We start from the raw sequence: 184264 nt of genomic DNA, 5'->3' as shown, positions 1-184264 counted from the left end.
TGCCGTTCGGCTAGTGGTTCCCCTTACCGGGCCCACAGGGGACTTGCACCCCCAAGTCATCCGGCCAGCACCACCTGTACCAGAACAGCGCCCGTCAAGGCGCTACGCGCCATGCCTGGCGCACCAAAAAAAAGGCCGCCAACTGGCGGCCGATGTGCGAAGGGATCAGCAATAGTAGATGCTGTTGAGATAGTCCTTGAGAGCCTCGCAGTTGCGACGTTCCTGCTCGGTATGAGGCACAAAGATCTGTAGATCCATCCCAAACACCTCCTGACAAAGTCAGTTACCCATGAATGCCTTCCCAGCTTACTGCCTCTTAACGCACCCGACGTTGACAGCCTGACCCAACTGTTTGACATTTGGTAACACCCAACGACAAAAACGAGACTCATGCCGACCCGCCACGCCCGCTCCGACATCGTCCCGCAGGAACCGCAGGTCACCGCCTCCACCGCCCTGGGCCTGGTCCACTATCTACAAACCCGCAACCTGCTCGACGAGGACGCCGTGGAATCCCTGATCGGCCTGCCACTGGCCGAACTGGCCCACCCCGACCGCCGGCTCCCCGCCTGTACCCATTACCGGTTATGGCAACACGCCGAAAACGTGACCGGCGACGCGGCCATCGGCCTGCATGCGGGCGAGGTGGTGGATCCGGACCGGATGGGCCTGATGGGGCATGTCTTCTTCAACTGCGACACGCTGGGTGACGCGGTCATCCAGTACGTGCGCCTGCACCGCCTGATCAACGAGTCCGTCAGTCTCAAGCTGGAACAGACCGCCGACCTGGCAATCCTGACCTGGGACGCGGATCAGCCGGGGTACTATTGCCGGCAGGACATGGACCGCACCCTCGCCGCCGTCGTCAGCCGGGCGCGCTACTTTATCCACCCGCAACTGGACATTGCCTGGGTGCGGGTGGCCCATCCGGAACCGGACTATGCCGATGAGTACCGTCGCATCCTTGACTGCCCGATCCGCTTCGGACAGCCCGCCACCGCCCTGGCCTTCAGCGCCCGCTACCTGGGACGCCCCATCCCCCATCGCAATCCCTACGTGCATTTGGCGATGCTCAGGCAGGTCAACAGCCTGCTCGCCAGGCTGCAAACCCGGCGCCACTTCAGTCGCAAGGTACGCCGTCTCATATCCCGGCAGATGGCCAGTGAGCGCATCGATGCGGATTCGCTGGCCCAGCAGCTGCACATGAGCCGCCAGACGCTGTACCGGCGCCTGAAAAAAGAAGGCATGAGTTTCCAGGAACTGGTCGAGCATGTCCGCAAGGACAAGGCCCTGCGCTATGTGGCCTCCGACCGCTATGCTCTGGGGGAGATCGCTTTTCTGTTAGGCTTCTCGGAACTGAGCGCCTTCAGCCGGGCTTTCAAACGCTGGACCGGCGAATCGCCCGCGCAGTACCGCGCCCGCCACCAATAGGGAGTTTTCCGGCGCATGTGGGATCCCACACTGCTCACGCTGTCACTGCTTGTTGTCTACGGTCTGGCGTTATTCTGCGTCTTCCGCATCATGCTGCACTATCGCACCGCACAGGGCGCGATTGCCTGGATCATCGCCCTGCTGGCGTTTCCCTACCTGGCCCTGCCGCTGTTCGTCCTGTTCGGCCGCAATCGCTTTGCCGGCTATATCAAGGCGCGCCGGTCCGGGGATGAGGCCCTCAATCGCCTGCTCAGTGTCTTCAACGAGGAGGACCAGCTCACGCGGATACCCGACAGCACCGATCCCAGCCCGGAGCTGCGGGTGTTGACTCGGCTGGTGGGACAGCCGTTTTCCCGCGGCAACCACTGCACCCTGCTCCGTGACGGCCGGGAGACTTTCGACGCCCTGTTCGATGCCATGGAAAGCGCCCGTGGCTATATCCTGCTGGAGTTCTACATCGTCCGCTCCGACAAGGTCGGCCAGCGCATCAAGTCGATCCTCAAGCGCAAGCTGGCGGAGGGGGTGAAGGTCTACTTCATCTACGACGATATCGGCAGCGTCTGGCTGCCGCGCAACTACCTCAAGGAGCTCACCCAGGCCGGCGCCCGGGTCGCCGCCTTCGGCGACGGCAACGTGCGACGACGCCGTTTCCAGATCAATTTCCGCAATCACCGCAAGCTGCTCGTCTGCGACGGCACCGTCGGCTTTGTCGGCGGCATCAACCTGGGCGACGAGTACCTGGGCACCCTGACCGATCACCTGGCCTGGCGCGACACCCACTGCCGGATCGAGGGCCCGGCGGTGATGGGGCTGCAACTGGCGTTCGTGGAGGACTGGTACTGGGCCGCCAACGACCTGCCCCGGCTCAACTGGTCACCGCAACCCTGCGGCCACAGTGACCAGGACGTGCTGATCGTTCCCACCAGCCCCGCCGACCGCTTCGACACCGGCACCCTGTTCTTCCTGAACTGCATCAACAACGCCCGCCAGCGCATCTGGATCACCTCGCCGTATTTCGTTCCCGACCTGCAGGTGGTCAACGCCCTGCAACTGGCGGCCCTGCGTGGCGTGGACGTGCGCATCCTGATTCCGGAAAACCCCGATCACAAACTGGTCCGCCTGGCGGCCTATTCCTATCTGGTCCAGTCCTCCAAGGCCGGCATCGGCATCTATCGCTACCAGCCCGGATTCATGCACCAGAAGGTGATCCTGGTCGACGACCGTTATGCGGCGGTGGGCACGGCCAACCTGGACAATCGCTCCATGCGCCTGAACTTCGAGATCTGCGCGGTGATGACGGACAGCGGCTTCGTCGCCGATGTGCGGCAGATGCTGGAAGACGACCTGCGGTATTGCCGGCCGATGACGCCGGACGACTACAGCCGGCGCTCGCTGGTGTTTCGCCTCGCCTGCCGGGCCGCTCGACTGCTGGCGCCGGTCCTGTGATCCCCAGGTTCGAAGCGCTTGCAGTTCTCAGACAGTGTGAGAGCATAGCGCCAGACGTCGGCATGGCAGCAACGGCCCGGCGTCCCGTGCCCATGTTGGCGGGCGTCATTCCGACCGGTCGCCGCGAATTACCCGGAAGTCCTTCATGAAGCCATTCAAACCCCGTGAAACCCTGACCGAGCAGGTCGCCCAGCACATCGAGAACCTGATTGCCTTTGGCCAGCTGCGCTCCGGCGAGCGCATCTACGAGAGCGCCATGGCCAAGCAACTGGATGTCAGCCACGGGTCGGTCCGGGAAGGGCTGCTCCTGCTGGAGAAACGGCACCTGGTGCGTAACGTGCCACGCCGGGGCGCGTTCGTCACCGAACTGGATGCCTACTTCGTACGCAGCCTGTATGACGTGCTGGAGCTTTACCTGTGCCACACAGGGCGTAAACTGGCACGGCAATGGCAACCCGAGGACATGGAGAAACTCGAGTCCCTCTATGCGCGCATGGACGAATGCTTTCAACGCAGTGACCTGCTGGGCTTCCTCGACCTGGGCATCGAATACACCCAGGCATCGCTGGCCTACGCCGACAACTACTTCATCCTGGAAGCGATCAAGGACCTCTGGCCTTCGGCCAAACGCTGCGCCTTCCTGGCTTTCCAGCATGCCAACCAGCAGGTGCTGCTGGACAACCTCGCGCACATGCGGGCATCGATCGATGCCATCAAGCAGCGGGACGAGGAGCGGCTGGAGCGAATCCTGCGGGACTATGCGGCCCACCAGTGCGCGGAAGTCCTGTCCTACATCGGGCAGGAACAGCCGCGGGACGATGTGGCGCGCTGATCGCCGCGCCACCGGCCCGGGACTGCTGATTCTCCTGTTGCTGGCCCTGGGCGGCTGTTCGAGTACGCCATCCCAGGCACCGTCGCAGCCGGCCCGGCCGGTGACACCGACCCCGGCGCCGGAAACGTCCGACCACACCCCGGAGACGGAAACGCCCCCGGCACCCGCAAAGCCGTCCCCACAAACGTCCCCCCACACACCCGCCCTGTGCGCCTGGAGCAAAACCCGTGGCGTGGCCTCGCTGTTGGCGAGGGAGAAAGAGGTGGGCACCTGGCAGTTCTTCCCGGGTGACGACATCGTCTACCACAGGGTGCCCGACGAGGCCGACCAGGGCAGTGAGTACCGCGCCATCCTCGAGCGACCGCTGAACGGGCCCTGCGACAAGGAACGGCTGATCCTGGTGGCCCCGGTTATAGTCCGATGAACAGGCTTTCCAGCGAATAGCCGACGGTGAGGAAGCCGGCCCAGTGGTCGTCATCCGCCCAGGCGGTGGAAATCTGGACCGGCCCGAGGAAGGTATTCACGCCGGCGAAAACCCCGTAGGAGTGGATGACGTCCGACCACTGGGCGTTTCCCAGATCCTGCCAGCCATTGCCGCCCTCGTAGCTGATGCCGGCAAAGTAAGGCACGATGGGGCCGCCAAAGCGATGGTAGGTATACAGGCTCAGCAGGGCCGCATCCTGCCCCGTCACTTCCCCCCGGGCGTAGGCGGACAGCCGGTGGAAGCCGCCCAGGGACACGTAGTTTTCCACGCCCGCTTCGCCTTTGGTGACGGCGCTGGCGAACAGTTGGCCGACAAAGACCTGATCCCCCCACTCCTCGGCCCGGGCGGCCAGCATGGTGGTGCGGTCGAAATTGCGGTCGGCCCCCAGGCCGGGCCGTTCGAAGCGTCCGTTGAGCCCGAAGAAGCCGCCGTTGCTGGGCAGGAACGGGTCGTTGAGGGTGTCGACGGTCAGTTGCAGGGTCCAGGCCCCCTGGTTGATCCGGTCACTGAAGTCGTTGGTCTCCCCCAGTTCGTCCTCCACCGAGGCCACGCCCCGCCGGTAGCCGGCACGTACCTCCCCTTCGGCACCGAGCTCCATACCCACGCTGAGATCGAAAGAGCTCTCCTCCAGTTCGATCTTGCCGACCCGATCGCCGTCGTCGTCAAACACCGAATAACTGTCCCGCTTGTATTGGCCGCCCACCAGCCCAAAGCGTCGGTAACCGTAATCCAATGGTTGGAACCACTCGGTACGCACATAGGGTTCGGTACCCAGTTGTACGCCGGTAGTCCACTCCGCGCCCAGCGAATTCAGCTCGGTCATCTGGTAGGAGCCCGCCACGTTGAAGCGGGTCTCATCCTCGAAGTTGTCCTCATAGCTGAGGCCAAAGCGCAGGTAGTTGGGCCCCCAGCTTTTCTCCTGGACATCGATCACCAGGACCGCGCCCTGCTCCGGATCATCGGCCGGTTCCAGGGAATAGCTGACGGTCTCGTAGTAGCCCAGCCCGTAGATCCGTCGCAGGTCGTCCTCCAACTGGTCTACATCCAGCGGCTCGCCGGGTTTCTGGCGAATGCGCGAGCGCAGGAATTCGCGGGACAGCCGGGAATCGTCGTCAATGCGGACGGAGGCGATGCGTTCGGGGGTGAAGCGTTCGGTGTGGCGGCGTTTCTGGTAGGCGGCCCAGGTCGGCGCATCGACACTCAGGTGGTTCAGGCTGACGGCCTTGTCACGGGTTGCGGTGGCGCCGATTTCGATGATCTGCGTGGCGTCGTAGAAATCCGCCGATGTCATGTCTTCCAGGTTGGGGCGAATCAGTACATCGTCCTCACCGAGGCGGTCCAACTGCTCGTCCACATTGCGCCGGGTCATCAGGGTGGTGAGCTGCCCCACCACCGAAAAGGCGCCGGTCAGCTTTTCCGTGTCCTGCAGCACATCGCTGATGTCCACGGCAATGACCACGTCGGCCCCCATCGACTGGGCCACGCTCACCGGCAGGTTGTTGGCGATGCCGCCGTCCACCAGCAGCCTGCCGTCGATCTCGGTGGGCGCGTAGACACCGGGAATGCTCATGCTGGCCCGGATCGCCCGGGCCAGGGAGCCGTGGCTGAGCACCACTTCCCTGCCGGTGCCCAGGTCCGTTGCCACCGCGCGGAAACGCAGCGGCAGGTCGTCGAAGTCCCGCACCAGGGCTGCCCGTTGGGTCAGTTCATTGAGAATGAATCCCAGGTTCTGACCCGCCACCAGCCCGCGCCCGACCGTAAGCCCCTGGCTGCTGAGGCCGATGCCGGGATCCACGGGGTAACGCCAGTCATCGAACTTGCGCCGGACCGGTTTGTAGGCCCGGCCGGGACTGTCCTGGAAGCTGGACACCCAGTCCATCTCGATGAACCGGTCCTCGATCTCGTCCACGTCCATGCCCAGCGCATAGAGCGCCGCCACCGAGGATCCGGCGCTGGTGCCCACCACGATGTCGACGGGCACGTGCATTTCCTCCAGCGCCCGCAACACACCGACATGCGCCATCCCCTTGGCACCGCCACCACTCAGGACCAGCGCCACCACCGGCCGTCCCTGCTTATGCACCTCGTCCGACAACGACTCGGCGCCAACCTGGATAGCACAGACCGACAACAGCAAAGCAGCGATGATTCTCGACACGCGGGGACTCCCTACCCTGGCTCGAACAATGGTTCAGGTCAGTTGCGCCCTGCCGGGAAACCGGTGACTCCCATGGTGGCTCAGGGGCGGCCGGCGTCGGTCCGGGCGTTGAACCGGCACGGCGCCGAAGCAGAAGCGGCGTGTATTATTGGCGATCCTTCCGGTCATCGGCCAGTGACAAATGGGAAATGTCGGGCACCGCGGGCGGCACCTCTTCCCGTTCCTCCACCAGGGTGGTACCGGCCGGGGCGATGGTCCAGTCATCCAGGTGCTCGAACAGGGGCGCCTCCACCCTGCGCTCTTCACTCAACCGGTCATGGGCCGGGGCCACCTGCAGCGATGAGCCCGCGAGGATGCTGTCCACCTTTTCGCCTGCAACATTCGGCCGGTCGCCAGGCTCCACTTTGACGCCATCGCCCGTCGCCGCAGCCGATGGTGCCTGCGCGGGTTGCGGCTCAGGCTCCGGCTTGGCTTCCGGTTCCGGCCGGGTTGCAGCGGGCGGCGGCGTGGATGCCGGTGTCGCGGGCCGCGGTGCGGGTCCGGTCTCGCCGGCGGGCGGCGTCATGGGCTCGGCGTAGGCCACCATGCCGTGCTTGCGCAGGACCGCCACGTATTTCTCAGCCTGCTCCTGCTCCAGCTTGTTGCGAATGACCACCCGCTTGCCGCTGAACATGCGTTCTACCTGATCGACCGAGGCCTTGAACAGGGCCCGGGCGTTGGCGCGGGCCGACTGTTCGTCCGTGCCGGGCGTGCACTCGCCCTGAAATACCAACTGATACATGACTGCTCCTCCACGGAAATCCATTGCCAGCGGCCCCCAAGCCTGCCCGGCGATGTCTTCCATCCTAGCGCATCCAGGGAGACCGCCAAAGCGGCAGACGGCCGCGATCCGGCCTGTCATTCCCCTTCCTGTCGCTTTGGCGTAGCATGTGCCTCATTTTGGGGCGCACCTCGACTCCCGGAGACCGGACCATCCATGCTGTTGCTGCTGATCAAGATCGTCGTCACCCTGGTTACCGTGCTGGCCCTGGCCTGGCTGGCCGAACGGGTCAGTACCCGGGTCGCCGGCGTTCTGGCCGGCTTTCCCCTGGGCACCGGGGTGGCCCTGTTCTTTCTCGGATTTGAGCAGGGACCGGACTACGCCGCCGATGCCGCACGCGGTACGCTGCTCGGCTTCATCGGCGCCCAGGCACTGGCCCTGGCATTCGCGGCCAGCGCCAGTCCACAGCGCCTGAAAACCCTCGCGCTGTCGCTGCTGGCGTTCCTGGCCGTGGCCCTGCCGCTGTCATTGCTCGACCTGTCCCTGTGGCTGGCGCTGCCGGTCAGTGTCGCTTCCACCATCGTCGCCCACCGGCTCATGCGTCACCTGGCCGATACCGCGATCACCCTGCGCCAGCCGCCGGGCTGGGGCGTGCATATCCTGCGGGGGATCGTTTCCGGACTGATCGTGGTGGGCGTCACCTCGGCCGCCTACTGGGGCAGCACCACATTGAGCGGCGTCCTGGCGGCCTTTCCCATCACCTTCTTCCCGCTGCTGGCCATCGTCTTCTGGCAACATGGCCCGGCACCGGCCCAAACGCTGGTCAAGCACTATCCGGCCGGCATGGGCTCACTGATCACCCACACCGTGGCGGTTGCGCTGCTGTATCCACACCTGGGGATCATCGCCGGCACATTGTGCGCCCTGGCGCTGGCCACCGTCTGGTCGGCCGGCTGGCTGGCGTGGCAGCGGCGCATGTCGTGATGGCCCCGGGCATAAGGTTGCCATTGCAAACAATTGAAAAAAGAACACGGCAGCACTAAGCAAACCGGCCTCCGTTTGCCATAATGAACCGTAACATCGCTTAACATTCCGTTACATTAAAGGCAGGGATCAGTGATGGTGATGCGCGCAAACATCCGTAAGACAGCCTTTTCACGGCTACTGGCAGGGACCGGGTTTCTGGCGGCGATGGCCCTGAATGCATCGGCGCGCGCCGAAAACATCGACCTGCTGATGAGCGGCCTGTTCCAGACCGACGGTCCCACCTACATCGGTGCCACCAGCGTCAGCCGGGACGACATCCCCGACAGCGCCAACTACGCCAGGAAGTACCTGATCGTCGACTTCCGCTTCCAGCAGCAACCGCCGGACAGCAGCCTGCAGGCGAGCATCCACGCCATCTGCATGGCCATGATCCGCGACCGCGACCTGATGCAGCGCCTGACCCACCAGGGCTACGACATGGTGTCCGTGGCGTTCGATCGCCGCTCCCAGTACGACTGCCTCTGACGCCCGTCCCCGTTTTCCCTTCCGGAACGGGCCGTCCACTCAGGATGTCTGCGGGTCATCCGCCAGCAGGTCCGGGAAGGCTTCCAGCCGGTCGTGGACGCTGTCCAGGTCGAACGCATCCACATCCGCCAGCAGATCACGCCCGTATTCCACCACGTCCAGCGCACCATAGCGCTTGCCCCAGTCGATCACCTGCTGGGCGAAGTTTGCCAGTTGCTCCGGATCGCCGCTGCCGCGCATGCCTTCCCAGTCCGAGGCGAACTGCGCTTGCAGGTCCCGGGCCAGGCGGCGGCGCTGGTAGCGGTTGGTGACCGGGCGCAACACAACTTCCTCGGCGTCGCCGCCCGCTTCCGCATCGCCCTCGACCGCCTCGAAATCATGGTCGAGGAAACGGGCCAGTTCCTGCATCAACACGTGACGGCTGACCGGTTTCTGCAGGAAGCCGTCGAAGCCGGCATCCTCGATGCGGCTGGCATCGCCGGGCATGACGGAGGCGGTCAGGGCAATCACCGGGATGTGTGCCAGCGCCTCGTCGTCATGCATGGTGCGCCGGCAGGTAAAGCCATCCATCACCGGCATGCGGATATCCATCAGCACCGCCCCCGGTTGGCATTCACGGGCCACGCTCAGGGCCTGCCCGCCGTCCTCGGCCTCGATCACCTTGAGGCCGGCCGGCTCCAGCATGTCCCGGACCAGTTGCCGGTTGATGCGGTTGTCGTCGACCACCAGCACCACGCCACCCTTGAAAACGAAGCCGGGACTGCCCTCGGACTGGGCGTCAGGGCCGGTTGTGGAGGTTTCCACGTCGTGCAGCACGACGCGGAAACAGGAGCCCTGCTCCGGGACGCTGTGAACGCTCAGCTCGCCACCCATCATGCGCACCAGCTTGCGGCTGATCGCCAGGCCCAGGCCGGTGCCACCGTACTGGCGGTTGCTCTGGCCCTCCTGCTGTTCGAAGGCGTCGAAGATTCGCGCCTGCTGGTCTTCCGGAATCCCGATACCGGTATCGCGCACCTCGATCACCAGTTGGCACTCTTCGCTGGCATCGTCGGTATGGCAGCGCTCGGTGTGGGCGGTGAGGGTGATTTCCCCCTCATGGGTGAACTTGATGGCGTTGCCCACCAGGTTGAACAGCACCTGGCGCAGACGGGTCTCGTCCAGCACCATCGCCCGGGGCATGTCCTCCGACAGGGACACCGTCAGGGTTAGGCCGCGGGCCTTGGCCCGCATCTCGAAAATCCGGCGCACGTCCTCCAGCAACCGCTTCAGGTCCAGGGCGCCAAATTCCAGGCGCATCTTGCCCGCCTCAATCCGTGACAGGTCGAGGATGTCGTTGATCAGCGTCAGCAGGCTACGACTGCCGGCCTTGATCGACTCGATATATCCACGCTGGCGCGCGTCGGTGACGCTGCCTTCGAGCAGTTCGCTGTAGCCCATCACCGCGTTCATGGGGGTGCGGATCTCGTGGGACATGTTCGCCAGGAACTCGCTCTTGGCCCGGTTCGCCGATTCCGCTTCCCGGGCCAGCTTTTCCGCCTCCAGCTTGGCCGCCCGCAGTTCATCCTCACTGCGGCGCAGGGCGTCCTCCGAGCGGATCCGTTCGTCCACCTCCCGCGACAGCTTGCGGTTCCAGTAGAGGAAGATCAGCACCACCACCACGGCGATCAGGACCACCCGGCGCACGACGGTGTAATCGATGTCCTGTTCGATATCCAGGTGGATCCAGCGGTTGTAGATGCGGTCGTACTCATCCTTCTCGATGGCGCCGAGCCCCTTGTTGAGGATCCGCAGCAGTTCGGGATCGTCCCGCCGGACCGCCAGCCGCAGTTCGTATTGGTAGGGCGTAATACTGGTGATGCGCAGGTTGGACAGCCCCAGGTGGGCGACGGTGTAGCTGACGCCGGGAATGTGGGTGATCATCACATCCAGGTCACCGTTGGACAGGGCCAGCAACCCTTCTTCCAGGTTGTCCACCGGATACAGGTTCAGTTCCGGGTGATTGATCAGCAGATACTCGTGGCTGGCCTGCTGGCGCACCACGCCCACCCGTTCGTCGCGCAATTCACGCAGGTCGCCGATGAAGCGGCCATCGTCCCGGATCACCATCGCGATCGGCAGGCTCAGGTAGGCGCGGGTGAACAGGAACAGCTTCTCGCGCCGTGGCGTGCGCGGCAGGGCCGGCAGGATGTCGATCTCGCCATTCTCCAGCATGGCTTCGGCCTTGGACCAGTCCTTGATCTGGCGGGTCGCAAAGCGGGTGTCGAGGCTGTCGCCGAGCTTGCCCACCAGGTCCGGTACCAGTCCGGTCGCCCGATCATCCTCGGTAAACTCGAACGGCGGCCAGTCCTTGCGGAAGGCCACCCGCAGGTCCGGATGCCGCTTGAGCCAGGCCCGTTCGTCCGGGGTGATGGTCACTTCGTTGTCGTTGTCCACGCCGGGCAGCTCGAAGGACATCCACTTGCCCTGGATGGTCCGGCTTTCACTGCCGGTGATGGCCTCCACGCCGGCGTCGAGCACCCGCTGCAGGCGCGCGTTATCGGCCGTCACCGCAAACGCCACCTCCGCGGGCTGACTGTTGAGGACGGTGACCAGGGAAATCTGATCGATCAGACCGGCGCGCAGGTAGTCGGAGATTACCGGCATGGGTGCAAAAAACGCATCGGCGCGATCGTTGAGGATGCTGTTTACCGCTTCGCTGACCGAGCGCACCGGAATCGGCCGGAACGACTGCACCGAATCCAACAGCGTATACTGGTGGCTGTCGCCGGCAATCAGGGCGACCCGCTTGTGCTCCAGGTCGGACAGGCGCTGGACGGACGCGTCCTGCGCGTTGGCGAACAGCCCGTAGTTGAGGGTCATGAAGCTTTCGGTAAAGCGCAGGTCCGGCGTACTCACCGCGGGCTGCACGGTGGTGAGCAGCGCATCCAGTTCGCCGTCACGCAGGCGGGACTCCAGGGTCATGGCGGCCCCCGGCACCAGCTCGACATTGACCCCCAGCTTGTCCCCCACCAGTCGGGCAAAGGCCGGATAGGTGCCCACCATATCGCCGTCGGTGGCGAGGTACGCCAGCGGTTTGCGCTGGCCGGCAATGCCGATACGCAGCGTATCCTGCTTACCCAGCCAGGCCAGGTCCTCCGCCCCGAGCACCGGCTGAGGTGAATCCATGCGCGGATCCGCCTGGGCAACCACTCCCAGCAACAGGCCAACGACAATCAGGAGGGCGGGCGCCAGGGTGCGCATCACTTGGATATCCTCGGGTATTTTGACTAGATTTACTTCGGGAGCGGTGATCGACTCCCCAACACGCCAACGTGGGCACGACGGCCACCGACGCAGAGGACTTTAGCATCATGGACACGAGTCAGCACACTCTGGAAACGCTGTTCGAGCAACTGGGCCTGCCGGCCGATCCGGGCAGTATCGAGTCCTTTATTGCCCGGCACGCGCCCCTGCCCCAGGAAACGGCGCTGGCCGATGCCTCCTTCTGGTCGCCGGCGCAGGCGGCCTTCCTGCACCAGGGCATCGACGACGATTCGGACTGGGCCGAAGTGATCGATGAGCTGGATGCCCTGTTGCGTCACTGACAGCCCTGCTGCGCGTCAGGCCAGGATCACCCGGTTACGCCCGGCGTCCTTGGCCTGGTACAGGGCCTTGTCGGCCAGGTCGAACAGCGCTTCAGCGGTCTCGGCCCGATCGAATGCCACCAGGCCGGCGGAAATGGTAATGCTGACCGGCTTGTCCTGGAAGTGGAACGGCAGGTCGGCGATGTGTTCGCGCAAGTCGTCGATCACGATACGCGCCTGATCCACACCCGTTTCCGGCAACAGCAGGACAAACTCCTCCCCGCCATACCGGGCCACGAAATCCGTCGCACGCACCCGGTCGCACAGCACCTTGGCCACCAGTTGGATCACGCGGTCCCCGGCCTTGTGGCCGAAGGAGTCGTTAACCGCCTTGAAATGATCGATATCGAGGATCGCCAGGGATGCCGGGTGCTGGTACCGAAGCCAGCGGTCGAACTCGAGCTGAAGCCGCTGCTGCCAGGCCTCCCGGTTGGGCAGTTGGGTGAGCATGTCGGTCAACGCATGGGAACGTTCCGCACGCAACTGTTCCTGGACCTGTTCGGAATAGGCTTCCATGCCGGCCAGTCTTTCCTGCATGGTTGCCAGTTCATTTTCAAGGATCGTTTCCCGGCGGCATTCGTCTTCCCGGTAGGTCCTGAACGAGGCGGACAGGAACTGGATACTCTGGGTCACCGACGCCTTGAGATCATCCAGGGTGGCCGCCGTTTCCACCGCCTGCCCCATGCTCTCCAGCCGGCTGTTCACCGCCTGGTTGAGGCGCTCGGAGGCATCGCGCTGATCCTGCCGCGCCTCCGCCTGGACCTGGCAATTCGCCCTGAGCGCCGCCAGGCGATCGTCCAGGCGGCGCAGGAAGGCCTCGAATTCGTTGCGGCTGCGGCTGACGGCGTCGATCACCAGATCAACAATCTCGTTGAGGGCATCGCGCAGCTCCGGCCACGCCATGCTCTGATCCAGCAACTGTTTCAGATGCTGGGCGCGGGCGTGGGCCGTAGGTTCCAGGGTAACCTGGTTCAGGACGTGCTCCAGCAACTCGCCAACCCTGCGGGCGATTCTTACGCGCGAATCATCGTCCGAATCGTTCGTTGTCCCGGCCGGACTGGGATTGACGTCCGGCCCGGCCGGTTTCTCCCGCTGCTGACGGGAAAAGAAGCGACGCCAGCCCCGGTCCTCGGGCTGATCCAGGGTATCGCGATGGGCCTCCAGCAGGCCGGCGAGTTCAGCCAGCCAGGAGGCGGTGGCCGCGTTGTCCGGCCCCAGGTCGGCAATGCGTTTTTCCAGGGAGCGGAACTGCTTGCGGGATGGTCCTTCGTCCTCCTCGACCTGTTCCAGGAGACGCTCTAGCGCCTGGTGCAGGTCCCGTTCCGAGCGGGATCGCTTCTCATCGAGCCGTTCCAGGGCCTGATCCAGGCGCGCCTGGACCTGCCGCAGCGTCCCCAGGTCGCAGGTTTCGTGGCGCAGCACATTGCGCAGGTCACCCAGCAGTTTGTCGATGGCGTCGTCCTGCCCCGAAGCAAACAGGCTGGTACGCACCAGCAGACGCTGCAGGGTGTAACGCTCTTCTTGCCAGTCCTTTTGGCCGGCCTCTTTTGTGGTCATGATGACAGCCTTGCAATCACGGCAGGAAAGATGCCGTCGTTAATGGCTCCGCGAACCGGCCCGTCAGCCGGTTCAGGCGTCCCTTCGGAGCCCGTCATTCAGTCGATTCACGTCTGTATAGCGTAGACCCGGCTCATCCGGTCATCTACCCGGCGGGGGATCGGCCCGCCGTCAGGACGCTGACCCGCTCCCCTTCCGGCGGGCCCGCGGATGGCTTCGGTCGTAAACCCGGGACAGATGCTGGTAATCCAGGTGCGTATAAACCTGCGTGGTTGCGATGTCCGCATGGCCCAACAGCTCCTGGACGGCACGCAGGTCGCCGCTCGACTCCAGCAGGTGGCTGGCGAACGAATGGCGTAGCAAGTGCGGATGCAGCCGCTGGTCCGCGCCCTTGTGCTGGCCCCAGCGGCTCAGCCGGGCCTGCACGCTGCGGGGGCTGAGACGGCGTCCCTGCCGGCTCAGGAACAGGGCCTGCTCGCCGTCCGGCGCCAGGGCACTGCGCACGCCGAGCCAGCGATCGATCGCCTGCCAGGCCTGTCGGCCCACCGGCAGGATGCGGGTCTTGCTCCCCTTCCCCAGCACGCGCACCTCGCCGGCACGCCGGTCCAGGCCGTCCAGGTCCAGCCCGACCAGTTCCGCCAGGCGCAGACCGGACGAATAGATCAGCTCGAACATGGCCAGATCGCGGACTTCCAGCGGATCGTCCGCTTCCGCATTGAGCAGGTGATTGACCTGGTCGACATCGGCCACCTTGGGCAGCTTGCGCCCCGCTTTCGGTGCGCGCACGTCCAGGGCCGGATTATCCGTGACTTCCCGCTCGCGCAGGAGAAACTCGTAGAACCGGCGGATGGCCGAGAGGTGTCGGGCAATGCTGCGCCCCCCCAGTCCCTCGCGACTGAGTTCGGCCACATGGCGTCTGAGGCGGTGGATATCGAGGCCGGACCAGCGGGACTCGCCCCAGGCCGCCAGGTTAACGGCCAGGCGCCGGATGTCGCGCTGGTAATTGCTGCAGGTGTGAACGGACTGTCGCCGCTCGGCGCGCAGGTGCTCGATAAACCGCGACAGCGGCTCGTCGAGCGTCTCTGGCAATGGACTGGCCATGTTTACCGGGTACCCACCACCTTGTCGGTATCGGTGACGGTCTGCTGCTGGCTGTGGCGGGCCATCAGCGGCGGCAGCAGGCGGCTCAGGGTGTCGCTGATGTAGGTCAGGAACAGCGAGCCCATGCTCTCATCGAAGTAGCCCACCTGCTGGCTGCCGATGGCGAACAGGCCCAGCAGGTCGCCGTGGCGCAGCGGCACCAGCGCGACCGAGGCGATCGGGTTATCCCGCTGCGGGAACAGGAACGCCCGCTGCTCCAGGCGGAACTGGCCACAGACGGCACGCTGACCCTCCAGCAGGGCTCCGAGTTGACCCTGGGCGGCCTCCCGGGTGACCCGGATCAGGGCGCCTTCCGGCTCGGCTTCCTGGCCGGCGGCGTCGAACAGGATCAGCGACGCGGCATCGAGGCCAAAATCGCCACGGATGCTGTCGTCGATGACCGACGCCATCTCGTTGAGCGAGCGGGCTTCGATCACCTGGGTCAGCAGACGCTTACTCTTCTCGAACAGCCGGTCGTTGTGCCGCGCGATCTCGATCAGTTCGCCCAGTTCGCTGCGCAGCATGTCGCGCTGCTCGCGGAACAGGTGCACCTGGCGCTCGACCAGGGATATGGCGCGTCCGCTGTCATGGGGAAGCTTGAGACTGCGCAGCAGTTCGTCCTGGTGGACGAAAAAGTCGGGGTGCGCCTTCAGGTACGCCACGACGTCCTGCTCGGTCACTGGTGGGGCCGCTTTCGTCGCCGCCTGATCTGTCATCCCGGAAACCTCCTGTCGCGACCGTCTCTTCAGGGACGGTTCTTGTATCGACGCCCACAGGCGTCGTCGCTAGCCTTTCTTTTGCCGCCGACGTCCGGATGATCGCCCGGAACGCCCACGACGGGGGCTGTCGATGGGTACGCGCACCTGGCCGTCAAAGACCCGTGCGGTCGGCCCATCCATCATAACAGGGGCCCCTTCGCCCTGCCATTCGAGGGCCAGCGGCCCGCCGCGCAATACCATGCGGACTTTTTCGTCCAGCAGCCCCCGCAGCCGGCCAGCCACCATGGCGGCGCAGGCACCGCTGCCGCAGGCCAGGGTTTCGCCGGCACCGCGCTCGAACACCCGCAGCTTGGCATTGTGGCGGTCGATCACCTGCAGGAAGCCGATGTTGGCCTTTCTGGGAAACGCCGGGTGCGATTCCAGCAGGGGCCCCAGCCGTTCCACCGGCGCGGCATCCACGTCATCCACCAGCAGCACCGCGTGGGGGTTGCCCATGGAGACGACGCTCAGCTCCACCGCCTCGCCGTTCACCTCCAGCCGGTAGGTGTTCGACCGTTGCGCCGCCTCGAACGGCACCTTCGCCGGCTCCAGCTCCGGCACCCCCATGTTGACCAGCACCCAGCCGTCCTTGCCGGCCTTGAGTTCAATCACGCCGCCGGCGGTCTGGACGCGGATCACTTTCTTGTTGGTCAGGCGCTGGTCGCGGACGAATCGGGCAAAACAGCGGGCGCCGTTGCCGCACTGCTCCACTTCGGAGCCGTCGGCGTTGAAGATCCGATAGCGGAAGTCCACATCCGGCATGCCGGGCGGCTCCACCACCAGCAACTGGTCGAAGCCGATACCGAAATGCCGGTCCGCCAGCTTGCTGATGACGTCCGGACGCAGACGGAAGGGCTGGCTGATGGCATCCACCACCATGAAGTCATTGCCCAGACCGTGCATCTTGGTAAACGGCAGGTTGGCGCCGTTGCTGCGGCGTCGGTTATCGCTCATTGCCCTACTCCGGCAGACAGGCTTCGAGTCGCATCTGGTCCTCCAGCGTCTCGCGCTGGCGGATCACGTGCACCCGGTCGCCATCGACCATCAGTTCCGGCGGCCGGTTACGGGAATTGTAGTTGGAACTCATCACGAAACCGTAGGCGCCCGCCGAACGCACCGCCAGCAGATCGCCGGCGGCCAGGGCCAGGCGACGCTCCTTACCCAGGAAATCGCCGGTTTCGCAGACCGGGCCGACCAGGTCCCAGGCCTTTTCCTCGACATCCTGGCGCGGGGTGACCGGAATGATCGCCTGCCAGGCGCTGTACAGCGCCGGCCGGATCAGGTCGTTCATGGCCGCGTCGATGATGGCGAAGTTGCGGTGGTCGGTGCACTTGAGGAACTCGACCCGGGTCAGCAGGATACCGGCGTTGGCGGCGATGGAGCGCCCCGGCTCCAGCACGATCTCCAGCGTGCGGTCGCCCAGGCGCTTGCGGACTTCGGCCATGTACTCGCTGGGCGACGGCGGCGTTTCCTGGTCGTAGGTCACCCCCAGACCACCGCCCATGTCCAGGTGACGGATGTGGATGCCGTCTTCGGCCAGCTGGTCGATCAGCGTCAGCACCCGGTCCAGGGCATCCATGAACGGTGCTGCGGTCGTCAGTTGGGAACCGATGTGGCAGTCGACGCCCACCACGTCCAGGTTCGACATGGCGGCGGCCCTGGCATAGATGCGACGCGCCTCGGCGATATCGATACCGAACTTGTTCTCTTTCAGGCCGGTGGAAATGTAGGGGTGCGTGCCGGCATCCACGTCCGGATTGACCCGCAGCGAGACCGGCGCCTGCCTGCCCAGTTCCCGGGCGACGTCGTTGAGACGATCCAGCTCGGTTTCGGACTCGACGTTGAAGCAGCGCACACCCACTTCCAGGGCCCGGCGCATTTCCAGCGGCTGTTTGCCCACGCCGGAGAACACCACCTTGTCCGGCTGACCACCAGCCCGCAGGACCCGCTCCAGTTCGCCCACCGAAACGATGTCAAAGCCGGCCCCCAGGCGAGCCAGCACGTTCAGGACCGCCAGGTTGCTGTTGGCCTTTACCGCGTAACAGATCAGGTGGTCGCGGCCGGCCAGCGATTCGTCATAGGCCCGGAAATGGCGCTCCAGCGTCGCCCGGGAATAGACGTAGGCCGGCGTACCGAACTGCTCGGCAATCCGGGAGACAGGCACATCCTCCGCGAAGAGGGTCCCGTCACGGTAATTGAAGTAATCCATGTCGCGTCCTGTAAAGAGTGTCGGGAGACCGGTACACCGTAGCCGGCAGGTCGGCTACTGCGCGTCTTTGTCGTCTTTCGACGGTGCCGGCGCGTCGGCCGTGTCGGCCGGTGCAGCCTGGGGGGCCTGGGGGGCCTGCGGCAGGTACAGCGGGCCTTTCTGGCCGCAACCGGACAAGAGCAGGATAAGGCTGGTGATGGCCAACAGACGCCTGGGCATGGTGTGATCGCTCCGCTTTCATTGATCGCGCCAGTATACCCACTGGGCTGCGGTGGTGCGAGGATCGTCGACGCTGTTCAGGTCGCCCCCTGCAGCCCCTGGTTCAGCTCCCGCTCCAGGGCGATCCGGTAGGCCAGGTACTGGCTGGTTTGCAGGTCCTGCTGGTAGGCCTGGGGATCGAGATCGTGGGGCAGGTTGAGGTCGGTGATGTACACCGGGTAAGACTCCCCGGAGCGGCGTCGCGACCGCACATAGTGGACCACCGCCGGAATCAGCTGATCGCCATACTCGAGTACACTGAACTCCTCCTCGCCACAGAAGATATCGAAGCGCACCGGACGGTCTCCCTCCTGCTGCCCGACGGCCTGTAACTCGAAACCATCCATGGGCAGGTCATCAGCGCTCCCCTGGCGCCGCTCGATCACCCATTGGCCGCTCCGCTGGACCAGCTCGGCGCAGGTCACGTCCAGCTCGCCCCCGGCATCGGCCAGGCTCCGGCGCAATTGGCGGCGCTCGGCGATGTTCATCAGGAAGCGCATGATGGGCGCCAGCAGGTGACGGCGACTGGTAAACACCTGCTCCCAATAGCTCAGCGAGCCGTGTTCATCCACCACCCAGACCCGGGCCCGCCGCTCCCGCACCAGGAAGAACACCTGGATGTTGTCCGGCTGGCTGGCCTTGCAGACCAGGTCCAGGGCCGGATCCTCTTCCAGCGCATGGCGATCGACCACCACCGGCATATAGCGGGGTTGGGGCTTCTGCAGGTGGCTGAACAGCGCCGCCCGGGACTCCAGCGCAACAAAGCCCGGCTCACCGTCATGGAACTGCAGCACGAAGTAGCGCCGCTCCATCTCGATAACGTAGCGCAACGGATGGGGCCCGCGATTGCCGGTAAAGAAGCTTTGCTGCACATCCTGGAACAGGGTCTGCAGGCGACGCTCGATGGACGCGGCATGGCCGGCGTCGTGGCACCGTATGATGATGAGCGGCGGTTCTGCCGGTGCCGCCACCCGCGCGGCCAGGATGTTCTTCAGGCACTGGATCAGAGTGTCGCCCACTTCATACCGGTGAACACTCACTTCGTGCCAGCTGTTGAGCGTGACCTGGTCCAACGTCATCACCAGATTCTCGCGACCGCCGCTGAAGCCCAGCGAGTCGTGCCGACCGCTCAGTTTGTGTAGGCCCTTCTCGGTCAGCGATGCCTGCGGATCCACCGCCACATTGACGAACAGCAGGATGCGCAGCGGTCGACTGTCTGCCAGTAACGCCTCCCGCGAAGCGGCCACGTCCGGCACCGGCAGGTCGGCCTGCAGGTCCTCGATCATCCCTCTCAGGCCGCCCAGGCTCAGGGGACTTTGGCCACTGCGCAGGTTCAGCCGGGTGGCCCGGGTCAGCAACCCGTTGCAATGGCACCACACCAGCATCTCCACCAGGCTGCCGGAGCGGCGGATGACCGGCTGCCAGAAGGCATCCGCGGGATTTTCCAGGTCGCGGTAGAGTAACCAACCATCGCCGTCGCTGCGCCCGCCCTGTGTGGACTGGTGATGGAACGACAGGTTCTCCTCCGCCAGACTGGGCGCCAGGTTGGGGTTGATCATCTCCACCTTGCCCGCCTTGCGCTGGAAAGCCGCATACAGCTTGCGTCCCAGCAACCCCATATCCCGGGGCCGGATGGATGCGCTGACGGCATGGGTCCGGGCCAGGCGCGACAGGAAACGGTAGCTGTGGGTCAACTCCGCAACGATCTGGCGGCGCAATACCTGCACGTCGCCGGCGCGCCAGCGGTGCCGGTCATCGAGGCGTCGGATCTCCTTCCGGTCCCATCCCCATTTGGCCACCATGGTCTGCAGCAATGCCGACTGCCAACGGCGATCCACCTGCTCCAGGCGGGTCAGCGGTACGCCGGTTTTCAGGTACAGGCTCTGGCGCACCAGCTCCAGCCTTTCCGGGGCCTCCATGCGCGTCAGCCAATGGGCCAGCCTTTCATAGAGCATGACGTAGGGATCGAGGCGGTCGGCGTTGGTCTCACCGGCGAACACCCGTTCCTTGAACGCCAGGCACAGGGGGCCGGCGTTCCGGTCACGGGCATAGCATTCGATCAACAGGAGCTTGAGCAGCGATTTCCAGGGCGCGTCGATGCCCTTGTACAGCTGCCAGACACCGGCACCGAGATACTCCGCCTGGGGAATGGCCGGCACCGGTCCAAAATCCAGGTACTGGTCGGCGGGGATGAAGCGGAACTCCCGCAGCTGATGGGCCAGCGCATCGTAGTCGGCTTCGTTCCCGGCCGGAATCAGCCACCACAAGGGATAGCAGCCCGCCAGGTGGATCCCGGTCCGGTAGAACTCGTCCAGCAGCAGGTAATGCTGCGCGCTGCCGCAGTTCTCGCCGTTGACTTCCACCCGCTGGCGACCTTCCCGGAAATCACTGGCCACGAACACGAACACGTGCAGCTCCAGCCCAAGACTCTCCGCCCAGCGCGACACCGCTTCCGCCTTGGCTTCCAGCAGACGGATGCCGTCCTCTTCCAGATCGGGGTGATGGCACAGCCACACATCCAGGTCACTGGCCACCGAGTGTCCCAGCGTACCGGGACTGCCCATGACGTACAGTCCCTGGATGGCCGGCCGGCGCCGGCCGGTGGAACGCATACGGAAAGTCCGGGCCAGCCGTTGCGCGGCAGCCAGTTCCTCGTCGTCCGGCTGGTAATGGGACACGCCATGGGGACAGGCGTGGTCGAGGTAGCCCGGCAGCGACGGGTGGTTGATGTGGAAGATCAGCGGCAGCAGGTCGATCACCACCTGCTGCCGGTATGTCAGCGCTTCCCGGGCACGCTGCCGGCGAACCCGGTTGATCCCGAGGAAACGATCGCAGAGCCGGCGCAGGGTCTTGCGGTCGATCCCGTCGGCAAAATCCAGCTTGATGGCGTTGGCAGGTGTCACGCGGTTGACGCATCCAGGTAATGATGTTCGCACGCTCATTCTGTGGAACGTGTCTCAAACCGGTATTATCGATATGATGTGAGCCAGCTTTCAAACCACAATAACAGAACCCGCGACGGGTTGAACGTGACGCTTCCCGAGTAACCGGACACGACCGTGAAGGAATTCCTCATCAGCCGCCAGCGCCGGGACCCGGCTTCCAGCGTCGAGCGGCGCGCCCTGGTCCGCATCGACGACAACGGCATCATCACCTTTGCCGATGCCCACGCCGATGCGGTGCTGGGCTATGATCCCCAGGAACTGGCCGGCCGCAAACTGGCCAGCCTCGCGGCGACCCGACAGGACGATCCCCTGGCCCCGGCTCACCGCGAGCGGCTGGAACGGGGCGACCCGGTCCTCCTCACCCTGCGTCACCAGGACGGTTATTTCTTCACGGCCCGATTTGCCGTACGGGTGGACGTCGCCGATATCGACCAGCCCGCCAGCGCCGCCATCCTCCCCCGCGGCCAGGAACCGCTGGACCCGCGCCTGCTGCAAATGACCGAAGCGTCCGGCCAGCTCGGCATCTGGCAACTGGACACCCGCAACAACCGCATGACCTGGTCCGATGGCCTGTACCGGCTGTTCGACCTGCGCCCGGGCAGTGACATTTCCCCCGAGCACGCCCTGTTCTACTTCCAGGAATACCAGCAGCGGGTGCGCGCCCTGTTCCGGCGCTGCGTGCGTTCGGGCGCGCCGTTTACCCGGGACCTGCACATCCTCACCGACAAGCAGAGGCTCCGGCCGGTTCGCCTCAGCGGTCGCGCGCTCAAGACCGGCGACAAGATCACCGCCGTGGCCGGGACCCTGGTGGACCTGTCCGAACGACTCAGCCAGCGGGAAGCACGCCGCGAAGTCGAGCAGTTGCTGCAGGGCCTGATGGCGGCCAGCGACGACCTGATCCTGGCCGTCGATCCCAACCTACACGTGCTCGCCCTCAACCAGGCGATGGCCAGGCAGTTCGAGAGCACCTTTGGCCGCCGGCCGCGGGTCGGCGACAGCCTGTGCCAGCTGCTCGGGGACTACCCCAATGAAAGGCGCCTCAACCAGCGCCTGTGGGAGAAGGCCCTGCAGCGGGACCACTTTACGGTGGAAATGCCGCTGGCCCAGCAGGAGCGGGAGCTGCCCGTCTACGAGGTCCGTTTCCAGCGGCTGCGGGACGCCCAGGGCCATACCCTGGGTGCGGTCCACGTGGCGCGTGATATCAGCCACCGGCTGCGCACCCGGGACAACCTCAACTACCTGAGCCAGCACGACCCGATGACCGGCCTGCTCAACCGGCGCGAGCTGCTGCGCCGACTGCAGCGGGCCGTCGACCAGACCGGCGGCGACAGCCCCGGTCATGCCCTGCTGTTCCTGGACCTGGATCACGTCACCCGCTTCAACGACTCGGCCGGCGCCGGAGCCTGCGACCGTTACCTGCGCGAACTGGCCGGCATGCTCGGCTCCCGCATCCGGCACCGGGACGCCCTGGCCCGTGTCTCGGCGGACAAGTTCGCCCTGATCCTGGACCGCTGCGCCGAACCGGAGGCGCGTAAAGTCGCCCGCAACCTGTGTGACCATATCGAAGAATTCGTCTTCGAGTGGCAGGGGCAACCCTTGCAGACCACCGCCAGCGGCGGCCTGGTACCCTTTGCCCAGGGCCGGGCGCCGACCCGCGCCGAGGAATTGCTCACCCTGGCCGCCGACCTGTGCCAGACCGCCAAGACCGCCGGCCGCAACCGCATCCACGTGCACCGCGACCACGGCGCCAACATGCTGGAAAGCGAGGCCCAGGCACTGCTGGCACGGCTGCAGGACTGTGTCCGCGAAGACCGGATCGCCTTGATGTACCAGTCGTTGCGACCGGTCACCAGCGCCACCTGGGGCGAACACGTGGAGATACTGGCCCGGCTGGAATACGGGGACGACAACGGCGACCGCGAATTCTGGCTGCCCAACGATTTCCTGCCGGTGGCCGAACGCTTTGACCTGGCCCGGGATATCGACCGCCGGGTGATCCGCAAGACCCTGTCCTGGCTGCGCCAGCATACGCTGCTGGAGCCACGCCTGAAGCTGTGCGGCTTCAACCTGTCACTGGCCAGCGTGCTGGACGAGGACTTCCCGGCCTTCATCGCCGACCAGGTGCGGGCCGCCAACTTCCCGGCGGAGCGTTTCTGTTTCGAGATCCGGGAGAGCGATGCCACCGGCTATCCGGACGAGGCGTCCGTGTTCTGCGATGCCATTCATGAGGCGGGGTGCCGGGTCGCCCTGGACGGCGCCGGAGCGTCGGTAGAGAGCTACGCGCTGGCCGCCCGCCTGCCGGTGGATGTGATCAAACTGGACCGCAGCCTGATGAAGAACCTGGGTGAGGACCCGGTCCAGCAGGTGATGGTGGAAGCGCTGCACCGGATTGCGGAAACGGCGGGCAAGATCACCGTGGCCACCTTTATCGAGAGCGACGAGACCCTGCGCCAGGTGCGCCGGCTGGGCATTCACTTCGGGCAGGGGTTCCGGATCACGGCGCCGCGCCCCATCCAGGACCTGGCGCCGGCCGCCGTGGACCTGAGCGTGGGGCGGATCGGGACCGAATGATCCCGATCGCCCGGGACTGCCGGTGTTACCCGGCCATCGCCCTGCGCGCCCGGGTCACCGCTGCCCGCACCTGGGTCGGTGCGGTGCCGCCCAGGTGATCCCGGGCCTGGACGGAACCTTCCAGCGTCAGCACGTCGAACACGTCCTCCCCGATCACGTCGGAGAACCGCCCCAGCTCGTCCAGGGTCATGTCCGACAGGTCACGCTCCTCCGCCACACCGAAGGCGACGGCCTTGCCGACGATTTCGTGGGCATCCCGGAACGCCACGCCCTTCTTGACCAGGTAATCGGCCAGGTCGGTGGCGGTGGAGAAGCCGCGCTTGGCCGCCACGCGCATGTTCTCGGCCTTGGCCTCGATCGCCGGCACCATGTCGGCGTAGGCCTTGAGGCAGCCCTTGACGGTATCGACCATGTCGAACAGCGGCTCCTTGTCCTCCTGGTTGTCCTTGTTGTAGGCCAGCGGCTGGCCTTTCATCAGGGTCAGCAGGCTGATCAGGTGGCCGTTGACCCGGCCGGTCTTGCCGCGCACCAGTTCCGGCACATCCGGGTTCTTCTTCTGCGGCATGATGGACGACCCGGTGCAGAAACGGTCCGGCAGATCGATGAAGTCGAACTGGGCGGAGGTCCACAGCACCAGTTCCTCGCTGAAGCGGGACAGGTGCGTCATCAACAGGGCGGCAAAGCTGCCGAATTCGATGGCGAAATCGCGGTCGCTGACCGAATCCAGGGAGTTCTCGGTGGGCCGGTCGAAGCCCAGCAGCTCGGCGGTGTAGGCGCGGTCGATGGGATAGGTGGTGCCGGCCAGCGCGGCGGCGCCCAGCGGCATGATGTTGACCCGCTTGCGGCAGTCCAGCAGTCGCTCGGTGTCCCGGGCCAGCATCTCGTACCAGGCCAGCAGGTGGTGGCCGAAGGTGACCGGCTGGGCGGTCTGCAGGTGGGTGAAACCCGGCATGATGGTGTCGGCTTCGCGCTCGGCCAGATCCAGCAGCCCCGTGCGCAGGCGTACCAGCTCCTCATGGATCACGTCGATCTCGTCGCGCAGGTACAGGCGGATGTCGGTGGCCACCTGGTCGTTCCGGCTGCGGCCGGTGTGGAGCTTCTTGCCGGTGATGCCGATGCGATCCGTGAGGGCCTTTTCGACATTCATGTGCACGTCTTCCAGGCTGACCGACCATTGGAACGTGCCCGCCTCGATGTCCGCCTTGACGGCCTTGAGGCCTTCAATGATCTGGTCGCGCTCGTCCTCGGTCAGCACGCCGACCTTCGCCAGCATGGTGGCGTGGGCAATTGAGCCAGTAATATCATGGTGATATAAGCGCTGATCAAACCCGACAGAGGCGGTAAACCGCTCGACGAAGGCATCGGTCGGCTCGCTGAAGCGGCCACCCCAGGGTTTCTCGGAAGACGTGTTCTGGTCGGTCATGGGCTATCTTTCCTGCTGACTGGATTTGCGGCGCCGTCTCGCGCATCGGCCCGGATTGTACCATTCCCGGACGCGCCTCTGTATAAAGGAGCGCCAGGGTTCGACCAAAACATAACGGCCGTTGGCGTCTCGCGCACAAGGCCCCCAGGACAGGACACCGAATGCCACTGGCCCCTCCCAGAAACCACAGTGACGCCGAGCTGCCCGGCAACGACTTCTTTGTGCCGGACCTGTGCCGGGTGCGCGCGGTATTCCTGCTGGTGATGACCAGCGAACTGATCGTCCTGCTGATGTCGATCCTGCACGCCACCCACGGCTGGATCGACTGGCATTATTTCGGCCTGGTGTCCCTGTTCGTGCAGTGGACGGTCCTCACCAGCAGCGCCCTGATCTGCAGCCTGCGGCGCTGGCTACGACACTTCCGGACACCTCAGGTCGTCCTGGTCATCACCGCAGTGGTGCTGCTGGACGTTGCCGCGTTCACCTTCGCCGCCGACAGTATCCTCAGCGCCGAAACACTGCCCCTGCCCAGTCACCTGCTGGGCCGCAACCTGCTGGCGGCGATGATCATCACGCTGATGGTGTTACGCTATTTCTACCTGCAGAACCAGTGGCAACAGCAAAAGCAGGCGGAGATGCAGTCCCGGATGGCGGCCCTGCAGGCCCGGATCCACCCGCACTTCCTGTTCAACAGCATGAACACCATCGCCAGCCTGATTGCCTCCCGCCCCACCCAGGCGGAAGATGCGGTGCTGGACCTGTCCGAACTGTTCCGTGCCAGCCTGCGCACCCAGGACCGCCTGATTCCCCTGGGCGAGGAGTTGGCGCTGTCCCGGCGCTACCTGGCCATCGAAGGCCTCCGCCTGGGGGATCGCCTGGCCGTCGACTGGGACCTGGACGAGGACTTGGCGCAACAGGCCATTCCGCCGCTGACGCTCCAGCCACTGGTGGAGAATGCGATCTATCACGGCATCCAGCCGCGCCCGGAGGGCGGCACTGTGCGCATCCACACATATCGCAAGCGCCACTCGGTCTATATTGAAGTGCAGAACCCGGAGCGGCCGACCGATTCCGACCAGGCCCGCCACCATGGCAACCAGATCGCCCTGGCCAATATCCGCGCCCGGCTCGACGCGCTGTTCGACGGCCAGGCGGTACTCAAGCACAGCGTCCATGACGGCCGCTACACCGTGACCCTGCGCCTGCCGTGGCGTACTATCGCCAACGACACGACGCAAGGATGACAGGAGGACCATGGCACAACGCATTCTCATTGCCGACGACGAGCCCCTGGCCCGGGAGCGCCTGCAACGGCTGCTCGGCGACCTGCCGGAATACGAGGTCTGTGCCGAAGCCAGCGACGGCGACGACGTACTGCACCAGATTGCCAGCGCCGCGCCGGACATCATCCTGCTGGACATCCGCATGCCCGGTCTCGATGGCCTGGCGGTGGCGGAGAAGATCAACGCCCTGGCCAATCCACCCGCCATTATCTTCTGCACCGCCTACGACCAGTACGCCATCAACGCTTTCGAGGTGCAGGCGGTTGCCTATCTGCTCAAGCCGGTGCGCCGCGAAAACCTGGGCGACGCCCTGGCGCGGGCGGGCCGGGTCAACCGGGTCCAACTCCAGGCCCTGCAGGCGGCCAACGAATCCGACCCCGGCCAGTTGGCCGTGCGCACCCATCGCGGCACCGAGCTGATCGACATCGGCAGCATCCGCTTCTGCGAGGCGGACCAGAAGTGTGTGACCATCCACCACGGTGGGGGCGAGACGGTGACCGACTATACGCTCAAGGAGCTGGAGCAGGGCTACCCCGACACCCTGCTCCGGATCCACCGCCACACCCTGGTGGGTCGGCGTCACATCGCCGCCATGACCCGCTCCCCCGAAGGCCAGTACCTGATCCGGCTCAGGAACCACGACGCCCGCCTGCAGGTCAGTCGGCGGCACGCCAGCTCCGTGCGGGAGGCCCTGCATCGCCAGGGCCACTGAAGACACCCCGGTACGACCATGGAAGGAGGCGTGGGGCCGCGACTTTTCGCGCCATTCACGTTAGGCTAGAGGCCTTTACAGACCGGATACCAAGCTGATTTCCATGACAGAACGTACCCTGCGTATCGCAACCCGCAACAGCGCCCTCGCCCTCTGGCAGGCGGAATTCATCAAGGCCGAACTGGAGCGCCTGCACCCGCACATCAGCGTGGAACTACTGGGCATCAAGACCCAGGGCGACAAGATCCTCGATGTGCCGCTGGCCAAGATCGGCGGCAAGGCCCTGTTCGTGAAGGAGCTGGAAGAAGCCATGCTGGACGGTCGCGCCGACCTGGCGGTCCATTCCATGAAGGATGTCCCCATGGAGTTCCCGCAGGGCCTGGGGCTGGTCGCCATCTGCGAGCGCGGCGACCCGACGGATGCGTTTGTCAGCAACCAGTACGACAATGTCGACGCCCTCCCGGAAGGGGCCGTCGTCGGTACGTCCAGCATGCGCCGGGAGGCCCAGTTGCGGGCCTACCGCCCGGACCTGGAAATCCGCACCCTGCGCGGCAACGTCAACACCCGGCTGGCCAAACTGGATGCCGGCGACTATGACGCCATCGTACTGGCCAGCTCGGGCCTCAAGCGCCTTGGCTTCGATGCGCGGATCCGCTACTGCATTCCGGAAACCATTTCCCTGCCGGCGGTGGGCCAGGGTGCCCTGGGCATCGAGTGCCGGCTGGAAGACCAGGAACTGGTGGACCTGCTGCGCCCGCTCAATCACGCGGATTCCGCAGACCGGGTCCACGCCGAACGCGCGCTGAACAAGCGCCTGGAGGGCGGCTGCCAGGTCCCGATTGCGGCCTATGCGCTGCTTGAGGATCAGGATACGCTGTGGCTGCGCGGCCTGGTGTCGTCGGTGGATGGCCGGGAAGTCTACCGGGTCGAGGGCCGCACCCCGCGTGCCGAGGGCGAACGCCTGGGCCGGGAACTGGCCGAGGACCTGCTGCGCATGGGCGCCGACCGCATCCTGGCGGAGATCTATGGCTACAAGGTCGACTGATCGCCCCCTGGCGGGCCGACGCATTCTCATCTGCCGGCCACAACCGGAAGCGGACCGCCTGGCCGGACGCCTGCAGGATGAAGGCGCGCAGACTTACTGCCTGCCTCTGCTGGAGCGCCGGCCATTGCCGGAAACCCCGGAACGCCGCACCCGGTTCCAGGAGCTGGACCTGTACCAGCATGTCATCGCCGTCAGTCCCGGCGCCGCCCGCCTTTTCCTGGAGCAGGCGGAGGACTGGTGGCCGCAGTGGCCCGTGGGTCTACACTGGTATGGAGTGGGAAGCGGCACAGCCGACGTGCTGGCACAGGCCGGGCTGGTGGTGACGATTCCGCCGGACGGATTCACCAGCGAGCACCTGCTGGCCCTGGAGACCCTGCGCCGTCCCTCGGGTGAGCGCGTGCTGATCGCCAAGGGCCGCGGCGGCCGGGAATTGCTGGGCCAGACCCTGGCCGAGCGGGGAGCCCGGGTCGACAACTTGGAGCTCTATGAGCGGGTCTGCCCGGACCATGACCCGGATACCGTCAGGGCCGCCCTGAAGGACTTTGATCCGGATGCCGTGATTGTGCTGTCCGGGGAAACATTGAACAATCTCATCGCGCTGGGTGAGAATACGGACCAAGCCCTGAAGTCCCGCACGCTGCTGGTCCCGGTGGACCGTGTGGCCCAGACGGCGCGGGAACAAGGCTTCACGCGAGTATGTATTCCGGAGCAACTGACGCCCGAAGGCCTGATTGCCAGCCTCGGGCGACTGGACTGACCTGACGGCAGCCGACCCGGAGCCAGTGGACTACCCATAATCGAGTAAGGACGCCTGTGACTGACTCAACGAATAACCTGCCGGCCCCGGTCAATTCGACGCCACAGCCAAAACCCCGCCGCCTCTGGCCGCTCTGGCTGGTTGCCGTCATCGCGCTGATTGGCGCCATCGGACTGGGCCTGTGGAGCTGGCACCTGTGGCAGCAACAGCAGGCGTTACAGCAATCGCTGAACTACCTGGACAACACCACCGAACGCCTGGACCGGGACTACAGCCAGTCCGGCGGCCAATTGCGCGAGCGCATCCAGTCGCTGCAGAACGACGTGACCGATCAGGCCAAGCTGGTCAGCGACATGCGCCGCCAGATCGATCACAACGCCCGCACCCTGCTGGAGGCCGGCAATCGCACCCGCACCGACTGGCTGCTGGCCGAGGCGGAATACCTGCTGCGGATCGCCAACCAGCGCCTGCAGGTGGAAAGGGATTATCGCGGCGCCCTGTCCGCCCTCAAAGCGGCGGATGATGTACTGGAGAAGACCGACGATCCCGGCAGTTATCCGGTCCGCAAGCAGGTGGCCCGGGAAATCCTCGCCCTCAAGAGCATCGCCGGCGTCGACAGGACCGGCCTATACCTGCAACTGGAAGCCGCCATCGATGTGATTGGCCAGCTCACCGACAGTGCCCTGGCCATGGACACCAGCACCGACTACGCCCAGAAGATGGAGCAGGATCCGGACGCGGTGGACGAGCGCGGTGTTCTCGCCCGGGTCTGGGCCCAGGTCAAGGCCACGCTCAGCAAGGCCGTGGCAATCCGCCGCCTGGACGAGCCGGTCAAACCGCTGCTGTCACCGGATCAGAGCGCCTACGTTCGCCTGAATATGCGCCTGATGCTGGAAGAGGCCCAACTGGCCGTGCTACGGGGTAACCAGACCCTGTACAACCAGGCCCTGAGCAAGGCAACCGACTGGCTGAACACCTGGTATGACGGCAGTCACAGCAAGGTGACCGGCCTGCGTGACACGCTGCAGGAGTTGTCGGGCAAGGACATCAACCCGGAGCTGCCGGACATCAGCCAGTCCCTGACGCTGCTCAAGGCCCGTCTGGAAGGTCGCCTCAATGCCACCAGCGGCGAAACGAAACCCGCCGGCGGCCCGAAATCCGACAGCGCCCCGGCCGGGGATAAGGCGGGCGACGCGTCATGAGGAGAGTCTTTATCCTGCTGCTGGCCGCGCTGCTGATTGGCGCGCTGCTCAGCCTCGGCCTGCAGTACGACACCGGCTATATCCGCATCAGCCTGGGCAACTATCTGATCGAGACCAATTTCTGGGTCGGCGTGCTGCTGATCCTGGTGGTGACGCTGGTCGTGCAGTTCATCCTGGTGGCGGCCCGCCGCCTGCGCAGCGGTTCCGGCCTGGTCAGCACCTGGCTCAACCAGAGCGCCGAACGCCGCGCCCGGCGCCGCACCACCCAGGGGCTGCTGGCCCTGGCCGAAGGCAACTGGCCACGCGCTCGCAAGCTGCTGGAAGCGTCCGCCGGCAAGGCCGATACGCCTTTGATCAATTACCTCGCAGCCGCCCAGTGCGCTTTCGAATGCAACGACCACGACGCTGTCGACGACCTGCTGCGCAAGGCGTTCGAGAGTACGCCGGGGTCCGACCTGGCCGTCGGCATTACCCAGGCCCAGTTGCAGATTGCCGGCCACCGTTACGAACAGGCCCTGGCGACCCTGGTCCGGCTGCGCAAGCAGGCGCCCCATCACCCCTTCGTGCTGAAACTGCTGCGCACCGTGTACGAGGCGCTGGAAGACTGGAAGGAGCTGTCCGCCCTGATTCCGGAGCTGCGCAAGCGGGATCTGGTCAACGCCGGGGAGCTGCAGGCACTGGAACGCAAGACCTGGCACAACCTGCTGCAACGCGCCGCCGACGATATTCACCGGCAGGACAAGGCCAGCCGGGACCTGGGACCGCTGGTCCTGCTCTGGGACGAGCTGCCCGGCTCCATGCGCCGTGACGAGTTCACCATCCATGAGTACGCCCGCCACCTGTCGCTGCTGGGCGACGAGGCCCAGGCCGAAACGCTGCTGCGCAAAGTCCTGCGCAATCACTGGAGCGACGAACTGGTCAATCTTTATGGCCGCATCGAGGGCGAGAAGCCGGACGAACAACTGCTGGTGGCCGAACGCTGGCTGCAGGACCGCCCCAATAACCCGGAACTGCTGCTGGCCCTGGGTCGCCTGAGCCTGCGCAACGAGCTGTGGGGCAAAGCGCGGGAATACTTTGAGACCAGCCTGCGCCTGAAGCGCAACAACGAAACCATCGCCGAACTGGCCCGCCTGAACGCCCACATGGGGCACGAGGAAGAAAGCAACAAGATGTTGCTGCAAAGCATGCTCAAGGACAGCGGCCTGCCCAACCTGCCGATGCCCAAGGCGTAATGGGGCAACCCGAAGAGGCGATGAGCCCCAAGGCGAGTCGCCCTTTTCCTGAGAGTCTGATTCGGAACCTGCAGCGGACTCGAGCATGTAGCCGATGCTTCAGCTTCGGAGCTGGCCGCGGGCCAGCCGACGGTTTCGAGAGATACAGACATAAAAAAGGAGCCTTGCGGCTCCTCCGAAGCTGAAGCGTCGGCTACATTAAAGAGCCGAGCTTTGCGTACTTTCTCCGAACATTAGCTCCGCGGCGCGTACTCCAGCACATCCGAATAGAAGGCGGATTCCGGCAGCCCCACCGCCAGCAGTGCATCCATCAGCGTATAGACCATGGGCGGCGAGCCGCTGGCGATGACCTCCACTTCCGGCCACTCGTAGCCACCGGCCAGCACGGCGCGAACCAGTTGGTCGTGATGGCCGCTCCAGTCGTTGTCGGCGTCGTCGCCCACCACCGGGAAGAAGGCAAAGCCCGGCCACTCCTCATGCCACTCCCAGGCCAGCGAGCGCAGGTACATGTCCTGATGCCGACGCACCCCCCAATACAGGAAAACCGGTTGCTTGCAGTCGGTCTCGCGCAGGTAATCCACAATGCTCTTCATCTGGGCGAAGCCGGTACCGGCCGCGATCAGGATCAGCGGTTTCGTGGGCACCTGGGCCAGGCACGCCTTGCCGTGGGGCAGCTCCAGGGTCACCGGCCCCGTGCGGAAAGCCTCCATCACCCGCAGGGCTGTGGCCCAATCGGTGCCCGCCTGCACGTGCAGTTCGATCGACGACGCACTGGGACTGCTGGCGATGGAGAAATAGGAAGGCTCAGCGCCCGGCAGGCGCACCGACAGGTACTGGCCGGCGTGGAAATCGAGCTCACGGCGACGCGGCAGGTCCAGGGTCACCCGATACACATCGTGACTCAGTGGGGTGATATCCCTGACGTTCGCCTGCACCTGTTGGGGCGTGTTGGAACCTGCGGCCATAACCTCCTCAATCTCCAGTTCAACCGGTCCGCGTGGCTGGCATCGACACAGCCTCACCGTCGCGGACGGGTGTTCGTCTTGGCGGGTCCGGGTATTGAGGACCCGTCCCGATAATAACCGGGCTTCGCACAGCTCGCAGGCCCCATTGCGACAGGACCAGCGAACGGCCACGCCCGCCCGACGGGCCGCCGACAGCAGATCCTCCGTGGGCGAGGCGGTGAATTCAAGGCCGGCGGGCGCTATCCTGACCCGTACCGATGGATCAGTCTCCGGCGGCATCAATTCCCAGTTCCGACCAGATGACATCGACCCTCTCCTTGACGACCGGGTCCATGGTGATCGGACGCCCCCACTCGCGGTCGGTTTCACCCGGCCACTTGGTGGTGGCATCCAGCCCCATCTTGGAGCCGAGGCCCGCCACCGGCGAGGCAAAATCCAGATAGTCGATGGGGGTGTTCTCCACCATCGTGGTATCCCGCGCGGGATCCATGCGCGTGGTGATGGCCCAGATGACGTCGTTCCAGTCCCGGGCGTTCACGTCGTCGTCGGTCACGATGACGAACTTCGTGTACATGAACTGCCGCAGGAAGGACCATACGCCCATCATCACACGTTTGGCATGGCCGGCATACTGCTTGCGCATGGTCACCACTGCCATCCGGTAGGAACAGCCCTCCGGCGGCAGGTAGAAGTCGACGATTTCCGGGAACTGCTTCTGCAGGATCGGCACGAAGACCTCGTTCAGTGCCAGCCCCAGGATCGCCGGCTCGTCCGGTGGCCGTCCGGTGTAGGTACTGTGATAGATCGGATTCCGGCGGTGGGTGATCCGCTCCACGGTGAACACCGGGAAGGTTTCCACCTCGTTGTAGTAGCCGGTGTGATCGCCGAACGGCCCTTCCGGTGCGGTGTCGTCGGGATAAATAAAGCCTTCCAGTACGATCTCGGCGCTGGCCGGGATCTGCAGTTCCGACAGGCCCGCCTTGACCAGTTCCGTCCGACTGCCCCGCAGCAGCCCGGCAAAGGCGTACTCGGACAGGCTGTCCGGCACCGGCGTCACCGCCCCGAGAATCGTTGCCGGATCCGCCCCCAGGGCGACGGCAACCGGGAAAGGCTCGCCCGGGTGGGCTTTCTGCCATTCCTGGAAATCCAGCGCCCCGCCCCGGTGGCTCAACCAGCGCATGATCAGCCGGTTACGTCCGATCAACTGCTGCCGGTAGATGCCCAGGTTCTGGCGCTCCTTGTGGGGCCCGCGGGTGATCACCAGCGGCCAGGTTACCAGGGGACCGGCATCGCCCGGCCAGCAGTGCTGGATGGGAATCCGGTACAGGTCGACGTCGTCCTTCTCGATGACCACGTCCTGGCACGGCGCCGAACGGCGCACCTTGGGACCCATCTGCATGACCTGCCTGAAGACCGGCAGTTTTTCCCAGGCATCCCTGAACCCCTTGGGGGGATCCGGCTCCTTGAGGAACGCCAGCAGTTTGCCGACCTCCCGCAGGCTCTCCACGTCTTCCTGCCCCATACCCAGGGCGACGCGCCGCGGCGTGCCAAACAGGTTGCCCAGCACCGGCATGTCATACCCCTTGGGGTTCTCGAAAAGCAGCGCAGGACCACCGGCACGCAGGGTACGGTCGCAGATTTCGGTCATTTCCAGGTAGGGATCGACTTCCGTCTTGATACGCTTGAGTTCGCCCAGTTTTTCCAACTGGTCGATAAAGTCACGCAGGTCGTCGTATTTCATGCGGCAATCCTGGCCTGTTGATTACCCGGGAAAGGCGGAATGGGTATCGGGAGACGTGGCATGGACAGCGCCCCTGCCGCTCACTGAACGACAGGGGCGCGGGCGCGATCAGCGCTTCTTCATGGACTGGAAGAATTCGTCGTTGGTCTTGGTGTCGCGCAGCTTGTCCAACAGGAACTCCAGGGCGGCGGTGTCGTCGTCCATGGAGTGCAGCAGCTTGCGCAGGATCCAGACCCGCTGGATATCCGCCTCGGCCATCAGCAGGTCTTCGCGGCGGGTGCCGGAACGACGGATGTTGATCGCCGGGTAGACGCGCTTCTCGGCAATACGGCGGTCCAGATGGACCTCCATGTTACCGGTGCCCTTGAATTCCTCGTAGATGACCTCGTCCATCTTGGAGCCGGTATCCACCAGCGCGGTCGCCAGGATGGTCAGGCTGCCGCCTTCCTCAACGTTACGCGCGGCACCGAAGAAACGTTTGGGCTTCTCCAGGGCGTGGGCATCGACACCACCGGTAAGGACTTTACCGGAGGACGGGATCACGGTGTTGTAGGCACGGGCCAGACGGGTGATGGAGTCCAGCAGGATCACCACGTCCTTCTTGTGCTCGACCAGGCGCTTGGCCTTCTCGATCACCATTTCCGCCACCTGGACGTGACGGGCCGGCGGCTCGTCGAAGGTGGAGGCGATGACCTCGCCGCGGACCGTCCGCTGCATCTCGGTCACCTCTTCCGGCCGCTCGTCGATCAGCAGCACCATCACATGGCATTCCGGATTGTTGCGGGTGATCGACTGGGCAATACCCTGCATCAGCAGCGTTTTACCGGCTTTGGGCGGAGACACGATCAGGCCGCGCTGCCCCTTACCGATCGGCGCCACCAGGTCCAGGACCCGGGACGACAGATCCTCGGTACTGCCGTTACCGGCTTCCAGTTTGAGGCGCTCATCCGGGAACAGCGGCGTGAGGTTTTCAAACAGGATCTTGTTACGGGCATTGTCCGGCTTGTCGAAGTTGATCTCGTTGACCTTGAGCAGGGCGAAGTAACGCTCGCCGTCCTTCGGCGGACGGATCTTGCCGGCAACGGTATCGCCTGTGCGCAGGTTGAAGCGGCGAATCTGGCTGGGCGAGACGTAGATGTCATCCGGCCCCGCCAGGTAAGACGCGTCGGCGGAACGCAGGAAGCCAAAGCCGTCCTGGAGGATCTCCAGCACGCCATCCCCATAGATGTCTTCGCCGCTTTTGGCGTGCTTCTTCAGAATCGAGAAGATGACATCCTGCTTGCGAGAACGGGCCAGATTATCGAGTCCCATTTCCTGGGCAATATCCAGCAGCTCGGGAACGGGTTTCTGCTTGAGTTCGGTAAGGTTCATATTTTGTTTGCGACGAATTGGAATGGAATATCAATCAGGTTTGCGAAGACAGGGGGTATCCCCTGGACGTAACGTGATGCTTTTAGTGTTGGGACAGAAACCGTGAGGCGGGCGCCAATACGGCTTTTTTCAAATGGAAGCGTATAAACGTGCCGGCCATTATAGCAACAAGTCTGGCCATTACCACCCCTTCCAAAATTGCGGTGACAACAGGATACTGGTTGGCACGCCTTAACGATATAGCGCGTTTTTCGGACCGTAGCAAGTTACTCGTCGTTTTTCGGCCTATTCCGGGCCCCAGAAGTGGAAAACCTTGATCCATGGCAAATTCCGATACCCTCACTCCGCTGAACATTGCGATCCTGACCGTTTCCGACAGCCGCGGTCCCGCCGAGGACACCTCCGGCCAGTTCCTGACCGACCAGGCCAACGCCGCCGGCCACCAGGTCCTGGAGCGCCGCCTGCTGCCGGATGACGTTTACCTGATCCGGGCACTGATCGCCCGCTGGATTGCGGACAGCCGCATTCAGGTCATCCTCATCACCGGCGGCACCGGCTTCCACGAGCGCGACAGCACGCCGGAGGCGGTCAAACCGTTGTTCGACAAGGAAATCGACGGTTTTGGCGAAGAATTCCGCCGCCTGTCCGCGGACGACATCGGCTCGTCCACCATCCAGTCCCGCGCGCTGGGCGGCCTGTCCAACCATACGGTCGTGTTCTGCCTGCCCGGCTCCACCGGTGCCTGCACCCTGGGCTGGGAGAAGATCCTGAGGGAACAGCTCGACAGCCGCCATCGCCCCTGCAATTTTTCCGCGCTGGTCAATCGCAAGCCGGAGACACCGATTCATCGCCTCGACGAGCCGCTGGACACAGGACATCACCATGGGACCGACTGACGGCCTGACGTCGCTCGACGACGCCCTGGCGCGCCTTCTGCCACAGGCCGGCCCGGTCGCCGGCACCGAAACAAGGCCATTGCGCCAGGCACTGGGGCGCATTCTCGCGTCGGACCAGACCGTGCCGGCGGATGTGCCCCCCGCCGACAACAGCGCCGTGGACGGCTATGCCGTCCGCGTGGCGGACCTGGCGGGGCAACCACTGCCGGTGAGCCAGCGCATTCCCGCCGGCGTGGCGCCGGAACCGCTGACGCCTGGCACCGCAGCGCGCATCTTCACCGGGGCCAGCGTGCCCGATGGGGCCGACGCGGTCCTGATGCAGGAAAACGTGAGTGTCGATGACGCGGGACTGCAGACAGCGCAACAACCGGAGATCGGGCAGAACATCCGCCCCCGCGGCCAGGACCTGAAAGCCGGCTCGGTCGCCTTGCCGGCCGGCACTCGCCTGCGCCCCCAGGAACTGGGTCTGCTGGCCTCCCTGGGCATCGCGGAGGTTCCCGTATACCGCCCTGTCCGGGTCGCCATCCTGACCACCGGCGACGAACTGGTCCCACCCGGCGAACCGCTGCCTCCCGGCAAGATCTACAACACCAACCGCTTTACCCTGGACGCCCTGCTCCAGCAGATGCACTGCGACGTGGTGGACCTGGGTGACGTCGCCGATACCCGGGAAGCCACCACGGAGGCCCTGAAGCAGGCCAGTCGCGAGGCGGACCTGATCCTCTCCAGCGGCGGCGTTTCCGTGGGCGAGGAAGACCATGTCCGGGCGGCGATGGAAGCGCTGGGCGACGTGGCCCTCTGGCGCCTGGCACTCAAACCCGGAAAGCCGCTGGCCTTTGGCCACGTGGGTGACACGCCGATGCTGGGATTACCGGGCAACCCCGCGGCGGTGCTGGTCACGTTCCTGGTTGTGGCCGCCCCGTTCATCCGACGCCTGCAGGGCGCAGCGGACCGGCACCCCGCATACCCACACCTGCCTGCCGACTTTACGGTGCACCGCCCTTCCCCCCGGCGCGAGTTCGTCCGGGCCCGGCGCGTATTGCGCGAGGGCCGGGCCTGGATCGAGGCCCACCCCAACCAGAGCTCAGGCATGTTAAGCTCAGCCTGTTGGGCCGAAGGTCTGGCGGTCGTCCCGGAAGACACCATGGTCAACCGGGGCGACCCGCTGACCTTCCTGTCATTTACCGATCTATTGGGCTGACCATGAGCGCTGTCGTCACCGTCAAATTTTTCGCCCGTCTGCGCGAGACCCTGCAAACCGATGAACTGGAACTGCCGATTGGGGAGCAGGCGACCGTCGCCGAGGTGATCGACACCCTGGCGCGCCGCGGCGCCCCGTGGGACGTCCTGAAAGGTGAGCAGCCGGTCATGATCGCGGTCAACCAGACCATGGCCCGCCCCGCCCACACGCTCGAACCGGGCGACGAGATCGCCCTGTTTCCTCCAGTGACCGGAGGTTAGGACACCCCATGATTCGCATCCAGACCGAAGACTTCGATATCGGCGAACAGACCCGGGCACTCTCCGCCGCCGGCGATACCGGTGCCATTGCCACTTTCACCGGCCTGGTCCGGACCAGCGGCGATCGCCAGGATGTCCGCGCCCTGTTCCTGGAACACTACCCGGGCATGACCGAATCGGTGATCGAGGATCTGGCCAGGCAGGCCGGCGAGCGCTGGTCCATCCAGGCGGTGCGGGTGATCCACCGGGTCGGTGAACTCGCCCTGGGCGAGCAGATCGTGTTCGTGGGCGTGGCCAGTGCCCATCGCGGGGACGCCTTCGCCGCCTGCGAATTCCTGATGGATGCCCTGAAGACCTCCGCCCCCTTCTGGAAGAAGGAAATCACGGAGGACGGCGAGTCTCACTGGGTGGAGCAGAAAGCCAGCGACCGGGACAAGGCCGAAGGCTGGCGGCAGGATTAGTCAGCTCCGGATGGCCCCCAATCCTCTGGGGCATTCAGGTTACGGAAGACTTCCGGTGCGATCGGCAGGTCCAGATACCGGGGCTGCTGTGCCTCGGCAAACCCCATCACCTTGCGCCCACCCTGCTCCAGATAGCGTTGCAGTGCAGCGTCCAGACCCGCCGGGTAATAGCCGTGAAGCGGATGCAAGCGGTCACTCACCCGCGCCAGCACGATGCGCTGCGGATCCTGCCGGGCTGCCACGGCCAGCTCGCCCATGATGCCGGCGCTGACCGCCGGCGTATCGCAGGGCATGACGAGGACACCGGCCAATCCCAGCCCCTGGGCGCTGCGCAAACCGGCCAACAGGCCGGCCAGCGGTCCGGCATCATCAAACTCCGGAGCATCGCTGACGACCCTGTCAGCCCATGGCCGGTAGTCAGGCAAACGTCGATTGGCGCTGATCAGCAAGGCGCCGCAGTGGGGTCGCAGGGCGTCCACCGCGGTGGCAACCAACGGGCGGCCCTGCCAGTCGGCCAGGCCTTTTTCCACGCCGCCCAGGCGCCGGGCGCGACCGCCAGCCAGGATCAGGCCACATAAGGTTGTTTGGGTATCTGGATCGGGCATCGCCCCATGACTCCGCGCCAATGAATGCGGTCACCGGATCAGCCGTAGGTTGAGCTGACGCAAGGAAGCCCAACAACTCGCAGCCCACCGGCTGGTTCCCCTGCTCACTTCAAATCAAGACAATCAATAAAAACGGACACAGAATCCATGAGTTCCGATCAGGCACCCCATGTTGGGCTTCCGTTGTCAGCCCAACCTACCCTGCCTCATTTCCCCGGCGGCGTCCGCGAAATTCTGATCGAAGCCAATGGATGCCATCGCTTCCGTCGCCTAAGAGGGCCGTCCGTGGCCGCTTATGCGACGAGGACATCCTGTCTTCTGCTCCAGCAATGGCATCCATTGGCTTCAGACTCCGGGTTTCGGCCGGCTTGTCGGGCGTCCTTCGTCCGCTCGACCTACCTTTCATGCCACCCATAAAAAAGCCACCCCCTGACGGTCAGGAGATGGCCTCTTTATCGGTTCGTCTTCCCGATCGCCGACAGATCAGAGATTGCTGTCGAGGAAAGCCGCCAGTTGGGACTTGGACAGGGCACCGACCTTGGTCGCGTCCACGTTGCCGTTCTTGAACAGCATCAGCGTCGGGATGCCGCGGATGTTGAACTTCGGCGGCGTCTGCTCGTTCTCGTCGATGTTGAGCTTGCAGATCTTCAGCTTGCCTTCGTATTCCTCGGCGATCTCTTCCAGAACCGGTGCAATCATCTTGCACGGACCGCACCACTCGGCCCAATAATCGACCAGTACCGGGGTGTCGGCTTTCAGGACGTCTTCCTCGAAGGAGGCGTCGGTAACGTTTACGATATTTCCGCTCATTACTGTTTCCTGCTGTTGGCAGCGCCCGGCAGGCGCACTGCTCCAAACATTTAAGGCCCGTCATCTGACCGGCCCTGTCGAAATCTACCGACTCAACTTTACGCGAAAGCTCCCTCAGACGGAAAGTCCCTGCGACTCCGGCAGACATCGGCGTCCTCAACCACGACTCGGATCCGTTACTGACAGGTTGGCGGGGTTTGTCTTATAGTTACCCGCAGTGTCGGTTCACCATGAAGAGGCACACATTATAAGGAACCTCTGATTAAGTCCATTAACAATTCTGGCCCAGCCTGAGGGCCGGAATCAAGGCGAGCAGCCCGCCCAGGATGCGGGATGGCCGCAGTGGACTGACTCAGACGATCCAGGCCTGGCAAGAGGATTTCAAAACACGTGACGGCCCCCAACCCCGCCACCGAGCCAGAGCTGCTGGCTGCCATCGACATGGGCTCCAACAGCTTTCACATGGTGATCGCCCGTCTGATTCATGGCGAAATCCGCACCGTCGAGAAAATGGGCGAAAAGGTCCAGCTCGGCGCCGGACTCGACGCCAACAACAACCTGACCGAGGACGCCCAACAGCGGGCCCTGGACTGCCTGAGCCGCTTCGCGCAGCGTTTACAGGGGATGCCGCCGTCCGCCGTCCAGATCGTCGGCACCAATGCCCTGCGGGTGGCCCGCAATGCCCATACCTTCATGGAACGGGCCGAACAGGTCCTGGGCTATCCCGTGGACGTCATTGCCGGCCGCGAGGAAGCGCGCCTAATCTACCTGGGCGTTTCCCATACCCTGGCGGACGACACCGGCCGGCGCCTGGTGATCGATATCGGCGGTGGCAGTACGGAATTCATCATTGGTGAGCGCTTCGAGGCCCAGGCCCTGGAGAGCCTCCACATGGGGTGCGTGTCGTTCCGCAACCGCTATTTCCCGGACGGCAAGATCCCGCGCAAGCAGATGGACAAGGCACTGACCCACGCCGCCCAGGAACTGCTGAATATCCGCCATCGCTTCCGGCATCTGGGCTGGCAAAGCGCGGTGGGCTCTTCCGGTTCGATCAAGGCGATTTCGTCGGTCCTGGCCAACCTCAAGCTCACCAACGGCACCATCACCCTGGAGGCCCTGCGCGAGCTGCGCCAACGCCTTGTCGATATGGGCAACGTGGAGCGGCTGTCGGAACTGGGTGTGCGTGCCGATCGGCAAAGTATCTTTCCGGCCGGCCTGACCATACTGCTGGCCGCCTTTGAGTCACTGGAGATCGAATCCATGACCTACACCGATGGCGCCCTGCGCGAAGGCCTGCTCTACGACATCGTCGGCCGCATCCAGCACGAGGATGTGCGCGAACGCACCACCCAGGCCCTGCAAGGCCGTTACGACATCGATACCGCCCACGCGGCGGCGGTGGAGGAAACGGCGATCACAGCCTACCGACAGGTGGCGGAAGCCTGGCAGATCAACACCGAATTCGACGAAGACCTGCTGCGCTGGGCCTGTCGCCTGCACGAGATCGGCCTGACCATCTCCCACAGCCAGTACCACAAGCACGGCGCCTACCTGCTGCGCTATTCGGACCTCTCCGGCTTCTCCCGGCAGGGGCAGCAGAATCTCGCCACGCTGGTGCGCGGCCATCGCCGCAAGTTTTCCAACGCGGTTTTCGAAGGCTGTGACGAGGACGACATTCCGCGGCTGCAGCGCCTGTGCATCCTGCTGCGACTGGCCAACCTGATCCAACACCCGCGCAATCGGGAGCAGCCCGCCGGTTTCAGGGTGGAAGTGACCGGCCCCAACGAACTGACCGTCAGCTTTGCCGACGGCTGGCTGGAGGAAAGACCGCTGACGCGGGCCGACCTGGAAAACGAACAGGAATACCTGGCGCGCCAGAAGTTCACACTGAACGTGCTCTGACGGGGCGGCCACGAGGCCGCCCTCCCGGTCCTGGCTCTAGGAAAGCTCGGCTTCCATGCTCTCCAGCGCCTCGGACACTTCCAGCCATTCCATCTCGACCGTCTCCAGATCCCCCCTGGCCTGGGCCTGCTCACCGAGGGTCGCCTTCAACTCGCCCTTGCGCCCCGCCTCGTAGAGCCCGGCATCGCCCAGCGCGTCTTCCAGTGCGGCCAGTTGCGTCTGCAGCTCGGCCATCCGGGATTCCAACTGCTGCTGGCGCTTGCGGTAGGGACTCATCTTCTGGCGCAGCGCCGCCTCGGCACGTTTACGCGCCTTGCGGTCATCGGCGTTCTCACCGACTTCCGGCCGGCGCGACTCACTGTCGGCGACCTCACGCCGGGGAACCCGGTTGTCATCGGTCCGGCGATCCGCCAGCCAGCGTTCGTAGTCATCCAGGTCGCCCTCGTACTCCCGGACCACGCCCTCGTTGACCATCAGGAACTCATCAACCGTGTTGCGTAGCAGGTGGCGATCGTGGGAGACGATCACGACGGCGCCGTCGAACTGCTGGAGTGCCATGGTCAGGGCCTGGCGCATTTCCAGGTCCAGGTGGTTGGTGGGCTCATCGAGCAGCAGCAGATTGGGCCTGGCCCAGGCAATCAGGGCCAGCGCGACCCGGGCCTTCTCGCCCCCGGAGAAACTGCGGATCCGCTCCAGCGCGTCATCGCCGTGGAACCCGAAACCGCCCAGGAAGTTGCGGATCGACTGTTCCGAGGCCTTGGGCGCGGCCCGCTGCAGGTGCAGGAAGGGGCTGGCGTCCAGGTCCAGCGATTCCAGTTGGTGTTGGGCGAAATAGCCGATCGCCAGGTGTTCACCGGTGGTCCGCTCCCCCGCCAGCAAGGAGTTGCCCCCCAGCAGCGCGTTGATCAACGTTGACTTGCCGGCCCCGTTCGGCCCCAGCAGCCCCAGACGCGACCCCGGCAGCAGTGTCAGGTTGACGTTATTCAGGACCACGGCCTCACCATGGCCGGCCTGCCCGTTACGGATCGACAGCAACGGGCTGCTGATCTTGTCCGCCGTGGGAAAGCGGAACTCGAACGGCGAATCGACATGCGCCGGCGCAATCCGCTCCATGCGCTCCAGCGCCTTAATCCGGCTCTGGGCCTGGCGGGCCTTGGTGGCCTTGGCCTTGAAACGGGTGATGAACTGTTCGATCTCGGTGATGCGGGCCTGCTGGCGCTCATAACCGGCCTGCTGCTGGGCCAGACGCTCGCTGCGCTGTGCCTCGAAGTCGGAATAGTTACCGGTGTAGGTCACCAGGGAACGCTGGTCGAAATGCAGCACGTGGGTGGCCACCCGGTCCATGAAGTCCCGGTCGTGGGAGATAAACAGCAGGGTGCCCGGGTAACGGCGCAGCCAGTTCTCCAGCCAGAAGCAGGCGTCCAGATCCAGGTGGTTGGTGGGTTCGTCCAGCAGCAGCAGGTCCGAAGGCCGCATCAACGCCCGGGCCAGGTTCAGGCGAATGCGCCAGCCACCGGAGAAAGCGGTGACCGGACGCTCCGCATCGGCATCGGCGAAGCCAAGGCCGCGCAGCAGCGCTTCCGCCCGCCGCGGCGCCGACCAGGCTTCGTGCAGGTCCAGGTCGCCATGGATGCGGGCCTGGGCCAGCTCGTCACCGTCAGCCTCGGCAACCGCCAACGCCCGTTCGAGACGACGCAGTTCGATATCGCCATCCAGCACGAAATCCCGCGCACTGCGATCGGTGGCATCCACCTCCTGGGCCATGTGGGCCAGCCGGCAGCCACCGGGCAGGTCGATGTCGCCGGCTTCAGGGGCCAGCTCCCCCAGGATCAGGCTGAACAGGCTCGACTTGCCGGCGCCATTGGCCCCGACGATTGCCACCCGCTGCCCGGGCTGGATCGTCGCCGAGGTCTGTTCTAGCAGCCATTGGCCGCCCCGTTGTAAACTGAGATTCGATAGTGTCAGCATGCGCGCATTCTATCAGAGCTGTTGGTCGGGCGGCTGCAGTGAAACATGCGTATCGCGTCAGACCGCACCCGCAATGGAGCCTCCATGGAACCGCCATCCGATTTATCGCTGGACAATCCCTTATGGCGCGTCGCCCTGGAACTCTGGTCCAATCCGAGTGTGGCCGAAGCCAGTCTGGCGCTACAGGCTCAGGGATGTTCGGTTTCCCGCCTGTTAACGGCGGCATGGCTGGCTATTGAAGGTCAAACGTGGGATGGTGGAGAGTCGGACGCAATTCGGCATTGGCGGACGCATTATACCGAACGTCTCCGGGCGTTGCGTCAGTCGCTAAAAAAAGACTTTCCGGCCAGCATGTTACGCACGACGATCCAGGACGCCGAACTGCAGGCGGAACAAATCGAGTTGGCCTGGATCTATACTCACTGGCGCCAGGGCCGTCATAACATGTCTCCAAACTCGGTCTATAATGAAGACCTGTTAATCCGTAACCTTCGCGCTGCGACCCTGGACGGGAACAATTCAGCTTTACTCGAAACCGACATGAATCGACTGATTGGAGCATTGCGGGAGGTCATTCCCGCCGCGCGCGCGACAACGAGACCGGGGAGTCCTTCCCGATGATGATGCGCCGCTGGGCATTCCGACTGGCGTTTCCGGCGCTCGGCCTGCTGATCGTCCTGATGTTCGTGGGCATCAAGGAACCGACGCCCAAAACCACCAGCAAGACCACCGAACCGGTACCGGCATTCGAAGGGGTGGTTCCCAGCCCCGTGCCCGATACCGGGCCCGACATCGTCTTCAAATGGCAGGGCACCGATGGCAGTTGGCATTATGCCGACAAGCCGCCCTCCAGTGGCAACTGGAACGCCCTGGCCGTGGATCCGGCCGGCACCAGGCTCAATGCCCAGCCGGAAGTCATGGCGGAACCGGACTGGCAGTCTCCCTATTCCGCACCCTACTCCCTGAGCGCCGAGGGTATCCGCCGCTCACAGAATGCCGCGACCCCCTGACGCGGTCATTGCACACGTCAATTTTGGGACACCGTCCCGACTTCCTTACCCATCAGTCATTGGCACAGTGTCGTCAAACGCGTTACCTTTGCCCTTCCAATAAAGGGAACCGCCGGACCAACCGATGAGACCGGCCCACCGGGGTTCTCCGAAAATACACCGGGAGTCACCCGCAACATGGCCTCCTGAACGGGCGCACGTCGCCTGCCAGGCCGGTTCGGTATCTCCGCGAAGCTAAGGAAACTCCATGAAAAAATCCCTGATTTCGCTTGCCCTGGCAGGTACGGTTGCTGCGACGGCCTTCACCGCCATGAATGCCTCGGCCGAATCCGCGCTGGACACCCAGGACCAGAAGGTCAGCTACGGCATGGGTCTGGTACTGGGCGAGCGCATGAAGCACGACCTGCCGGACCTGCAGATGGATCAGTTCCTGGAGGGGATCAAGGACGGCCACGAAGGCGGTGACGCAGCCCGCATGAGCCGCGATGAAATCCAGGCGGCGCTGCAGGAATACCAGAAGAAGATGCAGCAGGAGCAGATGGCCAAGGTTCAGGAAATGGCCAAGAAGAACAAGGCCGAAGGCGAGGCCTTCCTGAAGAAGAACGGCAAGCGCGATGAGGTGACCACCACCGATTCCGGCCTGCAGTACGAGGTTCTCGAAGAAGGCGACGGTCCCAAGCCGAAGGCATCCGACACGGTGAAGGTCCACTACACCGGTGAGCTGATCAACGGCGACGTGTTCGACAGCTCGCGCGAGCGCGGCGAGCCGGTGACCTTCCAACTGAACCAGGTGATTCCGGGCTGGACCGAAGGCCTGCAGCTGATGCAGGAAGGCGGCCACTACAAGTTCTATATCCCGTCTGACCTCGCCTACGGCCCGGGCGGCAACCGCTCCATCGGCCCCAACGAGACCCTGATCTTCGACGTGGAACTGCTCAAGGTGAACCCGAAGGACGGCGAAGACGGCGAGTAAAGCCTCGCCCCGAAACGCAAAGAGCCGGCTTGAAGCCGGCTCTTTTGCTTTGGGCCCGTGCACGACGGGCACCCGGGGTTGCATCGCGTCACGCGGAGGAGGGTGAGGCCACCTTGTCGGCGTGGACGTTGTGCAGGTGTTCGATCAGGAAATCTTCCAACTCGAAACGGGTTTCCAACTGCTCGCCCAGGTTGGACAGGGGCTCCATCAACGCCTCCAACTCATCGGAGGGCATCGCATCGCCGTTCAGGCGGTCGTTGAAGGACAGCGCCTCCTCGGTGATTTCCTCAAGCTTGGGATAGACCTTGGCCACAAGCTCCATGCCGCCATCGTCGAACTCCTTGGCTTCCCGGATCAACTGTTCGTACACTTCGAAATGACCGGCTGACACGTAATCCACCAGCACTTCGCAGAGCGCCACGAACCGGGCCCGGATGGCATCCGTGTCGCTGAAATCCGTGGTTCCGCTCACATCGCAGAACTTGACGATCAGATCCTGTCTTTCACGCAACCAGCGATCGATCAGATCACTGACACCACCCCATCGCTCCCTGGCACTCTGAACGTTCTCCAGCATGACTCCCCCTGGTTCTGTTCCGTCGAGGCCGAATCTCTTGGCGATGGCCCCGTTATCGTTATGTGTGGGTCTGCCAGCGACGAGCAATTCGCCAACAGCCCATAAGGACGTTACCCCAACCCCGCCAAACCGGGCAAGCGTTTCATTGAGTCGCCGATCGACAACGGCTCATTGCGACGCCCTGGGACGAAAGGCACCAAACAGGATCGCCAGACCCAGCAGGGCCAGCGCCACGAAGAAGATCGCCGTCCACCCCGGAATGCTCAGTCCCAGGAAACGCCAGACCACCTCGGCGCAATCGCCGGTGCCGCGCATGGCGATGCTCAGCACTTCCCGCAGGGGCAGCACTTCCAGCAGATAATCCACCGATGGCCCACAGGCCGGGACCTGCTCTTCCGGCAGGCTCTGCAGCCAGAGCTGCCGGGCCGCCAGGGCCACACCGAGCACAGAGAAGAAGGCCAGGAGGAAACCGTAAACACGGCCACCCCAGCCCCTGGGGCCATGCAGGGCCGCCAGCAGCGCGACCGCGCCGACCGCCATCACCGCCATACGTTGCAGCCAGCAGAGCGGGCAAGGCTCGAGCAGCATGACGTATTCCATGTAGAACGCGGTGGCAAGCAACGCTGCGCACACCAGGAAAATCAGGAGAAAAACGAGACGTCGTCCAGACATAGCGTCCTCTTCGTCGGTCGTGATTGAGCGCGCCCGACTGGGCTGACATCCGTCAGCCTGCTATTCTGAGCGCATTATTTGGGGAACCCCGGAACTAAAACCCGTTCATTGACAAGCATTTGTTGCCCGGGTTCCTGTCCGCCTGATGCGATACAACAGGATTACAAGGAGAACTGCAAGCCCATGACCTTCTGCCGTCTCATGTTCGCTACCGCCCTGGCCCTGGTGTGCCTGGCGAGTGTTTCCGTCCAGGCATCCGAAGAGGAGGCGTCAGACGATACAGCAACGGAAGGGCAGGCCGCCCCGGCACCGTCGATCTACGTGGCGATGGACCCACCGTTCATTACCAACATCGGCCAGTCCACCGGTCGGCTCAGCTACGTCAAGGCGGAGGTTACACTGCGGGTCGGTTCCAAGGAAGCACAGACCGCGGTCGAGGAGCATGAGCCGCGGCTGCGCCACGAGATGGTCATGCTGCTGGCCCGGGAAAAGCTGGAGGAACTGTCGACGCCGGAAGGACAGGAAGCCCTGCGTCAGAAGGCGCTGGAGGCCTTCAACAAGGTGCTGGAAGAAGAACAGACCGGCGCGGAGATCATGGACGTGCTGTTCACATCCTTCGTGGTGCAGCGTTAAGGCCCCGTCCGGCTCACTCGCAGACGGGACATTCGCCTCAGGGGTCAGGCAATCCGGTCGCTGGCGCCGGGTTGCTCCTGCCGGAGAGCGTCACTGCCATCTTCCCAACCCGCTTCCCAGGCGGCAATCACCACCTCGCCCCGGTAGGGGCAGCGTTCCCGGGGCATGCCCATGACGGACGCCATATAGCCCTGGCGATACGCCTTGTTCAGCGACTCCACATCCCAGCCAAGCTTGATGTCCCTGGCCATGACGGCCCTCCCCTGCGCCAGATGGCAACCTGTAACAAAAATTAACAGGCGCTCATCCGCGAGACAAGCGCCTGTGCAGGTTTTGTGCGGCAGGTCCGCCGGGCTTTTCCGGGGTGTGATCAATCCTTCAGGTAGGCCTTGAGGTATTCCTCAAAAGACACCCGGTCGCTGGCTTCCAGCTCCTTCTGGGCGGCGATGGAATCGGCTGCCATTTTCTCGTAGGCGGTCCGGGTGGCGTCGTCCAGCCCGTCTTCGCGCAACTGCCCCTGGTGGGCGCGGGACTGGTCCAGTGTCCAGGCCAGGTGGCCCTGGCCAGCGGTTTCCATGGCCGCCAGCACACGGTCGGAGCGGGTGTTGCCCGGTTCGGTGACCGCCGACCGCTGGGCCGCCAGCGCGTTCTGGTAGTTTTTTTCGCCGCCATTGAAGGCGTCCAGGCGCTCGGCCAGCCCCTGCAAACGGTCCAGCAGGCTCAACGCCGCATCACGCACCGGCGTCAGGCTGCCATCGAAACAGATCTGGAGGTCCGCCTTACGGCCCTTGCCGACAACGTCCTTGTAGCTGCCATCGAGGCGACTGCATTCTTCATCCCCGATCACCTCGCTGTCACTGAGCAGGCAGTCCAGCAGGAACAGGTCCAGGAAGTCGATCTGGGTGGCGCCGATGCCCACCGGCTCGAACGGATCCAGGTCGAGACAGCGCACCTCGACGTATTCCACACCCCGACTGCGCAGTGCCTGGATCGGCTTCTCGCCCCGCTGAGTCGTACGCTTGGGCCGCACGGCGCTGTAGTACTCGTTCTCGATCTGGAGCACGTTGGTGTTGATCTGGATGAACTCGCCCTCGGCGTTGCGCTGCCCGATCTTTTCGTAGGGCGGCCAGGGCGTGTGGATCGCCCGGTAGAGGGTATCGGTGTAGGTGCGCAGCTCGTTGAAGCAGATATCCAGCGAGGCCTGGGCGTTGTTGTGGTAGCCCAGGTCGCCCATCCGCAGGGACGTGGCACATTCGCCAATCCAGGTGTCGTCGCTGAAGCGTTTCAGGCGGTGGGATACCCCTTCCACGAAACTGGCATCCAGCGCGGGCGACGCGCCGAACAGCAGCATCAGCAGCCAGCTGCGGCGGCGGAAGTTGCGGATCAGCCAGAAATACTGGTCCGACTTGAAGTCCTGAAGGCTGCGCTCATCCCCCAGCAGCGACTGCCAGCGGGTCCAGAAACGCTCCGGCAGCGAGAAGTTGTAGTGCACGCCGGCGATGCTTTGCATCATCCGGCCGTAGCGTACGTCCAGCCCGCGTCGGTAGACATGGCGCAGCTGGCCGCTGTTGGAGGACCCGTAAACGGCAATGGGAATGCTGGCATCCCCGTCCAGGCGACAGGGCATGCTGCCGGACCAGAGTACCTCGTCCCCCAGGTTGGCCTGGACGAAACGGTGGGTCTCGGCCAGCGATGCCAGCAGGGACCCGGTGCTGTCGCACACCGGCGTGATCAGCTCGAGCAGCGATTCGGAGTAGTCCGTGGTGATCCGGTCATGGGTGAGCGTCGAGCCCAGCGCTTCCGGATGCGGTGTCTGGGCGATAAACCCGTCCTGGTCCACCCGCAGCCCTTCTTTCTCCAGGCCTTTGCGGAAGCCGTGCCAGTCCTGCGCCGAGAACTGCTGGAATAGCCCTTTACGGGATTCGCCCATGGTCTGACTCCTTGGGTCTGACGGAGCCCGCATCAGCAGGCTCCGGATATAAGTTTAGCGGCCTTTCTTGCCGGCGGAGGCCAACGCCTGGGCCAGCGCGCCGGCCATGGCCCCCTGGGGTGCCTTGCCACTGTCTTTCTGGCCGCGACCACGGGAGGACGGGGCACGGTCATGACCGCCGCCCTTGCGCCCGCCGCGTGATGCATTGTTCTCGCCTGGCTTGTCGTCCATACGCATGGACAGGCCAATCCGCTTACGGGGCACGTCCACTTCCATCACCTTGACCTTGACGATATCACCGGCCTTCACCACCTCACGCGGATCCTTGACGAACTGGTGCGACAGGGCCGAGATGTGGACCAGGCCGTCCTGGTGTACACCGATATCGACAAAGGCACCGAAGTTGGTGACGTTGGTGACGCTGCCTTCCAGCACCATGCCCGGCTCGAGGTCCTTCAGGGTTTCCACCCCTTCCTCGAAACTGGCAAACCGGAATTCAGGTCTGGGGTCGCGTCCCGGTTTTTCAAGCTCGGCAATGATGTCCTGGATCGTCGGCAGACCGAACTGTTCGGAGACGTAACGCCTGGGATCGACGCTGCGCAGGAAGGCGCTGTCACCGATGATCTGGTCGACGGACTTGCCACTGTCCCTGGCGATGGCTTCGACCACGCCGTAAGCCTCCGGGTGCACGGAGGAGCGATCCAGCGGGTTGTCGCCCCCGGCAATACGCAGGAAGCCGGCCGCCTGCTCATAGGTCTTGGCGCCCAGGCGGGACACTTCCAGCAGTTGTTTGCGGTTGCGGAACACGCCGTTCTGGTTACGGAAGTCGATGATGTTCTGGGCGGTGATCTGGTTCAGGCCGGCGACCCGGGCCAGCAGCGGTACCGACGCGGTATTCAGGTCGACGCCGACGCCGTTGACACAGTCTTCCACCACCGCGTCCAGGCTGCGCGCCAGCTGCACCTGGGAGACGTCATGCTGGTACTGGCCGACACCGATGGACTTGGGTTCGATCTTCACCAACTCCGCCAGCGGATCCTGCAGGCGCCGCGCAATGGACACCGCACCGCGGATGGTGACGTCCAGGTCCGGCAGTTCCCGGGCGGCGAACTCGGAAGCGGAGTAGATGGAAGCCCCGGATTCGTTGACCACGATGCGCGCCAGGTTCAGCTCCGGGTAGCGTTTGATCAGCTCGGCCGCCAGCTTCTCGGTCTCCCGGGACGCCGTGCCGTTGCCGATCGCGATCAGCTCAATCCGGTGCTCGCGGCACCACTTGGCCAGCTGCTCGATGGACTGGTCCCACTTGTTCTGCGGCGCGTGGGGAAAGATGGCACCGTAGCCGGACACCTGCCCGGTACCGTCGATGATGGCCACCTTTACACCGGTACGCAGCCCCGGATCCAGGCCCAGGGTCGGGCGCGGGCCGGCCGGCGCCAGCAGCAGGAGATCCTTGAGGTTGGCGGCGAACACCTGGATGGCCTCGGCTTCGGCGGCTTCTCGCACCTGGGCCACCAGCTCGGTTTCCAGATGGGTGGACAGTTTGACCCGCCAGGTCCAGCGCACCACTTCCGCCAGCCAGCGGTCGGCCGCGCGGCCCTGGTCGCGAATCTTCCAATGCCCGGCAATCTTCTGCTCGCAGGGCGACACGCGGCTGCGGTCGTCCTCGTCGTCACCCACGACGATACTGTAGTTGAGCACGCCCTCGTTGCGGCCCCGCAGGATCGCCAGCGCCCGGTGGGACGGCACCTTCTTCAGCGGTTCGCTGTGCTCGAAATAGTCGCGGAACTTGGCGCCTTCGTTTTCCTTGCCGGCGACCACGCTGACCTTGAGCGTGCCCTCTTCCCACAGGAAGTCGCGCAGCTGGCCCAGCAGCTCGGCGTCCTCGGCGAAACGCTCCATCAGGATGTACTTGGCACCGTCCAGGGCCGCCTTGGCGTCGTCGATGCCGGCTTCCGCATTCAGGTAATCGGCGGCCAGCGTCTCGGGATCCTGGGTCGGATCGTCGTAGAGCGCATCAGCCAGCGGCTCCAGACCGGCTTCCCGGGCGATCTGCGCCTTGGTCCGGCGCTTGGGCTTATACGGCAGGTACAGGTCTTCCAGACGGTTCTTGGTGTCCGCCGTTTCGATCGCTTCACGCAGGTCGTCGGTCAGCTTGCCCTGCTCCTCGATACTGGCGAGGATCGTGCCGCGGCGGTCTTCCAGCTCACGCAGGTAGCGCAGGCGCTCCTCGAGCGTTCGCAGCTGGGTGTCGTCCAGCGAACCGGTGACCTCTTTCCGGTAACGGGCGATAAAGGGCACCGTGGCACCTTCGTCAAGCAGCGCAACCGTTGCGCTGACCTGTTGCTGCCGGACACCCAGTTCGTCGGCGATCCGCTGGAAAATACTGTTCATGCCACCTCACTTGCGTTGCACGGATACGGATGTAGGTTGAATACACACCGGAGGGAAGCGGCGCATTATAGCGCCATGAAGGCCCCCTCGGCGATCCCCGGAACGTCACGAAATAGCCATGCACCGACGGTGCCGGCGCGACATTGTACGGGTTCCGGATCTTACTGAAGCGAAAGGTACAGGGCCTTACTGGCCCAGACAAGCGAGGCTGTTACGCTCTTCCAGGAAGGCGAGCAGGTCGGCCCAGGGCATGGGGCGGGCATAGTAGTAGCCCTGCACCTCGTCACAGTGTTGCTGGCGCAGGAATTCCAACTGGCCTTCGGTCTCGACACCTTCGGCCACCACACTCATTTGCAGGCTGTGGGCGAGGCTGATGATGGCGCGGATGATGTGCTCGGCGTCGCCGCTCTGGCCGAGGCGCTGGACGAAGGACTTGTCGATCTTCACCAGGGAAATGGGCAGGTGCTGGAGGTTGGACAGGGACGAAAAACCGGTGCCGAAATCGTCCAGGGCAAAACTGATCCCGAGTTGATTCAGCTCGCGCAGGCAGCGCTGGGCGTAGTCCGGGTCGTGCATCATCGCACTCTCGGTCAGCTCCAGCTCCAGCAGGCTGGTATCGATGCTGGCGTTGTAGATGATCCGGAAGATGGTTTCCGTCATCTTGCGGTCGTGGAACTGGCGGAACGAAAGGTTCACCGCGAAGACCAGACCGGGATACCCCAGCCCCGCCGATTCCCGCAGCCGCTCGCAGGCCTGCTCCAGCACCCAGTAACCGATCGGCACGATCAGGCCGCTGCGTTCGGCCGCCGGTATGAACTCATCCGGCCCCACCAGCCCGCGCTCGGGATGGTTCCAGCGCAGCAGGCATTCCACGCCACGCACCTCTTCGGTCACCAGATCGATGCGCGGCTGGTAGTACAGCTCCAGTTGCTTGCCGCGAAGCGCGTTGCGCAGGTCCGCTTCCAGGGTCAGTTGGCGCCCCACCGTCAGGTGCAGCTGCTGGTTGTAGAAACGGTAGCTGGTGCCAGCGTCGCGCTTGGCCTCGAACATGGCCCGGTTGGCCTGGCGCAGCAGCATTTCCGGCGTGTTGCCGGCTTCGGGGTAGGTGGCGATGCCGACGCTTGCACTCAGCACGACGCTCTTGCCTTCCACCACCACCGGTTCGTTGAGGGAGGACACCAGCTTGCGGATCACCTGGGTCACATCCAGCGAGTTTTCGACCCGTTCGATGATGATGGCGAACTCATCACCGCCGATCCGCATCAGCGAGTCCACCCGCCTCAGCTTCTGGCGCAGGCGCTCGGCCAGCTTGAGTATCAGCTGGTCGCCGGCCTGGTAGCCGAGGCTGTCGTTGACGGAACGGAATTCATCCAGATTGACGTGCAGCAGGGCCAGCCGCTGGTTATGGCGTTCGGCCCGCAGGATGGCCTGTTGCAGGCGGTCGAAGAACAGGTCCCGGTTGATGAAGCCACTGGCCACTTCCCGGCCCAGTTCCGTGCGCGTGGTGGCGGCCGCCCGATGGCGGAACAGGGCGCACATCAGGGCGCGGCCCAGGTTCCAGCAATCCAGGTGCCCCTTGCAGAGGTAATCGATGGCGCCGTTGACCCGGGCCGGCGGCAGGCCGATAGCTTCCGGCTCGGCACCGAGGGCAATCACCGGCTTTTCATCGCAGGCCACGGCTAGGTATTGCAGGAAGGCGGTCTGGGACGTGGCGAACATGATGCTGTCCCACAGCACCACATCGAACTGGGCGTGACTGATCAGGTCTTCGCAGTCCGTCAGATCCGGACACCAGGTCAGTTCAACCTTAAGTTCCGGGTTCTGCTTCAGCAGGTGGACATACCACAGGTAGTCCTGCAGCTCCGGCGTCAGCATCAGTAATCGGACAGCCGTGGCATTCCAAGCATCATCCACGTCATTCATTGGTGGCGGCCAACTCCCTTTATTCCGGTGCCATGCAGTCGTCTGGCCGGCACGGCTCCCCACCCGCATCACACCTCAGATGCCGGATCCCTCTCCGTACATGGGGCCCGGCGCTCCAACAACCCATTATACCGACCCTTCCCATGGAGGGCATGGGATAGCATAGTCGACCCGGACCATGACTGCAGCGCCATTTTTTACTCATACGACTTTCGTTACCGAATGGAGTAAACCCCGGACGTCCGCTGATGTAGAATAATGGCCTTTGATTCGGCCATTCGGCCCAGCATCCACAGCGCCTTGCCCGTCCCGCACGAACAAGTGCCCAAGGGTAAACGAATTTTTCAGGCAGGACACCCGTGTCGCAGCTCAATCCCCGTCAACGAGAAGCGGTTCGCTATGTCGACGGCCCCATGCTGGTCCTGGCCGGGGCCGGCAGTGGCAAGACCAGCGTGATCACCCGCAAGATGGCCTACCTGATCGAACAGGTGGGTATCCCCGGGCGCCATATCGCCGCGCTCACCTTCACCAACAAGGCCGCGCGGGAGATGAAGGAACGGGTGACCCGACTGGTGGACCGCAAGCTGACCCGGGGTCTGACGGTGTCCACCTTCCACAACCTGGGTCTGAACATGATCAAGGAGGAGCACGCCCACCTGGGCTATCACCCGGGCTTCTCCATCTTCGACGCCGAGGACGCCAAGGCCCTGCTGCAGGACCTGATGCTGCGTGAGGCCAGCGCCGATGCCGGCGACGAGCTCAACGACATCCAGATGACCATCTCCAACTGGAAGAACGCCATGTGGGTGCCCGGCCACGCCCTGAGCAGGGCCGCCGACGAGCGTGAGCAGCGCATCGCCCTGATCTACCAGCGCTACCAGGAATACCTGAAGGCCTACAACGCGGTGGACTTCGACGACCTGATCCTGTTGCCGGTGCAGCTGTTCAAGACCAACCCCGAGGTGCTGGACAAGTGGCGGCGCAAGATCCGCTACATGCTGGTGGACGAGTACCAGGACACCAACCTATGCCAGTACGAACTGGTCAAGCTGCTGGTGGCCGAGCGCGCCGCCTTCACCGTGGTGGGCGACGACGACCAGTCCATCTACGCCTGGCGCGGCGCCCGGCCGGAAAACCTGGCCACCCTGAAGGACGACTTCCCGAGCCTCAAGATCGTCAAGCTGGAGCAGAACTACCGCTCCACCTCCCGCATCCTGCGCTGCGCCAACACCGTCATCGCCAATAACCCGCACGTGTTTGAAAAGGCGCTGTGGAGTGACCATGCGATCGGCGACGAGATCCGCATCATCCGCTGCCGCAGCGAGGACGCCGAGGCCGAGCGGATCGCCACCGAGATCCTCGACCAGAAGCTGAAAAAAGGCATCGAATTCCGGGATTTCGCCGTGCTGTATCGGGGCAACCACCAGTCCCGGCTGCTGGAGATGAAGCTGCAGGCCTACCAGATTCCCTACCGGATCTCCGGCGGCCAGTCGTTCTTCTCCCGCAACGAGATCAAGGACGCCATGGCGTACCTGCGGCTGATGATCAATCCGGACGACGACGCGGCCTTCCTGCGGGTGGTGAATGTCCCGCGCCGGGAGATCGGGCCGACCACGCTGGAGCAACTGGGCAACTATTCCCGGGGGCGCCAGATCAGCATGTTCAAGGCCCTGCACAATCTGGGGGCCGAAGAGCACGTGTCCGAGCGCGGCCTGGACAAGTTGCGCCGCTTCGCCCACTGGACCGACCGCACCAGCCAGCGCCTGTTCCAGGAGGAGCCGATCCCGGTCATCAAGCAGCTGTTCACCGACATCGAGTACGAGGAATGGCTGCACCAGCACGCCGGCACGCCCAAGCAGGCCGAGCGGCGCATGGAAAACATCTGGTACCTGGTGGATTCCATCCAGCGCATGCTGGACGACGGCAAGGGCACCGCGGACGAGATCGGCATCGAGGACGCCATCAGCCGCCTGATCCTGCGGGACATGATGGAACAGCGCGAGGAAGAGGACGACAGCGACAAGGTCCAGTTGCTGACCCTGCACGCGTCCAAGGGCCTGGAGTTTCCCCACGTCTTTATCATGGGTCTCGAGGAGGAAATCCTGCCCCACCGCTCCAGCATCGAGGAAGACAACATCGAGGAGGAGCGCCGGCTGATGTACGTGGGCATTACCCGGGCCCGCCAGACGCTGGCGCTGACCTACGCCGCCCAGCGCAAGCAGTATGGGGAAAAGATCGAAACCATTCCCAGCCGCTTCCTGGACGAACTGCCGGAAGACGATGTGCTCTGGGAAGGGCTGGGGGACACCGATGCCGCGGCCAACCAGCGCAAGGGCAAGGCCACGTTGAGCGCCCTGCTCGGCGACCTGGGGGCCTGACGCCGCTTCACAAGGCGTCGGTGGCCCGCCAGGAACCGGGGCCTACTTGGCGGCCTCCACCATGTGCTCGACGGCCGCCTTGATTTCCTCGTCCGGGCAGTCGGCGCACCCCCCTTTCGGCGGCATGGCGTTGAAGCCGTTGAGGGCATGGTTCACCAGGGTGTCCATGCCCTTGTCGATGCGCGGCGACCAGTCGCTGGAGTCACCGAACTTGGGCGCGCCCATCACGCCGGCCCCATGGCAGGCGGCGCACACGTTGGTGTAGACCTCCTCCCCGGAACGCGGCCCCGATGATGCCGAATCCGGCGCGGCGGAGGTCGGGATGTCGCCACAGTCCTGCCCCTCGACACAGACCTCACCAACCGGCTGGATACGCGCCTTGATCTCGTCTTCCACCGCTGCATTGGCGGGCCCGCTGCCCAGGCCTGCCAGAAGCACGATCGCCGCCAGAACTCTCATCCTTTTCACAGTGAGTACCCCACCTGATTCTTTTTTATCGTATGGCTCCGGATTATAGCTGCCGGGTCCGGTCAAACAAGCAAACGCCCTTCCTGCAAGCGTAGCCGCTTCCCGCAAATCCTTAAAATTCAGTTAATCACCTGACCTGACGCGGGCGTAATGGGTATCATGTGCAGCAACTGTACAGGAGTTCCCCATGCCCAAGCATTACCCCAAGGCGCATCCGTGGCGCCGTCCGCTGATCGCCATCGAATTCTCGGCACTGGCTGTCCTGCTGGGATCCATGCTCCTGATGGGCCGCCTGGCCGGTCCCGACGGCCAGGTCAATCCACTCTGGCTGCTGGTCCCGGCACTGTCGAGCCTGGCCGTGTTCCTCAGCTTTATCGGACTGATGTACCTGCGCTGGGTGGCCAACGTCGAGCAGACCGCCGCCGTAAAACACAAGATCGTTTTCGGCCTGCTGACCGTCACGCTGTTGGGCGTATGGGCCTACGCCATCACACGAACCTGGCTCAGCCTCTGACCCCTCACAGGACAACGGACAAGGACGGAACCCGCTATGCAACGACTTCCCGCGCTTTGCCTGGCCCTGACCGCCCCACTGGCGGCCGCCCAGGAGGCCGCGCACGATTACACCGGGTTTGCCTCGGACGACTGCGCCCTGATCGAGAACGGCGTCCAGCGGCTGGCGTGCTATGACGCCATCATCGATCCGGAAAAGGCCCGCGAGCGCGCCAGTGAGGAGCGCATCGAGCGGGCCAACAAGGTCACTGAAAACCTGAAACTCGGCACCGGCCGCACCACCGATATGGGCCGGGACTCAGACCAGGACGCCGCCACGCAGCAGGGCGATACCGCGAATTCACTGGTCGACCGCTATTTCGCCACCGAACAGGCGTTGTTTTCTTTCTCCGGCAGTTTCGTGACCCACCGGCCCACATACATCCTGCCGTACACCTACATGCACCACCCGAACCAGCATCCCTACAGCCCCACAAATGGTCGGATGAGCTACGACAAGCCGCTGAACTACGACGAAGCCAAGTACCAGATCAGCTTCAAGGTGCCCCTGCTGACCGGGATGTTCGACAAGCGCCTGACCCTGTGGTTTGGCTACACCCAGCTGTCGTTCTGGCAGGTCTACAACAACGATGCGTCCAAGCCCTTCCGCGAGACCGATTATGAGCCGGAATTATTCGCCCGCTATGCCACCCAATGGGATATCGGGCCGGGCCGACTGGAAGCGGTCACCCTGGGCCTGAACCACCAGTCCAACGGCCAGTCCGAGCCCCAGTCCCGCAGTTGGAACCGGATTATGGGCAGCGCGGCCTACACCTGGGACCGCTGGCTGTTCCTTGTCCAGCCCTGGTACCGCATCCCGGAAAGCAAATCCGAGGACGACAACCCGGACATCGACAAGTACCTGGGTTACGGCGACTACTGGGCGGTCTACAAGATCGATAACGACCGCACCCTGTCCCTCAAGCTGCGCAACAACTTCCGGACCGGCGACAACAAGACGTCGTTCCAACTGGGATACAGCTTCCCGGTGGGGGAAACCATCAAGGGTTACGTGCAGTACTACAACGGCTACGGCGAGAGCCTGATCGACTACAACGAGCGCATCCAGCGGATCGGCATCGGCATCATGCTGAACGACTGGCTGTAAGCCACACAAGTTGCCTGTTTCCATAAAAAAGCCCCGCCGACAGTTTCCACTGGGCGGGGCTTTTGCGTCAGGCTGACAATCAGGCCACGTTGGCGGCGTTCAACTCGTCCAGTTCCCTGAGTAACTGGTCGGTCTTGGCCTCCATCAGCGCCTTGTCGCCGCGGGATTCCACGTTCAGGCGAACAACCGGCTCGGTGTTGGACATACGCAGGTTGAAGCGCCAGTCCCTGAACGCCACACTCAGGCCGTCCACATGGCTGATCGATTCGGCATCGGCGCCGTATTTCTCTTCGATGGCCTTGATGACGGCCGCCGGGTGATCGATGGTGCGGTTGATCTCGCCGCTGGCCGGATAGGCGTCGATACGCTCATCGATCAGTGACGACAGCGTCTGGCCGGATTGGCTGATGCGCTCGGCCAGCAGCAGCCAGGGGATCATCCCGCTGTCGCAGTAGGCAAAGTCGCGGAAGTAGTGGTGCGCGCTCATCTCGCCGCCGTACAGCGCGTCCTCGGCGCGCATGCGCTCCTTGATGAAGGCGTGGCCGGTCTTGCTCTCGACCGCGCGGCCACCGGCCTTTTCGACCAGGTCCTGGGTGTTCCACACCAGGCGCGGGTCGTGAATCACGGTACCGCCGCCCTGCTTGCCCAGGAACTGGTCCGCCAGCAGCCCGACGATGTAGTACCCCTCGATAAAGCGGCCGTTCTCGTCCCAGAAGAAGCAGCGGTCGTAGTCGCCGTCCCAGGCAATGCCCATATCCGCCTGGTTGGCCTTGACGGCCTTCTCGGTCACCGCACGGTTCTCGGTCAGGATCGGGTTGGGCACACCATTGGGGAAGTTGCCGTCCGGCTCGTTCTGCAGCTTGATGAAGCTGAACGGCAGGCGCTTTTCAAGCTTATCGATGACCCGCCCGGCCCCGCCGTTGCCGGCGTTTACCGTGATCGCCAGCGGCTTGAGGCTGTCCACGTCGATATAGCCCAGCAGGTGCTCGATATAGTCGTCTTCCGCTGCCAGCTTGTGGTAGGTGCCGGGCTGGCCGGCGTCCTCGAAGGCGTTGTCCAGGCGATCATGGATGTCGCGCAGACCGGTGTCGTTGCTGATCGGCTTCGAGTCTTCCCGCACCAGCTTCATACCGTTGTAGTCCTTGGGGTTGTGGCTGGCGGTGACCATGATGCCGCCGTCCATTTTGTAATGGCTGGTGGCAAAGTAAACCTGCTCGGTACCGCACAACCCGATGTCGTAGACATCCGCGCCGGCGGCCATCAGTCCCCGGCTGAGCGCCTCGGCCATCTCCGGGCTGGACAGGCGGATGTCGTAGCCAACAATCACCTTCCTGGCGCCGGTGGCGGCCACGTAGGCGCGTCCAATGCGCTCGGCCAGGTCCGGATTGAGTTGGTCGGGAATGCGGCCCCGGATGTCATAGGCCTTGAAGCACGAGTAAGCCATCAATATCTCCTTTGACTGGCATCAGTATTAAGCGGTTGGCGGTGTCGTTCAGACGTTTTCCGACGACACCGGTGTGGCCGTCTCGTCACCCGTCTGCGGGGTGCGGCCGTAGTTGTCCTGCAGGCGCTCGATGTCGTCCTCGCCGAGATAGGCGCCGGATTGTACCTCAATCAGTTCCAGCGGTATCTTGCCCGGGTTGGACAACCGGTGAACGGCGCCGATCGGGATGTAGGTGGATTCGTTTTCCGTCATCAGGAAGGTCTCGTCATCCCGCGTGACCTCCGCGGTACCGCTCACCACAATCCAGTGCTCGGCGCGGTGATGATGTTTCTGGAGCGACAACTGCTCGCCAGGTTTCACGCTGATCCGCTTGACCTGGAAACGGTGGCCGCCATCGACACTGTCGTAGCTTCCCCAGGGGCGATACACCTCGCGGTGGGCCTCCACTTCCGGGCGTTTGCCGGCCCGCAGCTGTTCCACCACCGTCTTCACTTCCTGCACCCGGTGACGCCGGGCCACCAGCAGGGCATCGCGGGTATCGATGACCACCAGGTCGTTCACCCCCAGCACCGTCACCAGACGATCCTTCGAGTGCACCAGGCAGCCCTGGGAGTCTTCCAGACAGGCCTCGCCCACCACGACGTTCTGCTTGTCGTCCTGCACCTGGGATTCCCAGTATGCGGCCCAGGACCCCAGGTCCCGCCAGCCGGCGTCCATCGGCACCACAACGGCGCTGTCCGTTTTCTCCAGCACCGCCCGATCCACGGAATCGTCCGGGCAATGCTCGAAGATCTCCGCTGGGATGCGGGAGAACTCCAGGTCCTGCCACACATGGCGGAACGCCAGCTGGCAGGTGTCGTAGATGTCCGGGCTGTGCGTTTTCAGCTCGTCCAGGTAGCGGTAGGCGCGGAACATCACCATGCCGCTGTTCCAGAAATGCCCGCCGTTGGCCAGCAGGCTCTCGGCGGTCGCATGATCCGGCTTTTCGGTGAAATGGGTAACGCGGAGTACACCCTCGCCTACGCTCTTATCCAGCTCAGCGCCGATGTAGCCGTAGTCGGTGTCCGGCCCGGTCGGCAACACGCCGAACAGCACCAGCGAACCGGCCTCCGCTGCCGCCTCACCACGAGCCAGGGCAGCCCGGAAGGCCTGTTCATCGCTCACATGGTGGTCGGCCGGCAGCACCAGCATGATCGCCTCCGGGTCCGTCGCGGCGACCTGCAATGCCGCCATGGCCATCGCCGGCGCGGTATTGCGGCCAAACGGCTCCAGCAGGATGGCCGACGGTTCGCAACCGATATCGGCCAACTGTTCGCTCAGGATAAACCGGTGCTGATTGCCCGCCACGATCAGCGGCGCCGAAACGCCATCCGACGGCAAGCGGGACAGCGTCTTCTGCAACAGGCTCTGGTCGCCCGCCAACTGCAGGAACTGCTTGGGGTATGCTTCACGGGACAGCGGCCACAGTCTTGAACCGGTACCGCCGGACAGGATTACTGGAATCATCTGGGTAGCCCTCCCTGAACGACCTCGCCCCCTGACTGCCGCGAGGATTCTCATACTACCGATGGCATGTGACAGTCCGATGCCATCGGTGCTACGGGCGTGCGGACTTCGCCTCGTTACAGGGACGCCTGCGACACCCGCACCGGAATCAATTCAATATCCGTGCCCCAGCCACACCGAAGGCGCAGGCTGGCGACAACGCCTATCGATAATACATAGGAATTCAACGCACTGACGGAACATTAAAAAGAGATAAAGACCGGGCAATGCCGCCACAGCCGTTTTTGGGGAATGCAGGGAGGGCACAAATGTCGGGCGGAAGCACCAAAAGTGGCGGGGAATCAGGGGATCTGTCAGCGAAGGGAAAATGTCAGCGAGGTACAAGGTGACCGCCGGGGAGGCGGCACCTTGTAATCCTGCAGGTCGTCATCAGCCGTCAGCGTGAGCGCTTTGCAGCTGGATGTAGTTCTGCACACCCATCTTGTCGATCATGTCCAGCTGGGTTTCCAGCCAGTCGATATGCTCTTCCTCGCTGTCGAGGATCGAGCGGAACAGAGCCCGGCTGGTGTAATCCTTGATCTCCTCGCAGTAGCCAATGGCTTCCTTGAGATCCTTGTGGGCGATCTGCTCGAGCTTCAGGTCGCACTCGATCATTTCCTTGACGTCTTCGCCGATCAGCAGCTTGTTGAGATCCTGCAGGTTGGGCAGCCCTTCGAGGAACAGGATACGCTCGATCAACTGATCGGCGTGCTTCATCTCGTCGATGGACTCTTCGTACTCCTTCGCTGCCAGGTGGGTGATACCCCAGTCCTTGTACATCCGCGAATGGAGAAAGTACTGGTTGATCGCCGTGAGTTCGTTGGCGAGAACCTTGTTGAGGTACTGGATGACCTTCTTATCACCCTTCATGACTGCGAGCTCCTTTCCTGATGCGTGGAATCAACAGGATAGACGGATTTCCCGCAATAAAAAATCGCAGCGGATAATGATTCGCAGTGTTAGCGGAGAGTCAGACGCAGGTTGCGCCTTGATCGGAGGGGAAGCGCGCAGGGCTCAACCCGTTCAGGCGGGTTGAGCCAGCATCGCAGCCAGATTCATATATTCTTCGGACTGACACTCACGCAGGATTTCACGAGCCGTTGCCGCACAGCGCCCACATTGACGCCCGACACCCATTTCCTTGCCCAACTGGCGCATGGAGCGACACCCTTCCTCGGCTGCCTGACGGATCTGGCGGTCGGTCACCCCATGACAGAGACATACGTACATATAGGCGATACTCATAGGCACTGTTAATGTTGTTGATAATTATTGTTATTAGCGAATGAAAATTCAACCCCTTCGCGTGATATTTGTGTAACGAATAACCAGCCGCGGGTTTACCGCCCAATCAACCACACAGGGCTGGACAGAAAGACGACTCACACGTAAGATTGCGCACTCGAAATCGCAGCCTCGCGCTGATTTTCGTTCCGCCCGTAGCTTTTATGCTGGGAGCGAAGCGAGCAGTGCAGCTGAGTCGTGCGCAGCACGACCGGTCAATGCGTTGCTCGAGTTCAAAAAGTTTACCGCCCGTAGCTCAGTTGGGCGGAAGCGGATAACGCGGAAGCAAAGCTTTCGCCCGCTGGAGCGGCCGCCGCGATGCAACGCGGCAGACTGGACCCGAAAGGGGAGCGTGACACGCTCTATCCAGTGCACCGCAAACTGAGCCGGACTCTTCATCTTTCGGAGTCTGAACAAGTTGATAACCGCCCGTAGCTCAGCTGGATAGAGCGTTGCCCTCCGGAGGCAAAGGTCATAGGTTCGAATCCTATCGGGCGGGCCATTTTCTCTTCAGAAAATGCCCCTTTCTCGGATTTCCAGTCACCCGTTTTTTGTCGCTTCGCTCCTGTTTTGTGCCGGGTGCCGTTCGCTACGCTGCGTTTGTCCACTGGACAAACGGTCGTTGCTCACCCTATCGGGCGGGCCATATTCCATAACAGGCATAGCCCGGTGCGGACCTTCTTCATGACAGCCTTCGACTGACTGCACCGCCAACGCCCATCCCAAGGCTTTGACGCTCCAATTTGCCATCGACTCCATTGATATCGCACGGGAATACGCCCTTCCCGAATCGGATTCCAATGTGAACACCCGCTGTACCGCTGGGCTCAAAGCCGTCTTTATCCGACAACTGTTGCCCCTCCCTGATTCTCACTTATCAACCGTACGGTTGATTTTATCCCTTCCGGACAATGGCTCTAATGAGTCCCTGGCGTTTGTGGTGATTCCTTTCTCACCTTCAGTGCGCACCCTTACAACAAGAACCAGCAACTCAACACACTGAGGACACATCCAATGAAAAGAGCGCTGAAACCATCACGCCTGACCGTACTACTGGGCACTTTTCTGGCGACGCTCTCCGGTTCCGCTTGCGCTTACAACCTGATCGATGAGAACGGCACGGAACTCAATCTCGATGTCGAAATCATGGTCGGCCAGTTCAGTAGCCAGGAAACTTACGGCAACCCGGAATCCAGCCCGTCCTGGACTGAAGGCTATGCCAAGTACGGCTTCTCGGGCAGCAAAACCATTGGAGACGGCAGCCTGTTCGGTGCTGCAAACGCTGTGTCATCCGGTACCTGGGGCGACGGTGATGCGCTGGGGGTCACTACAGGCGATGAGCGTGAAACCGACGTCGAAGACCTCTATGTCGGCTATCGCAACGACCTGTTCGAGCTCTCCGCCGGCCGCCAGAACATCACCATCGGTGACGGTTTTATCCTTAATGGTGATTCCCTTAACCTGGGCAAGGGCCCCGGTCCCAGCGAACTCAACCGCGGCGGCGCCTACTGGCTGGCCGCTCGCAAAGCGTTCGACAAGACCGCCATGCTTCGCGTCGGTGGGGACAAGGGACTTCGTTCCGATGTCTTCTGGTTCAAGTCGGATAACTACGCCCAGGCCCAGCCGGAAATGGCAGGTATCAATGTGGAATACGTCATGGACCAGGGCACCTTCGCGCTGATGCACCTCAGGGGCCTGGACGTCAATGACGACTGGGGCTTCGCCAATCGCGATGGCCAGAAGACGACCAGCCTCCGTTTCCAGGGTAACGCCGGCGTCGAGAACCTGTTCCTGTCCGCGGAGTATGTTGATCAGACCCAAGGTGACAGTAGCCCGGACGCAAACGCCTGGTATGCGGAAGCCGGCTGGACCTTTGCCGATGCCCCCTGGTCACCCAGTGTGCACTACCGGTACACCAGCTATGATGAAGGTTACGACCCGCTATTCTTCGGCTTCAATCGCGGATACGGCACCTGGTTCCAGGGTGAAGTGGCGGCCAACTACGCCGGCCCCTTCGGCACGGATTCCGACATCCACTACCTGAGCGTGAAAGCCAATCCATCCGACACCCTCACCGTCGGTGCCGGCTACTTCAACTTTACCGACACCAACGGTGGAACCGGAGACAATGACGCGCAGGAGCTTGATATCTGGGCCGAGTGGGTTGCCCACGATCACCTGATCATCAGCCCGCTGGTTGGCTTCTACAAACCGGACTCGGCGACCAGCACCCAGGGGAATGACAACACCAACACCTATGCCCAGGTGCTGGCCATCGTTCCTTTCTAAGCGCAGGAATAGAGCCACTAGAACGAGGGCCCCAATGGGGCTCTCCCATTGGAGGATTCCCGATGACAACGCAACTGTCACTCTTGATCAATGGCGAGAAGGTAGCAGGCAATGGCGCCTCCTTTGATGTGATCAATCCCGCCGATGAGACCATCCTGGTATCCGGAAAGATGGCCTCTACCGATCAACTGGATCAGGCGGTCGCCGCTGCGCGCCAGGCGTTCGCCACCTGGCGTACCACTCCGGAAGCAGAGCGTAGCGCCCTGCTGCACAGGATCGCCGACCGTATTGAGGCCAATGCCGACGAACTGGCCCGCATCATCGTGCAGGAACAGGGCAAGCCCCTGTTCCTGGCACAGGTGGAAGTGGGAGGCGCCGTCGCCTGGACTCGCTACAATGCCGACCTGGAGATTCCAGTCAAAGTAATCGAGGACAGCGACGAGAAACGCATCGAGGGGCATCGCAAGCCACTCGGTGTCGTCGCTTCAATTACCCCCTGGAACTGGCCACTGATGATTGCCATCTGGCACATCATGCCAGCGCTGCGCACCGGCAATACCGTGGTGTGCAAACCCTCCGGAATGACGCCGTTGAACACCCTGCGCCTGGTGGAAATCGTCAACGAGGTATTGCCAGCCGGCGTGGTGAACCTGGTCCTCGGGGAGCGTGAGATCGGGGAGGCCATCAGCCGCCACCAGGATATCGACAAGATCATTTTCACGGGCTCAACACCCACCGGTCAGGACATCATGACCCATGCGGCCGGCAACCTGAAGCGCCTGACCCTGGAGTTGGGCGGGAACGATGCGGGCATTGTCCTGCCGGGCACCGATGTGAATGCGGTCGCCGAAGGCATCTTCAACACCTCATTCATCAATATGGGTCAGACCTGTGCTGCGCTCAAACGCCTGTATGTCCACGACAGCCTGTACGACAGCCTCTGCAGCAGGCTGGCAGACCTGGCACAGGCCCAGGTCGTCGGCGACGGGCTCGAGGAAGGCACAACGTTCGGCCCCGTCCAGAATGCGGCCCAGTTCAACATCGTCCGCGAACTGGTCGAGGATGCCAGGGCCAAAGGCGGTCGGATCCTCAGTGGAGGCGAACCCGTCAATGGCAAGGGCTATTTCTACCCGCCGACGATCGTTGCCGATGTCAGCAACGGCGTGCGCCTGGTGGATGAGGAGCAGTTCGGCCCCGCGCTACCGGTGATCCGGTACAGCGACGTGGACGAAGCGATCCGTATGGCGAATGATTGCCCGTTCGGCCTGGGCGGCTCCGTCTGGGGCAGCGATCTCGATGAGGCAGAGCGCGTCGCGCGTCAACTGGAGAGCGGCACGGTCTGGATCAACAACCACGCTGAAGTTCTGCCCCATGCTCCCTTCGGTGGCTGCAAGCTGTCCGGGTGTGGCGTGGAATTTGGCGTTGAGGGCCTGCTGGAGTACACCCAATTGCAGGTTATCAACCTCAGGAAATAGGCGATTCGATCGAACGATGTCTCGCTCCCACTGGGATTAACCAGGTTTATCACCTCGCCGAATGACGATGCTTTGGCCTCCCTTATCGGAGGCCTTTTTTATGTTCGGCACACCGCTCCTGACGGCATCACACAAGAGCAACAGAGGCCCCGTCCATCACCTTTCCAACGGGCGCTGCCCGTAATCAACCGTATGGTTGATAGGCACCAAAGTCCGCATGAACTCTAATAAAGCGGTGTCTAGTTACGAGGGCATGAGTGATGCTTCCGAAGATAAATACAATCCTTTACGCCTCGGATATCAGCCCCGGCAGCCGGCCAGCCTTTCGCATGGCCGTCGAACAGGCACTGCAGCATGATGCGCAGATCATATTCATTCATGCCGTCGAACCCTTCAACAGCGTCGCCACCGAAATTCTCGACGACTACCTGCCACGCGAGGCCAATGCAGCCCACACCACGGCCTGGCTGGATAGTTACAAAGAGCGGATCACGACACGCATACAGAGATTTCTGGACTCCGAGATGCCAGACGGGGTTCATCTGCAACGCCAGATACAGACCAAAGTACTCGTCGGCCCTCCGGCAAAAGTCATCGTAAGAAGCGCCGACAAACTGTCTGCCGATCTCATTGTCATGGGAGAGCGCAGTGCCTCCACAGCGTCCCGAATATTCCTGGGCTCAACGGCGCAAAAGGTACTTCACCATTCCCGGATTCCAGTGCTGATCGTGCCCCTTCCAGGTCCCAGTAAATCCAACAATGAATAACTGAAAGATGGGAGTTCACCATGCCAATAGAATCCAGAGAAACGCCCTCCATACCGGTCACCAATACAACGTTCTTCTCGTGGGCAACAAGACATGCCCACTGAATGGCTCGACGGCACACTCGTGAATCGACCTTATTCCCACTCGGCCCCGGAGCGTTCCAAGCGGCGACTCCAGGCCCCATGACCAGTCTGTAGCTATGAACCCGACTCAATCAGAAACGCTGCCCCCCCAACCGGAAGCCCGGACCACCGAGGACAGTGATGAGGTCCTGCAAGAGCGCTCCTATGGCACTTATCGCCTGCTATTCGCGGTATCTCTCGTTTTCCTGTGCCTGGTGCCGACCCAGGCATCCTGGGTATCCACAACGCGGGGCTGGTATACCCAGCCAATGCTGGGGTCTCTTCTCGGATTATCCATCTTCTCCCTGTTTTCGCTGTACCGCGTCATACAGTCATTCAGGGTGAAATCCAGTGAATCGACCGCCCGGAATGGCAACATCATCGAGAATGCCTTTGAAGCGCTGGAAAGCTATCGCACGGCACTGGTGGCCTCGGCCCTGTTCTTTGTCTATATCGAGTTGCTCGATGTCATCGGCTTCATGCTGGCGACCACCCTCTTTGTCACCACCCTGCTGTGGATGTCCCGCCTGCTCAATCGCACCTGGTTGATCTCAGCCCTGCTGACCGTCGCCGCTTTGATCTTCATTTTCCGTTTCGTCCTGCATATCTGGCTTCCCGACGTCTGGCTCTACTCCCTGCTGCCAAACGATCTGGCCGATTTTGCAAACCAGTATCTATAGGAGGCCTTAGGGATGGATACACTGCTCTTGGGGCTGAATGAAATCGGCCACATGAATGTACTGCTGGCGATCGTGCTCGGTGCGTTGATCGGCGTGACGATCGGCTCGATTCCCGGCCTTGAACCGGCCGGTGTCATGGCCATCCTGTTACCTCTGAGTTTCACGATGGCGCCGCTCGCCGGCGTGTCCCTGCTGCTGGGGGTATATGGCGGCGCCTGGTATGGCGGTGCGATACCCGCCATCCTGATGAATACACCGGGCACGCCTGTGGCGGTATTGACGACCTACGACGGCTACCCCATGGCCCAGCGGGGCGATGGAAAGAAAGCCCTTTCCATCGCCTACACCTCATCCTTCGTGGGCGGACTGATCAGCGTTTGCTCCCTGGTCCTGCTGGCCCCGACCCTTTCCCAGGTCGCCCGACAGTTCGGCTCCGCCGAATTCGCCATGCTTGCGGCGCTGGGCATGATCTTTGTGGTGCTGGCACACCGCAACCACGTTGTTGAGGCGGCCATGATGCTGGGACTGGGTATTTTCCTGGGAACCATTGGCCTCGACCGGTCCTACAGCGTCCAGGTATTCACCTTCGACTCTAACTGGCTGCTGGGCGGCATCCCGCTGGTGCCCGCCGTCATCGGCCTGTTTGCCATGTCCCAGGCCTTCGTACTCCTGTCGCAGCGGGGCAACGATGCGTCCAGGACCGAGCTGAAAGGCGAGGGCATGTTCTCGGGCCTTTTCACCCTGATCAAGTACAAAGTCACGGTTATTCGTTCCGCCGCCTTGGGCGTCGTGATGGGCCTTCTGCCGGGCGTTGGCGAATTCGGGTCGCAGTTCTTCTCCTACACCCTGGCGCAGAAGTTCTCGAAGACCCCGGATCAGTTCGGCCAGGGGGCGCCTGAAGGCATCATTGCCTCCGAAACGTCCAACAACGCCGTGACGGCATCCGTGATGGTTCCGCTGCTGGCGTTCGGCATTCCCACCGATGCACTGATGGCGATGCTATTGGCCGTATTCATGGTGCATAACTACATTCCCGGCCCAACCCTGTTTGTCGAACGTCCCGAGTTTATCTCAGGCCTCTATCTGTCCCTGTTCCTGATGAATATCGTGGTGTTCGTATACCTGAGTTTCGCGACTCGCTGGATCGTCAACCTGACCCGGATACGCGGCCGCTTCATCGGCGCCTTTATTCTCGTGCTCGGCTTCATCGGCAGCTACAGCCAGAACTACCGATTCACGGATGCCCTGATCGCCCTCGGCTTTGCCGTTTTCGGCTACCTGCTCAGGAGAGCGAATATCCCCGCCGTACCGATCATTCTCGGCCTGGTGCTGGGTCCGGTGTTCCTGAACCGGTTCCGCCAGGCCATGGGTGTCGCGAGCGGCGATCTCAGTGTGTTCGTTAGCCGGCCGATCAGCCTGACCCTTTTCCTAATGATTGTCCTGTCGCTGGGCGCCTTTGCCTGGGGAGCCCTGCGTAAGAAAAACTGAAGGAAAACAGCCAGCCGGATGTGTCCCGCAACAGCAGGGCCCATCCGGGCGCACCTTTCTGCTTGACAGGGGACCGTCTTTCGCGCTAATAACGTTAATATGTTAACTTTATATTAATAACAATTAGCACGGGTGACTGTCATGAATAACAACTCGCTGGCACACTCGGTAGGGCTCTACAAGTTCCAGGAAGAATGCCTCGGCCTGCTCACCAATGTACTGGACGTACCCAAGGCCATCTCCTACCTCATCGACGAAAAGGGTAAGCCTGTCTGCTACCGGGCTCACCGGGTACAGGCGTCAATGCACCGGGAATACCTCAACACCTACCATAAATACGACCCACTCTACCCCACACGGTTTTACGACAAGAGCGCTGACGTGGTCAGGATGTGCGATCTCGTGTCCTATCGCGAACGCAATGAACACCCCTATTTCCAGGAGTTCATCGAACCTTGGGGCGTGCGGGATATCATCGAGATCTTTCTTCGCATCGACAATCGTCTTGCCGCGGGCTTTGCCCTGTTTAACCTGTCCAGCCAGCCGGATATCGACAACGATTACGTGCACAAGGTGACCAAGCTCCATGACTTCATGCAATTTTCCCTGGAGCAAACCAGCGCATCCCCCAAGAACAGGGAATTCGATCACTTCTGCAACACCTTCGGTTTGACCAACAAGGAACGAATGGTGGTGGAGCTGGTCGCGCAGGGGCTGCCCAACAAGTCGATTGCCAATAACCTGGATTGCGGACTGGCCACCGTAAAAACCCATTTACAGCACATTTTCCAGAAGCTCTCGATCAACAGTAAGAACGAGCTGATCGCCCTCCTCTACTGGGAGCACTGATGACGACATCCGTCGCCGAAAACGGGCTGCAGGGCATGGGCATAAAACGGCTGACGGGTATAACCGCCATCAAGGTCAGCCTGGATGGCGATTCAGGTCGGAACAGGGAGGCACAGCGGGAATACCCAGGTCCCCGCCCGCACCTTCATCGAGCCTGCGGACGGGACGGTCCCGGTACGTGGTCCGGCCTGACGAATCGATGGGACGCCCCGGGAAATCGATCAGCGCGTACGGTAGAACGAGTCCAGCAGCACCGGGCTCTCCGGCAGGGTCGACCCGCCATCAACAGCCAACGTCTGGCCCGTCACGTAGGAGGCCTGCGCCGAGGCAAGATAGAGCATGGCGTAGGCGATATCTTCCGGCTGACCGAGCGCCCCCGCCGGGATCTGGCTTGCCATGGCCTGTTGCCCTTCCTCGTCGGTCAGCGCAGCCATCGCGGGTGTCAGGATATAGCCCGGCTCGACCCCATTGACCGTTATATTGTCGCGGGCAAACTCAATGGCCGCGGTTCGAATGAAGCCATTCAACCCGCTTTTCGAGGCGGCGTAGTGGGCCGTCTCCGGCATGGCGACCCTGGGCCCGGTCACCGAGGACGTGAAGATGATGCGACCGTAGGGTGCCTTGCGTAGATAGGGCGCCGCTTCGCGGGTAAGCCAGAAGGCCGCCTTCAGGTTCACGTTCAGCGTCGTTTCGAGTTCCTCGTCACCCAGGGATTCGATCGATCTTATGGGATAGACCGCCGCATTATGGATAACGATATCGATACGGCCGAATTGCTCGACCGTCTGCCGGACCAGGCGCGCGACATTGTCGCGATCGCCGATGTCACACTGGTGCAGGAACGCCGAACCTCCCGCATCCGTTATACGCCTGACGGTCTCTTCACCGGACGACGCGGTACGCGTCGCCACGATGACCCGAGCACCGTTTTCGGCGAAAACCCTGGCGACTCCGGCGCCAATGCCCTGGCCGGATCCTGTCACAATGGCCACTTTGCCAGTCAAGTCCACATGCATAGTTAAAGTCCGCTTCGATTCGGTTTCCCGGGTTACTTCGGAGGAGGTGGGCTGGACACCGTCCAGAGGCTGAGGCCGTTGTCACCGGATACATCACGTCGTCATGGAATGGGTGTCAGTGCCGGTCCCGGTATCCGATGGCGGTGCCGCGCATGGGCCTGACCAGACAGACATTCAGGAAAGGGCAGCGCAATGCACGGCCCTTTCCCGGCGATCCGGACCAGGCGTCATGCTACTTGCCTTTCATCGACGACATCAGTTCCCTGGTGGTCTCAAAGTCTTCAGCGATGACCTTTTTCGCCTCTTTTTCACCAATCCAGAAAATGCCGGCCCCCGTGCTTTTTGCTACATCCTTGGCCCGGTCGGTCTTGAGGGCCTTCTGGGCGTACATGGCGATTTTCTCCTTCACGCTTTCCGGAGTGCCCTTCCTGACGAACAGGCCGTTCCAGGCCGTAATCGTGATGCCGGTCTCTTCAGCCAGCGTGGGGGTGTCCGGCGAAATACTCAGCCGATTACGCGTAAACGACGTCAGAAGTTTTGCGTCGCCGGATTTCAGACAAGCCAGTACCGTAATCGTGTTCGCGGTGATGACATCCGCATCGCCCGTTGCGAGCGTGGAACAGTCGAGGGAATCGAAGGGGGCATCGGAGGCGAACTTGATACCGACATCCTTGGCCGCCTTAAACGTAATGGCGGTCGGCAGGGCCTCATAGCCGAAATGGCCCAGTGACACATCGTGCGTCTGGGAATAGGTCGCCAGCTCGGCCAATGTGTTATACGGCGCATCGCTTCGTGCCACCAGGGTCATGGGGTAGTCCAGGAAAATGCCGACGGGCTCCAGATCGCTCATGGCATAGGGCGTATTGCCTGCCTGGACCTGGGTGGTGACCAGATCCACAACGAGGGACCCGATCATCCCGCCGTCCGGTCGTGAATTGGCGACCGATGTGGCGCCGATAACGCCACCGCCACCCGCCCGGTTCACAACGGTGGCCGGTTTGCCGCTCTCCTTCGACATCTCTTCAGCGATGAGGCGAGTCAATACATCTTCCAGGTCGCCCGGAGGCCAGGGGACCAGGAACTTGACCGGACGAGTTGGATAGTTGTCCGACGCCAAAGCGGGCGTCCCAGCCCCAAATAAAACGGCCATTGCGAGCGTTACGCCAGAGAGAAAAGCTTTGGTCTTCTTTCTCATAGTGTTGTCCTTTTATTGTTAATGGAATGTGGAGAGCCCTGCCTGGCGGCGGGCTTCCCCTACCCCGGCACCGTCAGGGCGGTTGGAGCTCCGTCCTGACGGTGCCAAGGGCCTCTAGCTATCAGCGACAGTCCATATCGACATTGCATCAGGCCGCCGGGCATAACCATCAACCAAAGGGTTGATGCGCCCGATTCAGCCTGCCGGCCCTCTGATCGCCCTATCCTTCCGACGCCAAAAACCGCTCCGCCTGCTCGCAGGCACGCCGGATCAGGTCCGGCGCCATTTCACGGGCGGTGTCTGTCTCCTGGCGGCTGCGAATCCAGCCCAGATAGGTACACCCCCTGGCCGTAAGGAACAGTTCCATACGATCCAGGTCCTCCGCCGTCAGGGCGCGCTCCTGGCGGTACCCGGCAATCAGCGCTTCCCGGGCCAATGGATAGCAGGCTTCTTCCTGGATGAAGTAGAGCGCCGTCGCCAACTCGAACATGTGCCAACCGAATCCGGCATCATCGAAGTCGATCAGGCGGACGTTGCCGTTCTCGGTCATGAGGTTTTCGGGCACAAAATCGGCGTGGATCAGGCCGTAACGCTGGGGGGACTGGTCATAGCCGGACAGCGCTTCCGCAATCCGGTCGCGGACGCGCTCCATGAGGCGCCTCTGCTGCTTATCAAGCAGCTCCAGCTCCCAGAACCGTCCCCAGAATGGCGTGTCTCCAACCAACCCGTCACGGTCCCAGGCATGCCGTTCGAATCCTTCCGGCATGGACCAGCGGGTCGACTGGTTGTGCAACCGAGCCGCCAGTCGCCCCAGTTCCGAATAGAGCTGCGTTATCTGCTCGGCGTTATCCCCCAGCCCCTGCTCGACCGAGCCCATGGGGGAACCGTCGATCCAGGCGAACAGGTCGATATTGTGGGGGTTCACGACGGCGTCGGTGGATTCGCTGATGAGCAGACGCCCGTCGGTCGCCGGAATGACTTCAGGGACCGGAATGCCGCTTTCCCGCAGCGCCGACATCCATTCGAGCTCCGAGCGCAACGACGCCTCGCTGTGATAGCCGTGGCGATGGATCCGGAGCGCGAACCGACGCCCGTGGGCGGTCGAGATTTTGTAGACGGCATTCTCCCGGTATTTCACCAGGTCGATGTCACTGCCTTCCAGGCCCCAGTGACGCAGTGATTTTCCGGCCAGCTCCAGCAGCAGGCGACTTTGCTGGTCCGGAGTGAGTTGTTCGAACCGAGTCATACCGAACCCTCACTGGCTACCTGGGTCAGGGCCTCGTCCAGTGCCTTGAGCAATATATCGGCATGCCCGGGCTGGAATGGCATGGGAGGGCGCACCTTGAGAATGGCGTCGTGTACGCCGATCGTGCTGACCAGCACGCCTTTGTCGCGCATCAGGTTGATGATTCGGCGGGACTCGGTACTGGCCGGTGTCTTCGCCTTGCGATCACGAACCAGCTCGACGCCGAAGAACATCCCCAGTTCGCGCACATCGCCAATCAGCTCATGCTTTTGCTGCAGCCTGCGCAGACCGTCGGCCACGTAGGCGCCGGTGGTGACGGCATTCTGCATGAGGTTGTCTTCTTCAATGGCATCGAGAACGGCTATGCCGACGGCGCAGGAAACAGGCGTCCCACCGAATGTATTGAAATACATGGATTCCCGGCTGAAAGCCTCGATCATGTCGGGGCGTGCGACCACGCCAGCCAGAGGATGCCCGTTCCCCATGGGTTTACCCATGGTCACTATATCGGGCGTGACGTCGTACCACTGATGGGCCCAGAAATGCCGGCCACTGCGGCCAAAACCGGCCTGCACCTCATCGGCAATGAAAACACCGCCAGCCTGGCGCACTTTCGTCACTGCCTTCTCTAGGAAACCCGGCGGCACATTCAGCAGCCCCTCGTTGGCGAAGTCGGGACAGACCAATATCCCGGCGACGTTCATCCCTTCGGCATGAAAGGCATCGATAGCCTGCTGGACACGGTCGGCATAGGCCTGCGCCAGTGGCTCGCCACCCAGGCCATCCAGCGGTCGATAGGAGTCAGGGATCGGGAATGCCTTGACGCGCCGGGTTGTCTTCGCCTCCGGCATAAAGGCCGTTCCAATCTCGGAGACCGCCTCCGTGTTGCCGTGGTAGGCGAAGTCGGTAACGATGACCCCCTGCCCTCCGGTACAGAACCGCGCCATACGCAGGGCAAGCTCGTTGGCTTCGCTGCCGGTGCAGGTCAGCATGGCCATCTGGAGACCTTCATCGAAGGTTGAGGTAAGCCGTTCCAGATAGTCGACAATATTGTTGTGCAGGTAGCGGGTGTGGATATTCAGCGTCCCCGCCTGGCGGCTTAATGCCTCGACGACGCGGGGATGACAGTGCCCTACGTGGGGTACGTTGTTGTAGGCATCCAGATAACGATTGCCCTCGTTATCCCAAAGCCAGACCCCCTCGCCACGCACCAGGTGCAGCGGCTTCTCGTAGAACAGCGGGGTGTGATGCCCCATGACACGGTATCTTCTGGAAAGAAGATCCTGAGCCCGATTATCGGCCATAGCGATACTCGCCTCCTCAGTTGGAAGTCATCGACTGATTCAGCGTGCAGTATCTCGATCCAGGGTTTTATTCGGCATCCACCGAAGGGTGGACATTGGCAGGTTCAGGCGTTCAGGTCGGACATCACCTTGGCGACCAGTTCGCTGCGGGCGCGAACCCCGGTCTTGTGGAAAATGTGGTGCAGGTGGGTTTTTATCGTGGCCAGTCCCAGGGACAACTGGGTCGCGATATCCTTGTTGGCACAGCCGCGCAGGACACACTCCAGCACATCCAGCTCTCGCTCCGTCAGATCGTATCTATCGGCGAAGCCCTGGCGTTCCTGATCGCGTCGGGGCAGGTATATCGAGTTGAGGGTGTGCTCGATGAACGGCTGCACGTTGCGTAGCAGTTGCAACTCGTCAGGGCGAAAGTCGCCCATCTCCTCTTCTCTCAGGATGCTCAGCCCCGCAATGATCCTGCCCTCGCGCCGGAAGAACATGTCGGCCACAAAGCGATGGTTATGGCGCACCATGAATTTCTGGTAATAGAGGGTCTGCCTCAGGAAGTGGGGGGCGATGCGGGAATCCAGTGTAACAACCGTCACATCGCTGCCGGCGAAGCGTTCCGGATTGAGCGGATCCAGTGCGCCGTATTCCGTTCGATACTCACGCTCTGCGTCGGGGTCCATGTTATACAGCAGGGCACCGCTGTGCTGCATATCCGGATTTACGAGGAAAAAGGCCAAGCCACTTGACGGAATCAAACGACGGATCAGGGCCAGGGTTTCCCGCTGAAAGGGATTGGCATCCCGAAGCCCACTCATTGCCTAAACACCTCTTACCACTCATCCCGATCATTTGAGCCGACGGATCGGCAGCCGCGCCAACCCGATAATATAAAGGGATTAGATGCATCTTTCACTCATTAAGTCCCTGACGGCCCCTGCCGGGGCTGTAGCAAGTCCCCTACGCGCTACCCTTAATGCCCCACAGCCTCTTGCCTACCGCAACCTGTGCCGTATGGATGCTATGTTATATTCCGACTACATTCCCACTGTCACAGGTAGCAGCTGATGGCCCAACCGAAAGAACCGGCTTCAATAAAGGGCTGGCACGCTCACGTCTACTTCAACGAACAAACCCTGGGTGAAGCCGAAGCGTTGTGCGACCTCGCCGCCAAACGCTTTCCCGGACTAAAACAGGGCCGGATACATCAAAGGCCCGTTGGCCCCCATCCGGACTGGAGTTGTCAGTTGGCATTCCGGGCCGCGCTGTTCGGGGACGTTATCTCCTGGCTGACACTGAATCGCGGCGGCCTGACCGTGTTTATTCACCCGATTACGGGACAAGAACTGATTGACCATCGCGATCGGGCAATCTGGATGGGCGAAATCCGCCCTCTCGACCTGTCGGCCCTACCGGAAACCTCGGAGGACGACGACAACACCATGTTCTAGCGGCCAGGGATTGGGGGGAACCCCGGATGCCTGTTTTTCGGGAAAAAAAGCCGGCGAGCCAATCGCCGGCAAACGTGGACACGCCACTACGCTGATAGGATCGTTCCGGGACGCGTCCGATCCGAGGCACACCTGTTCCTGCCCGATGTCGTCGATTCCATAGTGGCCCGTCGAAATCCCTGCTCGCGGCCAATTCCGCGACATGGCCGCGAGCGGGACCGGGCCACCATCAGGCCCGTTACCTCACCGATGCATGGCATTGACGGGCGGTGTCTTGCCCCACCAGGGATGCAACCGCTCAAGCTGAGCGGCCAATGACAACAACGTACTTTCATCTCCGAATCGTGCGGCAAAATGGCTGCCAACAGGCAGGTTGTCCCTGGTCCAGTGCAGCGGCACCGACATGGCCGGCTGGCCGGTGGCGTTGAAGATCGCCGTAAAGGGCGAGTAGCTGTGGAACTGCGTCATGATGTCCTCAAGGCTGACGGTATCATCGAACTTGTCCAGCTCGCCGATTAAAGGCGGTTTCCGGGTCAGGCAGGGCGTCAGGATGACATCGTAATCACGCATGAAGTTCGCCATTGAACGACCCAGTGCGTGGTTGTAATCAATGGCCGCAATGTATTTCGTTGCATCAATACGGCCTTTTTCCCGGAGCATGACCCTTGTGCGGGGTTCCAGTTCATCGTCATGGACCGGGGCGCCACGCATACCACCCAGTTCATTCAGGAAATGCAGCGTATTGGGCGCGATGATATTGAATGCATTATCCAGGAATTCAGGCAGGTTGACCGGCAATGTCGTGTGTTCGACTTCGTGCCCGAGCATGCGACACAGTTCTGCGGTGAATCGGACCGCCTCAAGCGCATCGGCATCGGAAGACCAGGGCGACAGGTCTTCAACCAGCGCAATGCGCAGCGTCCCGGGAGGACGATCAACGGCGCTCAGGAATGACGCTCCCTGTTCCGGCGAAGCGTAAGGCGCCCCGAGGTCGGCTCCACTTGTCGCATCGAGCAGCGCCGCGCTGTCCCGCACAGACATCGTGATGGCATGAGGGGTTCCCATGCCGCCCCAGCCCTCACCCACCATAGGCCCCGAGGGCATCCTCCCCCGGGTTGGCTTGAGACCGAATACGCCACAGCACGAGGCCGGCACACGCAGGGAGCCGCCGCCATCATTGCCATGCGCAAACGGCACCACCCGGGCCGCCACCAGGGCCGCGGCGCCACCACTGGATCCTCCCGCACTGCGGGTGGTATCCCAGGGATTGCGGGTGGCGCCAAACCGAGTGGACTCGGTGGTGTACGAGGTGCCGAATTCCGGCGCCGTACTGGTACCAACCAGGACACAGCCGGCACGCCGCAAACGGGAGACCGCCTCGGCTTCCACGTCCGGACGCGCCTCTCCCAGGGCAAAGGAGCCGCTGGCCATCCGCGCGCCTTTGACGGGAGAGAAGAGGTCCTTCACAAGGGTGGGAACACCGCAGAACGGTTGATCCTTGCCCACCCCCGACTTCGCCACCGTCATTGCCTGATCGTAGAGCGGTTCCGCCAGCGCATTGAGCTGCGGGTTTACCGCTTCTATCCGCTCAATGACAGCCTCTACCAGTTCGCTGGCTTTAATCTCCTTGCGACGGACCTTGTCAGCCAGACCGAGGCCATCCTGCTCGTCCATCAATTGATGAATCGCTTGTTTCATGTCGATATCACTTCTTGGCTGAGGTGGTTGAAGGGGCGGTATATCCAGTCCGGGCCACCAGGCAGGAGATCAGCCAAAGGGCTCCGAAGCCGAAGCCGACCGCCGCGAGGACAGCAATGGCATTGGTCAGATCGCCTGCCATGGGGATGATGATGGCCACGACAATGGGGCTGATGAACTGTCCCAGGTAGAGGCATGAGGTGAAGCCGCCCATACCCCGTCCATTACTGCCGGTGTTCAATGCTTCCATAACCGGCGTGATGGCATTGGGGACAAGCAGCCCGGCACCCACACCGTGGACCGCCACAGCCACCAGGATACCTGCGAGGCTCCCGGCATTGATGAGCAGGACCAGACCGAATGACAGGAGTCCCAGAAGTACCGCATTGGTCGCCTTGATGCCGATCCTGCCGCGTATGACGGGCCACAACAGCGCCCCCGCGAGAGACGCCAGCAAGCCACAACCGGTGGCGACACCAATCAATGTGCTCGAGGTAATGCCGATCTGCACCATCAGGGTCGGCGCCTGGACCGGTACGATGAAGCTCAGGATCATGCCCCCGAGGATCAACAGATAGCCGACCACCAGCGCCACCAGGTCGATCCCCTCATCGTCGGACTCAACCTCTTCCGCCCGGGCCATGGGTTCCCAGAGTACCTTCATCATGGGAATGACGAGCAACAGGGGCAGCAGGTAGAGATAGAACGGTGTACGCCAGGAATGCTCGCCCAGCGCCCCGCCAACGACGAAGAAAAGGGAGCCGACAAGGGCAATCGAAACGACCTGGGCATTGATATAGCGCATCCTCTGCGCTCCAAACCAGTAGTCGGCGATCATGGTGGTACAGCACGTCATCACCATCGCCTCGGCACAGCCGAAAAGAACACGCGCCAGAACGATCGACTGCAGGTCCTGCAACAGGGCCGGCGCAGCGCCCAGCAGCGCATAGAGCATGGTGGCGAGCACCAGTATGATCTTTCGTCCGACCCGGTCGGCGAGCCAGCCCGCCAAAGGCGCAAACAGTGCGATGGCCAGGGCCGGCCCGGTGATGGCCAGGGGAGCCAACACGTCGACCTGGGGTTCTGTGGGGGCAAACTGGGCGACCAGCTTGGGGATGATCGGGGCGACCATCACCGACCCCATAATGGTCAGGCTACTGCCCAGGACAAGGACGATTCCCTGGGGGCGGCCCGCTTCTCTGGATGGATATGAGTTGCTCATGGTCTCCCCCTCAGAAACTGTACGAAGTGGTCAGGGCCATGTTGTAACCCTCGGTTCTGTTCTTCGCCCCAAATTCCTTGTAGACGTGGAACCGGAAGGGAGGCAGGGAGGACCCGGGAGCGAAGAAGCCGATGGCAGGTCCTACCGCTGCGACCGCCGCCCGGTTACCGTCCACCAGTCCGGGCGCATCATCATCGGTAATCTGACGGTAGTGGTAGCCGCCAATGCCGATGGTCCAGGGACCGACGTGTTTGCCAAGGGCAAACTCCTGACGGTATTCCGTACCATTGCGATAGTCGGTGTCCTTATTGCGGGTATTGATATCGAGCTGGAAGGAGGAGGAAATTTCATACCCTCCATCGCTGACGTAGGTAAACGCAGCCTGGGGAGTAAAGGCCCAATGATTCAGGCCCGGCGACACAAGACGGTTTTCGTCGTAATCGCCGGTGGGGGCCTGCACCTGGAACAGGGCGACAATCGACAGATTGGGGTTTGGCGTCCATTGGAGCAGTGCGGGTAAAACCTGGACATCCGCCAGCGCGAAGACATCGGCGTCATCCTCGAACACCGTCATGCCGCCAGCTTTGACTTTAAGCTGCGCGTCCATATTGAAGAACGGAACGACGGCGCCAACGCCATACCTTGCACCCAGGATCGTTTTATCGGTCATGTAGAGATAGGCAAGGGAGAGTGAAAGGACATCCAGGGAGACATCATTGCCCGTGTCGTCGCCGTTGCCATCTTTCTGCTGATCGGTCGTGTAGTAAGCCGTGCGGAAACCAACGGTGCCGTGATCGGTCGTCGGTGGCAGGTACCCTGAGCCGAAATCGAACAGGCCAAACGCCGTGGTTGGCGCGCCATTCTCGGTGGCGATTGAAGCGGTGGAGTATGCGAGGGTGGTAGCGAGCAGTGCTGGGGCAAGAGCTTTCTTGTTAATTTTCATAATAACTGCCTTTTGTATGAGATAGAGCCATTCCAGCTTATGGCTCTCAATCAGAAGGCGTTATCCGAAATTGGCAATTTCCCGATAGCTCTTCGGCGCGTGTCCGAAGGCCGCTCTCCGAACAGATTCCGGTAATCCGCGGTGAAATGCCCCAGGTGCCAAAACCCCCAGTCCGCCGCCACATCCTGGATCTGCTTTTCGTCACTCACCCGACACAGGATTCGATGGACCGCATTCAAGCGCATGATCCGGAGGAACGAAACGGGACTGATCCCCAACACGTCCTGGAAGCAGTACTGGAGTTTGCGGCGACTGGCTCCGACATGGTTACACAGGTCCATGATGGACAGCGGCTCCTCACTGTGCTCCAGCACATAGGTACGCGCGCGATCCACCATCTGCTTTTTACGGGTGGAGGAAACGTGACGCAGACACTCGGTATCGTCGCAGACATCAAGAACGTGTGAAAGAATGAGGTCCTGGGCATTTTTCCTGAAGACTTTCTGCTCAAGCCTGCCCTGCTTACTCAGCATCAAAACGTTGGTAATGGCCTGGGTGAGCTCCTGCTGCTCAAGCGGCCTCTGGAAAGGAAAGAAATAGGTCGATCGCTCGGTATCAAGCGTCAACCCCTGCTTGGCGACGTAATCCACCAGCAGGTGCTTTTGCACGTTCAGGTTGAAGATGCGGAGATAGGAGACGGTTCTTACTTCAGGCAAGCTCCGGGAATCCGCCACAAGAAGCCCCGGTTTATCGTAGCTGTTTCCAAGACAGATAAGCTGTGGCGAGCTGCCTTTCGCCGGAAGACTGAAGCAGACAGAACCTTCGAGAGCGGTACCACTCTTGACCATCGCCTGGTTGGCCCGATCTTCGATAATCTGAAACCTGGGCAGATCGACCTGTCGAATCAGGCCGCTAAACTTTCCGGCTGAAACCTGCTCGTAGTTGAGTATCCACCCGTCGGGTGCTCGGGCATGTTCTACGACATCTTCGGTCTGCCGCTCGTAGTAGGCCGCACAACCGGTCTCTTTGCCAACACCCAAAATACACCTCCTGGATGGCAAAGCGGTTTTCAGCTAGAGCAATCTGCCAACCAGCTGTTTCTTGTTCTCAGGAAACCCTTCAGTCGGATCTCCCACGTCGCCATCAACTCCAGCATTAAGCAACGAAAGCACGATGTCTTGCCAGTATTTGACCCCTTTTTGTTTCAGAATGTCATGGCGCTGGTCTCAAATTTTACAGAAACACCGTCAGCAGCGCCGTTTCCGGCCCGTAGGCATTGCCGGTCTTAATCGCGGGACTCTCCCCGCCAGTAATACATCCCCGACATCTTCCCAATGATCCGCGCCGACCTATGCGCATCACTCGCCTTCCCGGCCAGCCCGTAACACACATGCAACGGCATCAGATGCTCCTCCCGGGGATGGCAGAAGCGCGCATGGGGCGCCTGATCCCAATGCGCCAGGCGCTCGGCACGCTCAGGCTCCGATATTGAGGGATCACCGCAGGTCTCTTCGAGCCAGGCTTCAAAAGCCAGGTTGCGGGCCTCGTCGCTCGCGGGATTCGCGGAGAAGAAGGCGCGCATGTTGTGGAACGAAAACCCCGATCCGATCACCAGCAGGTTGTCATAGTCCAGCGCCTGCAAGGCACGGCCCATCGCCAGGTGGGTTCCGGCATTCAGCGTGTTCACGAGGGACAGCTGCACACAGGGGATATCCGCCTCCGGATACATCAGCTTGAGCGGCACGAACAGACCGTGATCAAAGCCCCGCTCATGATCCAGCCGGGCCGGTAAACCGGCCTGCTCCAGTGCCGCGCCAACCTGACGGGCCAGTTCCGGCGCTCCCGGACACGGGTACTGGATCTCGTAGGATTCCGGCGGGAAGCCATAGTAGTCGTAGATGAGCGACGGATGGGCCCCCGCCGTGATGGTCGGGACCGATGCCTCCCAGTGCGCACTGATCACCAGGATCGCCGAGGGCTTGCGCAGCTTGCCTGCGATTTCCTTCAGCGTGTCCACCATTTCACGGTGGCCGGGATCGCCCAGCAACGGCATCGGACCACCACCATGGGAAATAAACAGAACATCGGTCGTGATATTCATCATCGTGTTCCTCCAAGCCCATTTTAGATCCGCAATCAGAGCCGGCACAGCAGCCTGTGCCAGCTCTCACGCCAGCCCCAAGCTCCGGAAGCCTCAGGCTGCCTTGTGGATCAGGTTATCCAGCGCGAGCCGGCCGCCGCCCTGAACAGTCAGCGCCACAGTGACAGCGAACAGAGCCAGGGCGTACTCGTAGCCGTTATTCGACATGAACAGGCCGTTACCAATGTGGACGGAGAAGATCGCCACCAGCATGGTGAAGGCTGTCACGAACGCTGCAGGGCGGGTCAGCAGGCCCAGGAACAGCGCCAGGCCACCAAAGAACTCCGCACTGCCGGACATCAGCGCCATCAGGTAACCCGGCTCCAGGCCGATGCTCGCCATCCACTGACCGGTGCCTTCCAGGCCGTAGCCACCAAACCAGCCAAACAGTTTCTGGGAACCGTGGGCCGCCAGCGTCAGACCGACCGGCACCCGCAGGATCAACGCGGCAAAACCGGCGTTGGACTGGAGCAGGTTATTTACGAATGAATTGTTCATGACAGACACCTCGAATAAATCCTTGATCGACGAATCCCGGGGCCCACACCCCAGGTAATACCGGCACTTTACTATCACCAAAAACAAAGACTAAGATGCCTTTCATTGCTTTATTATCAACGAATCGTTGATTGTCGACGACCAACACACCGGAGTTCGACCATGGATCGCATCGAAGCCATGCGCGCCTTCATCCATGTGGTGCAGGAGGGGACCTTCACCCGCGCAGCGGAGCGGCTGGATACGTCACCGCAGTTGGTCAGCAAGTACGTATCCCAACTGGAGCAGCACTTGGGGTTGCGCCTGCTCAACCGCACCACCCGGCGGATCCACCTGACCGAAGCGGGCAACCGGTACTACCAGGGCGCCCAACAGGTCCTGACCGACATCGACGACATGGAGAGCCAGCTTGGCGACCTCCACACCCGGGCGCAGGGCGTGTTGCGCATCAGCGCCCCGGTGTCATTTGCCATGCACCACCTGCCACCCCTGCTGAGCGCTTTCCAGAAAGCGCACCCTGCGGTGACAATCGATCTCCAGTTGAACGACCGGAAAGTCGATATTGTGGAGGAAGGCTTCGATGTCGCCCTGCGGATCGGTCACCTGAAAAGCTCGTCGCTGATCGCCAAGCGCATTGCCCCAATCAGGGTGGTGCTCTGCGCCTCACCGGACTACCTCAAGCAACACGGCACCCCGACAACCCCGGAAGACCTCATCGACCACCATTATCTGCATTACACCTACATGGATATGGACTCGATCAAGCCGATACAGAAAACGCTACTGAGCATTGGCCACGACAACCGGGGCATCGTCAGCAACAACGGCGACGTGCTTGTCGCAACCGCGATGGAGGGCGCGGGCATTGTCCTGCAACCAACCTTCATCTCCGGTGCGGCCATCAGGGAGGGCAAGCTTCGGATCATCCTGCGGGAATACGAGCCGGAGCCAATCGCCTTGTATGCGGTCTACGCCCACCGGCAACTGCTGGCCAGCAAGGTGCGTAGCTTTATCGACTTCATTGATGGGTTCTTTGGGGATCCGCCTTATTGGGATCGGTTTGAGTGAGCGATCCAGGACATTTCAGCGAATCGCTTCAACTCATCCTCGCCATCCATGACCTATTCTTTGGTGGGTTCTTCCAGGAGGAACAGGTCGGTAGCTTCGCCCTTGGCCATCAGCATCTGTTTCAACTCACCGATCGCGGTCAGCGCCTCATCCAGCTCCAGCGGGCGCATGTCCGGCTGTTTGATGCCGACTTCGGCCAGTTCCTGCTCGTCGTAGCCTTGCAGCAGGCTCCAGGAACGCGCGTAATCACTGATCACCTGGGCAACCGCTTCACCGTCGGCGGAGACCAAGCCCTGGTTGGCCAGGGTGCGGCTCAGGAGATTGACCGCCAGTTCGAACTCGATACCGCGCTCCGTCAGGCGCCGCTGGTTGAGGGTATAACCCTGGACCAGATGGTCTTTCAGAACCTGTGTGGCCCATTGGCGGAACTGCGTCGCGCGCTTGGAGCTGACCCGGTAGCCCACGGAAATAATGGCGTCCAGGTTGTAATGTTTGATGCGGCGGCGAACCTGCCGCTTACCTTCCCGGCGAACGACTAAGAATTCCTTAGTAGTTGCCGGCTCCGACAACTCTTCGTCCTTGAACACGTTCTGGAGGTGCATCAGGACGTTCTCCGGAGTGGTATCAAAGAGCTGGCCCATCTGGGCCTGACTTAACCAAACCGTTTCCGCTTCCAGAGCCACTTCCAGCCGGGCCTGGCCATCGCTTGCCGTAAAGATGCGCACTTGCTGTTCCGTCATGACAGATCCTTGTCTTCTCTTACAGAGCCACCAGTATAACGGGCGCTACGCTTACCAACAGACCGCCGTTTGTGACTGTTGTACGCGTAGCATGACTGTCGAATTGTCGTCTCACTGCAGTAAGCCGCTCCCACCACCCAAACTTGCACTACTTGTCATACCCCGCCCAAAACCGCCTGCGCCGTCCTGGCCCTTTAAAATGACCTTCGCACCAAACAGGGACGCTTCGGTTTCACATCTATTTTTGTCATTCCGCATTTTTCATTTTTCCAAAATTCAATAAAAACAAACCGCTTCGAACCTCTTTCCCGTTCATGGCACAGCGTCTGCAACACCTACCCCACGGATCATGACCTGTTAGTACAAGTGACCAAACGGGAAGGATAAGACGATGAGAGACTCAAGAGCCCTGGCAACCATCACCCTCTGCGGATCGCTCGCGCTGTTCGCGAGTGCGTCATCAGCGGAAACCATTCGTGTCGGTATCGGCCACCAGAGCATGGTGACCAACACGGTGTCCGGCGGCATTGTGTTGGAGAAGCTGAACCTGCTGGATCAGTACCTGCCTCATACCGGCAAATACAAAGACGTCGACTACGACATCATCTTCCGGGACTACGATTCCGGTCCCCCCATCACCAATCAGATGCTGGCCGACAAACTCGATTTTGGCGTCATGGGCGATTACCCGCTGATCGTGAACGGCGCCAAGTTCCAGGAAACCGGCAAGCAGGAAACGCGCTTTATCGGCGTGACCGGCTACAACCTGCTGGGTACAGGCAACGGCATTGTCGTCCCGGTGGACTCCCCCGCCCAGAGCCTGGCGGACCTGAAAGGAAAAACCCTTTCCGTCCCTGTCGGCAGCGCCGCGTGGGGCATGACACTGAAAGCCCTGAGCGAAGCCGGCCTGAGCGACGACGTGCGCATCGTCAACCAGAGCCCGGCCGTCGGTGCTGCCAATATCCAGGCCGGTCGGATCGACGCCCACGCCGATTTCTGCCCCTGGTCGGAAATCATGGAATACCGCGAAACCGGCCGAAAAATCTTCGATGGCAGTGAAGCCGAGATCCCGACGTTCCACGGCATTGTGGTTCGTGAACGCTACGCCGAGAAATACCCGGAAGTCGTCGAAGGCATTCTGAAAGCCACTCTGGCCGCCCAGAAGTGGATTCAGGACAACCCGATGGAAGCGGCGGTCAAAGTGTCCGACTGGACCGGCGTCGAGAAAGAAGTCCTCTACCTCTACTTCAGCGAAGGCGGCATTACGACGGCCGAGGCCAGCATCAAGCCCCAGTGGGTGGATGCGATGAAGTACGACCTCGCGCTGCTCAAACGCGAAGTCGGCGTACCCGACCTGGATTTCAATCGCTGGGTGGATGACAGCTATCTGCGCGCCGCCTACGAAGCCATGGATCTCGATTACGACACCCTGGTCGCTTCCGTCGTCTCCACGGAGCCGAACAACCCTGCCCTCAAACCCGCGGAAATCTGGTTCAAGGATAAGGGCATCGTCACCTACGACAGCATCGCCAAGATGTTGGCAGCGTCAAAGGGCGCCGACGACCGGATCAACGCCACCTACGTCTACGACAACCTCACCGGCCTGAAGCTGTTCGGCAAAGCCGCCTACATGGTGAAGGGTGAAGACGGCCAAGTGGTCGCCTTCCTGAAAAAAGTCGATTCCGAAAAGTACATCGCTGAGCACGGTGGGACTCCGGTCGCCGGGGACCCGACCGTTGCCATGGCCCAGTAGGCGAACCGGTGCGGTCAGTCGTCGCGACTGGCCGCACGTTCCCGGCCTGAGGAGCAACAAATGGACAGTAAAAGCAACGTGGCGCTCAAAGCATCCGAGCCACCTATCGCGGATTCTGAACCCGAGTCTGAGTCAGCGGCCCGCTCAACGCACGCTATACCCATACCGGACCAGGCTCCGGCCGTCGAACCGCGTGTCCCGTTCAGCACCTGGCTGAAAACCACGGGCATCCGTTACGGCGTTCGAACCCTGGCCCTGATCGTCGCCCTGGTGTTCTGGCAACTTGCCTCGACCCACGGCCTGCATGCGTACGTCAACTTCGAAAACATTCCGGCCCCCTCGGTCGTCGGCGCCGCGTTGATCACCGAACTGACCGGCCAGGAATTCTATCTGCACATCCTGTACAGCATGGAGCGAGTCGCCATCGCTTACGGCCTGGCCGTGGTGATCGGCGTATTGCTGGGGATCGCGATGGGCCGTTCCCGCTGGGCAGAGGACATCATCCTGCCCTATATCGAACTGCTGCGCCCGATACCGGCCGTGGCCTGGATTCCACTGGCCATCCTGATGCTACCCACCGAGCAGGCGAGCATCATCTTCATCACCTTCCTGGGCGCCCTGTTCCCGATCGTGCTCAACACCACCCACGGGGTCGAGCAGACCAACGACGTCCTGATCCGGGCCGCACGCAGCCTCGGCGCCAGCAACGCGTCGATCCTGCGCCACGTCATCCTGCCCGGCGCCATGCCGTCGATTGTGGCGGGGCTGGCCATCGGCATGGGCGTGGCCTGGTTCTCGCTGCTGGCCGGCGAAATCATCAGCGGCCAGTACGGCATCGGCTACTACACCTGGAATTCCTACACGCTCATCCAGTACCCGCAGATCATCATCGGCATGCTCACCATCGGCGGCCTCGGCACCCTGTGCACGCTGCTCGTCCGCAGCGCCTGCAAACCGCTGCTGAAGTGGCAGGCCAAGGGAGGTCGATCATGAATCACCTTTCGGCGAACGATAACCGGCTCGCGGTGCTGGATCACCGTCGGCTGCGCGACAAATCCGGCCAGGCAGACGACGACCGAGGCCATATCCTGGTGACGGATGTCGACGTCGTATTCGATACCGCCACCGGTCCCCACGTGGCCGTGCAAAGCGCCAACCTGACCGTTCGGCCGGGCGAATTCATCTGCCTGCTCGGTCCGTCGGGCTGTGGCAAGTCCACGCTGATGAACGCCGTCGCGGGTTTTGTCACACCCACCCGCGGCGACATCGCCGTCGATGGTGCCGTTGTGACCGAACCGGGACCGGCCCGGGGCATGGTGTTCCAGCAGCATTCGCTGTTCCCGTGGAAAACGGTCAAGGAGAACGTGGCGTTCGGCCCGCTCATGGCCGGTGCCAGCCGTCGGGAAGCCGACAGCATTGCGCGCACGTTCCTGTCACTGGTCGGCCTCGCCGCCTTTGAGACGGCCTACCCCAACACCCTCTCCGGCGGGATGCAGCAACGTGTTGGCATTGCCCGGGCGCTGGCCAACTACCCCAGCGTCCTGCTGATGGACGAGCCCTTCGGCGCCCTGGATGCCCAGACCCGGATCATGATGCAGGAGAACCTGCTGGAGATCTGGCAGGAGTTCCACAACACCGTGGTCTTCGTCACCCACGACATCGACGAGGCGGTGTTCCTGTCCGACCGGATTGTCGTCATGAGCGCCAGCCCCGGCCGCATCATCGCGGATATTGCGGTCAAGCTGCCGCGCCCGCGCGAGCAATCCCTGCTGACCAGCACCGAGTTCATGGCGCTCAAACGCCAGTGTCTGGACCTGATCCGGCAGGAGACGCTCAACGCTTTCCAGCAACAGAACAAGGCGGGCTGAGCCATGGACATCCAACCAGTGACGACGGCTTCACTCGCCATAACTTGTCATGACAATTGGGAGGCTGCGTTATGCCCGACGCAATCCAGATGATGGTGGAAGAGTCGCCCCTTCCTCTGTACGTCCAGATCCGTGACAACCTGCGTCGACAGATTCTCGACGGCACCTTCCAGGTCCACGAACGGCTGCCTTCCGAGAACGCCATGATGAAGACGTTTGGCGTCAGCCGGATCACCATCCGCCAGGCCCTGCGGGATCTTCACAACGAAGGCCTGGTGTTCAGCGCCCAGGGCAAGGGCACCTTCGTCAGCAAACCCAAGGCGGTGCAGAACGTGCAGCGCCTCGAGGGCTTTGGCGAAGCCATGGCGGCCCAGGGCTACGAGGCCTCCGCCCGGGTTCTGAGCATCCAGCAGTTGAAGGCTCCCAAGGCCGTAGCGGCCTCACTCGATCTGGAGCCCGGGGAAGACGCCGTCGAGGTCAAGCGCGTGCGCTACCTCAACCGCTCGGCGGTGTGCGTGGAGAACAGCTACTTCCCCATGGATATCGGCCGGCGCATGTTCAGCCTCGACCTGTCCGGGGACATCTTCCCGATGCTGGAAAACCTGTTCGGTGTCCCGCTCGGCGGTGCCGATATCAGCCTGGACGCCATCCTGGCCGACGACGAAGCCCAGCAACACCTCAACCTCAAGAGCGGCGAAGCCATCCTTCGCGTCGAACGCCTGACCCACAACCGGGAAGGGCGCCCCATCGACTTTGAGTACCTCTGCTATCGCGGTGATTCATTCAAATACCAGTTCCGGATTGACCGGAAATAGGAGTGCAGCATGGAAATCAACAACATCCCTGTCATCGACACTGACATCCTCGTGATTGGCGGCGGCACGGCAGGCCCGATGGCCGCCGTGACGGCCAAGGAACAGAACCCCGACCTGAACGTGATGCTGCTGGAGAAAGCCAATGTGAAACGATCCGGCGCCATCTCCATGGGCATGGACGGCCTGAACAACGCCGTCGTGCCCGGGCACGCCACGCCGGAGCAATACGTCAAGGAAATCACCATCGCCAACGATGGCATCGTGCATCAGCCTGCGCTGATGGCCTATGCCACACGGTCGTTCCCGATGATCGAAAAGCTGGATTCCTGGGGCGTTCATTTCCAGAAAGACGAAACCGGCGACTACGACATGAAGAAGGTGCATCACCTGGGCACCTACGTGCTGCCCATGCCGGAGGGCCACAACGTCAAGAAGATTCTGTATCGCCGCCTGCGCCGCAACCGGGTGCAGATTGAAAACCGCTACACCGCCACGCGCCTGCTGAAAGATCCGGACGGCAACATTGCCGGGATGATCGGCGTGAACACCCGCACCGCGGAGCCCATCATCATCCGGGCCAAGGCGGTCATCATGGCCACGGGCGCGGCCGGTCGCCTGGGGCTGCCCACGTCCGGCTACCTGTTCGGCACTTACGAGAACCCGGCCAACAACGGCGACGGTCATGCCATGGCCTACCACGCCGGCGCTGACCTGGCGAATCTCGAGTGCTTCCAGATCAACCCGCTGCTGAAGGACTACAACGGCCCGGCCTGCGCCTACGTGACCGGCCCGCTGGGTGGCTTTACCTCCAACGCGTTCGGTGAACGGTTCATCGAATGCGACTACTGGTCCGGCCAGATGATGCTGGAGTTCTTCAAGGAGCTGGAATCCGGAACCGGACCGGTGTTCCTCAAGCTGGATCACCTGGCCGAAGAAACCATCCAGGAAATCGAAACCGTCCTGCACACCAACGAACGCCCATCACGGGGCCGCTTCCATGAGGGACGGGATGTGAACTACCGCCAGCGCATGGTGGAAATGCACATCTCGGAGGTCGGATTCTGCTCGGGCCACTCGGCCTCCGGCGTCTGGACCGACGAAACAGGCGCCACCACCGTACCCGGCCTCTACTGCGCCGGGGACATGGCCAGCGTGGCCCACAACTACATGCTGGGTGCCTTCGTGTACGGCCAGATCTGCGGCGAAAGCGCCGTTGAATTCGCGAAATCCCGACGCGAGCCGGTGCTGGACGAGGCCTTCATCCAGACCGAACTCGAGCGCATCCAGGCCCCCATGAAGCGCGCCGACGGCATCCCGCCGGAGCAGATGGAGTACAAGGTGCGCCGTCTGGTGAACGACTACCTGCAGCCGCCCAAGGTCACCCGGAAGATGGAGATAGGCCTGGAGCGGATTCTCGCCGTTCGCGAAGACCTGCCCCAACTCTGCGCCCGCGACCCCCATGAGCTGCTCAGGGCCATGGAAGTGCAGTCCATCATCGACTGCGCCGAAATGGCAGCGCGCGCTTCCCTCTACCGCACCGAATCCCGCTGGGGCCTCTATCACTACCGTGTGGATTACCCGGAGCAGGACGACAGCGAGTGGTTCTACCACAGCCGGCTGTTCAAGGACGAGAACGGTCAGATGGCCAGTGGCAAACGTCCGGTGGCGGACTACCTCGTCCCGCTCGGCGACGAGAAGGACGCCTACCGCAAGATGCGGGTCCAGAAAGCGGCCAACGCCTGAGACCACAACAACAGGCCCCGCGGGCCTGTGAACACCGAATCAAGCGATGAGAGAGGAATACCGACATGCCCATTGCCAATCATCATTCCAGCGTCCCGGTGATCGTGGACGAAGACAAATGCATCGCCGACAAGGGCTGCACCGTGTGCATCGACGTGTGCCCACTGGACGTCCTCTGGATCAACGAGGACACCGGCAAAGCCCACATGAAGTACGACGAGTGCTGGTACTGCATGCCCTGCGAGGCCGACTGCCCGACGGATGCCGTCACCGTCAACATTCCCTATCTGCTGCGCTGAGGTAAGCCATGAAGACCTACGACGATCCCGAACTGCAGGCCATCGCCACCAAGCTGTCGTCCGATGATCCCGGTATTCGCCGGGTGGCCGTCCTGGAACTGGTGGACACCGGCGATCCCGACGCGGTGGAACTGGTGATCCACGCCCTCCAGGACCCGGACACCCACGTACGCCAGGAAGCGGCCAAGGTGGTGGACGAGTTCGAAGCCGAGGACATGGCAGACGCATTGATTGCCGCCCTGAGCGACTCCGATGAGACCGTGCGCAACGCCGCCGCCCACGCGCTGGCCGACCTCAAGGATCCGGCGGCGGCGGAACCGTTGCTGCAGGCCCTGGAAACCAGCACCGACAGTTTCGTGGTGTCCGGCATCCTGCGGGCCCTAAAGCCCTTACGAACCCAAGACGCACAACGACCCGCACTCAAGCGTCTGGCCGATGCGGACGCGCAGGTCCGGCGTGAAGCCGTCGGCGTGATCGGCTGGCTGAAACAACCGGAGAACCTGCCAGCGCTGGTGGAAACCGCCCAGCACGATGCCGATCCGGAAGTCCGTCGGGCGGCCACCGGCGCGCTGGTTTATGCCAACCCAAGCCAAGTCGGGCAAGCCCTGATCGGCCTGCTGGCAGACGAGCACTGGCAGGTGCGCTGCGAAGCCGCCAATAGCATCGCGAAGCTCGAATACCAGGCCGCCGTATCGGCCCTGATTACGGCCACCAGCGACGACCTGTGGCAGGTCCGCGAAAAGGCCGTCGACGCCCTCGGCAAGCTGGGTTCTGTGGAATCGATTCCGGTATTGGGTGAGTGCGCCGCTGACGCCATGAGCAACCTGCGCAAGGCCGCTATCGGCGCCCTCGGCACGATCGCCCACAGCGATGGCCGCCCTTACGTGGTGACGGCCCTGGACGATCCCGATCCGGACGTGCGCAAGCTGGCGCGTTGGGCCATCTCGAAACTGGACGCCGCAGCGTAACCCTGGAACCGGCCCGAACCATGCCGGGCCGTTCGCTGCCTTTCAACATTGAGGAGACCGTCATGACCTTTGTTGTGACCGAAAACTGCATCCGCTGCAAATACACCGACTGTGTCGACGTCTGTCCGACGGACTGCTTTCACGAGGGACCGAACTTCCTGGTGATCAATCCGCAGACCTGCATCGACTGCAGCCTCTGCGTCCAGGAATGCCCGGCCGACGCCATCTACGACGAGAAGGACCTGCCGGAGGACCAGCGTCACTTTATCGAGCTGAATGCCGAACTGGCCGAAGTCTGGCCGGTCATCGAGGCCACCTCGGCGCCCATGAGCGAAGCCGAACAGTGGATCGACCGCCCCGACAAGCTGCAGTACCTGGAGCGCTGAGCCATGCCCCAACTTGTCATAACGAGTGGACCCCGGCGGCTCTCCCTGGCGCTGGTGGTGCTGTCCGCTGCGGTGCTGGGCAGCGCCCGCCCGATCGACATTCCCGACAGGTACACACCACCAGCGGAAACGCCGGATCTGATTCTCCCCGCACGGGCTTTGGCCTGGGCAACAGCGGATAACACGAGGAGCCCCTCATGACCCGACAGCAGATTGTTGATCCCCCGACGGAAGTCCGCCTGAGGCGCAAGAGCAACGCGGTGGAGCTTAGCTGGCCAGACGGCCTGACCGTGCAGCTGACGTGCCTGCAACTGCGCAAGTCCTGCGCCTGTTCGCACTGCACCCAGGCGGAGCGTCAGGGTCGTCTGAGCCTGATCGACGTCACGGTCAGCGTCGAGCGGATCGAACTGTCCGGCGTCAGCGGCCTGCAGTTTTTCTTCAGTGACGGCCACTACCGGGGCCTCTACCCCTGGGCCTACCTGCGGGAGCTGAGCGAATTGTGCGAACTGAAAGAGCAGGCGTCATGACCCCGACCCTACGCGCCCTGGACACCAGTTGGTGGACGCCCATCCGCCAGCGCTACCCCGGTACCGCGATGTGCGTGGTGCTGGCCCTGGCCGGCAGTTTCCTGGCCCAGCATTACGAGGCACCCGCCCTGATGCTGGTCCTGCTGCTGGGCTTCGGGTTTGCCAGTCATGCCTCGGATCCGCGGCTCGCGGACGGCGTTGCCTTTTGCAGCCGCCAGGTGCTGCGCGTGGGCATTGCCCTGTTGGGCGCCCGGATCGGAGTCGACCAGTTAATGACGGTCGGCAGCCTGCCCTTACAAGTGGTCGCGACCTGTGTGCCGCTGATCATCGGCTCGGCACTGCTGTTGGGGCACTGGCTAGGGCTCCCGAGGCTGCAGAGCCTGGTCGCCGGCATTGCCGTGGCGATCTGCGGTGTGTCGGCGGCGGTGGCCGTCGCAGCGGTGATCCCGCAGGGCAAGCTTGAGGACCGGCGCCTGCTGGGCGTGGTCGTCGGGGTCACGGCGTTGGGCACGCTGTCCATGCTGACACTGCCCCCGCTGTTCGGATCGCTCGGTTACAGCGATCCGCAAACCGGCCTCCTGCTGGGTGCCAGCATCCACGATGTCGCCCAGGCCGCCGGCGCCGGTTATCTCGTTTCCGACACCGCTGGCGACATTGCCACGCTGACCAAATTGCTGCGGGTGGCCCTGCTCGCGCCGCTGGTCTTGTTGCTGGGCGCCCTGTTGAACCGGCAGGGCGCCAGCCGCACGGAACACCCCTGGTTCCTGCTCGGCTTCGTCGGCCTGTTCAGTCTCAACAGTCTGGGCTGGCTGTCGGCCGAACTGCGCCAGGCCCTGACCTCGACCTCGCAGGCCTGCCTGCTGGTCACCATGGCGGCATTGGGCATGCGGACCAGCCTGCCGGCGCTTCTGACCCAGGGATGGCGACCGTTTGCCCTGCTCGCCCTGCTCAGTGCGTTGCTCGTCAGTACCGCCATGCTGGCCATGGCCGCCTATTCACCCTGAATCCACTGCCGCTCTGAGTCCATGCACACGTCACTCATGCCACGACCAACACCACCAGGAGGAACACCCCATGGCTGCATTGGGAACCGAAAACGTCATCAGCGTCCATCACTGGAACGATACGCTGTTCAGCTTCAGAACGACCCGGGATCCGAGCCTGAGGTTCGAGAACGGGCACTTTGTGATGATAGGTCTGCCGGTGGAGGGCAAGCCCCTGCTGCGCGCCTACAGCATCGTCAGCGCCAATCATGAGGAACACCTCGAATTCCTGAGCATCAAGGTCCCCAACGGGCCGCTCACCTCACGACTGAAACACCTCAAGGTCGGCGACCCGGTGTACGTCAGCCGTAAACCCGTCGGCACCCTGGTCATGCACGACCTGAATCCCGGCAAGTACCTCTACCTGTTCGGAACCGGCACCGGGCTGGCACCGTTCATGAGCATCATCCGCGACCCGGACACCTACGAGAATTTCGAGAAGGTGATCCTGGTTCATTGCGTGCGGGAGGTCAGCGAACTGGCCTACCACGACTACCTGACGCAGGAACTGCCCAACCATGAGTTCCTGTCCGAGATCATTGGCGACAAGCTGATCTACTACCCCACCGTCACCCGCGAGCCGTTCCGCAACCAGGGCCGGATTACCACACTCATCGAAAGTGGCCAACTCGCCAACGACCTGGGCCTGCCACAACTCAATCCGGACACCGATCGGGTCATGCTCTGTGGCAGTCCGGCCATGCTCCGGGATCTGACGGCTATGCTGGACGACAACGGCTTTGTCGCCTCCCCCCAGCAGGGCGAGCCCGGTGACTATGTCATCGAACGCGCCTTTGTCGAACAGTAAGCGGAGCGACTGCCATGACATCCCGGATCTCCCAGATTCCAACCTCTGCCAACCGGTCCGCCAATCTGGAACAACGCGCCATACCGGGTGTGAAACACCTGATCGCCATCGCCTCCGGTAAAGGCGGCGTGGGCAAATCGACCACCACGACTAACCTTGCCCTGGCACTGAAGGCCCAGGGCGCCCGGGTCGGCATCCTGGACGCCGACCTTTATGGCCCCAGCCAGCCCCGAATGCTGGGGCTGGAGGGCACGCCTGAAAGCGCCGGTGGCCAGCGCCTCAAACCCATGCAGGGACATGGCCTGCAGACCATGTCCATTGGGTTCCTGGTGGATGACGCATCCCCGGTGATCTGGCGCGGACCGATGGTCACCCAGGCACTGACCCGGCTGGCGTATGAAACCCAGTGGGACAACCTGGACTACTTGCTGGTAGACATGCCACCGGGAACCGGCGACATCCATTTGACGATGGCCCAGCGCATGCCGGTGTCCGGCGCCGTCATCGTCACCACGCCGCAGGACATCGCCCTGCTGGACGCCCGCAAAGGGCTGGCCATGTTCGAGAAAGTGAACGTGCCGGTACTGGGCATCATCGAGAACATGAGCACCCACATCTGCAGCGAATGCGGGCACGAGGAGCATATTTTCGGGGAAGGCGGCGCCCGCAGGATGGCCGAGGACGCCGGCACGGCATTATTGGGCGAACTGCCCCTGCACATCCACATCCGCACCGGGTCCGACGCGGGCATTCCGGTGATGGTCAGCGATCCACGCGGGCCCCTGGCCACCGCCTATAACATCATCGCGACAGCCATGGCCCACAAGCTCGACACGCTGTCCGCCCCTTCGACCGACGCCCGGGAACCGGCCATGCCGACTATCGTCATGGAGTAGGCATCAACCTGCCACGAGGCAGTTTGCCGTCCGACCTACGGCGGCAGGCTGCCCGATCACTCCGCCCTGAGTCGCGACTGGCTTAACGCCCCGGATCGAACCACCCAAGTCAAATACAACACCAACAACACCCCACCCATCACCGCAAACGCCACGGTGAAATTGGTCATGTCCGCCAGAAAGCCGATCAGCATCGGCCCCAGCACCTGGGCGCCGCGATTGCCCATCAGGCGGGTAGCCATGGAAGCGGAGCGTTGCTCGGGCAGGACGCTCTCGGACAGGATCACCATGGACAGCGGCTGGGAGATGCCGCCGGCGATGCCGATGACGACGGCCAGGACGACCAGCAGTGCGTAGTGGTCGCCCACCAGCCCGGTCACGGTCAGGGAGCCGGTGATCAGGACGATGGCGATCAGGATGGCCCGGTTGCGGCCGCCGCACAGGTCGATGACGCGGGACATCACCACCCGCACCGCCATGGAGGAAATGGCGCGGATGCTCAGCAACAGGCCGATGGAACTGGCCGCCAGCGAGAGGGATTCCAGGTACACCGGCATGAACGTCGAGTGAATGCTCAGCACGAACAGCGCGGTGACGGTGAGCATGATCGACGTCTGCATGCCGGTATTGCGGCGCAGCAACTGCCACTGTTCGCGATAACTGCCGTTAGCGCGCTTAGATCGCCCCCCTTTCCGGATATCCCGGGAAAAGAACAGCGCACCGATCGCAGAAAGCAACGGGATCAGCCCAATGGCGGCCAGGGAGACATTGACGGAGAAGTGATCGATCAGGAAGCCGGAGGTAATCGGCCCCAGCAATTGCCCACCTGACAGGCAGGTGGTGTACCAGCCAAAATACTGCTCCAGTCGTTTGCCGCTGGCGAGGCCGGACACGACGGTCTGGGCCGAGATGATCAGCACCATGTTCGCCAGCCCGACGATCACCTGGGTGACAAACAGACTCGCCACCGACGGCAGCAACAGTGTCACCCACGGGCCTAGAGACATCCCCAAAGCGCCGGCGATGATCATTTTCTGGCAGCCGATTCGGGCCACCACACCACCCATGGGAATCGCCAGCAGCATGGGCAAGACATAAGGCGCCGAGATGATCACACCCACCAACGACGGTCCCACACCCAGCTCGATCGCCTTGAACGGCACCGCCAGCAGCAACATGGTGTTGGCGAGGATGGCCGCGGTCAGGCACAGGCTGACCACCACCAGATTTCTCAGGGCGTCTTTTTCGGCAGGCGTTTCAGAAGTGTGGGCGTCTTCCGTCGTCATTGATCGCGGGATCCTTGAACCGGGTGCTGACACGCCAAGGTCGGTAGAACACTACCGGTTAGCGCGTTAACTTGCAGCCCCCCATTCTAAGGATCAGACCCTTTGCTGTATCTACGTATTTAGGCGAACACTACCCAAATAAACGTCGTCATAGCCTCCATTTATTTACGCCGCACGACGGCCACCGCCATTCAGCACCAGATAACCCCCGTACCCGATCACCACACCCCAAAACGCCGACGACAGACGACAGGGACAGGTCGTTCAGCCGCTTACGCATACGCGGTTATCCGTTTTCGGAATGGGAAAAAGGGCTCCAAGCCGGTGACCGATTTCGGAGCCAGGAAGGGGGATCGGTTTAAATAGAAGCATGTTTTCTCGCCTTGTTGTTATGTCTTGGCATCACCGAGCGTTCGTTCTTAACCCTGGTCACCTCCGGCCACTGGCAGGACCGTGCCCGTGATGTAGCTGGCGTCGTCCGAGGCCAGGAACAGGATGGCCGAGGCCTGCTCGTCCAGGGTGCCGTAGCGGTGCATCAGGCTGGCGTCGAGGGTCTGGTCGATATGCGCCTGGAACCAGGCCTTTTCCTGCTCGGTTCTGGCTTCCGGCGTGCCGCGAGAGATCCGGCGCGGGGGTGCCTCGGTGCCGCCCGGTGCGGTGGCCACCACCCGGATACCGGCGTTGGCGTACTCAAACGCCAGCGACACGGTGATGGCATTGACCCCACCCTTGGCTGCGGAATAGGGAATCCGGTGGATGCCCCGGGTCGCGGCGGAGGAGACGTTCACGATGACCCCGCCCTGCTGGTCCACCATCGTCGGCAACACCGCCCGGCAGCACCAGAGCGTCGGCATAAGTGAGCGGGTGATCTCGGCACTGATTTCCGCGTCGGTAAACTCGGTGAAGGGCTTGAAGTTGATCGCCCCGCCCACGTTGTTCACCAGCACGTCGATCCGACCGAAATGCGAGAGAGCCTTGTCGACCACGCCGTTGGCGCCCTCCCAGGCTTCCAGGTCGGCCTGCAGGGCGATGGCGTCACCGCCCTTTTCCTCCAGCTCGGCGGCCAGTTCATGGACCAGATCGGAGCGATCCACCAGCGCCAGACGGCCGCCCTCATCCGCGGCGCGCTCGGCCACCCGCCGCCCGATACCCTGGGCGGCGCCGGTGATCAGCAGCACCTTGTCGGCAAATCGCGGGTTCATGCCACCTTCTCCTTCACCGCGTCCGTTGCCAGGCTGGGCGTGAACTTCTCGTAGTGGAACGCGTTGGGCGTGATGCCCTGTTCCCGGAAGTAGGCGCGCACGGCGTCGACCATCGGCGGCGGCCCGCACAGGTAGACGTCCACGTCGCCATCGTTCATGGGCGCGTCGTCCATGTGGTTGGTGACATAGCCCTTGTTCGGATGGTCGCTGTCGCCGCTGGAAATCACGGTCTTGAAGGTGAAATTCTCCAGCGCTTCGGCGAACTGTTCCAGCGCCTCGACGCACACCAGATCCTCATCGTTGCTGACACCATAGACCAGGTGCATCGGCTGACTGTTGCAGCCGTTGGCCTTCATGTGCTCCAGCTTCGACAGGATCGGCGCCAGGCCGGTGCCGCCCGCCAGCATCAGGATCGGGCGCTCGATCGGACGCAGGTAGAAGCTGCCCATCGGGCCGGTCAGGGTCAGCTTGTCGCCGGCCCGGGCCTTGCCCACCAGATAGGTACTCATCAGCCCACCCGGCACGTTGCGGATCAGGAAGCTGAGATCCCGGCTGCCCGGCTGGGAACTGAAGGAGTAGGCGCGCGTCTCCTCGGAGCCCGGCACCTGGATGTTCACGTACTGCCCCGGCAGGAAGGCGATGTCGTCGCCCGCCGTAATCTTGAGTTCGATGGCGGTGGCGGAGATCAGGTTCACCTCGGCCACAGTGCCTTCGACGGTGGCGTTGCCGGTCTTGCACAGGGTGGAGGCCGCCGGCACTTCCACCACGCAGTCGCTGAAGGGCACCATCTGGCAGGTCAGGACCAGGCCCTGCTCGGCTTCGTCGTCGGTCAGTGCGTCGTCGATGTATTCATCGCCCAGATCGTACTGGCCCTGACGGCAGGTGCCCTTGCAGGTGCCGCAGACCCCGTCGGAGCAGTCCATCGGCAGGTTGATCTGCGCACGGTAGGCGGCGTCCAGCACGGTCTCCCCCTCGTTGCAGGAAACGAACCGGGTGACGCCGTCTTCGAAATTGAGTGCGATGTTGTAACTCATGATGTTGCCCTCCCCATCCATCAGCGCTGGTCCGCCACCTCAAAGGTGGTAGACGTCCAGCACCTGATTGATGCAATCGTTGATCAGAACAATGCGCTTCTCGCGGATCAGCGGCTGCTCGCCGGTGACGTCCAGGGTGTAGAAGGATGTTCCGTAGTATTCGGCGGATTGTTTGTAGCGATAGGCCTTGGTCAGCCAGTTGAAGCGCAGCGTCACCTCGTGGTCGTCCTGGGACAGGATCTCCAGGTTGCTGGTGAAGTGCGTGGTGCGCGGCTCCGGCAGGGAGCTGGCGCCCGAGCGCTCGGTTTTCAGCCGGTAGACCCGGTCAACCAGGCCGTCCTTGTTCGGGTAGTAGATCAGCGAGATCTCGGTCTGCGGATCCTCGGTCAGCTCGTCGTCGTCGTCCCAGGCCGGCATCCAGTAGGTGACGTCCGGGTGATAGCACTCGAGCCACTTGTCCCATTCGCGATCGTCCAGGAGGCGGGCTTCGCGGATGATGAACTGTTCGATGTCGTCATAGCTCAGGCTCATGCCGCGCCCTCCTTTTCTTCGCTTTCCGATTCAGTCATCGGGATAAAGCGCGCCTTTTCAGCGGCGATCGCCCGGCGTATTTCGTCCTGCCAGTGCTTGTGATGGTTGACGTAGAGGCCTTCGTCTTCCGGCTTGGCGCCGCTCATGATCGGTTTCATGTCGATCTGGTTGGCGTGCTCGTCGGGGCCGTCAATCCAGTGCGCCGCACCGCGGCTCATGTCGTTCCAGCGCATGCCCCGGGCTTCGTAGCCGCTCTGGCAGCCGCGGAACTCTTCCAGATCATCGGGCGTGCCCATGCCGGACACGTTGAAGAAGTCCTCGTACTGACGGATGCGCTTGGCCCGCAGCTCGGCCGGCTCGTTCTTCGGCGCGAAGGCGTAGATAGTGATCTCGGTCTTGTTGACGTCGATCGGCCGCGCCACCCGGATCTGCGTGGAAAACTGGTCCATCAGGTACACGTTCGGGTACAGGCACAGGTTCTTGGTGGTGCGCACGATGGAATCCGCCCGGGCCTCGCCGTAGGTGGCCTGCAGGCGCTCCAGTTGGCTGAAGATGGGCCGCACTTCCGGGTTGAGCAGGCGGGTCCACAGCATCATGTGCCCGTTCTCGAAGGAATAGAAACCGCCTTCGGCCGACCAGCTCTTGGCATCCACCGCCTCGGTGCCGCCCTTCTCGTAGTTGCGCTGGCCCATGGTGGACAGGTAGTTCCAGTGCACGGTGCTGACGTGGTAGCCATCGGCGCCGTTCTCGGCGGTCAGCTTCCAGTTGCCCTCGTAGGTGTAGGTGGAGTTGCCGCGCAGGACCTCCAGACCGTCCTCGAACTGGTCGACGATGTTGTCGATGATCTTCGTGGTTTCACCCAGGTATTCCTCCAACGGAACCACATCGGCATTCAGACTGCCGAACAGGAAGCCGCGATAGTTCTCGAACTTCGGCATCTGCTTCAGGTCGTGGGAGCCTTCGGTGTTGAACTGCACCGGGTAGCCGCCCTTCTTCTGGTCCTTGGCCTTGAGCAGCTTGCCGTCGTTGCGGAAGGTCCAGCCGTGGAACGGACAGGTAAAGGACGTCTTGTTGCCCCGCTTCTTGCGGCACAGCGTGGCGCCGCGGTGGGAACAGGTGTTGAGAATCGCCTTCAGCTCGCCGTCCTTCGTCCGGGTAATGATGACCGGCTGACGACCGACGGTAACGGTGAAGTAATCGCCGGGCTCGGGGATCTGGCTCTCGTGCGCCAGGTAGACCCAGTTGCCCTCGAAGATGTACTTCATTTCCAGTTCGAACAGGTCCCGATCGGTAAAGATGGCCCGGTCGCACTGGAAGCGGCCGCTGTCCGGATCGGCGACGACCGCGTTGTTGACGGTCTTTGCAAGTTGGTCGAGTTTTGTTGTCATATCCTCTCTCCTTTTCGCCTTTTTTCGGCGTGAGAGTCCCCGGCCAGCCCTGTCTGGGACAGGCCGGATCACTAAAGCACGGAAGCGTTGGAATGAAGCCGGGCGCTCAGTCCTCAGCTCAGGCGGATTCACCTTCCAGCGCGCGCTGGCGGGGGTGGCGTTCCTGCAATTCAGCGGCGTCGGTGGCCACCAGTTGCACGTCGAACACCAGCTTGGTGAAGGGACCGTTCAGCCCGTACTGTTCGGCCTGGGACGGATCCTCGATGCGGTTGGCCTCGACCACCAATTCCTCGCGAGTAGCGAAGGCAAAGTCGTCGAAGGTGTACTCGTCGCCGGCCAGGTTGATCTGGGTAGTCAGGTGACGATGCCCCGGGGAGGAAATGAAATAGTGGATGTGTGCCGGACGCTGGCCATGGCGGCCCAGCAGGTTCAGCAACTGCTGCGTGGAGCCTTCCGGCGGGCAGCCGTAACCCGACGGCACGATGGAGCGAGCCGTGTAGCGCCCTTCGGCATCGGTGCGGATACGGCGACGCAGGTTGTACTCGCTCTGCGACGGGTCGAAGTAGGAGTAGGTGCCCTGAGTGTTGGCGTGCCAGATATCCACCACGGCATCGGCAATCGGCTGGCCCCGCTCGTCAGTGACCTGGCCGGTGATGATCAGGGTTTCGGCATCTTCGCTGCCGTCGTCCATCCGGGCAAAGCCATCACTGATCGGCGCGCCGGCCACGTATAGCGGGCCCTCGATGGTGCGCGGGGTGCCGCCGGTGCGGCCGGCTTCCGCGTCCTCGGCATCCATGCGGATATCCAGGTAGTGGTCCATGCCCAGGCCCGGTGCCAGCAGTGCAGCTTCACCGTTCTGGCCCAGTCCGCTGACGTAGTAGACGGCGCTCCAGAATTCCTCGGGTGTGACATCGAAGTCTTCCACAATCTGGAAAATGTCATGCACCAGGCGATGGACGATCTGCTTCACGCGGTCATTGCCACCGCTCTGATCCAGGCCAGCGACCTTGTTCAACAGTTCTTTCACTTCAGGGGTATGCATCGTTTTGACAGTCATTGCGTAGTCCTCCGGGCGTTGTTCTTGTTGCTCTCATCAGAAACCAGTGTTTCGGGATGGCGACCACTTCAGTGGCCGCCGTGATCTGTCATTCCCTGGCTTATCGGTCGTCCTCGTGAATGGACGACGGGTGCCGGCACAGCGGCGCGACCGAGATGTCCATGTAGGGGAACAGCGGCAGGCTGCTCACCAAGTCGTGCAATTCCGCGTTATCCGTCACGTCGAAAATGCTGACGTTGGCGTAGGTGCCGCTGACCCGCCACAGGTGACGCCATTTGCCTTGCTGCTGCAGCTCCTGGGCATAGGCTTTCTCCCGCGCCTTGATGTCGGCGGCGACTTCGGCCGGCATGTCCGCCGGCAGATTGACCTTCATTTCAACTTTGAACAGCATGGAAACTCCTTGCGTAACAGGGTTCAGACCGCCGCTCACTTGCGGCGGTAGTGCTCAAGCTTGTCTTCGTCGATGGCGATGCCCAGGCCCGGACCGTCCGGCAGCTCGACCCCGTTGTCGCGATAAGTCAGCGGTGTGACGACGATGTCGTCTTTCATCAGCAGCGGCCCGAACATTTCCGTGCCCCAGTGCAGCGTTTCCAGCGTCGACCAGGCGTGCAGCGACGCCGCGGTGCCGATCGTGCCCTCCAGCATGGTGCCGCCATAAAGACCAATACCCGCCGCCGAGGCGACCGCCGCCAACTCCAGTACCCGCGCCGGACCGCCGGACTTGGCAATCTTCAGGGCATAGGCGCCGCCGAAGCCGGCCGCCGCCAGGTTGAAGCCGTCCGTCGCATCGGCCACCGCCTCATCCGCCAGGATGGGGAGATGGAACTTGTCGGACAGACGCACCAGCGAATCGAAATGTTTCATCGGCGTGGGCTGCTCGACCAGATCGATCCCCGCGGCCTGCAGTTCGGCCATGCCCTTGGCGGCTGTGGCTTCGTCCCAGGCCTGGTTGACGTCGACCCGGACGCTGGCGCTGTCGCCCACCGCTTCCTTGATGGCCGCCACATGGCGCACGTCGTCCATCAGCGGACGGGATCCGATTTTGAGTTTGAAGTCGCAGTGGCGCCGGGCCTCGATCAGGTTCATGGCCTCATCGATGTCCTTGCCGGTATCGCCACTGGCCAGGGTCCAGAGCACCGGCATGTGCGTGTGCACGGCGCCGCCCAGCAGTTCGGCCACCGGCCGCTGAAGGCGTTTGCCCTGCAGGTCCAGTAACGCCGTTTCGATCGCCGACTTGGCCAGGGTGTTGCCACGGATGACACGCCCCAGCCTTACCTTTAAGGTATTAATATTGTCCGCCGGTTGATTTATGAGCAGCGGCGCCACGTAGTGATCAATGGTCAGTTTCACGCTTTCCGGACTTTCCGGACCGTAAGCCAGGCCGCCGATGGTGGTCGCCTCGCCCAGGCCTTCGATGCCATCGGAATCCGTCACGCGAACGATGACCATGGTCTGAACCCCCATGGTTGTCATCGATAGTTTGTGGGGACGGATGGTCGGGATGTCGACCAGGATGGCTTCGATGGATTGAATGGTGGCGCTCATGGGGTCTCCGGATCGCGAACTGTTTAGCCGTGTTCAGTTCACGGTACGAAGTTTCACGGACTCGCACCAATATTGATTAAATAGCGAGCAATACCCTGGAGGTATGGATGGAATTGAGACATCTGAGGTACTTCTGCGTGGTTGCCGAAGAGCTCAACCTGACCCGGGCAGCGGAGCGGCTGTTTATCGCTCAGCCGCCGCTGACCCGTCAGGTCAAACAACTGGAGGAGGAAATCGGTGCGGTGCTGTTCAACCGCAAACCGAGGGGGCTGGAGCTGACGGAAGCCGGCCAGTACTTTCTGGACCAGGCGCGCCAGATCCTCGACAAGGTCGACGCCACCGTCGCGGACACGCGGCGCATCAGCCAGCACGGCAAAACCGTCTTTGCGATCGGCTTTGTGCCCTCCATCTTCTACGGCCAGTTGCCGCTGATGGTGCGCCGGCTGCGCAGGAACAAGAACCTGGAAATCGTGCTGCACGAGCTGAAGACCCGCGAACAGATCGATGCCCTCAAGAGCGGCAAGATCGATCTGGGGTTCGGTCGCCTGCGGATCGACGACCCGGACGTGGAGCAGGAACTGCTGTTCAACGAGCCGATGATCGCCGCCTTACCCGCCTCCCATCCGTTGGCGAAGAAGATGCCATCCATGAAGGAGTTGGCGGACATTCCGCTGATCACGTTTCCGTCCGGGCCGGGCCCCAACTTCGCGGATATTACCCAGGGTCTTTTCCACCGGCGCGGTTTGAGGGTGAACGTGATTCAACAGGTGAACGACGTGCAGACGGCGCTATCGCTGGTCGCTTCGGATATGGGTTTTACGCTGGTGCCGGAACAGGTTCGCCGGCTGGGCCGGGAAGGCGTGGAATACGTGCCGCTGGATGACGACAGCATCACAAGCCCCGTTCTCGCCTCGCGGCGCAAGGGTGAGAACCCCAACGCGGTCATGCGCCTGGCGAACACCATTCTCCACGAACTGGTCGAGAACCGCCTGACCGGGCGCTATCCATAAGCCTGTTCGGTTAACGGGTGGTTTCGCGCACCCGTTCGGCCACCTGCTGCAGGCGGGGCAGATAGCTGTTGGTCAGCGTCTCCATATCCACCCGGGCGGCGTTGGTACTGATGTTGATGGCGCCCAACAATTCTCCATCGCCGGCAAAAACGGGCACGGCGGCCGAACGCAGCCCCAGGTCCAGCTCCTGATCCACGATGCAGTAGCCCTGCTCCCGGCCTTGGAGAATGGCTTTTCTCAGACCAGCCACCGAATCGACCGAGGCCGGCGTGTGGCGATGCACCTCTACCCGGGACAGGAACTGCTCCAGCTCGTCATCCGGCAACTGCGCCAGCAGGATCCGCCCCATGGACGTATAGGCCGCCGGCAGGCGCGTCCCCACGGACAGGCTGATCGCCATCAACCGGTGTCGGGCCGCCGAACGCACCACATAAACCACATCCTGACCGTCCAGCACCGCCAGCGACGATGACTCCCCGAGATCAGCCGTAATGTCCTCCAGATACTGCTGGATGACGGCCCGATAGCGGTTCGACGCCTGGTAGGCATAGCCCAGCTGCAACACCCGCGGCGTCAGCTCGAAGTAGCGACCGTTGCGCCGCACATAGCCCAGGGCGTGCAGGGTCAGCAGGAACCGGCGCGCCTTGGCCCGATCCATATCCGCACGCGCGGCCACTTCACTGAGGGTCATGCGCTGATGCTCGGCGTCGAACGACTGCAGTACGGTGAGCCCGGAGGCCAGGGCCCCGACGTAATCCCGATCGCCTGGCTTCAGTGTCTTGTCTTCCATTCCTGCTCCTGTTGGGGTGCCGCCATAGGGTGGTCTGCGACCGAATGGTAGCAGCTTGTTCGTTCTGCGAACACTCGTTCTCAAAGTCAGTTGTTCAAACTTTGCACTTGACGAAAGTAAAACCTTCGCGGCATTATGTTCGCATATTAAACTTATATTCGTATTGCGAACAAACAACGCCAAGTGCCAGAGGAGAATTGCCATGGCCGAATTTCTCTCTCTTAAAGAGGCGGTCAGCCGCCACATCAACGATGGCGATACCGTCGCCATGGAAGGGTTTACCCACCTGATTCCCTTTGCCGCGGGACACGAGATCATCCGCCAGGAGAAGCGTGACCTGACGCTGATCCGCATGACGCCGGACCTGGTGTACGACCAGATGATCGGCGCCGGCTGCGCGAAGAAGCTGATTTTCTCCTGGGGCGGCAACCCGGGTGTCGGCTCCCTGCACCGCCTGCGGGACGCCGTCGAACGCGGCTGGCCGAATCAACTTGAGATCCTCGAACACAGTCACGCCGCCATGGCCTGCGCCTATGAAGCCGGCGCTGCGGGCCTGCCGTTGGCCGTCCTGCGCGGCTATATCGGCAGCGACCTGCCCAAGGTCAACGACCAGATCAAGTTCATCGAGTGCCCGTTTACCGGTGAGAAACTGGCCGCCGTTCCGTCCGTGCGCCCGGACGTGTCCGTGATTCACGCCCAGCGCGCCGACCGTAAAGGCAACGTCCTGGTGGAAGGCATCATCGGCATCCAGAAGGAGGCCGTACTGGCCGCCAAGCGCAGCATTGTGACCGTCGAGGAAGTGGTGGACGACCTGGGCGCGTCCGTGAACGCCTGCGTGCTGCCGTCCTGGGCGATCACGGCCATTGCCGAAGCGCCGAAAGGGGCCAAGCCGTCCTACGCGCTGGGCTACTACGACCGCGATAACGCCTTCTATAAGGAATGGGACGGAATCGCCCGCGACCGCGACGCCTTCCAAGCGTGGCTGAACGAGAATGTCTTCGAGAACGGAGGGGCCTGAGATGAGCCTGGAATTCACTTCGTCTGAAATGATGAGCGTGACCGCTGCGCGGGCGCTGAACAACGACATGACCTGCTTCGTCGGCATCGGTCTGCCCAGCGAGGCCGCCAACCTGGCGCGCCTGACCCACGCACCGGACGTCACCCTCATCTACGAATCCGGTACCCTGCAGACCAAACCGGACGTATTGCCGCTGTCCATCGGTGATGGCGAGCTGTGCGAATCCGCCCTGACCACCGTGTCCGTGCCGGAAATGTTCCGCTACTGGCTGCAGGGCGGCAAGGTCAGCGTCGGCTTCCTGGGCACCGCCCAGATCGACCGCTACGCCAACATCAACACCACCCTGATCGGCGACTACCGTGAACCGAAAGTCCGCCTGCCCGGCGGTGGCGGCGCGCCGGAGATCGGCACCAACGCCCACGAAGTGTTCATCACCGTAAAGCACTCCAAGCGCACCTTCGTGAAGGATGTGGACTTCATCACCACCGTCGGCTTTGGCCGGGACGGCAAGGCGCGGGACAATGCGCCCAACATTGGTCGTGGACCGACCGTGGTGATCACGGACCTGTGCATTCTCAAGCCGGATCCGGACACGAAGGAACTGGTGGTCACTTCCCTGCACCCGGGCGTCACCCGTGAGCAGGTGATCGACGCCACCGGCTGGGACATCCGCTTTGCCGACCAGGTGGACACCACGCCCGAGCCATCCGCAAAGGAACTGGACGTGCTGCGCGACCTGAAGGCCCGCACCAACGCCCATCACGCCGGCCAACAGTGAGGTGAATCATGACTGACGTCTATCTCTGCCATCCCCGCCGTTCGGCCGTCGGCCGCTTCGGCGGCACCCTCGCCAGCGTGCGTCCCGACGACCTGGCGGCTCACATTTTCAAGGCCGTACTGGCCGAAGCGCCGGAGCTGGATCCGGCCGCCATCGATGAAGTCATGATGGGCTGCGCCAACCAGGCCGGTGAAGACAACCGCAACGTGGCGCGCATGTCCGCCCTGCTGGCGGGCCTGCCCACGTCTGTGCCCGGCACCACCCTGAACCGCCTGTGCGGCTCGGGCATGGACGCCGTCGGCACCGCGTTCCGCGCCATCCGCGCCGGCGAGATGGACCTGGTGCTGGCCGGCGGTGTGGAATCCATGTCCCGCGCGCCCTATGTGCTGGGCAAGGCCGACAGCGCCTTTGCCCGTGGCCAGACCATCGAGGACACCACCATCGGCTGGCGTTTCGTGAACCCGCTGATGAAGCAGCAGTATGGCATCGACTCCATGCCGGAAACCGCCGAGAACGTGGCGGAACAGTACAACGTCTCCCGCGAGGATCAGGATCTGTTTGCCGTTCGCTCCCAGGAGAAAGCGGAAGCCGCCCGGGAAGCCGGTCGCCTGGCCGAGGAAATCGTTCCGGTCAGCATCCCGCGCCGCAAGCAGGAGCCGCTGGTTTTCGATACCGACGAGCACCCCCGCGCCGGCACCACCTTGGAAAAGCTGGCGAAGCTGCCCGCACCGTTCCGTGAGAACGGCTCGGTCACCGCCGGTAACGCCTCCGGTGTGAACGACGGCGCCGCCGCCATGCTGGTGGCCAGCGAGGCCGCCGTGAAAGCCCACGGCCTCAAGCCGATGGCCCGCATCCTGGGCATGGCCACCGCCGGTGTGGAACCGCGCGTGATGGGCATAGGCCCGGTCCCGGCCACCCGGAAGCTGCTGAAGCGCCTGGGCATGACCGTCGACCAGCTCGACGTGATCGAACTGAACGAGGCGTTCGCGGCCCAGGGTCTGGCGGTCCTGCGTGAACTGGGCATCGCCGATGACGACGCCCGCGTGAACCCGAACGGCGGCGCCATCGCCCTGGGTCATCCGCTGGGCATGTCCGGTGCGCGCATCCTGCAATCCGCCGCCCACGAACTGCAGCGCAGCGGTGGCCGCTACGCCCTGTGCACCATGTGCGTCGGCGTCGGCCAGGGCATCGCCACGCTGATCGAACGGGTCTGATCGACAGGAGGAACCATGGCCTTTCTGGAACACGATGGACGGACGATTCACTACCGGTTGCTTGGGGCGGCCGATAAGCCGCTTCTGGTGCTGGCCCACCCGCTGGGCATGACCCAGGCGGTCTGGGATGACCTGCTGCCCGGCCTGTTACCGCGCTTCCGGGTACTGACCTGGGACCTGCCGGGCCATGGCGGCAGCGCTGCCGCGAGCCCGGAATGTGATGCCATCACGCCCGAGGATCTGGCACAGGAAACGCTCGCCCTGGTGGGCGCCGCCGGCGCGGAACCGTTTCATTTCGTGGGAACGTCCATCGGCGGCGTCATCGGCCAGCAGTTGCTGAGTCGCTACCCGGAAGTGCTGCTGTCCGCGATGCTAACCAATACCGGGCCGGTCATCGGCACGCCCGATGCCTGGAAAACCCGCGCATCGGATGTCCGCAGCAAAGGCCTGCCGGCCATGGCAGACAGCATTGTCCCGCGCTGGTTCGGCCCGCTGGCTGCTGCTGAACAGCCGGCCCTCCCGGATGGCTGGAAAGTCCTGATGGGCCGGGGCGACGCGCACAGCTATGCCCTGCTGTGCGAGATGCTTGGCCTGGCCGATTTCCGTGGTGCCTTTGGGGATCGCAACGTGCCGGTCACCCTGGTGGGCGGCAGTGACGACATGGCCACACCGCCTGCGGCGCTGGAAGCCCTGGCCGACGCCATCGACGGTCCGGCTCCGCACATCCTCGACCGGGTTGGCCACGTGCCGTCCGTCGAGAGCCCGCAGCAGCTGTTGTCATTGATTGAGCAACACCTTTCTTCCTGATTGTGCCCCCGGCCCGTCGACACCTCGACGGGCCCTTTTTTGTATCCCTGCCCGCCCGCCTTTCGTACCCCTGATTCCCCGGTGACTTTTCGCTAGACTCAGCATGCAATGGTCTTGGCGCTCACGGCGCCGAACTCGCCCGCCAATAATAAAAAGGACGCTCACGCCATGCCCTCATCCGCCGTCACGATCGAAGAAAACGGCCCGGTCTGCACCATCATCCTGAATCGGCCCGGGAAAAAGAACGCGGTCGACCGCCGCACCGCCGATGCCCTGCGTGAGGCTTTCACCGATTTCGAAGCGAACGACGCGCTACGGGTTGCCGTGATCTGGGGCGATGGCGGGACTTTCTGCGCGGGTGCCGATCTTTCCGCAATGGGCGATCCCGCGACCCGCAACGAGATCGAACCGGAAGGTACGGGACCGGGGCCGATGGGACCAACGCGCATGAATTTGAGCAAACCGGTGATTGCCGCGGTCTCAGGGCACGCGGTGGCCGGTGGGTTGGAACTGGCGCTGATGTGCGACCTGCGCGTGGCTGAAGAATCTGCGGTATTCGGCGTCTTCTGCCGGCGCTGGGGCGTGCCGCTGATCGATGGCGGGACGGTGCGGCTGCCGCGACTGATCGGCCAGTCCCGCGCGCTGGATATGATCCTGACCGGTCGCCCGGTCGGCGCCGACGAGGCGTTGCAGATGGGGCTGGCCAATCGCATCGTGCCGGATGGCGAGAGCCGGCAGGCGGCGGAACAGCTGGCCGCCGACATCGCCCAGTTCCCGCAACGCTGCCTGCAAGCGGATCGGGCGTCTACTTACGCGCAATGGGATCTCACGTTAGAGGATGCGCTGAAACAGGAAGGGGCCGGGGGCTACCCGGTGGTGTTCGAGGAAGCAATCAAGGGCGCCGACCGGTTTGCCAAAGGGGCAGGCCGGCACGGGCGGTTTGATGACTGACCCACGGCATTACTCGGGCTCACCCTCACTCAACACCCAGTCCCGGAACAGGCGGACGGCCTCGTTGTCGCGCCGGTGATCCGGCAGCACAAAATGGTAACCGCCCTGACTCTGGAAGCTGTGGGACACCGGCACAATCAGCTGCCCGGCCTCCAGCTCCCGCTCAATCAGGAACGGCGGAATGAGCGCGATGCCCATGCCGTGGGTGGCCGCTTCCGCCAGCATCGTGAACAGTTCGTAGCGCTGGCCGGACATGTCCCGCTCAACCCGCATGTCCAGTGACCGGAACCAGTGCCGCCAGGCATAGGGACGCGTGGTCTGCTGTAATAAGGGGTAGTCCAGGATCTCTTCATAGGTGAGCGTGGTTCTGGGTCCGATCAGGTCCGGGCTGCACACCGGCACCGGCCGCTCCCGCATGAACACGGTGGTCTCGGTACCCGACCACTCACCGTCCCCGAAGTAGATCGCGGCATCGAACGGCGTATCCGAGAACAGGAAGGGCCGCGTCTTGTTGGTCATGTTAACGGTGATATTCGGATGCAGCGCCTTGAATCGGGGCAACCGGGGAATCAGCCAGCGCGTGCCGAAGGTGGGCACCACCGCCAGCTCCAGCGCGTTTTCCGTGCCATGATTCCCCATGACGGAGAGCGTATCCCGCTCGATTTCGTTGAGCCGCTGGGCGACCAGACGATGGTAGTTTTGGCCCGCCTCGGTGAGCCGAACACCCTGGCGCCCGCGCCGGAACAACTTGACGCCCAGGAACTCCTCGAGCGAGGCAATCTGGCGGCAGATGGCACTCTGGGTCAGCGACAGCTCCTCGGCCGCTTCCGTAAAACTGACGTGGCGCGCCGCGGCTTCGAAGCCCATCAGGACGGTGGTACTGGGGACCTTGCGACGCATGGCGCTCTCCGGATACGGTCAGGGCATCAGTTTATGAAGTGAGTTTTATGCACAATGAAATGAAATATTATCGTTTGAGCCCGGGGTTGTCGATTCACTAGTATGGCCAGAACTCAATAAAAACGCGCGCTCCCGCACCCCGAGGCCTATCGCCAATAACATGAAATGTGAGGTAAACGAACAATGAGCCGCTCCGACGCTGAATTCGACTGGTTGAGCCCCCTGCTGCTGGACAGCCAGCTTGAGGAAGAGGAACGCATGGTGCGGGACACCGCCCATAACTACGCGCAGGACAAACTGGCCCCACGCGTGCTGGAGGCCTTCCGCCACGAGAAGACCGATCCGGCCATTTTCCGGGAAATGGGCGAGTTGGGCCTGCTGGGCGCCACCATTCCCGAACAGTACGGCGGCGCCGGCCTGAACTACGTCTCCTACGGCCTGATCGCGCGGGAAGTGGAGCGGGTCGATTCCGGCTACCGCTCCATGATGAGCGTGCAGTCGTCCCTGGTGATGGTGCCGATCAACGAATTCGGCTCCGAGGAGCAGAAGCAGAAGTACCTGCCCAAGCTGGCCAGCGGCGAATGGATCGGCTGCTTCGGCCTGACCGAGCCGAACCACGGCTCCGACCCCGGCAGCATGGAAACCCGCGCCAGGAAAGTGGACGGCGGCTACAAGCTGAGCGGCAGCAAGATCTGGATCACCAACAGTCCAATCGCCGACGTGTTCGTGGTCTGGGGCAAGACCGAAGACGGCAAGATCCGCGGCTTTATCCTGGAAAAAGGCATGAAAGGCCTGAGCGCGCCGGCCATCCACGGCAAGGTCAGCCTGCGCGCCTCCATCACCGGCGAGATCGTGATGGACGAGGTGTTCGTGCCGGAAGAGAACATGTTCCCGGAAGTGACCGGCCTGCGCGGCCCGTTCACCTGCCTGAACTCCGCCCGCTACGGCATCGCCTGGGGTGCCCTGGGTGCCGCCGAATTCTGCTGGACCGCCGCACGTCAGTACGTGCGGGACCGCAAACAGTTTGGTCGCCCCCTGGCCGCCAACCAGCTGATCCAGAAGAAGCTGGCCGACATGCAGACTGAAATCACCCTCGGCCTGCAGGGCTGCCTGCGCCTGGGCCGCATGAAGGACGATCACACCGCCGCCGTGGAAATCACCTCGCTGATGAAGCGCAACTCCTGCGGCAAGGCACTGGACATCGCCCGCACCGCCCGCGACATGCTGGGCGGCAATGGGGTGTCCGACGAGTACGGCGTGATCCGCCACATGGTGAACCTGGAAGCGGTGAACACCTACGAGGGCACACACGACGTACACGCCCTGATCCTGGGCCGCGCCCAGACCGGCATCCAGGCCTTTACCGGCTAAACCGTCCCTGCCCGCGCCCTACGGCGCGGGCTATTCCTTGACGCGTCACCAGGGAACCACCATGTCTGCACCCTCGTCTTCAGGCCCGCTGAGCCACCTGACCGTCCTCGACCTGAGCCGCATCCTGGCCGGCCCCTGGACCACGCAGATCCTGGCCGATCTCGGCGCCCGGGTAATCAAGGTGGAAAGCCCGGCCGGTGACGATACCCGTCGCTGGGGCCCACCATTCCTCACCCGCGAAACAGACGACGGTCAGACCGAAAACGCTGACGCCGCCTACTTCACCTGCTGCAACCGCAACAAGGAGTCGGTCTGCGTCGATTTCTCCAAACCGGAGGGCGCCGAACTGATCCGCACGCTGGCCCAATCCGCGGATATTCTGGTGGAGAACTTCAAGGTGGGCGGCCTGAAGAAGTACGGCCTCGACTACGACAGCCTGCGAGCCATCAACCCGCGACTGGTCTACTGCTCCATCACCGGCTTCGGCCAGACCGGCCCCTACGCCAACCGCGCCGGGTACGATTTCCTGATCCAGGGCATGGGCGGACTCATGAGCATGACTGGCCTGCCCGAGACCGACGACCAGCCGGCGCAACCGGTCAAAACCGGCGTCGCCATCGTCGACGAGTTCACCGGCATGTACGCCGCCACCTCCATCCTCGCCGCCATCGCCAGTCGCGACCAGACCGGCGAAGGCCAGCACATCGACTGCTCGCTACTGGACTGCCAGGTCGCCATGCTCGCCAACCAGGGCGCCAACTGGCTGGTCGGCCAACGCACACCGAAGCCGATGGGCAACAACCACCCCAACCTGGTGCCCTATCGCGCCTATCCCGTGAAAGATGGCCACGTCATCATCGCCTGCGGTAACGATCGTCAGTTCCGCTCCCTGTGTCAGGTGCTCGGCCTTGAGGCGCTGGCCCATGACGAACGCTTCGCCACCAATGCCGGTCGCGTCGAGCACCGGGATCGGTTGGAACCTGCCCTGGAAGTGCGGCTGACCGCCTTCACCCGGGACGAGATCATCGCCCGACTGGAACAGGAAGCCGTTCCCTGTGGCCCCATCAACACCGTGCCGGAAGTGTTCGACGACCCGCAGGTGAAAGCCCGCGAGATGGTCGTCCCGCTCACCCGGGCCGATGGCGCGACCATCCAGACGGTGGCCTATCCCGCAAGATTCAGTGCCACGCCGGCGCGCTACCACGCAGCACCGCCCCGCTTGGGTGCGAACACACAAACCTTGCTCCGAAACGATCTCCAACTCGACGACCAGGCGATAGAGACCCTCCGCAAGTCCGGTGTCGTGGCGTAGACCATCGCCCTTTCCTGGCCCCATGCTTGATTGGAAAGGCCGCTTGAGCCGGCCGGGGTCATCCCTCGCATTTGCACCCCTCGGCCAGCGTCATTACCGTTTCATGACACCTGCCCGACCGCGGATCGGATCACCAGTGCAGGCGGGATTTCGCGCAACGGATATGCGCAGACTCAGTACCCAAAGGAATGGACATGCAGATTAAACGCCCCCGGAGTCGGTACATCGACAGGTTCGGAAGACTCACTGATCAGCTCAGCCACGGGGTTGTGGCAGTCCGAAATAATCCACCAGGTAAAGATAACTTCAATACGATCGAATTTATGCTTGGCGACATGATGGCCGAGCTCGAACTACCGTTTGAACCAATGATGCCGTTCACGCCAGCCCCAAATCGTCACCGCATGATTCACCCCAACAAGCCTGAAAACTCATGAAGCATTTGTTTTTCGTCGTAGCGATAGCTGCGGCCGTCTTGGCAATTCAAGGCTGCTCAAGCATGGAAGCCACTGACAAACACTGGTCTTATTCCGTAGCCGCACCGGAACACGATCGAGTATGGGTTGAGCATCTGGAGTTCGAGAGATCAGGGGAAGGACATTGGCGAATGCCCGTTGGGGGCGTCGAATGCTGCTGGAAAGGGGCTGGTAGCCATCATATCCCCCAACAATCAACACCATAGTTTTCTCCGTCTCCAACGAGAATCCACGGCCGACCTCCCCGCCAGACAGAATGCCGTCTGGCGGTTCGTACTCTCTCGCCCAGGACCTCATTATATGCAGCACTTGTCATAAGACTTTTAGCTAATTGCAGTCCTAATCACTTTTAACTGCAATCCATCAGTGGTGATTTGCTACTGTCAGCCCCACCACCTATGAACATCCATACATATAAAACAATAACGAGAGCCGCTATGACCGGATTCATTGCGCGCCAGGGTTGCCATACCGGGAGCATTCGATCTTTGCATGCCCCGGACACCAACCTGCTCGATCTCTCCAATACCGTGCCCGCGAGCGCTCGTCGACCATCGCCCCGCGCCAGAACCAGGCGGTGTCGCCGAAGGCTGGCCAGCGCACGCTAACGATCCCAACGCAACACCCCCGCCCCGGCAAACGCCGTGGTGTAAAAGCAATAACAAGAGAGAGGTTTGACTATGGACGGTATTACCGAAGACGGCATCATGACGTCGAATGGCCGGGGCTCGGCCGGCTTCTTCTCCCGTGAACGGACCATCGCCGGTCCGCAGTTCAACCGATGGCTGGTGCCGACCGCGGCTCTCGCCATCCACCTGTGTATCGGGATGGCCTACGGCTTCTCGGTGTTCTGGCTGCCGATGACCCATATCGTCACCAACGCCGATCCGGCCATGTGCGCCAACCTGAGCTTTTTCCAGGCGCTGACCACCACAACCTGTAACTGGACGGTGCCGCAGGTCACGCATATTTTCGAAACCTTTATCGCCATGCTGGGCGTTTCAGCAGCCCTCTGGGGCGGCTGGCTCGAGCACGCGGGTCCGCGCAAGGCGGGATGCATTGCGGCGCTGTGCTGGGGCGGCGGCCTGATCGTCGGCGGCATCGGCGTGATGGTGCACCAACTGTGGCTGGTCTACCTGGGCTGCGGCATCCTCGGCGGTATCGGCCAGGGTCTCGGCTACATCACGCCGGTATCCACGCTGATCAAGTGGTTCCCCGACCGCCGCGGCATGGCGACGGGCTTTGCCATCATGGGCTATGGCGGTGGCGCCATGATCGGTGCGCCGCTGGCCGTCCTGCTGATGGGGCACTTCACCGGCTCCGGTGGCACCGGCGTCGCCATGACCCTGGTCGTCATGGGCGCCATCTACATCGTCGTCATGGCCTCTGGCGCAATCGGCTTCCGTGTGCCGCCCAACGGCTGGCACCCGGAGGGCTGGACGCCACCGAAGGAAGCCCATGGCAGCGGCATGATCACCCGTCGTCACGTCCACCTCGATACGGCCTGGAAGACCCGTCAGTTCTGGCTGATCTGGGGCGTCCTGTTTCTCAACGTGACCGCCGGTATCGCCGTGATCTCGATGGCCAGCCCGATGCTGCAGGATGTGTTCGGCGGGGAGCTGGTCGGCATCGATAACGGCGGCGCAGCGCTGACAGCCGCGCAATCAGCTGCGGTGGCGGCTGCGGCAGCGGGCCTGGTGGGCCTGATCAGCCTGTTCAACAGCGTGGGCCGCCTGTTCTGGGCATCACTGTCTGACAAGATCGGCCGCAAGAACACCTACTACACCTTCTTCATCCTCGGGATGATCGTCTACTGCCTGCTCCCCACCTGGGGTCACCTGGGCATGCCGCTGATGTTTGTCATCTCCATCTGCATCATCCTCAGCATGTATGGCGGTGGCTTTGCCACGGTGCCAGCGTACCTGGCGGACATCTTCGGCACGCAGATGGTGGGCGCGATCCACGGCCGGCTGCTGACAGCCTGGTCCGCGGCGGGGATCGTCGGTCCGCTGGTGATTGCCGCGCTGCGCGAAGCCCAGCTCAATGCGGGCCTGGAACCCAGCCAGGTGTATGACCGCACGCTGTACATCATGGCAGGGCTGCTGTTCGCGGGCCTGATCTGCAACCTGCTGGTCAGGCCGGTGAAGGAAGAGCACCACATGACCGACGAGGAGGTGGAGAAGGAACGCTCCCTGCAGCATGACGACAGCATCTCGGCCAACGCCGAGACCGCCGCTCGCGGCCGCTTCGGCATTGGTGGCGTGCTGGCCTGGCTCGGGGTGGGCGTACCCTTCCTGATCGGACTGTATATCGCGCTGGCCAAGGCGGCCGCCCTGTTCTGAAGTGAGTCTGAAGTGATATGACCGGGCGCCTGCACGGCGCCCGGTCATTCAGGCGCGATCGCTCGCCAGCAACTGCGCGAAGGTACAGATTTCGCCGCAACGATCCGGGGCATAACCGACCAGCTTATCGATCTCCGACAGGAAAGGCTGCGAAGCCATCAACGAGAGCAGCTGCTGCATGTTTTCCTGCTTCAGCCGGTCCTCCGGACAGATCAACAGGTAGTGCTCGGTGGAGAGGGGGATGAAGTCGAGGCCGAACTGGGCCGCGGCCGCTTCCACGCCGAAACCGACATCCGCCATGCCGGCGGCCACATAGGCGGCCACGGCGGTGTGGGTGAACTCCTCCCGCTCGGCGCCGTTGATCTGGTTTTCGGTGATGCCCTGCTCGGCCAGCAGCATGTTGAAGAGGATACGGGTACCGGAATGTTCATCACGATTGATAAAGCGGATGTCCGGACGCGTGAGGTCGGCCAGGCCGGTCACGTCATCCCGGCTGTCGCCGCGAATGATGAGCCCCTGCTCCCGGGTCACAAAGCGGATGATCCGCAGGTTCTTCAGATCCAGTTGGTCCCGGTAGGCCCGCATGACCTGGTCTGCCAGGTGCGGACAGGACGGAAAGTGGAAGCTGGCCAGGTCGCAGTCGCCACGTCCGAGGGCATTCAGCGCCTCCGTCGGGTTGCAGTACTGGAGATCGAGTTCCACCTGGTCGGCAAAATTGGGCAACAGGGCCACCGCATAGCCATGACTGGCATGCAACCGCAGGACCGGATGCACGCCGGCCAGCAACTGCTGGAGCTGGTTGTTCAATTCCGACGCCATGCTGTCTATTTGCGGCCCCAGGCGCGCCTTGACGCGTTGCTCCGACCACAGCAATTTCTCGCCCAACGGCGACAGTTGGGTCCCCTGCCCCTTACGCATATACACCAGCGGAACCCCGAAGAAATCGGCCCCCCGGTTGAGCAGGTTCCAGGCATGACGATAGGAAACACGCGCTTCCTCAGCAGCCATGGTGAGTTTTCCCGTATCCCGCAACCCCTTGAGCAGCCGGAACAGAATTGGATCAAACAGCTCTCCGTCGTCACTGCGGAACACCCAGGCAGGCGAGATACTCAGCTTCTTTCTATGCATATTAATTCATATTTTTGGGATGCATTTGGAATGCTATTTTGGCCCTATATCGTCTCAAAAGCCAAAACAATTAAGCACCATCGTTCATATAAAGACGATCGACTTGTAACCTGATGAGATAACAACCATGTCACACGCCGGTCCCCAACCCGTTCACGACTGGACGCCCGAGCTGATCCAGCAGACGGTCGACGCGCATAAAGACATGCCCGGCGCCATGCTGCCCATCCTCCACGCGATCCAGGACCGCTTCGGCTACATCCCGGAAGCGGCGGTACCGATCATTGCCGAGTCCCTGCGCCACACCCGCGCCGAAGTACACGGCATCATCAGTTTCTACCACCACTTCCGTACCCGGCCTTCGGGCAGCCATGTCGTCCACGTGTGCCGGGCCGAAGCCTGCCAGGCCGTGGGCGCCCGCCAGCTGGAAGCGCACGTCAAGGATCGCCTGGGGGTCGACTACCACCAGACCAGCCGGGACAACGAGTTCACGCTGGAACCGGTGTACTGCCTCGGCAACTGCGCCTGCGGACCGTCCATCCGGGTGGATGACGATATTCACGGCCGCATGAACGCCGACAAGTTCGACCGGCTGGTGGACAGCCTGACCACGACCGCCGTGGAGGTGAAGTGATGACTGTGACCGTCTATGTTCCCTGTGACACCACGGCCCTGGCCATGGGGGCCAACGCCGTGGCCGACGCCCTGCAGCAGGCCGCCAATGCCAAAGGCGTCGATATCAAACTGGTGCGCAACGGGTCCCGGGGCCTGTTCTGGCTCGAGCCGCTGGTGGAAGTGGAAACTCCGGGGGGTCGGGTCGCCTACGGCCCCGTCGAGCCGACCGACGTGGACAGCCTGGTCGGGGCCGGCCTGTTCGAGGGCAAGGCCGATCATCCGCTGGCCCAGGGTCTGACCGACGAGATTCCGTACCTGAAGAAACAGCAGCGTCTGACGTTCTCCCGCATCGGCCTGACCGATCCGCTGTCCATTGATGACTACCGCGCCCATCGCGGCTTTGCTGGCCTGGAGAAGGCCCTCAACATGGACGGCCAGGCGATCGTCGATGCGGTGAAGGACTCCGGCCTGCGCGGTCGCGGCGGCGCCGCCTTCCCCACCGGCATCAAGTGGCAGACCGTGCACGACGAGCCGGAAGGCCAGAAGTACATCGTCTGCAACGCGGACGAGGGGGACTCTGGCACCTTTGCCGACCGGCTGGTGATGGAGTGCGACCCCTACATGCTGATCGAGGGCATGACCATTGCCGGACTCGCCGTGGGCGCCAACCAGGGCTACATCTACCTGCGCTCGGAATACCCGGTCGCGCAGCGGATCTTCAACGACGCGCTGCAACGGGCCTATGACGCCGGTTACCTGGGCCGGGATATCCGCGGCAGCGGCAAGGACTTCGACCTGGAAGTCCGTCTCGGTGCGGGGGCCTACATCTGCGGTGAGGAAACCTCCCTGCTGGACAGCCTGGAAGGCAAGCGGGGCATGGTACGCGCCAAGCCGCCACTGCCGGCGATCAAGGGCCTGTTTGGCCTTCCCACCGTGGTCAACAACGTCCTTTCCCTGGCCGCCGTTCCCTACATCCTCGACCAGGGCGCCCAGGCCTACGCCGATTACGGCATGGGCAGATCCCGCGGCACGCTGCCGATGCAACTGGCGGGCAACGTCAAGCGTGGCGGTCTGGTGGAACTGGCCTTCGGCATCACCCTGCGGGAGCTGATGGAGGATTTTGGCGGCGGCACCCTGAGCGGCCGCCCCCTCAAGGCCGTGCAGGTGGGCGGTCCTCTCGGCGCCTACCTGCCGGAAAGCCAATGGGATGCACCGATTGATTACGAAGCCTTTGCCGAGTTCGGCGGCGTGGTCGGCCATGGCGGAGTCGTCATGTTCGACGACACCGTGGACATGGGCGAGCAGGCCCGCTTTGCCATGGAGTTCTGCAGCGTCGAATCCTGCGGCAAGTGCACGCCCTGCCGGATCGGCGCCGTGCGCGGTGTCGAAGTGATCGACCGTATCCGCGCCGGCGAAAATGCCGAAGCCAACCTCACCCTGCTGACCGACCTCTGCGAAACGATGGTGGACGGCTCGCTCTGCGCCATGGGCGGGATGACACCCTTCCCGGTACAGAGCGTGATGAAGCATTTCCCGAATGACCTGACCCGGCAGAAAGCCTGACGGATGGGAGACACCTCATGTTGAACTATTTCGACCCCAGCCAGCACCGTATCGACCCTGACCGGGACTACGGCACCCCCGCCCGGCTCTCGGAAAAAGCCGTCGCCCTGACCATAGACGGCGTCGAGATCAGCGTGCCGGAAGGCACCTCCGTGATGCGCGCGGCCGCCCTGGCGGGTATTACCGTGCCCAAACTCTGCGCCTCGGACAACCTGGAAGCCTTTGGTTCCTGCCGGCTGTGCGCCGTGGAAATCGAGGGCAGACGCGGCTACCCCGCCTCCTGCACGACGCCCGTGGCCGAGGGCATGGAAGTCACCACGCAGAACGGCAAACTGGCCAAACTGCGGCGCAACATCATGGAGCTGTACATCTCCGACCACCCGCTGGACTGCCTGACCTGCCCCGCCAACGGCGACTGCGAACTGCAGGACATGGCCGGCGCCGTGGGCCTGCGGGACGTGCGTTACGGCTTCGAGGGCCAGAACCACCTGGACGCGGAAACCGACGCGTCCAATCCGTATTTCAGCTTCGATCCCAGCAAGTGCATCGTCTGCTCCCGCTGCGTGCGGGCCTGCGAGGAAGTCCAGGGCACCTTCGCCCTGACCATCGACGGCCGCGGCTTCGACTCCAAGGTGGCCGCCAGCCAGGATGAAGACTTCATGGACTCCGAGTGCGTGTCCTGCGGTGCCTGCGTCCAGGCCTGCCCGACCTCGACGCTGATGGAGAAGAGCGTCATTGAGGCCGGCGTGCCGGAGCACAGCGTCGTGACCACCTGCGCCTACTGCGGTGTGGGCTGCTCGTTCAAGGCGGAGATGAAAGGCGACCAGTTGGTGCGCATGGTGCCCTACAAGGGCGGCGACGCGAATCACGGCCACTCCTGCGTGAAAGGCCGCTTCGCCTTCGGCTACGCCACCCACAAGGACCGCATCACCGAGCCGATGATCCGCGACGCCATCGACCAGCCCTGGCGTACCGTCTCCTGGGAGGAGGCCATCGCCTTCTCCGCCAAACGCCTGAAGGACATCCAGGCCCAGTACGGCCGTGAGAGCATCGGCGGCATCACGTCCTCCCGCTGCACCAACGAGGAAACCTACCTGGTGCAGAAACTGGTCCGCGCCGGCTTCGGCAACAACAACACCGATACCTGCGCCCGGGTCTGCCATTCTCCGACCGGTTATGGCCTCAAGACCACTCTCGGTGAGTCTGCCGGCACCCAGACCTTCGACTCGGTGATGGAAGCCGACACCATCCTGGTCATTGGCGCCAACCCGACCGACGCCCACCCGGTGTTCGCGTCGCAGATGCGCCGACGCCTGCGTCAGGGCGCCACGCTGATCGTCGCCGACCCGCGCCGGATCGACCTGCTGAAGACGCCTCATGGCAGCACCAGCATGCACCTGCCGCTGAGGCCCGGCACCAACGTGGCGCTGGTCAACTCGCTGGCCCATGTGGTGGTCACCGAGGGTCTGGAAGACACCGCGTTTATCGAGAAGCGTTGTGAACCGGACGCCTACAAAGCCTGGCGCGAGTTCATCAGCGAGGAGCGCAACTCACCGGAAACCCTGGAAGCCGAAACCGGCGTCCCGGCCGATCTGGTTCGCAAGGCCGCCCGCGCCTACGCCACCGCAGGCAACGGCGCCATCTACTATGGCCTGGGCGTCACCGAACACAGCCAGGGTTCCACCATGGTGATGGGTATTGCCAACCTCGCCCTGGCCACCGGTAACCTCGGCCGCGAAGGCGTGGGCGTGAACCCGCTACGGGGCCAGAATAACGTGCAGGGCTCCTGCGACATGGGCTCCTTCCCGCACGAACTGCCCGGTTACCAGCACGTTGGCGACCCGGCGGTGCGCGAGCGCTTCGAGAACCTGTGGCACGTGAAGATCGACGACGAACCGGGGCTGCGCATTCCCAACATGTTCGACGCCGCCATCGCCGGCCACTTCAAGGCACTCTACGTTCAGGGTGAGGACATCGCCCAGTCCGACCCCAACACCCAGCATGTGGAGCAGGCGCTGACGTCCCTGGACTGCCTGATCGTGCAGGACATCTTCCTCAACGAGACCGCCAAGTACGCCCACGTGCTGCTGCCCGGCTCCACCTTCCTGGAGAAGAACGGCACCTTCACCAACGCCGAGCGCCGCATCAACCGGGTGCGCAAGGTGATGGCGCCCGTCGCCGGCAAGGAAGACTGGGAAGTGACCCAGGATCTGGCCAACGCCCTGGGCTACCCCATGAACTACAGCCACCCATCCGAGATCATGGACGAGATCGCCCAGCTCACGCCGACCTTTACCGGCGTCAGCTATGAGAGGCTGGACGAACTGGGCAGCATCCAGTGGCCGTGCAACGAGGAACATCCTGACGGCACGCCTACGATGCACGAGCTGGACTTCCCCATCGGCAAGGGGCATTTCGCGATCACCGAATACGTCGCCACACCGGAACGCAGCACCCGGCGCTATCCGCTGTTGCTGACCACCGGCCGGATCCTCAGCCAGTACAACGTGGGCGCCCAAACCCGGCGGACGGAGAACAGCCGTTGGCATGAAGAGGACGTGCTGGAAATCCATCCGAGCGATGCCGAACTGCGGGGCATCAGCGACGGCGACTGGCTCGGCGTGAGCAGCCGTGTCGGCCAGACCGTGCTGCGCTGCCGGATCAGCGACCGCATGCAGCCGGGCGTGGTCTACACGACGTTCCACCACCCGGGCAGCGGCGCCAACGTCATCACCACCGACAGCTCCGACTGGGCCACCAACTGCCCGGAATACAAGGTCACGGCGGTGCAGGTGGAGAAAGTGTCGCAGCCGTCCGAATGGCAGAAGCACTTCCAGTCGTTCGACGAGCAGCAGCACAAGTACCTCGAGAAATCGAAGGATGAGCCCAACTTTGCCCTTAAGTGACGCGGACGGTCCGGCAACGCCGCCGGATCCGCCCTCACCCCTGTTCCGGACCCGCGTAGACGAACGCGGGACGGGGCACAGCAGGGAAGCCGAAGACGTGGTGGCCGAGGAGATGCCGGTCGCCATGGTCTATAACGGTATCTCCCATGCGGTGATGATGGCAACACCGGTGGATCTCGAGGACTTTGCGATCGGGTTCAGCCTGACCGAATCCATCCTCGGCAGCCCGGATGAGCTCTACGACATTGAGGTGCAATGCGGTCCGACGGGCGCGACGGTCGACATGACCATCGCCAGCGAGCGGATGTTCGCCCTGAAAGCCCAGCGCCGCAACATGACCGGCCGGACCGGCTGCGGACTGTGTGGAACCGAATCGCTGGAGCACGCCATCCGGGACATCCCGAAGGTAGGGCCGCATCCGGCCATCACCGATGACGCCGTGCAGAAAGCCGTGGGGGACCTGAAACAATACCAGCCCCTGCAGGCACAGACAGGCGCCACCCACGCCGCCGCCTGGTGCGATGTGGACGGCGCCATCCTCGCCGTGCGCGAGGACGTCGGCCGGCACAACGCGCTGGACAAACTGGTGGGCCACTGGCTGCGAACCGGTCGGAACTTCGAGCGGGGGTTTGCCCTGATTTCCAGCCGGGGCAGCTTCGAGATGGTGCAGAAAAGCGCCATGGTCGGCATCGGCTGCCTGGTGGCGGTCTCGGCGCCGACCGGCCTGGCCATCCGCGAAGCGCGCAAGGCCAACCAGACCCTGATCGGCTTCGCCCGCCCGGGTCGCCACGTGATTTACCATTGCGGAACGACGTCGGCCCCAGCGGCCGACGCCATGCAGGAGAACAAGACGTGAACTACGAACTGCAGCACCTGATCGAAATGATCAACCAGATCAGCGACAACAACCTGCATCACGGCGAAGCCGAACACGCCGCCGAGATGGTTGCCACCCACCTGATCAAGTTCTGGGCCCGCAGCATGAAGGACCAGATCATCAGCTACGCGGAGAACGACGGCAGCGAGCTCAATCAGGTCTCCAAGTTGGCGGTTGAACGGCTCAAGGCGTGGCGTCAGGCCAAGGCGAGCTAACTGGCGCGGCTTTCCCTCGCTTCATACTCCTGCACCAGTTGCTGCAAAAAATGCATCCCCGCTGAACTCAGGAAGTAGCGCTTGGATCCGGTCCTGAACAGGAGCTGGCGCTTGCCCAGGTAATCCAACGCTTCGCCAATCCCCTTTTCGAAGCGGGCGGCGCGGAGGATGTCGCGGTATTCCTCGTCCGCTTCCAGCGCATCCACGTCTTCATCGCGCAGGCCGGCGTCCGGTCGGCCCAGGTACTCCAGGTCCCGGCCCGAACGCGCAAAATAGCGACCGATCAGCAGCAGGCACACCTGCACACGGAAGGCGTTCTCGTCATGTTCCTCGCTGTCCTCGTCGGTGTTCTCCCGCAGGTAGAAAAACGCGCCGTTCTCGTTGAACACCAACTCACTCCCCAGGTGCTCGTAGAACACCCGGAAGTGGGACAGGTTGTTGTACAGCAGGTTGTAGAGCGGGTTGGCTTCCAGCTCCGAGCGATTGGGGTTGTAGACGTCGCGCACGATGACCTTGCCCGCCGCCAGTTCGCGGAACAGCGCCGCGCTCTGGGCCGGGGCAATGTGATCGAAGCCGTTTGTCGAAGCGGTCGGTTCCGCCGGCATCGCGGTGTCGGCGGACAGAGCGTGTTCAGGATCCGGCATGGTTCGCTGCTTCCTGTTCGGTGTTTGAATTCGGACGCGGCTCCAGGCGGCGCCGGCGATAGACGAAGACATCGGCAATGTCGTCGGTCCGGTCGTCCGCTTCCAGCGTCTGGAAACGGTTGGTGGTGACCACCCGGAAACCCTCCGGATGCTTGTGGTTCAGGCGGTTGACCGCCGCCAGCAGATCCGGGAATCGGTACCCGGCCACCACGCCGTCCAGGCGGCCGTGCAGCTCACGCACCAGATCGCCGGTGGGCCGCAGTTGCAGGGTTTCCAGCCACTGGTACAGGGTCTGGATGCGCTCGGCGTCGACTTTCGGGTCCTTGCCGGCCGCGCCTGTCCGGCCCAGATCCGGCACCTGCGCCTTGCGCCCCAGGTCCGCCAGCCGCAGATCCAGCTCGGAGAACAGCAATTGGTAGTAGCTGGACGATTGTCCGAACGCATACTGCTTCGGCCGGCTCTGGGCCTTGAGCCCCACCAGGAAACCGGTGGTGCGGGAGAAGTCGCTGCCGTCCAGCCACTTCTTCTTGAGATTGAGGGTTTCGGTCTCTTCCTTCAGCTCACGCAACTGACCGAAGAAATGCTCCATGGCGTTGTACTGGATCATGCTGCGGCGGGTCTTGCGCAGGAAGTGATCCACCTCGGCCGCCAGGCTCTGGATCGGCTTGTGCAGCGCGTTGAGACTCAGGGACGAGCGGAACATCTGGTCGGCGATGTCCTGCTGTCGGTTCTGCTCCAGCAGCCGGATGATGCCTTCCAGCGTGGCGAACAGGTTGGCGCCGTCGGGCAGGCGCGTGTCCGGATTGAGGAACACCAGCGTCGGCTGGATGTGCCGCTCGTACAGGGTGGCGATGCGTTCCAGCAAATCCTGGCGGAAGGCGGTGAACTGCTCCGGCTCGCGGCTGGCATCGCCGGACATGTCCGCCAGGTCGGCGCTCAGGGTCTGCATGCGCAGGATGTTCTGGCGCAGCAACCCGATCAGCAGACTGACCCGCTCGTTCAGATCGTCGCGCAGTTCGGTGAAATCCGGGTCGGCGTCGTTGAAGGTGCTCCGGGTCAGCCGGTCGTGAATGTCCCGCAGCGTGACCAGATGGCCCCGCAGACGCGCGTCGGTCAGTTCCTGGTAGAGCGAGGCGTTGCAGGCCCGGATCAGGTTGAGCAGCGCTTCCTGGAACACCAGCCGGCGCTCGCCTTCGGCCTTGACGATGTCAATCACCAGCCCGGTACGGAACAGGTTGTCGGTACTGAACCCGGTGCGGATGCGCTCCTGCTCCGTACGCTTGAGATCGCGCACGTAGTCGAGCACGTCCATCGCCAGCTCGCTCTCGCGCACGTAGCGCACCGACTCCCGGTCCATGCGCTCGATCACCCGGAACAGGACCCGCGGGTGTTCGAACAGCAGCCGCGTGGTGTCGAGGGTGCTGAACCGTTTACTGCTCATCGCTCACATCCAGCAGGTGATGCTGCGTCTGGTCGAACCATTCGGCGAGGCCATCCCGGTTACTGAAGCCTTCCGGGCCGCCCCAGAACACCAGATTGCGACTGGCGCTGTAGGGGCGGTCGGTGCGCATCTGCCCCACTTCCAGATGGCGGCCGACCTGGAAAATCAGCTCCGGACTGGCGCTGTGGGTGGCCGCGGAAAACAGGTTGAAGCCCTGGTGCTGCAAGCGCTCCAACAGGGCCGGCACCTGACTGACGTCGACGCTGGCCAGCTCGTCCAGCACCATCGGGAACGACAGGCTGATCTGCGGATACAGCACCCGCCGCAGCAGGCGGTGGACCAACTCCAGGTTGATCAGGGCCGTGGTGGAGGTGGACTGGCCCTTGGTGTCCAGCGAGGCGGCCGACTGCTTGCGGGTGCGATAAGAGACGCCGGTGACCACCTTGTCCATGGTCAGGCGGTTGCCGCTCTTCTGATCCCCGAAGAACTCGGCGACGAAGACCCGCAGGCGATCGTAGAAGGCGTCGGACTGGAGCTTGCCCGAGGCGTACGGGTCGATCGCGGCGGATTCCTCCACCAGGTTGTGGAACTTGGGATCGGTGTGGATATCGACGCGGATCTCCACCAGATCGTTGATGGTGACGCCGTCCAGCTCCCGGTTCAGGGCCGTCTCGAAACGCCGGATGTGCTCGCTGTTGGCCTTCAGGGCCTGGCGATAGCTCGCCACCGTCTCGTTGTGGGAATCGATCTGCTCGCGCAGGACCCGGCCGCTCTCGGCCAGCCCGGCAAACAGGTCCGACAGCGACTTGAAGGTATCGCGGATGGTCTGCCAGCTGGGGCTGTCGCTTTCCAGCGCGCCCTCGCGGTCCTCGCCAATGCCCTTGTTGACCAGCCGGCGCAGGCTTTCCAGGATGCTGAAGCGCAGGCGCTCCATCTCCTCCAGACCGCTGCGGATGTCGTCCTGGCGCGCAACGGTCAGCGCGTCGGCCGCCAGCGGCTCGTCCACTTCCACGGATTGCAGCGATGGGAACCGGCGCTGATCGGCGGTCACGTTGTTCTGCAGGTGGAGCAGTTCGGTCTGGCGCTCCTGGGCACGCTTGGCTGCCGTCTGGGCCTTGTCCAGCTTGGCGCCGACGGCTTCGACGCGCTCCCGCTCGATGGCCATTTTCTCTTCCAGTTCGGACAGCGTGCGATTGGCCTCATCGATGGCCTGCCCGGCGTCCTCGATGTTGGTGGCGGCGCTGGGCAGGCGCTTGAGGATGTCCAGATCCTTGCGGGTGGCGGCGATGTCCTTCTCCGCCTGCTGGATGCGCTGCGCGCGATCCGGACCACCGCTGGCATTCTCGTCCAGTTCCGCCAGTTGGCGGCGGGCGGCGTTGAGCTCGCCGTCCAGCTTGCGGCGCTGGGCCGGGAAGTCGTCCGCCTGCGCGGCTCTGGCCGGCAAGGCGGTATCGAACCAGTTGTAGCCCTGCTCGGTCTTTTCGAACAGTGCAGCCATCCGGCTCAGGGTGGCTTTGATCTCGTCATCCAACGCCTGCCCCGGGCTGGCCGACACCAGACGCGGATTCACCGCCCGCAGCGGGGCCACGACGTCATCCTCCAATTGGTTCTGGAGCTGCCACTGGGCGCGCTGCTCGCGCTCGGTCACAGACTTCAGGTCCGCTTCCAGCTTCTCGATGTTCTTGTTCAACTGGATCTTGCGCTGTTCCGCCTGGGCCGCGCTGTTCAGCGCGTTGAGCTGGGCCTGGCTGTCCTCCAGCGCCTCGTCCAGGGCGGCCTGGATTTCCTCGGAGGACATATCGCCATAGCGCGACACCAGGATCTCGCCATCGCTCTGGGTCTTCTCGGCTTTGGTCAGGACCGACTTCTGCGCTTTGATCTCCCCTTCCAGCCGGTTCTGATCCGTCTTCAGGGTATTGAGCTGTTTCTGGGACTGCTTGAGCGTACCCTGCAGGTCATCCCGCTCGCGATCCGCGTCCTGCCGTTGTTGGCCGATGTCTTTCAGGGCCTGGGCCAGCCCGTCGCGGAAGGCGGCAAAGTCATGCTGGGTGCGGGTCAGGGTCTGGTAGCGCTCGAACGCGGCTTGCAGCTTGTCGAACTGAGGGCGGGCGGATTCGATCCGGGTGAGATGTTCCTGCCGGCGTTTGAGCTGGTCGTGGCGCTCGAGAAACTGGTCGATATCCAGCTCGAAGGCGTCGTCGGCGAATTTCTTGTCGGCTTCGATGATGCTGGCCACCGCGTGGGCCATGGCCTTGTCGTCGGCCTTCATCTCGAACAGCAGCAGGATCAGCGTGCGCAGGGACTGGATCTTGCGCTCGTCGGGATCCGCCAGGGGCAGCACGGAGTAGCGTACCGCGTCCGGCGACATCAGGTCGGAACTGTAGAGCATGGACTTGAGCTTGCCGGGATCGCTGGTCACCACGGTGTCCCGGGACAGCTTCTTCAGCGCTTCGGTCACCTTACCCACGGACAGCCCGGACACCGCCTCACCGATGCCGTCAGCGTCGTCTTCGGCGCAGTGCCAGAACAGCCCTCGCAGCTGGTCGTAGGCCACCGGCACGAAGATCCGGCCGTAGCTGAGCTGGCTGCTGTGCTCCCGGTAAAGGACCTGGCAGTGAGTGCCGGACGGGCTTTCCACTTCCATGATCAGGAAGCTGGACTGGCTGGGGAAGTAGTGCTGGTAGCTTTCCTCGTTGGTGTAGAAGCTGCCCGCGCTGGCGTTGCGAAAGGCAAACTTGTTCTTGCTGTTGCGGAAGTTGCTCTCCGGCAGCAGGAACAGCCGCAGCGAGTTCAGCAGGCTCGACTTGCCGAGGTTGCCGCTGCCGAGCAGCAGGGCGTGCTGGTTCAGGGGAATCTCGACGTAACAGAAGCCCGCCGAATCCACCAGCACCAGGCGGCGAATCCCGAAGCGGAAATAGGCCTGCGCTTCGCTTTGGGGCATCCCCTCAGTGCTCATCCAGAATGATCTCCTGTTCCATAAATTTCCGGGTCTCGCTGAACAGCGAGGCCAGCCCGGCAAAGCCCAGCGTCGACGCCCGGTTGATGGCGTCCATGAGTCGCTGCGGTGTCTGCGGTGTTTTCTGGAAACCGTCGCGATACGGCGTCCAGTCCGGCGGCTGCAGGAACCGCATCCGATCGCCCAACCGTACCTGCAACGCCTGATACATTTTCAGGCCGCCCAGGTCGTAATCGAACGCGCAGAGGATGCGGTCATAGCCGGCCAGCCAGTCGGTCACCGGCTCGCGCAGCACGCGATGGCCACCGCCCAGAATGACGTCACAGGTCGCCAGCGACAGCGTCTCACCCAGGCAGGTGCCGGCAAACGCCAGCATCTGGGGGTAGTGGGCGAAATTATCCTCGTTTTCGATCACCAGCGCCGTCGATTTGGGCGTAAAGCCAATATGGCTGGCATCGGCATTCAGGCACGCCACGTCCGGCCGCGGGTCCACAAGGGCGTCATGGTAAACCAGAACGAAGGCGGTTGCCGTCACCCGGCGGTGGGAATCCCCCTGCAGGGCGGCGTCGCGACGGGATGACGGCGCCTGGGCCAAACGCTCCAGCTCCGTCATCATGGCCTCATCCCGACAGGTCACCCGCCAGCGCTGCTGCGACACCCGGTCCAGCTCAAAACAATCGCGGTGCCGGGCGACCAGATCCGACGGCAACTGTTTCAGAAACGCAGAATAGTTGATCGGCTTGCCCTCACGCATCGCCGCGAGGTATTTCGCCAGGGCCAGACTCATGCCGGTGACTCACATCCAAAAGAGAACGATCCAGAATACGAAATCGGCCGGGCCGACACCAATGCCGGACACTCAGTCGCGGACATACACCCAGTTCGTCGCCACATTGTCGCACACGATCACCCGGGCGCCGGAGGGTGCGCAGTTTTTCAGACTCTTCGGCAGCTCGTCCGGCGGTTTGCGGTTCACTCCAAGGGTGCGCTTGTCCTGCTTGAGGTAGTCGAACGTCTCGTCCATCCGCTGGGCAAAGTCGATGCCCTTCGCCTCGTGGCGGCGAAAACTGTTGTAGAAGCGGGTGAAGCTCATGGTGGTGCCGCCCAGACCGATCTCCAGCATCTTGGCGATGTAGCGGTCGTAGGCGTCGGAGAGGTAGGCGCGAACCGCCGTTTCGTCCGACAGGTCTCCGCGATAGGCACTCAAACCCAGGCGATTATCGTCATCCAGCACGCCGGCACGGAGGGCCGAATTCGCCTGATTGGTTGCCAGTTCGTATCGGGCCGACGGACAGCGAATGACCGTCCCACCCAACTGACAGCCCTCGAATGCCGAAGCCACAGCCGGCGGAGGCGTTGGCCCGGATTCGGGTTCGGTTTTTGGGCGCTCTGAAGTGCCCGGAGGGGAAGGCTTCGCCGATTGAGATGTCGCCGCCTCGGGCCCGGGCACCGACAACCCCAGCCGAGCCGCCGGACGCTTGAGCAGCAGGGCCTGGACCTGAGGGGAGTTGCGGCGAAAGTCCTCGAACGAGGGCAACGTCGACCCGCCGCCTTTGGCCTGGATATCGCAGTACAACTGTTCATACGCTGTCGCGGGATCTTTCGGGCAAGCGCCGTAAACCAGGGGGCTGATCAGCAGCAGCGCAAACAGGAACGGGCGAAAAGTCAGTCGGCGTTTCATCGGTTGTCGTCGTGTGAAGTCCGGCATCGACACTAAAGCAAAGCGCGAGGATCTGCCAACACCGTAGGACGCCGCCTCACAAAAAAGGCGCCGACGGGTCAATCAGTTGCCCGATCGACCCGTCGGCGCCTGTTTCAGGGCGCGTCATTCAACGCCGCTGTATCAACCGGCAAACGCCGCATAGATGGCAATCACCAGAATCACCAGCACGATGCCGGACGGGATCGCGCCACTCCAGGGCGTCAGGTCGACCTGGCCGCTGTCCTGCTGCACCCAGGCGGTGGCCCGCGGGGCGATCTTGCCGATCAGCAGCATGCCGACCACCAGGAGTACGAAGACCAGCGCGACGAAGTGGAAGTCGTTGATCGCGTCGAGGATGCCTGTGAACGGCGGCACGAAGTAGACCAGACCGATGATCGCGCAGCCGCCGATCAGGGCGATCTTGGCGGCAATGGACGGCACGCGCTTGCTCAGCAGGCCCACCAGCACCACGGACAGGATCGGGATGAAGTACATGGCGTTCATCTTCTGCAGGTAGCCGAACAGGCTTTCCTGACCCGCCAGCATCGGGGCGATCAGCATGGCGGCAATGGCCATGACCCAGCCGAAGATCTTACCGGCGTTGACCACCTGCTCGTCGGTGGCGTCCTTGTTGATGACGCCCTTGTACAGGTCGAGACTGAACAGCGTGGTGGTACTGTTCAGCGCCGAGTTGAACGAGGACAGGATCGCCCCCACCATCACCGCGGCGAAAAAGCCGGTCAGGTAAGGCGGCAGCACGTTGTAGACCAGGTGACCGTAGGCGGCGTCCGCGCGGATGCCGTCACCGGCATACAGGTGATAGGCGATGATGCCCGGAATAACCAGATACAGCGGGCCCAGCAGCTTGAACAGACCGGTCAGCAGCACGCCCTTCTGGCCTTCGGCGAGGTTTTTGGCGGCAAAGGTCCGCTGGATGATCTGCTGGTTGGTGGTCCAGTAGAACACGTTGATCAGGAAGACGCCGGTAAACAGCGTGGCAAACGGCACCTGCTGGTCCGCACCGCCGATGGAGTTCAGCTTGTCCGGGTTGGTCTGCTTGAGGATGTCCCAGCCGGCCATCACGCCGGTACCGTCACTGACCGCCTGCAGGCCGAAGTAGACGATCACGAAACCACCGATCAGCAGCCCCACACCGTTCAGGGTGTCGGACACCGCAACCGTGCGCAGACCACCGAACAGGGCGTAGACCGAGCCGATCAGACCCACAACCCAGACGGTGCCCCACAGCAGTGTGGTGTGCGACTGGATACCGGTCAGCCCCGGCAGGTCCAGCATGCCCTGGAGCCCCACCGCGCCGGAGTACAGGATAATCGGCAGCAGGATGACCGCGTAGGCCAGCAGGAAGATGATGTTACAGATCAGTTGGGTGCCCGGATCGAACCGCTCGCGCAGCAGCTGCGGCACGGTGGCAATCCCACTGCGCAGGAAGCGCGGCAGGAAGAACAGCGCCAACAGCACCAGCGCAATGACCGCGACCACTTCCCAGGCCATCACACTGAGGCCGTCGGTGAACGCGGAGCCGTTCAGGCCCACCATCTGCTCGGTGGACAGGTTGGTCATCAGCAGCGACCCGGCGATGAACGGGAAGGTCAGGCTACGACCGGCCAGGAAATAGCCGCGCGTGCTGTCGTGGTCGTCACGGCGCGTGACCACCCAGGTGATCAGTGCGACCAGCCCTGTAAAAAACAGGAACGAGATCAGGGTAAGTGCATGCATAGCTTGTCCTTGTTCTTAGAAAACGTCAGTTCAGTGAATTCAATGCGCGACGCTGCACCACCCGGGCAGCAAGAGTCCGTCCCGTCGCACGTTCGGAAACATCAGCCTTTAAAGGCTGTACACGCCTGGCCAACCACATCGGTCTCGGCCATCAGCAGCACGCCGTCCAGCGGCCCGCGTTCCGATGGCGTCAATTCCGCGTGGGCGGTGGTGACGTAAAGCGTTTTGCGATCCGGACCGCCGAACACGCAGCTGCTGGGGCAGCGCGCGGGCACCTCGACGATCCGGTCGATCTCGCCGTCGGGCCGATAGCGGATCAGGCAGCCTGCGCCCCAGCGGGCGTTCCACAGGCAGCCGTCCTCATCCATGGCCGAGCCGTCCGGATTGCCGTAGCCCTCGGTGGCCGCAAACACACGGCGGTTGCGGGCGGCGCCGGTGTCGGCCTCCCAGTCGTATTGCCAGATCACGCCCTGCAGCGTGTCGGCGAAGTACATGCGGGTTTCATCCGGGCTCCACACCAGGCTGTTGCTGATGCCGACGCCGGATGCCACCTGCCGGACGCTGCCGTCCGTGTCGATGCACCACAGCAGGCCGCTGCTCTGGCGCACCGGGATGTTCTCCCCGTCGGGGCCGATGTTCTGCTGCATGGAGGCCATCCAGAAGCGGCCACGGGGATCCACGCGGGCCTCGTTGGTGCGGTTTTCGGGCGGCTCCGCTGCCGGTTCGGCCACAGCCGTCAGTTGGCCATCCGCGGGATCCAGGTCATAGACCCCACGCCCGGCGGCCACCAGGTAGTGACCATTGGACCGCGGCACGATGGCGCTCACCGTCTCCTCGAAGGACCAGCTGCGCGGCGCGGCGTCGTCCGGCCCATAGGCAAACGCCCGGCGCCCAACGATGTCGACCCAGAGCAGTTCGTTCCGTGCCGCATCCCAGTGGGGGCCTTCGCCCAGCGCGAAGCGCTCATCCAGCAGGGGTTCGAAATTCATGACGCCTCCTGGCCGCCGGGACGGCTGTGGTCGTTGGGTTGCAGGTAGCCCAGTTCCCGGGAGATGTCCCGCGCGACTTCCAGCAGCAGCGACTGCAGGTCCTGCAGACGGGTGGTGCTCATGCGGGACGCCAGCGAGGTCACGCTGATGCCGGCAACCACCTCGCCCCGGAAATTGAAGATGGGCGCCGCCACGCAGCGCACGCCTTCCTCGTGTTCTTCCATGTCCAGCGCACAGCCACGCACCCGGATGTCCGCCAGCGCCTGGCGCAGGGCCCGGGCGTCGGGAATGGTGTGAGCGGTGTGTCGGACAAACTCGGTGTGGGCGATGACGTCTTCCTGCTGTTGTTCGGGCAGGTAGGCGAGGATGGCCTTGCCCACGCCGGTGCAGTACATGGGGCCCCGCTTGCCGATCGCCGAATACAGCCGGATCGTCTTGGGACTTTCCAGCTTGTCGATGTAGATGATCTCGTGACCGTCCACCGCCGCCAGATGGACCGTCTCCCCTGCCTCGTGCAGCAGCCGCTGCATGTGATCCCGCGCCACCTTGGGAATATCCAGCCGCTCCCAGGTCCGCTGGGCCATGCTCAGCAGGCGGTAGCCGGGGGAATAACGCTGATCTTCCCGGTCATAACGGACCAGACCGTGGTCCAGCAGCGTGGTGAGCAGGCGATGGGCGGTGGACTTGGGCAGCCCGAGACGGGCGACCAGATCGGTAAACCGGATGGCTTCCGGGTTGTCGCAGACGGTCTCCAGGACCTGGATCGCCTTATCGATCGACGACATGAATGAGGGACCTCTTTTGTTGTTGTGGCGCTATTGTGTCGCGTTTATACCACTCAGTTCCATATCCGGAAATGACGGTTCCGCAATATGGACCTTCGGCATTGTGCCGGTCAAGGCGTAGCCATTGGCGTCAAATGACCTGAATAAAGCCACCCCGTATTGACACAGAACGGGTCGGAAGATAACACTAAACCATAATTGGAACACAAGTTCCATATATTGGAACTTAAAGGCCTATGCATGCCTTTCTTCTACCCTTAAGGAATATCAAGCCTTCTTGCGCCCAACCGGCTATCCGGCCCCTCCGGATGGCCTTGCCGTCGCTTCGGACAGCCATGGCGGGGCACGACCGCATCACGGGAGAGACCAGAGTGAGTAACAATAACCGCAAGCTCCGCAGCCAGCAGTGGTATGGCAAGCACGACCGCGACGGCTTTATCCACCGCAGCTGGATGAAGAGCCAGGGCCTGCCGGATCACGCCTTCGACGGCCGGCCGATTATCGGCATCTGCAACACATGGTCGGAAATCACCCCCTGCAACGCGCACCTGCGGGACATCGCCGAACACGTCAAGAAAGGCGTCTGGGAGGCCGGCGGCGTGCCGCTGGAATTTCCCGCCATGTCCCTGGGCGAAACCCAGATGCGTCCCACCGCCATGCTGTTCCGCAACCTGCTGAGCATGGACGTGGAGGAATCCATTCGCGCCAACCCGCTGGACGGCGTGGTGCTGCTGGGCGGTTGTGACAAGACCACCCCGGGCCAGGTCATGGGCGCCGCCAGCGTCGACCTGCCCACCACGGTCATCTCCTCCGGCCCCATGCTGAGCGGCAAGTACCGCGGCCAGGACATCGGCTCTGGCACCGACGTGTGGAAGTTCAGCGAGCAGGTCCGCGCCGGCACCATGAGCCTGCCGGAATTCCTCAACGCCGAGGGCTGTATGTCCCGCAGCCCCGGCACCTGCATGACCATGGGCACCGCCTCCACCATGGCGTCCCTCATGGAAGCCATGGGCATGGCCCTGCCCCTGAACGCCTCGATTCCCGCCGTGGACGCCCGCCGCAAAGTGCTGGCTCACCTCACCGGCATGCGCATGGTGGAGATGGTTCACGAAGATCTCACCATCTCCAAGGTCCTCACCCGCAAGGCCTTCGAGAACGCCATCAAGGTGAACGCGGCGATCGGCGGCTCCACCAACGCCGTGGTCCACCTGCTGGCGATTGCGGGCCGGCTGGGTGTGGAGCTGGACCTGGAAGACTTCGACCGCCTCGGTCGCGAGGTGCCATTGCTGGTCAACCTGATGCCGTCCGGTCAGTACCTGATGGAAGACTTCCACTACAACGGCGGCCTGCCCGTCGTGCTCCAGCGCCTGCAGGATCAACTGCACCTGGACGCGCCCAGCATCACCGGCAAGCACATCGGGGAAGCGCTGGATCAGGTGGAATGCTTCAACGACGACGTCATCCGACCGATGGACAACCCGGTCCGCCCGGCCGCCGGCATCGCCGTACTGAAAGGCAACCTGTGCCCGAAAGGCGCCATCATCAAACCGTCTGCCGCCAGCGAAGGCCTGCTCAAGCACCGGGGCCAGGCGGTGGTGTTCGAGACCATCGAGGACTTCAAGGCGCGCATCGACGACCCGAACCTGGAGGTGGACGAAAACTCCATCCTCGTCCTCAAGGGCTGCGGGCCGAAGGGATACCCCGGCATGCCGGAAGTGGGCAACATGCCTTTGCCGCCGAAAGTGCTGGAGAAAGGCGTGACCGACATGGTGCGCCTGTCCGACGCCCGCATGAGCGGCACGGCCTTCGGCACCGTGGTCCTGCACATCTCGCCGGAAGCCAATGAAGGCGGCCCGCTGGCGTTGGTGGAAAACGGCGACTGGATCGAGATGGACGTGGAGGCCCGCAGGCTGCACCTGGACATCTCCGACGAGGAACTGGCCCGCCGCCAGCAGGCCTGGGAGGCGCCCGAATCGCCCCACAAGCGCGGCTACTACCGCCTCTACATCGACCACGTGATGCAGGCGGACGAAGGCGCGGACCTGGACTTCCTCAAGGGCAGCAGCGGTCACGTCGTGACGCGGGAGTCCCACTGATATGGCCGACTACGCCACCTACCCGAGCCTGGCTGGCCGCGTCGCCCTGATCATCGGCGGCGCCACCGGCATCGGCGCCGCCCTGGTGGAAGCCTTTGCCGACCAGGGCGCCAAAGTCGCCTTTCTGGACATCGACGAGAACGCCGGCCACGCATTGAGCGAGACACTGGCCGACCACGCCAGCCAGCCGCTGTTCGTCCCCTGCGACATCCGCGACGTCGAGGCCCTGCGGTTTGCGATCCGCACCGTAGCGGACCAGTTGGGCCCGATCCGTGTGTTGATCAACAACGCCGCCTGGGACGACCGCCACAAGCTGGAAGACGTCTCGCCGGAGTACTGGGACCAGGGCATGGCGGTGAACCTGCGCCCGCACTTTTTCTCCACCCAGGCGGTGCGCGACGCCATGCGCGAAGCCGGTGGCGGCAGCATCATCAACATGAGCTCCAACAGCTATCTGCTGGGCCTGGACGGCTACCCCGGCTACGTCACCGCCAAGGCGGGCATCGTCGGCCTGACCAAGGGACTGGCCCGGGAGCTGGGGCCGGAGAACATCCGCGTCAACGCCGTGCTGCCCGGCTGGGTGATGACCCAGCGCCAGAAGGACCTGTGGCTGACCGATGAGGCCGAGCAGGAACTGATGCAGCAGCAGGCCCTCAAGACCAAGATCGATCCGTCAGACGTCGCTCGCCTGACCCTGTTCCTGGCCGCCGAAGACAGTGCGCTGATCACCGGCCAGAGCCACATCATCGACGGAGGGCGGGTATGACGGCGGCCGATCTCAAGGCCGGTGCCCTGATCGCCGTCGACTGGGGCACCAGTAACTTCCGCGCCACCCTGCTCGCCGCCGACGGCGCCGTTATCGACCGCCTGCAGGCGCCGAAAGGCATCCTGCACGTGGAGCGGGACGGGTTTCCGGCGGTGTTGACCGAACTGCTCTCACCCTGGCTGCCTCACCTGCCGGGCGTGCCGGTGCTGATGGCCGGCATGATCGGCAGTGCCGACGGTCTGGTGGAAGTGCCCTATCTCGCCTGCCCCGCCAGCCTCGACGACATCGCCGACGGCCTGGTGCGGGTGACGCCACTGGGCGAAGCCAACCCGGCTTACATTGTGCCCGGCCTGCGCGGCCAGTCGGTGGCCGACAGCCCGGACGTCATGCGCGGCGAGGAAATCCAGATCCTCGGCGCCCTCGATCCCGACGCCCGCGGCGAGCAAATCCTCTGCCTGCCCGGCACCCACGCCAAGTGGGTTCGCCTGAACGGCCGCACCGTGCAGTCGTTCAGCACCTGCATGACCGGGGACGCCTACTCGGCCCTGCGCCAGCACACCATCCTGCGGCGCTTTGCTGCCGGCGGCGAACACGATGCCAAAGCCTTTCGCCGAGGCCTGGAACGCGTTCGCCGCCCCGGCGGCCTGATGCACCACCTGTTCAGCGCCCGCACCGAGGTGCTACTGGGCGACATGCTCCCGGAAACCGCCAGCGCTTACCTCTCCGGCTTGCTGATCGGCGACGAAGTGCGCGCCATGGTCGAAGCAATACAGCCGCAAAGCGACGTCACCCTGATCGGCGATCCGCGCCTGACAGTACTTTATGCCGAAGCCCTGGAACGCCATGGCCAGAGCAGCCGCAGCATCGACGGCGACCAGGCGGTCACCCACGGCCTCTACCAACTGGCAACCCGCGCCGGGCTGCCCCAATCCAACTGACGGAGTGGTCCATGCCCAGCCAAGCCTTTGAAACCTATCGCGCCGAATTGCCCCTGATCGCCATCCTGCGCGGCATTCAACCGGACGAAGCGGTGCCCCTGGTGGAACAACTGATTGAGGCCGGCTTCCGGCTGATCGAAGTGCCGCTCAACTCGCCCTCGCCGTTCGAGAGCATCGCGAAACTGGCTGAACGCTTTGGCGACCAGGGCCTGATCGGGGCTGGCACCGTCACGAGCGTGGAGGACGTCGAACGGCTCAAGCAGGCCGGCGGCCGCCTGCAGGTGATGCCCCACGGTGACCCTGAAGTGATCCGCGCCGGTGTGGCCGCCGGCATGGACGTGCTGCCCGGCGTAATGACGCCGACCGAAGCCTTTGCCGCTTTGAAAGCCGGGGCCGAAGCGCTAAAGATCTTCCCGGCGGAGCTGGTGGGCGCCCAGGGCATCAAGGCCTTGTTGTCGGTGCTGCCGAAAGGCACGCTGGTGGCGCCAACCGGCGGCGTGACGCCGGAGAACCTGGCGGAGCTGGCTGCGGCCGGTGCCGGTGGATTCGGCCTGGGCTCGGGCCTCTACAAGCCGGGCTTCGATGCCGTCACCCTGCGCGAGCGGGCCGACGCCTACGTCGCCGCCTGGCGACAGATCCAGGGCTGATCGACCATGGCTCACGGCCGCATCACCGAAAGTCGCTTCGGCGATTACCCCACCCGGGTCCTGACCTTGCCGGACGGCGACGCCCGGGCCGAGATCGCTCTGCGTGGCGCCACGCTGCTGAGCCTGACGTTGCCCACCGCGCAAGGGCCGGAGTCCGTACTCGGCGGCTACAACGATCCGGCCGATTTCACGGCCCTGACCGGTGCCCGCTCCGCCATCCTCGCGCCCTACAGCAACCGGCTGGCGGGCGGGCAATACACCTTCGATGGTGTGACCCACGCTTTTGCCAGGCGCGACAACGATGGCAACAGCCTGCACGGGCTGGTCATGGACGCGGCCTGGCACCCGACTCAGGAAACGGCCGATGAGGACCGAGCGGTTCTGGAACTGGCCACAGACCAGCTGCTGGCCGGCGACGCACCGGGCTACCCGTTCCAACTCGCCCTGAAAGCCCGCTTCACCCTCTCTCGGGACGGCCTGCGACTGGACCTGATCGCCACCAATCAGGGCGCCGTTTCCGCACCGGTCGGCCTGGGCTGGCACCCTTACCTGGAAACCCGCGGGCGCGACATTCGCGACGCTCACCTGACCCTGCCCTGTCACCAGGGCGTCGTGACCGATGAGCGGCTGATCCCGCTGCCCGGCGCCGACGGCGTGACGGACCTGACCGGCACCGCTTCGGACTTCAGCGGCGACGGCCGGTCGATCAATAACCAGGCGATCGATCGCTGTTTTGTGGGCGCCCCCCGGGAAGACTGGCTGTACAGCCGCCTGCACGATCCGGCCACTCGTCTGACCCTGGAACTCGCCCAGTCCCATGGCGTGGTGCAAGTCTATACCGGCCACAGCCTGCCTCACCGTCAGTACGACGGCCTGGCCATCGAGCCCAACGAGTTCATGCCCGACGCCTTCAACCGGCCCGAGCTGGCCAACGCCATCCGGCTGGGTCCGGGCCGCGAGCGCACGCTGTCGTCGCATATCCGCATCGTTCCGGACTCAACCTGAACAGGCCGTCATCCCCGATGCCTCCCCAAGGTGGGCCTGTTGAGCTAAGGTATTTGGCATGAAACGCCAATCCCGATTCCGCAAAGCCCTTCAGGAACAGATGGCCAACGCGACCCGTTACGACGACTGGTACGCAGCAGCCGCCGAACTCGACGACATCGACGGCCTGTTGGACTGGCGGGAAGACGACCGGACGCCGATGCTGCACGGCGCGCTGATCCGCGAGCACATGGACGCGCTGAAAAGTCATCGGGAGAACGGGGACACCCGGGCCCTGACGCGGGTGCTGCAGGAAAGCCTGTACCGGCACCTGGGGGAACTGTCCAACCCGGACCTGTATGCCGTCGCCCGCACCGGCACCAAACGCCTGGTCACCGAATTCCTGTGGGAAGTGGAGCGGGGCATGCAGTACGTGTGCGACAACCCACTGCCGGGCGTCACCGACTCCGAGAAGCTGCAACTGTTCCGCGACGCCGAGCGGGTCTTTGGCAACACGGCGCTGATGCTCAGCGGCGGGGCGGCCTTCGGCATCTACCATTTCGGCGTGACCCGGGCCCTCTGGTCGCAGGACCTGCTGCCGCCGGTGATCGCCGGCTCCAGCATGGGCGCCATCCTGGCGGCAGCGATCTGCACCCGGGACCGTTCCGAACTGGCCACCTTCTTCAGCCACCCCGAACAGGTCAACCGGGATGCTCTCCACTGGCTGCGACCCGACCGCATCTGGAACGAGCGCCATGCCATGGATCCCGAACGGCTGCTGGCCCACATTCGCGCCAACGTCGGCCGCTATAGCTTCCGCGAAGCCTTCCGGCACAGCGGCCGTACGCTGAACATCTCCGTCTCGCCGACCCGAACCCGGCAGAAGCCCCGATTGCTCAACGAGCTGGCCTCGCCGGAAGTGATGGTGGATTCCGCCGTGCTGGCCTCCTGCGCGGTGCCGGGCATCTACCCGCCGGTCACCCTGCGCGGGCGCGATAAACAGGCGGCGGACGGCGAAACCGACTACATGCCCACCGAAACCTGGATCGACGGCAGCGTCCACGGCGATCTGCCCATGATGCGTATGGCCCGCCTGCACAACGTGAACAAGACCATCGTCAGCCAGGCCAACCCACACGTGCTGCCGTTCATCAGCCATCGACACAACCGCGGCGTCCCGGCCTCCATGCGCCAGGCCGCGGGCACGCTGGTGCACGCCCAGGTGGCCTCCGTACTGGAAATGACCCGGAACGTCGGCTCACCGTCGATGATCCGCCCCTACATCGAACAGGCCCACGCCCTGGCCACCCAGTCCTACCTGGGGGACATCAACATCCAGTTCCCGTTCAAACCCTGGCTGTATCGCAAGGTACTCTCCAATCCCAGCGAAAAAGACCTGGCGATGTACATTCAACTGGGGGAGCAGGCCACCTGGCCGCAGATGGCCATGGTGCGGGATCAGACGGTAGTGAGTCGGGCATTCCGGGATTGTATTGCGCGGCTGAAGCAGCGGGCGGGGGCTGAGCGGAGGCGTGTGACCGACTGACGCTAAAACCAGCGCCCGCAGCTCAGCAAAAAAGCTTTCCTCCACCGTTCCCCGTCTAAAACAAGCTTATGACAAGCGCCATATAACAAAACTCAACGGTGGTTCTTTCATTTCACGGGTTCATACCCTGCCTATGCATCGATATCTCAAACGCCTTTCCCGCTGAGTTTGCGGTACGCAGTAAAACTTCATCTCCATTGACAGACATAATGCGATATTGCTGTGTCGTCCCATCTGCCAGGTAATTCTCAGGTTTCGTGAAATTCCCGCGTATCCTTCGAGGAATCTTCTGCGCAGGTATCGTTTCTCTATCTGTCGTGACGCTGGTGAGTGAAGTTTTCAAAGACCCCAGAGTCATGTAAAGGTTATCTGACTCCGATGACCACGTTCCCGCACCACTCAGCTCGTAGGTGGCCTTCAGGTCAGTGCCGTCGTTTCCGATAACGAACGTTTGCTCACCAGTGACGTTATACTTCCCATTTCTAAAAAGAGTGGATATCGAGTCGACCTCATTCCTTCCCATCGAAGTCGGATAACTATATTTGGAAGACCATGTTCCAACCAGACGATTGTCCACAGGGTTAGGCGCCAGTGGATCATTCAGGTAACCCCAAACCGTTACTATGCCAGCAACGATGCCAACAATTGCCCCCACGGTGCTCAAAAGCTTCAAAGAAACTCCTTTTTACTTTTCCTGTGGAGCTCATTCAGGTCTTGCATTTCCTATCAAGACCTGAGTCATTAATACGACGAAGACAGAACTCTATACCCGCACCGCATCCACCATTAAAAGAACATCACATATTTCCAAGCATTCGTTTGAGCGAGTCTTTACTTATAAAGTCTGAGTCTATTTTCACCAACTTACCGCTCCCACCAATAATAAAAGCAAATATTTTATTATGGTCTTTCGAGTATTTTATTTCATAACCCTTTGTTGACCAGTTCGCTACATCTTTCCCTTCAACAAAAACCTGGCGCATTATATCCAAACTTTCTTTATTACAGGCCTCATCCACAGAGTCGGAAAACACACCGCGAAAGAATACAGCTGCAGGGCAGCCATAATCCAAGGAGGAATCGTTTGTCATGTCAGAAAAAGCAATAAAATTTTGCCCTTTAACATCACCATACCGAACTATCAGAATGTTTTGCTCGCCGCCAGCATCACCCATCGCTGAGATGTTACCAGGCAAAGAAAAGGTCAGATCTGAATATACGAGCTTTATTCGTGGCTGCGCGCACGCAGACAAAGAAAGAAAGAAAACGAACAACAGCGTCACCAACCGCAGCATATTAAATTCCTTTTAGTGCCATGACGATCTTTGCCTTGTATGTTGCGATTATTTGAACCTTGCAAACATAATAAATAGACGTATCGCCAGAACTGATCCTTTTCCCTATTTTGGCAAGCTGCTTAACGATGTACGAAATGCCGGGTCTGACTCCACTCGGTCTAGGCACAAGATCCATAGAAGCAGAGCAACTTTGCGCTTCTTCAAGTGCTTTGTATGCAACTTGCGCAACCCGGTTGTTCACGGAATGAGGAGACGCAGTACCTTCTCCCCAGAAATAGTTGATAAGAGACGATATATATTCCCTGTCGTAAATATCCATGGCGATCTCCATTTAGCCATTTTCACGTCAATACTAGCTCCATGCCAGGCAAGAAAACCTACCAGAAAGCGTCTTCTCCAACCAGGCATGCTTATGGCGATTACGGTTGCGCAGTCTCCTGGCTCCCGGGGTAGATAAACCGCTCCTCGGCTTTATCGACCACCTGATCCATAATGCCGGTACCGGCCCCAAAATATCGGCCTTCAATATCGTATGGGTCGACCAATCCCCTGGCGTACTTGCCGCCGGGCTGGTAATCCGCCATGAATGATCGCAGATCCACAACGTCGGCAAAGTTCGATTGATTCACGTCGAAACGGCCGATGCTGCGACTGAGCCCGTTCGGCCCGCGGCCCAGATCAATCATCTCGATAACCGCGTCCGCGACGGACTGCGCCGAAAACTCAACGCCGGCACGTTTGAGTGAATCCGTTATCCTGTCGCGCTCACCGTCCGTCAGTGGATCGGAATCCTCCAGAACAGTCAGCTCACCATCCTGAATCGAGAATCCCCAGTCCTTCCTTTTGAGCGTGGGGGACAGGCTTTCAACACCGGATCGGTAGCCAAGCTCAACTCATTCTCCGTACTTCCGGGTAAAAAGCACACCATTGAACGTATGAGTGCAGCATTTGCACAGAGGCTCTAATGTATTTTCATCTATATCTGGGTTAACAACCCGTAAAATCCCGTCCCCATCGACGTAGAGGCCGCTGAAGTATGAACTTTCACCAATGCGGATCAACTCGTTGGCGGATTCATAGTCTTTGGCTACAAGCCAATAGATGGGCTCTTCCTTGTCTAATCGCGAAACAGCTTCACTATGAATCTCATTCCAAGGGTATCCCACTTTGGACAATAAGAACTTGAATAGTGGAGTGTAATCGAGCCCGCGCTGAATGCCTTTTCGCATCCCAACGCCAGATTCGCGGTTTCGCGAGTTCTTATAATCACCCCCGTGAAGATGATGAACACCGCGCGCTTTGGTGTTTACCTTCCGGTACAAAGGCTTCTTATTGTTGGGTCTCATTCTTCAATCTTCATTCATGCATAACGCTTTGATCAGCGGCGCACTTCAGTGCGTACGGTAGAGGGCTAAAGGCCCGGAACGAACTGCATCAACTGGTTATGCCTTCTTGATCGTATAGCCACTTTGGATAGCTTCCCTAACAGCTTTTTTAATGGCCTCCTGAGTCACCTCGCTTTCGACCAACTGAAGAAGCTCGCTTTTAATCACATTGATCCCCCAGACATACTGCTCTGCCTCACTCATGGCAAGAAATTCATCCGGGGTAAAAACGTCTCCCAAACTGTGGCACCCTATACCATCGCTGGCCCAATACTCCTTTTCTCTCGGATCTTTAGGACCGAATATAATGTTCAGCTTTTTGAGATCGGCTATCCAAGTTTTTTTGGGAAGATAAGACAAAAAGGACTCCTCCACCTTGCCTAAAACCGCGTTGATCTCCCTAAGCTTATATTTTTGGGGATCATGGCGACCAAAGTAATTCAAAAAGCTAATAGAGATATCCCTGAAATACATATTTCATCCAACACGAGTATAACGAGGCTGTAGGAAAACCCTCGCCCCTTTTTAAGATGGCGCTCCTACGTATAATCTGGGTGTATTTCGATGTTGAGTGCCCCAGATTTTAAGAATAGGCGCTATTTTTAGTTTGTTTCTTGACCAATTTCGGGTCAAAAAAGTCTTCTGACCTTTTTCTACAGCCTCAACGCCAGCAGCAGGGGCGCGACGTCAGGAGCGTCCCTTGCCTGCATTTGTTAGATTCAATCATTCGTGACCTTCCTCACGAACTTACGAATAAGGTGCTTATCGTTTACATCAGCAAAGAGCCGCTTTATTGCTTCATCATCAGGCTCGGAAAACTTTAGGAATTTTTTGCCGTAGACGCCATACTGACAATCCTTTTGTTTGTTCTCAAGATCTCTTAGTATTAAACGCACTTTCTCGCATGCTTCAATATATCTGAGTGCAATCCTAGGCAAGTCGCGGGTCTTTATGTTAGATATAATATACCTGTGTATCACGCGATTTCTTAACTTATACAACGAATTCAGCTCTTTGTGGTCATCGTCTTTAATGACATTATATTTAAGAGCGTCATCATATATTTTTCGCTCCATCAAGCCTCGTTCATCTTCTGCTTGGAAAAGATATTTTATCGGGACCTCGTCCGTCTGATTCTCCAGTTGGATGGCGATGACGATGCTCAATCTTAGAAATGCATCAATCTGATTGGCAGAAACGGCAATCACTTCCACAAATGAATCTGATTCTATCGCATTATCCAGAAGGTCGTACGATGCTGCCAATGCTCCTTGGAATCGATCAAACTTTTCCATGTCAGAGGCGAGTTTTCGGTCTCCGGGAGGGACAATAACCACCGATTTTAAAATTTTATCAACTAAGCGAAGTTCATCATTTATTTGTTCATCGTTATCAAGGCTTGCATCATGGATATATTTACCGATTAAAGCCTTATCTGCTGAAGCCCCATAAAACATGTGAACACAGAACTCTGAATCATCCATCCTGGAAGGTCGCCATCTAAGCTCTGGCACACCCATTGGATACTCATCTGCAAGTTTAGGTGCTATTTCCTCTAGTGGGTAACAGCTAATCTGAAAACACCCTTTAGCGCTTTCATAGGGCTGAAAGCTGTATGGGGACTTTTCCTCTTCGCCTTCCACAACAGGGTTGAGGTATTGCCACTCTGTTGGAATTTGAATCAGGAATATCCCGTTGGGCTCTGTCCAATGCTTCATCCAGCATTCCTGCGAAAAATCTAACGCGGAGCTTTGCGGCAATTTTGGAGCCGCGCAGCGGTGGAAAAATTGTCCGACAACAGCGGCTGGTTATGCTTTTCCCTTCAACCTGTCTATCTCCGAGTTCGCCATTCGCATGATTTGCTCTTCGGTTGCGTGTCCTGCCGTTGTGACCAGGTGCATCAAGCTATCCGAAATACCATTATGAATCGATCTCGCCATTTCACTGAAAACTAGTAATTTTTTGGCAAATTCGTCCCGGCCATGATCGGTGTACAAATCCTGTCCGTTCTCCCTCATCGAATTGTGAACAATCCATTTTCTTAACGAGTTGAATTCCTTGAGATCGGAAAGCATTGAGCTTTGGACGCGCTCGGTTCGCTCAAGTAATCCAATAAGCTGGCCTAACGTTTTCCGACCGATTTGCTTCTGGTTCATCTCTGCATTTTCTCTTGTGATGCCATCGCAACCAAAGTGAATGCAGACGATAATGTAGAACTTACAGAGAGCATCTTCGACATATTGCAGTTGCCAGATTGCCTCACCTGTAGCTCTGTAGAAAAAGCCTAGCTCCTCAGAGTTAATCTCTCTTCTCATTTCCGATCTCTACTTCCGCATAACGCTGAGCGAAGCGGCGGCCCGTCAGGGACGTCCGCCTTACGCGACTTGTTAAGTGGTCATAGCACCGAGTAGGACCAGGGCTCCCAGCAAACCAAACATTGCCGCCGTTGATGAACATAGCAAACTGATGACAGACCACCTTAGATCCACCCCTTTGGCCAGATTTCTTATGGCAATGTAGGAAACCGGAATTGCCACAATACAAGCCAAACCGATCAATAGAATTGAAAGATAGGGATTGCCCGAAAAAACTGAAAGCACAGCTATGACGGGGAACATTCCTGCAAAATAGGCCAACCAATTTTTCATTCAATTTAGACACTTAACAGTGATTAGACCGCGTTCCGTAATATTGAATATACGAGAATTCTTCATAATATCGCCCTTCCACATATCAGGACGCGATCAGTTTTCCATTTCAAACAGCAGCTTAGCCCGCGAGTGGCGACCTTGCCATGCAATCGTTTGGATTCTTCTTTTTGTGATTTCAATATAACGGTATAGGTACAGCACAACAGGCTGGGTGAATACAGCACCGGATTCGCCATCCCTGCAATCCCGTAGTCACTCAAACCACCCTCACCAACTCCCCTTTCTCCCAACCCAACCTTCCAACCTCAGCCACCTGCCGCCGCATCCCCGGCACGGGCCGGATCATAAACAGGTCCCCATTGCGCCCCAGCAGGGATTTGGGCACGCCGCAGTCCCGCGCCAGGCTGGCGTGGACGTCCATGTGTTCGGCTTCGCCGTGGACGGGGATGGCGACTTCGGGCTGCACCCACTGGTACATGGCGCGCAGTTCGTCCTGGGCCGGGTGGCCGGAGGCGTGGATGGGGAGGTCGGCGGCTTCGGCGGTGATGACTTCGACGCCCTGCTCTTTGAGGCTGGCGATCAGGGCGTCGATGGCCTCTTCGTTGCCGGGAATCGCGCGGGCGCTGAAGATGACGCGGTCTCCGGGTTCCAGCTCCACGTCGGGGTGGGTGCCCATGGCCATGCGGCGCAGGGCGGTGCGGGGTTCGCCCTGGCTGCCGGTGGCGACGGCCAGCACTTCCTCCCGGGGCAGGTAGCCCAGGTGGGCGGGGTTGATGAGGTGGTCGTCGGCGTTCCAGACGCCCGCGGCCTTGGCGGCGCCGCTCATGTTGATCAGCGAGCGGCCCAGCAGGCCCATGTAGCGGCCGGTGGCGCGGGCGACGTTGGCGAGGGTGTGCAGGCGGGCGATGTTGCTGCCGAAGCACGCGACGATGACGCGGCCCGGCGCGTCCTGTGTGGCGGCCAGCAGGCCTTTTTCCAGCACGGATTCGGAGGTGGAGTGGCCGGCCACGGTGGCGTTGGTGGAGTCGCAGACCATGGCGGCCACGCCTTCGTCCGCCAGCGCCTGGAAGGTGCCCGGCGCGTAGCCGTGGCCCACCAGCGGCTCGTCGTCCAGCTTCCAGTCGCCACTGTGGAAGATGTTGCCCGCCGGGGTGCGGATCATCAGGGCGTTGGGATCGGGAATGGAATGGGTCAGGGCCAGCCATTCCACCTGGAACGGGCCGATGCTGCGGCGCTCTTCCATGTCCATCACGTGGATGGGCACCCGGTGCAGCAAGTCGAATTCCGCCAGCTTGCGGCGCAGGATCTCGGCGGTGAAGCGGCTGGTGTAGACGGGGCACTGCAACAGCGGCCACAGGTAGGGCACCGCGCCCACGTGGTCCTCGTGGGCGTGGGTGATGATCAGGCCCGCGAGCCGGTCCCGGCGGTCGGCGATGAAGGCGGGATCGGCCATCTGCACCGGCGGTTCGCCGCGCTGGTGCACCGTGCCGTCCGCCACCACCCGCCCCGGCCGGGGAAAGGTCACCCCGCAATCCACCATCAGCCACTGGCCGTCGTGGCCGTAGAGGTTGAGGTTCATGCCAATTTCGCCGGTGCCGCCAAGCGGCAGGAACCAGAGGTCGTTGTGGTCGGGCGTCATAGCATCCTTGCGGTGGTTGAGGGTGAGCGGAGGGCACAGACCCGCAGTGTAACGCAGATTCCGCGTAAGGCCGCCGTATCGACTGGCCGGTCAGGGCGGGTTGCGTTACTATCGTTGCTTTGGTCCCGGGCTGCTCGTAGCGCTGCAAATAGCTGACTTTGTTAACTTTATCAGCCTGTATCCGCGCGTTTGGCGACCGCCGTTCCGATCTGCACGGCGGAAGAGCCCGTAATACACCAGGACGAATCCCGACCGGCTTCCGGGTTCCTGGTCCGGTGATCGCCGATCGCCCCAACCCACCTTCAACAGACGCATTCCCATGACCCAGGCCGCAGTGACTTCCCGTTCGTCGTCCGCCCTGCTCACGCTGACCGGCATCCTGTTTGTGGCGCTCAACCTGCGCCCGGCCCTGACCAGCGTGTCGCCGGTGCTGAAGCGCATCGGTGAAACCCTGGCGCTGGGTTCGTTTGGCCAGGGGGTCCTGACCACGCTGCCGGTACTGTTCCTGGGGCTGTGTGCGCCGCTGGCGCCCCAGTTGGCCCGGCGCATCGGGGTGGATCGGGCCGTGCTGGTGGCCACGGCGGTGCTGGGGGCGGTGCTGGTGCTCCGGCCCTACAGCGGCACTGTGGGCCTGTTCGCCGGTACGCTGATCGCCGGTGGCTGCATCGGGGTGATGGGCGTTCTGCTGCCGGGCGTGGTGAAGCGGGACTTCCCGTCGTCTGCCAGCGTCCTGACCGGGCTCTACACGGCAGTGCTCTGCCTGGGCGCGTCGGCGGCTGCAGGAACGACCGAGCCCATGCGCCTGGCGTTCGGCGGCGATTGGCAGGCGGCGCTGGCAATCTGGACGATCCCGGCCTGGGTGGCGGTGGTGTTCTGGTGGTTGCAGTTGGACGGCAAGCATATTCCCAGACGCCCGACGAAACCGGCCCGCTCGCTGTTCCGGGATCCGCTGGCCTGGCAGGTGACGCTCTATATGGGCCTGCAATCGTCGCTGTCCTATTCGGTGTTTGGCTGGCTGCCGACGATCCTGCAGGACCGCGGGATGCCCGCCGTGGACGCCGGGATCGGCCTGTCGGTCTCGATCATGATCCAGATCGGCTCCGCCATCGCCGCGCCCTGGATCAGCAGTCGTATGCGGGACCAGCGGGCAATGATCGCGCTGGCCGTGCTCTTGACCGGGGCCGGGCTGATGGGGTGCGTCTACGCGCCGATCGGCGGCATCTGGTTCTGGGTCGTCATCCTTGGCGCAGGTCAAGGCGGGACGTTCAGTATGGCGCTGACCCTGCTGGCCGTGCGCGCCCGGGATCACGAGACCGCCGCACGCCTGTCCGGCATGGCCCAGGGCGTCGGCTACACCGTGGCGGCCTTCGGTCCGCTGGGTCTAGGGCTACTGCACGGGATATTCCACGACTGGCAGGTGGCCGGGGTGTTCCTTGCGGTGATCGCCTGCGCCGTGCTCGGGTTTGGTCTGGCGGCGGGCCGTCCGCTTTATGTGGGCGAAGCGCGCTGAAGTCCCGGGATTGCGTCCCCCAGGTATGACGGCCGGCGCCTCCGGCAGGTCAACTCAGTAGCGCTGGTCGACTTCCCCTTCCGAAGCCGCCAGGGTGCCCGGGTCGATCAGATGGGTGGGAATCCGGATGGTCTGAGGCGGCTCGCCGGGATGGGCCATTCGCGCCAGGCTTCGGGCCACGGCCAGTTTGGCCATGCGGGCCGGAGACTGGGCGGCCGTGGCGGCAAGGTTAGGCTGGTGCTCGCGCATCGCGCGTATGAATGCGGGCGATCCGTCGACGGAGACGATCTGGATGTCGTCGCGACCACTCAGTTCGGCCGCCTGGGCCGCACCCAGGGCGGACGGGTCGTTGATCGCGAAGATCCCCTGCACAGCGGGCTGCTGGCTGAGCAGGAAGGTGCCCGCTTCCAGACCGCCGCCAAAGGTTCCGCCGCCGTTGTATTGATCGCCCACCAGATGGATGTCCGGGTAGTTGTTCAACACGGACCGGCAGCCGGCCACCCGTTCGGTGACGGACGACACCTGGGCGCCGTTGACGACGGCCACCTCGCCCCGGTGATTCAACCGGTCAACCAGGTACTGGCAAGCGATCTCGCCGGCCTGGACGTTGTCCGTCGTCACGGTGATATCCGCGCCCCGGGCATCGATGTCGATGGCGGCCACCACGATGCCGGCCTTTTGGGCCAGCCGGATGTCCGGCTCGATGGCCTCGCTGTCGGCCGCGGTCAGCAGGATGATGGCCACCCGGTCATCGATGAACTGTCGGATCTGCCGGCGCTGGCGCTTCAGGTCATAGGCACTGGACACCACGGTCATCGCCACCGGCCGGCCGGACTGGGCCTCAGCCTCTGCCTGAATGGCCTCGGCCAGGCTGTAGAAGAAGGCATTGCCCAGGTCCGCCACGCTGACACCGATGCGCAGCCGGTCGTCGGCCGCGGCGGTCAGCGTGATCATCAGGCCCAGCATGCCAATGGCCAGCAGTCGTTTCATGGCGATCCCGTCATCGTCAGTGATCCGACCTCCACGTCGGAATCCTTGGGGCGGTGTTCAGGCCGCCGCGTCGCCGTCGACGGCACCGGTCATGATCGCCACCGCATCCGACATGGAATGCGTATCCGGCCGGATCACGGCGGCGCGTCTGCCCAGACGGTGCACATGGATGCGGTCGGCCACCTCGAACACATGAGGCATGTTATGGCTGATCAGCACCACGGGCAATCCGCGATCGCGCACATCCTTGATCAGATTGAGCACACGCCGGGATTCCTTGACGCCGAGAGCCGCGGTCGGCTCGTCCAGGACAACCACTTTACTGCCAAAGGCGGCTGAGCGCGCCACGGCCACGCCCTGGCGCTGACCGCCGGACAGGGTTTCCACGGCCTGGGTGATGTTCTGGATGGTGAGCAGCCCCAGGTCACTGAGCTGCTGGGTCGCGCGGCGGCGCATCTCGGCCTTGTCGAGCATGCGGAACACCGAGCCCAGGATGCCGGGCTTGCGCAGCTCGCGCCCCAGGAAGAGGTTGTCGGCGATGCCCAGCGACGGCGCTACGGCCAGCGTCTGGTAGACGGTTTCGATGCCTGCCTCGCGCGCCTCCATGGGATTGCGGAAGCTGATGGGCCGGCCGTTCATGCGGATCTCGCCGGCATCCGGCACCACAGCGCCGGACAGCGCCTTGATCAGCGAGGATTTACCGGCGCCGTTGTCGCCGATCACGGCCAGGACCTCGCCCGGGTACAGGTCAAAATCGGCCGAGTCCAGGGCGGTGACCCGGCCATAACGCTTGATCAGGCCCCTTGCGGACAGTACGGGTGTTGTCTCGTCGGTCATGCGGAAACCCTCCGGATCCACTGGTCAATGGCGACGGCCACGATGATCAGCAGGCCGACGGTGAATTGCTGCCAGAGCACATCCACACCGGCCAGCGCCAGCCCGTTGCGGAAGATGCCGACGATGAGCGCCCCGATCAGGGTGCCGAAAATGGACCCCCGGCCGCCAAACAGCGACGTCCCGCCGATCACCACGGCGGTGATGCTGTCCAGGTTCGACATGAAGCCCACCTGCGGACTGACCGAGCCGATACGGCCGATCATCAGCCAGGCGGCGAGACCGCAGATCAGGCCCGCCAGTACGTAGATCGATTGCAGCACGCGCCGGGTGCGGATGCCGGCCAGTTCGGCGGCGTCCTTGTCGTCGCCGGTGGCGTAGACATGGCGGCCCCAGGCGGTCCAGTTCAGGGCGAACCAGATCAGGCCGAACAACCCCAGCATCAACAGGGAGCCGTAGGTCAGCCGGGCGCCGAAGACATCGATGGCGTGCCCGGTCCATTGCAGCAGCGGCGCGGCGCTCTCGATATCCTGGGAGCGAATGGTCTCACTCTTGGAATACCAGAGGTTCAGCGCAAAGAAGATGTTCCACGTGCCCAGCGTCACGATGAACGGCGGCAGTTTGACCCGGGTCACCAGGGACCCGTTGATCGCGCCGCACAGGGCCCCGGCGCCGAGGCCCAGCAGCAGGGCGCCGAACGGCGGCAGGCCGAAGTCGACCGCCATGCGGCCCATGACGACGGTGCACAGCACCATGATGGCGCCCACGCTGAGGTCGATGCCCATGGTCAGGATAATCAGGGTCTGGGCCACCCCCAGGGTGCCGATGATGGTGACCTGTTGCAGCACCAGCGAGAGGTTGAACGGACTCAGGAAACGATCGCCGACGATCAACGTAAAGGCGGCGATGGCGGCCAACAGGACGATCGCCGGTGCCGCCGTCGGGTTGGCATGGAAGAAGCGGTGCAGGCGTTGCCAGGCGGACAGTGACTCAACGGTATTGCGCTCGGCCAGTGTACCGCTGACGGACTCCGCGATGCGCTCATGGTCGGCGGCCACGGCGGGAGTGGATTTGGATGCGGTCATAACACGGCTCCGGAAAATAGCCTTGTCGGGTTTCGATTGAAGCCGGGATGTGGCCTGGGGCGGAGGGGCCCGACGGGCTCCCATCCCCAGGTCACATCCCGGCCGAGGACATCAGCCCCAGCACTCACCGAGACCGGCGTGGGCACTGATACTCTTGATGCCATCCTCCGGATGGTCCGTGACCAGGGTCACGCCGGTGTCGTGGAAGTCCTTGCCGGGCGAGGGCTGTGGCTTCTTGCCGGTGCGGGCGTACTCGGCGATGGCTTCAACGCCCAGGGCCGCCATCTTCAGCGGAAACTGCATCGATGTCGCGCCGATAACGCCGTCTTCGACGTTCTGCACACCCGGGCATCCGCCGTCGACCGAGACGATGGTGACCTGGTCCTGCAGACCCACGGCCTTCAGTGCCTGATAGGCACCGGCGGCGGCCGGCTCGTTGATGGTGTAGACGAGGTTGATGCCCGGGTCTTTCTGCAGCAGGTTTTCCATGGCGCGACGACCGCCTTCCTCGGAACCCTCGGTCACATCATTGCCGACGATGCGGGGATCGGTTTCATCGCCGATGTCGCTGGGGTCGTTCAGGTCGATACCGAAGCCCTTCAAGAAGCCCTGGTCCCGGGCCACGTCGACGGTGATCTCGCTCGGGTTCAGATCCAGCAGGGCGATCTTGGCGTCCTTGGCGTCGGCTCCCATCCGGGCTTTGGCCCATTCACCGATCATAACGCCGGCCTTGAAGTTGTCGGTGGCAAACGTCGCGTCGGCGGCCGAGGCCGGGCTCAGGGGCGTGTCCAGGGCAATGACGAGCAGGCCGGCCTCCCGGGCACGCTCGATGGTCGGCACGATGGCGGCGGGATCGTTCGGGGTGATCAGGATGCCGGCGGCACCGGCCGCAATCAGGTTCTCGATGGCCTGGACCTGGGAGTCGTTGTCGCCGTCGTAGCGCCCGGCGGCGGTGCGTAGCTCGATACCCATGTCCTTGGCCTTGGCGGTCGCGCCCTCCTTCATCTTGACGAAGAAGGGATTGGTGTTGGTCTTGGTGATCAGGCCCACCAGGACGTCATCGGCCAGCGCGCCGGTTGCAACAACGCTCAGGCCCACGGCCATGGCCAGGGATTTCAGGGGTGCTTTCATGATCTGTCCTGCCTCTTTGTTGTTGTGGTCGATCAATACCGGCTCGTCGAGCCGTCAGGACCACTTTACGCAGGCGTGCTAACCGGGAATTTCAACGACAAGGCGGTTTTGAAACAATTGAAATACAGGCAGGCGTGAACGCGGAGCCGGTCAGCGTGGTGTTCGGGGCGACCGACACGCCCGGATGGCGCCGCCGAGGTCAGGCAGGCCCCAGACCGGGGAACAGTTCCCGGAACATGGCGGCGGTCAGGGGCTTCTGCACCAGCGGCCAATGGATGTCGAGCCCCAACTCCCGTTCCAGCATGGCCCGGGGCAGGCCGGACATCAGCAGGCAGGTGGTTTCCGGCCAGCAGCTGTGGGCCATGGTCACCACATCCAGCCCGGTCAGGTGGCCACCGAGGTTGACGTCGGACACCAGCAGACCGACGGCGGCATCGCGGTGTCGGGCCCAGTCGATGAAGTGTTCGCCGTGTTCGAAACCAACCACGTCCAGCCCCCGTGCTTCGAACAGGTCCACCAGGGCGTCACGCACACTGCGATCGTCCTCGACGATGGCGACACCCCGGGTGGTATCGAAGGGCAACGGATCCAGCGCCGCCGCCGGATGGTCCGTTCCGGCGTCCTGGGCCAGGGGCCAGCTCAGGGTGATGGTGGTGCCCTGGCGGGGGGCGGATTCCAGTTGGAAGTCACCGCCGCTTTGCTGCACGAAGCCATAGACGGTGCTCAGCCCCAGCCCGCTGCCCTGCCCGGCAGGCTTGGTGGTAAAGAAGGGTTCCAGCACCCGTTTCTGCATCGATGGCGGGATGCCGGTGCCGGTATCGATGACCCGGATGACCAGCCGGCCCGGTGCGCCCAGCCGCGTCTGGATGCGAATGTGGCCGCTGGACGGAATCGCGGCGGCGCTGTTCAGTGCCAGGTTGAGGATGGCGTTTTCCAGTTGCGAGGGATCGATGTCGATCGTTGCCTCCGGCGCTCCCAGGTCCAGGTCCAGCTGAATCCGGCCGGACACGCTGTATTCCAGCAGTTCGGCCATGCCGGCCAGCACCTCGTCGACCACCACCACTTCCGGCCGCAGGCGCTGCTTGCGACTGAACGCCAGCAGCCGTTGCACCAGTTGGGCGCCGCGCTCACTGACATTCAGTGCCCGTTCCAGGTATTTGCGGCCGCGCTCGGACAGGTCGGGCAGTTGATCGAGCAGTTGCAGGTTACCCATCAGGGCCGCCAGCAGGTTGTTGAAATCGTGCGCCACGCCCCCGGTCAGTTGCCCCAGCACCTCCATTTTCTGCGACTGTTGCAGTTGCTGTTCGGCCACGCGCCGCTCGGTCAGGTCGCTGTACAGGGTCACGAAGCCACCGTTCGGCATCGGCTGGCTGCGGAACTCGACGATCTGTCCGTCATCGTAGTGGCGCTCGAAACTCTGGACGCTGCGATGACGCGCCTCGTTCAGCGACTGGATGTCGATCGACTCCTGCTGGAGGTTCAGGTTACGGAACCGTTTGCGGCTCATCAGGCGCTGTACCTCATCAAGCCGCATCCCCGGCCGCAACTGGTCCGGTGCGAAATCGAAGATTTCCAGGTAGCGACGGTTCCAGGTCACCAGTTCGCCTTCGGCCGAGAAGACACTGAGGCCATCCTGGATCTGGTTGAAGGTGGTTTCCAGCAGGGTCTTCTGGGCGTCCAGTTCCTGGCTGGTGCGTTCCGCCGCCCGGGCGTGGTCGCGGAAGATGTCGTAGGCGGCCGCCAGGTCACCGATCTCGTCCCTGCGCTTGATGGCGATGTGCGCAGGGGCGGCCTCGCCCCGTGACAGGTAGCCCATGTCCTCGATCACCACCGCCAGGTCCCGGGTCAGCCGTCGATTGTTGGCGTAGTGCACGCCGATGGCGGCCATCAGCACCAGCGCCAGTCCCACGGTCAGTACCAGGGCCCGGGTGACCTGGGCGGACACGGTTTGCTGCTGGCCCAGCACGACGTTCTGGATGTCGGTGGCAAAGTTGTTGGTCTGCTGGGTCAGCTGCTCCGAATGGGCACGCAGACGGGCGAGCAGGAAGGCCTTGCCCTGCTCGATGCGCTGCAACTGGCGGTGATCGTCCGCGGCCAGCGTCAGCCAGTCCCGATAGTCGTCGCGCCCGGGCAGGGTCGAGGCGAGGCTTCCCAATTCCTGGAGACTCCGGTCGACGTACTGGTCCGGATGGGTGATGGAGAGGTAGAAGCGCTGCAACGACGGCCAGGGATCCAGCGTGGCCCGGTCGACTCCGGAGCGGGCCCGGGCCCGCTGGTCCACCTCGAACTGCGCGGCGAACAGATCCTCGCGCAGGAACAGTTCGTCATTGACCAGATCGGCCAGCCGGTTCAGGTCGGCGCGGATATCGGCCAGGCTGGCCTGCAACTGCTCGCGCACCTCCGGGTTCTGTAGCTGTTCGGACAGCGAGTAGGCCAGCTCATACCGGTGCGACAGTCGCTGGCGCTCGGTCTGCAATTGCATCGGACGGCCGGCGGACGCCAGGTAGGGCGCCATCGCCACGATCTGGGCCGCTTCCTCCGACAGGGTCAGGGCATTGCGGATCTCAGGGATCAGCAACCCCTCGAACTCGTTAACCGCCGACCGGGTCTGGTTCAGGCTGTGCCAGGTCACCAGGATCAGCCCCGCCACCAGGCAGATCCCGATGCCAAACGCCAGCAGCGCCTGGTTCTGGAGCGTCCAGCGCATGGCCCTCATAGCTGGGACACGCTGGCCTCAAACCGGTACCCCATGCCGCGTTCGGTCTTGATGTAACGCGGCGCCTTGGGGTTCTCTTCCAGCTTTCGCCGCAGCCGCAGGACCAGGACGTCAATGGTGCGGTCGAAGGACTCGGTCTCCCTGCCGTGGGTCCGCTCAAGCAGCACGTCACGGCTGAGCACCCGGTTGGGCGACTGCACCATGACCGCCAGCAGGTTGAACTCGCCACTGGTCAGCTCAACGGCTTCGCCCTTGGGGTTGAACAGCTGGCGCCGGCTCAGGTTCAACTGCCAGCCGTCGAACACCAGCCCACCTTGCGGTTCCGCCGACAGCGTGCGGGGTGTCACGCTCAACTCGGTGCTACGGCGCAGGAGCGCCCGCACCCGGGCGATGACTTCACGCAGGTTGAAGGGTTTCATCAGGAAGTCGTCGGCCGCCATCTCGAGGCCGAGGATGCGGTCGGTCTCGTCCCCCTTGCCGGTCAGCATCATGATGGGAATGGGCGAGCGCTCGCGAACCTGCTGCGCGACCCGCAGGCCGTTCTCCTGCTCCAGGCGCAGGTCCAGGATGATCAGGTCGACCGGGGCGCGCTCCAGGAGGTCGAGCAGGTCACGGCCCCGACGCAACGGCGTCACTCGGTACCCCTCCAGGGTCAGGGCATCCTCAAGGACATCCAGGATATCGACCTCATCGTCGACGATCACCAGATGGCGTGGGTGTTCAGCCTCCATCGTCCACTTCAACCTCTTATTGTTATGCTGGCCGCTTCTACGCGCATACTTTAACGGATCATTTCACTATCATTGGCGGGCCGCCGCAACACACGATTGCGTTTGATCGCCCGCTTTACGTGGGCAAGGAACGCTGATGCAATGCGTCTGACGCCGTTGGCCGACCCACGAAGCCCTGGGCCACCAGGCCGCCCTTAGCCAATCGAGAGACGAACCGGAGCAGCAATGGAACTGACTTTTCTCGGCACCTCCGCCGGCACGCCCACCCGCCACCGCAACGTGACCGGGCTGGCGCTACAGCACGGCGGATCCAGGGGCTGGTACCTGATCGACTGCGGCGAAGGCACCCAACACCAGGTGCAGAAAACGCACCACACCCTGGGCCAGCTGCGGGCGATCTTCATCACCCACGTGCACGGCGATCACACCTTCGGCCTGCCGGGGCTGCTGGCCAGTGCCTCCATGGCCGGGCGCACCGAGCCGTTGCCGCTGATCGCGCCGCCGTCGATCCGCACCTTCGTGGAAACCACGCTGGGCGCGACCGACTCCAACCTCGGTTACGGGATCGAGTTTATCGAGGCGCACGCGGACGGGTTCCACTGGCAGGACGAGCACATCGACGTGACGACCGCCGCCCTGTCCCACCGCGTGCCGACGGTGGCGTATCAGGTGACCGAACGACACCTGGAACGCCATCTGCTGACGGACAGACTGCAGGCAGACGGCGTCCCCGCCGGACCGGCCTGGGGCGAACTGCAGCGGGGCCAGGATGTGACGCTGGAGGACGGTCGGTTGCTGCGCAGCGCGGATTATGTGACGGTCAACCGGTCACCCCGGCGCGTGGTGGTGGGTGGCGACAACGACACGCCGGAGCTGCTGTCCGAGGTCTGCCGCGGGGCACAGGTGCTGGTGCACGAGTCCACCTACACCCAGGACGTCTCCGACCGGGTCGGCCCCTGGCCGCAGCACAGCTCAGCGGAACAGGTGGCCCGCTTTGCCGAGGCTGCAGGCGTGCCCAACCTGGTGTTGACGCACTTCAGTTCCCGCTACCAGTTCAGCCATCCGTCGGCACCGCTGATCGACGAGATCGAGCAGGAAGCGCGGCGGTTCTATTCCGGCAACCTCAACCTGGCGCGGGACCTGGAGACCTACGTGCTGGACCGGGACGGCCATCTGGCACTGGCCCCGGCCGCGGGATGACCCAGGTTGGCTGGCCTCGCAGACATGCCAACAGCCCCGTGTTAGGGTCGAAAATCGATCCGCATGAACACCACGGCTGCCAGGGGTAACAATGGAAGAATTTATCGACGGCTTTCGCCGCTACGGCGACTTCACCGGTCGCGCCACCCGCCGACAGTACTGGATGTTCTTCCTCTACTATTTCCTCTTCTCGGTGGTCGCCAACCTGATCGACCTGGCGATGGGTTCCTTCGTGGTCTCGCTGCTGTTCAGCGTGATGACGGTCATCCCCACCATCAGTCTGGGCACCCGCCGGCTGCACGACATCGGCCGCTCCGGTTGGTGGCAACTGCTGATGTTCGTGATCCTGATCGGCTGGATCGTCCTGGCGGTGATGTTTGCCCGGGAAGGTGAGGGGGATAATGCCTATGGGCCGGAGCCGGCGCGCCCATGAGGGACTAGCACCAGCCGCCCCGTACGATTCGCCGGCGCCCCTGGATGCGCCGGTTGTAGAGGTAAACCCAGGCGGGGCCAAAGGGTGTGGTCAATTGCTGGCGGTCGTATTCGCCGCGCCCGGGATCGTCCGGGCGATAGTCCTCGAGTCTGTCGAGACGTCGCAAGCCGGCCCCCGTGACTCGATAGACCTCCACCTGGACCCCGGCGGATGGTTCCAGGCGGGCGGCGGGATACGCCCCCAGGTCGTACAGGGCGATCCCGGTCAGCCGGGCCTTCCCGACATAACGGGCCCCGCGCAGGAAAGCATGATTGACGCCGCCCCGCTTCAGCGTGCCGTAGACGGCCACTTGATGGAGCTGGAAACCGGTCGGCGAACGGGCAAACGACATGGCGATATTTCCTGTATGAACGGTAAATCCCTGAGTACCCTGGGCGTTTGACACCCGGACCCCGGGGCCAATCTGCCACCGGGAAAATAGTCCTTGCAAGTTGCCACCGGCAACGCCACTGTTCATCCTGGGGCGGGTATTCCGCTCCCTCCTTTCCAGCCCTGATCGACGATTCATGACCGCACGCCCAACCACCGCGCCACTGGATGACCCGCTGTACTACCTGAGGAATTTCGAGACCCTGGTGACCTGGGTCCGGGATCACCACGGTGATTTGCTGACGCCCGGGGAACGCGACCTCATCCGCAACCTGCTCACCCTGCCCCTGCCGGCCCGCGGGCTGCTGGTGCGGCTGGTCATGCGCACGGGCGAGCTGTTCCGGCAGGGCAAACTGGTGTACCCGGAACTGGGCGCCCCGGTGACCGACGCCCTGGCCACACTGGCGGAGGCCGGCTGGATCGATCCGGAGCCGGTGCTGGCACTGGACGACCTGTTCCGGATGCTGTCCGCCGCCGAGTGCCGTATCGTCTTTGCCGGCGTCATGAAACAGGCCGGCCTGCCCCGCAGCACCACCAAGACCCGCCTCCTGGACACGTTGCAGGAAGAGCCTCCGGAACCCCGCCCGCTCAGGACCTGGTGGCCGGAGGCCGACGATCCGGTGATCGGCCTCAACCACATGCCGCTGTTCGACCGGCTGCGGTTGATGTTCTTCGGCAACCTGCGCCAGAGCTGGTCCGACTTCGTGCTGGTGGAGCTGGGACATCACCAGTACGAGACCGTCCCCTTCACGCCGGATTCCCGGGCCTTCCAGCAGCGGGAGGCGGTGGATCGGTACCTGCAGATGCAGGCCTGCCGGGACCGGCTGGAAGCGGGTGAATCGCCGACCGACATCTGGCGGGATGTTCCGGAGCGTGACGACAGCAACCCGTGGCTGGAAAGCCGGCGCGGCCGGCTGCTGATGGAACTGGGCCGTCAGGCGGACCGCCAGGGTCATACCGATCTGGCCCTGGCAGCCTGGTCCGATAGCGGCCACCGGGAAGCGCGGTTGCGGCACCTGCGCCTGCTAGAGCGGCTGGAACGACATCAGGAAGCCTGGGACATCGCCCTGTCGGCACAGGCGGAACCCCGAGGCGACGGCGAGGTCCAGGGTCTGGAGCGCCTGATGCGTCGACTCGCCCGCAAGGTGGACCAGCCACCCCCGGAACGTCCGGAACGGCCGACGATCCCGGAAATCCATTTAACACTGCCCCAGCCGGTGGGCGCCTCCGTGGAATGGGCTGTGTTGCAGGATCTGGACAGCCACGACACGCCGGTCTGCTACGTGGAAAACACCCTCATCAACGGCCTGTTCGGGCTGCTGTGCTGGCCGGCCCTGTTTGCGCCACTCCCGGGGGCGTTCTTCCATCCGTTCCACCTCGCGCCGGCGGACCTGCACCGGGAGGACTTCGTCAGACGCCGCCAGGCCCTGTTCGACGACTGCCTGGCCGCGCTCGACGGCAACGCCTACAAGGACCGTATTCGCCAGACCTGGCGCGAGAAACACGGCATCACCTCGGCCTTCGTCGCCTGGCCCGCGCTGAGCGAGCCGGTGCTGGATCTGGCGCTGCACTGCATTCCCGCCACGGATCTGAAGCTGATCTTCCAGCGGTTGCTGTGGGATCTGCGAAACCACCGCAGCGGTCTGCCGGACCTGATCCGCTTTCACCCGGAACAGGCCAGCTACGACCTGATCGAGGTAAAAGGCCCGGGCGACCGGTTACAGGACCACCAGATCCGCTGGCTGGAATTCTGCCTGGCGCACGACATCGCGGTGTCCGTCTGCTACGTGCGCTGGCAGGAGGCCGACTGATGCGGGTGGCGGTACGCACATTGTGCGAGTTCGCGGCCCGGCGCGGCGATCTGGACCATCGCTACACGCCGGCGCCCACGGCGGAAGACGGCATCGCCGGCCACGCGAAGGTGCAATCCCGGCGCGGGCCGCAGTATCAGCCGGAGCTGTCGTTGAACGGCGAGTGCGCCGGCCTGGCCCTGAGCGGCCGCGCCGACGGCTACGATCCGCTGGCCAACCGCATCGAAGAGATCAAGACCCATCGCGGTGACCTTTCCCGCCTGTCCTCGGACCAGCGGGCCCTGCACCGGGCCCAGTTGCGGGCCTACGGTGCCCTGCACTGCCGGGAGACCGGGAAAGACAGCGTGGAGCTGGCGCTGGTCTACTACGACATCGGCCGGGACCGGGAAACCGTGGAACGGGAAAGCGCCAGCGCCGACACCCTCTGGGACGAGCTGACCGTCCTGTGCGATGCCTATCGCCAGTGGGCGCAACAGGAAGCGGCCCACCGCCGGCAACGGGACGACGCCCTGCAGACGCTGCAATTTCCGTTCAGCGATTTCCGCAAAGGCCAGCGGGCTCTGGCCGAGACGGTGTTTCGCAACAGTTGCCGCCAGCAAAGCCTGATGCTGCAGGCGCCTACCGGCCTCGGCAAAACCCTCGGTACCTTGTATCCCGCACTGATGGCCCTGCCCCGAACGGGGCAGGATCGGCTGTTCTACCTGACCACCCGTAACCCAGGCAAGCAGCTGGCACTGGATGGCCTGCGGGCCCTGCGCGAGCACCAGGACGAATCGCTGCCGCTGCGGGTACTGGAGCTGAGCGCCAAGGACCACGCCTGCGAGCATCCGGACAAGGCCTGCCACGGCGAGGCCTGTCCGCTGGCCGCCGGGTTCTTCGACCGGCTGCCCGCCGCCCGGCAGGCCGCCGTCGACCATGACGGCCCGCTCACCCGGGAAGCCTTGCGCCAGATTGCGGTCGAACACACCCTCTGCCCCTACTTCCTCGCCCAGGAAATGGCCCGCTGGAGCGATGTGGTGGTGGCGGACGTCAACCGCCTGTTCGACCAGCACGCCCTGCTCCACGGACTGACCCGGCAGAACGACTGGCGCGTCAGCCTGCTGGTGGACGAGGCCCACAACCTGGTGGACCGGGCCCGGGGCATGTACTCCGCCACCCTGAACCAGGCGCGCCTGCTGAAGGCCAAACGCCAGGCCCCGGCGCCCCTGCGCCCGCCGCTGAACCGGGTGGCCAAACAGTGGCAGGCGCTGGCGCGGGAAGCGGCTCCGGACAACGACCACCCGGTATTCCTGGCGGCCATTCCCAAGGCGCTACTACCCAGCCTGAACGGTCTGGTGTCCGCCATCACCGAGTACCTGACGGACAACCCGCCGGACCTCGCCTTGCAGGAGCTGATGTTCGACTGCCTGGCATTCACCCGGCTGGCGGAGGCCTTTGGCGACCACTCCCTGTGCGAGTACCGCAACGCCGGGCGGGGCAAGGCCCAGTTGGCCATCCAGAACCTGATCCCGGCGGACTTCCTGGCACCGCGTTTCGAAGCGGTGGACAGCACCCTGCTGTTCTCGGCCACCCTGTCGCCGGGGGTCTACCATCGGGATCTGCTGGGCCTGCCGGAGGATACCTTCTGGCAGAAGGTGGAGAGCCCGTTCCGGGCCGAACAGGTACAGGTGCGCTTTGCCGACCGGATCAGCACCCGGCGGCCGGATCGCGAGGCATCGCGGGCACCTATCGCCACGCTGATCGCCGGCCAGTTCCGCGAGCATCGTGGCAACTACCTGGCCTATTTCAGCAGCTTTGCCTACCTGCAGGCAGTGCTGGAGACCCTGCGCGAGCAGGCGCCGGACATACCGGTCTGGCACCAGCACGGCGGCATGTCCATGGACGAACGGCAGGCCTTTATCGACCGTTTTGCCGAGGGTGGCGAAGGGGTGGGCTTTGCGGTGCTGGGCGGCGCGTTTGGCGAAGGCATCGACCTGCCCGGACGGCGTCTGATCGGCGCCTTCGTCGCGACCCTGGGGCTGCCGCCGTTCGATCCCTGGCACGAGATCCTGCGCCAGCGGCTGCAGGCCCGGTTTGGCCAGGGCTACGAATACACCTACCTCTATCCCGGCCTGCAAAAAGTCACCCAGGCCGCCGGCCGGGTCATCCGCACCCCCGAAGACCGCGGCACGATCTGGCTGATCGACGACCGGTTTGCCCGCCCGGACACCCGTAAGTTACTGCCCGACTGGTGGTTCCCGGAACATGACCGGGGCCTTGCGGCGATGTAACTCAATCGCCACCGACAATGTTTTAGACTGGGTTCCGTCTGGCCAATTCGAGCCGGACAGCCCGGTACTGTGCGCCCCGTATTGGCGCAGCCGTGCGCTTCCGTAAGGCCGCTACCGGCCGGATTGCCCGTCAGGGTGGCAGCCGGCCCCCTGTCTTCAGTCAGTCATATCGCGGCCTGACAATTGCATCGAACAATTCCGAACGTCTGCCTGTCCGGCGACCCGGTCGGGTGGTCCGTTCACAACAGCTAATAAGCCAGGATGTGATCATGGACCTGAGTATCGTTGTCGCAGCCTACAATATTTCCGATTACGTCGAGGACTGTGTCCTGTCGATCCTGAACCAGGAAACACAGGCCCGTTTCGAGCTGATCGCCGTGGACGATGGCTCCACGGACGACACCGGCGCCCAACTCGACGCCCTTGCCAGGGCATACCCACAAAAGCTGGTGGTGATCCACCAGAGCAACGGCGGCCTTTCCGCCGCCCGCAACACCGGATTCGAACACGCCACCGGCAACTTTATCTGGTTCGTCGATGGCGACGACATGCTGGCCCCCGGCGCCATCGAGGCGGTCGTCGGCGCCCTCAAGCAGCAGGCGCTGGACTGCGTCCACGTCGGTTTCCGCGAAATCGACGAACAGGGCCGGCCGCTGGAGGGCGAACACCAGCCCCTGGACACCGGCCTGACCACCGGCAAGGCCTTCTTCCACGAGGGCGTGAAAACCTTCCACATCGCCACCACCGCCTGGACTTTCATCTACCGCCGGGCGTTGCTGGAACAGTCCGGCCTGCGCTTCGAGCCCAACCTGCTGCACGAAGACATGCTGCACACCCCGTTGCTGCTACAGGAGGCCACCCGCTTCACGACGCTGGCGCTGAAGCCCTACCTGTACCGTCAGCGGACCGGCTCGATCACCCAGGGCATCAATCCGCAGAAGGCCAGGGCCCGCATCGACAGCCTGGTGCGGATCTACCTGGACCTGCACCTGGTACGCCGTGACAACCCGGACGCCCGCTTCCGCGAAGCGCTGGGCTGGTACGCCTACCATGTCTATCGCAAGGCGGTGAAGGAAGCCCAGGCCGCAGACCTGAAACAGAGCCAGCGCCAGCTCGCCAAACTCAACCGGACTACCCGCGCATGGCGCCTGTTCCCGGACCATGACCTGGTCGGCGGGCTGAAGAAGGCGGCGCTGAGCGCGATGTACGGACCGACCCATTTTTTACAGAAGAGCCTCAGGGATGAAACTCAGTCAGCCAGATTTTGAAGCCCTCGTTCGCAAGGAGTGCAGCGGTTCCACCCTCACCCTGGCCAGCTTTCCCGGCAACGCCGGCGACCACCTGATTACCATGTGTTCGCTGTCGACGCTGGAAAAGCTCGGCCTGAAGGTCCAACTGGCCCTGCCCGGCGCCAGGCTAGACGAGAACGCACGCCAGGGCACCCTGCTGGTGGCCGGCGGCGGCAACCTGGTCCCGCTGTACGACGACGTGGCCCGGCTCATCAGGCAAACCCGGGACGTCTGCCGACGCCTGGTCGTGCTGCCGCATACGATCGCCGGCCACGAACCGCTGCTGCAGGACCTGCCGGACGGCACCCTGATCTTCTGCCGGGAGAAGCCATCCTTCGACTACGTCAGCCAACAGGCATCGGCGCGGACCTATCTCTGTGACGACATGGTGTTCTATGGCGACATGTCGCTCTACCGCCAGTCCAACCTGCCGCTGACCTGGCTGCGCGAGTTGCTGGGCGCCCCCTGGGCGAAGGGGCTGAATCGCCGCAAGTACATCGCCGCCAAGCTGCGCCTGCTGGGCAGTTGGTGCATCCGACGGCTGGGCCCGGGGCGTATCCGCGACGGCCATCTCTATCGCACGGATCGTGAGAGCGCCGGCCGTACGATTCCGTCCGACAACTGCGACGCATCGGTGGTGTTCGACTACGGCCAGGCCTCGCTGGACCGGGTGCGTGAATCCGCCCGGGATTTCGTCAACTACATCGACCAGTTCGACATTGTCCGGACCGACCGCCTGCACGCCTGCATCGCCGCGGCCCGACTCGGCAAGACGGTGTATTTCAGCGGCGGCAGCTACCACAAGTGCCGCTCGGTCTACGAGAACTCCATCGACGGTCAATTCGACAACGTGATCTGGACATGACGGACGAGTCGCGCGCGGCCACCCCACCCCGCTCCGGAGTCAGCAGCCGGTCGCTGATCCCGCTGATGCTGCGCAGCAGCACGATCAATATCCTGATCGTGGTGGTCTCCACGCTCAACGCGGCCCTGGTGGCGCGCATCCTGGGCGTCGAGGGCCGCGGCCACCTGTTCCTGCTGTTCCTGCCGCTGTATTTTGCGCCGCTGGTATGCAACCTCGGCATCCAGCGCCTGGCGGTGTACCTGGCCAAGCGCGAGCACACCCAGGCGCTGCGCCCTCACCTGCTGGTGGTTGCCGGGACCGGCGTACTGTTTGCGCTGATCTGGTGCGGCATCTACCCGTTCTTCATCTCCGACAAGTACACCACGCTGGATCTGGCCATCGTCGGCGTGACCCTGGCCGGCAGCGTGTCGTTCGCCTGCGCCACCTACCTGCAGACCCTGGCCGCCGTCGACAGCCGCTTCCTGATTCCCGATATCGCCAAGGTGATCCTGCCGCTGCTCAACGGCCTGCTGCTGGGGATCGCCTTTCTGCTGGAGGTCGGCAGCCCGGAACTGCTGCTGGGCTTCCAGATCGTCTGCCGGGTGGCGGAAATCGCCTTTATTTCCTGGGCCCTGCGCCGCCTGTTCCGGCACCAGTCCTTCGAGCGCCGGGCGCGCGTCCCGAAGCCTGACCGCCAGTACGCGCTGCGCTTCTGGCAGTCCGACCTGATGATGTTGCTGCAACAGCACCTGGACAAGATCCTGGTGTCCCTGATCGCCACCACCAGCGAGATGGGCATCTACGCGGTGTCGGTGACCCTGGCCATGTCGGCGCGCCAGGTAGTGGGTAACGTCACCAACGTCATCATCGCCCGGGTCAACGCCCGCGACGACACCGAGATGAAGCGTACCTTCGGCCGCTGGACCCTGATCTATTTCCTGCTGGCCCTGGTGCTGTGGCCGCTGTGCCTGGTGCTGCTGGAGTATCCGGTGGCCTGGTTCTTCGGCAAGGATTTCACCGGCGTTGCCCACATCACCTCGCTGTTGCTGCTGAACGTCATCCTGGGCTCGCTGGGCTGGCTGGCGATCCAGCCGATGCTGCTGAGCGGCAATAACCGCCTGCTGGTGCGGGCGCAACTGGCGGGCACCATCCTCTTTGTAGCCGGCTCGATCTGGGCGGTGAAGATATCCAGCCTGGAGTTCTTCCTCTACTCGATGATTGTGGGCGGGCTGGTGAAATGTCTGATGTGTCTGGGATCGATGTACCTCTCCGATCCCGGGGAACGGGAAGGAGATCCGACATGACCCTACTCCACGCCGTGCCGGCGTATTCGCGGATCAACGAGGAATACATCTACCTGCACTTGAAAGCCCTGATGGCGCGGGGTTACGACTGTCGCCTGGTCACCTCGCGCCTGCTCGGCACGCCGGGGCGCACGCTGCCTGGCCTGGAGGTCCATGTGGTGCCGGGACGCGAGTCCGGCGGCTGGGCCCGCCAGTTGACGCGGATCGAATCGAAGCTGCTGCGCCAGTATCGTGAATTCGAAGTGGGCACCCTGGCGCTGGCCCGGCCCACCCGGGATGTGAACGCTATCCAGGCCCAGTTCGGCATGTCCGCCACCAATTTCCTGCGGGCACCGGTGCCGGTGATCACCTCCATGCACGGCTATGACGGCAACGTGGCCCTGCGCAGCCACCGGGAATTCCGCCGGGCCATGCAGCGCCTGAGCGCGGGCGACGATCGGGTGTTCACCTTCCCCAGCCGGCACTTTGCCGACAAGGTGGCCAACACCCTGTCGCTGGCTCCCGGCCAGGTGCGGGTGGTGCGCAACTACGTGAACCAGGATTTCTTCCCCTGGCGGGCCCGGCGGTTTGACGGCGGTCCGTTGCGGCTGTGCTGCATCGGCCGGTTCGAGGGGTTCAAGGACCAGATCACGCTGCTGGAAGCAGTGCGCCAGCTACGGGACCAGGGCGTCGATGTGAGGCTGGATCTGGTAGGCTTCGGCCCGACCCAGGACCGCCTGACTTCGTTTATCGGCATCCATGGCTTGGCCGACCGGGTCACCCTGCACGCCAACCTGAGCCGCGAAGGCATCCGTGACCTGCTCTACGACAGCCATGTCTACGTGCAGCCGTCCCATGTCGACCCGCAGACCGGCGCGGAGGAAAGCTTCTGCATTGCCATCATGGAAGCGCTGGCCACGGGACTGCCGGTGATCGCGTCGGATTACGGGGCTCTGGCGGAGATCTATCGCCCCATGGCGGACGCGCCGGACGGCGCCTTCCGCTTCTTCGAGGCCGGCAACCCGGAGGCGCTGGCCAACGCCATCGACGACAGCCTGGAGGACTACCACAGCCCGGATGAAGCCCGGGTCCAGCAGTTTATCGGTGGTTTTTCGGAGCGTTCGGTCGGCGAGGCCTGGTATGACATCCTGACAGGGCTGGGCGTGATACCGGATGGAACGGGTGTGACGGCGCCTTCCGCCACCGACGCCGCCGTCTGAAGGCGGCACCCCCGGGCCCGGGGGTGCCCTCCCCCTCTAACGCTTCTTGCCCAGCAGGATCTTCCGGCTCCAGCGGTAACGCGAAGCCAGCAGGTCCACAATGATCGGGCCAACCACACCGCACAGCACCCCCACCACCAGCAGCAGGAAGGTGTCGGTCACGCCCAGTTTCTGCAGTATGATGCGCGACCCCGAGGTGCCGAACACGTGGAAGATATAGATGGTGTAGGCATAGGCGCCGATAAACACCAGCCAGCGCTGTTTCCACTGGGAGACCATCAGCAGCAGGGAAAGCCCGCAACCGACGATCAGCGACGGCAGCGACTGGGGCATGAAGCGGTGATCGATCACGCCGACCAGCGTCAGCCCGATCAGCACGGAGCAGGCCGCCGTGACGATACCCACCGGCCACAGCACCGCCGGCTGGAAGATGGCGTCCCGGAACCGGTAGCAGGCCACCCCGAGCAGGAACGACGGCAGCAGGTAGATGATCCCGGCGAAACTGAAGTAGATCGGCGGCTTCTGCCAGGCCAGATGAATGCCGCAGGCGACCGCTGCCACGACGGCAAAGCTGCGGCCGCTGGAAAGCAGCCTGGCGCCATCGAGCACCATCATCAGCAGGAAGATCCAGAACAGGGACTCCACGAACCAGAAATGCTGTACCGGGATGATGTGCAGGGTGAAAAAGTCACTGGCGGTCAGCGGCATGTTGGTTCCCGGCGCCATCGACTTGACCACCGCGAAGAAGGTTCCCACCACCAGCATGGGCACCAGCAGCCGCTGGGCCTTGCCTTTGACGAACGCCCCGGCACCCCCGCCGAACGGGCGGATGGCGTAGACGTAACCGGCCAGGAACGAGAACAGCGGCATCTGCAGGTAGTCGAAAATGTCCGTGACCAGGTGGTAGAGCGATCCCGGCTCCTGGATCTGCAGCCCTTCGTAGGATTTCGGGCCGATGACGTGGAAGATGACCACCATGAGAATGGCGAAGCCCCGCAGGGTTTCCACGTTGAGATCAAGCTGGGGTTTCGCCTGCACCCGGGCGAAGGCGTCGTTACGCTCGCCGGTGGACAGGTGGCTGGCAACCTCCGACATCGGACATTCCTCCCTTGAAAACGATTAATCGAGACCGACGACCATGCCGTCCGCAGGATCGGCGCCGGAGCGGTCCGCCAGCAGCGTCTCGAACAGCGCCAGGTAGCGGTCGATGACCGTACTGGAGAGCATCTCGTCGGAGCGTGTACGGGCGTTGAGGGTCAGGTCCGCCAGGCGCTCGGGCGTCAGCTCCGCCAGCGCGGCGCGGATGTTGTCGACAGTGGGCGAGAACACCAGGCCATCCACCTCGTGCCGCACCATTTCCGGCTGGCCGCCCAGGTTGCAGGCGAGGACCGGCAGACCATTGAGGTAGCTTTCGCTGACCACCCGCGACAGGGGTTCCTCCCAGGTGGAGGGCACGACCGTCACGTCCACGCTCGGGTAGAACACGTCCGGCGTGGTCCGGCCCAGGTAGGTGATGCGGGCATCGTCGGCGATCATGGACTCAAGACGGGCCACGTCCTCGTCGCTGCCGGTACCGGCGATGGCCAGGGTCATGTCCCGGCGATCGAGCGCGCGGAAGGCTTCGACCAACCGGAACGTGCCCTTGTTCTCGGCGACCCGGCCGATAAAGCCGACACGGATGGGGTCGTCATGCGCCCGGGGCTGACGGTCGAAGCGAAGATGGTCGCCGGGCCGGTTGTGGATCGCCGCGGTGCGTTCGGCATTGGGGAAAAAGCCCGCCTGCAGGTGATGCTGGAGCATGTAATCACTTACCCCCACCGCGGCGTCGACGCACTCGCTGTGACGACGCCGCGTCACCTCGGCCGGTCGGCAGGCGGTACAGGTTTTCTCGCAGGTGTGGCCGTTGCGGTAGCGGTTGGACCGCTGGCAGCGCAGGTAGAAATCACGGATGTTGTGGACCAGCACCGCGCCCTCGCGGCGCTCCCGCCGGATGGTTTTCCACAGCTGGGTGGAAAAGCCCAGCAGGTTGTTGGTGTGGATGATGTCGAACTCCGACAGGTCCACGTACCTGGCGGCATCGCCACCCTGGAAGATATCGATCAGGTGCCAGCGGGTGCGCTCGCTCAGCGAGCCCTGTTGCACCAGCGGAATGTGGTGGTTGTAGCTGGGCACCCGGATCACGGTCACGCCGTTGATCTCTTCCCGGTCGCCGACGCCATCCCGGGCCAGGGTCATCACGCCCACGGTGTGGCCGCGCCGGGCAAAGCCCTCGGCCAGTTGCTGCACCGACAGCTCGGCGCCGCCGACCTGGGTCGGCGTGTAGAAGGTGTTCACCATCAGGATCTTCATGACAGCTCCCCCGCCGTTCCAAGGAACCGGTTGACGGTCCGGTTCAGGTTACGAGCGAGACGTTCCCGCTCCCGGTGCACCGCCTGGGGCTTCTGTTCCCCGGACAGCACCTCTTCCAGCACGGCCCCCAACTGCGACTCGTCATAGACCACCCGCGCCAGGCCGCGGGCTTCCACCTGCTGCGCCGTGGCAATCTGGTGATCGTTGCGGTGCTCACCCAGATCGAAACGCCGCGGGACGACCACCACCGGGATGCCCTGGTCGTTGCAGGACAGGATGGTGCCGATGCCGCAATGCCCCACCACCACCTGGGCCGCGTGCAGATACTTCTGGTAGGCCTCCGGGTCCAGGTAGCGTTCGTAGCTGATGTGTTCGGGCCGGTACTCGCCCCGGCCGATCTGGGCGAAGGCCGGGTAACGCTGCTCCGGGCCGATCCAGGTGTCCAGCGCCCGCACCAGGCGATCAAAGGCCAGTTGGGTTCCTACGGTCATAAAAATCAAAACAGACTCCTCGCCGGTCTCACAGGACGCTGCCCAGGTAGACCGGCCCCCTTGCGTTGTCTTCGTCCGCCAAGTGCTCCCATTGGGTACAGCACATGTCAACGAACCTGGCGGCCATGCGGCCGGAGGTCGACAGGCACTCGGCGTTGGCGACGCTGTCCACCCAGATCACCCGGGTGCCGGTGAGCTTGGCCGCCACCGCCAGCAGCAGGCCCGGCAGGGCGCCGGTGGTGATCAGCAGGTCCGGCCGCAGGCGCAGCATCAGTCCCAGGCTGCTGCCGAGACAGCGCAGGGCGTTGAGGCGTTCGCCGGCGTTGCAGTCGGGAATACGGTAGTAGTCGGCCCCGATCGCCTCCGGCGGGGTTTCCCGGGACGTAGACACGAAACTCAAGCGCCGGCCGTCGTGGTCGAGCAGGTCGTCCAGCACCATCAGCTGTTTCCAGTGGCCCCCGAAGGAGGCGGCCAGCATCAGGTGCTGGGCTTTGGGCCGCGTCGTCGGCCGGGCGGTCTCCGCAGTCGTCATACTCTCCTCCTATGACGCCGGACGGGCGCGGCTCTGCTGATACTGGGCCAGGATGGCCTTGACCTTTTCGTCCCAGGAATAGCCCCGCACGCTGCGTTGCAGGGTCTCGCCCAGGGTGTCGTGCTCCGGCGAACGGCGGGCCGCTTCCAGAGCGGGGGTCAGGCTGCCGGGGCGAGTGAAATCGATCAGGTAGCCGCCGTGCCCTTCCACCAACGCCCGGAACGGCGGGATGTCGTTGAGGATCGGGATCAGGCCCGCGCCCATCGCCTCCACGGCGGACAACCCGAAACCCTCGAAGGACGAGGCGCTGACGAAGTAACGGCAGCGGGCCACCAGATCGGCGATGGCGTCGGTGTCGATGGCGCCGTGGAAGACCACGCTGTCCGGCAGGTTGCGGGCCCTGAGCCGGTCCAGGGTGCCGTCGAAGTCCCGTCCCACCAGGTGCAGGCGGGCGCCGGTGTCCGCCTCCAGGAAGCGGTCCACCAGCGCGTCGACGTTCTTGTGGCTGGCCATGCGACCGATGTAGACCATGTCCTCGGTGCGCTCGGCGGGCGCTGCCGGCAGGAACTTGTCCAGCGCCACGCCGTTCTCCACCAGCATCAGCCGGTCCGGATCGGGAATGATCCGGCCGATCAGTTCGTGGTCGTTGCGGCTGCAGGCGAATACCTTATCCACCTTCGCCAGCGCCCGCGGCGTGATGAAGCGGTAGAACAGCTGCTTGATGCGGGCGAATTTCTCGGTGTGGAAATACAGGCCGTGGGTGGTCAGGAACACCGAACCGCGGATGCGGTGGCGCAGGTAGATCATCTTGTCCAGCATCGAATCCACACAGTGGATGTGGAACACGTCGAAGCGGTTGACGGTGTCCAGGTCCAGCTTCAGCAGCGGGTACTGGCGAATGCCCCGGAACGGGACACGGGTGATGGGGATGCCATCCACCTCGTCCGTAGCCGGCAGTTTCTCGTTGTCGGCAAAGATCCGGTCCAGGGTCATGACTTCCACGTGGTGGCCGGCCGCCTTCTGGCGCCGCGCGATCTGCAGGACGACGTCCTGGATGCCCCCGACGGACGGGTGGAACTGCCTAACGTAATGCAGGATGCGCATGGGCTCCTCCCCGGAAATATTCCAGCAGTTGCCGGTGGTACAGGAACAGCATGACGAAATGCAGCCACACCAGCGGATAACGGATGAAGTTGTTGGACATGCAGTTGAGGATGAAATAGAGCAGCCCCAGCACCAGGAACAGGGCCACGTCCCGCTGCACGTCCAGTTTCGCGTCCCGGGCCGTCCGGTAACTGCGCAGGCCCGTGCGGAACAGCACGAACAGGACAACGATCACCACCAGCAGGCCCAGGATGCCGGAGTCGAACAGGCTGGTGAGGAACAGGTTGGTGCCGCCCCGGCCGGCGTTCATGATGCCCCCGTGGGCGTACTTCTCGCGCAGGTCCATGCGGTCCACCAGCGCCTGGATACTGCCGGCGCCGTTGCCCCAGAAGGGTTCCTGCTTGACGAAATACCAGGTCATTTCCAGGGCGAACAGGCGCGAGTCCAGGGCGCCGGAATCCTCACTGCTGTCTTCCAGCGTTTCCATGATGTTGAAACGCTCGATCAGCGAGTCCGGCACGAACGGCGCCTTGAGCTGGATCGACAGGCCCATCATGAATACCAGCACGACGCCCACGGCGATGATGCCGAAGCGCCGGCGCACCAGCAGGAACAGCCCCAGGCAGCCCAGGTAGGCGAAGGTGGCGGTGCGTCCGAACGACAGGATCAGGGACATCACGCAACCGATCAGTGCAATCTGGAAGTGCAGCGGCTGGCGAATCAGGTGCTTGCCGCAGACGGTCAGCAGCAGGGCCACATAGCCCATGAACATGGCGTGCCAGTCGGTCTCGGTGAAGATCGACTCCGCCCGCGGGAAGCCGACGGTCTCGGCGTGGGAGACCCCCAGGTCGATCCCCACGAAATAGCCGGCGATCTGGGCAAAGGACAGGGCCGCACAGAACACGCCGACGGCGATCAGCGCGTTGAGGGCCTTGATCACCCCGTTCTCGCGATCGTAAAGATAGGTGTAGGTGAGTGTCAGATAGCCCAGCAGCAGGAGCTGCCCCATGATGATCACCAGGTAGTGATGCATCGAGATGATGGTGCCGCCGATGGCGGGAATGAACAGGCTCAGCCACCAGGCGACGAACACATTGAACTCCGGTCGCCAGCGGAAGCGCCGCACCATGATGCCGTAATGGAAGGCGAGCATCAGGATCACGACGATGAACGGCTTGAGGTTCGCCATCCGTCCGATGTCGATCTTGACGCTCTCCAGGATCGTCATGAAAACGAAGAACAGCACCATGCCGTCCCGCGCCCGCTGGATCAGCAGGCGCGAACGGTAGGTGGGAGCCGCGTAGCGGTAGGGCGTGGCAATGTTCGCCGGCATGGTCGGGCCTAGTACTTGTACTGGTACACGTAGTTGCCACGCTGCTGGTTCTGTCGATGCAGCTGCACGTCGTTGAAGACGATGCCGCTGATCGATACGCCGGCCTGCTGCAGTTGCTTGGCCGACTGTTCCAGCTCCCGCATGGGATGGTTGCGGTCCTTGACCACCATCAGCGAGGTACCCGCCAGACGGCCGATGATCGCCGCATCCGTCACCGCCAGGATCGGCGGAGCGTCCAACAGCACATAGTCAAAGTGCTCGGCCAGCTCCAGCACCTTGCGGCCGAAGGATTCGTGCAGCAGCAGTTCCGCCGGATTGGGCGGCAGCTGGCCACCGGACAGCAGGTGCAACCCGGGGATCGTGGTCTTGCGTACGTAGTCCATGGGCTGGCCGTCGCGGGTGATCATCTCGGTCACGCCCTTGTCGCGGCGCAGGCCCAGCATCTGGTGCAGGCGGCCCTTGCGGATGTCCGCGTCGATCAGCAGGATGCGCTTGCCGCTCTGGGCCAGCACGGCGCCCAGGTTCATGGTCACGAAACTCTTGCCGATCTGTGGACTGGGACCGGTCATCATGATCAGGTTGTTCTTCGCCCCCAGCAGCGAGAAGTGCAACGTGGTGCGCAGGCTGCGCAGGCTTTCCACCGCCTTGTCGTCCGGCGCCACGTCCGCCAGCACGCGCGCATGCCGGGAGGTCTTGCGGTTCATCTTGGCCTGGCGGTCACTGTGGATGACGGTGGCATAGACCGGCAGTCCCAGGTTGCGCTCGATCTCGTCCGGATCCTCGACGCCGCCGCGCAGGGCGCGCAGGATCAGCACCAGCACAACCCCAAGGAAGGCACCGGTGACACAGGCCAACAGCACGATCAGCTTGCGGTTGGGCGCCACGGCGCTGTGCATGGGCACCGCGTTGTCGATGATGCGTACGTTACCCACGGTGCCAGCCTTGGCCACCCGCAGCTCCTGGGCCACCGAGAGCAGTTTGGTGTAGAGCGACTTGTTCACTTCCACATCCTGGCTCAGGCGCAGCAGTTTCTGCTGGGCCTTGGGCAGGGTTTCGGACTTCTGGTTGAGATCCGACTGCTTGTCCCTCAAACGTGCGATTTTCTGGTCGATCGCAATCATGGACGGATGCTCGGGCTTGAAGCGCTGACGCATTTCGCTGCGCTTCTGTTCCAGCTCCAGAAGCTCCTGGTCCACCTTCACGGCCCGGTCCAGCATCACCTTGGTTTCTTCATCCAGGTTCACCGACCCGTACTCGATGCGGTAATCGTTGTAGGCCTCTTCTGCCGCGGTCAGCTTCTTCTTCAGCTCCGGCAGCTGGTGCTCGAGGAACTCCAGTGACTGCTGGGCCTCGGCGGAATTGCGGGCGATGTTCTGCTTGACATAGACCTGGGAAATCTCGTTCAGGATCTCGCTGGCCTGCTGCGGATCGGTACCGGTCAGGGACAGGCCGAGGATGCCGGAGTTCTTGCTCCGCTCGTACACGGAGAAATTACCCTCGACATGCTTGATGGCGTCCAGTGGGGTCACCCGTTCCATGGTGAAGTGCGTGCCGGGCCGTGCCACCAATTCGGAGATCGAGACCTTCAGGCTCTGCTGGTCGCCGTAACGGGTCTCGGACACCCGGCCGACTTCACCATTCATCAGCAGCTTGCCGTCCGGGTCCATGACCTTGTACTGCCCGTTCTGGCCCGCCACCACGGTCAGCGGCGTGCCGACCAGGCTGTCCGGCACCTCCAGGTTGTCGAGGGTGATGGACTCACCACCCCAGGCGTACTCCCCCATGCCGAACATCGGGTCAGCCAGCCCCTTGTTGTGCTTCTCGAAGTAACGCGCGTAGGCCGATCCGACCACGGGCATGTAGTCGGGCCAGGCGCTGTATTCCAGCCCCAGGTTCTTCACGGCCGTGCCCAGCACCATCCGCGACTTGAGGATTTCCACGTCGGCGACAATGGGCGGCTCCTGCGACATCAGCGACGATGGGTCGCTGCCCAACTGGCGCAGGCCGATGGGCTTCTGTTGCTCGATCTGCAACAGCGCATCGGTCTGGTAGACCGGCGGCGCCGTGACGGCGTAGCCGATCCCCACCAGGGTCGCCAGCAGCGTCACCAGCAGGATCAGTCCCTTGCGCTCCATCAGGATGGCGAAGTAATCCCCCAGCCTGATGTTCTCGTCACCCAGCGTGTCCTGATGCAATACCGGCATGGGCGCCGCTTGCGCCTGCCCTGCCGCCCCGGGACGCTCCGAGGTAAAGTTATCCGAGTTCTGCATCGTCATCCCTGCCTATTGCCGGTTATTGAAAATCGGGTACTTGGTGTTACTGGCCGATTCAAGCGTGGTCACGGTGTTCATCAGGTTGCTGACAACACGGTTCCAGCGCACGATGCCCGCGGTTTCCACGTAGACTAGGTCGCGTCTTTCCAGTTGGAAGCGGTCCGCCAGCAGCATGGCGTCGACGGAACTGGCGTCCAGGTGGAAGATCTTCGGTTCCGGCCCCGGCCGCAGCACGAAGATCTGGCCCGGATCGGATGTCGCCGGATTCACACCGCCCGCATCGCCCAGGGCCTGTGCCAGCGTCTTGCGGCTGTTCTCGATCTGGTAGCCGCCGGGATAGACCACCTCGCCCATGACGAAGACCTTGTCGTTCTTGATGTCCGGGATGCTGACCACGTCGCCGTTCTTGAGCATGAAGTCCGGGGGCGTCTGGGCGTCCTCGTACAACGCCTGCAGGTCGACCCGATAGGTCTTGCCGTTGCGGCTGAGGGTAACGTCGCGCTTGTCCGCCAGTTCGGTGAAACCGCCGGCGCGGTTGACCATTTCCAGCAGGGTCGGCGGGACATCGTCGATGGTCTGCACACCGGGCGCTTCCACCTCACCCACCACGTAGACGCGCTGGCTGCGGTAGGACACCACGCGCACGTCCAGCTGGATGTTCTCGATGTAGGGATTCAGGGCCACCGTCAGTGCTTCGCGGATTTCCTGGATGGTCTTGCCCTTGACGTAGAGCCGTCCGGCGTACGGGAAGAAGATGTAGCCATCGCTGTCCACCAGGTTGCCGGCCTGTTCGGCCGAGCGGAACGAGCCGGCCGGGATGGTCAGTTCCGGGTGCTCCCAGACGGTAATGGACAGGACGTCCCCCGGGCCCACCTGGTACTGGTAGTTGGTCTTGGCGACGTTGCCGTCCGGGGAAATCGAAGGCACGTCCCGCGGCTGGTTGGCCATCGACGCAATCAGGTTGGCGGTGATGGGCTGGACCTGCACCTGAACCGGTGATTTATCCTCGTCGGTACGCAGCGTCACCGAATCGGGGACCCCGGTCCCGGACATCTCCATCCCCGGCGCCACGGCGCAGCCCTGCAATACCAGGGCCACGGCTGCCACGCCCCACAGTCGTCGATCAAACATCATGTCGCGCAACATACGCTCCTTCCCTACTGAAACATTGAAAACGGGTTCGTGCCGGTACCGGTCAGGCGTCGGCCAGCGCCACCGACAGTCGCTGCACCCAGTCCGATGAGCACTGGCTCAGCAATTGATAGGACGCCTCGAACAGCGAGTAATTGCCCCGGTAGGGGTCGGGCACCTGCACACGGCGCCAGTGGCCGATCAGGAAGACCTTGCCCCGGGCTTCGGGGAACTCGCTCTCGATGTACTGCTTCTGGAAATCCTCCATCACCAGGATCAACTCGGCCCAGGCGATCATCTTCCAGGCCACGCGCTGACTCCGGTGCGAACCACCATCCAGGCCATTGTTCTGCATCACCCGCAGCGCGTTGGGGTCGGCGGGGCGGCCGTCGATGGTGGCAATCCCGGCCGAACGCACCTGCACGTTGTTCATGCCCTGGCGCTGGAAACCGTCACGCAACATGACCTCCGCCATCGGGCTGCGGCAGATGTTGCCGACGCACAGCACAAGCACACGGGAAATCGTCATCGCCGAACTCACGTCAAACACCCCGGCCCACTCAGTAGGCCTGTTGGCCGGTGAAGCCACGGAAGATGGTCCACCAGATGATTTTCAGGTCGAGCCACAGGGACCAGGCGCGGATGTATTCCAGGTCGTAGTCGATCCGGCCGCTCATCAGGTCCATGGTGTCGGTCTCACCGCGGAACCCGTTGATCTGGGCCAGACCGGTAATGCCCGGTTTGACCTTGTGGCGCAGCATGTAGCCCTGGATCTGGCCGCGGTAGTACTCGTTATGGGCCACCGCATGGGGACGCGGGCCGACGATGGACATGGTGCCGGCCAGCACATTGAAGAACTGGGGCAGCTCATCCAGGGAGGTGCGGCGCAGGAACGCGCCGAACGGTGTGATCCGCGGGTCGGACTTACGCGCCTGGGGCACGTCCGGACCGTCCTCGCACACGCTCATGGAGCGGAATTTCCAGACCTTGATCTTCTCGCCGCGCATGCCGTAACGGGTCTGCTTGAAGAACACCGGTCCGGGCGACGACAGCTTCACGCCGATGGCGATGATCAGCATGGGAATCGCGATCAGGGTCAGGATACCCAGTGACAGCACCACGTCTTCCAGGCGCTTGCTCCAGCCATGATCCACCAGCGGCGTATCATAGATACTCAGCGCGGGGATGCCCTGGATGCCGGTCATCCGCGAATGCAGCAGGTTGAAGCTGAACACATCCGGAATCAGGTAGACCGAGACCGTGGTGTCGGCCAGGCGGTCGATCAGCGCATGGATCCGCTCTTCGGCCCGCATCGGCAGGGTGACGTAGACAATGTCGATCTTGCCGTCGCGGGCATCGCGATAGAGCTGCTCCAGACCGCCCCTGACATGCACATCGTCCCCCTCGAGCCGGCGGGCGGGGTCTCCGGCCGGCTCGCGGTCGTCGTAGTAACCCACCACCCGGTAACCCATCCAGGGCACGCCCTGCATGGACTGCACCAGCCGGCTGCCCAGCCGGTTGGCACCCACCACGGCCACGCGCCGGGGCTGGGTGCGCTGGGCCCGGTACAGGGACAGGAATTCACGCCGCGCCCAGTGCAGGAACACCATCACCAGCGGCGTCAGCGCGATCCAGGTGAGTACGGCACTCTGGTCCACCACCTGCACCAGCCCCAGCAGCAGGGCCACGGTAAACGTCACCATCGCCGTCGCGGCCCAGGCACCCAGCAGGCGATACGCCAGCTTGGGTGTGGAGAGCCCCCGCCACATGTAATAGACCTCGTTGCTCTCGGCGAAAAAGCCGAAGGCAAGGACCGCCAGCATGCCCAGGAAGGTGTAGGTATTGCCCCAGGCGGCACCGGTCAGGTTCAGCACACCCCAGAGCATGAAGAGAACGAGAAAGCAGTCAAATGCGCGAAAGAACGCCAGGATCCGGGAATGGTGCAGCCTGATCACTGGCGGCTGCCGATCCATCACCACGGATTGCGGCGTAACGTCTTTTAAATGGTGCCCACCCATAACGCCCCCTCCATGTGCTTTTAGGTCTGCACTCCAGGAACTTCCGAAGATCGCACCTGTCCTTTACGCCTAGGGAGACAGATCCTGACACCGTCCATATCGGTGCCTGTCGCCCATAACGTCAGACAGGAATCTCGCAGACGTTCCTGGAGTTGCGGCTGCATAATCCAGACCAGACAGGCCAGCACAATCTTGTTTTGGGGCAGAGTGTCGCTGGCCGGCTGATCTCCCGGGCCTTGTCGGCTGAGGCCATTTACGTTGCGCGAGCACCCACTAACCGGTCAATGTAGGCAGCGTAGGCATATCGCAACTGTTAAACGATGCAAAACGGCGCAAAGCCCCGTCCCAGGCGCCCCAAAAGCATGCAATAAAGGCCATGAAGATCAGGCTACAATGCGATGAAATTCGCGTAAGGAAGATGTAACGCGAAAAAAGCTGCGGAAATGGCTGCAAAAGCGTAGCCTTGGGCGTAATTTTGGGCACCTCTATGCTTTTCCCGGGCCCCTCACCCTGGCGATCCACCCCACCCTGTTGCCGACGGTCGAACGACCCCATCGCCCGTCACGAGCCTGTCGCCAATGGCGCTACGTAACTCTTGCCGCATAGAGCCAAACCGACGGTTTGCTCCAGGCGACGTTCGGACGATTGACGCTTGCCTGGCTTCCGGCGAGGATAGGCGGACCGGGAAACAGGGGCCTACCAAAAAACAGACACGCCCATCGGGCACCCAACCGTCCGACTGCGTTCCCGCCCTCCTCGCACAGGCACTGGAATGCGCTCCGTCACAGATGGAGCAGGCTTGCGCCTGCCTGTTATCGGGCCGGCCCATACAGCGACTGTAAGGAGTCACGCACAATGTCAGACACCCCCAGCATCCTGATCGTCGGCGCCGGCGCCATCGGTAGTTTCTACGGCGCCATCCTCAAGCGCGCCGGTTGCCCGGTCAGCGTCGTGATGCGTTCGGAATACGACGCCGTGAAGGCCAACGGCATCCAGATCGAGAGCGAACTCGGCGACCTCTCCTACCGTCCCGACCAGGTCTATCGCGACGGCGACTCGCCGGAAGCCGCGCCGGACTACCTGATCCTCTGCGTGAAAGTGCTGCCGGGCGTGGATCGCGCAGCCCTGATCCGCCCCTGGCTGGGCGCGAACACCCGCATTGTGCTGATCGAGAACGGTCTGGATATCGAGCGCGAGATTGCCGACGCCTTCCCGCAGAACCCGGTGATCAGTTGCCTGGCCTTTATCGGCGTCAGCCGCGTCGGCCCGGGGCAGATTCACCACAACTCGTACGGCCGGCTGGTGATGGGGCAATACCCGAATGGCATCAGCGAGGACTGCCAGAGGCTGTCCGACCTGTTCAACGCCGGGGGCATCAACGTCAAGCTGACCGAAGAGGTGGTGGGCGAACGCTGGCGCAAGTGCCTGTGGAACACACCCTTCAACCCGCTGTCGGTGCTGGCCGAAGGGGCGGACACCGACACCATCCTGGACAGCGACGGCGGCGAAGACCTGATCCGCGCACTGACCGAGGAGGTGATCCAGGTGGCCGAGGCCGACGGCTACCCCATGGACCGCTCGATCATCGACAAGCAGATCGCCGGCACCCGCAAGATGACCGCCTACAAGAACAGCATGGCACTGGATTACCTCAACGACCGGCCCATCGAACTGGACGCGGTGTTGGGCAACGTCGTGGCCATCGCCAGGAAACACGGCGTGGCGGTGCCGCACCTGAACACCATGTTGGTGGCGCTGCGCATGCGCGAAAAACTCAAGGTGAAGGAAAGGTCGTAAGTCGCGTTCACGCGAGTCTCGCACTGAGATGCCTTTACTCCGCGTCAGGCTCGCATGCGCCCCGGCGCCTTTTCCCCGGCGTAAACCTGCGCGTAGATTTCCGTGACCGGCCGGGTCGGCTGGGCGTCGATCAGTGCCTGTACCCGTTGGCTCAATCGCTTGAGCTCGTCGCTGGGCCGGGCTCTTTGATCTTCAGGCAAGGGTTGGGACCAGGCCTCCATCGCCGGAGGCAGGGACCGGTTCAGCAATCGCTGGAGCTTGCGGTTCTCCCACTCCACCATCCGGTTGGGCAGGGTCCAGAAGGTCATCACGTGGTAGAGGTACCAGAAAAACGTGTAGATCCAGCCCACTTCGCCGGCCTTGCGGCGACGGCGGACGTTGCGCCGGGCGGCGTGGAAGAAGGCCACGCCTTCCTCCTTGGGCGCATCGTCCCCGGTCATCAGCTCGCCGTGGGGCTGGATCTCTTCCAACGTATTAACCTCATACTCCATGTAGGCGCGCAGGGCCTCCCAGGTGCTGATCGATAGCGGCAGGCCATGGGTCGGGAGCTCCAGGTTGAAGCGCTCCCCGGTCTCCGGGTCCGCTTGAACATGCCCGACTGGGCCGGCTGTACGCGCCAGGCGGAGATCGACAGGCGACAGGGCTCGGCTGTCTGCAGGCCGAGACTGTTGACCAGGGCCGTGCGCGGCCAGGCCGATATATTCAGGGCCACCGCGTCTGGCTCACTGTCATCGAAGGGGCACTAGATTGGAACTGCCGTCTCGGGCCGCTGCTTCCGGTAAACCTCCATGTCGACTTGCCCCAACTTCGGCGTTAATTGGCAGCGCCGTTGGCCCCAGGGGAATTGCGCCTGGACCCTGGCCAGTTCGGCACCTTCACTTACTTTCCAGGCTTCCAGATCGAGATCTCGCCAATAACGGGGTGGGCGGTTGGTTTTTCGGTCGTACTCGGCCGTAACGGGGTCCAGATGGCGAAACGGCTCGAATCGAGGCATGTCGGGAATGGGCTGTGAGACATCCATAAACCGTTGCAGCATGTCCCACAGTGCAAGAACCTCATGTTTGCTGGCTTCGACGCCGCTGAGCCAGGTTTTGTTGAAGATCTTGCCGGTGTAGCGATGGACAAACATCAGCCGGTAGAAGATACCGCCCCGCTGGACGACCCGCTCGACGTAGGCATCAAACTCGATAAACGGCGCTTCGAAATAGCGACCTTTGCCCAGAGCGAACTTGGCTTGGCCGGTGACGCGATTGAATTCGCTCATACCGTCAGCGAGGGATTTGTCGACCTTTTTCTGGAGGAATTTCTCGAAAGGCTTGATCAAGGTTCCAATGCCCTTCTCCATTACCCAGTTTGTTGTCAAATAGACGAGATAAAGAGACAGGGCAAGATAGCCAAAACCTCCAACGACTAGAGATATAGCAAGCAATATATCTGGAGCCTCGACGGTATAGGTAAGCCAATCCATAGTTTCTAAAAACAATAAAAACAGTGTGACAAAAATGGTGGCAACCCAGACAAATGGAACTGCGAGAGCGAGTGCCTTGAGTCCCAGCTTATTATTAATGAAGCGGATATGTTCATTAGTCCAGCCCCACCATTCGTCTTTATAAAACTCCTTATCCTCTGCCTCGCAGGACTGAACATCAGTCACGTCTGAGATAATCTTTTCGTAGGGATTGACCATGGCGTAGTCTCCCCAAGGTTGCAGCTCATCTCCGGCCCGGCTTCGCTTTTTGCTGTCGGGCAAGGGCGGAATAGATTCCGAGCTTAGCGCTTGATCCGCGTATCTCTCAGTTTTCTTGAGAGTCATACTTCAACCTCTGTGACAAACCAGTACGGTACCGAGACATTGGAATGTGGGTTCCAAAAGCCACGTTCTTTCGGAGGCGCATGGCCATGAGTCATGGGATCGTAAGGTACGAATGATTCAAGTATGGGGGTAGGATACACGAGCGTATCCGCTTCCGATGCAATGGCTGCTTGCACGGCAATGCGAACCGTCGTTTGGACGGATTGCCTATAGGGCCAGCTGTTGAAGGCGCTCTCCTTGATGTCGCGCTTGACGAGGAAACGGACGGCATTCTGTGCTGGGAGGGGCTGGCGAGCCGTGACCCGGGTGAGATTTGTCACGTGGGACTGGGTTTCCTGACGAACAGTGCCAACGCCATCTGGGCCTGTCACCTCGCTCTCGGTATAAGCAACTTCCTGCACCATGATGCTAAAGGGGCGCACGGGCTCTCCCGGGCGGCATTCCCCAAGGTGGCGGAGTTGGCTGACCAGAGGTGTTGTCAGGGTGACCACATAGTCGTCTGGTTGTGGAGCATAGTTCGGGTTGCTGTGCGTGAGCAATGGGTTCGGTTCAACATCGGCGTAGCATTGCACCGTGGCTTGTACCGGGTTCAATAGGCTCAGTAGCTGACCGTAGTAATCCACATCAGATGGCATGGGGTCGAAGTCAATTGGGTGGGCGCCGAGGGGGCCGTTCTTGAGAAGGCGTTCGAAATCGTCATCTTTCGCGTTGTCTGCGAATAATGAACCGCCTATCGCCATGCTGATCCCAAGTACCGCCCATCCCCAGCCGGGAATGGCCAAGAGTCCGGCCATTAATGGGGCTGCCAAGAAAATGCTGCCGCCGGCCATGGCGACAGCATGCCCTGCCGCCGCGTCATTATCACCCAGTGATAGGCTGAGCCGCATATCCCAAGCACTAACACCTACACCTATTACGCCTGCGGTAAATGAAGCTAGGCCAACGGTTTTAACGAGCGTAGAGGCTCCTGCTTTTAGCAGTCTAGCTCCTATCAGTGGAACTCGTTTCATATCGAATAGGAGGCGATTCGATATGCGATAGAACTTTGACGTACTTGTGAGTTCGTCTCCCGAGATCTGCGCAGTAACAATTCGAAGTTTCATGGCGGCCGCTGACAGGTCGATAATCGCTGCAAACACCTTTGTTGCTGGTAGCGCTGTTCCCTGATTGCCATTGCGGGCTTTGAAATAGGCATTTATCTCTATAAATAGATTGAACGCGGCTAGTGCTGTCAGGCTTTTGGATACAGCAGGCCCATCAACAATACTCCCAACTCTTTTGGCAAAGTCCACTTTAATCAAGCTGAGCTTCCGCGCCTCAGGGTGACCCGAAGGAACAGCAAACACCCAGGCGTCCATCGACACCTGCTTGATCCCTTCCTCAATCGCTTCGGCGGCCTGCCGAGTACTGGTGGAACCGGTAACCTCGCCGCTTTCGTT

Annotated in this window: 166 protein-coding genes and 1 tRNA gene; 78 read left to right on the top strand and 89 right to left on the bottom strand. The window is 62.8% G+C overall.

All coding sequences use genetic code 11. The features are described from left to right. Positions 1–390: 390 nt before the first annotated feature. From EZI54_RS05080 to EZI54_RS05065, 4 genes are all read left to right on the top strand, one after another. A complete protein-coding gene (locus EZI54_RS05080) occupies positions 391–1431 on the top strand; it encodes an AraC family transcriptional regulator (RefSeq protein WP_131479686.1) in 1041 nt (346 codons plus the stop codon). A gap of 15 nt (positions 1432–1446) precedes the next feature. Then, on the top strand, positions 1447–2877 hold the full coding sequence (gene cls / locus EZI54_RS05075) for a cardiolipin synthase (RefSeq protein WP_131479684.1): 1431 nt from the start codon (positions 1447–1449) through the stop codon (positions 2875–2877). 145 nt (positions 2878–3022) lie between these two features. Continuing rightward, a complete protein-coding gene (locus tag EZI54_RS05070; protein WP_131479682.1) occupies positions 3023–3709 on the top strand; it encodes a GntR family transcriptional regulator in 687 nt (228 codons plus the stop codon). After that, positions 3696–4133, top strand: coding sequence for a hypothetical protein (locus tag EZI54_RS05065; RefSeq protein ID WP_131479680.1), 438 nt, complete (start codon positions 3696–3698; stop codon positions 4131–4133). Before EZI54_RS05070 ends, EZI54_RS05065 begins: the two co-directional genes overlap by 14 nt. Here EZI54_RS05065 and EZI54_RS05060 read toward each other — a convergent pair. Further along, a complete protein-coding gene (locus tag EZI54_RS05060) occupies positions 4120–6351 on the bottom strand; it encodes a patatin-like phospholipase family protein (protein ID WP_131479678.1) in 2232 nt (743 codons plus the stop codon). The genes EZI54_RS05065 and EZI54_RS05060 overlap by 14 nt on opposite strands. Before the next feature lie 145 nt (positions 6352–6496). Further along, positions 6497–7132, bottom strand: a complete 636-nt coding sequence (locus EZI54_RS05055) for a hypothetical protein (protein WP_131479676.1) — start codon at positions 7130–7132, stop codon at positions 6497–6499. 195 nt (positions 7133–7327) lie between these two features. On the opposite strand from EZI54_RS05055, the gene EZI54_RS05050 reads away from it, so the two are divergent. Both EZI54_RS05050 and EZI54_RS05045 read left to right on the top strand, forming a co-directional pair. Next, the gene (locus EZI54_RS05050; protein ID WP_131479674.1) at positions 7328–8095 is read left to right on the top strand and encodes a hypothetical protein; all 768 of its coding nucleotides are present in this window, start codon (positions 7328–7330) and stop codon (positions 8093–8095) included. A 135-nt stretch (positions 8096–8230) separates the two neighbouring features. Further along, positions 8231–8623 (top strand): hypothetical protein, encoded by a 393-nt coding sequence (locus EZI54_RS05045; RefSeq protein WP_242674345.1) that lies wholly within the window; start codon positions 8231–8233, stop codon positions 8621–8623. 39 nt (positions 8624–8662) lie between these two features. On the opposite strand, the gene EZI54_RS05040 is transcribed toward EZI54_RS05045, so the two are convergent. Beyond that, on the bottom strand, positions 8663–11863 hold the full coding sequence (locus EZI54_RS05040) for a transporter substrate-binding domain-containing protein (RefSeq protein WP_131479711.1): 3201 nt from the start codon (positions 11861–11863) through the stop codon (positions 8663–8665). A gap of 110 nt (positions 11864–11973) precedes the next feature. Between EZI54_RS05040 and EZI54_RS05035 the strand changes: the two genes are divergently transcribed. Then, a complete protein-coding gene (locus EZI54_RS05035) occupies positions 11974–12207 on the top strand; it encodes a DUF2789 domain-containing protein (RefSeq protein WP_131479672.1) in 234 nt (77 codons plus the stop codon). Positions 12208–12222: 15 nt separating this feature from the next. Here the strand turns inward: EZI54_RS05035 and EZI54_RS05030 are convergent, their stop codons facing one another. The 7 genes from EZI54_RS05030 to EZI54_RS05000 all read right to left on the bottom strand — a co-directional run bounded on the left by EZI54_RS05030 (position 12223) and on the right by EZI54_RS05000 (position 21071). After that, positions 12223–13803, bottom strand: coding sequence for a sensor domain-containing diguanylate cyclase (locus tag EZI54_RS05030; RefSeq protein WP_131479670.1), 1581 nt, complete (start codon positions 13801–13803; stop codon positions 12223–12225). Between the two features lie 171 nt (positions 13804–13974). Next, positions 13975–14904, bottom strand: coding sequence for a tyrosine recombinase XerC (xerC, locus tag EZI54_RS05025; protein WP_131479668.1), 930 nt, complete (start codon positions 14902–14904; stop codon positions 13975–13977). A 2-nt stretch (positions 14905–14906) separates the two neighbouring features. Beyond that, on the bottom strand, positions 14907–15659 hold the full coding sequence (locus tag EZI54_RS05020; RefSeq protein ID WP_131479666.1) for a DUF484 family protein: 753 nt from the start codon (positions 15657–15659) through the stop codon (positions 14907–14909). Between the two features lie 69 nt (positions 15660–15728). Continuing rightward, positions 15729–16655, bottom strand: coding sequence for a diaminopimelate epimerase (gene dapF / locus EZI54_RS05015; RefSeq protein WP_131479664.1), 927 nt, complete (start codon positions 16653–16655; stop codon positions 15729–15731). A gap of 4 nt (positions 16656–16659) precedes the next feature. Beyond that, positions 16660–17910, bottom strand: a complete 1251-nt coding sequence (lysA, locus tag EZI54_RS05010) for a diaminopimelate decarboxylase (protein ID WP_131479662.1) — start codon at positions 17908–17910, stop codon at positions 16660–16662. A gap of 54 nt (positions 17911–17964) precedes the next feature. Beyond that, positions 17965–18129, bottom strand: a complete 165-nt coding sequence (gene lptM, locus EZI54_RS05005; protein WP_131479660.1) for an LPS translocon maturation chaperone LptM — start codon at positions 18127–18129, stop codon at positions 17965–17967. A gap of 77 nt (positions 18130–18206) precedes the next feature. Beyond that, a complete protein-coding gene (locus EZI54_RS05000; protein WP_242674344.1) occupies positions 18207–21071 on the bottom strand; it encodes a class I adenylate cyclase in 2865 nt (954 codons plus the stop codon). A gap of 156 nt (positions 21072–21227) precedes the next feature. On the opposite strand from EZI54_RS05000, the gene EZI54_RS04995 reads away from it, so the two are divergent. Then, positions 21228–23684, top strand: a complete 2457-nt coding sequence (locus tag EZI54_RS04995; protein ID WP_131479656.1) for an EAL domain-containing protein — start codon at positions 21228–21230, stop codon at positions 23682–23684. Positions 23685–23709: 25 nt separating this feature from the next. On the opposite strand, the gene argH is transcribed toward EZI54_RS04995, so the two are convergent. After that, positions 23710–25107 carry an argininosuccinate lyase gene (gene argH, locus EZI54_RS04990; RefSeq protein WP_131479654.1) on the bottom strand — a complete coding sequence of 466 codons (1398 nt, stop codon included), beginning with the start codon at positions 25105–25107 and terminating at the stop codon, positions 23710–23712. A 161-nt stretch (positions 25108–25268) separates the two neighbouring features. Here argH and EZI54_RS04985 point away from each other — a divergent pair, with 161 nt between their 5' ends. The 6 genes from EZI54_RS04985 to EZI54_RS04960 all read left to right on the top strand — a co-directional run bounded on the left by EZI54_RS04985 (position 25269) and on the right by EZI54_RS04960 (position 31338). Next, positions 25269–26351 (top strand): sensor histidine kinase, encoded by a 1083-nt coding sequence (locus EZI54_RS04985; protein ID WP_207389148.1) that lies wholly within the window; start codon positions 25269–25271, stop codon positions 26349–26351. A gap of 10 nt (positions 26352–26361) precedes the next feature. Continuing rightward, positions 26362–27102 carry a LytR/AlgR family response regulator transcription factor gene (locus EZI54_RS04980; RefSeq protein ID WP_131479652.1) on the top strand — a complete coding sequence of 247 codons (741 nt, stop codon included), beginning with the start codon at positions 26362–26364 and terminating at the stop codon, positions 27100–27102. A 103-nt stretch (positions 27103–27205) separates the two neighbouring features. Continuing rightward, on the top strand, positions 27206–28147 hold the full coding sequence (gene hemC, locus EZI54_RS04975; protein ID WP_131479650.1) for a hydroxymethylbilane synthase: 942 nt from the start codon (positions 27206–27208) through the stop codon (positions 28145–28147). Then, positions 28128–28904, top strand: a complete 777-nt coding sequence (locus EZI54_RS04970; RefSeq protein ID WP_131479648.1) for a uroporphyrinogen-III synthase — start codon at positions 28128–28130, stop codon at positions 28902–28904. The genes hemC and EZI54_RS04970 overlap by 20 nt, the downstream gene beginning before the upstream one ends. 56 nt (positions 28905–28960) lie before the next feature. Beyond that, positions 28961–30106: a uroporphyrinogen-III C-methyltransferase gene (locus EZI54_RS04965; RefSeq protein WP_131479645.1), complete on the top strand. Its 1146-nt coding sequence runs from the start codon at positions 28961–28963 to the stop codon at positions 30104–30106. Beyond that, complete coding sequence (locus EZI54_RS04960) at positions 30103–31338, top strand: heme biosynthesis HemY N-terminal domain-containing protein (protein WP_131479643.1); 1236 nt, start codon at positions 30103–30105, stop codon at positions 31336–31338. The genes EZI54_RS04965 and EZI54_RS04960 overlap by 4 nt, the downstream gene beginning before the upstream one ends. 233 nt (positions 31339–31571) lie before the next feature. Here EZI54_RS04960 and EZI54_RS04955 read toward each other — a convergent pair whose 3' ends face one another. The 3 genes from EZI54_RS04955 to rho form a co-directional block, all read right to left on the bottom strand. Beyond that, positions 31572–32609: a 2Fe-2S iron-sulfur cluster-binding protein gene (locus tag EZI54_RS04955; RefSeq protein WP_242674343.1), complete on the bottom strand. Its 1038-nt coding sequence runs from the start codon at positions 32607–32609 to the stop codon at positions 31572–31574. Beyond that, entirely contained in the window at positions 32566–34044 is a 1479-nt protein-coding gene (ubiD, locus tag EZI54_RS04950; RefSeq protein WP_131479641.1) for a 4-hydroxy-3-polyprenylbenzoate decarboxylase, read from the bottom strand. Before ubiD ends, EZI54_RS04955 begins: the two co-directional genes overlap by 44 nt. Before the next feature lie 108 nt (positions 34045–34152). Next, positions 34153–35415, bottom strand: a complete 1263-nt coding sequence (gene rho, locus EZI54_RS04945) for a transcription termination factor Rho (RefSeq protein ID WP_131479639.1) — start codon at positions 35413–35415, stop codon at positions 34153–34155. A 320-nt stretch (positions 35416–35735) separates the two neighbouring features. Between rho and moaB the strand changes: the two genes are divergently transcribed. From moaB to EZI54_RS04925, 4 genes are read left to right on the top strand one after another with little or no spacing between them, the layout of a single operon-like run. Further along, the gene (gene moaB, locus EZI54_RS04940; RefSeq protein WP_131479636.1) at positions 35736–36311 is read left to right on the top strand and encodes a molybdenum cofactor biosynthesis protein B; all 576 of its coding nucleotides are present in this window, start codon (positions 35736–35738) and stop codon (positions 36309–36311) included. Then, entirely contained in the window at positions 36298–37512 is a 1215-nt protein-coding gene (locus EZI54_RS04935; protein WP_131479634.1) for a molybdopterin molybdotransferase MoeA, read from the top strand. The genes moaB and EZI54_RS04935 overlap by 14 nt, the downstream gene beginning before the upstream one ends. Before the next feature lie 2 nt (positions 37513–37514). Next, positions 37515–37772, top strand: coding sequence for a molybdopterin converting factor subunit 1 (gene moaD, locus EZI54_RS04930; protein ID WP_131479631.1), 258 nt, complete (start codon positions 37515–37517; stop codon positions 37770–37772). Between the two features lie 8 nt (positions 37773–37780). Then, positions 37781–38233: a molybdenum cofactor biosynthesis protein MoaE gene (locus tag EZI54_RS04925; RefSeq protein WP_131479629.1), complete on the top strand. Its 453-nt coding sequence runs from the start codon at positions 37781–37783 to the stop codon at positions 38231–38233. On the opposite strand, the gene mobA is transcribed toward EZI54_RS04925, so the two are convergent. Further along, positions 38230–38838 carry a molybdenum cofactor guanylyltransferase MobA gene (mobA, locus tag EZI54_RS04920; RefSeq protein ID WP_131479627.1) on the bottom strand — a complete coding sequence of 203 codons (609 nt, stop codon included), beginning with the start codon at positions 38836–38838 and terminating at the stop codon, positions 38230–38232. The genes EZI54_RS04925 and mobA overlap by 4 nt on opposite strands. A gap of 483 nt (positions 38839–39321) precedes the next feature. Continuing rightward, on the bottom strand, positions 39322–39648 hold the full coding sequence (gene trxA, locus EZI54_RS04915) for a thioredoxin TrxA (protein ID WP_131479625.1): 327 nt from the start codon (positions 39646–39648) through the stop codon (positions 39322–39324). A 390-nt stretch (positions 39649–40038) separates the two neighbouring features. On the opposite strand from trxA, the gene ppx reads away from it, so the two are divergent. After that, positions 40039–41550 carry an exopolyphosphatase gene (ppx, locus tag EZI54_RS04910; RefSeq protein ID WP_278248699.1) on the top strand — a complete coding sequence of 504 codons (1512 nt, stop codon included), beginning with the start codon at positions 40039–40041 and terminating at the stop codon, positions 41548–41550. A 36-nt stretch (positions 41551–41586) separates the two neighbouring features. Here ppx and EZI54_RS04905 read toward each other — a convergent pair whose 3' ends face one another. Further along, on the bottom strand, positions 41587–43518 hold the full coding sequence (locus EZI54_RS04905) for an ATP-binding cassette domain-containing protein (RefSeq protein ID WP_131479623.1): 1932 nt from the start codon (positions 43516–43518) through the stop codon (positions 41587–41589). Positions 43519–43602: 84 nt separating this feature from the next. Here EZI54_RS04905 and EZI54_RS04900 point away from each other — a divergent pair, with 84 nt between their 5' ends. The 3 genes from EZI54_RS04900 to bamJ all read left to right on the top strand — a co-directional run bounded on the left by EZI54_RS04900 (position 43603) and on the right by bamJ (position 45501). Next, entirely contained in the window at positions 43603–44139 is a 537-nt protein-coding gene (locus tag EZI54_RS04900; protein ID WP_165495681.1) for a TIGR02444 family protein, read from the top strand. Beyond that, positions 44136–44528 carry a DUF4124 domain-containing protein gene (locus EZI54_RS04895; RefSeq protein WP_341352845.1) on the top strand — a complete coding sequence of 131 codons (393 nt, stop codon included), beginning with the start codon at positions 44136–44138 and terminating at the stop codon, positions 44526–44528. Before EZI54_RS04900 ends, EZI54_RS04895 begins: the two co-directional genes overlap by 4 nt. A gap of 247 nt (positions 44529–44775) precedes the next feature. After that, complete coding sequence (bamJ, locus tag EZI54_RS04890; RefSeq protein WP_131479619.1) at positions 44776–45501, top strand: BamJ family beta-barrel-assembly machinery protein; 726 nt, start codon at positions 44776–44778, stop codon at positions 45499–45501. A gap of 88 nt (positions 45502–45589) precedes the next feature. Here the strand turns inward: bamJ and rsd are convergent, their stop codons facing one another. Both rsd and EZI54_RS04880 read right to left on the bottom strand, forming a co-directional pair. Further along, on the bottom strand, positions 45590–46078 hold the full coding sequence (gene rsd / locus EZI54_RS04885) for a sigma D regulator (RefSeq protein WP_131479617.1): 489 nt from the start codon (positions 46076–46078) through the stop codon (positions 45590–45592). A 168-nt stretch (positions 46079–46246) separates the two neighbouring features. Continuing rightward, positions 46247–46750 (bottom strand): disulfide bond formation protein B, encoded by a 504-nt coding sequence (locus EZI54_RS04880; protein ID WP_131479615.1) that lies wholly within the window; start codon positions 46748–46750, stop codon positions 46247–46249. A gap of 183 nt (positions 46751–46933) precedes the next feature. Here EZI54_RS04880 and EZI54_RS04875 point away from each other — a divergent pair, with 183 nt between their 5' ends. Then, positions 46934–47383 (top strand): flagellar basal body-associated FliL family protein, encoded by a 450-nt coding sequence (locus tag EZI54_RS04875; RefSeq protein ID WP_131479613.1) that lies wholly within the window; start codon positions 46934–46936, stop codon positions 47381–47383. Between the two features lie 44 nt (positions 47384–47427). Here the strand turns inward: EZI54_RS04875 and rmf are convergent, their stop codons facing one another. The 4 genes from rmf to EZI54_RS04855 form a co-directional block, all read right to left on the bottom strand. Next, entirely contained in the window at positions 47428–47634 is a 207-nt protein-coding gene (gene rmf / locus EZI54_RS04870; RefSeq protein WP_131479611.1) for a ribosome modulation factor, read from the bottom strand. A gap of 119 nt (positions 47635–47753) precedes the next feature. After that, the gene (gene gshA / locus EZI54_RS04865; RefSeq protein WP_131479609.1) at positions 47754–49313 is read right to left on the bottom strand and encodes a glutamate--cysteine ligase; all 1560 of its coding nucleotides are present in this window, start codon (positions 49311–49313) and stop codon (positions 47754–47756) included. A gap of 54 nt (positions 49314–49367) precedes the next feature. Beyond that, complete coding sequence (locus EZI54_RS04860) at positions 49368–51704, bottom strand: Tex family protein (RefSeq protein ID WP_131479607.1); 2337 nt, start codon at positions 51702–51704, stop codon at positions 49368–49370. 186 nt (positions 51705–51890) lie between these two features. Then, positions 51891–53627 carry a putative bifunctional diguanylate cyclase/phosphodiesterase gene (locus EZI54_RS04855; protein WP_131479605.1) on the bottom strand — a complete coding sequence of 579 codons (1737 nt, stop codon included), beginning with the start codon at positions 53625–53627 and terminating at the stop codon, positions 51891–51893. A 359-nt stretch (positions 53628–53986) separates the two neighbouring features. Between EZI54_RS04855 and rep the strand changes: the two genes are divergently transcribed. Further along, positions 53987–56005, top strand: coding sequence for a DNA helicase Rep (gene rep, locus EZI54_RS04850; RefSeq protein ID WP_131479603.1), 2019 nt, complete (start codon positions 53987–53989; stop codon positions 56003–56005). 42 nt (positions 56006–56047) lie between these two features. Here the strand turns inward: rep and EZI54_RS04845 are convergent, their stop codons facing one another. Further along, on the bottom strand, positions 56048–56464 hold the full coding sequence (locus EZI54_RS04845; protein ID WP_131479701.1) for a c-type cytochrome: 417 nt from the start codon (positions 56462–56464) through the stop codon (positions 56048–56050). Between the two features lie 196 nt (positions 56465–56660). Here EZI54_RS04845 and EZI54_RS04840 point away from each other — a divergent pair, with 196 nt between their 5' ends. Continuing rightward, the gene (locus EZI54_RS04840; RefSeq protein WP_131479601.1) at positions 56661–56987 is read left to right on the top strand and encodes a hypothetical protein; all 327 of its coding nucleotides are present in this window, start codon (positions 56661–56663) and stop codon (positions 56985–56987) included. Positions 56988–57023: 36 nt separating this feature from the next. After that, positions 57024–58133, top strand: coding sequence for a phospholipase A (locus EZI54_RS04835; protein ID WP_131479599.1), 1110 nt, complete (start codon positions 57024–57026; stop codon positions 58131–58133). A gap of 79 nt (positions 58134–58212) precedes the next feature. Here the strand turns inward: EZI54_RS04835 and EZI54_RS04830 are convergent, their stop codons facing one another. The 4 genes from EZI54_RS04830 to EZI54_RS04815 all read right to left on the bottom strand — a co-directional run bounded on the left by EZI54_RS04830 (position 58213) and on the right by EZI54_RS04815 (position 62352). Continuing rightward, positions 58213–59577: a phosphohexomutase domain-containing protein gene (locus EZI54_RS04830; protein WP_131479597.1), complete on the bottom strand. Its 1365-nt coding sequence runs from the start codon at positions 59575–59577 to the stop codon at positions 58213–58215. Positions 59578–59625: 48 nt separating this feature from the next. Beyond that, entirely contained in the window at positions 59626–61083 is a 1458-nt protein-coding gene (locus tag EZI54_RS04825; RefSeq protein WP_131479595.1) for a mannose-1-phosphate guanylyltransferase/mannose-6-phosphate isomerase, read from the bottom strand. A 429-nt stretch (positions 61084–61512) separates the two neighbouring features. Next, a complete protein-coding gene (gene bfr / locus EZI54_RS04820) occupies positions 61513–61992 on the bottom strand; it encodes a bacterioferritin (protein ID WP_131479593.1) in 480 nt (159 codons plus the stop codon). A gap of 153 nt (positions 61993–62145) precedes the next feature. Further along, on the bottom strand, positions 62146–62352 hold the full coding sequence (locus EZI54_RS04815; protein ID WP_131479699.1) for a bacterioferritin-associated ferredoxin: 207 nt from the start codon (positions 62350–62352) through the stop codon (positions 62146–62148). 479 nt (positions 62353–62831) lie between these two features. Here EZI54_RS04815 and EZI54_RS04810 point away from each other — a divergent pair. The 7 genes from EZI54_RS04810 (at position 62832) to EZI54_RS04780 (ending at position 70076) form a co-directional block, all read left to right on the top strand. Next, positions 62832–62908, top strand: a tRNA-Arg gene (locus EZI54_RS04810). 512 nt (positions 62909–63420) lie between these two features. Further along, positions 63421–64695, top strand: a complete 1275-nt coding sequence (locus tag EZI54_RS04805) for an alginate export family protein (protein WP_131479591.1) — start codon at positions 63421–63423, stop codon at positions 64693–64695. A 62-nt stretch (positions 64696–64757) separates the two neighbouring features. Further along, entirely contained in the window at positions 64758–66170 is a 1413-nt protein-coding gene (locus tag EZI54_RS04800; protein WP_131479589.1) for an aldehyde dehydrogenase family protein, read from the top strand. Positions 66171–66430: 260 nt separating this feature from the next. Further along, positions 66431–66937 (top strand): universal stress protein, encoded by a 507-nt coding sequence (locus EZI54_RS04795; protein WP_131479587.1) that lies wholly within the window; start codon positions 66431–66433, stop codon positions 66935–66937. A gap of 199 nt (positions 66938–67136) precedes the next feature. Next, entirely contained in the window at positions 67137–67739 is a 603-nt protein-coding gene (locus EZI54_RS04790) for a tripartite tricarboxylate transporter TctB family protein (RefSeq protein ID WP_131479585.1), read from the top strand. A 12-nt stretch (positions 67740–67751) separates the two neighbouring features. Further along, the gene (locus EZI54_RS04785; protein WP_131479583.1) at positions 67752–69227 is read left to right on the top strand and encodes a tripartite tricarboxylate transporter permease; all 1476 of its coding nucleotides are present in this window, start codon (positions 67752–67754) and stop codon (positions 69225–69227) included. 141 nt (positions 69228–69368) lie between these two features. After that, positions 69369–70076, top strand: coding sequence for a helix-turn-helix transcriptional regulator (locus EZI54_RS04780; RefSeq protein WP_131479581.1), 708 nt, complete (start codon positions 69369–69371; stop codon positions 70074–70076). Between the two features lie 221 nt (positions 70077–70297). On the opposite strand, the gene EZI54_RS04775 is transcribed toward EZI54_RS04780, so the two are convergent. The 5 genes from EZI54_RS04775 to EZI54_RS04755 all read right to left on the bottom strand — a co-directional run bounded on the left by EZI54_RS04775 (position 70298) and on the right by EZI54_RS04755 (position 75640). Beyond that, positions 70298–71092, bottom strand: a complete 795-nt coding sequence (locus tag EZI54_RS04775; RefSeq protein ID WP_131479580.1) for an SDR family oxidoreductase — start codon at positions 71090–71092, stop codon at positions 70298–70300. Positions 71093–71324: 232 nt separating this feature from the next. Next, positions 71325–72287 carry a tripartite tricarboxylate transporter substrate binding protein gene (locus EZI54_RS04770; protein WP_131479578.1) on the bottom strand — a complete coding sequence of 321 codons (963 nt, stop codon included), beginning with the start codon at positions 72285–72287 and terminating at the stop codon, positions 71325–71327. A gap of 220 nt (positions 72288–72507) precedes the next feature. Then, the gene (locus EZI54_RS04765; RefSeq protein WP_131479576.1) at positions 72508–73533 is read right to left on the bottom strand and encodes a phosphotransferase enzyme family protein; all 1026 of its coding nucleotides are present in this window, start codon (positions 73531–73533) and stop codon (positions 72508–72510) included. Then, positions 73530–74789: an aminotransferase class III-fold pyridoxal phosphate-dependent enzyme gene (locus tag EZI54_RS04760; RefSeq protein ID WP_207389146.1), complete on the bottom strand. Its 1260-nt coding sequence runs from the start codon at positions 74787–74789 to the stop codon at positions 73530–73532. Before EZI54_RS04760 ends, EZI54_RS04765 begins: the two co-directional genes overlap by 4 nt. A gap of 152 nt (positions 74790–74941) precedes the next feature. After that, the gene (locus tag EZI54_RS04755; RefSeq protein WP_131479572.1) at positions 74942–75640 is read right to left on the bottom strand and encodes a helix-turn-helix transcriptional regulator; all 699 of its coding nucleotides are present in this window, start codon (positions 75638–75640) and stop codon (positions 74942–74944) included. Positions 75641–75889: 249 nt separating this feature from the next. Between EZI54_RS04755 and EZI54_RS04750 the strand changes: the two genes are divergently transcribed. Then, entirely contained in the window at positions 75890–76273 is a 384-nt protein-coding gene (locus EZI54_RS04750) for a DOPA 4,5-dioxygenase family protein (RefSeq protein ID WP_131479570.1), read from the top strand. Between the two features lie 243 nt (positions 76274–76516). Here the strand turns inward: EZI54_RS04750 and EZI54_RS04745 are convergent, their stop codons facing one another. The 6 genes from EZI54_RS04745 to EZI54_RS04720 all read right to left on the bottom strand — a co-directional run bounded on the left by EZI54_RS04745 (position 76517) and on the right by EZI54_RS04720 (position 82774). Next, positions 76517–77971 carry an amidase gene (locus EZI54_RS04745; RefSeq protein WP_131479568.1) on the bottom strand — a complete coding sequence of 485 codons (1455 nt, stop codon included), beginning with the start codon at positions 77969–77971 and terminating at the stop codon, positions 76517–76519. A 7-nt stretch (positions 77972–77978) separates the two neighbouring features. Beyond that, entirely contained in the window at positions 77979–79193 is a 1215-nt protein-coding gene (locus EZI54_RS04740) for an MFS transporter (RefSeq protein ID WP_131479566.1), read from the bottom strand. A 10-nt stretch (positions 79194–79203) separates the two neighbouring features. After that, positions 79204–80136, bottom strand: a complete 933-nt coding sequence (locus tag EZI54_RS04735) for a SphA family protein (protein WP_131479564.1) — start codon at positions 80134–80136, stop codon at positions 79204–79206. 50 nt (positions 80137–80186) lie between these two features. After that, positions 80187–81176: a helix-turn-helix domain-containing protein gene (locus EZI54_RS04730; RefSeq protein ID WP_131479562.1), complete on the bottom strand. Its 990-nt coding sequence runs from the start codon at positions 81174–81176 to the stop codon at positions 80187–80189. Between the two features lie 245 nt (positions 81177–81421). After that, positions 81422–82240: a DODA-type extradiol aromatic ring-opening family dioxygenase gene (locus EZI54_RS04725; RefSeq protein ID WP_242674342.1), complete on the bottom strand. Its 819-nt coding sequence runs from the start codon at positions 82238–82240 to the stop codon at positions 81422–81424. A gap of 90 nt (positions 82241–82330) precedes the next feature. Then, positions 82331–82774, bottom strand: a complete 444-nt coding sequence (locus tag EZI54_RS04720; protein WP_131479560.1) for a DoxX family protein — start codon at positions 82772–82774, stop codon at positions 82331–82333. 162 nt (positions 82775–82936) lie between these two features. Here EZI54_RS04720 and EZI54_RS04715 point away from each other — a divergent pair, with 162 nt between their 5' ends. Further along, positions 82937–83842 carry a LysR family transcriptional regulator gene (locus EZI54_RS04715; protein ID WP_131479558.1) on the top strand — a complete coding sequence of 302 codons (906 nt, stop codon included), beginning with the start codon at positions 82937–82939 and terminating at the stop codon, positions 83840–83842. Between the two features lie 53 nt (positions 83843–83895). On the opposite strand, the gene EZI54_RS04710 is transcribed toward EZI54_RS04715, so the two are convergent. Continuing rightward, a complete protein-coding gene (locus EZI54_RS04710; RefSeq protein ID WP_131479557.1) occupies positions 83896–84582 on the bottom strand; it encodes a virulence RhuM family protein in 687 nt (228 codons plus the stop codon). 391 nt (positions 84583–84973) lie between these two features. Here EZI54_RS04710 and EZI54_RS04705 point away from each other — a divergent pair, with 391 nt between their 5' ends. The 12 genes from EZI54_RS04705 to apbC all read left to right on the top strand — a co-directional run bounded on the left by EZI54_RS04705 (position 84974) and on the right by apbC (position 95688). After that, positions 84974–86335 (top strand): ABC transporter substrate-binding protein, encoded by a 1362-nt coding sequence (locus tag EZI54_RS04705; protein WP_131479555.1) that lies wholly within the window; start codon positions 84974–84976, stop codon positions 86333–86335. Between the two features lie 60 nt (positions 86336–86395). Continuing rightward, the gene (locus EZI54_RS04700; protein WP_131479553.1) at positions 86396–87328 is read left to right on the top strand and encodes an ABC transporter permease; all 933 of its coding nucleotides are present in this window, start codon (positions 86396–86398) and stop codon (positions 87326–87328) included. Then, a complete protein-coding gene (locus tag EZI54_RS04695) occupies positions 87325–88203 on the top strand; it encodes an ABC transporter ATP-binding protein (protein WP_131479551.1) in 879 nt (292 codons plus the stop codon). The genes EZI54_RS04700 and EZI54_RS04695 overlap by 4 nt, the downstream gene beginning before the upstream one ends. A gap of 71 nt (positions 88204–88274) precedes the next feature. Continuing rightward, positions 88275–89018, top strand: coding sequence for a GntR family transcriptional regulator (locus EZI54_RS04690; protein ID WP_131479549.1), 744 nt, complete (start codon positions 88275–88277; stop codon positions 89016–89018). Positions 89019–89027: 9 nt separating this feature from the next. Then, positions 89028–90761, top strand: a complete 1734-nt coding sequence (locus EZI54_RS04685; RefSeq protein WP_131479547.1) for a fumarate reductase/succinate dehydrogenase flavoprotein subunit — start codon at positions 89028–89030, stop codon at positions 90759–90761. A gap of 65 nt (positions 90762–90826) precedes the next feature. After that, positions 90827–91060 carry a 4Fe-4S dicluster domain-containing protein gene (locus EZI54_RS04680; protein WP_131479546.1) on the top strand — a complete coding sequence of 78 codons (234 nt, stop codon included), beginning with the start codon at positions 90827–90829 and terminating at the stop codon, positions 91058–91060. A gap of 8 nt (positions 91061–91068) precedes the next feature. Next, the gene (locus tag EZI54_RS04675; protein WP_131479544.1) at positions 91069–92028 is read left to right on the top strand and encodes a HEAT repeat domain-containing protein; all 960 of its coding nucleotides are present in this window, start codon (positions 91069–91071) and stop codon (positions 92026–92028) included. Positions 92029–92090: 62 nt separating this feature from the next. Then, positions 92091–92414: a ferredoxin FdxA gene (gene fdxA, locus EZI54_RS04670; protein WP_131479542.1), complete on the top strand. Its 324-nt coding sequence runs from the start codon at positions 92091–92093 to the stop codon at positions 92412–92414. A 197-nt stretch (positions 92415–92611) separates the two neighbouring features. Then, positions 92612–92941 carry a DUF971 domain-containing protein gene (locus EZI54_RS04660; RefSeq protein WP_131479538.1) on the top strand — a complete coding sequence of 110 codons (330 nt, stop codon included), beginning with the start codon at positions 92612–92614 and terminating at the stop codon, positions 92939–92941. After that, positions 92938–93945 (top strand): YeiH family protein, encoded by a 1008-nt coding sequence (locus tag EZI54_RS04655; RefSeq protein WP_131479536.1) that lies wholly within the window; start codon positions 92938–92940, stop codon positions 93943–93945. Before EZI54_RS04660 ends, EZI54_RS04655 begins: the two co-directional genes overlap by 4 nt. 70 nt (positions 93946–94015) lie before the next feature. Further along, positions 94016–94792 (top strand): ferredoxin--NADP reductase, encoded by a 777-nt coding sequence (locus EZI54_RS04650; RefSeq protein ID WP_131479534.1) that lies wholly within the window; start codon positions 94016–94018, stop codon positions 94790–94792. 14 nt (positions 94793–94806) lie between these two features. Then, positions 94807–95688 carry an iron-sulfur cluster carrier protein ApbC gene (apbC, locus tag EZI54_RS04645; RefSeq protein WP_131479532.1) on the top strand — a complete coding sequence of 294 codons (882 nt, stop codon included), beginning with the start codon at positions 94807–94809 and terminating at the stop codon, positions 95686–95688. 56 nt (positions 95689–95744) lie between these two features. On the opposite strand, the gene EZI54_RS04640 is transcribed toward apbC, so the two are convergent. The 8 genes from EZI54_RS04640 to EZI54_RS04605 form a co-directional block, all read right to left on the bottom strand. Further along, the gene (locus EZI54_RS04640) at positions 95745–96974 is read right to left on the bottom strand and encodes an MFS transporter (protein WP_131479530.1); all 1230 of its coding nucleotides are present in this window, start codon (positions 96972–96974) and stop codon (positions 95745–95747) included. A gap of 419 nt (positions 96975–97393) precedes the next feature. After that, positions 97394–98176 (bottom strand): benzoate diol dehydrogenase BenD, encoded by a 783-nt coding sequence (gene benD / locus EZI54_RS04635; RefSeq protein ID WP_131479528.1) that lies wholly within the window; start codon positions 98174–98176, stop codon positions 97394–97396. After that, a complete protein-coding gene (gene benC / locus EZI54_RS04630; RefSeq protein ID WP_131479526.1) occupies positions 98173–99210 on the bottom strand; it encodes a benzoate 1,2-dioxygenase electron transfer component BenC in 1038 nt (345 codons plus the stop codon). Before benC ends, benD begins: the two co-directional genes overlap by 4 nt. A 39-nt stretch (positions 99211–99249) precedes the next feature. Further along, a complete protein-coding gene (gene benB / locus EZI54_RS04625; protein WP_131479525.1) occupies positions 99250–99741 on the bottom strand; it encodes a benzoate 1,2-dioxygenase small subunit in 492 nt (163 codons plus the stop codon). After that, positions 99738–101129 carry a Rieske 2Fe-2S domain-containing protein gene (locus EZI54_RS04620; protein WP_131479523.1) on the bottom strand — a complete coding sequence of 464 codons (1392 nt, stop codon included), beginning with the start codon at positions 101127–101129 and terminating at the stop codon, positions 99738–99740. The genes benB and EZI54_RS04620 overlap by 4 nt, the downstream gene beginning before the upstream one ends. A 118-nt stretch (positions 101130–101247) precedes the next feature. Next, entirely contained in the window at positions 101248–102186 is a 939-nt protein-coding gene (catA, locus tag EZI54_RS04615) for a catechol 1,2-dioxygenase (protein WP_131479521.1), read from the bottom strand. Between the two features lie 100 nt (positions 102187–102286). Then, positions 102287–102577: a muconolactone Delta-isomerase gene (catC, locus tag EZI54_RS04610; RefSeq protein WP_131479519.1), complete on the bottom strand. Its 291-nt coding sequence runs from the start codon at positions 102575–102577 to the stop codon at positions 102287–102289. A gap of 35 nt (positions 102578–102612) precedes the next feature. After that, a complete protein-coding gene (locus tag EZI54_RS04605; protein ID WP_131479517.1) occupies positions 102613–103731 on the bottom strand; it encodes a muconate/chloromuconate family cycloisomerase in 1119 nt (372 codons plus the stop codon). A 107-nt stretch (positions 103732–103838) separates the two neighbouring features. On the opposite strand from EZI54_RS04605, the gene EZI54_RS04600 reads away from it, so the two are divergent. Then, the gene (locus EZI54_RS04600) at positions 103839–104741 is read left to right on the top strand and encodes a LysR family transcriptional regulator (protein WP_131479516.1); all 903 of its coding nucleotides are present in this window, start codon (positions 103839–103841) and stop codon (positions 104739–104741) included. 10 nt (positions 104742–104751) lie between these two features. Here the strand turns inward: EZI54_RS04600 and EZI54_RS04595 are convergent, their stop codons facing one another. After that, positions 104752–105531, bottom strand: a complete 780-nt coding sequence (locus EZI54_RS04595; RefSeq protein WP_131479514.1) for an IclR family transcriptional regulator domain-containing protein — start codon at positions 105529–105531, stop codon at positions 104752–104754. A gap of 202 nt (positions 105532–105733) precedes the next feature. Between EZI54_RS04595 and EZI54_RS04590 the strand changes: the two genes are divergently transcribed. From EZI54_RS04590 to EZI54_RS04570, 5 genes are all read left to right on the top strand, one after another. Further along, positions 105734–106549: a CoA transferase subunit A gene (locus tag EZI54_RS04590; RefSeq protein ID WP_131479512.1), complete on the top strand. Its 816-nt coding sequence runs from the start codon at positions 105734–105736 to the stop codon at positions 106547–106549. 7 nt (positions 106550–106556) lie between these two features. Further along, positions 106557–107327, top strand: a complete 771-nt coding sequence (locus tag EZI54_RS04585; RefSeq protein WP_207389149.1) for a CoA-transferase subunit beta — start codon at positions 106557–106559, stop codon at positions 107325–107327. An 8-nt stretch (positions 107328–107335) separates the two neighbouring features. After that, on the top strand, positions 107336–108541 hold the full coding sequence (gene pcaF, locus EZI54_RS04580) for a 3-oxoadipyl-CoA thiolase (protein WP_131479508.1): 1206 nt from the start codon (positions 107336–107338) through the stop codon (positions 108539–108541). A 15-nt stretch (positions 108542–108556) separates the two neighbouring features. Then, a complete protein-coding gene (locus EZI54_RS04575; RefSeq protein WP_131479506.1) occupies positions 108557–109348 on the top strand; it encodes an alpha/beta fold hydrolase in 792 nt (263 codons plus the stop codon). 168 nt (positions 109349–109516) lie between these two features. Beyond that, a complete protein-coding gene (locus tag EZI54_RS04570; RefSeq protein ID WP_131479505.1) occupies positions 109517–110299 on the top strand; it encodes a crotonase/enoyl-CoA hydratase family protein in 783 nt (260 codons plus the stop codon). Between the two features lie 9 nt (positions 110300–110308). Here EZI54_RS04570 and EZI54_RS04565 read toward each other — a convergent pair whose 3' ends face one another. Further along, positions 110309–111199: a LysR family transcriptional regulator gene (locus EZI54_RS04565; RefSeq protein WP_131479503.1), complete on the bottom strand. Its 891-nt coding sequence runs from the start codon at positions 111197–111199 to the stop codon at positions 110309–110311. 183 nt (positions 111200–111382) lie between these two features. Between EZI54_RS04565 and EZI54_RS04560 the strand changes: the two genes are divergently transcribed. The 4 genes from EZI54_RS04560 to EZI54_RS04545 all read left to right on the top strand — a co-directional run bounded on the left by EZI54_RS04560 (position 111383) and on the right by EZI54_RS04545 (position 116700). Then, a complete protein-coding gene (locus tag EZI54_RS04560; protein WP_131479501.1) occupies positions 111383–112570 on the top strand; it encodes an acyl-CoA dehydrogenase in 1188 nt (395 codons plus the stop codon). Positions 112571–112631: 61 nt separating this feature from the next. Continuing rightward, positions 112632–113882 (top strand): CaiB/BaiF CoA transferase family protein, encoded by a 1251-nt coding sequence (locus EZI54_RS04555; RefSeq protein WP_131479499.1) that lies wholly within the window; start codon positions 112632–112634, stop codon positions 113880–113882. Between the two features lie 194 nt (positions 113883–114076). Next, on the top strand, positions 114077–114319 hold the full coding sequence (locus tag EZI54_RS04550; protein WP_131479497.1) for a hypothetical protein: 243 nt from the start codon (positions 114077–114079) through the stop codon (positions 114317–114319). Between the two features lie 719 nt (positions 114320–115038). Then, positions 115039–116700 carry an OFA family MFS transporter gene (locus EZI54_RS04545; RefSeq protein WP_131479495.1) on the top strand — a complete coding sequence of 554 codons (1662 nt, stop codon included), beginning with the start codon at positions 115039–115041 and terminating at the stop codon, positions 116698–116700. 48 nt (positions 116701–116748) lie between these two features. Here EZI54_RS04545 and EZI54_RS04540 read toward each other — a convergent pair whose 3' ends face one another. Continuing rightward, positions 116749–117828 (bottom strand): substrate-binding domain-containing protein, encoded by a 1080-nt coding sequence (locus EZI54_RS04540; protein ID WP_131479493.1) that lies wholly within the window; start codon positions 117826–117828, stop codon positions 116749–116751. 127 nt (positions 117829–117955) lie between these two features. On the opposite strand from EZI54_RS04540, the gene EZI54_RS04535 reads away from it, so the two are divergent. The 5 genes from EZI54_RS04535 to EZI54_RS04515 are packed head-to-tail and all read left to right on the top strand — an operon-like array spanning position 117956 to position 124004. Continuing rightward, positions 117956–118462 carry a formate dehydrogenase subunit gamma gene (locus EZI54_RS04535; RefSeq protein ID WP_131479491.1) on the top strand — a complete coding sequence of 169 codons (507 nt, stop codon included), beginning with the start codon at positions 117956–117958 and terminating at the stop codon, positions 118460–118462. Then, positions 118462–120006, top strand: a complete 1545-nt coding sequence (locus tag EZI54_RS04530; protein ID WP_131479489.1) for a formate dehydrogenase beta subunit — start codon at positions 118462–118464, stop codon at positions 120004–120006. Before EZI54_RS04535 ends, EZI54_RS04530 begins: the two co-directional genes overlap by 1 nt. Positions 120007–120023: 17 nt before the next feature. Next, positions 120024–122912, top strand: a complete 2889-nt coding sequence (gene fdhF, locus EZI54_RS04525) for a formate dehydrogenase subunit alpha (protein WP_131479487.1) — start codon at positions 120024–120026, stop codon at positions 122910–122912. Next, a complete protein-coding gene (gene fdhD, locus EZI54_RS04520; RefSeq protein ID WP_242674341.1) occupies positions 122899–123768 on the top strand; it encodes a formate dehydrogenase accessory sulfurtransferase FdhD in 870 nt (289 codons plus the stop codon). Before fdhF ends, fdhD begins: the two co-directional genes overlap by 14 nt. Further along, positions 123765–124004, top strand: coding sequence for a formate dehydrogenase subunit delta (locus EZI54_RS04515; RefSeq protein ID WP_207389145.1), 240 nt, complete (start codon positions 123765–123767; stop codon positions 124002–124004). The genes fdhD and EZI54_RS04515 overlap by 4 nt, the downstream gene beginning before the upstream one ends. Here the strand turns inward: EZI54_RS04515 and EZI54_RS04510 are convergent. The 8 genes from EZI54_RS04510 to EZI54_RS04475 form a co-directional block, all read right to left on the bottom strand. Further along, positions 124001–124648: a condensin complex protein MksE gene (locus tag EZI54_RS04510; RefSeq protein WP_242674340.1), complete on the bottom strand. Its 648-nt coding sequence runs from the start codon at positions 124646–124648 to the stop codon at positions 124001–124003. The genes EZI54_RS04515 and EZI54_RS04510 overlap by 4 nt on opposite strands. Then, positions 124635–126089, bottom strand: coding sequence for a hypothetical protein (locus EZI54_RS04505; protein WP_131479483.1), 1455 nt, complete (start codon positions 126087–126089; stop codon positions 124635–124637). Before EZI54_RS04505 ends, EZI54_RS04510 begins: the two co-directional genes overlap by 14 nt. Next, the gene (locus tag EZI54_RS04500; protein WP_242674339.1) at positions 126079–129045 is read right to left on the bottom strand and encodes a coiled-coil domain-containing protein; all 2967 of its coding nucleotides are present in this window, start codon (positions 129043–129045) and stop codon (positions 126079–126081) included. Before EZI54_RS04500 ends, EZI54_RS04505 begins: the two co-directional genes overlap by 11 nt. Then, positions 129035–129832 (bottom strand): hypothetical protein, encoded by a 798-nt coding sequence (locus EZI54_RS04495; protein ID WP_242674338.1) that lies wholly within the window; start codon positions 129830–129832, stop codon positions 129035–129037. The genes EZI54_RS04500 and EZI54_RS04495 overlap by 11 nt, the downstream gene beginning before the upstream one ends. Positions 129833–129904: 72 nt before the next feature. Further along, on the bottom strand, positions 129905–130726 hold the full coding sequence (locus tag EZI54_RS04490; RefSeq protein WP_131479481.1) for a hypothetical protein: 822 nt from the start codon (positions 130724–130726) through the stop codon (positions 129905–129907). Between the two features lie 162 nt (positions 130727–130888). Next, complete coding sequence (locus EZI54_RS04485; protein WP_131479479.1) at positions 130889–132484, bottom strand: solute:sodium symporter family transporter; 1596 nt, start codon at positions 132482–132484, stop codon at positions 130889–130891. A gap of 101 nt (positions 132485–132585) precedes the next feature. Then, positions 132586–133473, bottom strand: coding sequence for an SMP-30/gluconolactonase/LRE family protein (locus EZI54_RS04480; protein WP_131479477.1), 888 nt, complete (start codon positions 133471–133473; stop codon positions 132586–132588). Continuing rightward, complete coding sequence (locus EZI54_RS04475) at positions 133470–134258, bottom strand: IclR family transcriptional regulator (RefSeq protein WP_131479475.1); 789 nt, start codon at positions 134256–134258, stop codon at positions 133470–133472. The genes EZI54_RS04480 and EZI54_RS04475 overlap by 4 nt, the downstream gene beginning before the upstream one ends. A 371-nt stretch (positions 134259–134629) precedes the next feature. Here EZI54_RS04475 and araD point away from each other — a divergent pair, with 371 nt between their 5' ends. Genes araD through EZI54_RS04445 form a run of 6 tightly spaced genes read left to right on the top strand, consistent with a single transcriptional unit; the run spans position 134630 to position 141235 of the window. Further along, a complete protein-coding gene (gene araD, locus EZI54_RS04470) occupies positions 134630–136354 on the top strand; it encodes an L-arabinonate dehydratase (protein WP_207389144.1) in 1725 nt (574 codons plus the stop codon). Position 136355: 1 nt separating this feature from the next. After that, on the top strand, positions 136356–137120 hold the full coding sequence (locus EZI54_RS04465) for an SDR family NAD(P)-dependent oxidoreductase (protein ID WP_131479471.1): 765 nt from the start codon (positions 136356–136358) through the stop codon (positions 137118–137120). Then, positions 137117–138058, top strand: coding sequence for a 2-dehydro-3-deoxygalactonokinase (locus EZI54_RS04460; RefSeq protein WP_131479469.1), 942 nt, complete (start codon positions 137117–137119; stop codon positions 138056–138058). The genes EZI54_RS04465 and EZI54_RS04460 overlap by 4 nt, the downstream gene beginning before the upstream one ends. Positions 138059–138069: 11 nt before the next feature. Further along, complete coding sequence (locus EZI54_RS04455; protein ID WP_131479467.1) at positions 138070–138705, top strand: 2-dehydro-3-deoxy-6-phosphogalactonate aldolase; 636 nt, start codon at positions 138070–138072, stop codon at positions 138703–138705. Positions 138706–138711: 6 nt separating this feature from the next. Continuing rightward, the gene (locus EZI54_RS04450) at positions 138712–139710 is read left to right on the top strand and encodes an aldose 1-epimerase (protein ID WP_131479465.1); all 999 of its coding nucleotides are present in this window, start codon (positions 138712–138714) and stop codon (positions 139708–139710) included. A gap of 58 nt (positions 139711–139768) precedes the next feature. Then, entirely contained in the window at positions 139769–141235 is a 1467-nt protein-coding gene (locus tag EZI54_RS04445) for a patatin-like phospholipase family protein (RefSeq protein ID WP_131479463.1), read from the top strand. A gap of 112 nt (positions 141236–141347) precedes the next feature. Here the strand turns inward: EZI54_RS04445 and EZI54_RS04440 are convergent, their stop codons facing one another. The 10 genes from EZI54_RS04440 to EZI54_RS04395 form a co-directional block, all read right to left on the bottom strand. After that, on the bottom strand, positions 141348–141908 hold the full coding sequence (locus EZI54_RS04440) for a hypothetical protein (RefSeq protein ID WP_131479461.1): 561 nt from the start codon (positions 141906–141908) through the stop codon (positions 141348–141350). A 124-nt stretch (positions 141909–142032) separates the two neighbouring features. Beyond that, complete coding sequence (locus EZI54_RS04435; RefSeq protein ID WP_131479459.1) at positions 142033–142530, bottom strand: hypothetical protein; 498 nt, start codon at positions 142528–142530, stop codon at positions 142033–142035. 1 nt (position 142531) lies between these two features. Beyond that, entirely contained in the window at positions 142532–142852 is a 321-nt protein-coding gene (locus EZI54_RS04430) for a hypothetical protein (protein ID WP_131479457.1), read from the bottom strand. Between the two features lie 100 nt (positions 142853–142952). Then, positions 142953–143219 (bottom strand): hypothetical protein, encoded by a 267-nt coding sequence (locus EZI54_RS24810; RefSeq protein WP_207389143.1) that lies wholly within the window; start codon positions 143217–143219, stop codon positions 142953–142955. A 207-nt stretch (positions 143220–143426) separates the two neighbouring features. Next, positions 143427–143879, bottom strand: coding sequence for a hypothetical protein (locus EZI54_RS04420; protein ID WP_131479455.1), 453 nt, complete (start codon positions 143877–143879; stop codon positions 143427–143429). A 96-nt stretch (positions 143880–143975) separates the two neighbouring features. Continuing rightward, positions 143976–144392, bottom strand: a complete 417-nt coding sequence (locus EZI54_RS04415) for a hypothetical protein (RefSeq protein WP_131479453.1) — start codon at positions 144390–144392, stop codon at positions 143976–143978. A gap of 245 nt (positions 144393–144637) precedes the next feature. After that, on the bottom strand, positions 144638–145636 hold the full coding sequence (locus tag EZI54_RS04410; protein WP_131479451.1) for a hypothetical protein: 999 nt from the start codon (positions 145634–145636) through the stop codon (positions 144638–144640). Between the two features lie 90 nt (positions 145637–145726). Continuing rightward, on the bottom strand, positions 145727–146233 hold the full coding sequence (locus EZI54_RS04405; RefSeq protein WP_131479449.1) for a hypothetical protein: 507 nt from the start codon (positions 146231–146233) through the stop codon (positions 145727–145729). A gap of 72 nt (positions 146234–146305) precedes the next feature. Continuing rightward, complete coding sequence (locus EZI54_RS04400; RefSeq protein WP_131479447.1) at positions 146306–146566, bottom strand: hypothetical protein; 261 nt, start codon at positions 146564–146566, stop codon at positions 146306–146308. Between the two features lie 259 nt (positions 146567–146825). Continuing rightward, positions 146826–148208 carry a ribonuclease J gene (locus tag EZI54_RS04395; protein WP_131479445.1) on the bottom strand — a complete coding sequence of 461 codons (1383 nt, stop codon included), beginning with the start codon at positions 148206–148208 and terminating at the stop codon, positions 146826–146828. A gap of 319 nt (positions 148209–148527) precedes the next feature. On the opposite strand from EZI54_RS04395, the gene EZI54_RS04390 reads away from it, so the two are divergent. Next, positions 148528–149718 carry a CynX/NimT family MFS transporter gene (locus EZI54_RS04390; protein WP_131479443.1) on the top strand — a complete coding sequence of 397 codons (1191 nt, stop codon included), beginning with the start codon at positions 148528–148530 and terminating at the stop codon, positions 149716–149718. Between the two features lie 54 nt (positions 149719–149772). On the opposite strand, the gene EZI54_RS04385 is transcribed toward EZI54_RS04390, so the two are convergent. From EZI54_RS04385 to EZI54_RS04360, 6 genes are all read right to left on the bottom strand, one after another. Continuing rightward, positions 149773–150708, bottom strand: a complete 936-nt coding sequence (locus tag EZI54_RS04385) for a substrate-binding domain-containing protein (protein ID WP_131479441.1) — start codon at positions 150706–150708, stop codon at positions 149773–149775. Between the two features lie 57 nt (positions 150709–150765). Then, positions 150766–151545 (bottom strand): ATP-binding cassette domain-containing protein, encoded by a 780-nt coding sequence (locus tag EZI54_RS04380; RefSeq protein ID WP_131479439.1) that lies wholly within the window; start codon positions 151543–151545, stop codon positions 150766–150768. After that, positions 151542–152627, bottom strand: coding sequence for an ABC transporter permease (locus EZI54_RS04375; protein WP_131479437.1), 1086 nt, complete (start codon positions 152625–152627; stop codon positions 151542–151544). The genes EZI54_RS04380 and EZI54_RS04375 overlap by 4 nt, the downstream gene beginning before the upstream one ends. 111 nt (positions 152628–152738) lie before the next feature. Further along, positions 152739–153758 carry a sugar ABC transporter substrate-binding protein gene (locus tag EZI54_RS04370; RefSeq protein WP_131479435.1) on the bottom strand — a complete coding sequence of 340 codons (1020 nt, stop codon included), beginning with the start codon at positions 153756–153758 and terminating at the stop codon, positions 152739–152741. A gap of 199 nt (positions 153759–153957) precedes the next feature. Then, complete coding sequence (locus tag EZI54_RS04365; protein ID WP_131479433.1) at positions 153958–156465, bottom strand: PAS-domain containing protein; 2508 nt, start codon at positions 156463–156465, stop codon at positions 153958–153960. A 5-nt stretch (positions 156466–156470) separates the two neighbouring features. Next, positions 156471–157205, bottom strand: a complete 735-nt coding sequence (locus EZI54_RS04360) for a winged helix-turn-helix domain-containing protein (RefSeq protein ID WP_131479431.1) — start codon at positions 157203–157205, stop codon at positions 156471–156473. 225 nt (positions 157206–157430) lie between these two features. Here EZI54_RS04360 and EZI54_RS04355 point away from each other — a divergent pair, with 225 nt between their 5' ends. Both EZI54_RS04355 and EZI54_RS04350 read left to right on the top strand, forming a co-directional pair. Next, positions 157431–158405 carry a ribonuclease Z gene (locus tag EZI54_RS04355; protein WP_131479429.1) on the top strand — a complete coding sequence of 325 codons (975 nt, stop codon included), beginning with the start codon at positions 157431–157433 and terminating at the stop codon, positions 158403–158405. Between the two features lie 91 nt (positions 158406–158496). Then, entirely contained in the window at positions 158497–158838 is a 342-nt protein-coding gene (locus EZI54_RS04350; protein WP_131479427.1) for a DUF805 domain-containing protein, read from the top strand. Between the two features lie 4 nt (positions 158839–158842). Here EZI54_RS04350 and EZI54_RS04345 read toward each other — a convergent pair whose 3' ends face one another. Continuing rightward, positions 158843–159229, bottom strand: a complete 387-nt coding sequence (locus EZI54_RS04345) for a gamma-glutamylcyclotransferase family protein (protein WP_131479425.1) — start codon at positions 159227–159229, stop codon at positions 158843–158845. A 175-nt stretch (positions 159230–159404) separates the two neighbouring features. Here EZI54_RS04345 and EZI54_RS04340 point away from each other — a divergent pair, with 175 nt between their 5' ends. The 6 genes from EZI54_RS04340 (at position 159405) to EZI54_RS04315 (ending at position 167984) form a co-directional block, all read left to right on the top strand. Next, entirely contained in the window at positions 159405–161078 is a 1674-nt protein-coding gene (locus EZI54_RS04340) for a VRR-NUC domain-containing protein (protein WP_131479423.1), read from the top strand. Then, complete coding sequence (locus EZI54_RS04335; RefSeq protein WP_131479421.1) at positions 161078–163348, top strand: ATP-dependent DNA helicase; 2271 nt, start codon at positions 161078–161080, stop codon at positions 163346–163348. Before EZI54_RS04340 ends, EZI54_RS04335 begins: the two co-directional genes overlap by 1 nt. A 269-nt stretch (positions 163349–163617) precedes the next feature. Further along, positions 163618–164616, top strand: a complete 999-nt coding sequence (locus EZI54_RS04330) for a glycosyltransferase family 2 protein (protein WP_131479419.1) — start codon at positions 163618–163620, stop codon at positions 164614–164616. Next, positions 164591–165502: a polysaccharide pyruvyl transferase family protein gene (locus EZI54_RS04325; RefSeq protein WP_131479417.1), complete on the top strand. Its 912-nt coding sequence runs from the start codon at positions 164591–164593 to the stop codon at positions 165500–165502. Before EZI54_RS04330 ends, EZI54_RS04325 begins: the two co-directional genes overlap by 26 nt. Further along, positions 165499–166785, top strand: coding sequence for a lipopolysaccharide biosynthesis protein (locus EZI54_RS04320; protein ID WP_131479415.1), 1287 nt, complete (start codon positions 165499–165501; stop codon positions 166783–166785). The genes EZI54_RS04325 and EZI54_RS04320 overlap by 4 nt, the downstream gene beginning before the upstream one ends. After that, the gene (locus tag EZI54_RS04315; RefSeq protein ID WP_165495680.1) at positions 166782–167984 is read left to right on the top strand and encodes a glycosyltransferase family 4 protein; all 1203 of its coding nucleotides are present in this window, start codon (positions 166782–166784) and stop codon (positions 167982–167984) included. The genes EZI54_RS04320 and EZI54_RS04315 overlap by 4 nt, the downstream gene beginning before the upstream one ends. Positions 167985–168020: 36 nt before the next feature. On the opposite strand, the gene EZI54_RS04310 is transcribed toward EZI54_RS04315, so the two are convergent. The 10 genes from EZI54_RS04310 to EZI54_RS04265 form a co-directional block, all read right to left on the bottom strand. Next, the gene (locus EZI54_RS04310) at positions 168021–169079 is read right to left on the bottom strand and encodes an acyltransferase family protein (RefSeq protein ID WP_131479411.1); all 1059 of its coding nucleotides are present in this window, start codon (positions 169077–169079) and stop codon (positions 168021–168023) included. 24 nt (positions 169080–169103) lie between these two features. Next, positions 169104–170333 carry a glycosyltransferase family 4 protein gene (locus EZI54_RS04305; RefSeq protein ID WP_131479409.1) on the bottom strand — a complete coding sequence of 410 codons (1230 nt, stop codon included), beginning with the start codon at positions 170331–170333 and terminating at the stop codon, positions 169104–169106. Beyond that, positions 170330–170824, bottom strand: coding sequence for a glycosyltransferase (locus tag EZI54_RS04300; protein ID WP_131479407.1), 495 nt, complete (start codon positions 170822–170824; stop codon positions 170330–170332). Before EZI54_RS04300 ends, EZI54_RS04305 begins: the two co-directional genes overlap by 4 nt. A gap of 28 nt (positions 170825–170852) precedes the next feature. After that, on the bottom strand, positions 170853–171356 hold the full coding sequence (locus tag EZI54_RS04295; RefSeq protein ID WP_131479405.1) for a glycosyltransferase family protein: 504 nt from the start codon (positions 171354–171356) through the stop codon (positions 170853–170855). A 9-nt stretch (positions 171357–171365) separates the two neighbouring features. Further along, positions 171366–172460 (bottom strand): glycosyltransferase family 4 protein, encoded by a 1095-nt coding sequence (locus EZI54_RS04290; protein ID WP_131479403.1) that lies wholly within the window; start codon positions 172458–172460, stop codon positions 171366–171368. Beyond that, positions 172438–173793 (bottom strand): O-antigen ligase family protein, encoded by a 1356-nt coding sequence (locus EZI54_RS04285; protein ID WP_131479401.1) that lies wholly within the window; start codon positions 173791–173793, stop codon positions 172438–172440. Before EZI54_RS04285 ends, EZI54_RS04290 begins: the two co-directional genes overlap by 23 nt. Before the next feature lie 8 nt (positions 173794–173801). Beyond that, positions 173802–176063, bottom strand: coding sequence for a polysaccharide biosynthesis tyrosine autokinase (locus tag EZI54_RS04280; protein ID WP_207389142.1), 2262 nt, complete (start codon positions 176061–176063; stop codon positions 173802–173804). A 12-nt stretch (positions 176064–176075) separates the two neighbouring features. Beyond that, the gene (locus EZI54_RS04275) at positions 176076–177200 is read right to left on the bottom strand and encodes a polysaccharide export protein (RefSeq protein ID WP_207389141.1); all 1125 of its coding nucleotides are present in this window, start codon (positions 177198–177200) and stop codon (positions 176076–176078) included. Between the two features lie 61 nt (positions 177201–177261). After that, positions 177262–177726, bottom strand: coding sequence for a low molecular weight protein-tyrosine-phosphatase (locus tag EZI54_RS04270; protein ID WP_131479397.1), 465 nt, complete (start codon positions 177724–177726; stop codon positions 177262–177264). Positions 177727–177757: 31 nt separating this feature from the next. Further along, positions 177758–179215 (bottom strand): undecaprenyl-phosphate glucose phosphotransferase, encoded by a 1458-nt coding sequence (locus tag EZI54_RS04265; protein WP_131479396.1) that lies wholly within the window; start codon positions 179213–179215, stop codon positions 177758–177760. A gap of 855 nt (positions 179216–180070) precedes the next feature. On the opposite strand from EZI54_RS04265, the gene EZI54_RS04260 reads away from it, so the two are divergent. Further along, a complete protein-coding gene (locus EZI54_RS04260; RefSeq protein ID WP_131479394.1) occupies positions 180071–181012 on the top strand; it encodes a ketopantoate reductase family protein in 942 nt (313 codons plus the stop codon). Between the two features lie 44 nt (positions 181013–181056). On the opposite strand, the gene EZI54_RS04255 is transcribed toward EZI54_RS04260, so the two are convergent. From EZI54_RS04255 to EZI54_RS24365, 3 genes are all read right to left on the bottom strand, one after another. Beyond that, positions 181057–181503, bottom strand: coding sequence for a hypothetical protein (locus EZI54_RS04255; RefSeq protein WP_207389151.1), 447 nt, complete (start codon positions 181501–181503; stop codon positions 181057–181059). Between the two features lie 251 nt (positions 181504–181754). Continuing rightward, positions 181755–182825 carry a hypothetical protein gene (locus tag EZI54_RS04250; RefSeq protein ID WP_131479390.1) on the bottom strand — a complete coding sequence of 357 codons (1071 nt, stop codon included), beginning with the start codon at positions 182823–182825 and terminating at the stop codon, positions 181755–181757. After that, a partial coding sequence (locus tag EZI54_RS24365) for a hypothetical protein (protein WP_207389140.1) occupies positions 182822–184264 on the bottom strand: 1443 nt, incomplete at its 5' end. The genes EZI54_RS04250 and EZI54_RS24365, both read right to left, overlap by 4 nt.

The organism is Marinobacter halodurans, from assembly GCF_004327985.1.
Lineage (GTDB): Bacteria > Pseudomonadota > Gammaproteobacteria > Pseudomonadales > Oleiphilaceae > Marinobacter_A > Marinobacter_A halodurans.
This window is presented reverse-complemented; position numbering and strand designations above follow the sequence as displayed.

Coding starts and splice junctions, on each gene's coding strand:
- EZI54_RS04770 (WP_131479578.1), bottom strand. CDS start 72,287: ATGAGAAAGAAGACCAAAGCTTTTCTCTCTGGCGTAACGCTCGCAATG.
- EZI54_RS04305 (WP_131479409.1), bottom strand. CDS start 170,333: ATGAAGATCCTGATGGTGAACACCTTCTACACGCCGACCCAGGTCGGC.
- EZI54_RS04755 (WP_131479572.1), bottom strand. CDS start 75,640: ATGAGTGGGCTTCGGGATGCCAATCCCTTTCAGCGGGAAACCCTGGCC.
- EZI54_RS04340 (WP_131479423.1), top strand. CDS start 159,405: ATGACCGCACGCCCAACCACCGCGCCACTGGATGACCCGCTGTACTAC.
- EZI54_RS04830 (WP_131479597.1), bottom strand. CDS start 59,577: ATGGCTTACTCGTGCTTCAAGGCCTATGACATCCGGGGCCGCATTCCC.
- EZI54_RS04765 (WP_131479576.1), bottom strand. CDS start 73,533: ATGACTCGGTTCGAACAACTCACTCCGGACCAGCAAAGTCGCCTGCTG.
- EZI54_RS04715 (WP_131479558.1), top strand. CDS start 82,937: ATGGATCGCATCGAAGCCATGCGCGCCTTCATCCATGTGGTGCAGGAG.
- EZI54_RS04700 (WP_131479553.1), top strand. CDS start 86,396: ATGGACAGTAAAAGCAACGTGGCGCTCAAAGCATCCGAGCCACCTATC.
- EZI54_RS04560 (WP_131479501.1), top strand. CDS start 111,383: ATGAGCCGCTCCGACGCTGAATTCGACTGGTTGAGCCCCCTGCTGCTG.
- EZI54_RS04280 (WP_207389142.1), bottom strand. CDS start 176,063: ATGCAGAACTCGGATAACTTTACCTCGGAGCGTCCCGGGGCGGCAGGG.
- EZI54_RS04740 (WP_131479566.1), bottom strand. CDS start 79,193: ATGAGCAACTCATATCCATCCAGAGAAGCGGGCCGCCCCCAGGGAATC.
- EZI54_RS04550 (WP_131479497.1), top strand. CDS start 114,077: ATGCAGATTAAACGCCCCCGGAGTCGGTACATCGACAGGTTCGGAAGA.
- EZI54_RS05035 (WP_131479672.1), top strand. CDS start 11,974: ATGGACACGAGTCAGCACACTCTGGAAACGCTGTTCGAGCAACTGGGC.
- EZI54_RS04370 (WP_131479435.1), bottom strand. CDS start 153,758: ATGAAAGCACCCCTGAAATCCCTGGCCATGGCCGTGGGCCTGAGCGTT.
- EZI54_RS04895 (WP_341352845.1), top strand. CDS start 44,136: ATGATGATGCGCCGCTGGGCATTCCGACTGGCGTTTCCGGCGCTCGGC.
- EZI54_RS04475 (WP_131479475.1), bottom strand. CDS start 134,258: ATGTCGTCGATCGATAAGGCGATCCAGGTCCTGGAGACCGTCTGCGAC.
- catC (WP_131479519.1), bottom strand. CDS start 102,577: ATGCTGTTCAAAGTTGAAATGAAGGTCAATCTGCCGGCGGACATGCCG.
- apbC (WP_131479532.1), top strand. CDS start 94,807: ATGACATCCCGGATCTCCCAGATTCCAACCTCTGCCAACCGGTCCGCC.
- EZI54_RS04680 (WP_131479546.1), top strand. CDS start 90,827: ATGCCCATTGCCAATCATCATTCCAGCGTCCCGGTGATCGTGGACGAA.
- EZI54_RS04590 (WP_131479512.1), top strand. CDS start 105,734: ATGGCCGAATTTCTCTCTCTTAAAGAGGCGGTCAGCCGCCACATCAAC.
- EZI54_RS04650 (WP_131479534.1), top strand. CDS start 94,016: ATGGCTGCATTGGGAACCGAAAACGTCATCAGCGTCCATCACTGGAAC.
- EZI54_RS05040 (WP_131479711.1), bottom strand. CDS start 11,863: ATGCGCACCCTGGCGCCCGCCCTCCTGATTGTCGTTGGCCTGTTGCTG.
- EZI54_RS04255 (WP_207389151.1), bottom strand. CDS start 181,503: ATGGAGTATGAGGTTAATACGTTGGAAGAGATCCAGCCCCACGGCGAG.
- EZI54_RS04775 (WP_131479580.1), bottom strand. CDS start 71,092: ATGCATGTGGACTTGACTGGCAAAGTGGCCATTGTGACAGGATCCGGC.
- EZI54_RS04270 (WP_131479397.1), bottom strand. CDS start 177,726: ATGACGATTTCCCGTGTGCTTGTGCTGTGCGTCGGCAACATCTGCCGC.
- EZI54_RS04535 (WP_131479491.1), top strand. CDS start 117,956: ATGTCACACGCCGGTCCCCAACCCGTTCACGACTGGACGCCCGAGCTG.
- EZI54_RS05055 (WP_131479676.1), bottom strand. CDS start 7,132: ATGTATCAGTTGGTATTTCAGGGCGAGTGCACGCCCGGCACGGACGAA.
- EZI54_RS04330 (WP_131479419.1), top strand. CDS start 163,618: ATGGACCTGAGTATCGTTGTCGCAGCCTACAATATTTCCGATTACGTC.
- EZI54_RS04595 (WP_131479514.1), bottom strand. CDS start 105,531: ATGGAAGACAAGACACTGAAGCCAGGCGATCGGGATTACGTCGGGGCC.
- EZI54_RS04800 (WP_131479589.1), top strand. CDS start 64,758: ATGACAACGCAACTGTCACTCTTGATCAATGGCGAGAAGGTAGCAGGC.
- trxA (WP_131479625.1), bottom strand. CDS start 39,648: ATGAGCGGAAATATCGTAAACGTTACCGACGCCTCCTTCGAGGAAGAC.
- EZI54_RS04880 (WP_131479615.1), bottom strand. CDS start 46,750: ATGTCTGGACGACGTCTCGTTTTTCTCCTGATTTTCCTGGTGTGCGCA.
- EZI54_RS04510 (WP_242674340.1), bottom strand. CDS start 124,648: ATGCCGGATCCTGAACACGCTCTGTCCGCCGACACCGCGATGCCGGCG.
- EZI54_RS04345 (WP_131479425.1), bottom strand. CDS start 159,229: ATGTCGTTTGCCCGTTCGCCGACCGGTTTCCAGCTCCATCAAGTGGCC.
- EZI54_RS04325 (WP_131479417.1), top strand. CDS start 164,591: ATGAAACTCAGTCAGCCAGATTTTGAAGCCCTCGTTCGCAAGGAGTGC.
- fdxA (WP_131479542.1), top strand. CDS start 92,091: ATGACCTTTGTTGTGACCGAAAACTGCATCCGCTGCAAATACACCGAC.
- EZI54_RS24810 (WP_207389143.1), bottom strand. CDS start 143,219: ATGATTGATCTGGGCCGCGGGCCGAACGGGCTCAGTCGCAGCATCGGC.
- EZI54_RS04500 (WP_242674339.1), bottom strand. CDS start 129,045: ATGAGCACTGAGGGGATGCCCCAAAGCGAAGCGCAGGCCTATTTCCGC.
- lysA (WP_131479662.1), bottom strand. CDS start 17,910: ATGGATTACTTCAATTACCGTGACGGGACCCTCTTCGCGGAGGATGTG.
- EZI54_RS04725 (WP_242674342.1), bottom strand. CDS start 82,240: ATGATGAATATCACGACCGATGTTCTGTTTATTTCCCATGGTGGTGGT.
- EZI54_RS04545 (WP_131479495.1), top strand. CDS start 115,039: ATGGACGGTATTACCGAAGACGGCATCATGACGTCGAATGGCCGGGGC.
- EZI54_RS04335 (WP_131479421.1), top strand. CDS start 161,078: ATGCGGGTGGCGGTACGCACATTGTGCGAGTTCGCGGCCCGGCGCGGC.
- EZI54_RS04375 (WP_131479437.1), bottom strand. CDS start 152,627: ATGACCGCATCCAAATCCACTCCCGCCGTGGCCGCCGACCATGAGCGC.
- EZI54_RS04495 (WP_242674338.1), bottom strand. CDS start 129,832: ATGAGTCTGGCCCTGGCGAAATACCTCGCGGCGATGCGTGAGGGCAAG.
- EZI54_RS04825 (WP_131479595.1), bottom strand. CDS start 61,083: ATGATTCCAGTAATCCTGTCCGGCGGTACCGGTTCAAGACTGTGGCCG.
- EZI54_RS04540 (WP_131479493.1), bottom strand. CDS start 117,828: ATGCATAGAAAGAAGCTGAGTATCTCGCCTGCCTGGGTGTTCCGCAGT.
- hemC (WP_131479650.1), top strand. CDS start 27,206: ATGACAGAACGTACCCTGCGTATCGCAACCCGCAACAGCGCCCTCGCC.
- benC (WP_131479526.1), bottom strand. CDS start 99,210: ATGAGTTACAACATCGCACTCAATTTCGAAGACGGCGTCACCCGGTTC.
- EZI54_RS04565 (WP_131479503.1), bottom strand. CDS start 111,199: ATGCGTCGCAAGGTCCCCAGTACCACCGTCCTGATGGGCTTCGAAGCC.
- EZI54_RS04300 (WP_131479407.1), bottom strand. CDS start 170,824: ATGACCGTAGGAACCCAACTGGCCTTTGATCGCCTGGTGCGGGCGCTG.
- EZI54_RS04295 (WP_131479405.1), bottom strand. CDS start 171,356: ATGACGACTGCGGAGACCGCCCGGCCGACGACGCGGCCCAAAGCCCAG.
- EZI54_RS04505 (WP_131479483.1), bottom strand. CDS start 126,089: ATGAGCAGTAAACGGTTCAGCACCCTCGACACCACGCGGCTGCTGTTC.
- EZI54_RS04985 (WP_207389148.1), top strand. CDS start 25,269: ATGCCACTGGCCCCTCCCAGAAACCACAGTGACGCCGAGCTGCCCGGC.
- EZI54_RS04555 (WP_131479499.1), top strand. CDS start 112,632: ATGTCTGCACCCTCGTCTTCAGGCCCGCTGAGCCACCTGACCGTCCTC.
- EZI54_RS04875 (WP_131479613.1), top strand. CDS start 46,934: ATGACCTTCTGCCGTCTCATGTTCGCTACCGCCCTGGCCCTGGTGTGC.
- EZI54_RS04705 (WP_131479555.1), top strand. CDS start 84,974: ATGAGAGACTCAAGAGCCCTGGCAACCATCACCCTCTGCGGATCGCTC.
- EZI54_RS04435 (WP_131479459.1), bottom strand. CDS start 142,530: ATGCTGCGGTTGGTGACGCTGTTGTTCGTTTTCTTTCTTTCTTTGTCT.
- EZI54_RS04815 (WP_131479699.1), bottom strand. CDS start 62,352: ATGTACGTATGTCTCTGTCATGGGGTGACCGACCGCCAGATCCGTCAG.
- ubiD (WP_131479641.1), bottom strand. CDS start 34,044: ATGAAATACGACGACCTGCGTGACTTTATCGACCAGTTGGAAAAACTG.
- mobA (WP_131479627.1), bottom strand. CDS start 38,838: ATGCCCGATCCAGATACCCAAACAACCTTATGTGGCCTGATCCTGGCT.
- EZI54_RS04925 (WP_131479629.1), top strand. CDS start 37,781: ATGATTCGCATCCAGACCGAAGACTTCGATATCGGCGAACAGACCCGG.
- EZI54_RS04970 (WP_131479648.1), top strand. CDS start 28,128: ATGGCTACAAGGTCGACTGATCGCCCCCTGGCGGGCCGACGCATTCTC.
- EZI54_RS04640 (WP_131479530.1), bottom strand. CDS start 96,974: ATGACGACGGAAGACGCCCACACTTCTGAAACGCCTGCCGAAAAAGAC.
- EZI54_RS04450 (WP_131479465.1), top strand. CDS start 138,712: ATGGCTCACGGCCGCATCACCGAAAGTCGCTTCGGCGATTACCCCACC.
- EZI54_RS04265 (WP_131479396.1), bottom strand. CDS start 179,215: ATGGGTGGGCACCATTTAAAAGACGTTACGCCGCAATCCGTGGTGATG.
- EZI54_RS04955 (WP_242674343.1), bottom strand. CDS start 32,609: ATGTCATCTGGTCGGAACTGGGAATTGATGCCGCCGGAGACTGATCCA.
- EZI54_RS04285 (WP_131479401.1), bottom strand. CDS start 173,793: ATGCCGGCGAACATTGCCACGCCCTACCGCTACGCGGCTCCCACCTAC.
- EZI54_RS04710 (WP_131479557.1), bottom strand. CDS start 84,582: ATGACGGAACAGCAAGTGCGCATCTTTACGGCAAGCGATGGCCAGGCC.
- EZI54_RS05050 (WP_131479674.1), top strand. CDS start 7,328: ATGCTGTTGCTGCTGATCAAGATCGTCGTCACCCTGGTTACCGTGCTG.
- EZI54_RS04350 (WP_131479427.1), top strand. CDS start 158,497: ATGGAAGAATTTATCGACGGCTTTCGCCGCTACGGCGACTTCACCGGT.
- bamJ (WP_131479619.1), top strand. CDS start 44,776: ATGAAAAAATCCCTGATTTCGCTTGCCCTGGCAGGTACGGTTGCTGCG.
- EZI54_RS04620 (WP_131479523.1), bottom strand. CDS start 101,129: ATGACAACAAAACTCGACCAACTTGCAAAGACCGTCAACAACGCGGTC.
- EZI54_RS04960 (WP_131479643.1), top strand. CDS start 30,103: ATGAGGAGAGTCTTTATCCTGCTGCTGGCCGCGCTGCTGATTGGCGCG.
- bfr (WP_131479593.1), bottom strand. CDS start 61,992: ATGAAGGGTGATAAGAAGGTCATCCAGTACCTCAACAAGGTTCTCGCC.
- EZI54_RS04720 (WP_131479560.1), bottom strand. CDS start 82,774: ATGAACAATTCATTCGTAAATAACCTGCTCCAGTCCAACGCCGGTTTT.
- EZI54_RS04675 (WP_131479544.1), top strand. CDS start 91,069: ATGAAGACCTACGACGATCCCGAACTGCAGGCCATCGCCACCAAGCTG.
- EZI54_RS04750 (WP_131479570.1), top strand. CDS start 75,890: ATGGCCCAACCGAAAGAACCGGCTTCAATAAAGGGCTGGCACGCTCAC.
- EZI54_RS04410 (WP_131479451.1), bottom strand. CDS start 145,636: ATGAAGCATTGGACAGAGCCCAACGGGATATTCCTGATTCAAATTCCA.
- EZI54_RS04900 (WP_165495681.1), top strand. CDS start 43,603: ATGGAACCGCCATCCGATTTATCGCTGGACAATCCCTTATGGCGCGTC.
- EZI54_RS04575 (WP_131479506.1), top strand. CDS start 108,557: ATGGCCTTTCTGGAACACGATGGACGGACGATTCACTACCGGTTGCTT.
- EZI54_RS04310 (WP_131479411.1), bottom strand. CDS start 169,079: ATGTCGGAGGTTGCCAGCCACCTGTCCACCGGCGAGCGTAACGACGCC.
- EZI54_RS04805 (WP_131479591.1), top strand. CDS start 63,421: ATGAAAAGAGCGCTGAAACCATCACGCCTGACCGTACTACTGGGCACT.
- EZI54_RS04980 (WP_131479652.1), top strand. CDS start 26,362: ATGGCACAACGCATTCTCATTGCCGACGACGAGCCCCTGGCCCGGGAG.
- EZI54_RS04275 (WP_207389141.1), bottom strand. CDS start 177,200: ATGATGTTTGATCGACGACTGTGGGGCGTGGCAGCCGTGGCCCTGGTA.
- EZI54_RS04250 (WP_131479390.1), bottom strand. CDS start 182,825: ATGACTCTCAAGAAAACTGAGAGATACGCGGATCAAGCGCTAAGCTCG.
- benB (WP_131479525.1), bottom strand. CDS start 99,741: ATGAGCCTGAGCTATGACGACATCGAACAGTTCATCATCCGCGAAGCC.
- EZI54_RS04745 (WP_131479568.1), bottom strand. CDS start 77,971: ATGAAACAAGCGATTCATCAATTGATGGACGAGCAGGATGGCCTCGGT.
- EZI54_RS04570 (WP_131479505.1), top strand. CDS start 109,517: ATGCCCTCATCCGCCGTCACGATCGAAGAAAACGGCCCGGTCTGCACC.
- EZI54_RS04400 (WP_131479447.1), bottom strand. CDS start 146,566: ATGAAAAATTGGTTGGCCTATTTTGCAGGAATGTTCCCCGTCATAGCT.
- EZI54_RS04490 (WP_131479481.1), bottom strand. CDS start 130,726: ATGAAACGCCGACTGACTTTTCGCCCGTTCCTGTTTGCGCTGCTGCTG.
- rsd (WP_131479617.1), bottom strand. CDS start 46,078: ATGCTGGAGAACGTTCAGAGTGCCAGGGAGCGATGGGGTGGTGTCAGT.
- EZI54_RS04430 (WP_131479457.1), bottom strand. CDS start 142,852: ATGGATATTTACGACAGGGAATATATATCGTCTCTTATCAACTATTTC.
- EZI54_RS04845 (WP_131479701.1), bottom strand. CDS start 56,464: ATGAGAGTTCTGGCGGCGATCGTGCTTCTGGCAGGCCTGGGCAGCGGG.
- benD (WP_131479528.1), bottom strand. CDS start 98,176: ATGAACCCGCGATTTGCCGACAAGGTGCTGCTGATCACCGGCGCCGCC.
- argH (WP_131479654.1), bottom strand. CDS start 25,107: ATGACCGACCAGAACACGTCTTCCGAGAAACCCTGGGGTGGCCGCTTC.
- EZI54_RS04780 (WP_131479581.1), top strand. CDS start 69,369: ATGAATAACAACTCGCTGGCACACTCGGTAGGGCTCTACAAGTTCCAG.
- xerC (WP_131479668.1), bottom strand. CDS start 14,904: ATGGCCAGTCCATTGCCAGAGACGCTCGACGAGCCGCTGTCGCGGTTT.
- EZI54_RS04460 (WP_131479469.1), top strand. CDS start 137,117: ATGACGGCGGCCGATCTCAAGGCCGGTGCCCTGATCGCCGTCGACTGG.
- lptM (WP_131479660.1), bottom strand. CDS start 18,129: ATGCCCAGGCGTCTGTTGGCCATCACCAGCCTTATCCTGCTCTTGTCC.
- EZI54_RS04380 (WP_131479439.1), bottom strand. CDS start 151,545: ATGACCGACGAGACAACACCCGTACTGTCCGCAAGGGGCCTGATCAAG.
- EZI54_RS04360 (WP_131479431.1), bottom strand. CDS start 157,205: ATGGAGGCTGAACACCCACGCCATCTGGTGATCGTCGACGATGAGGTC.
- EZI54_RS05020 (WP_131479666.1), bottom strand. CDS start 15,659: ATGACAGATCAGGCGGCGACGAAAGCGGCCCCACCAGTGACCGAGCAG.
- EZI54_RS04385 (WP_131479441.1), bottom strand. CDS start 150,708: ATGAAACGACTGCTGGCCATTGGCATGCTGGGCCTGATGATCACGCTG.
- EZI54_RS05030 (WP_131479670.1), bottom strand. CDS start 13,803: ATGACCACAAAAGAGGCCGGCCAAAAGGACTGGCAAGAAGAGCGTTAC.
- EZI54_RS04795 (WP_131479587.1), top strand. CDS start 66,431: ATGCTTCCGAAGATAAATACAATCCTTTACGCCTCGGATATCAGCCCC.
- EZI54_RS04685 (WP_131479547.1), top strand. CDS start 89,028: ATGGAAATCAACAACATCCCTGTCATCGACACTGACATCCTCGTGATT.
- gshA (WP_131479609.1), bottom strand. CDS start 49,313: ATGGGCGAATCCCGTAAAGGGCTATTCCAGCAGTTCTCGGCGCAGGAC.
- EZI54_RS04695 (WP_131479551.1), top strand. CDS start 87,325: ATGAATCACCTTTCGGCGAACGATAACCGGCTCGCGGTGCTGGATCAC.
- EZI54_RS04485 (WP_131479479.1), bottom strand. CDS start 132,484: ATGCATGCACTTACCCTGATCTCGTTCCTGTTTTTTACAGGGCTGGTC.
- EZI54_RS04530 (WP_131479489.1), top strand. CDS start 118,462: ATGACTGTGACCGTCTATGTTCCCTGTGACACCACGGCCCTGGCCATG.
- rho (WP_131479639.1), bottom strand. CDS start 35,415: ATGAACCTTACCGAACTCAAGCAGAAACCCGTTCCCGAGCTGCTGGAT.
- EZI54_RS04415 (WP_131479453.1), bottom strand. CDS start 144,392: ATGTATTTCAGGGATATCTCTATTAGCTTTTTGAATTACTTTGGTCGC.
- EZI54_RS05070 (WP_131479682.1), top strand. CDS start 3,023: ATGAAGCCATTCAAACCCCGTGAAACCCTGACCGAGCAGGTCGCCCAG.
- EZI54_RS04365 (WP_131479433.1), bottom strand. CDS start 156,465: ATGCGCTGGACGCTCCAGAACCAGGCGCTGCTGGCGTTTGGCATCGGG.
- EZI54_RS04660 (WP_131479538.1), top strand. CDS start 92,612: ATGACCCGACAGCAGATTGTTGATCCCCCGACGGAAGTCCGCCTGAGG.
- EZI54_RS04445 (WP_131479463.1), top strand. CDS start 139,769: ATGAAACGCCAATCCCGATTCCGCAAAGCCCTTCAGGAACAGATGGCC.
- EZI54_RS04395 (WP_131479445.1), bottom strand. CDS start 148,208: ATGACGCCCGACCACAACGACCTCTGGTTCCTGCCGCTTGGCGGCACC.
- EZI54_RS04735 (WP_131479564.1), bottom strand. CDS start 80,136: ATGAAAATTAACAAGAAAGCTCTTGCCCCAGCACTGCTCGCTACCACC.
- EZI54_RS04355 (WP_131479429.1), top strand. CDS start 157,431: ATGGAACTGACTTTTCTCGGCACCTCCGCCGGCACGCCCACCCGCCAC.
- EZI54_RS04260 (WP_131479394.1), top strand. CDS start 180,071: ATGTCAGACACCCCCAGCATCCTGATCGTCGGCGCCGGCGCCATCGGT.
- EZI54_RS04690 (WP_131479549.1), top strand. CDS start 88,275: ATGCCCGACGCAATCCAGATGATGGTGGAAGAGTCGCCCCTTCCTCTG.
- EZI54_RS04320 (WP_131479415.1), top strand. CDS start 165,499: ATGACGGACGAGTCGCGCGCGGCCACCCCACCCCGCTCCGGAGTCAGC.
- EZI54_RS04605 (WP_131479517.1), bottom strand. CDS start 103,731: ATGAGCGCCACCATTCAATCCATCGAAGCCATCCTGGTCGACATCCCG.
- EZI54_RS05045 (WP_242674345.1), top strand. CDS start 8,231: ATGGTGATGCGCGCAAACATCCGTAAGACAGCCTTTTCACGGCTACTG.
- EZI54_RS04390 (WP_131479443.1), top strand. CDS start 148,528: ATGACCCAGGCCGCAGTGACTTCCCGTTCGTCGTCCGCCCTGCTCACG.
- EZI54_RS04905 (WP_131479623.1), bottom strand. CDS start 43,518: ATGCTGACACTATCGAATCTCAGTTTACAACGGGGCGGCCAATGGCTG.
- EZI54_RS04600 (WP_131479516.1), top strand. CDS start 103,839: ATGGAATTGAGACATCTGAGGTACTTCTGCGTGGTTGCCGAAGAGCTC.
- EZI54_RS04655 (WP_131479536.1), top strand. CDS start 92,938: ATGACCCCGACCCTACGCGCCCTGGACACCAGTTGGTGGACGCCCATC.
- rmf (WP_131479611.1), bottom strand. CDS start 47,634: ATGGCCAGGGACATCAAGCTTGGCTGGGATGTGGAGTCGCTGAACAAG.
- EZI54_RS05080 (WP_131479686.1), top strand. CDS start 391: ATGCCGACCCGCCACGCCCGCTCCGACATCGTCCCGCAGGAACCGCAG.
- EZI54_RS05065 (WP_131479680.1), top strand. CDS start 3,696: ATGTGGCGCGCTGATCGCCGCGCCACCGGCCCGGGACTGCTGATTCTC.
- cls (WP_131479684.1), top strand. CDS start 1,447: ATGTGGGATCCCACACTGCTCACGCTGTCACTGCTTGTTGTCTACGGT.
- pcaF (WP_131479508.1), top strand. CDS start 107,336: ATGACTGACGTCTATCTCTGCCATCCCCGCCGTTCGGCCGTCGGCCGC.
- EZI54_RS04785 (WP_131479583.1), top strand. CDS start 67,752: ATGGATACACTGCTCTTGGGGCTGAATGAAATCGGCCACATGAATGTA.
- EZI54_RS04760 (WP_207389146.1), bottom strand. CDS start 74,789: ATGGGGCATCACACCCCGCTGTTCTACGAGAAGCCGCTGCACCTGGTG.
- EZI54_RS04465 (WP_131479471.1), top strand. CDS start 136,356: ATGGCCGACTACGCCACCTACCCGAGCCTGGCTGGCCGCGTCGCCCTG.
- moaB (WP_131479636.1), top strand. CDS start 35,736: ATGGCAAATTCCGATACCCTCACTCCGCTGAACATTGCGATCCTGACC.
- EZI54_RS04860 (WP_131479607.1), bottom strand. CDS start 51,704: ATGAACAGTATTTTCCAGCGGATCGCCGACGAACTGGGTGTCCGGCAG.
- EZI54_RS04290 (WP_131479403.1), bottom strand. CDS start 172,460: ATGCGCATCCTGCATTACGTTAGGCAGTTCCACCCGTCCGTCGGGGGC.
- EZI54_RS04420 (WP_131479455.1), bottom strand. CDS start 143,879: ATGAGACCCAACAATAAGAAGCCTTTGTACCGGAAGGTAAACACCAAA.
- EZI54_RS04790 (WP_131479585.1), top strand. CDS start 67,137: ATGAACCCGACTCAATCAGAAACGCTGCCCCCCCAACCGGAAGCCCGG.
- EZI54_RS04855 (WP_131479605.1), bottom strand. CDS start 53,627: ATGAATGACGTGGATGATGCTTGGAATGCCACGGCTGTCCGATTACTG.
- EZI54_RS04480 (WP_131479477.1), bottom strand. CDS start 133,473: ATGAATTTCGAACCCCTGCTGGATGAGCGCTTCGCGCTGGGCGAAGGC.
- EZI54_RS04405 (WP_131479449.1), bottom strand. CDS start 146,233: ATGAGAAGAGAGATTAACTCTGAGGAGCTAGGCTTTTTCTACAGAGCT.
- EZI54_RS04455 (WP_131479467.1), top strand. CDS start 138,070: ATGCCCAGCCAAGCCTTTGAAACCTATCGCGCCGAATTGCCCCTGATC.
- EZI54_RS04315 (WP_165495680.1), top strand. CDS start 166,782: ATGACCCTACTCCACGCCGTGCCGGCGTATTCGCGGATCAACGAGGAA.
- EZI54_RS04935 (WP_131479634.1), top strand. CDS start 36,298: ATGGGACCGACTGACGGCCTGACGTCGCTCGACGACGCCCTGGCGCGC.
- EZI54_RS04840 (WP_131479601.1), top strand. CDS start 56,661: ATGCCCAAGCATTACCCCAAGGCGCATCCGTGGCGCCGTCCGCTGATC.
- moaD (WP_131479631.1), top strand. CDS start 37,515: ATGAGCGCTGTCGTCACCGTCAAATTTTTCGCCCGTCTGCGCGAGACC.
- catA (WP_131479521.1), bottom strand. CDS start 102,186: ATGACTGTCAAAACGATGCATACCCCTGAAGTGAAAGAACTGTTGAAC.
- dapF (WP_131479664.1), bottom strand. CDS start 16,655: ATGAGCGATAACCGACGCCGCAGCAACGGCGCCAACCTGCCGTTTACC.
- EZI54_RS04835 (WP_131479599.1), top strand. CDS start 57,024: ATGCAACGACTTCCCGCGCTTTGCCTGGCCCTGACCGCCCCACTGGCG.
- fdhF (WP_131479487.1), top strand. CDS start 120,024: ATGTTGAACTATTTCGACCCCAGCCAGCACCGTATCGACCCTGACCGG.